This window comes from Pseudoalteromonas sp. NZS100_1 (genome assembly GCF_015864285.1).
GTDB lineage: Bacteria > Pseudomonadota > Gammaproteobacteria > Enterobacterales > Alteromonadaceae > Pseudoalteromonas > Pseudoalteromonas arctica.
This window is the reverse complement of record NZ_JADYXN010000003.1, coordinates 57,672-251,549: the sequence shown is the minus strand read 5'-3', so window position 1 is coordinate 251,549 and position 193,878 is coordinate 57,672. Positions and strand designations below refer to the sequence as shown.

The window sequence follows — 193,878 nt, the reverse complement described above, 5'->3', positions numbered from 1 at the left end:
AAAAAACCAAGAAGCGTTTAAGCTCCAAGAAAGTTAAATACGACCTTGAAGCTTAAAATGAGAGATGGTATCTACAAAAACACCGTGTTAAAGTTACGATTTATACTTATGCAGTAACTCAAGCGGTATATGACAGTAATCATCAGGGTGATTAGTTAAGCGGTCTTGATGCTCAGGATCGCTTGGCACGTAGTTAGTTAGCAGCTCTACCCCTACCACAATTTTATCGGCATCACTTCGCTGGCTTATATAATTGCTAGCGACCTTTAAATGATCTTGGCTTTTGCTATAAATGGCAGTGCGATATTTAGGGCCTACGTCATCCCCTTGTTTGTTAACGCTATACGGATCAATAATCTCAAAAAAGAAGCCAAACAGCTCGTTTAAGCTAACCTCTTTTGTACTAAATATTACTTTTACACACTCAGCATAACCGTCGTATTCGCCTTGTGTATTATCGTTTTTTCCATTAGCCCGCCCTGCTTCAGTACTTATTACACCAGGTAAGTGCTTTAAAAATTCTTGCACGCCCCACAGGCAGCCACCAGCAAAGTAAATAGTATCTTGTTGTTTTATATTCATAATAAATGTGACCAAGTTTGTTAGATGCATTAACTTTGCAAATGATTATCAAATGCAGTTTTTAATGAATTAATGTACAATCGCGCCAAAATCGCAGTTGTTTAATTGAATTATTTTATCACGCCTTAAAAGTGTGTTCTGAATTTAATTGTTACCGTAATTGCATATAAAAAAATGAGACACACAACATGAAATGGTCACCGCACTTTATACTCCCAGCACTGCTATGCAGCGCGAGCAGTTTTGCCTACGGCGAAGCTGTAACTGATAAAACTGAAACATTACCGGCAATCGAAAAAATAACGGTTGAGGCATCGCCCACTGCAAACACATTACCTGTAGGTACATTTGACTCTCCAGTATCTAATTTAGAGTATGACCCACGTGTTGATTTGCAATCACGTAATATGGCTGAAGCGCAAGCCGATGTAACTATACGTGGTGGTATTTTTGAAAATACCGGCTTTAGGGTTGGCAGTGCTACTTTACTTGACCCACAATCTGGCCATTACTTTGCTGAAATTCCTATTGCACCGCAAATGCTTACCGGCCCTTATATTTTAACAGGCGCAGACAATGCGCTTAATGGTGCTAATAGCTCTGTAGGCACTGTATCATTTGGCTGGAAACCAATTAGCACGGGCGGCAGTGTATCGGTAGGTACTGGCACAAACGATTTTAACTTACAAAGCTTACATGCAGGTGTAAGTATGCCCCTTGAAGGCGCAAAGGATTGGAAGCTTGGTTTTGAAGGCGAGATTTCTCACTCACAAAGCGATGGCACAATTGATAACGGCGATCACGACTTTACGCGTGCATCGGGTCGCGTTCAATTAGCTGGCGCTGATTCTCAAACAGATTTGTTTTTTGGCTCACAAGATAAGTTTTTTGGTTGGCCAAATTTGTACACTCCATTTGGCGTTAACGAAACAGAAGAGCTAGAAACCCGCTTATTAATGCTAAACCATAAGCAAAATTATGCGCAGGATAGTAACTTTGAAGTGTCGGCTTATTACCGCACACACAACGATCACTATATTTACTCTCGCGAAAACCCCAGTGCATTTGAAGCATTTCATAAAAGTGAAGTTAAGTCGTTAGGGCTATCAGGTCGCCATGCTCAAAGTGATGTATTTGCTGTAAATTACTCAGCGCAGTTTATTGACGATTCAATTGAATCGACCACGCTTGAAAACAATTTTACCTCGCGTAACTATTATAAAGTGAGTGTATTGCCAGAGTATAAAATGGCACTTGAGGGCAATAAACAACTTACATTTCGCTTAGGTGCTGCGTTTGACGATACAAATAGAGACGACTCTGAACTGTCACTTATTGGTGATATAACGCTTAATACACAAAACAGCAAAGGTTTTGAGCGCACGTTTTATTTATCGTACGCAGAGGCAAGCCAAGTAGCAGGCTATACCGCCATTGGCGGAAGTGATTCAGGCGGGTTATTTAGAAGTAATTACACCCTTGAGCGCGAAACGACTAAAAGCCTAGAGCTAGGTTTATTAGTTGATGAGCAAACTTGGCAACTTAATTCGGCTATTTTTTATCGTAAAGATGACAACTTAACCGATTGGACGTTTAATTTTGACTCAAGCTCTGCGCGATTTGCAAACCCTGTAGATATAAATACAACGGGCATTGAGTTCTTAGCAACTAAACACTTTGAAACAACCGAAATTGTAGCGAGTTACACCTACCTTCATAAATCAGAAAATTACGGTGCGGCAGATATTGATGCTAGTTTTTACGCATTAAACTTTCCTGATCACCGCCTAACACTCGGCGCAGTTTGGAATCCTACTGATATATTGCAGTTTAGAATAGATAACGAGTGGCGCAAACAGCACGAAAATGCGCTGCGCGGTAGTGACGACGATGCTTTATTTACCCATTTAACGTTAAAAATTACGCCGCCAATGCTAAAAAACTTATTTATTACTTTAGCAGCAGATAACTTATTGGGTGAATCGTTTGAAGAGATACCTGGTACACCAGGGCGAGGTGAGCAATATACGTTAAGCGCAACGTATCGTTGGTAGAATTGAGCTATCACATTCAAAGACCTGTTTATTTAAAACAGGTCTTTGAATAAATATTTAGCAAAGAATAAACGACATACTAAATGTTAAGAGCTTTGATTACTCAGCTTATATTGAACCAGAACGACATTGTCTTTTTCTTAGCTCATTATCAATTTGTAAAGGGCGACTAAGCTCATCTGTAAGAACCTGCGAAACAACCGTACCGGTTTCAACTTCTTGTATCCAGATTGATATTTTATCCCCTTCCCTTTTTCTATTTAGCATGTAGCTTTTATCAGAATCTAAATTAACGTTAAAATTAACAAAAGCTTCTTTTTGACTATTTAAAACATCAGGGTTTGAAACACTCGCCTTTACCCATAAATCATGCTCACCACTGATATACTGCTTTGGTTCAGCCCATTGTGTAGGTTTTTTGTTAAAGCACATCAAGTGGACATATTCTAGATCTACTCCCTGCTCTCTTTTAAAGTTTTCGAGTCTAAAGTGGCCTTCTTTAATATCGGTTTTAATGGGTAAGTTTGAACAACCTAATAAAGTCACACCTAATGTAAATGCTGTAAATAAATTTTTCATTTTTCTTTCCTTTTAAAAATTAAGATTGAACGAAATCACCTATAAATGAGATTTATAAAAAGTATCTTACAATTTCCTATATTAGCAACAAAATTAAATATGTCTAATATTTCGCCATTAAATAAATTAACGACTGCTTTTAATAACCTTATGAAGATTTTTATTAATAATATATTGTAAATAGATGTGTATTAAAAACGAGGATTAAGTTAGCTCTTCAAGCTCTGTAATAAGCGCTAGAGCTTGTGCATTTGTTGACCCGCACACATCAAGCGTGGCGCTAAAATCACTACATACTTTAGGTCGGCTTGAATCACCAAATAACTTACATAAATTACGTTCATCTAGCTGAATACAGCGCTCTCCGGCCTTTTTACCGTTTGGCATTCCTGGTATTGGGGAGCTAATACTTGGCGCAATACAGCATGCACCGCAGCCTAATCTGCAAGTCATTGATTCTGTTTTCATAATATCCTCTGTATAAAAAACACTTACTTTTATTCCTTTTTAAGAACGTAATTAGCCACACGCTAAGTTGCAATACACATATGTAATGCTTTGTTACATCTTAAAACGCCTTGTAAACACTTTATTGCGTATTATTGCTCTGTCACCACCAATTATGAAGGAATGCCTTGTGGCTACTACAAAACAAATAATACTCCCAATTGCAGTTTTAGCAGGCGGTATTGCTTTAGCTTTCGCCTTTATGGCCATGAAAAAGCCACCAGAAGAAAAGCCTGAGCAAGACATTCGACCTTTAGTTGCGACCCAAAGCATACTCTTAGATTCTATAACGCTCGATGTTAAATCGTACGGCATAGTAAAACCAAAAGATCGTACCGAATTAATAGCACAAGTAAGTGGGCAAGTTATTTTGGTGTCAGATCAATTTGTTGAAGGCGCGTTTGTAAAGCAAGGCGATATTTTAGCACGAATTGATGCAAATGATTACGAGGCTGACTTTATCGAAGCGCAAGCAGGTTTAGCTCAAGCAAGCTCAGCACTTGAAATAGAACGCGCACAAGCGCATGTAGCGAAAGCAGAATGGGAACGTATTAAATCCGACTCTAGCGATGCTATTGCATCAGAGCTTTATTTACGTAAACCACAACTGGCCGAAAAGCTCGCGCGTTACCGCTCTGCTCAAGCAAGTGTTAAACGTGCAAGCCGCAACCTTGAACGTACTTATATTAAAGCCCCGTACGATGCCATTATTAACGAGCGCACAATTAGCTTAGGTTCAGTAGTAAACCCAGGTAATAGTTTTGGTGCATTGAGTGCAACCTCAGTTGCAGAGGTACGTTTACCCGTTGCCGACCAAGAACTGCAATATTTAAAAAATGGCGGCGTAGGCTCAAATGTTACATTTAACGCAGAATACGCGGGTAAGCAAACAATGTGGCAAGCCAAAGTAATTCGCACCGAAGGTGTGGTTGATCAAACAAGCCGCATGAGCTATTTGGTAGCACAACTGGCAACACCTTACGGCGATAAAACGCGCCCTCTTCGTTTTGGTTCGTACATTAATGCTACCATTGAAGGTCGCCCGCTTGATAACGCAATTATTGTTGCGCACCACTTAGTTAAAGATAATAAAATTGTAATTTTAAATGACGATTTAACATTATCGTTTAAAACTCTCAATATTATACGCGAACAAAACGGCATGATTATAGCCAGCCAAGGGCTAAAAAATGGCGAGCAAATTGTTACCTCAGCGCTTGAGTATCCAACTGAAGGTATGGCAGTAAAAGTTGAAGATATTGCGCCTGATAAAACTGATGTAACTCAACTTGCGCTGAAAGAGGAATAATCATGAACACTCGTGAAACAGGGTTAATAGCATGGTTTGCCCGAAATCCCGTTGCTGCCAACCTACTAATGATATTTATATTAGTGGGCGGTCTTTTAATGGCGATGACCATTCGCAAACAAATGTTCCCACAATTTGAAAGCAACTGGATAAGCGTACAAGCAGTTTATCCTGGGGCTGCCCCGCAAGAGGTTGAAGAAGGAATTACGATTAAAGTTGAAGAAAACCTTGAAGGTCTTGAAGGCATTAAACGCCTAATTACCTACTCTAATCGTGGTTTTTCTCAAGCGTGGATTGAAATAGAAGAGCAATACAATCCACAAGAAGTACTTGATGAAATTAAAGTACAAGTTGATTCAATAAATACCTTTCCTGCAGGAATGGAACGCCCTGTTGTTCGCCGTGATAAGTTTGAGCAAGAGGTAATGATACTCGCGCTTTATGGCGACATGAGTAACTACCAGTTAAAAGAGCTTGGCAACGATATAAAAGATGAGTTACAAGCGCTGCCTCACGTTAACCTGGTTAATTTTAACGGCGGTTTAGAGTACGAAATTGGTATAGAAGTCAGCCCAGATAAACTGCGCGAATATGGCTTAACATTTAGAGATATTGCAGGCGCTGTGCAAAGCTTTTCGGCAAATATGTCGGCGGGGCAAATACGCTCTGAAAACGGTTATATTTCGATGCGTGTAGAAAAACAAGCCTACCGTGGCTTTGAGTTTGAAAGGCTCCCACTTATTACCCTTGCTGATGGCGCACAAATTTACTTAGGCGATGTTGCAACTATTAATGATGGCTTTGAAGAAGGCTTACAGTATTCAAAATACAATGGTAAAAATTCACTCTCGTTTGAAGTTAACGCATCAAAAGATCAAGACATTACCGATGTAGCAAAAGTCCTTAAAAGCTACATGGCCACTAAAGAGCCACTTTTACCTGCAGGCGTTAAGCTCTCCCCTATTGTTGATTTAACCTACTACCTTGAAGGTCGACTCGATATGATGGTCGATAACATGATTTGGGGTGGCTTGTTAGTAATGATAGTGCTGGCACTATTTTTACCGCTACGCTTAGCATTTTGGGTAATGATGGGCTTACCGGTTTCGTTTTTAGGCGCCTTTTTGTTTATGCCTATTGGCTTTTTAGACGTAACTATTAACCTAGCCTCTCTTTTTGCCTTTATACTTGTACTCGGGATTGTTGTTGATGACGCCATAGTTGTGGGCGAGTCAGCCAGCGCCGAAATTGAAAAGTACGGCCACACTCTTGATAATGTTGTACGTGGTGTTAAACGTGTTGCGATGCCAGCAACCTTTGGTGTACTAACGACCATTGCGGCATTTTTACCACAAACAATGGCAACAGGCCCTGGCGCTGCTTTTTCTAAGGCAATTGGTGGCGTTATTATTTTATGTTTGATTTTTTCACTCATAGAATCAAAGCTTATTTTACCTGCGCACATTGCAGCAATGAACCCACGTAAACCAAATCCTAAAAATCTATTACACCGCTTACGTATGGTGATTGATAGTGGCTTAAAAGGCTTTGTGAACAACTACTACCTTCCTTTTGTTGGCCGCTGTATTCACTATCGCTATACCGTAATTGTTGGCTTTATGTGTTTGCTTATTGTAAGCGCAGGTATGTTTGCAGGTGGTTTAGTTAAATTTGTACCAAACCCTAAAATACCGCACGACTTTCCGCGTATTGATATAGAAATGAACCTTGCTTCGTCTGAGCAAGCAACGCTTGAAACCGCACGTAAAATAGAAGGCGTTTTGTTAAAGGTCGATCAACAATTACAAGAGCAATACGGTAAACCGATGATCCGCGATTTATCGGTAAGTCTGCGCGGCAGAACGCAAGCAAACATTATGGCCATTTTAGTAGAGCCTGATTTGCGTCCTATCGACACCTTTGCCCTAAGTGCATTATGGCGCGAACAAATGCCCGCTTTACCTGGCGTTAAGACCATGACCATTCAAGACAGTATAATGAATGGCGGTCGAGATGATGGCGACGTTAGCTTTAAACTTGAAGGCAAAAATGCTGACGAACTAAAAGAAGTGGCAGGTAAATTAAAAGCCAAATTACAAACAATCGAAGGTGTTGGCGACGTAAACGACTCAATGCAAAGCGCCACTGACGAAGTACAACTTGATTTAAAACCACTCGCTTACAGCATGGGTTTAACGCTTGCTGATGTCGCATCGCAAGTAAGCTTTAGTTACTACGGCTTAGAAGCGCAGCGAATATTGCGTGAAGGCGAAGAAATTAAAGTCATGATCCGCTACCCAGAAGACGAACGTAACTCAATAAGTGACATTGCAAGTGTGCGTATTATTACACCTACTGGCGCTGAAGTTCCGCTAAGTGAAGTAGCCGAAGTTAAACTAGTTGACGGTGTAAACCGTATTCGCCGCGAAAACTCTAAACGTACTGTAAACGTATGGGCTGCGGTAAATACCGACCAAGCCGAACCCTTTGCTATTGCAGAAGAAATTCGTGATGAATACTTACCTACACTACTTAAAAGCTACCCTGGGGTTACGAGTGATGTAGCTGGGCGCATTCAAGAAGAGATGGACAGCGCCTCAGAGCAGCTTCGTGATTTTGGTATATCAATGATGATTATATTTGCGTTATTAGCGATTCCACTTCGTTCTTACTCGCAGCCACTTATTATTATGTCGGTTATTCCGTTTGGTGTAGTTGGCGCTATGTTTGGGCATATGATTTTAGGTATGACCATGAGTAGCTTATCGATGTTTGGGATTATTGCTGTAGCGGGTGTGGTTGTAAATGACTCCCTCGTTATGGTTGATTTTGTAAACAAAGCACGCGCCGAAGGTGTCGCAACTAAAGACGCTGTAATGCAAGCCGGTGCACGTCGCTTTAGAGCGATACTACTGACTTCAATCACAACCTTTATTGGGGTAATGCCAATTATTTTTGAAACGAGTTTACAAGCTAAAATAGTTATCCCAATGGCCGTATCACTTGCCTTTGGTGTGTTATTTGCCACAGTAATTACACTGATACTTATACCGTGCCAGTATGTTGCACTAGAAGATGCTAAACGATTAGTACGTAAAATGCGTGGCAAGCCACCACTAGTAGATGCCCAACCAGCGCCTACTAATAGCTAAATTAAGTAACATCCCAACCAAAAAAGCTCGGCATACTATATGCCGAGCTTTTTATTTTAAGCTTAAAAATGATATTCACCTATTTGCCAAGTCTTTATCTTACTGATAGTTTGACTCTATAAATATAACCCTCAAAAGGAATAATGATGGGCACACTTCAACTTATTTTATTTATCGTATTTGCTGTACTAACCACAATTGGCTACAAAAAGAATAACCGCAACTTAATGCTATTAGGCGCCGTTGCAATATCGTTTGCGTTTGTAGGGCTCGACTTTTTAATCGGCGTAGATGAAGGGATATCAGGCATTAATTAATCAATAAAAATTTTAGCTGAAAATTAAAGGGACTTTAATGCGCTTATACATACTGATTATTTCTTTAGTTATTTTTTTAAGTGGTTGCCAGAGCTATATTGCTTATCAAATAACTAAGCCTCCGGGGAAAGTTCTCCCTAAAGAATTTGAGAGCTCTATCGCTTTATCTGGAGCACAAACCCATTACTGTAGCAGCGAAATAGATTGTCTTGATTTTAGGGTTATTTCACCTAAGGATATTGATAATTATCTACTAAGTGGCAATACGTTAACATTAACTTTAATTAGTAGAGGAAGCACTGAAGACGATACTTTTGAATATCAACTCAATGCTGATAACTTACCGAGTAAGTCAAACGATGGGCTTTTAATTATTTTTCCGGGATATGGCGTAAATAGTTTGGTTTATACCATGCAAGCCCGATGGCTTAGCCATATCACTGGAAAGAATGTAATAGTGATGCCTGCAAGTAATCAATACGATGAATTTAAGTATGGCTTAAACTCCCTTGATTTATTAGTAAAATATATAAATGAACACCAATACACCGACATTTCATTGCTTAGTTACTCAATGGGTGCAGTTGCAAGCATCGACCTCACAACCAAACTCAATATTAATAAGCATATACTTTTTGCTCCAATGATTAATTTTGAAGCCGCACTAAGAACAATTGCTAAGTTATCATACCCTGTTTATAGCAAACTGTTAGGTGATGATTATATAAACGAAGTCGCGGCTAAGGTAATTGAAAAAAGTAAAGTACCTCTTAATAAACTCGACATATTAAGTAATCTAAATAAGACCCCTCATGCAAGGCAAACTTACATCTTTTCAAGTAATGCAGACAAAGTGAGTCCATATAATGGGTTGCTTACTCTTAGTAACCCAAAAGTGAGCATTTATGAGGTAAAAGATTTAAATCACCTTGAAATGGTTTCTTTAATATCCGCACAACAAAGGAATGTGCTCCTTGCCTTGCTTGATGGGTAACTTTGGCAACAGTCCTAATAATTGAGAGAAATATTGCTCGTTTTTTATCCCTAATACGTTATGGTATTTAAATAATAAATAGACATAATAAAGTTAAGAAACAGCCATGAATACATCTCCTTCTGATCACATTCCTCAAGAAGCCTTTGATTGGTATGACGAATACGCCCACGGTTTAATGGACCGACGTACTTTTATGAAAAAACTCGGTGGCCTTGCTGCTCTTGGCTTTTCGATGGCTGTACTTACATCAGCATTATTACCTAACTATGCACTTGCTGAACAAGTATCGTTTAATGACGATGATATTAAAGCAACATACGAAGAATTCGATTCGCCAGACGGGCACGGTAAAGGCAAAGGTTACTTAGCAACCCCTAAAAACATAGAAGGTAAGCTCCCTGTTGTACTTGTGGTACACGAAAACCGTGGTTTAAATCCTTACGTAAAAGACGTAGCAAGGCGCTTAGCTAAGGTCGGTTTTATTGCGTTTGCACCCGACGCGCTCTTTCCACTGGGTGGCTACCCTGGTAATGATGATGATGGACGCGCTATGCAAAAAACCATGGATCGCGCTAAAATTCAAAACGATTTTGTTGCCGCAGCGCACTTTTTAAAATCGCATGCTAACAGTAACGGTAAGTTAGGCGCTGTCGGTTTTTGTTTTGGTGGCTACATTGTTAATTACTTAGCGGCAGTAGATAGCAACTTACTCAGTGCCGGCGTACCTTTTTACGGCACTCCTGCCAGCGAAAGTTTACGTAAAAATATTAAAGCACCATTAATGATTCAATTAGGCGAGCTAGATAAACGTGTAAACGCGTCGTGGCCACAGTACGAACAAGACTTAAAAGCTAATAATGTTGAATACACTATGCATATGTACAAAGGGGCAAATCATGGATTTCATAACGACTCTACAGGTCGTTATGATAAAGACAATGCCGAGCTTGCATGGCAACGTACCGTTGAGTTTTTTGATAAAAAGTTAAGCTAAGTTAGCGAATAAAAAATAATGCCACCAGCTCTAAGCCGGTGGCATTATTAAAAATACTTAGTTTTTTATCAACTTTAAATTTTTTTGCTACGCATAACTAATAACGACAACAAAACGAGTAAATAAATACTCAAAGAGCCACCGCTACTAGAGCCATCTTTATTTTCGACTTTTGCAATTTTTTCTTCTTTAACACGTGTTTTAAACCTTGCTAGTTCTGCATCTAAATTAGTACTCATATCACTAACCGCTAGATTAAAACCTTCAGCCGACTTTTCAGATAACGTTTCATCAATACCTATTGCTGTTGTTCTTTTTTCAAGTTTACTTATACCTGGTGCTCTAAATAGCATTTTTCTACTTTTAATATCAAAAACAGCTGTATCCACAAAGGTTTGAATTGTATTTTCATTACCTGGAATAACGTACATACCCACTATTGTCCAATAAAGTAAGGCTGCATTATTTTCATAAGATTGCGTAACTTGATCATATGAAACCAGTGCCATTACATCTACATCGTAAAGCCTCCCGACTTGCTCGAGTGTTGCAAAGCCTTCACCTCCTTTTAAATAGGTACTTGGTATAACTTCAATGCGGTCAATGTAATCATATTGTAGAAATGACTTTTTTACTTTTTCGAGTAACTCAACTTGGTTTTGGGTCTCTAACCCGTCTGGCTGCCAGTTTTTAGACGGTACAAATGCAATTCCAACAGTAACAGGGAGTTTTAAAACAGGTATTTCAGGTTTATAGGTAGAGCGACTTTGTTGATCAGGATATAAGAAATCCATTAAGCTACTAGATTGCGTATTTTTACCTGTATTGTTGCTCACAAACGAACTACAAGAAGCCAGTAAGGTCGCCATAAAAATGATTATATATTTATTAAATCTCACATTTATTCCTTTTTATTTTTAATTTAATTCAGTTACGTGCCAAAGCTCACCCGATGGTCCCCATAAGTAAATAACGCTACCCCAAGGTTCTTTTTTTATACCCTCAAAGCGGATATCAAAACCGTTTAGGTTACTAATGAGTTCGTATGCTTCATCTATATTTAACACACAAAGTTGCAGCATTAAGTTTTCAGCAAACGTTTTATTATAATAACGCTGTAAAAAGAACGTACATTCGCCAAAGGCACACACACATAAATCATTTGAGGCATCTTCAATCTTAAATCCAAGCGCTTTATAAAAGCGCTGAGATTGTCCATAATTTTTACAGGGAATAAAAATTCTAATATCATCAACTTGCATAACTCTTCCTTAATTAGCTCAGTACGCTTTTATTAATAATTCCTTTATTTACCAACTGTTGCAAAATAGCTTGGGATTTTGCTCTGCATGCATCACGTAGTAAACGCACCGCTGGGGTTATTGACTGCCTACTTGGGCAAATAAGCCAAAGTTCACCATTAACATGTTGATAATTTGGCATAACAGTAACTACCCTGTCATTAAGTAAATCGTCAGCTATATCAAGTGCCGACTTTACAGCTAAGCCCTTACCCGCAACGCACCAGCGCCTGACTAAATCGCCATCGTTTGAGGCGCGCCTGCCATCCATTTTAACTTTATATTTTGACTCACCATCACTGAATTCCCACGTATTATTTATAATATCCTGCAACTGATAAAACAAACCTTGATGCGACGCTAAATCATCGGGATGCACAGGGCTTCCATTTTGTAGCAGGTATTCTTCGCTAGCACACAACAAGCGCGGTACGTTACAAATTTTAAAACCATAAACGCTTGCATCATTAGGCGAGCCATAACGAAGCGCTATATCAACTGAGTCACGGTAAAAGTCGATATTGCTATCACTTATATGGGTTCTTAAACTTAGCTTTGGATAAGTGTCCATGAGTTCATCAATCCATGGGATCACCAAGTTACGCCCTAAGTCAGATGAAAGTGCAACACGCAATTCGCCTTCTATTTCGTCGTGTTCACCTTTAAGGTTTTGCTTTGCGAGCTCAAGCACTGCCAAAGCCTGTTCACATTGTGGTATGTAGCGCTCCCCAGCAGCCGACAACCTTAAATGACGTGTGGTACGAACAAACAGCTCGCTACCAAGCGCTGACTCCACGCGTTTAATAGCGGCGCTTGCTGTGGCTGTACGCATATCTAACTTAGCCGCTGCGAGCGTAATACTTCTAAACTCAGCGACTTTTAAAATAAGTTTTAAATCTTCTATGTTCATATTATCTATTTATATTTGATAATGATTCAACGATTATGCGGTTTATCTACATTAAAGCAAGGTCTACTATATATCCATCAGCTAGCCAAAGCATGGCTTGCACCTTATACGTAAACAAATTAGGACATTTATTATGAAAGCCATTGGTTATAAAAAATCTCTTCCTGTTTCTAATCCTGAATCGTTAATTGATGTTGAATTACCACAGCCAGTTGCAACAGGTCGCGACTTATTAATTAAAGTTAAAGCAATTGCAGTTAACCCAGCAGATTACAAAGTGCGTGCATCTATGCCCCCTGCTGATGGTGAAGTAAAAGTTATTGGTTGGGATGCAGTTGGTGAAGTTGTTGCAATCGGCGATGCTGTAACGGCATTTAAACTCGGTGATGCGGTTTATTACGCAGGTGACATTACTCGCCCAGGTAGTAATGCAGAATTTCAATTAGTGGATGAGCGCATTGTAGGATTTAAACCGCAGAGCTTAAACGATGCTGAAGCGGCTGCATTACCCCTTACTGCAATAACAGCGTACGAATTATTATTTGAGCATTTAAACATTGTAAAACAAGCTGCTGATGCAACAACAAAATCAGAAGAGGTTATTTTAGTAACAGGTGCCGCAGGCGGCGTTGGCTCTATTTTTATTCAACTTGCTAAAGCGATTACTGGCGCAACGGTGATTGCCACTGCATCGCGCGAAAGCTCTCAAGCATGGGTTAAAAAACTAGGCGCAGATTATGTCGTTGACCATACAAAACCATTACCTGCTCAAATTGACGCATTAAACATTGGCTCGGTAACACATGTAGCAAGCCTGCACAGTACTGATACTTACTTTGAAGCGTATACAGAGGTACTTGCACCATTTGGTAAAATTGCAATGATTGACGATCCTGAGTCATTAGATGTTAGCAAATTAAAAATGAAGAGTTTATCTCTACATTGGGAATTTATGTTTGCCCGCTCAATGTTTAATGCCAAAGATTTAATTGAGCAAAGTAAGTTATTAAATCATGTTGCCGATTTGATTGACCAAGGCTACATTCAAACCACGATTGGTAAAAACTTAGGCACTATAAATGCGGCTAACCTGCGTATTGCACACACAGAACTTGAAGAAGGTCGCTCTATTGGCAAAATAGTGTTGGAAGGTTTTTAATTCTATAAATATTACACGCCTTATTTATACCTGAATTGATTAAAGGCGCCAATGCAATTGGCGTCTCCAGCCAATATTTCGGGGTGGCTTTTGCTGTATTTATATTTATTAAAGAAACTATTACCTAATAATATTTGATAATGATTCAACCATATACCTGTTTATCATATTGTAATAATCCTCTACTATCCGCACATAGCTATATTGATAAGCCTTACGTTACGTAGATATATCGATTGTATTAAGTAAGTAGAGTGATTTAAAAGCACGATATTATTTTTGTAATAAATTTTTAAAAGGGTTTGTTTTTACTAAAACTGACTCAACATAGTAAATACTGGTAAAACACCTACTCAATGGAAAAACTAATGACTCACCCTATTATTAATGACTTAGAAAAGCGCTACACAGCAAAACGTTATGATGCAACGAAACGTGTATCTCAAGACGATTTAGCCGTTATTTACGAAGCTATGCGCCTGTCTCCTTCATCTATTAACTCGCAGCCTTGGAAATTCATCGTAATTGAATCAGATGAGGCTAAAGAGCGTATGCATAGTACATTTGCTAATAAATTTGCGTTTAACCAGCCACACATTAAAACAGCTTCGCATATAATATTATTTGCTCACAACCCTAAATATACCCGCGATGATTACGCACAAGTAATTGATGCAGATATTAAAAATGGTCGTACTAAAGCAGAAAATCGCGAACAAGCTTTTGGTGCTTACGCGTTTGTTGATATGAATACTGATGAGCAAGGCGGTAATGAAGAGTGGACTAAAGCACAAACTTACATTGCACTGGGTAACACTATGCATGCAGCTGCACGCTTAGGTGTTGACTCTACTCCAATGGAAGGCGTAGATGCCGAGCTGATTGGCGAAGTTTTTGAAAAAGAACTTGATGGTTACGTATGCGACGTGGCATTAGTACTTGGCTATCACGATAGCGCTGAGGATTATAATGCTAAATTACCTAAATCTCGCTTAGCAAAAGAGCAAGTTATTCAGGTTTTATAAGTAATACGTTATAAACTTAAATGATAACAATATTAAAAAACCACTTATTTAAATAAGTGGTTTTTTGCTTTAAAGCAGTTTAACTTACTTGAAGCTGCGCAGCCTGAATGTATTGCACTAAATCCTCAATAGAAACCACACTCATATTATGTTTATTAGCATAATCACTCACCTCAGGTAAGCGCGCCATTGAACCATCTGGATTTGTTAGTTCGCATATTACGCCAAATGGTTTTAAGCCGGCAAGTTGCATTAAATCAACGGATGCTTCGGTATGACCACGACGAACTAATACTCCACCCGTTTGTGCTTTTAAACCAAATACATGCCCTGGGCGCGATAAATCACTTGGTTTGGCGTTATCGTCTGTCGCTGCTTTTATAGTAGTTACTCTATCAGCAGCAGACACGCCTGTTGTAACGCCATGCTTAGCTTCAATAGTGACTGTATAAGCGGTGTTATTTTGACTTGTGTTGTGGGTTACCATTTGCGGTAAGTCGAGCTGTTTAATGCGCTCCTCCCCCATACACAAGCAAACAATACCGCTGCCTTCGCGGATCATTTCGGCCATTTGAGAAGTCGTTAAATGCTCAGCTGAAAATACAAAGTCGCCTTCATTTTCACGGTTTTCATCATCAACAACAAGTACGCCTTGCCCTTGCTGTAGTGCAGCAATTGCGCTTTGTACGCGGATATGGCTTTCGCCGAATTGAGTAAGTAGAGACTGAATCATCATTATATTCCAAATAAAAAAATAATAGATTCAGGACTGTGAAAGGATCAGTAATATATCGCTTTAAATTTAAAACGATCACTACCAAAATAGCTTAAATAAAATAACAAAAAGCACGCAGCAAAAAGCAGCGCACACTGTTATACCAACGGCATTAAATTAGTAACCTATTATAGCGCTAAAAAATAGCTCACTTAACGCGATACAATGATCGTGTCTTTAATAAAATTGGTATTAGTATAATAAGCCATATTCTCTTTCATCCGGACTGTAACCGTCGGCTCTGGCATCTCACCAGATCTGCTTGACCTTTACTTAACCTAGGTTAAATAAAGCGCTCGCGGGCTCGTCTAAGTTATAAATAACATTAGACATACCGCCGGTGGGGAATTTCGCCCCGCCCTGAGAATGTACTTTTATAACTAAAGCGCTATAAAAGCGGGCTTATTATACCCTTTAACTTAATTACTTATCAAAGGTAAGTGAATAAACTTCTAACAAAGCTCGGTATTTAATGAGGCTTTGACTACTTTACCTTCATTTATGTCAGCGGTGATTGTACAAGTAGCGCCGTTTACTAAATTTAAGTTAGGTGGAGCATGACCAATATCGGCATCAATAATCACAGGAAATAAACACCCACCTAGTGCAACATCAAGCGCGTGACGGTAATCAAAAGAAGCATCTTGACCTTGAGTGATCACGCTGCGACCAATAATAATACCGTTTATATCGTCAAATATACCTGCTAATTTTAATGAAAGTAAAAACCGTGCAACGGTTGTTGGCGTCAGCTCTGAGTTTTCTAGGTATAAAATAAGCCCTTCGGGTGCACTGTGTTTTTTAAATTCATGTAGTGCCAAAAATGGAGAGTCGAGTAATAAGCCGACTGTATCTAAACAGCCACCAAATAAGCGACCCGACATTTCAATAGTGCGTGCATCAAAGTAATTTAAACACTGCCACTGAGTAACTTCTGTGTGTTCAAACAATGCATTTGGGTTTTGTACGTAATCAGGTCTATTTTTTTGATAATGCGATGACGGGGCTTGCTCAAATTTGCTACCTGCTTCATAACTTAGTGTTTCAAATATTTGCAGGCAATAAGGACTTTTTTCGTCAGGATGTAACTGCATAAGGTTAGCGCTGTGAAGTGTTGCCCATTGGCACTTAGCGGTGAGTGCACATGCAATCGTGCTCACATCAGAAAACCCAACTAGCCATTTAGGTTTGGCTTGTTTAATCGCGTTAAAATCAAGTAGTGGCAATACCTCCATTGCCAGCTCACCACCCATTGGCGGCATAATGGCATCTATTTCATCATCTAGTAATAAACCCATTAGTTGCTCGGCATGGGCTTTAGCATTAAGCTCATTACGTGGTCTGTTTTGGCGTAAAAACTCCCCCTCTACAACCTCATAGCCACGGTGCTTTAATCCCTCTATCACAATATCTAATCGCCCGTGGTATTTTTCTTTTAGGCCTGATGACAGCGAGCAAATTGCAATTTTAGAGCCTACTTTTAAAGGCGCTGGGTAAAGAATATTAGCCATGGGTGTTCCTTTTTAATAAAGTGATTATGTACCTATATCAACACGTACACTCTTTATACAATATGAATGTATAAATGAGCTAATGCTTTGAGGTCAGCAAAATAATAATACCAATTCCATTAAGTATGTGATCTGAATTTTACGCCGAAAAAACAATTCAGTTCTAGGCGTAAATTGATGTAAATGGTTGTTCCCTTTACGAAATTAACAACAAATAAATGGGTTATTTTAGCAAGTAAAATAGATCAGCTATTTATTGGAATTGGTATAAGTTTTAATATTAAATTTCAGGCATAAAAAAACCGATGTAATTACATCGGTTTTTATTTAAAACGTTAAAGTGAGTTATACGTTAAAGATACTCAACTTCAATGATTTCGAACTCAACAATACCTTTTGGTGTTTGAATAGACACTGAGTCGTCCATTTGTTTACCAATTAAGCCACGCGCTATAGGTGAGTTAACAGATATTAAGTTATTTTTAATATTTGCTTCATCATCGCCTACAATACGGTATTTTACTTCAGCATCGGTTTCTACATTTACAATAGTCACCGTTGTACCAAAAATAACTCTACCGGTATTTGGCATTTTAGTTACGTCGATAATTTGAACATTTGAAAGCTTAGCTTCAATTTCTTGAATACGACCTTCGCAAAAACCCTGTTGCTCACGTGCAGCATGATACTCAGCGTTTTCTTTTAAGTCACCATGTTCACGTGCAACCGCAATATCACTTACGATTTTAGGACGGGTAACTGTTTTTAATTCGTTAAGCTCTTTACGCAGTAAATCTGCGCCACGAACTGTCATCGGAATTGATTGCATACTTTTCTCACTTAACACCAAGGCCCTAGTTGGCCTTGGCACATTTCCTTAGTTCAATCGCAGGTGTAGCTCTTGAACTGACGTCACTTTACTGCGGTCATCTGCTTTGTTAGCAGTACAGTTAGCGAATGCCGCGTTCAAGGTTGTCGTATAGTTGGTTTTATTTTGCAATGCACCACGACGTAACACCTTCGAATCTTCGATCGCTTGGCGACCTTCGGTGGTATTAACAATATAGCTGTACTCTTTATTCTTAATATAATCAAGAATATGCGGGCGGCCTTCATATACTTTGTTTACACGTCGTACTTCAATGCCAGCTTCTTCAAGAGCTTCTGCCGTGCCACCAGTTGCGTCAAGTTCAAAACCTAAGTCGGTCATGATTTTGGCTAATTCAACAATACGTGGCTTATCGCTATTACGAACAGATAATAACGCGCGACCACCGCGTGGTAAAGTATTGCTTGCACCTAATTGTGCTTTTGCGAATGCTTCGGCGAAAGTATCGCCAACACCCATCACTTCACCTGTTGAACGCATCTCAGGACCACGGATTGGATCCACACCTTGAAACTTAGCAAACGGCAGTACAACTTCTTTAACGCTGTAGTAAGGAGGAATCACTTCTTTAGTAATACCTTGGCTTGCTAAAGACTGACCAGCCATACAACGTGCAGCTACTTTTGCAAGCGCTACACCCGTAGCTTTTGATACAAACGGTACAGTACGTGCAGCACGAGGGTTGACTTCGATTAAGTACACTTTGTCTTCTTTTACTGCAAACTGTGTATTCATCAAGCCAACAACACCAAGTTCAAGCGCCATGTCGGTTACTTGCTTGCGCATTACGTCTTGCACTTCTTGTGATAAAGAATGTGCTGGTAATGAACAGGCTGAGTCACCCGAGTGAACACCCGCTTGCTCAATGTGCTCCATGATACCGCCGATGATTACTTGCTCGCCGTCACAAATTGCGTCAACGTCAACTTCAATCGCGTTATCTAAGAAACGGTCCAGTAATACAGGTGCTTCGTTTGATGCTTGTACAGCTTCGGTCATGTAGCGACGTAAATCATCTTCGTCGTATACAATTTCCATTGCACGACCACCTAGTACGTACGACGGGCGAACAACGAGTGGGAAGCCAATTTCAACTGACTTAAGTAAGGCTTCTTCAGTTGAAGTTACTGTTGCGTTTTCTGGCTGAAGTAAGTTTAAACGCTCAACAAGTTGTTGGAAACGTTCGCGGTCTTCTGCACGGTCAATCGCATCTGGTGAAGTACCAATGACTGGCACACCATTAGCTTCAAGCTCACGCGCTAGCTTAAGTGGTGTTTGACCACCGTATTGTACGATAACGCCTTTTGGCTTTTCAACACGTACGATTTCGAGTACGTCTTCAAGCGTAATTGGTTCAAAGTATAAACGATCCGAAGTATCATAATCGGTAGATACCGTTTCAGGGTTACAGTTAACCATGATGGTTTCATAGCCGTCTTCACGAAGCGCAAGCGAGGCATGTACACAACAGTAATCAAACTCAATACCTTGACCGATACGGTTTGGACCACCACCAATAACCATGATTTTATCACGATCAGTTGGGTTAGCTTCACACTCTTCATCGTAAGTTGAGTACATGTAAGCTGTGTCTGAGCTAAATTCTGCAGCACACGTATCAACACGTTTGTATACTGGCACTATGTTTAATAAATGACGCTTTTTACGAATTTCAGCTTCAGATACACCTGCAATTTCTGCTATACGCGGATCTGCAAAGCCTTTGCGTTTAAGTTTACGTAGGAAGTCAGCATTTAAACCCGCCATGCCTACTTTCGCTATTTTTGCTTCGTCTTTTAAAATGTCTTCTATTTGAACTAAGAACCAACGGTTTACTTTAGTCAGCTCGTAAACATCATCAACGCTCATGCCATGGCGCATTGCATCGGCAATGTACCAAATACGCTCAGCGCCTGGCTCGCGTAGTTCGCGGATGATTTTTTCTTTTGCTTTAGGGTCATCAAGTGCCACTATTGGGTTAAAACCTGTAGCGCCTACTTCAAGACCCCGTAATGCTTTGTGTAGTGACTCTTGTTGATTACGACCAATTGCCATTACTTCGCCAACTGATTTCATTTGCGTAGTTAAACGGTCGTTTGCACCGGCAAATTTTTCAAAGTTAAAGCGAGGAATTTTTGTAACAACGTAATCGATTGAAGGCTCAAAAGACGCAGGTGTTTTGCCACCAGTAATGTCGTTTTGAAGTTCATCAAGCGTGTAACCTACAGCTAATTTTGCAGCAATTTTAGCAATTGGGAAACCCGTTGCTTTTGATGCTAGTGCAGATGAACGTGATACACGTGGGTTCATCTCAATGATAACCATACGGCCATCTTCAGGATTAATACCAAACTGTACGTTCGAGCCGCCAGTTTCTACACCAATTTCACGTAATACTGCCATAGAGGCGTTACGCATAATTTGGTATTCTTTGTCGGTTAGCGTTTGCGCTGGTGCAACGGTGATTGAATCGCCAGTGTGAACACCCATAGGGTCAAAGTTTTCAATGGTACAAACAATAATACAGTTGTCGTTTTTATCACGTACAACTTCTGTTTCGTACTCTTTCCAACCAATTAGTGATTCATCAATCAATAATTCGCTAGTAGGCGATAAATCTAAGCCGCGTTCACAAATTTCTTCAAACTCTTCTAAGTTATACGCCACACCGCCGCCGGTGCCGCCCATAGTAAAAGAAGGCCTGATAATACATGGCAAACCAATGCGCGTTATGATGTCTTTGGCTTCATCCATAGAATGAGCAATCTCAGCACGTGGACATTCAAGACCAATATTTTTCATTGCTACGTCAAAGCGTTCGCGGTTTTCTGCTTTGTCGATTGCATCAGCCGTTGCACCAATAAGTTCAACGCCGTGCTTAGCCAATACACCGTGCTTGTCTAGTTCAAGTGCACAGTTTAATGCTGTTTGACCACCCATTGTAGGCAGTATTGCATCAGGCTTTTCTTTTTCAATGATTTTTTCTACCACTTCCCAATGAATGGGTTCGATGTATGTTGCATCGGCCATATCAGGGTCTGTCATGATAGTTGCAGGGTTTGAGTTAACTAATATAACTCTGTAGCCTTCTTCTCTAAGTGCTTTACACGCTTGAGCACCAGAGTAGTCAAATTCACACGCTTGACCAATTACAATTGGGCCTGCGCCTAAGATAAGAATGCTTTTTATGTCGGTACGTTTTGGCATTATTACTCCAGTTAAATTAGTGTTTACGCGCTTGCATCAAATCGATGAAGTGGTCAAATAATGGTGCTGCATCGTGTGGACCAGGGCTTGCTTCAGGGTGACCCTGGAAGCTAAACGCAGGTTTATCTGTACGATGAATACCTTGAAGCGTTCCGTCAAATAACGATTTGTGCGTGGCACGAAGCGTACTTGGCAGGCTTGACTCTTGCGCTGCAAAACCATGGTTTTGAGCTGTGATCATAACTACATCGCGGTCTAGGTCTTTAACTGGGTGGTTAGCGCCGTGGTGGCCAAATTTCATTTTTTCTGTTTTAGCACCTGAGGCAAGGGCTAATAACTGATGACCTAAACAGATACCAAAAATTGGTGTGTCGGTTTCTAAAAAGGTTTTAATTGCATCAATAGCGTAAGTACATGGCTCAGGATCGCCAGGGCCATTAGATAGGAAGATACCATCAGGGTTTAAAGCCAGTACGTCAGCGGCAGAGGTTTGCGCTGGTACTACTGTAAGTTTACAACCACGGTCTACAAGCATACGTAAAATATTACGCTTTACACCGAAGTCGTAGGTAACAACATGAAACTTTTCATCAGCAGCATCAAGAGTTTTAAATCCTTCGCCTAATGTCCAGCTTGATTCGCGCCACTCAAAATTTTCCTTGGTTGAGACAACTTTTGCTAAATCCATACCTTTTAAGCCTGGGAAGGCTTGCGCGGCTTGTAGCGCTTTACTTTCGTCTAGCTCGTCGCCAGCAATAATACACCCGTTTTGTGCGCCTTTATCACGCAAAATTCGAGTTAACTTTCTGGTGTCGATGTCCGCAATACCTAAAATATTACGTTCTTTTAAGTAATCATCTAACGATTGCTCGTTACGAAAATTACTTGCTAGCAGTGGCAAATCACGGATCACTAGGCCTTTAGCCCAAATTTGATTCGCTTCTTCGTCTTCGCTGTTGGTACCCGTATTACCGATATGTGGGTACGTCAAAGTTACGATTTGTTCCGCGTATGATGGATCAGTCAAAATTTCTTGATAACCAGTCATAGACGTATTGAATACTACTTCACCGACTGACATGCCGTCAGCGCCGATTGCAGTACCGCGAAACACTGTGCCGTCTTCTAGGACTAACAGAGCGGATTTAGTCAAGTTAAACCTCCTAACAGTAAAAAACGGGAGTAAGCAATTGCTTAACACCCCGCCAATACCCAGAGGGATCGTCAAAACTAGATTTTTGTGAGCTTAAATAGTTTTACGCAGTCTTAAATGATGCCGATATAAAACGCTAAACCTTCAATCATTTTTTCTTGCCTAAAACTATTTTTATTCCCACTGAAACCCAGGATTTACTAGCCATTTGGGTATAATTGGAAACACGCATTTAGTAATTTTTGGCAAATTGGCTGCATATTACATGAAGTTGCTATTTAGGTCTAACACTTTTTAGTAAATTGTTACAAACAAGTCACTGTAGGTGAAATTAGACCCAAACAGTTAAAAAAGTAACTAAACTACTTAAGATCTAGCACATCTTGCATATCATAAAGTCCTGCAGGTTTGTTTTTCAACCAGCTTGCAGCCCTTACAGCACCTAGAGCGAACGTCATTCTTGAACTTGCTTTATGGGTTAATTCAAGCCTTTCGCCCATTGTAGCGAAGTATGCGGTGTGTTCACCTACTATATCGCCCCCTCTTAGTACCGAATAACCAATTTCATTTTGCGATTTAGCTGTCTCCACTTGGCTGCGGTCATATACAGCAACCTCGTCGTGGTCCCAGCCTTTAGCCTGTGCAATTGATTCGCCAATGGCTAATGCTGTGCCCGATGGCGCATCGATTTTATGACGATGATGCGCTTCAAATATTTCAATATCTAAATCGTCACCAAACTTAGTTGCCGCTGTTTGTACTAGGTTTAATAGTACATTTACGCCAACACTGTAGTTTCGGGCAAATACAATTGGAATATGTTTGGCTGCATCGTGTAGTAGCGCCATATCCTCGGTTGTTAAACCCGTTGTACCAATAACCATAGGAATTTTTTGTGCTACAGCGGTTTTTAAATGATTTTTCATACCTGCAGGAAGCGTAAAGTCGATTAAAATATCTACATTATCTATTGTGGTTTCTTCGCTAAAGCTAACACTGTTGTCGGCTGCGCTATTTACTTGGTTTACATTAATACCTAATAACGATGAACTACTACGAACGTATGCACCTGTAAGTTGTGTTTGCTCTTTAATTGTCGCTGCTTCTAATAGAGCTAAGCCCATTCTGCCATTAGCACCAAAAACGCCTATTCGATTTGTAGTCATTGTTTTTACCTAATTTAAATTTGAATCCGTTTTTTACTAATCTGAGTATATATCCGGAGGATTGCAAATACGCACTTGGGCATTTTTATGCAACTGGACAAATATTAATCGCTGAAAATAGCGTTACTTTGTAGATATTATCTAAAAGTCATGCAATAGTCAGGTGACCTTTTAATTTAATAATAATAACAATACCAGTTTACTTTAGCCATCTATACATTTAAACTTCTCTTTCGCGTCGATTTGGTCTTTGGCTTGCGGGCGCTGCGGTCTTCTTAATTAATAAAATAAGAGTGACTCGCTAAATTCAGCTAAAAGAGGAGTTTTTGGCTGTTGTATTACTAAACTGTTTACGAGGAATATGATGCAGCCATCATTTAATAAAAACAAAGCTATACTTTCTTTACTTCCCCTACTGACCTTTGTAGCACTATTTTTAGGCTCTGGTTTGTACTTGCAATCGCAAGGGGTTGATTACGCTTTTTATCAACTTCCTGCTCCAGTGGCTATATTACCCGCTATTATGCTTGCGTTTATTTTAAATAAAGGCACAGTAAACGAATGTGTAGAGACCTTTATTAAAGGTGCCGGACACAACAATATTATTACCATGTGTTTAATTTACTTACTTGCAGGTGCTTTTTCTGCCGTTGCCAGTGCAACTGGTGGTGTAGATGCGGTAGTAAATGCTGGCTTATCACTTATTCCACCTTCGTTATTGCTCCCTGGCTTATTTTTAATTGCAGCGGTTGTATCAACAGCTATGGGGACGTCAATGGGAACAATCGGTGCTATTGGGCCTATTGCTTATGCGGTATCAATTAAAACCGGTATAGATCCAGCATTAATGGCAGGTACGATTGTATCTGGCGCTATGTTTGGCGATAACCTATCAATTATTTCCGACACCACTATTGCAGCCACACGAACGCAGGGCTGTGAAATGAAAGACAAGTTTAAAGAGAATCTTAAAATTGCAGTCCCTGCTGCAATACTAACTATTGGCTTGTTGTTTTACTTAACACCTGCAGCACAAGTAGTTGAGACCAAAGATTACGATATTTGGTTAGTACTTCCTTATGCTTTTATTTTAGTGTTAGCCGTTGCTGGCTTGAACGTATTTGTAGTGTTGTTTAGCGGTATTATTTTTGCTGCATTAATGGGCTTTACAGGAAGTTATGAAGGCGCAAGCTTTGTAAAAGATATTTACAAAGGCTTTACCGATATGCAGGAAATATTTTTACTATCAATGTTTATTGGTGGCTTATCTGAATTTATTCGTATTAACGGTGGCCTTGATTTCATTGCCCAAAAAATTCAAGCCATAACTAAAATCATCGCAAAATGGCACCGTAAAGTGGCCGATCAATTAGGTATTGCAGCATTGGTTATGACAAGTAATATGTGTATTGCTAATAATACCGTATCTATTATTGTTGCTGGCCCTATTGCTAAAAAGCTGGCAGATGATGGTGAAATAAGCGGTAAACGCTCTGCAAGTTTGCTTGATATATTTGCTTGTGTAACGCAAGGCTCACTTCCTTATGGCGCACAAGCGCTACTGTTAGGCGCTACGTTTAAAATTAGCCCGTGGGAAGTATCAACGTCTTCTTATTACTGCTTTATTTTAGCCTTTACTGCAATTACTATTATTTGTTTACGCCGTAATAAAGCGTAATAAATTGAGTCATTACATGTTGCAGCTTATTAAGTAGGCTGCAACATGTGTTAAATTAGCGATCAAAAAATCAATCTCTTCTGCTATAATTGCCGCTTCCGCGTGTCACTAAAATTATAGTTATAAACAGTTATGAAATTTAAAAAATTACTCCCTTTTATTACCCTTACTTCTCTCGCTTTATCATCGTCGGCTTTCGCTGCCAATTGGAGCCGTACAGCAGTACATATAAATAATGGCAGCCAAAAAAATCCATTCACTGAGCAAGAGTCAGACACCACTGTTTACTCGCTTCAACATGCATCGGGCTATGACTACGGCGATAATTTCTTTTTTATTGATTACAGTAAAGACGATATAGATGACGGTTACCAAGATGCTGATTTTTATGGTGAGTGGTACTCAACGGTTAGCTTATCTGCCATCACTGGTAAGCAAATTGGCTCTGGCGCATTATTAGATGTTGGCCTAACGGGCGGTATTAACGTTGCTGGTGATGCAAAAGTAATGAAGTATCTACCAGGTGTTAAATTAAGCTGGGATGTACCTGGGTTTAACTTTTTTCAAACGCTGTTCACAGCCTACATTGACGATAGTGAAGGTGTAGCAAAAGGCGGCGCACCTATTGAAACTAATAGTTGGATGCTTGATGTAGCTTTTGAATATCCTTTCACTATTGGCTCACAAAAGTTTAGCTTTAAAGGCCACGCTGAATACATCGCAGAGCGTGAAGATGAATTTGGTAACGATGTAGAAGCTTGGATACTAGCACAGCCTATTTTAGTGTGGGATATGGGTCACGCCCTTCAAATGAAAGAAAACACACTACTGCTGGGAATGGAATTACAATACTGGCACAACAAATTAGGTACTGAAGTCACTGAATCGGTACCACAAATCCATATTGAGTGGACATTTTAAGCTTCAACAATCAGCTCTTTACTCAGTAATAATAAGCGAAGCACTATTTTAGCTTCGCTTTTTTTCGTCCACGTAAAACATTTAATTGAACAGGTTTAAATACTTAGTTATTGTTGTACTTCTTTTTAAGCCAAGCGCTCGCCTTTACTAGGAGTAACTGAATGTCGTCGATTAAAGTGATTTGTTTCTCTACTTTATTAGTACTAACAAACAATGCCTTAGCTGGCACTTCTCAAGATACATCCGCCCTTTCTTATGATGCACTATTAAGCAATTACGAATACGATTTTAAGGTAAATTACTTTGCACTTGAGTCGCAAAAACAATCATTAAAAATGGCTTATATTTACTTAAAGCCAACTAAAGCCGATATGCCTACAGTTACACTTATGCATGGCAAAAATTTTAATGCTGACTACTGGACTACCACTGCGCAATACCTGCAATCTTTAGGTTATGGGGTATTAATCCCTGATCAAATTGGTTTTGGCAAGTCGTCTAAGCCAACTAATTACCAGTATTCGTTTGCGACGCTTGCTCATCATACTCACGCGTTAATAGATTCTCTTAATATTAAAGAGTCGATTGTACTTGGGCACTCTATGGGTGGGATGCTAGCGAGTCGTTTTGCATTAATGTACCCAAACGCCACTAAAAAGCTAATTTTATTAAACCCTATTGGGCTTGAAAACTACTTGCAGTATGTTGATTACAAAGATACTAATTTTTTCTATAAAAACGAGCTTTCAAAAACACCGGAAGGCGTTAAACGTTATCAGCAAAAAAATTACTACGATGGTAAGTGGAATACAACATATTCAGCCTTAACTGACTTTATAACAGGGCAAATACAAGGCCCAGATAAAGAACAAATGGCATGGGTGAATGCAAAAACATACGATATGATTTTCACTCAACCTGTAATAACCGAATTTAAAGATTTAACTGTGCCAGTTAAATTAATTATTGGTACACGCGATAGAACCGGTCCAGGCCGTAACTGGAAAAAAGAGGATGTTGATTACGAGCTTGGTCGATACGATAAATTAGGCAAACACGCTGCAACACTTATTCCTGACGCACAATTATTCGAACTAGATAACTTAGGGCACCTGCCGCACATTGAAGATTTTGAACCCTTTAAAAATGTATTACAAAAGGCGCTTACAACTAAATAGAAGTGAGTGCTGAATATAAAAACCCTGTAAGTAAACTACTTACAGGGTTTTTATTATAGAAGCTAAATTACAACTTACATTGTGGGTTTTTACCCTGTGCTTTAGCTGTACTTTGCTCACTAAGTGCTTTACTCATTTGTGCTTGTAAGTCTTTAATACGACTGCTTGGCGCTGGGTGAGTTGATAAAAACTCAGGTGTTGTACCACTACCTGCTGCACTCATATTTTGCCAAAGGGTTACTGATTCTTGTGGATTAAAGCCTGCTTCAGCCATTAAATCTAAGCCAATTTCATCAGCTTCTGACTCGTGCGAACGGCTAAATGGCAAAACAACACCATACTGTGCGCCTAAGCCTAGACCCTGCATAATTTCATTACGGTATTGAATGTTACCCATTTCAAGTGCTGCACTACCAAGTTGCATACCGGTATCTAAAATAGAGCTTTGTGAAACACGTTCATTAGAATGCTCAGCAATTACGTGCCCTACTTCGTGCCCTAGCACTGTTGCTAGTTGGTCTTGATTGGTGGCTATTTTTAATAAGCCCGTATGCACCCCAATGTAACCACCAGGTAGTGCAAATGCATTAGCAGATTCATCTTCAAATACAACTACTTCCCAATTTTGCGACGCGTATTCTTTTGGTAATACAGCCACTACTTTTTCAGCAATGCAATTTACATATGCATTTGTTTTTGCATCTTTATTAATTGGTTGGCTTTTTTTCATATCTGCAAAACTAGCAGTGCCCATTTCACTCATTTGTTGATCTGAGTAAAGCGCTATTTGAGTGCGTCCTGTTGGTGACGTTTTGCAACCGACTAAAACGGCTGTCGCTAATACTGCAAGTACTAGTTTTTTCATGATAATTCTCTTAAGTAATGAATTTTTTATTGCTTGTAGAATAGCAAACACAGTACCAATTTAAAATATTTGCTTTATATACCTTTATATTAAAAAGATACGATGAGACGATAAACTTAGCAGGCAAACTAAGTTTATCCAAATACAATGCCCTGTTACACTATAGCCCTTGTTTTTAGTGATTGTTGAGTTTACACATGGACGCCTCAGCCTCGTCTTTTAATACCCGTATTTTATTGCCTTTATTAGCCAGTATCGTGGCGATTACTCCTTTGGCTATTGATATGTATTTGCCCGCCATGCTGGTAATTGCAAGCGATTTACAAACTAATATGCCAAATGTACAAATATCGTTGAGTATTTACTTAGCGGGTTATTCATTGGGGATGTTATTTTTTGGCCCTATTGCCGATCAAATTGGCCGCCGTAAGCTCGCACGTATTGGCTTAACCCTATTTGGCGCAAGCTCACTTGCACTCGCATTTACAACCGAAATCCATGCGTTTTGGACTCTTAGAGCAGTGCAAGCATTTACCGGAGCGGCAGCAACCGTAGTCGTACCGGGTATTATTCGCCATATTTATCAGCAAAATACAGCTAAGGGAATGTCGTATGTGTCGATGATCATGATGGTAGCACCGTTAGTAGCCCCCTCTGTTGGTTCGTTTATTTTAGGATTTTCTGTTTGGTCAACCATATTTTTGGTTCTTGCTGGATATAGCTTTTTAATATTAGCGTTTGTACAAGTGTATTTAATAGATATACCTATTCATAAAAATGAGAAAAAAGGCCTCGCTCTATTTTTTGACAGCTATAAAACAGTACTGAGTAATAAAGACGCACGTGCGGATATACTCAGTTCTATGTTTGTATCCTTTGGATTTTTTTGCTTTTTGACCTCAGTACCATTTATTTATTTAGATTTATATGAAGTGTCAGAACAGTTATTTGGTGTGTTATTTGCGTTTAATGTAATGGCGCTTATGTTTGGTAACTTTTTAAATACGCGAATTGTACCAAGGCTGGGCTCTCGAAAAATGCTCTATATTGGGCTTGTATGTGGGTTTGTATCGGGGCTTGCGCTGTTAACATTTAGCTTATTGCACTTATCACTTTATTATATTGTGGCTGCTATTGCGCCATTAATGATGAGTTTAGGTGTCACTGCAAGTAATGCTGATTCGCTAATATTAATGAAGTTTGAAAGAAACACAGGTACAGCAACGGCCGTAATTGGCACACTTCGTTTTGGTAGTGGTGCATTAGTTGGCCCGTTACTCGCCATTATGCATGCAAAAAGCGCAGTACCATTTTCAAGTTTAATGTTTAGTGCTGTGTTACTCACTATGCTCGTACAGCTAATTCACTATAAAAAAGACAAAAAAAATGCCTCAATATGAGGCATTTTTATCAAAGCTAATAACCTTAAATTAATTAAGCGTCTGCAGCTTTAGAAACCATAACCATTGCAGGGCGTAATAAACGACCATTCAATGTGTAACCTTTTTGCATAACAGCAAGTACTGTATTAGGTGTTACATCGTTACTTGGTTGAATTGACATTGCTTGATGAAAATCTGGATTAAACTGCTCACCTTGTGGGTTTACAATTTCAACACCAAATTTAGAAACAGCGTCATTAAAGCTCTTAACCGTCATATCGATACCTTCAAGCAACGGCTTTAGTGTCTCATTTTCTTTATCAGAAAATTCAATAGCACGTTCAAGGTTATCAATTACAGGTAGTAATTCGTTAGCAAATTTTTCTAGTGCAAATTTATGCGCTTTTTCTACATCTTGTGCTGCACGACGACGAATATTATCTACATCTGCTGCGGCACGAACAACACCGTCTTTTTGATCAGCAATTGTTTGCTTTGCAGCTTCAAGCTCTGCATATAACATCGCAATTTCTGCTTCAGGGCTTTGTTCTTGTTCTGCATGCTGATCAGCGGCTTCTACTGCTGCTTCTACATCAGCCTGCATTTTAGAAATTTCTTCGTTTAATTCTACTTCTTGCTCAGGGTTTTGTGTCTGCTCAGACATAAAATACGTGCTCCAATTCTTTACAACTGCGGTAATTATGGGGATTGAATAAAAAGATTCAAGAGTTAGATACCTCAATTAATTTAAATTCTTGAATTATTTCTTCAATCTGCGCTGATTTAGGACAAATTATACAAAAACGGCTTTGATATTCTTGATTTTTAAAGTACGGCACGCTTATTACAATTAATTCATCGCACTCAGTAAAAGGTAATTTTTCGCTATTAAGTACCGATACACCATTTTTAAAAGCAAGCTTATCTTCTACATAATTTAAAAATGAAACACCAATATTTAAACTTTGTTCGCAGTCTATTTGTTTGTAGAGGTAATTTTCACCAACAACAATACTATTATCTGAGCCTAATTTTTGGCTTAGTTGTCGCGTCCATTGATTAAGCGAATCATGACAATTTCGAGGCGCTGTATTTGCCATAGCTTGCATACGGTACAAACCTTCCATTAAGGTTTGTTGGCTAAATACAGTGTTCAACCAAGTGGCAAATTGATAACGAACAGAGTCTGACGAATCATGAGGTTTATCAATACAAATATTGTGACTCTGCCCTGCCCTATCTATTAATAAAATAAGCCAGTCGGTAGAATCAAAATCAAGCACTTCTACTCTAAACACTTGCTGTGAACTGGCTTGAGGTAAACCAACACAACAACATACTTGGTATTTTTGGCTCAAACCATGCGCTAGCTCAACGAGTTGTGACTGCTGTGGTTGCCAATAATTAGCAATATCAGCAAGCACAAAAAATTCGTCAAACCAATAATCAAACCCTTCATTTGTCGGCACTCGCCCTGCGGATGTATGAGGTGAATACAATAAGCCCACTTTTTCTAAGCGAGCCATAGCATTACGAACCGTAGCCGAACACACAGCCATGCCTTTGAGCTTGGCAATTTTTGTTGATGGAACAGGCAAGCCTTCACCATTACAGTACATGTTCATAACAGCTGAAAAAATTTGCTGATCTCGTGGGTTTAGTTTCATGGTATCTACATCTTGTTGCATGAAAGAGATATCGGGGCGTTTAGTTCTTTTTCAAGTCGTGCGGCTAACTCACAGTGAATAAAACTGATGGTTTATAATATTGCTATAATCTGTATTTTCAAACACTTCTGTTTTGAGTTACTCTACAATTATTAAATCTCTTTGTGCGTACATTATGGACTCTCCTTTTAACACCATAGGCCTAATTGGCAAACCTAATCATCCGGGAGCAGCGGCTACTCTGCAGCGTTTACATACCTTTTTACTTGCGCTTGGCTTTGAGGTAATAGTAGAAAAACGCACAGGGAGTCAGTTAGACGATATTCCGCATGACAAACTTGTTAAGTTAGTCGACTTAGGTGAACAAGCCGATTTAGCCATTGTTGTAGGCGGTGACGGTAACATGCTTGGCGCAGCTCGCGTACTTGCGCGCTTTAACATTGCTGTAATTGGTGTAAATAGAGGCAACCTTGGCTTTTTAACTGATTTAAACCCCGAAGGGTTTGAAGCGAGCTTAGAGCAAGTACTCAGTGGTGAGTATCTTGAAGAAAAACGTTTTTTATTAGAAGTAGAAGTATATCGCCACAACGAATTAAAAAGTGCAAACTCAGCCGTTAACGAAGCGGTACTTCATGCCGATAAAGTAGCGCACATGATTGAATTTGAAGCTTTTATAAATAATGACTTTGTGTTTTCTCAGCGCTCCGATGGTTTAATAGTATCAACCCCGACAGGCTCTACGGCGTATTCACTTTCAGGTGGCGGTCCAATATTAACGCCAGAACTAAATGCTATATCGTTAGTACCTATGTTTCCTCATACCTTATCTAGCAGACCTTTAGTGGTAGATGCCGATAATGAAGTTCGTTTAAAGCTAAGCCTAGAAAATACAGATAGCCTACAGGTAAGCTGCGACAGCCACGTAGTGCTAGCCGTATTACCCGGCGATGAGGTAGTAATTAAAAAAGCCGATAAACAATTGCGCTTAATTCATCCAAAAAATTACTCTTACTACAACGTTTTACGTACAAAACTGAATTGGGGTAGTCGTTTGTACTAGGGCGTGCTTATCTTTCGAGGTTAAATTTGCAGCTGTATATTTGGTATTTAGGCAAGGCAGAGCCTATGTAGTGTGGTTATTCCCCATAAATAGGCGATAACACAGCATAAAGGCCAAACATGCGCTGCTCTAAGGGTTCTTTCTAGGGGCAATTGACTCTTTGTTGCTCGGTTTTTACTTAGCCCACTAGGTTTCAAACCTCTCGCCGCGATTAAATCGCCCCTAGATTGAACAAATCTTAATCCTGAAAGGTCAACACGCCCTATTCTTATTGCCAAATTTAGTACTATAAAGCAAAATGGCGACTTAAAATAATAATCAACTAATTTAGGAACGAGTAGCAATGACTTATGTAGTATTCTTTGCTTTACTGCTATTAATTACACTTTTATACAGTTACCTCAAAATTGAGAGTAACCGTAAAAAAGCGATAGAAGCTAGAAAAAAGCTATTTAATGAACGTGTTTCGCATGTAAATACGCGCCTTAAAGCAAAGCTTAATGATCTACTTGATGCTAAAATAATTCGCCCAAAATACGTTCCTCGCATTCAAGCTATTGTAAATAATTTTTTTGTTGTTCAATCACATACAGACGAGAACTTGCAACAGCTTGAAGATACCGCCGACCTACTAATTAATACGTTGTCCAACGAGTTAATTAAAATCAATCAAACAAATATAATTCAACCATTGATTGATAATATACAGTACTTTGTATCTGAGTTGCCCCAGCAAGGCATTTTATACAATAAGAGTTTTTATATTAATACATTACCTCCCCTCATTGCTCTGCTTAAAACCGAAGAGAGTATACAACCTACTGATATTGTTGATGATCAAATTGATGCATCTTCCCAAACTTCCGATACACAGTTTACTCAAGATGTAAGTGTTGCTTAAATAATAAAAAATTAATTTGCAAAAAACCAAAACACTGTATAAATTAACAGTTAATTGACTGGATGGATAAACAGTATGTTAATTGGTTTAGAAGTTAAAAATTTTGCAATCGTAAGTAATTTAAGCACAGAATGGCGCAGCGGTATGACTGCGATCACAGGTGAGACAGGTGCTGGTAAATCTATTGCTATTGATGCCTTATCGCTATGCTTAGGTGAGCGCGCTGAAGCATCAGCAGTTCGCCCAAGCTCTGATAAAGCAGAAGTATGTGCACAATTTGACTTAACAGATCTACCGCTTGCTCAAGCATTTTTAGAGCAACATATGCTAAGCACTTCTGACAACGAGTGCTTATTACGTCGTGTTGTTTGTAAAAATGGCCGTAGTAAAAGCTATATTAATGGTAGTGCAGTTACCGCATCACAATTAAAAGAACTTGGTCAATATTTAATATCTATTCATGGACAACATGCCCACCAATATTTATTAAAAGCTGAGCATCAGTTACAGCTTTTAGATGCCTATGCAGGGCATCACCACTTAGTAAACTCAGTAAATAAAAACTATAAACAGTTTGCTAACTTACAAAAAGAATTTAAACACTTAGAACAACAACAGCAGCAACAAGCAGCGCAAAAACAATTGTTAGAGTATCAAGTTGCTGAGCTTGATGAATTTGCATTACAAGAAAATGAGTTTGATTTAATTGAGGCTGAGCATTACAAACTAAGCAATAGCCAAACAATATTAGAATCGTGCCAACGTGAGTTACAACACTTATATGAAAGTGATGAGCAAAACGCTTGCTCATTACTACAGCACAGCGCTCAACAATTTACCGAACTGGCTCAATATGACGAAAGTTTAGCAAGCGTAGCTGCTATGCTTAGCGAAGCCGCTGTACAAGTTGAAGAAGCAAGCCGCGAAGTGCGCAATTACACTGAGCAAGCAGATTTAGACCCGGCACGCTTAGTTGAAGTAGAAAATAGGCTAAGTGGAGCGATGGATTTAGCGCGTAAGCATCATATAAAACCACAGCAGTTAGTTGAGTTTCATCAATCGATTGCTCAAGAACTTGAGTCAATAAGTAATAATAGTAATCGTCTGGAGCAGCTTGAGTCAGAAATAGAAAGCGCGTTACTTAGTTACAAGCAAACTGCTGATGAATTAAGTAAAAGCCGCTGCGAGTATGCTAATACACTTAACACACTAATAAGTGAAAGCATGGCTAACTTATCAATGGAAAACGGTGTTTTTGAAATAGCCTTAACTCAAGAGAGTAATCGTACACCAAACAGCCTAGGCTTTGATAATGTCTCGTTTTTAGTATCAACTAATCCGGGGCAACCACTTCAACCATTAGCTAAAGTAGCATCAGGTGGTGAGCTTTCTCGTATAAGTCTTGCTATACAGGTAATTATTGCCCAAAAAGTAACAACCCCAACGCTTATTTTTGATGAAGTTGATGTAGGTATTTCTGGCCCAACGGCATCTGCTGTAGGTAAGTTATTACGCCAATTAGGTAAATCAACTCAAGTAATTTGTGTTACTCATTTACCGCAAGTTGCCAGTAGTGCACATCAGCAATTTTTTGTAGCTAAAGAAATAGCACAAGGCGAAACGTTTACTCATATGCTGCCTTTAAATAAAGATGGCCGTATTAATGAAATAGCCCGTTTACTTGGCGGCGACAACATAAGCAAAACAGCTAAAGCAAATGCTAAAGAACTAATAATGGCTCACGCCTAATGTGTTAGTAAATAACGTCTTCAAGGATTAAATAATGCACAGTACTTTAGTTGATTTTTGTATAATTTTAAGTTGGTTGTTATTAGTACTAAGCACCTGTTTAATTATATTTAGTAAATATAAACATACTTGTTTTAAACAACGTTTATTTAAGTTTTTAAATAGCTTTTTAGTTTTTCAACTAATCGTTGTGGCCTATTACTTTACTAGCGAAAAAATAAATGGACTAAGTGATTTAGGTGTTAGTTATTGGGTTTTAATTACAATGCAGATTGCGTGTATTGTAATATGCTACATGAGCTTAAAACGTAGAAAGGCTAAAATAAGGCCATCCCTTGATTCGTTTTCAATGGATTAAAGTAAATAAACATTTAAAAAGAGCACGTTCTGTTTTTACCTTGCTCTTTTGCTTTATAAAGTAGTTCATCAGCATGCTTAATATCTAGGTCAATTGAGCGTTCAGCGTTTGCAGCTGTGATGCCAATGCTTAGCGTTATATTTACACTATCTGAAAATAAGCTTACAGCTGAAGCTTTAAGGGCATTATGGATTTTTTCTGCAACGAGCTCGCCATCATCAACGGTTACATTTGGAATCACAATTAAAAACTCCTCACCGCCCCAACGTGAAGCAATCGCATTTTGCGGAATATTATTTTCAAATGTTTTGGCTAAATGGATAAGAGCTTCATCGCCAAAATCATGGCCGAATTGATCATTAATTTTTTTAAAATTATCTACATCAGCTAATAATATTACAAACGGAATATTATTATTTTTAAGCTCATTTTTAAAAGCTATAAGCTTATTCATAGTGAAACGACGGTTTGGCAGATTAGTGAGTGGATCTATAGTTGCTAAAAATTCATTTTTTTGGCTTAAAGCAATTAATTTACTGCTGTATTTTTCTCTTGAAAATTCGTAATAACCACTCAGCGATGCAACAATTATAAAAGCGAGTATGATTCTGACTGGAAACTGCTCAGGATTGTAGTCATATATATTAAATGTATCAGCGCAATAGAAACCGAGAACAATTGCCGATAAAAATAAAACAATATCAAACGTCCCTCGTTTAAGCCCTCGAATTGAATAAGTAACAGGAGACACTATAAATATCCATATAGGCCCTGTACCTTGTGCTCCTCCTGTAAGTACAAGATAAAACATCAGTGCATACAGGTTATATAAAATTACAGTTGCAGACTTCTCTACACCTCTACCTATATTAAACGCCGATAAGTAAACAAACGAAGAAACAACCAAAGTAAATGCTAATAAATAGCTACTGTTAATAAATGCTAAGCTAGCCATCGAAAACGTTGCTATAAAGCCTATTGAGGAAAAGAACCGAACAATGAGCTTCCTTTCTAAATTGTTTGAATATTCGTACATAATTTCTATTTATTTATTAATGTATAAAAGCAAACTTATAGATATAAAGTAAGCAAACCGTAAACAGCGTGCAATAATGAACCTACTTTATATTTAAATCAACTATTAAGGTTAGTAATTAGCACTGACAATTGTGCACTTATTTTTAGCCTCTTGCATTTATCTCAGGTAAGTACATTTTTACGATATTAAATTGCTTGGCACTAATACCATTTGCTAAATTATATAAGTACGCCCTTTTATTCCTGCAATAATCGAACTGACTGGTAGTCAAAAAATAATTTAAACCTGCATAGTTAAAGATGGTAGTAACTATTCTATGAATTGTGCCTGGACCGAGTAAACAACACATTAATCAATAAAAGTGCCGTTACAAAAAAATACACGCATTATACCAATCCGCGATAATACTCAATCAATTTCAAGGATTGAACTTGGCGCTAACTGCGTTAAAACTTTCGAGATACGACTGCATGAATACAAAGCAATGTAGAGGTAATTGCCGAAAACACCTAAGTAGCGAAACTTTAGCCTCATTATCGACATAATTTTGTTATCTCAAAATAGATTACTTAATTAAGCGAATTGGTATTAGAGTATATAAACGACATAGAAGAAAGAAGTGTCGATAACGTTTATATATATGAAACGAGCCCTGAAAGCCGATTAGTAGATACCCAAAGAAATCGCATTTGGCTTAGAAAGAACAACCCATAATAACAAAGCAGTTTCTCTGAAAGTTACTAACAAAAGGTGTTGTTCAAGAAAGCCATACAAAAGGTGGTATAAATATAGCCACATTTGTCACTAATTACGTTGACATTACATTTGGATAAAACAAATAAAAAAGCAAGCCACTTGGCTTGCTTTAAATATCGTTATTTTACACGAAAAATTAAACTTTTAAGTAATCCATAATACCTTCTGCAGCGTTACGTCCTTCAAAAATAGCAGTTACCACTAAATCTGAACCACGTACAATGTCGCCACCAGCAAATATCTTAGGGTTAGTAGTTTGATGTGTAAACTCACCTTGTTCTGGTGCGTTAATACCGCCCCAGTTGTTTATTTCTACATCGTATTTTTCTAACCAATCCATTTTGTGAGGCTGGAAACCAAACGCCATAATAACTTGATCAGCTTCAATAACATGTTCTGAACCAGGTACTTCTTCAGCACGGCTTCTGCCTTTTGCGTCAGGTTCACCTAATTTAGTTTTAACCATTTTAACGCCGGTCACTTTACCTTTATCGTTCAGTACAATGCCTTTAGGCTGAACGTTATACGTAAATATAACGCCTTCTTCTTTCGCGTTTTTAACTTCACGTTTAGAGCCTGGCATATTTTCTTTATCACGACGATAAGCACACGTTACTTTTGCAGCATTTTGTCGAATAGACGTACGCACACAGTCCATCGCTGTATCACCACCGCCAAGTACAACTACTTTTTGATTAGCCATATCAATACACGGTTGTTTTGTCTCATCGTAGCCCATTACACGGTTCGTGTTACCAATCAAAAACGGCAATGCATCGTGAACACCCGCTGCATCTTCATTTTCAAGACCTGCACGCATACTCTGATACGTACCAACCCCTAAAAACACAGCGTCGTAATCAGCTAAAATTTGGTCAAGTGTAATATCAACACCTACTTCAACATTTAACTTAAATTCTACGCCCATTTCAGTGAAAATTTCACGGCGCTTTTGCATTACTGATTTTTCAAGTTTAAAAGAAGGAATACCAAATGTGAGTAGTCCACCTATTTCTGGGTGACGATCAAACACCACTGGTTTAACACCGTTACGCACTAAAATATCAGCACACCCTAAACCTGCAGGGCCCGCACCAATAATGGCTACTTTTTTGTCAGTCCATGTTACATAAGACATATCAGGCTTCCAGCCCATTTTAAATGCCTCATCAGTAATGTATTTTTCAATATTACCAATTGTAACCGCACCAAACTCTTCATCGAGCGTACACGAGCCTTCACACAAGCGGTCTTGTGGGCAAACACGCCCACAAACCTCTGGTAAGCTATTTGTACGATGAGAAAGCTCTGCCGCCTCTATAATACGGCCTGTGCGTATTAACTTTAGCCATTGTGGAATGTAGTTATGTACTGGACATTTCCACTCACAGTATGGGTTACCACAATCTAAACAACGGTCAGCTTGTGAGTTAACCTGATTCTCTGAAAAGGGTTCGTAAATTTCTACGAAAGATTTTTTACGTGACGAGATTGGTTTTTTGCGTGGGTCTACACGCTGCACGTCTATAAATTGATATACATTTTCGCTCATACTGCCCCCTTATTGCGCCTGAACACGTAGTTCGGCACTACTGCGAGCGCGATGCCCGAGTAAACTTTTTACGTCACTTGATATTGGTTTTACTAATTTGAACATAGGTAAGTACAATTCAAAGTTAGCCAAAATACTTTCTGCTCTGCACGAACCCGTAAGCTCTAAATGCTCAGCAATTAAGCCGCGTAAATGTTCTTGATGCGACGTTAATTCGTCTAGTGTTACTATTTCGACAAGCTCTGGATTAATGCGTTTTTCAAAATCATTTCGCTCATCTAAAATATAAGCAAAACCACCTGTCATACCCGCACCAAAGTTAACGCCTACATTGCCCAGTACACATACAACGCCGCCCGTCATGTATTCACAACAGTTGTCACCTACACCTTCAACAACCGCTTGCACACCTGAGTTACGAACTGCAAAGCGCTCGCCTGCACAACCTGCAGCAAACAGTTTGCCGCCTGTTGCACCGTATAAACATGTGTTGCCTGCAATTGTGGCTTTGTGACTTTCGAACGACGAGCCAAGTGGTGGACGAATAACTAACTTGCCACCCGCCATGCCTTTACCTACGTAATCGTTTGCATCGCCAACCAGTGTCATTTCAAGGCCACCGGCATTCCAAACACCAAATGATTGACCCGCAGTACCATGTAGCTCAATTGCTACAGGATCTGCCGCCATACCTTGGTTGCCATATTTATCAGCAATATAGCCAGAAAGCATTGCACCTACCGATCTGTCCGTATTACAAATACGACTTACTAGTGAAATACCGCTTGAAGCATCAATTGCGTCTTGCGCCTTAGCAAGTAGGCTCTCATTAAGTTTTCCTAAATAATGTGAGCTATTAGGCGCACTACAATAAAGCGTTTCGCCAGTTGGGTTATTAGGCTGAGCAATTACTGAAGATAAATCAATTTTCTTCTGTTTTGCTGTTTTGCCTTCAATTGCTTCAAGCAAATCTAAACGACCGATTAAATCAGTTAAGTTTACAACACCCAAGCTTGCCATGATTTCACGTGCTTCTTGCGCTATAAACTTAAAGTAGTTCATCGCCATTTCTGGTAAGCCGTGGTAATGCTTTTGACGAAGTGTTTCGTCTTGTGTTGCAACACCGGTCGCACAGTTGTTTAAATGGCAAATTCGTAAGTATTTACAACCAAGCGCAACCATTGGGCCGGTACCAAAGCCAAAACTTTCTGCACCTAAAATTGCCGCTTTAATTATATCTAAACCCGTTTTTAAGCCACCATCTGTTTGCAAGCGAATACGATGACGCAGTCCATTTTCAACAAGAGCTTGCTGCGTTTCTGCAAGTCCTAGCTCCCATGGGCTACCTGCATATTTAACTGAAGTAAGTGGGCTTGCGCCTGTACCACCATCATAGCCAGAAATAGTAATTAAATCGGCATACGCTTTAGCAACACCCGTTGCAATGGTTCCTACGCCTGGTTCTGAAACCAGTTTTACAGAAATTAGCGCTTTAGGGTTTACTTGTTTCAAATCGAAAATTAGCTGCGCTAAATCTTCAATTGAATAAATATCGTGATGTGGTGGTGGCGAAATTAACGTAACACCGGGAACCGAATAACGAAGTTTAGCAATGTATGGAGTTACTTTTTCACCCGGTAATTGACCGCCTTCGCCTGGTTTTGCACCTTGCGCTACTTTAATTTGAATAACGTCAGCACTGCGTAAATAATGCGGCGTTACGCCAAATCGACCTGAAGCAACTTGTTTAATACGCGAGTTTTTCTCGGTACCATAACGCAGCTTATCTTCGCCGCCTTCACCAGAGTTTGAACAACCGCCTAAGCGGTTCATTGCAATTGCTAGAGCCTCATGCGCTTCTGGCGATAATGCACCAATACTCATTGCTGCTGAATCGAAACGCTTGTATAGGTTTTCTGCAGGCTCTACATCATCGATGCTAATGCCTTGCTCTGGAATTTTAAGCGCAAGCATGTCACGTAAAGTGGCAATAGGACGCGTATTAACAAGTTTTGCATATTCACTGTAATCACTATATTCACCAGAACGAACTGCTTTTTGCAGGGTTTGGATTACATCAGGGTTATAAGCATGATACTCGCCGCCATGTACGTACTTAAACAAGCCGCCGTGGCTTAATAATTTACGCTTACTTAGAGCGAGTTTGTGTAAGCTTTGCTGATCGTCATCAAAGTCGGTAAAGCATGCGCCCTGTATGCGACTTGCCACACCTTTAAAGCACATTTGTACAATAGCGTCAGATAAACCAACCGCTTCAAACAACATTGAGCAGCGATATGACGCAACCGTACTTATGCCCATTTTAGACATGATTTTGTATAAGCCCTTGTTAATGGCTTTACGGTAAGCAAGAGTTACTTCGCAATACGACTTATTAATAATTTTGCTGTCGCTCATCGCAACTAACGATTCATACGCAAGGTATGGATAAATTGCCGTAGCACCAAAGCCTAATAACACAGCAAACTGATGCGCATCACGCACGCTACCGGTTTCAATGATAATGTTTGATTCACAGCGAAGATTGTTATCAACTAAACGTTTTTGTACCGCACCTACAGCCATAGCTGCTGGAATCGGCAAATTTGCTTCATTAAAGTTACGGTCAGTTAAAATAAGCATGATACAACCAGCGGCTGCTTTTTCTTGTGCTTGGTCACAAATACGCGTTACCGCATTTTCTAAACCTTCTTCAACTGTGTAGGTAATATCAATTTTACAGTAGCTGTAATGCGCTTCATCAGCATTTAATAGCTGCTGCATGTCTGCGTACATTAAAATTGGCGTATCAAACTGTAGCCGCTTAGCGTGGCCTGTAGTTTCGTTAAATACGTTTTGCTCGCTACCAATACATGTCGCAAGCGACATTACATGGTTTTCACGCAGTGGATCGATAGGTGGATTTGTTACTTGCGCAAATTTTTGGCGGAAATAATCATACAGCGAGCGATGCCCTTCACTAAGCACAGCAAATGGCGTGTCATCACCCATTGAGCCGGTTGCTTCTTGGCCGTTTTCACCCATTACACGAATAACGCTATCAAGCTCTTCGTTGGTATAACCAAACATTTTTTGATATTTAACTAACGTTTCGTCATCAAATGAGCGATTACCGGCGTCTTGCTCAGTAAGCTCTTCAAATGGAACTAAACGCTTAACGTTCTCCTCAAGCCATGACTTGTAAGGATGGCGAGACTTTAAATCTTGATCGATTTCATCTGAGTGCCAAATTTTGCCAAGCTTAGTATCAATAACTAATAATTCACCTGGACCAACACGGCCTTTTTCAACTACTTCATCGGCAGTGTAATCCCAAATACCCACTTCTGATGCAAGCGTAATAAAGCCATCTTGTGTAATTACATAACGCGCTGGGCGAAGTCCATTACGGTCAAGGTTACAAGCCGCAAAACGACCATCCGACATAACAATACCTGCCGGGCCATCCCATGGTTCCATATGCATAGAGTTAAAGTCGTAAAATGCACGTAAATCGTCGTCCATTGCACGGTTTTTCTGCCATGCAGGTGGTACGAGCATACGCATAGCGCGGAATAAATCCATGCCACCAGCTAAAAATAGCTCAAGCATATTATCTAGGCTTGATGAATCAGAACCGGTTTCGTTTACAAACGGCGCTGCGCTTTGTAAATCAGGAATAAGCGGTGACGCAAACTTGTATGAACGTGCGCGTGCCCACTGGCGGTTACCTTCAATAGTATTAATTTCACCATTGTGTGCTAAATAGCGGAAAGGTTGAGCTAAAGGCCAACGCGGCTGAGTATTAGTAGAAAAGCGCTGATGGAAAACACAAATCGCACTCGTCATACGAATATCAGCTAAATCTAGGTAAAAATTTGGTAAATCTGCAGGCATCATTAAGCCTTTATAGATAGTTACCAAACCAGATAGACTTGCGATATAGAAAGCTTCGTCATCAACAATGCGCTTTTCAGCGCGGCGGCGTGCTACATATAAGCGACGCTCTAAGTCTTTAGAACGCCAACCTTCTGGCGCGCTAACAAAAATTTGTTCAAAACCTGGTAATTGCTGTACAGCAATAGGACCGAGCATTGATGGGTCGGTTGGCACAACGCGCCAACCTAAAATATTTAACGTTTCTTTTTCTAATTCTTCGCTAAGTATTTGTTTTGCAGCTTGCGCTAAAACAGGGTCTGAATTTAAAAATATCATACCCACTGCGTAGTTTTTGCCTAAGTGCCAGTTATGTTCACTAGCAATAGCACGGAAAAAGCTATCTGGTTTTTGTAATAATAAACCACAGCCATCACCTGTTTTACCATCGGCAGATATACCACCACGGTGCTGCATGCGATCAAGCCCCGTAATAGCAGTACGAATAAGCCTATGACTAGCTTGACCATTAACTTGAGCTATTAAGCCAAAGCCACAATTTTCTTTTTCTAACTTTGAGTCGTATAACATAGACCCCTCCCCTTGCTGCACTGTTAGCGTGGATGAACTGCTCGACGATTTGCTAACAGACGGACAAAACTAGCCTCTATCTTAAATAGAGTCAATAGCACTTTGAATACATATTCACATTCTTGAATATTTCTCACTTCATAGCAAGATTTCTTTTTATCATTATTTTTAACATTTAGCGTTATTTTAACCACTATTTTTTCATGACACTGGTGTCAAGTTTAACATATTGTAAAAAACACAAGCATTCAGCGTGCCAGCTTACGTAAACGTAAAGGCAACCGAAAGTGAATAAGTATTCAGCACTAGAGGGGCTATTCAGTTAACATTTAGATAGTTTTATGCTATTTCATTACTTTAATGGCTTAACATCCCCGATTATTGCTGCTCATTAGTATAGTTATGAAAGTTCATGTCATTTTTTGTACGTTAATAGTGAATTTTTATTTAAAACTATGTCCGATGCGGACACATAAACTGTCCGCGGACATGAATTTCAATAACAAAAAAAATAAAATCACTTAAATATCAATAAGATAATAGTTGGCATATTAATCGTATAGCTTTATATATAATCGCTAATTGGAATTACTATGTTTACTCTAAGCTTATTTTTACTCTCTCCTATTGCCGCTATTTGCACAGCAGCTTTATTACTGCTGTGCGAAAAATACATAAAAGCAATTTAGGGGAAATTAAATGATTAAAGATACCAGCGCACAAGACATACAAGTAAAGGCACCTATAAGCTATAAAAAATACGCGATAATCACTGCGATTGTTTTCATTGTGGTCTCTGCAATTGCTTATATTTTTTTAACGAGCCATAGCGCTAAAAGCTCTATTAGCCGCTCAAAAGTACAGATTGCAAAAGTACATGTTAAAGCGCTCATTCGAGACATTGCCGCCAGTGGTAAAATTGTTGCTGCTAATGCTCCTAAAATCTACAGTCCAGAACGGGGATTTATAGATTTAAAAGTAAAGGCCGGCGATACAGTAAAGCAAGGCAACACACTTGCCCTGCTGCAAAGCCCTGAGTTAACTAATGAATTAAAGCAACAGGAGTCTGTACTTAAAAGACTTGAAGGCGAGCAGCAAAGGCAGCATTTGCAAGCAAGACGCCAAACACTCACTTTAAATAAAACACTCGATATGGCGCAAGTTGAGCTTAACGCCGCTGAGCGCGAAAATCGTCGCGCACAGTTATCAATACAAAAGCACTTAATTAGCCAAATTGATCTAGAAAAAGCAGTTGATGATTTATCCCGAGCTAAGCTCTCCTATAAGCATGCGCAGCAAGAGGTATTGCTTGCCAAAGACACGCTCGCTTTTGAACTACAAGCTGCTAAAAGTGATGTGACCCGCCAACAACTTATTGTTGATGACTTAATCCGAAAAGTAAGCAACCTATCTATTAAGGCTACCGTTACAGGGATCGTGGGTAACCTATTAGTGCAACAAAAAGCCGCAGTGACGCAAAGCCAACCTCTTATGACTCTCGTCGACTTAAGTAATTTTGAAGCCGAACTCCAAGTTCCTGAAAGTTACGCAAACGAATTAGGGCTCGGTATGGAAGTAGAGCTTAAGTTAGGCAATGAAACAGTGATGGGGAATTTATCCGCCATATCACCAGAAGTTAATAATCGTGAAGTAACAGCACGCGTCCGGTTTAAAGGTGTTACTAACAACATTCGTCAGAACCAACGCTTAACTGCACGTATTTTACTCGACAACCGAGAAGGTGTAATGCAAGTAAAGCGTGGTGCATTTATGCAGCAAGGCGGAATTATAGCTTATAAAGTCGATGGCAATATCGCAAAGCGTATACCTATTACAATAGGCGCCACCAGCATTAATGCGGTTGAGCTTTTAAGTGGACTAAAAGAAAACGATGAAATTATTATTTCAAGCTACAGCGACTTTAAGCAAGCCAACACGATTTTATTAAATTAAACAGACGTTCTCAACCAACGCTAAAAATAATTAGGAACAACGATGTTACAAATGAACAATGTAAGTAAAGTATACCAAACAGAAATGGTACAAACCCATGCGCTTCGAGATTTTAATCTGCAAGTAAACGAAGGCGAATTTATTGCTGTTACTGGTCCTAGCGGCTCAGGAAAAACAACCTTTTTAAATATTGCAGGTATGCTCGAGCCTTTTAACGAAGGTGAATACCTGCTGGATGGCGTTAATGTTGGCAGCCTAAACGATAACCAACGTGCTGATTTACGTAATCAAAAAATTGGCTTTATATTCCAAGGCTTTAATTTGATCCCCGATTTAAATTTATATGAAAACATAGAAGTTCCTCTTCGCTACAGAGGGATTAAAGCAAATGAGCGAAAACGTCGAATTGAGCAATGCCTTGAACAAGTTGGTTTAGCATCTCGCGCTAAACACTTACCTCAACAACTCTCTGGTGGCCAGCAACAACGTGTGGCAATAGCCCGTGCGCTTGCTGGTGAACCTCGTTTTTTACTTGCCGATGAGCCAACAGGTAACCTTGACAGCTTAATGGCTCGCCAAGTTATGGAGTTACTTGAACAAATCAATCGCGACGGTGCCACTATTGTAATGGTAACTCATGATAGCGAATTAGCCCGCCGTGCTCCGCGTAATATTCAAGTAGTTGATGGACAACTTGCCGACTTTACGCTTTATCAGGGCGCGCAAACTATAAAAACAGCATCGGGGGTTTAACTAATGTTTATTCATTATTTAGATTTAAGTTGGCGCAGCTTCAAGCGCACCCCATTGGTTAGCTTTTTAATGGTACTTGCCATTGCGATAGGTATAGGCATAACAATGACCAGCCTTAGTGTTTATCACATGATGTCGGCCGATCCTATTCCAGAAAAAAGCAGCCAACTTTACAGTGTGCAATTACAAACAATGGACGATGGTAGTACGTGGTGGACAGAAGATAACATGCCACTGCAATTGACCTATCAAGATGCAGAGAACTTATTAAACGCACCCACGTCAGAGAAAAAAGTGGCTATGATGCGTACCGGCTTTTCAGTTTATTTAGACTCCGACAAAATAAAACCTTTTATAGGTAATGCTCGCATGACAACGCCTGACTTTTTTAGCATGTTTAATTTGTCATTTCTATACGGAGGGGCTTGGAGCAAAGAGCAAGAAAACTCAGCCGCACCTGTGGTTGTTATTACCCAAGAGATAAACGATAAACTATTTGCAGGACAAAACTCCGTCGGAGAACTGATTTACTTAGATGATGCAAGCTATCAAGTAGTTGGTGTTATTAACCATTGGCCTCTCAATATTAAATATTATGATTTAAATAACGGTGCATTTAATCAAGTAGAAGAATTATTTATGCCCTTTAGCTTAATAAAGGCAAAAGAGCTCGTAAGTTGGGGCAATAGCAATGGATGGAAACACGAAAACACACCAACCTTTGCAGATAAACTGCAATCTGAGCAAGTATGGATCCAGTTTTGGGCAGAGCTAAATACGCTTGAACAAAAACAAGCCTATCAAAATTACTTATTAGCCTATATGCAAGAACAACAAAAACGTGGTCGATTTAATCGTAAAGAACTTGAGTATAAACTTCGCGATGTAAACCAATGGATGCAATACAACAACGTCGTCACCGAAGACAATAAAATTTTAGTGGGCCTGAGCTTTATGTTCTTAGGTGTCTGCTTAGCCAATATTTTAGGTTTACTTTTAGCCAAGTTTTTACGCAGAGCGCCAGAAGTAGGTGTAAGACGCGCATTAGGCGCTAGTAAAAGGCAAATATTTTTACAGCACTTAGTTGAGGTCGCCATGCTTGGCTTTATAGGTGGCATGCTAGGAATTGTACTAGCACAACTTGGCTTAATGGGCGTAGTGCAAAGCTACGACTACTATGAAAACTTAGCAACAATGGATTTGACCATGCTATTGAGCGCCCCATTGATTGCAATTACAACCTGCATTTTGGCTGGTTTGTACCCAGCTTGGTTAGTGTGTAAAACCAATCCTGCTATTTATCTTAAGAGCCAATAAGGAATTTAACAATGTTAGAAATAAAACCTATATTTAACGCCTTATGCCGCTCAAAGGTGGGCGCTGTATTACTGCTAATTCAAATTGCAATTACCACAGCTATAGTCAGTAATGCTGCATTTATCATTCAAGACAGAATTAGCTATTTAAATCAAGAAACGGGCTACCCTGAGCAAGATATATTTAAGTTTAATGTAATGACCTTTGGTACTGATATTAACTTAAGCCAGCAGTTTGAGCTTGATGAAAGCATGCTTAGAAAAATGCCAGGCGTAGTTGATGCCGCATTAAGCAGTAGTATCCCGCTATCAGGCAGTGGCAGCGCTTCGAGCTTTAATTTACAACCCGCTCCACAAGAAGGCCTAAGTGTAAGAACTGCTTATTTTTTTATAGATGACCACGCAATTAATACCTACGGCGTTAACTTAATCGCAGGGCGAAACTTTACCGAAGATGAAGTGCTAGTTACAAACGAAATTACACAAAAGCGCACCAACGTCACTATAGTCACTAAAGCCTTACTTGATGAGCTCTACCCTGATGGAGATGGTTTAGGAAAAATAGTTTATTTTGGTGACCTACCACTTAAAGTTATTGGCGTGATCGGAAACATGAAAGGCCCGTGGCTCAAAGACAGTAAACCCGATAATCTTGCGTTTATTCCTTATATTAAAGCAGCAAGTTATGCACAAGTTGCCGTTCGTACAGAGCCTGGTCAGCGAGCAGCTGTAATGAAAGAAATAGAAAATGCCATGCTCGAAAATTACAGCAAACGCGTTATTAATAACATTAAAGGACTTGATGAATTAAAAAATGAGTATACCGCTAAAGACCGCCTCATGATGCGCATGCTCATAGTATTAATCACTATTTTAGTGCTTATAACCGCTCTCGGTATTTTTGGCTTAACCTTATTTAATATTAGCAAACGTACTAAGCAAATTGGCACACGCAGAGCACTTGGTGCAAGAAAGTCAGCTATTGTTAGCTACTTTTTAGTAGAAAATGCATTAATTTGTAGCCTAGGTTTAGCCTTAGGTGTGGTAACAGCAATACTACTTGGGAAAATGTTAATGCAGTATTTTTCTGTAGCCGCACTACCGCCAAGCTATATAGCCGTTACCGCCATTGTCGTATTATTAATGAGCTTACTTGCGGTATTAGGGCCGGCTAAACGCGCTGCTAATATTTCGCCCAGTATCGCAACTCGCACAATTTAACCTAGAATCCGCTTGAGGTAGATTTATTATCCAGAGTTTAGGTTACTAAATCATGTAAAAATCACTATGCTACACTGATTAGTAAGGCAGTGTAGCCATTAAAAAATTATAAAAATAACCTATGACTCATAAAATACTCATTGTTGATGATAACCAAGCAGTACTCGATGCACTTTCATTGTTGCTCGAGATCCACGACTTTTCGGTAGTGACTGCAACAAACCCGTTTGATGCTCTGCAAATAGTTCGCTATCAGCGAATTGAGCTTGTAATTCAAGACATGAACTTTACCAGCGACACAACCTCTGGCGAAGAAGGTAAAACGTTGTTTTATGAACTACGAGAAATAAACCCACACCTCCCTATTATACTTATTACAGCCTGGACCGAACTTGCTACCGCTATTGAGCTTGTAAAAGCCGGTGCTGCCGATTACTTACCAAAACCCTGGGATGATGCAAAACTACTAGTTTGTATCAGTAACTTAATAGAGCTAGGCAGTGCTAAAAAAATAGTGGCGACACATAATCGCCATCAACAAGAGCGTGAAGGTACATTTAAAAGCGCAGACCTTGCCGGGCTAATATTTAAAAGCACGGCTATGGAACGACTGGTCACTATGGCGCTACAAGTAGCTAAATCTGATATATCTGCATTAATTACAGGCCCTAATGGAAGTGGTAAAGAGTGCATTGCGCATATCATTCAAAAAAACTCCCCACTTGTATCGCAACCTTTTATTAAGGTAAACGCAGGCGCACTACCACAAGAACTTATAGAAGCCGAACTTTTTGGCGCTGAAGCTGGCGCATACACGGGGATAACTAAACAACGTATTGGTCGATTTGAAGCAGCTGATGGCGGTACGTTATTTTTAGATGAAATTGGTAATTTACCACTCTCAGGACAAATAAAATTACTACGCGTAGTACAAACCGGCGAGTTTGAACGTTTAGGCTCAACACAAACACAAAAAGTAAATGTGCGAGTAATATCGGCTACTAACGAAAACTTACTACAAGCAATTGAACAAGGTCGATTTAGGGAAGACTTATATTATCGCCTTAATGTAATTGAACTCAATGTGCCTGCCCTTAGCGAAAGGCAAGATGATGTTTTAGCACTTATTAGCCATTTTTTACCTCACCGAGAGCTGACTATAAACACAGAGCAAGCACTTCAACATTATAAATGGCCAGGTAACGTTCGAGAGCTAGAAAATGCTTGTAAACGTGTAGCGGTGCTAAAACCAACAGGTGCGCTTACAGTCGATGACTTTGCACTTTCGTCATCGGTTACTGCTCAACAAGAAGCAAAAGCAGAACCGACCAAACAGGAAATAGAACACGCAATGCGCGCTCATCAAGGTGTTATAGCCAAAGTGGCCCGTGAATTTGGTTTAAGCCGACAAGCTCTTTATCGTCGATTACAAAAAATGGGTATTGATTATTAATGCCAAACATTATTAGCCACTTTACCCTAAGCCAAAAGGTTGTGTTAATTTGCGCACTTTGTAGCGCGCTGCCTGTTTTTATTATTGCCGCACTTAGTGGTTTTGATATGTACTACACTCTGTTTTTAATATTACTAACGCTTGCATTTAGCACCTTGCTTTCAAGAGCTCTCACCAAACCAATAAAGCTTGGCATGCAATCGCTCGAAACCGGGTTGCTTAATTTTAAAGATGGTGAGCTCTCCAGCTTACTAGCGTATAAAAGTAATGATGAACTTGGAAAACTATGCCGACTTTATAATCAAACCGCTAAACAGCTTCGCCAAGAAAAACAATGGATTTACCAGCGCGAGTTAATGCTTGATAAAGTATTGCAAAGCTCGCCGCAAGCGTTATTACTGGTCAATGATAATAATACGGTGGTATTTAGTAATTTAATTAGCCGTAGTTTATTTAATAGCGCAACCCGCCTTGAAGGTATGCAGCTAAGTAAATTACTCGAAAATTCGCCCCTGCAATTAATAGCAGCTATAGAGCACGGTGTTGATGGCCTCTTTAATATAGAAATAGAGAATCAAGACTCGCAAACTTGGCATTTAGCCACCGGGGAGTTTTTACTCAATAACCAAAAGCATCATTTATATATATTTAAACAATTAACCCGTGAGCTTAGTCGCCAAGAAGTTGCCGTGTGGAAAAAGGTAATACGCATTATCAGCCACGAATTGAATAATTCACTCGGCCCTATGTCGTCCATGTTACACAGCGCACAATTGCTCGCAAATAAAGTTGATGAGCCCCGCCTTGCCCGTGTATTTGCAACTATTGATGAGCGAATTAGTCATTTAACTGAATTTGTACAAGGCTATGGCAAGTTTGCTAAATTACCTCAGCCACAAAAAACACGGATTAACTGGCAAAACACACTCAATAATTTAAAAAATCACTGGCAATTTAGCTACGAAATAAAAAATTCACACAATGAATTACAAGCTGATCAAGCCCAACTCGAGCAGCTGCTCATAAACCTATTAAAAAATTCACACGAGTCAGGCTCCAACTCCAATGAAATACATATTCAGGTCGAATTTGTACCCCAAGCTTGTGTTATAAATGTGAGCGACTCCGGCAAAGGAATGAGCGAGCAAGTAATGGCAAATGCTTTAGTGCCCTTTTATTCTACAAAAAGTACGGGGAGTGGTTTAGGGCTAGCCTTATGCAGAGAAATAGCAGAAGCGCACCAGGGGCATATAAGTTTACATAACAAAATAGAGGGCGGCTTAAACGTACAAGTGAGCCTTCCTTATTCGTAAATTCACAAAAATTAAAAACAATAAAGCCACTTAAAAAGTGGCTTTGTGTTTAAAGAGCTTAATAACCTGATAGCAGGTTGAGTAATAAATTACTCTGCGTCAGCTTCTTTATATTTAGCAGCAGTTTCTGTAATTAACGGCTGTAATTCACCGCGTTGAAACATTTCGATAATAATGTCACAACCACCAACTAATTCGCCATCTACCCATAATTGCGGGAATGTTGGCCAATTTGCGTATGCTGGAAGCTCAGCACGAATGTCTGGATTAAGTAAAATATCAACGTATGCAAATGGTTCACCACATGACATTAACGCTTGCGATGCTTGTGAAGAAAAACCACAATTTGGTAATTTTGGTGACCCTTTCATGAAAAGGATTATTGGGTTTTCTGAAATTTGCTGTTTAATTTTATCAATGGTTTCCATCTACAACCTCAAAGTAACGATAGCTAAATATATTTAGGTCTTGAAAATAACTCATCGTGACCACAAATATATAACTTAAAATGGGCAAATAAAGCCGCAATTGAAATAGTCTTTCGCAATAGCATTGCTGTTTGCTTAAACTTGAGTAAAATACTCAACAATTATAGTAACACTATATTACCGCTTGGTATAGGTAACTGCTCTGTTTCAACAGGCATTACGTATTACCAAATGGACTATCAACCAAAGAAGATGGAGATAAAAAAATGGCATTTGAACTACCGTCACTACCATATGCAATCGACGCACTTGAGCCACATATTTCAAAAGAAACACTAGAGTTTCACCATGGCAAACACCACAACACTTACGTGGTTAAGCTTAATGGTTTAATCCCTGGTACTGAGTTTGAAAACAAATCTCTAGAAGAGATCGTATGTTCATCAGAAGGCGGCGTATTTAACAACGCAGCACAAATCTGGAACCATACTTTTTACTGGAACAGCTTATCTCCAAACGGCGGCGGCGAGCCTACTGGCGCAGTTGCTGATGCAATCAACGCTAAATGGGGTTCTTTTGATGCGTTTAAAGATGCATTAAATGACAAAGCAGTAAATAACTTTGGTTCAAGCTGGACGTGGTTAGTTAAGCTTGCTGATGGTTCACTAGACATCGTTAATACATCTAACGCTGCTACACCATTAACTGATGATGGCGTTACTCCAATCCTTACAGTGGATTTATGGGAACACGCTTACTACATTGATTACCGTAACGTTCGTCCAGATTACCTTAAAGGTTTTTGGTCGCTTGTTAACTGGGAATTCGCGAACGCTAACTTCGCTTAATTAGCCTTTAAACGCTAATGTAAAAAAGACGCTTAGGCGTCTTTTTTTGTTTCTTATTTATCACACCCAAGCGCCTCATCATTTAATAAAACACTTTTAGTAACATGATCTTTTTTCACTTAAATTTTTAATTTTATTGCACAAAAATACAGATTCGTGACTAGACTTTAAAAGGTAAGCACCTTTTTACAGCGGGTTTCGGAGGTTATTATGACGATTTTTGAGCATTACCAAGCACGATACGAAGCGGCACAGGAAGAAGAATACAGTATCGCTGAATTTCTTGAGATTTGTAAAACCGATAAGTCTGCCTACGCCAGCGCACCAGAACGCCTACTCATGGCAATTGGCGAACCAAACATGGTAGATACCGCAACGGATGCACGACTAAGTCGATTATTTTCAAATAGAGTAGTTGCGCGCTACCCTGCCTTTGCAGATTTTTATGGTATGGAAGACGCCATTGAGCAAATAGTCTCTTATTTAAAACACGCCGCCCAAGGGCTTGAAGAATGCAAACAAGTGCTTTATTTACTTGGACCTGTTGGTGGGGGTAAATCATCCATTGCTGAAAAACTAAAATATTTAATGCAACAAGTACCTATTTATTCAATTAAAGGCTCTCCGGTAAACGACCATCCTCTTGCATTATTTGACCCAATAGAGGACGCCGAGGTACTTAAGCAAGAATACGGTATTAAACCGCGCTACTTAAAAACCATTATGTCCCCTTGGGCTGGCAAACGCTTAAAAGAATTCAATGGTGATATTAGCCAGTTTAGAGTGGTTAAGCGCTACCCCTCAATTTTAAACCAAATAGGCATTGCCAAAACCGAACCAGGAGATGAAAACAACCAAGATATTTCGGCGCTAGTGGGTAAAGTAGATATTCGCCAACTTGAGCACTTTGCTCAAAACGATCCTGATGCATACGCCTACTCGGGCTCTTTATGTTTAGCTAACCAAGGGCTGATGGAATTTGTAGAAATGTTTAAAGCACCTATTAAAGTGCTGCATCCTTTACTTACTGCAACCCAAGAGGGTAATTACAACGGCACAGAAGGCATTAGTGCTCTGCCCTTTAATGGCATGATCCTCGCTCACTCTAATGAATCTGAGTGGCAAACTTTTAAAAACAATAAAAACAACGAAGCATTTTTAGACCGTGTTTATATTGTAAAAGTACCTTACTGCTTACGTGTGACTGAAGAAATTAAAATTTACGACAAATTACTTGAGCACAGCGAGCTATACAACGCGCCATGCGCACCAGGTACACTTAAAACATTGGCGCAATTTACGACGCTATCACGTTTAAAAGAGCCAGAAAATTCAAGTATCTATTCAAAAATGCGGGTATACGATGGCGAAACTCTAAAAGACACCGACCCTAAAGCAAAATCGTATCAAGAGTACCGTGATTACGCAGGTGTTGATGAAGGCATGACGGGGCTCTCTACTCGCTTTGCGTTTAAAATTTTATCCCGCGTGTTTAACTTTGATACCACTGAGGTTGCCGCAAACCCAGTGCATTTGTTCTATGTGCTTGAACAACAGATAGAGCGCGAACAATTTTCAAGCGAAATAGAAGAGCGTTATTTAAGCTTTTTAAAAGGCTATTTAATTCCGCAATATGTTGAGTTTATAGGTAAAGAGTTACAAACCGCCTATTTAGAATCGTATTCAGAATACGGACAAAACATTTTTGACCGTTATGTTATTTATGCAGACTTTTGGATACAAGACCAAGAATATCGCGACCCTGATACGGGACAACTATTTGACCGTGAGGCACTTAATGCCGAACTTGAAAAAATAGAAAAGCCGGCGGGTATTTCTAACCCTAAAGATTTCCGAAATGAAATAGTAAACTTTGTATTGCGTGCCCGTGCGCACAACAACGGTAAAAACCCACTATGGACAAGCTACGAAAAACTACGCACGGTAATTGAGAAAAAAATGTTCTCTAATACCGAAGATTTACTCCCTGTTATTTCGTTTAATACTAAAACGTCTGCAGAGGATCAGCAAAAGCACGAAGACTTTGTGAACCGTATGGTCGAAAAAGGCTATACACAAAAACAAGTTCGCTTGCTTTCTGAGTGGTATTTACGGGTTAGAAAATCGCAATAACCTTCATAGTCGTAGTATATAGGAGGTCAATATGGCGCATTTTATAGATAGGCGTTTAAACGGAAAAAATAAAAGTACGCTTAATCGCCAGCGCTTTATTAGGCGCTATAAAAAACAAATTAAAGAAGCGGTTTCAGATGCGATTAACAAACGCAGCGTTACCGATTCAAGCTCTGGTGAGAGTATTTCTATTCCACAGCGCGATATCAGCGAACCTACATTTCATCAAGGGCAAGGTGGGGATAGAGAACAAATTCACCCAGGCAACGATCAGTTTTCTACAGGTGATAAAATTGAGCGCCCTAAAGGTGGACAAAGCGGCGGTGCCGGTGAAGGTGACGCCAGCGATTCGGGCGAAGGACAAGATGAGTTTGTATTTTCAATATCAAAAGATGAATACCTTGATTTACTGTTTGAAGATTTAGAGCTCCCTAACTTACAAGAAAACCAGCTTGATAAGCTAGTGCAAATGAAAACCCATCGCGCAGGATTTTGTAGCGATGGTATACCTAGCAATATTGACATTGTCCGCTCTCTTCAAGGCTCCCTTGCACGGCGTGTTGCCATGAGTGCAGGTAAAAAACGCCGTTTAAAAGAGCTCGAAGAACAACTTGCTCTGCTGCTTGCTGGTCCACATAACGATAAAGCAGCAATTGCTTTATTACAAAAAGAAATTGCAGCATTAAAAGTGCAAATTAAGTCGGTTCCATTTATTGATAACTACGATTTACGTTTTCGTAATTACGAAAAACGCCCTCACCCCACCAGCAAAGCCGTGATGTTTTGTATTATGGATGTGTCAGGCTCAATGGATCAGCCAACAAAAGACATGGCAAAACGGTTTTATATTTTGCTCTATCAATTTTTAACACGCAGCTATAAAGACATTGAAGTTGTTTATATTCGCCACCACACACAAGCAAAAGAAGTAGACGAGCAAGAGTTTTTTTATTCCCAAGAAACTGGCGGCACTATTGTTTCAAGCGCTCTTAAATTAATGAACGAAATAATAAAAGAGCGTTACCACGCAAACGAGTGGAATGTATACGCCGCACAAGCCTCTGATGGCGATAACTGGGCGGACGACACCCCGCAGTGTGGTGAAATTTTGCGTAATAAGCTCTTAAGCGCAGTACGCTATTTTGCTTATATTGAAATAACCACTCGTGCTCATCAAAGCCTATGGCGCGAATATGAATCTATAACACACAGCCATAATAATTTCGCCATACAGCATATTCAAAGCGTTGAAGATATTTACCCAATTTTTAGGGAGCTATTTAAAAAAGGTCGTCAACAGCAAAACTCTGCATAGCCTAAAGCGAGGTAGCATTATGAATGATAAACGAATGAGTGATGGCCCAGATTGGACCTTTGATTTATTAGATGAGTACCAAAGTGAAATTGCCCGTGTTGCAGCTCACTACAGGTTAGACACCTACCCTAATCAAATTGAAGTGATAACCGCAGAGCAAATGATGGATGCTTACTCAAGCGTTGGCATGCCTATTGGTTACAGCCATTGGTCTTACGGTAAAAAGTTCATTCAAACAGAGCAAAATTATAAGCGCGGACAAATGGGTCTTGCTTACGAAATAGTGATAAATTCAGACCCTTGTATTGCGTACTTAATGGAAGAAAATACCTTACCTATGCAAGCGCTTGTAATGGCGCACGCATGTTACGGACATAACTCATTTTTTAAAGGTAATTACTTATTTAAAACCTGGACCGATGCTGGCTCAATTATTGATTACTTGGTATTTGCTAAAAACTACATAAGCCGCTGTGAAGAAAAGCACGGTATTACACAAGTAGAAGCCCTGCTCGACTCATGTCATGCATTAATGAATTACGGAGTGGATCGCTACAAACGTCCACAACAAATATCGTTATTTGAAGAACAAAAACGCCAACAAGAGCGTGAAGACTACCTTCAATCGCAAGTAAATGAATTATGGCGGACTATTCCTGAGCAACAGCAAGAAACCAAAAAGAAAGTACGCCATTTTCCTTCTGAACCCCAAGAAAATATTTTGTATTTTATTGAAAAAAATGCCCCATTACTCGATTCTTGGCAACGTGAAGTTATACGTATTGTTCGTAAAATTTCGCAATACTTTTACCCACAAAAACAAACTCAAGTAATGAACGAAGGCTGGGCAACATTTTGGCATTACACCATCCTTAATCACTTATATGATGAGGGAAAGCTCACCGACTCTTTCATGTTAGAGTTTTTACAAAGCCATACCAACGTAGTTTATCAGCCACCTTATAACAGTAAATATTATTCAGGCATTAACCCATATGCTTTAGGCTTTAATATGATGGTGGATATTCGCAGAATATGTGAACACCCAACTGAAGAAGATAAACGCTGGTTTCCTGAATATGCAGGCAGTAATTGGCTAGATACACTGCATTTTGCAATGGAAAACTTTAAAGATGAGAGTTTTATTAGCCAGTTTTTATCGCCTAAGTTAATTCGTGATTTTAAATTATTTACTATTATTGATCATACTAATAATCCCCATTTAGAAATTGGCGCAATACATAACGACAACGGCTATAAAGCTGTAAGAGAAGCGCTCTCAGCGCAGTACAACTTGAGTAATCATGAGCCTAACATTCAAGTATATGACGTTGATATTAGAGGTGACCGTTCACTAACCCTACGCTACGTACCTCATAACAACATTCCTTTAGCAAACTCGCACGAGGAAGTACTTAAGCATCTTTACAGGTTATGGGGCTTTAAAGTAAAACTAGAGAAAGAGTCAAATTCTGGTGAGGTTTCAATGATTGGTCAATGCCCAATAGATGACTCTCGACACACAACACAATAATGAAGAGCAATAAAATTTTCATACTGATTGGGTTTGCTCAGCAGGTTATAAAAACACGGTATTATTTAACCCTAAATTCTGGATATAAAAAATGACGCTTAAGCGTCATTTTTTATATCTTCGTAGGCTATTACTTTATTTCGCCCTGTATTTTTAGACTGGTACAGTGCTTTATCTGCAGCCTCTATCCAGCGCTCATGATTTTTAAAATCATTACTGCTACCAGCCAGCCCTATACTTACCGTCATTGTTATTTCAAAGTGTTTATACTTAACAGGGTTAGTTTCAATCAATACCCTTAAACGCTCAGCAAATACAAAAGCGCCTTCTTTATCTGTATCAAGTAATGTTACTGCAAACTCTTCACCGCCATAGCGCCCTGCAACATCAGTTTCGCGCAGCGTCGTACGTAGTAAGTTAGATAAATGACGAAGCGATTCATCACCACAGCTATGGCCATATTCATCATTTATTTTTTTAAAGTGGTCAATATCAAACATTAATAATGTACTACAGCCACCACTTCGCTTAACTCTCAAAAACTCTTGGCGTAGCGTACCTTCCCAGTGTCCACGGTTTGCAAGCTGCGTTAAGCTATCTGTTTGACTTACTTGTTCTAATTTTTTGTTTAACTCTTCAAGCTCTTTTTTATTTACCGCGACATCTGTTACATCATACAAAATAATACAAATATGGCTAACTTCGCCCATCGTATTTGTAAGAGGGATAAATGTCGCATTTTGATACATGTAATCAGCTTTACCAGTAATAGGTCTATAATTTTTAAACCTAAAAATGTATGGCTGCTGCTCCCAAATCGTAAAAGAGCGGTTTTTTAAAACAAAAACCGATTCTGATTTACTTCTAAACCATTTTTCGTCTATTGCTGGAAATAAATCAAATAGGTCTTTATCTTTTACTGCGCTTGGTAGAAGCCCTGAATGGTTTTCCATAAAACCATTCCATACACACACCTTATAATCTCTATCAAGTACTACAAGGCCTACATCAACGGTATTAAACATATCCATAAGCCAATGGATCTCATTCATTTCTAAATCTGCAGCCATAACTTAATCTTCTAATAGGTAAGCAACTTTATACTTCAAAGTTTTAAGTGAATCTTCAGTAAATAACAGCATGAGGTCGCAATTTATATCATGGTTTTCAATACCGTAACTAATCTCTATAGCAAGGGTGCGTTGCCAACGTGACTTGTTTGATTTAACCAGCTCAGACACATCTCTGTGTTGGCCAAGTACTATGGGGTGCCCTTGGCTAAATGACATATCGAGCTGTTTTGAAAGACCCGTTAAAATAGCGCCTATCAAAATATTACTAATATCCATAAGCAGCTCAAGTTCAATTTTATCGTTTAACTCGCCGTCATAATTCATCAAAGAAGCTATTTCTTTAAAGCTTGAATCATTTAAAAGTAATAGCGCCTCGCCCGAAATGCCACCGCCAATAAAGCCCTGGCACACACCCGATGTAGCTGCATTATTATCTATAGACTGCAGCGCCATATCGAGTTCATTAACTTCCAAAATATTCACATTAGGAATTGGTAGCTCTACAAACACATTAAGAAGACGTGCAAGTAAATCCCCAGCCTGTCCCATAGCAACGTTAGTGAGTTCTTGGTATATATCCCGAACATCAGGGTCGACTTGCTCTCCAAGCGAATGAGAGAGACGCTCACGCATGGCTTTATCTTTAATCCCATGGTGTTCAATTATGCTGGCTAGTTTTTCGGGGGAACATGGTTTTTGAATAAAATCGATAGCACCCAGTTCAAGCACTCTTTGATGTGCACTTGGCTGTATATCACCAGAGACAACAACAGTGAGTATGTTTAGCCCCTGTTCTTTCATAGCGATTAATACTTCATACCCATCCATTTCAGGCATGTTTAAATCGAGAAAAAGTATTTCTGGTTCAATTAACTTTATTTGCTTTATGCAATCAACGCCGTCGAGTGCAAATTCAACTTTAATGTCCCAATCTTCAGGTAATGAACGAGCTAGCTGACGCCTAGCTAATTTTGAGTCATCACATATTAGTACCGATGTTGACATATTATCTCTCTGTTTCTAAACCAGTAATGAGCATTAAAATCATTTTATGATGGTTTTTATTTTTATTATTGAAGATATATTTTGTAACTTCATGTTAATCAAAGTTTAGCACAGTTACAATTTTTATATTGCAGAACTAATCCCAACTTCATTAGGGCGGTATAATCTCTTGGTTACTATAGCGCAGTATAATACACTGACGCCCATTGCGTTAATTTAAAAGGAAATACCTTATGTTACGTTCACTTACCTTTGCTTTGAGCGCATTTTGCTCTGTGGCTATTGCAGCCGATTACCCAGAAAACACGCTAGACATAGGAAAAGTATCTGCACAAGGCAAACCAGTCACTTTATTAGGCAAAGGGATCTCTGTTGGAGATAGCGCGCCAAATTTCAAAGTAGTTGATGACAACTTCATCCCTGTGACACTTGAGGATTACAAAGGCCAAGCTGTATTGATAAGTGTAGTGCCAAGTCTTGATACAGGTATTTGTAGCCTGCAAACTAAGCATTTTAATGAAAAAGTAGCCTCGCAATTTCCAAGTGTTGTAATGCTAACAATTAGTGCTGATTTACCATTTGCTCAAAAGCGTTTTTGCAAAGCTGAAAATATTGATAAAATCACTACGTTATCAGATTCTGTTTGGCGCGATTTTGGCCAAAAATACGGATTGATTATTAAAGATATGGGCTTATTAACGCGAACGGTATTTATTTTAGATGAAAGCCATAACGTCATTTATAAACAATTAGTTAGTAGCCTTTCAACTGAACCAGAATACAACAGCGTAATTGAGAAACTTAAAACGCTTTAAAGCCGATTAAATAGCACTGATTAAGCAATGCTAAACAACCTTAAAACAAAAAACCGCCAATTGGCGGTTTTTTAATGTGCTTTTATAATTAACCTAAAAGCTCACCAAGTTGTGAACTTACAGCTTCAACAGCTTGTGTACCATCTAGTTTGTGGTATTGAGTATTACCAGCAGCAGCTTCTGCTTGGTAGTAATCAACTAATGGCATAGTTTGCTCGTGATAAATACCTAAACGTTTACGTACTGTTTCTTCAGTATCATCAGCGCGAACAATTAAGTCTTCCCCAGTTTCGTTGTCTTTACCTTCCACTTTTGGTGGATTATATACAATATGGTAAACACGACCAGAACCAGGATGAACGCGACGTCCGCCCATACGTTCAACAATCACTTCGTCAGCCACGTCAAATTCAATAACGTGATCAACCACTACGCCATTTTCTTTCATCGCATCAGCTTGAGGAATTGTGCGTGGGAAGCCATCAAGTAAAAAACCTTTCTCACAATCAGCTTTAGTAATACGCTCTTTTACTAAACCAATAATAATATCGTCAGAAATTAGTTGACCAGCATCCATTACTTTTTTTGCTTCTAAGCCTAATGGCGTGCCCTCTTTAATTGCTGCACGTAACATGTCGCCAGTAGAAATTTGTGGAATACCGTATTTGTCCATTAAAAACTGAGCTTGAGTACCTTTACCTGCACCCGGCGCGCCCAAAAGAATAATGCGCATATTATTGTCCCCTAGTATGGATATTTATTTTAAAGCCTGAATTCTTCCACAAGCGCCGCCGATACTCAAGCAACTTATACTAATTGATGAGTTGTTGATGTATTTACAGCGCATTAAAAAAGGGAACATACGTTCCCTTTTATTTAAAGTATATAATTTATACTTTTATTAACTAAATAGTTAACTGACTACTTGCTTAGTTCAAGCATTAGTTTGTTTAGGCGAGTAACAAACCCAGTTGGATCTTTAAGTGTACCGCGCTCTGCAAGTAATGCTTGGTCTAATAAAACATGTGACCACTGTGAAAATTTATCTTCATCTTGTTCGTCATTCAAATGCTTAACAAGTTGGTGTTCTGGGTTTAGCTCAAACACAGGTTTTGCTTCTGGTGCTGCTTGACCAACAGATTCCATTAGCTTTTGCATTTGTGAGCTCATGTCGTTGTCGTCGCTTACAACACATGCTGGAGAATCTGTTAGGCGGTGCGTAAAGCGCACTTCTTTAACGTCATCACCTAGTGCTGTTTTAATACGCTCAACAAGGCCTGCCATTTCTTTTTCAGACTCTTCTTGCGCTTTTTTAGTCTCTTCGTCGTCCAGCTTACCTAAATCTAAATCACCACGTGTGATTGACTGTAGTTGCTTATCAGCAAATTCAGTTAAGTGGCTCATCATCCACTCGTCAACACGGTCACTTAATAACAATACTTCAATACCTTTTTTGCGGAAAATCTCTAAATGAGGAGAATTTTTCGCAGAAGTAAATGTATCAGCTACTACATAGTAAATTTTGTCTTGGTCTTCGTTCATGCGCTCAACATATTGCTCAAGCGACACATCTTGCGTTTCTGAATCAGTATGAGTAGACGAAAAACGTAGTAGCTTACATACGGCTTCTTTATTTGCCGCATCTTCAGCTGGGCCTTCTTTCATTACTTGGCCAAACTCATTCCAAAATACTTGGTAATCGTCAGCTTTGTTTTTAGCCATACGCTCAAGCATTTTAATAATGCGCGATGTACACCCTTTACGAATAGCTTGCGTTACTTTGTTGTCTTGTAGAATTTCACGAGATACGTTTAGAGGTAAATCGTTTGAATCTAGTAAACCTTTCACAAAACGAAGGTAGCTTGGCATGAACTGCTCAGCATCATCCATTACAAATACACGTTGTACGTAAAGTTTTAAGCCACTTTGACGTTCACGGTTCCATAAATCAAAAGGTGCTTTTTTAGGGATGTATAAAAGGCTCGTGTATTCAGTTTTACCTTCAACCTTATTATGTGCCCAGCTAAGTGGATCTTCCCAGTCGTGGCTTACGTGCTTGTAAAACTCTTTGTATTCTTCATCAGAAAGCTCTGACTTATCACGCGTCCACAATGCAGTTGCGCGGTTAATACTTTCCCACTCACCTGGTACTGCTGGAATTTTTTCGCCGTCTTCGCCTTCAGACTCAGGTACTTCTGCTTTAAACATTTGTACCGGTGTTGAAATATGGTCTGAGTATTTAGTAACAATGCCACGTAAGCGGTAATCGTCAGCAAATTCTTTTTCTTCATCACGAAGATGTAAAATAATGTCGGTACCACGGCCTTCTTTTTCAATTTCTTGAAGCGTGTATTCGCCTTCACCTTGAGATTCCCACTCGTAAGCAGTTGTTTCACCCGCTTTACGTGTACGAACAGTTACTAAATCGGCAACAATAAATGCTGAGTAAAAACCAACACCAAATTGACCAATTAACTGTGAATCTTTACTTTGATCACCCGTTAAGTTTTTGAAAAACTCAGCAGTACCCGACTTTGCAATAGTACCCAATGAGCTAATTACTTCATCACGTGTCATACCAATACCATTATCAGAAATGGTAATTGTATTTGCTTCTTTATCTGCGCTAATACGAACACGTAAATCGGCATCACCTTGGTAAAGGTCGCCTTGAGATAGCGCTAAAAAGCGTAACTTGTCTGCTGCATCTGATGCGTTTGACACAAGTTCGCGTAAAAATATTTCTTTATTAGAATAAAGAGAATGAATCATTAAGTTTAATAATTGTTTTACTTCTGTTTGAAAGCCTAATGTTTCTTTTTGTGCTGCAGTCATTTATATATCTCCAATTTGCAAAGTGTCTGCGTTATGCACTTAATATGGGGTGAGGTGTTAGAACTTCAAGGGAAAAATCAAAAAAAGGTGAAACGAAAAAATAGAATATCTCGTTTATCTAAAATGGGTGCGGACAATTAATATGAATCTTTTCACCTGTTATTGGATGTTCAAAATATAAATCGCTGGCATGTAATTGTAAGCGTCCTGCCATGTACTCACTTTGCGCACTTTTATATAAATCACAGCCTAAAATTGGGTGCCCTATAAACTGGCTGTGTATTCGTAATTGATGGGTACGTCCGGTAACGGGCGTAAATTGCACTAAGGTTCTGCACGGTTGTTTAAGCCGCTCAAGCACACTGTATTCACTCACCGCTACTTTGCCCGTCGTTTGGCAAATTTTAACTCGCGGAAAAAGCAGTTTATCTTTTGCTATTAGTGCAGTAATTTTCCCCTCATCAACAGCTAAGCTACCCTCTAACATGGCTACATAACGCTTTTGAATAGTACGCGCCTGAAACTGTTTATTAAGATGCTTTGATGCTTTGGCGTTTAATCCAACAATCATAATGCCCGATGTACCCAAATCTAACCGATGCGGTAACTTAGCCTCAGCAAATGCGGCTGTTAACCCTTTTTGACCATGTACTAAACGGTAATGTACTGAGTCCCAGTTAAGCGGATTCTTACCAGACAAACTTAATAACCCACTGGGTTTATTGATCAGTAAAATATCATCATCTTGATATAATATTTCAATAAACCCGTCGCACTTAGGCGCTACAAAGTCATCAACAATCATTTGTGACTCTACTGGTGTATCCAATATTGAGTTAGCCATTAAATTAGTCAATATCTTTTGAATGAAGCGCTTTTAAAGCCAATACTTGCTCACGTAAATCGTCTGCTACTACTTTGTCAGCGGCAATCGGGGTACCTACTGCAACCGACACCAAAGACCATTTTAATCGTGGTAGTTGCCACTTAGCTTTTCGGCTAAACATACTTCCCCACAAGCCCCCTAAATGCACAGGAATAACGGGCACAGGTGAGCGCTCAATAATGCGCTCGATTCCACGGCGAAAAATATCGATAGAGCCGTCACTGGTTAGTTTTCCTTCAGGGAAAATACCAACAAGTTCACCTTTATTAAGCGCAGCAGCCACTTCGTCAAACGCTTTTTTAAACGCTTCCGGATTGGTTTTTTCACTGTTAATGGGAATAGCTTTGGCCATTTTAAATAACCAATGTAGGGCTGGCGAATAATAAATAGGGGCAAATACCATAAATCGGATAGGCCTTGGTGATGCTGCTAAAATAAACATCCAATCGACAAAGCTCACGTGATTACACACTATAACGGCAGCGCCTTCATCTGGAATATTACTTTCACCTTTTGTACGCACTCTGTACATACAAATAGCTAAAATATATATAATAAATCGTAAAAAGAACTCTGGTACTTTGGTATAAATATAAACAGATATAAGCAGGTTTAGCCCAGCAAGTAACAGTAGCAACTCTGAAATACTCCACTGAAAAACAGACAGCGTTACAATACTTAAAACAGCACTGCCCACCATAAACAGTGCATTTAATACATTGTTAGCCGCTATAACTCGTGAGCGACTCGACTCTTCAGTACGCTGTTGAATAAGCGCATACAGAGGTACAGTATAAAAACCAGAGCCAATACCAATGCCTGCCATCCATACAAAATGCCACAACATGTCGCCTGTTTTTAATAACTGATCAAGCGTCAATAATTCAAGGTTTTGAGGTAAATAAGAGCTAATAGCGCTCTCTTGGCTTAGTAAGTATAAAAACAAGGTAATTAAAATAGCGCCAAAAGGCACAATTCCTAATTCTATTCGAGAGCGAGAAAGCTTTTCACACAATAACGAACCAATAGCAATACTTAGTGAAAACACAACAAGCGCGCTAGTTACAACCAGTTCATCGCCGCCCATTGTGTGTTTTACATAATTTGGTAGGGACGTTAAAATAATTGCGCCAATTAACCAAAACCAACTGATCCCGAGGACTGATTTACCAACCGATTCTGTTTGCGAATTAAGTGCTGAAAATACGTTTTTCGTGGATGAAAATATATTATAGGTAAATTTTAAGTTAGGCTCGTTTGCCTCACTAATGGGTATAAAGCGACTGCTCACATAACCCATAACAGCCAGTACTAATACGGCAATACTTATAAGCGTAGGCCCTACTGATTGAGTAATATAATAGGTGCCAAAAATTGTACCAATTAATATTGCTACAAACGTGCCTGATTCAACCAAGCCATTCGCTTTTGTTAATTCGTTAGGGGCTACGTGCTGCGGTAAAATAGAGTACTTTAATGGACCAAAAAACGTACTTTGTACGCCCATTAAAAATACGGTGGCTAACATCAGCCAAAGATACTGCGTTAAAATAGAGACAGCCCCTACAACCATAATAGGGATTTCACATAGCTTTACGATTCTGATTAGTTTGGATTTTTCTGTTTTTTCAGCTAGCTGCCCCGCCATCCCTGAAAATAAAAAGAAAGGTAGGATAAATAACCCAGCAGCAATATTTGAATAAAGTGCGCCATCAGCAAGCGTTGCAGCCTGGAATATCAATAAAATAAGCACTGATTGCTTATACACGTTATCGTTAATCGCTGAGAAAAACTGCGTAATAAAAAGCGGTAAAAAACGCTTACTACCCAGTAATGTACCTTGGTAGGGTTGATTATCTTTCATTGTATTCCTTACTAATTAGAGACATAGCCCAAAAATATATTATACCAATTTGTTTAATTAAATGATCTATTTTGAGGGCGGAAAAACGTGTTGATAGCTAGGCAAAAAATTCGCTATTTAGTTGTTCTAAATGAGAATTTTTTAACGCAGGTAGCGACACGTTTAGCCCCGCAAAATGATTAAGTATTATTGCGGATTGGTATTAGATTGCTTCTAAGCTTACCTTAAAAACAAAAAAGCCTACATAATTTAATCATGTAGGCTTTTATAATATCTTTTCAAATAGTGGCTTAGAGCTAGGGCCTGCTGACCTTCCGTGGTTGAATTTACAGCAGTATGTTTGGTTTTTAGGCAAGGCAGAGCTTGTGTAGTGTGGTTATTCCCCATAAATAGGCGATAACGCAGCATAAATACCAAACATGCGCTGCCCTTTGGGTTCTTTCTAGGGACGATTAACTCTTTGTTGCTCGATTTTTACTTAGCCCACTAGGTTACAAACCTCGCGCCGCGATTAAACCGCCCCTAGATTGAACAAATTTCAACCCGCAAAGTTCAACACGCCCTAGTCTTGTGTAACTAAACGCCTGCCGCTAAAAGCATGCATAAGCGTTCTACCATCTACTAAATCAAGCTCGCCCCCCACAGGAATACCGTGAGCAATACGCGAAGCACCTACTTTATATTTATGACAAAGCTGAGCAATATAATGAGCAGTAGTGTCGCCTTCAACGGTAGGGTTAGTCGCTAAAATAACCTCATTAATACCGCCTTGAGCAAGTTTTTGCTCTAAAACATCTAAGCCAATTTCTTTAGGGCCGATACCGTCAATTGGCGATAAATGACCCATTAAAACAAAGTATAGCCCTAAGTACTGACCCGTTTGCTCAATTGCAAGCACGTCAGTAGGCGATTCAACAACACATAATATGCCGCTGTCTTGGCGTTTTGTACTTAAACAAATATCGCACTGAGCTTGTTCGCAAAAAGTACGACAAGACCGACAATGCCCTATGGCTGTCATTGCTTTAGTCAATGCATTACCAAGCTGAGTGCCTCCCTTTCGGTCGCGCTCAAGCAAGTGAAAAGCAATACGTTGCGCTGACTTTGGACCAATGCCCGGTTGACAGCGCAGTGCTTCTATAAGCTGATTTAAACTATCTGAAAGTTGCATTATTTACTTAAAACGGCATTTTCATACCTGGTGGTAATTGCATACCGCCAGTTACTTTACCCATGCGCTCTTGTGTTTCTTCTGCAACACGGCGTACAGCATCGTTACATGCTGCTGCAAGTAAGTCTTCAATCATGTCTTTGTCGTCTTCCATAAGGCTTTCATCAAGCTGAACACGACGTACATTGTGGTTACCAAGCATGGTTACTTTAACTAAACCGGCACCGGCTTCGCCAACAACTTCTAATGTTGCGATTTCGTCTTGGGCTTTTTGCATGCGATCTTGCATTTGCTGCGCTTGCTTCATCATGTTGCCCATTCCACCTTTAAACATAACTTTCTCTCTTTCTTTTAATACATTAATTAACATGAACATAAGGGCGATTGTAAGTAATTACAATGCCTGAATACTGTTTTCGTCAATTTCGGCGCTAAATACTTGCTGAAATTGTACTATGTTTTCATCAGATGTGATCACATCGATTGCTTGTTGATGACGACCTGCATCAATTTTTTGCTGAATAAGATAAGGAGAGTCAATAACTCCCTTAGCAAAATTAATACTTAACGACACCTTATGCTCATAAATACTCGACAATGCGGCATCTAATCTTTGGCGAAGCATCGGTGTATCTAAATGCTTTTGTGATTCATCAACGTCTATATGTAAACTGTTGCCTTGCTTGGTAAATATTGAATGCAATGCAAATTGGCGCATACGACCACCCAGTCCCATACGTTTAATTAAATAAGCCCATTCATCTTGTTGATGTGCAAATCTAATTTCACTAATTGGGCTTTGAAAATCATCAGGGGCAGGAATACTTACTTCCTCTGGCACTATTTCAGGCGCTTTTTGAGGGTTTATTTGCTCAAGTAATTCTGGCGCAAGATTTTCAGTAATTTTTTGGTGCTTTGCTTTAAAATCAATCTTACTAGTTGGCTTTATGTTGGAGTGATTATGTGCCTGAGTTTGGCCCCCTGTTACTGGGAACTCATGCTTTTTTTCACTCTCACCTTCGCTATCAGTTGCCCAAGGAGGGATATCGCCAGACGCATTACCTGAAGGGCTATTAAGCTCACTTGCACTTGTATCTGCACTACCTTGATGAACACTTTGGGCTTTAGGCATTCTTGGATGCTGTTCTGGCTTTTTAGCAGGCGCTTGGCTTGGCTGCACTGCTACATTATTTGCAGATGTACTTGTACTCTTGCCTGATAACCTACCCGCACCCGATATGTTTCTGTCGCGTAAAATACGAGCAATGGCAGATTGCGCCTGCGCTTCTTGTTCAGCTATTGGCGTACTTGCATTGTGATTTGTTAAGGGCTCTGGTGAAGACTCTGAGTTTGCAGTAGGTGCAGGTTTAAAACCCTGATCTACAGCGCTACTCATTATATCATCAAACTGCGAAGCTAACGTTTGCTCAGCATCACTATGTTGCATGTAAGCTTCATCTTCACTTTGGCGCTGGGCTTGAGCATCCGAAACAACATTGGTTTGTGATTGCTCATTAGCTGAAGCCTGTTGCTCAATAGCGTTTTCACTTTGTTGAACCGGTTGCTCTACTGCAACTTGGGTTGGCTCATTATTACTTTGTACGACATCATTATTCAATGTCTGAGCGGCAACATTTGGTAAAGGCTCTATCTCAAGGGATTTAGGCTGCTCTGTATTGCTAACTGGCTTAGTATTATTTACAGGGACACTACTTTGGCTAGCTACAGTGTTTTGCGATGTTTTATTTTTATTTAATATATCTCGCAGTGCATTTGCGCGGCCTTGTTTATTTGGGGCCGGCTCTTCGTTTACTGTGTGTACAGTTTGTTGAGCGTCTGTAGGCTTAAATGCTAATAATCTTAGCATTATCATTTCAAAACCTAAACGAGGCTCTGGTGCCCATTGTAAATCTTTTTTACCATTTAACAGTAACTGATAATAAATTTGAATTTGTTGTGGGCTCGTATGTTGTGCAACATGAGCAATATAATCTACATTTTTTTCATCTAGCCCTGCCGCTTCTGGCACTAACTGGGTTAGTTGGGTCAAATGCGTAAGTGCAATTAAATCATCAAGCAATGCAACATAATTAGGATTACGACTTGCCACCTGTGCAATCTCATCCATTAGCGCAGCGCCATCTTGTGCAAGTAATGCTGCAAGCAAGCTTTGGCTATAATGAGTATCCATTAAACCAAGCATTGTTTGTACTGCTTGATTATTAATATCACCATTTGTTTGTGCAATAGCTTGGTCAGTTAAGCTAAGCGCATCACGCATACTGCCATCAGCGGCTTTTGAAATAATGCTAAGTGCATCAGTGTCAAAGCTAAGCTGCTCTTGAGTAAGTACGTGTTCAAGCTGTGTTTTAATTTCACTTTGCGACAAGGCATTTAGGTTGAATTGTAAACAGCGAGATAAAATAGTAACTGGTAGTTTTTGAGGATCGGTCGTCGCCAATAAAAATTTCACATGCTCTGGTGGCTCTTCAAGCGTTTTCAAAAGCGCATTAAAGCTGTGCTTAGAAAGCATGTGAACTTCATCGATTAGGTATACTTTATAACGTCCACGTGTTGGTGCATATTGAACGTTATCGAGTATTTCGCGGGTGTCTTCTACTTTTGTACGAGAAGCCGCATCTATTTCGAGTAAGTCAATGTAGCGCCCTGCTTCTATATCTAAACAGCTGCTACATTGGCCACACGGATTTGCAGATATACCTTCGTCGCAATTTAAGCTTTTAGCAAAAATACGCGCAATAGTGGTTTTACCTACACCGCGGGTTCCAGTGAATAAATAAGCGTGATGCAGTCTATTTTGTGTAAGCGCATTTACAAGCGCTTGCTTAACATGAGACTGCCCAACCAATTCATGAAAGGTTTGAGGACGCCATTTTCTCGCTAGAACCTGATAACTCATCGATTACTCGCCTTCGAATTCAACCAATTTTAGAATTTTAATACCCATTTTTTTGATGCGCTGCTCGCCACCAAGTTCTGGTAGTGATACAACAAATGCAGCATCTGTGGCTTCGCCACCTAGTTTATGAACTAATTTAGCTGTGGCTTCAATTGTGCCGCCAGTTGCTAATAAGTCATCAACTAATAATACTTTATCGCCAGGTACAATTGCATCAACATGCAGCTCTAGCGTGTCTTCACCGTACTCAAGTAAGTAATCTTGACGAATAACTTCGCGTGGTAACTTACCTGGTTTACGAACTGGAATAAACGGAATGCCTAATGCGTAAGACAGCGGCGCACCAAAAATAAAGCCACGTGATTCTGTGCCAATTATTTTAGTAAAACCCTGATCTTTATATTCTGCGATAAACGCGTCAATAGTTGCTTTAAAGGCTTCTGGATTTGCCATTAAAGTGGTTACATCGCGAAACATGATGCCCGGCTTTGGATAATCAGCAATTGTAGTTATGCTGTTTTTGATAATTGCTGGTGTTACTTGAGTCATAATTTTAACTGCTCAATTGTTTATATTACAAAGCAGGTGATTATAACCTTAACTAACCTTTAATTGCGAGTTTGGCGTTACTATAAAAGAAGTATTAACTATGGGGGGTAATTAAAATAAAGTGGTTCAAGGCTGAAGTAAGCAACAGCCTTAATAAACGCTATGCATTTTAAGTTAAGCTAGTGATCCAGCCTAATATTGCATTTAAACAACCAATCCCTGCAAATACAGCTAAGAAAGCAAGAAAATAAGTAGCGTTGAACGGATCTTTAAAGTCTTTATCATCTGACATTGGTACAACCTTTTATTAAGCACGACAAATAAGGCTGCCATAATAGACGATGTAAAATCATCAATAAAGACCTTAATCTTGATTTTTTGTCACAATTACACCGCGTTCAACCATTGCATTGAGGGTAACCAATGCGCCTTGAGCAATTTGATCTGCATTAAACTGTGGTGCATGAGCGAATACCTGTTGGCAAACGTCGTCAAATGTCGCTCCATCACTTGCCTCAATAATTGATAGTAACAAAGCAGTCATCGCATTCGTAGCCAGAAATTGAACGTCATCATCTTCATCTCTATATACAACAAAATAATTAGGCTGAGGTGATGGCTCTTTTGGTTTAAAGTGATTGCTAATATTTTGAACCGGAAATTGATAACTTAAATTTCTTGCCGTTTTCGATAAATACAAAGCAGAACTAGTAAGCGCTGTTGTTTGTAATTTTTGCTCTTGCTCATCTTCGTGTGCAATCGATACATCTAGCTCTACCCATTCATAATGTGCAAGTTCTAGCATAAACACGGGATCGTATCTTTTCATTTTATAATCACTTGATAAGTAATTAATAAACTCCCCTGCTATATCTAAAAAGTACGGCGAATGACAATCATATTCGCTAAAAAATTGGCGTACAAGGACCAGCCATTGCTTGTCTGTATATAAGGTTTTTAATACCGGAAAACCTGATGATATAAAACCTTCAATGTTATTAAAAAATAGGTCGCGATAAATGGCCATACGTCGGTCTTCGATACCGCTGGGCTTTTTATTTTTTTTAGGCTCGCGAATATGCGCCATAAATTCGTTTTGTATTTCAATAAAGCTCATAACCAGGCACTCTTTTAATATTTATAAAGGCTTATATTAAGCTCGTTGTTTTGAAACCATTGAAGTAATGTGTTTAGCTTGTAGCTCATGAATTATATCTAACTCTTTGGTTAAAATATTCATTGTAGGGATATTAAAATCGCGCTCAAGCAAGGTTGGAAATACGCCATGCACTTTATATGCTTTATCCAGTAGCTCCCACACAGGATCAATGACATCAGCACCATGTGTGTCCACTATTAAGTCATCAGCCTCATTATAATGGCCTGCAACGTGCCCATAGGCAATACGATTAGAGGGTAACCCAGTTAAAAACGCTTGTGCGTTATAGCCATGATTAATCGAATTCACATAAATGTTATTCACATCCAGTAAAAGCTTGCAGTCTGCTTGCTCTAAAATGGTATTTGTAAATTCCAGCTCTGATAATTGCTGTCCAGGAGCGCCATAATAGGAAACATTTTCTATCGCAATTTGCTGCTCAAGTATGTCTTGTACTTGTTTAATGCGAGGGACAACATGTGCTATAGCATCTTGTGTAAACGGAATAGGCATTAAGTCATACATATGGCCTGTACCAGAGCAGTAACTTAAGTGCTCACTAAAGATTTTTATATTGTGCTCTTCAAAAAAAACTTTTAAAGACTTAACAAATTCAACATCCAGTGGTTCGGGTGAACCGATAGACAGTGATAATCCATGACACACAAAATTGTTTGCATCTGTTAATGTTCTAAATTGCTTTTTAAAGCGCCCACCTAGTTTTAACCAGTTCTCTGGTGCAACTTCCAAAAAATCTACTTGATTAGGTACGTGTTCAAGCAGTTCATCAAGCATTTCTCGTCGTAGGCCAAGGCCCACCATCCCGAAATCTGTACTCTGGATTTGTGTCATAACTACCTCTAACTTATCAAAAAAGGGCCTTAAGGCCCTTTTAGCATAACTTATTTAGAATAAGATATTAACGACCGCCACATTTACCTTCGCCGCACTTACCTTCTTTTTTAGTTTTTTTAGAATCGCCGCCGCATTTACCTTCACCACATTTGCCTTCTGTTTTAGCTTTTGCATCTTTTGCATCGCCGCCACATTTACCTTCACCACACTTGCCTTCTGTTTTAGCTTTTGCATCTTTTGCGTCGCCGCCACATTTACCTTCGCCACACTTGCCTTCTGTTTTAGCTTTTGCATCTTTTGCATCGCCGCCACATTTACCTTCGCCGCACTTACCTTCTGTTTTAGCTTTTGCATCTTTTGCATCGCCGCCACATTTACCTTCGCCGCACTTACCTTCTGTTTTAGCTTTTGCATCTTTTGCATCGCCGCCACATTTACCTTCGCCGCACTTACCTTCTGTTTTAGCTTTTGCATCTTTTGCATCGCCGCCACATTTACCTTCGCCGCACTTACCTTCTGTTTTAGCTTTTGCATCTTTAGCATCGCCGCCACATTTACCTTCACCACACTTACCTTCTTTAGCGTCTAGTTGGTAACCTGTCACTAATTGTTGAAACTCAAATGGGTTGGCTTGTACATCTGCAGATACAAAGCTTGCAGAGCCAACAACTACTGCACCTAAAGTTAACGCGATTGTATTTTTTTTAACTGTATTCATTTTGTGACTCTCTTTAATCAAGTATTGTAAATCTCAGCAATAAAAATGTATTTTAAATTGCTTGTATGCTTAAGTAGACCTGTACAAGAATAAAAACTTTCATTTATTTTCATAATATTTACTTTTGCGGTTTCTACATTAAATATGGTTGGTAATTACAGATTTATCAATGTGTGATTTACAGGTAAACTATGCGTCCAGTTTTTTATCAAAATTAATCACTTTATGAAACTTGTTTTAGCACCTATGGAAGGTGTCGTTGATTTTAAAATGCGCCAATTACTCACAGACATTGGTGGGTTCGATTTGTGCGTTACCGAGTTTGTAAGAGTGGTTGAAACATGCTTACCTGATAAAGTTTTTCATCGATTTTGCCCTGAACTACATAATAATGGATTTACGCGAGCAGGTACTCCTGTGCGTGTTCAATTACTCGGCCAAGAAGCAAATCCGTTAGCCGAAAATGCAGTAAGAGCAATTGCTTTAGGATCTCATGGGGTCGACCTTAACTTTGGTTGCCCAGCAAAAACCGTTAATCGTAGTCGAGGGGGTGCTGTACTGCTTAAAGATCCTGACCACATGTATACGATTATTAAAGCAGTCCGAGATGCTGTAGATGATAAACATGAAGTAAGTGCAAAAATTCGCTTAGGCTTTGATGATGACAGTAACAGCCAAGAAATTGTTGATGCTGTGGTAAGTGCAGGCGCAAATAGTGTAGCTATACACGCCAGAACCAAACGTGATGGTTATAACCCGCCAGCTTATTGGGAAAAAATTCCACCAATAATAAAAGATAAAAATATTGCCGTTGTTGCCAATGGTGAAATTTGGCAAGTTGAGGACGCAATGCTTTGCCAAAAACGAAGTGGATGTACTGATTTGATGCTTGGTCGTGGCGCCCTTTCGCACCCTGATTTAGCAAAAAAAATTAAAGCTCATGTAAATAATGAACAATATGATGGCCTTCAATGGGAGCATATTATTTATCACTTAATCCACTCTGCTATTCATCAAGACCCTGCAAAAGATGAAAAGTATTTTGCTTCTCGTACAAAGCAATGGCTAGGTTACCTTAAACGCCAATACCCGCAAGCGATCGATTTATTTGATGAAATCAGGCGTTTAAAAAGTAAAGAAGATGTGGCAAGCGTATTAAATAAATACGCCAAAGCACCGCAACTTGATTCAAATCATAACGGCTAACCTAAAGCCTCTAGATAATATCAGTATAACGTGAAGCCAATTTAATAAGGTTGTACTGATAATGCATCATCAAAAAAGACTAAACGATGAAATAGCACAAATTAAATTAAATATATTAACTATGCTTTCTAAATCAGCCTACCCTACACATCAGCATTTAATACAAATTTTAGATAATACAGCAAACAATGAATGGTTAGACTGTGCAGCAGAGAAGCTAGGTCCTGAGTATGCGTTTTTGATCAGTCGCATGACTAAATTAGAAGCGGCGGTCAGCCAAATAGAAATTGGGCAATATGGCTACTGCTGCGACTGTGAAGAAAAAATACCAGCCAAATCACTTGAACTAGACCCCGCAACTCAACGGTGTACAAAGTGCGCACAATAAGCGCACTTTCAAATCATTATATAATTTGTTGTATAAAGCTAAATGATTGCCCTGGGTAGAGTATTATATCTTCAACTAAATATTGAGCCTCTTCTTGGGTGATTTCTAAGCGTTTCATAAGATTTACCTTTGCCTGTGGCAAAGTCCACGCATGGTAATGAATGCCAATATCTGATTCCATCATTGCAAGCATCAATGTTTTATCTTTATCAGACATGTTCATATTACTCGCCATTGCAGGTAAGTCGTGATAATCAGCCTGCCAATCAAGCCCTTCAATTAATTTTTCATTCGATAGATACTGCACTAAAAACGATTTTTTATGAGAAATAGACAATTTACTATCGATTGCAACACGATCTAATACTTTTATATTTTCATTTAAAAGAGTAACCCACTCTAGCGGTGAATGTACTTCGCCACTAAAGTAATTGAGTTTGCTCTGATACCACTGTGACCCATTTGGCAGGCCTCTCAGACCAACACTACCTCTAGGCTTGTAACTAGCTAAATAATCGCTAAAAGCTCTTATATGACTCTTAAGCGCTGGTTGAACGTCATTACTACCTATCGCACTCAATACATAGCTTTGTAGTAGTGTGAGCTCAATTTTATTCAGCTTTAAATTGCTTTGTTTAGCACTGTCTAGCGTATCTTGGGTTAACTTAAGCCAAGTAATAATATTATCCGGCGTACTTTTTGACCCCTCAAAAGCAAGCATGTTTTTTAATACGTTTACTTGAGCCGGCCAATTAAAATAGCGCTCAGGAAAGCGCTCTGCAATAACCAAGTAGTTTACTTGTGCAATTTGATTGAGATTAAGCTCCATACCCATTAGGTTCTGATAAATAGAATGACGTTTAACTAAATACGCATCAGAAAAGACCAATTGCTCTTTAGTAATCCTATCGATTTTTTTAGCGTCTGGTTGTACAAGTGCCATGTTTAAAGTTTTTAAAGCAACTTGTGCGTCTTCAAATGACTCATAAGGTTGAGGCTGCTTTGAACATGCAGCTAAAAATAAGCACAGTAGTAATGAAAAAGAGAGCTTTTTATACATAGTAGTTCCAATAAAAAAAGCCCCAGAGGGGCTTTTTATAAGTTGCTTTAGCTAATTAAAATTAAATTTTAACACCGTTGCGAGCGGCTTTATCTTTAATATATGTAGACCAACCCTTTGCAAACTTACGTGTGCGAGGGTCATCCATAGCTTTAGTAATTGCAGCATATGCTTGCTTATACTTACCTTGATAGTAATACGCTTCAGCTAAATCTGAATAAATAGTACCTTTTTTGTCAGAGCCAAGCTCTAATGCTTTGTTCAAACGAACAACAGCAGCACTGAATTTTTCAGATTGTAAAAGTAATGAACCAGCTTTACGGTAAAGTTCAGCGTCGTCATCAAATTTAGCAGCTTCTTCGTAGTACTTAGCAGCTTTTTCTAGATCTTTAGAGCGATGATAGTTACTAGCAATCGCGCTAACATTCTGCTTTGTACGTTTTACTTTTTCACTCTTAACGGCCTTTTCTAGCGTTACAGCTGCTCTAAAAGGGATCTCGTTTAGAGAGTAAAAGTTAGATAAGACTTTATACTCAACTTCATTTTCAAAGTAACCGTTCTTGTAAGCAACTTCCATCGTTGCTAAACCTTTTTGATAGTCTTCGGTTTGTAGGTAATATTTACCTAAGCTAACCCAAGCTTTTTTATCATCAGGCCATACACGAACAATCTCTTCGCCAATCTTAACCATGTTTGCATAGTCTTTAAGTTCAAAGTATGCACCCAGTTTTAATTGGTAAGGACCTTTATTAGGTTCTTTTTGAAGTTTAATTGCCTTATCTGCTGGTTCAAAAACATCACGAAATTGCTCTAACTGATAGTTAGCTTGAGCGATACGTGTATAAACCGTAGGATCTTCTTGGCCAGTGAAGTCCATCCAAGCTACATAAGCTTTTTTGGCTTCTTGATACTTTTCAGTACCGGCGTATAAATCGCCTAACAGTTTTAGAGTCTGTTCTTGATCAGCAAAGTTTAAAACATCAGGGGCAACTGCTTGCTTAGAGTACTTAATCGCTTCGTCATACTTTTCTTTTTGAGCGTACATGCTACCTAAGTAACGATTTACGGTCGCTTTATCAAAGTCATTCGAAGGTTCAATCTCTCTAAGCAAAACAATTGCTTCATCAACTTTTTCTTCGTTGTACAAGTCAAATGCTTTAATTACCTTTTTACCAGTACGCTCGCCCATGATTTTAGTTTTTGCTTTTTTACGCTCTTCAATCTTTGCGTAATCTGGCGCTGCTAAAACAGATGCACTTAAAGTAGCACCCGACACAGACATAAGAATCGCAAGAGCAGTTACTTTAGAAAAATTTCTCATTACTCGCCTCCTTAGTTGCCTTGGTTAAGTTTAAAGTCTAATTGAACTTGTAAACCTGGTTGTTTCTGTGGTTTTCCGTCAATGATCTTAGGACGGTACTTCCACTTACGCAGTGCGCGTTTAGCTTCACGGTCAAAGATACGTTTTGGATCTGCGTCAATTACTTCAACGTCAATCACTCCACCTAACTCATCAATTGTGAATGAAAGTTGTACCCAACCTTCTTTGCCATCACGTGCTGCTTGCGTTGGATATTTTGGTTCTATACGAACGATAGGTGTCGCATCACCATCTCGTCCAAATGCACCAGGACCACTTAGTCCACCAGCTGAACTACCAACATCAATGCTACCCATGTTAAATGACATAGCACCAGGGTTTGGATTATTATTTTCCGGCTGTGGCGGCTGCGGTTTAGGCGGCTGCTTTGGCGGTGGTGGAGGAGGAGGCGGTACACGCTTCCTCTCCTGCACCTTAGATTCAGGCGGATTCGTCATTATTTCGACTATGATCTGCTCTTTTTGTTCCGTATTACGGTCAGCCCCACCAGAGATGAGGAAGGCCATGAAGTAGAACAAGCCGAAAGTAACTGCCCCACCTGCAATCAGTGAAAACAGAAAACGAATCATTACTGATCTCCAGCTATTGAAATTCTAAGGTTGTCACCCGTCGCTTTAATCTGGTCCATAACTTTAACCACTGTGCCGTGTTTAGCTTCTTTATCAGCTTGTATAATCACAACTTCAGTAGGTTGTTCTGCTAATAAACTTTCAATTTTTGCTGAAATACGTTCAACATCAATTTGTTGTTTATCAACCCAGATTTCGCCGTTACTACGAATAGCAATAAAAATGTTAGCATTTTTTTGCTTAGTAGCTTGGGCAGCTTTTGGTTTATTGACCTCGATACCAGCCTCTTTAACGAACGATGTAGTTACGATAAAGAAAATAAGCATGATAAATACGATGTCAAGCATTGGCGTCATATCAACCGCTGCTTCTTCTTCTTCACGAAAACGTTGTTTACGTGCCATATTTAATTCTCTCTCTAGTGATGAGGCATACTATCAATAAGTTTGGCTTTCACCATTTTAGCTTTTGTCTCAAGACGTGAGCTAAAAAATACTCCAGATAGTGCCGCAACCATTCCAGCCATTGTTGGGATTGTTGCCATTGAAATACCTGATGCCATTAAGCGTGCATTACCCGTACCCTGGTTGGCCATGGTTTCAAAAACCGAGATCATACCAGTAACAGTACCAAGTAAGCCTATTAAAGGACAAACAGCTACTAATGTCTTAATCAACAACATACGCTGATCTAATTTTTCAGACGCTTCAGAAATCCATGCTTCACGGATTCTGTGTGCGTACCAAGACGTAGTGTCTTGGCGGGCATCCCACTTTGCTACAATTTCTTTCGCTGTGCGAGGAAACTCTGCAAGTAGAAACCAATAGCGCTCAATCATTAAAACCCACATCAGAAAGAGTGCTATCGCGACCACGTATAAAACCTGGCCGCCTGTGCCAACAAAATCCCTGATAGATTCCCATATCTCCATCAGGACTAGCATTAGGCTTTCTCCTTCTCCGCGTGAGTAGCAACGATACCCGCGCTTTGCTCATCAAGGATGTGTAATACCGACTTACTACGACCAGCTACAAGAGCATGAAGTAGAATTAGTGGTAATGCAGCAATTAGACCTAGCGCTGTAGTTACAAGTGCTAGAGAGATGTTACCTGCCATGATCTTCGGATCACCCGTACCGAACAATGTGATTGTTTGGAACGTTAAGATCATACCGATTACTGTACCTAGTAGACCTAGTAACGGTGCGATTGCAGCAAGAATCTTAATTATGTTGATACCAGCTTCGATGCGTGGCGTTTCACGTAGAATCGCTTCATCAAGTTTAAGCTCAAGGTTTTCAACATCTTGGTTCTTGTTGTCATGGTACACTTTAAGAATACGACCCAGTGGGTTATTTGTATTCGGTGTAGCAACATTTTTAAGCTGGCTCTTAATCTTACTAGTAGTAAGTGTAAGGTCAACAAAGCGAATTAGAGTAATTAGCATACCTAAAGCTAGTAAAGCTGTAATGATATAACCAACTACGCCACCTTGATGGAAGTATTCCATAAGTGTCGCTTTTTGAGTGTTGATACGTAAGATAGCACCACGAGTCGGATCGATATAAACACCAGCGTAGTTATCTGGTGATGTATTTTCAAGATCAGTGATACCGTCTAAAATATAGCTATCAGGCTGTTTACCTAGAGGCTGAATAGACTTAGTTTCTGGTGAATAAATTAAGTAACCATCGTCTGTAACTAAGTTAAAGTTACCGATACGCGTTACTTTCTTCATTGACGGGTTACCGTCAAGACCAGCAACTTCAGTTTCAAAAGTTGAAACTTTAGCTGATTCAGTCATTTCTGTTTGAAGTGAAATCCAAAGTTCTTCAAGTTCGCGAACTGTAGGAAGTTCTTTAGCAGCAGCTAATGAACGTAAGATTTCAGCACGGCCAGGTTTCTCAGCACTAACTAGTGATGCTTCGATAGAACCGATAGCGTCTTGAGCTGCACGACGTACAACACCAAACATCTCACCCAAAGTACCTTGAGCACTTTGAAGAGCGGCTTCTTTTTCAGCTAACGTGTTTTCATTTTGTGCATATTGCTTAGTTAAGCTTTCACCACGAGACTTCTCAGAAGCAAGTTGGCTTTTAGCTTTATTAAGTAAAGATTGCTTGTCAGCACGATCTGATAAGAACTCTTGTTCACGTTTCTTATCGATTTTACCTTCAGAGATACGCTCTTGCTTTACTTGCTCAAGTATTTTATCTAGAGCTCCAGTATTTGCATGTGCATTTAACGCGGTACCTGCAGAAACAGTTAGTACTGCGGCAACAGCAAAACCTTTAAATAGTTTCTTCATTATTGATTACTCCGCGCCAAAGATAGGTAGTTTAACAAGTTCTAATGTCGCTTGCTTACGCGCCATACGAATAACTTCTTTAACAGGTTTTAGGTATTCTTCACCTAATTCTTTCCACTGTTTAGTGTTGTTATCCCACACCCAAGCATGTTTCAAGTCAAAAGACTGAGCAACGTAAGTAATACGACCTAACTGACCGATATCAACGTTAATACTTTTGCCATCAACTTCTAGTGTACCTTGTGAAGCAGATACAAGTGAGCTGTATGCTGTTTCAATAGTGTAAGCTTCAAGTACTTGACGGAATTTTTCAGACGTCGTTACAGACGCAGAAACCATGATTTCACGTAGTCTTTCAACACGTCCTAAACGCGTCTCTAGATTAAATGGAACGTCCGCTTTGATGAATTGCTCAAGCGTATCGATCATGCGATACATCAAAGGCACAACGTTTTGTTTCGTGTTATCAATCGTAGCGATTTGACGATCAAACGATTCAATAGACGCGTTTTGGCTATCAACCAAGCGCGACACGTGATCGTTATACACTTTCATAAGTTCAGTCTCATCAACAACGCTACGGTACTCAGCGATTAGCTCCTGAGTTTGACCATATACATTGTCAATTTTAGTTTGAGACTTAACCGCAGCCTTTTGAATTTGTTGACCTGCTTTTTGCACGTCATTCAAAGGATCTGCAATCACATTGCTGCTTGCAAATGCAAATGCGCCAACCAACGCAGTTGCTACAAGACTCTTTCTGATTTTAACAGACATAGTTCCCAACCAATTAAGTAATGTTACTTTTATAATTTAATTATCCTCCGAAGAGAACAACCCTGATATCTTTTAATAGATATCAACCTTCCAATAATGCTAAATGCAATTAGCGCTGTCAACTTGATGTTTACTAATCTCTGCAAATAAATAGCTAAGTTAATGCTTAAACAAAAGTACTAGCACACAACTGTTAACATTATTGCAACTAAGCTTTTGCTTAATATTTCGATTAAAGCCTTTTGAGGGGTGTATTTATTCGCATTGTACTGACATAAAACAACATTATTGCAACATTTAGCCAAAGCTGAATTCGCACTGAAAAAAAACAAAAAAAAATATAGATAGATATAACAAAAGTTATTTTTTAAACGATTTCAGCACATTTTATCTCCCCAATAACACTTCATCTGAAAAAACAAACCATTTGTCGCACAAAAAAACAACACTGGATAATCTCTAATACCGCCCACCTTGCTTTATGCACGCAATACCTAAAGCCATTTATAAAACGTGTTTCCCATAAATAGTAATAATAAGTTTCTTTTAGCAAGGCCTGAAATAGCCAAATAGCTTTCGATAATTAGACGAGTTACATTTACCGCTTTAGAGTGCTCATTAATACTATTTAACAGTTAAATTTATTTAGTAACAAAGTTAATCACAAAAAGTTGCTCAACTTTAATAATAATGGACTATAAATGATGCCTAACGCTTCCATAATAAGCTATCAGAGGCCTATAGAGGTTCCCTTGCCCATTTATAGTTAAAGTACAAAACTTCAACCTGATTGCACTAGCAAGACTTACACTAAAATTTACACAGATTGTTATTTGGCATCATTTTTATGTATATAAGTATCGGATCAGTTGGATAAATTGTAAGGGATGTTTTAAATGCGATAGAAAGTGGTTCGATTGTATAAGTTATTCAGATAATTGAATTTTGGGTTTGTATTAAAATAGAAGATTTAAGAATATATGAAATTTGTGTTCAAGGATTTAAAAAGAAGGATTTTATTAATTATGTACATAGAGAGGAATTATGGTGAAACAGAGACCTGCTTCACCAAGATGAACTAGAGTTCACATAATAAATTATGCTGCTTCTACGTTCTCAGCTTCAGGGCCTTTTTGACCTTGTTTGATGCTGAATGTCACTGCTTGACCTTCGCTAAGAGTGCGAAAACCAGAACCAGTGATTGCGCTGAAATGTACAAACACGTCAGGACCATTTTCTTGTTCAATGAAACCAAAGCCTTTAGCTTCGTTGAAAAACTTTACTTTACCAGTAACCGACATACTAAATTTTCCTGTAAGTCAATAATTAAAATTCAGCCATATTATTATGGCAATATCCTCCCTGAGTCAATGCTCAAAAATATGGAGGTACAGTACAGGAACAAGTAATAACCTAACCGGTAACCTTAAACGCAGCACAATATCCGTAAATTCAATACATAAAAACTCAAAGCAAGGTAAGATTAACACATTATATTTTTTTTCGCTCTATTAATTGGGAATTATTTATTAAAAATATAAATTTGTTTTAAATCGCCTTTAACTGACTAATTTCCAAGCAAAAACTATAAAGTATTATTGTAATATATATTGCTATAAACGCGTATAAAAGCCCTCTACAACAGCAATACTGTCAAACAACGCTTCAATAACATCAAAAATACAAACAAAAAAGCCGCTTTAAAAATTAAGCGGCTTTTGGTTTAAATATAAAATATTAACTATTTAACAGACCAATCAATAGTATCTTCTGCTTTTATAGGCACAACTTCAGAGTCGCCTAGGGTATAACTTGCAGGTACGTCCCATGGTTTTCTTTGTAATGTTATTGTATCGGCATTACGCGGCAACTCATAAAAGTCAGGACCAAAGTGGCTTGCAAATCCTTCAAGCATGTCCAAAGCTCCTGCGTCTTCGAATGCTTCAGCGTATAACTCAATAGCGGCATGAGCCGTATATGCACCAGCACAACCACAAGCAGCTTCTTTTTTATCTTTATAATGTGGTGCAGAATCAGTTCCTAAGAAAAACTTTTTATTTCCACTTATAGCTGCGGCCATTAATGCTTGCTGGTGAATGTTACGTTTGAGGATTGGCAAACAGTAATAATGTGGGCGAATTCCACCCGCTAACATATGATTACGATTATAAAGTAAATGATGAGCTGTAATTGTTGCTGCTACATTGCTAGGTGCATTAACTACAAACTCTACTGCATCTTTAGTTGTAATATGCTCTAGTACAATTTTAAGTTCAGGAAAGTCACTTACCACATCCCCTAAAATCGTCTCTAAAAATACTTTTTCACGGTCAAAAATATCGATTGATGAATCAGTAACTTCTCCGTGTACTAACAGCAACATACCTACTTCTTGCATTGCTTTTAAAACCGGGTAAATATTTTTGACTGATGTAACACCCGAATCAGAATTGGTTGTAGCGCCAGCAGGATACAATTTTGCAGCTACTATTTTACCCGTTGCTTTTGCTTTCTTTATTTCATCTGGTGTCGTTTTATCAGTAAGGTAAAGTACCATTAAAGGCTCAAAGGCACCTTGTGGGCCTGCTGCCATAATACGTTCTCGATAAGAAAGAGCGGTATCAGTACATGTTGCCGGCGGAACAAGGTTTGGCATAATAATAGCGCGACCCATGTATCTGCTAATGTCTCGTACAGTATCCTTTAGCTGGTCGCCATCACGTAAATGTACATGCCAGTCATCTGGGCGAGTGATAGTAAGGGTTGTTACAGAGTTTGTATTATTGCTTGTCATTACTTTGTTCCAAGGCTGAATTTATCCGATCATAGGCATATGATGTTTTCGAGTAAAGATTTTATTAAAAATAATGCATATGTTGATGACATTACCGAGTTGTGTAATTAAAGCTTAATACTCCAATTCAATTGGGATTAGCCATTGTTATTACTTACAATTAATTAAAGTCATTCGTCATAATAATTTACAGCCAATTAAAACCACTCATCGCTTTATTTTGTACAAAATCTAAGATTAGGTTAACTTAGCTACGTATTTAAAAATAAAAAGAATAATATAAATTGCCTATGTCTTACAAAAATAATGCCTCAAGAGCACTTGAGATAAAAACTGATCAACTGAGTATTATTAATCAATTTTCATCAAGCTTATTGCAACTAGACACACTAGACGAGCTATTTGAGTATGTTACAACGCACGTTGTTAACCGTTTAGGATTTGTTGATTGCGTTATTTACCTTGCCGATAACAATGCTTATACATTAAATCAAGTTGCATCGATGGGTATTGCTCACGCCCGAGACAAATATCAAGCCGAACGTAAAGTAATACGTTTTAGTGAAGGAATTACTGGAGCTGTTGCAACTACTGGTAAAGCCGTAGTTATCGATGATGTAACAAAAGATAGCCGTTATATCGCAGATGAGCGCCCTGCCCAATCAGAACTATGCGTCCCTCTTATATATAAAGAACAAGTTTTAGGTGTTATTGATTGTGAGCACCCTATTAAAGGCTACTTTACAAACGCACACCTTGAAATTCTTACAACAGTTGCCCACTTACTCAGTGCTAAAATTAACCAGGTAAATACGGTAAATAACTTACAAAAAACAGTTGAGCAACTTAACAACGCACAAAAATTAGAAAATAGCTTATTACAAATAGCTAACCTAACCTACAAAGCTAACGACTTAGATACCTTCTTTGAAGCCTTGCATTCAATTATCAATAACTTACTTCGTGCTGATAACTTTTTTATCGCTTTATATGACAAAAAAGTAGATATACTTGACCTTGTTTATATAGTCGAAGAAGGCATAAACACTAAAACACATCAAAAAATATCTAAAGAACAGCTAAAAGACACTGCTTCATATTACCTACTGCAAACAGAGCAAACCTTATTACTCAATAAAGATGCCTTTCAAAGTCATATTGATAACGGTGATTTTAAAATGATAGGTCGACAATCAGAGTCTTGGTTGGGTGTTCCATTTAAAACAAGTGATCGTATAAGCGGTGTTATTGTTGTACAAAGCTACGATAAAACACTGCAATACAACGAACACGACAGCGCTCTTCTAACTTACGTAAGTCGTCAAATAAGTATGGCAATTGATAGACAACTAGCCCGACAAGAGCTCGAGCATAAAGCATTGCATGACGAGCTTACCGGCCTTGCTAACCGCTCATTACTCATTGAGAGAATAAAGCATGCTATTTTACGTTTAACGCGCGCTAAAAAAAGTACTAGCCATGCCCTGCTGTATCTAGATTTTGACCGTTTTAAAAGTATTAATGATTCGCTGGGGCATGAGGTCGGAGACCATTTTCTTATAAAAATATGCGACTTAATTAAAAGTACAGTACGAAGCACCGATACATTTGCTCGTTTAGGCGGTGATGAATTTGCTATTTTCATGGAAAATATCACACATAAAAACCAAGTTAATGAAGCTTTAAACAGAATTAAAAGCGCATTAGCAAAACCTCTAAATGTAGATAGCCACTTACTTCAAGCCTCTACTAGTATTGGTATTGCCTATACCGACAACATAAACGATCAAGCTTATATATTACTGCAACAAGCTGATGCTGCTATGTATGAAGCAAAATCCACCGGGCGTGGACAAGTTAAGTTTTTTAATAACACGATGCGTAAAAAACTTAAAACCCATGCCGATATCGAAAACGACTTGCAACACGGTATAGAACACAACGAATTTGAACTCTATTTTCAGCCAATTTTTACAATTACCACAAGTGAAGTTGTCGGATTTGAAGCACTTGTGCGCTGGCATCATCCTAAAAAAGGATTTGTACCACCTAATGACTTTATACCGATAGCTGAAACTACAGGGCAAATTATAAATCTTGATTTACATTTACTTGATTTAGCCGCTCAGCAGATTTCTAATTGGCACCAGCAAGGTCATCGCTTTTTGAAAGTAACGGTTAATGTATCGTCACGACATTTTGCAAGCCTCGATTTTGTAGCGCAAATACATTCTATTTATAATAAATACCAATTACCTCTGGGTTCTTTATGTTTAGAAATTACCGAATCAGGCTTAATAGAAAATCTAGAACTCGCCACTCAAATAATAGAAGGTCTTTCACCTTTAAAAGTAAAATTGTGCCTTGACGATTTTGGAACGGGTTATTCAGCACTGGGCTACTTGCACCAACTGCCTATTCATATTTTAAAAATAGATAAAAGCTTTATTGACCACCTACAAGATTCCACCAACCCACTTGTTGAAGCCATTTTATCACTTGCGCAATCATTAAAACTTGAGGTTGTTGCTGAAGGGATAGAAACACTTGAACAATTAGCCATTTTACAATCCACCGCGTGCGACTATGGCCAAGGTTTTTTAAAGTCAAAACCGGTCACAGCCAAAGAAGCCATATTACTTATTAATAAGCCCTTATAAAAGAGCCAGCGAGTTGGTCGCTGGCTTAGGTATTACGTATATACTCATCCATTGACCTAAACTAAAGCTAAAAAGCAAAATGACTTTAGTTTTTAAACCACAACCTAAAGTAACCATTCCCCACCCCACACAGTTATTTATATAGTCAAAATTCACACTGAGGTGAAGCACACCGCAATCGATATACTTAAAATACAACATGAAGCAAACTCATCTAAAACTCATCAAACCAGTTTTTGAATGACTTTTATCGTTACTAATTCTAATATTTTCGCGATTCATAGCAACAAACTGCAATAAACCACAATAAATCGCAAACTTTTAGCCATCTAGACGTTGAAACGTTTTTTGTATAGGCGTAGTATGTGGTTAATCTGAGCTGAACTCACTTTTCCCATGAGAATTTTTAAAGATGATTGGTATTAAACATTTAAAAACCATAGCAACCCTAAAAGAAACAGGATCTTTGGTTAATACGGCACGAGAGTTATTTTTGACACAGTCTGCTTTATCTCATCAAATCAAAGATTTAGAGAATAAATTAGATTGCCAATTATTTGAGCGTAAAACTCAACCAGTCCGCTTTACCCCTCAGGGAATGCTATTACTTGAATTAGCTCACGAAATATTACCAAAAATGGAAGCGACTAAATGCCGTTTGAAAGAAAGCTTAAATCAGCCTATTTCTCAACTGCGTTTAAGTGTGGAATGCCATGCATGTTTTCATTGGTTATTGCCTACTATTAAAGAATTTAATAACTTTTGGCCTGATATAAAAATTGATTACGAGCGCGGCTTTAGTTACGACGCTATTCCTGACTTACTAAGCGATGAGCTCGATTTAGTTTTAACATCTGACATACGTGAACCCGACACATTAGAATACGCGCACTTATTTGATTTTAAATTGAAGCTTATTGTGGCACCGGATCATGAACTTGCTAAAAAAGCGTATGTAACAGCGCTTGATTTAAAAAACGAAACTATTATTTCATACCCTATCCCGCGTGAACGCCAAGATATATTTAAGCATTTCATTCAAAATGCACGTTTTGACGGTACGTTAAAAACGGTTGATCAAGGATTACTTATTTTTCAACTAGTAAGTGCCGGCATGGGCGTTGCCGCTTTACCTGATTGGCTAGTTACACCTTATGAAAGCCAAGGCTTAATTAAATCAATTCCTTTGGGCGCTCTTGGCCTTACTCGTCCTATGTATTTAGCGATGAAAAAAGACATGAAAGATAACCCTGTTTATCGTCACTTTTTAAATACGTGTAAGCTAAATAACGGTCGATAATCATCAATATAATGAGTAATATCGCTGTAATTAACTCTACAGCGTTTAACTCTTATGTTTGTTATTAAAAAAATGATTGGTGGCTTACTTATGCCACTGCCTCTATTTGGTTTATTTGCGTGCCTGATGCTCCTACTCGCATTTAAAGGCCGCAAATCAGCTCTCTTCTTATCTACTTTAAGCTTAATTGTATTACTTGCATTGAGCACACCCTTTATCGCCAATTTAATTATCCAAAATAATGAACCTGCGTCGCTTGCATTTAATACCCTAAAGCATCCAAAAATAGACAAAATAGTTGTACTAGGTTGCGATATAAACCCAAATCCTGCACTCAGTGCTAATAATCAATTAGGCAATTGTGCGCTAACGCGCTTAGTAGAAGGTGTAAAGCTAGCAAAGCACTACCCTAATGCAGAGCTTATAGTGTCAGGCGGGGGTTATCAAAATACCACTAATAGCGGGCTTATGTATCAAACGGCAATTAGTTTAGGTGTTAATAAGAGTCGTATATTCCAAAACCCAAAAGCGATGGATACCGCAGCAGAAGCTAAATTATTAGCACCTAAATTAGTTGATTTTAAAGTCGCGCTAGTAACATCTGTGCTGCACATGCCTCGCGCCAAAGACTTATTTAATGCTCAAGGTATTGAAGTAATAACCGCAGCCACTGATTACCATAACTTTGCTGTATTACCGTGGCATAAACAATTTATACCTAATGCTCAGGCTTTAATGGTAGTAACGCAGTATGCTCATGAAGTAATTGGAAATGCATGGATCACAGTGCGCCGCTGGGCAAACCCAGAAGCGCTTTAGTTTTTCACTAAGAAACAGATACTACTAAACAGGGTTATCTATATCTATAAACGTGACGTCAAAGCCATGTTCTTGAGCAAGCAACTCACCCAAAGCTTTTACGCCATAGCGCTCTGTTGCATGGTGCCCAGCTGCAAAAAAATCAATATTTTGCTCACGAGAGCTATGAATAGTTTGCTCCGATGCCTCACCTGTTAGGTAGGCATCAATGCCTTGCTCTGCAGCTAAATCAATATACCCTTGCCCACCACCGGTGCACAGTGCAATGGTTTCAATTTTTGTTGAACGTACTAAACTTGTGAGTGGGGTTCGATTTAGCACTTTTGCAATTTTATCTGCAAAATCTTCACCACTTAATGGTGTTTTTAAACGCCCTTTCATTGCTACGCTATTTGAAGTTGGCTCTAGCCCTGTTTCAATTTCAATATCCAATAACTTTGCTAGTTGCGCGTTATTGCCAACTGCTGGATGAATATCGAGTGGTAAGTGATAGCCAAATAAATTAATATCGTGTGCTAATAACGCACCTATACGACGCTTTTTCATTCCCGTTATTGGTTGGGATTCCCCTTTCCAAAAAAATCCATGGTGAACTAAAATAGCATCTGCTTGTTGCTCAATGGCAGCATCTATTAATGCTTGACTTGCGGTTACACCCGTCACAATTTTTTTAATTTCGTTTTTACCTTCAACTTGTAAGCCATTTGGGCAAAAATCTTTAATTAATTGAGGTTTTAAAATGTCATTTAGGAGTTGGTTAAATTCTCTACGTTGCATATAACTTACCTTACTTAGCACTGAATTTTGTGCAAATTTTGGCGTTTATAGCTCTAAAATGGAAGGAAAATCGCAAAAAATTGAAAAACTGTTTTAAAATAGGTATAAATACCTCTTCTTTATCTGTGTTCACAACGTATAGGGTCTCTGATGAGCAAACTAGACAAAACAGAAGTGTTATCTGCCTTTGAAGCAGCGTACGAAACTGCCAATGGTAAAAAACCTGAAATCACAACTAAACCTGGTTGGTACAGCATTGATGGCGGTAAAAATTTACGCCTAGCTGACGTAGCAGAGCTTACTAAAAAGTTAAACTCTGGTAAAACAACTAAAACGAAAAAACCAAAAGCAGCTGCGCCTGTTAAAGCACAGAAAAAAGCGCCATTCACTGTTGTTACCGAAAACGAAGAAGGTTACACAGCGGAAGAACTTTGGATTGTAATTTTAGCTCGTAAAGATCATGACTGTCGCTTACCGCGCGGTGTTGTTTAATCAACATTTATGATTTTTAAAAGAAACCGCGTTAAGCGGTTTTTTTATGTGCGTTATTTACCGAAGAAGACAGTAACCACTTTGCAGCAAAGCCACAAATAACAATGAACATCGTCCCGACTAATACTGGCATAATTAAAAAGTCCCAACTTTGTCCAGATACAATAATCAGAATAGGGTTAGCACCCGCCGCAGGATGCACTGTTTTAGTGAGCATCATGAGTGTAATTGCAACACCAACGGCTAATGCAATAGATACACTACCGTCACCAACATAAGTTACAAAAACGATCCCCACAAATGCTGTTAAAAGATGACCAAAAATCACATTTTTTGGTTGTGCTAATGGGCTATTTGGTATACCAAATACAAGTACTGCCGTTGCGCCAAAAGGTGCCATTAACCACAGTCCATAGCCTCCTATATTATTCAGCCAAGATAAAAAACCCAATACTAGCGCTGAAAAAAAGCCAGCAACACAGGCTAATTTAATATCTTCAATATTCATGCTAAATCCTTAAATAAAAGTAGACAGACCTGTCTACTTTTCGATAATAGACAAGTCTGTCTACTTGTGTCAAGATATCTTTCAGCTAATATTTAAGGGGTTTTATGAATAAACGAGAGCAAATTATTACAACAGCACTTAATCTCTTTTATAGCAAAGGCTTACATGCTGTGGGTATTAATGAAATTCTAGCCGTTTCAGGTATCGCTAAGAAAACGCTTTATAATCACTTCGCCAGCAAAGATGATCTAATACTTGCTTGCTTAGCCACGCGTGATAAAAATTTTAATAATTGGCTAGAACAAATCTGTGAAAAACAAAATGCCCTTGACGTTGCTAATGGATTATTTAAAGGGTTAACGAACTGGTTTAATAATGCAGTGCCGGAATTGGGCGATTTTAATGGGTGCTTCTTTATAAACGCAGCAGCAGAATATCCACTCGCAGCGCATACTATTGCAATACAGTGTAAAGCACACAAACAAGCTGTACTTAAAATTATATTAAATGCTTTACTTGCCACTCCTCAGCTAAAAAATAATAAAGCTAAAGCCGAAAATATCGCACAAACATTATTTATCCTAAAAGAAGGGCTTATATGCCAAGCACGTGTTATGCATACTCAAACACTTGTTATGCCAAGCACTGCGTTGCTAAAACACATAATACAAAGCTAAAAAAGCGGCTATGTAGCCGCTTTCAAAAGATCAAAATAAATTATAACTTTTCGAAGTAAAGTGGTTCGCGCTCTTTTTTACCTACTTCATTCATTGTTTCGGCATTGAATAAGCGACCATTGATCATGGTGTAATCTACTTTATCCGAATCTCGAATGTTTTTAAGCGGATCGCCATCTATAACCATTAAATCAGCAAGCTTGCCAACTTCAAGTGAGCCTACGTTTTTATCAAGACCTAGATACTTAGCCGGATCGAGTGTTGAAGCACGTATAGCCTCAAGCGGTGTCATTCCGCCTTGTGCAAACATCCACATCTCCCAGTGTGCACCTAAGCCTTCACGCTGACCGTGAGCACCTAAGTTAACCAAAACACCTAAGTCTTGCAGTTCAGCAGCAACGCGTGCGTTATTAAAGTGATTATAGTGATGATCGGGCGCTTTAATGCGGCGCATAGAGCGTGGTAATAATTGATTTTTTGGCACAAATTTACTTAAACGCGGGTGATTCCACACATCAGTTTTATCGTACCAGTAATTTTCACCCCAAATGCCACCATAAGCCACTACAAGCGTAGGTGTGTAACCTACATCACTTTGCGACCATAACTGCTTTATATCGTCGTATATGTGCTCTACAGGGATTGAATGCTCAATACCTGTGTGTCCATCTACAATCATACTTAAGTTATGTTGTAATAATGAGCCGCCTTCTGGTACTACCATCATTTCAAGCATCCGGCCTGCTTCAATAACTTGTTGGCGCTGCTCTCGGCGTGGCTGGTTATACGACTTAACACTAAATGCACCTACTTTTTTAAGGCGCTCTAAATGAAATTTAGCATCGTCTAACGAGTCAATATGCGACGTATAACCTGGCATATTTGCGCCATATAAAATAGTACCCGTTGAGAAAATACGCGGGCCAACAATCATGCCTGCCTTTTGCATTTCGCTTGCGGTAAATATTTCGGAGGTATCGTTTGATGGATCGTGAATTGTAGTTACACCCAGCGCTAAACCTGCAAAGTTTTTCCAGTTTTGCTCAGGTATAATTTCATCACTTGCTTGCGAGCCATGTGCATGAGCATCAACAATACCAGGCATAATAGTTTTGCCTGTTACATCAATAACCTCAGCACCTTTAGGAATGCTTATATCGCTGGCTGTACCAATTGCTTTGATATGCTTGCCATCAGTGATAATTACACCATTTTCAATAACCTTTTCGCCATCCATAGTTATAATTTTTGCACCAGTGAGCGCAATCATACCTTTAGGCTCTGCCATTTTTTTACTGAAACCGATATTATCGCCACTTTTCACTTTAAAGTCGGTATCTTCGGCTTTGTTAATAGCAAACATCCCCTCAAGGCTTGCATGATAAAGCTCAGGCCCTAATGTCCAATAAAGTTTGTTGCTCTTTGCACTCCAACTAATGTTTTCACCAGCACGAACCGATAACTGCTCTATTGGAAATTGACTGTCTTTAGGCCCAATATTAATTGTTTTACCACTTTGAACAAACGGCGTTATAAATACTTTAAATCGCTCAGCAAAAGCGAGGTATTGCCCATCTGGTGATACTCTAAATTCTGTCGCATGCTCTGACTCGTATAGTTTGCGAACTTTTTTACTTTCAAGCTCTACTACGCTAAGCGTTGGTTTTGGCCAAGGACTCATAATGAAAACACGATCGTTTGCATCTCCAAATTGTGGTTGATAACCACTTTTTGAAATAAGCTCACTTTTACCACCTTTAGCGCTTACGCTATAAACCCCCGGATTAAGTGACCACTTAGGGTTTAAAATACTGCCGCCAGTGGCTTTACGATAAACAACCGTTTTACCATCTGGACTAAACGTTGGCTCTACATACTTGCCTGGCTGCGTAGTAATGGTATCGCCACGGCCACTGCGTGCAGACACAACCTTTACGGACCCTTGCTTGTTATCATCCCATGTGGTGTACACAATTTTTTTACCATCGCGAGAATACTGTGGAAATAATTCGTAATGATCTGTTTGCTTTGTTAAACGCTTAATTTTACCCGACTCTAAATCACGTTTATAAATATGCCCAAGCGCTTCAAAAATTGCCGCTTCGCCATCTGGGCTTACTTGCACATTACGCAGCATTTTTACATCAAACTCATCAGTATCTAAGTTTTGTGTAAAGCGCACCGCTTTTTGAATTTTTTTAGTGGTTTGCACTTTAAAAGGAATGGTTTTTACAGATTTGTCTGCAACATCTAGCTTGTGAATTGTACCACCAGCCCAAAATACCAGTTCTTCATTATCGGGTGTCCATGCAATAGTTGGGTATACACCATGAATAGCCCATGTTTCTTGCATATCTCGCTCAAGCTTATCGTAAAGCTTAGTGTGCTCACCGCTGGTTAAGTCATATAAATACAAGCTAGTTTGAAAGTCATCACGCTTTATATACGCCAGTTTTTTACCATCTGGTGATGGTGTAGGCCTAATAGCACCGCCCATCGTATCGATTACAGTTTCAATTTCACCCGTTTCGCGGTCGTAACGTTTAATTTTATAAATGCCCGCTACAGAATCCTTTGAGTAATGAAAGGTTTTACCGGGTGTTGCATCATGCGAAAAGTATACATAACGACCATCAGGTGAAAACATTGGCTCACCTAAATCTTTTTGATCATTTTCACGTTTTGTAAGCTGAACACCCTTGCCACCGGCTTTGTGGTACAACCACACTTCACCGGCACCTAGTGAACGGCTAGCCGTAAAGTGTTTACGCGCAACTAAGTAGTCGCCATTAGGGCTCCATGCAGGGCTATTTAGTAATCTAAAAGTTTCGTCGGTAACTGCGTGTTGGTTTTCGCCATTTAAGTCCATTATCCAAATGTTATCGCCACCACCTTGATCGGAGGTAAACGCAATACTTTTGCCATTAGGACTAAAGCGTGGTTGCATTTGCCATGCAATATCAGAGGTGAGCTTGGTGGCTGTACCACCACTCATTGGCATAGTGTAAATATCACCAAGTAAGTCAAACACCACGGTTTTACCATCAGGGCTTACATCAATATTCATCCATGTGCCCTGCTCAACGCTAATTGCAGCGTCAACAAATTGCCCCTTAGGTGAATCTACTTGCCATTTTTTTTCGTCTTTTTCAGCGGCATTTACCTGCCCTATCGCTAATGACACCGACAGCGCCAATACTGTATGAAGCATTTTTTTCATGCGTTTCTCTCTTGTTATTGTTGCAGTAAAAACTATTTCACATGATTGCAACAAAAACAAACGCAACTTGCCAGCGTTATATGATAAAGCGCGGTTTATGTAGGTTTAATGCCAAACAATAGGGTCAAATTGATAGTAATTAACTAGCATACTGTAAATTTCAGGATCGTATCGGCGAAGCTCTGCGGGTTTTTCGAGGAAGGTTTCGGTGAGTACAGCAAAAAACTCAGCTTCGTTAGTCGCACCATAGCTGTGAATAACATGCGGCATGCTATAGGCAACATGGCTTTTTAACTGGGTGAAGGCGCGGCTAAATACCCTGCCCCACTCTTTGTAATCTGCTGAGCTTTTTAAAATGGGCGTACCCGTTGTTTTACCTGTTTCTTGATCGAGTTGATGCGCAAACTCATGAAATACCAAGTTATGTCCATCGCTTGGTAAACGATTACCCTCAAGTACATCATGCCAGCTTAAAACGAGTGTGCCGCCAGGCCATGACTCGCCTAGTCTTACCGTATTATGGTAACTCACAAGTCCTGCACTATCGCGAGTTGATTGCGGAGCATAATAAGCACTTGGATATAATAAAATTTCTTTTACATTTCTATATAACGGCCACGGTTTATTAAGTACTAATACACACGCATCGGCGGCAACAATTAACTTCATTGCAGACGTTAGCCTTAAGCCATCACAACCGACAAAGCGTTTTTCGTTTAAAAACCACGTAATATGTCGCTCTAATTTTTCTCTGTCGGCGTCGGTCATTTTTTTATAGATGGGCATGCAACGCAGTAAAATATCTTTTTGCTGCGAATTTAAAGCAAAGTCTTTATATTTACTGCGCCATAATCGGTTTTGAATTGATGGCCAACGCCAGAAAATCACCACAAAAAGAATTAAAACAACAATTAACAGTCCATTTATCATGGGGATTTCCTGAGCTAAGGTATGGTATATAAATATGTCCAGCACACGTGTTTTTCAAGCATACAAGGTTATGTATTTGAATATAAAGTAATTCACATCGCATTGCTTATAGATTACTTATAGATTACTTATAGATTACTTATAAATTGTTTACTGCTTTGCACTGCCGTTACTGATGTGTTTAAAGTTAACCTTTGCAAAAGGTATCAAATGTACCCTGCAATGTGCTTATAAATTTCGCTACGTGCAAACCATCCATTAATGAATGGTGTACATCGATAGCTAAAGGCATTGTGCCTGTGTGTTTATCAAACTGACCAAATACAAATTTAGGAATGCCTAAACTCTGCCCTTCACTAAATGCATGCGAAAACGCACTAAAATTCAGCCACGGCAAAACAGATATATGAATTAAATCAGCCTGCCCTTCTGTTTGAGCAAATGCATCAGAAAATAACGGCTGTAATTTCGCTTTTTTGCTTACGCCACTTGCATGATTTGCAAACTCTTTAAACTCGCCTGTGCTGTTAAAATAACTAAAAACAAACGTATCGTTTTCAGACAACTCAACCACACTTGCGCGAACACTATTAAGTAACCATGGTTGATTATCTATTATACGTAGCATTATTGAATCGTACTCATGGCACGCTTTTAAGGTGCAATATACATACGCTTGAAAAAAAGAAAATTGATTGGTTTTGCAATAGTCGTAAAGTGCTTGAGCATCTAAACGCACACACACATTAAAGTAAGGCTGAGAAAAGTGTTTAAATAATTCAAAGTGTTGCTTTCTAGGCCAATTATCTAAATCGATAGGCTGCATGAGAGAAGTTGAGGGAGTCATAATTTGCCGCACAAAATTAAAAATAAAGTGTACCGCTGTTCAGTAATAATTGCATTAACTTACAGATAAACAAAAGGTGTGCAATTGCACACCTTTATATAAATTCAAACTTAGATTACAGACCGTTTTTAATGATCTCTTGCGCTAATTCGTCGGCAATTAAATGCGTTGATTTTTGCTCTTTTTCGCTACGGGCAAAAATTTCAGTTAACGTATTAAAAATACCTTCAACATGTTTATTAGACGCTGCTGCACTGTAACCTTCTGGCGCTGTTTCGTAATAAACATTAATAATACCACCGGCGTTAATTACGTAATCTGGTGCATATAAAATACCTTTTTCACGAATAACTTCACCGTGACGAGACTCTGCCAGCTGATTATTAGCACAGCCTGCAATAATAGTCGCCTTTAAACGCGGTATCGTTAAGTCGTTAACCGTTGCACCTAATGCACATGGTGCATAAACATCAACGCTTAAGTCGTAAATTTCATCAATACCAACTGCAGTGGCGCCAAAATCATTAACTACACGGTCAATTGCTGCTTGGTTAATATCAGTTACAAACAGTTCAGCACCCGCATCATGTAAATGTTTACATAAACCATAAGCAACAGCACCTAAACCTTGAACGGCCACTTTCACACCTGCAAAATCTTGATGACCACGTTGATGCTGTAGCGCTGCTTTAATTCCTAAAAACGTACCGTATGCTGTAAATGGCGATGGGTTACCACTTTTACCTTCAAGGCCCAGTACGTAATTAGTTTCTTTATTCATAATAGCGACATCAGCACATGTGATATTTACATCTTCTGCTGAGTAATAGCTGCCATTTAATCGCTCTAATTGACGACCAAATGCACGGAATAATTGCTCAGATTTAATTTCTTTTGCATTACCAATAATAACAGATTTACCGCCACCAAATGGTAGGCGCGCTACTGCATTTTTATACGTCATGCCTTTTGATAAACGTAGCACGTCGTAAACGGCATCTTCGTCGTTCGCATAATCCCACATTCTACATCCGCCAACAGCAGGACCTAGATTGGTATTATGTACAGCAATAATTGCTTTTAAACCCGACTCTTCATCAGAACAAAAAACTACTTGTTCATGGTTATCAAATTCAACTCGATTAAACACAGCCACTTAAAATACTCCGAAATAGTTAACCCGTGAGAGGGTATGCGCGCTGGAAATTGACGAGACTTTATCACTTCATATTAGAGTTCGCTACACTCACAGATGATAAAACCGATGAAAACATGACTCTTAGATTAAATAATCAAATTAAAACCTTTATACAGATAAAAAACCCATAAAATCATCATTAGGCAGTTTTAAAAACTGCAAATATAAAAACCACACTAACTTACGTTTACGTGAACGTAATGTCATTGCTATATGTAAAGTTTAATATACAAGTACTAACTGCCCGCTAAGCGCTATATTCTATAGGTTTACAGTAAAAAATGATGATTTAGAACAACTGGTCAGATGTGCAAACCTGATCATAGCTATATCTAAAAAACAAAAAAGCGAGCACCAGGCTCGCTTTTAACAACACAACTTAGGTTATTTTAGCTTGCTATCAAGCTCTTCTATTTTAGCTTTCCAGATTGCAGGGCCTTGTGTATGCGCATTGGCGCCCTCACTGTCTACTGCAACGGTCACTGGCATATCTTCTACTTCAAATTCATAAATAGCTTCCATACCTAAATCTTCAAAAGCAACTACGCGTGCTTTTTTAATCGCTTTAGATACTAAGTAAGCTGCGCCGCCTACAGCCATCAAATAAACAGATTTATGCTCTTTAATAGACTCAACAGTCGCAGGTCCACGTTCAGCTTTACCAATCATGCCTACAATGCCTGTTTTTTCTAGCATCATATCGGTAAATTTATCCATGCGAGTAGCTGTTGTAGGGCCTGCAGGACCAACTGCTTCATCGCGTACCGCGTCTACTGGTCCAACGTAATAAATAAATTTATTATCAAAGTCTACGCCTTTTGGTAAACCTTCACCTGAATTGATCATATCTTGCAGACGTTTATGCGCTGCATCACGACCTGTTAAAATAGTGCCTGAAAGTAAAACGGTTTCGCCCATTTTCCATTCTTGAACATCTTTTTTAGTCAGTGTATTTAAGTCAACACGGCGAGTGCCTTCGCCCACTTCAAATGTTACTTGTGGCCAATCTTCTAGTTTAGGCGCTTTTAAATTCGCAGGGCCAGAACCGTCAAGCGTAAAATGTACATGGCGAGTTGCCGCGCAATTTGGGATCATTACTACAGGTTTTGAAGCAGCATGCGTTGGAGCCGTTTTAATTTTAACATCAACAACCGTTGTTAAACCGCCTAAGCCTTGTGCGCCAATGCCTAACTTATTAGCACGGTCAAAAATTTCTAAACGTAGTTTTTCTTCAGTCGTTTCTGCGCCGCGCTCCATTAGTTCATGGATATCAACCGGGTCCATTAACGACTCTTTAGCCATCACTGCCGCTTTTTCAGCCGTACCACCAATACCTATACCTAGCATGCCTGGCGGACACCAACCAGCACCCATTGTTGGTAATGTTTTTTCTACCCATTCAGCAACGTCATCAGACGGGTTTAGCATAACCATTTTACTTTTGTTTTCAGAGCCGCCGCCTTTAGCTGCAACCATTACTTCTACTTTTCCACCCGCTACTAAATCAATATGCACAACCGAAGGCGTGTTATCTTTAGTATTTTTACGCGTGCCAGCAGGGTCTGCAACAATAGATGCACGTAAAGGGTTATCTGGATTCAAATATGCACGACGAGTACCTTCATCAACCATTTGTTGAACGGTTAAATCTGTTTTATCCCACTTAACATCCATACCTACTTTAACAAAACAGGTAATAATACCGGTATCTTGGCAAAGTGGACGCTTGCCTTCAGCCGACATGCGTGAGTTAATTAAAATTTGTGCAATGGCGTCTTTAGCCGCTTTACTTTGTTCTTTGTTGTAAGCTTTTTCGAGAGCTTGAACAAAATCAAGTGGGTGATAGAACGAAATATATTGCAATGCATCTTCAATGCTATCAATAAAGTCTTGCTGACAAATTGTACTCATAGTGGTTCCTTAAGTTACCGTTACGCGTTGTCGCGTAATCTAAATCAAACCGGTGACGGTGGTTTGCACTGTTTTTTACAGCTTAGTGCTGCCAAAAAATTTGACTTATGATACCCTCCCAGCCCGTTTCGAGCCAGTTCTTAAAGGGGCAGTAAATGCTAAACAATAAAAAAAATTGTATTAAATTAGGCATAACACAAAACTGCATTGACGTTTTTGCGCATTTTTCACATTTGCCTTATGCAATTCTATTAGATTCTGCAAATAGTAATCATATAAACAGCCGTTTTGATATTATTGCCATTGAGCCGCAAAGTACCCTTGAAGTAAAAAATAATAAAAGCTTTTTAAATAATATAGAAAGTAGTGATAACTGCTTTGAAATTATGAATAATGAGCTTTCGCATCTTGATAAAACAAAAGCCGATTACGATTTACCCTTTAACGGCGGCTGGCTTGGCTACTTTGGCTACGACCTAGGCCGTACAATTGAAAACATCCCCACTCGTGCTATTGAAGACATTAATCTTCCCCAAATGGCTATTGGCCTTTACTTAGATGCCCTTATTTACGACAAGCAGCAACAAAGCTGGTTTTATGTATCGCAGCCAAACACCGATCGATTAGCGCTTTATGAGCAATACTTAAATACACACCCTAACTCCCAAGTTAATACGCAGTCCTTTGCCCTAAACAGCGACTGGCAATCAAATATGAGCGAAACGGAATACGCTGCAAAGTTTGCCCAAATTGAGGAGTATTTAAAAAGTGGCGATTGTTACCAAATTAATTTAGCGCAGCGCTTTAACGCTCAGTTTGAAGGCTCCCCTTGGGCAGCTTATATTAAACTGCGTGAGGCAAATAAAGCGCCGTTTTCAAGCTTTATAAATCACCCTCAAGGGGCTATTTTATCAATTTCTCCTGAGCGCTTTATATCTGTAAACAATAACGTTGTAGAAACCAAGCCAATTAAAGGCACACTGCCGCGAAAAGCAGATGCACTAGAGGATCAACGCCAAGCGAAAATACTCGCAGCATCAGCTAAAGATCGCGCTGAAAATGTAATGATTGTTGATTTACTACGTAACGACTTAGGCAAAGTAGCAAAACCAGGCAGCGTTCACGTCCCTTCCCTTTTTGCTATTGAAAGCTTTCCGGCAGTGCATCATTTAGTAAGCACGGTAACCTCAGAACTTGATGAAGGTAAAACAGCGGTCGATCAGCTAAAAGCGGCTTTTCCGGGTGGCTCAATCACCGGTGCGCCCAAAATTAGAGCGATGGAAATAATTGAAGAACTAGAACCACATCGCCGCAGCATTTATTGTGGTTCGATTGGTTATTTAAGTGCATGTGGAAATATGGATACGAGTATTACTATTCGCACCTTGGTGTGCCACAAAGCGCAAATTTACTGCTGGGCAGGTGGCGGAATAGTCGCTGATTCTAAAGTCGAATTGGAATATCAAGAAACTTACGATAAAGTAAATAAAATCCTCCCTTTATTAAAACAGTAGGTCGTTTTGAATAGTGAACACATTATGGCGCGGTTTCTGTTAAGCCCTACAGCTGCGCCAAATCAGTTAAAAGACACACGTAAAAAACGCGCTAGCGCGGTTATGCTGCCAATTATTGATATAGATAACCATGCACATATTTTACTGTGTAAACGCCCTACTTATTTACACCATCACCCTGGGGAGATTTGTTTGCCCGGAGGCAAGTTTGAAGTAAGCGACATTACCCTTCGCACCACAGCACTTCGCGAACTAAAAGAAGAGCTAAATATTGCCCAAAGCAACGTTAATGTATTAGGTCACTTACCTGAGTATTCAACCTTAACGGGTTTTAATATTAGCCCCTATGTGGGTTTACTCAAAAAAAACACCACCTGGGAAAATGACTATAATGAAGTACAAGCGAGCTTTTTGCTCTCTGTTACTGAATTAAATAACGAAGCTAACTGGCAACCCTTACCTTTTCAACGATTTGGGAAAACGGTTATTTTGCAAGGTTTTAAAACGCCGCATGGTTTACTTTGGGGTGCGACGGCAAGCATTATAAAAAACTTTACAAAACAACTCGCCTTACCAGTTTAAATCTTCGTTATTAGTAGTTACACAATCACAATTCCACGTTATCATGCTCGACCGTTCAAAGAGCAGCTTCGTGCTGATAAAACAAAGTAGAGACACACACATTATGATCAGTGCATTTGATATGTTTAGCATTGGTATTGGCCCTTCGTCATCACACACCGTTGGCCCAATGCGCGCATCACGCTTATTTGTTAATGACCTACAAGAACAACAATTATTAGCAAATGTGACCGATATTAAAGTAGAGCTTTATGGCTCTCTTGGTCAAACAGGTGTTGGCCATGGCTCGGGTAAAGCCGTAATTCTTGGTTTAGCCGGTTACGATCCTGAAACAATTGATGCCGATTTAGTCGACGACATTTTAGCAACCATTGAAAAAGATCAGGTTATTTATCTAAACAAAACACACAAAGCCAAATTCCCAAAACAAGGTGCTATTGTTTTCCATCGTCGTAAAACACTGCCTAAGCATTCTAATGCAATGGAAATTATCGCCTCAAACAACGGCGAAAAAGTTTACAGCAAAGTATATTACTCTATTGGCGGTGGCTTCATTGTTACCGACGAAGAGTTTGAAAACGAAAAACAGGCTGCCCTCGATATTAGAGAAGAAAATCCAGCCCCTTTCCCATTTGGTAGCGCAAAAGAACTACTAGAGATGTGTAAAGAGTCTGGGTTTAGTGTTTCTACCTTGATGATGAAAAACGAAAAAACACTGCGCACTGAAGACGAAGTAAAAGACACATTGTTCCATATTTGGAAAGTAATGATGGCTTGTATTGACCGTGGTATGCGCACCGAAGGTATTTTACCTGGCGGCTTAAAAGTAAAGCGCCGTGCGCCCAGCTTATACTTAAAACTAAATATAGAGGTCAGTAACGACCCGCTTCGTGCAATGGACTGGGTTGATTTATTTGCCCTTGCCGTAAACGAAGAAAATGCGGCAGGTGGCCGTGTAGTTACTGCACCAACTAATGGTGCTGCGGGTATTTTACCGGCTGTGCTTATGTACTATCACACATTTGTGAAAGAAGTAGACCGCGATATAGCCACGCGTTATTTATTAACCGCTGCTGCTATTGGTATTTTATATAAAAAGAATGCCTCTATATCGGGTGCCGAAGTAGGTTGCCAAGGTGAAGTCGGCGTTGCGTGCTCTATGGCTGCAGGCGCATTAACAGAAATTGTTGGTGGCAATGTTGTGCAAGTAGAAAACGCAGCAGAAATTGGTATGGAACATAATTTAGGCCTAACGTGCGACCCCGTTGGTGGCTTAGTACAAGTGCCGTGTATTGAACGTAATGCAATGGGCGCTATTAAAGCAATTAACGCTTCACGTTTAGCTATACGTGGCAGTGGCGAGCAAAAGGTATCGCTTGATAAAGTGATTAAAACCATGCTTGAAACTGGTAACGATATGAAAACTAAATATAAAGAAACCGCTCGCGGTGGATTGGCTGTTAATATTATCGAATGTTAATCAGCTCGCTATAAAAAGAAAAAGCCGCCTATTTTTAAAATAGGCGGCTTTTTTATTATTCGTTTAATGTAGTGACATTATTTAACGGGTAACTCTATATCTGCAAATAACTTATCTACGTCATCTTGGTTACGTAATAAGCTTGCTCGCTCCACGCGCTCTTTAGTTAAATGCGGTGCAAAACGTTCGATAAAATCATACATATAAGTACGTAAAAAACTGCCCTTTCTAAAACCAATTTTGGTCGTGCTAGCTTCAAATAAGTGGCTTGCATCAATACACACTAAATCGGTATCGCTTACTTGATCTATCGCCATTGAAGCAACAACACCAACTCCTAAACCCAGTCGTACGTATGTTTTTATAACATCAGCATCGGTTGCGGTAAATACAATGTGTGGTTCAAGCCCGTGTGCGCTAAACGCTTTATCCAACTCTGAGCGGCCCGTAAAACCAAATACATATGTAATGAGTGGATATTGAGCAATATCAGCAACGGTTAAACTATTTGCCTTTTTAGCCAACGGATGGTCTTTAGCGACAACAATACTGCGATTCCAATGGTAGCAAGGCAGCATAACTAAATCTGAATACAAATGCAGTGCTTCTGTTGCAATAGCAAAATCGGCATCACCGCGTGCTGCAGCATCCGATATTTGCTGTGGAGTACCTTGGTGCATATGAAGCGATACCGCAGGGTATTTTTTCATAAACCCTTGAATTACGTTAGGCAAAGCATAACGCGCTTGGGTATGTGTTGTAGCAATATTTAACTTACCTTGATCAGGTAGCGTATGCTCATTAGCAACGGCTTTAATACCTTCTACTTTAGAGAGTATTTCACGAGAAATATTAATAATATCTTCGCCGGCACCGGTTACATGCGTTAAATGCTTACCACTGCGACCAAAAATTTGCACACCCAACTCATCTTCTAACATGCGTACTTGTTTAGAAATTCCTGGCTGCGAGGTAAATAAACTCTCAGCAGTCGCTGAAACATTTAATTTATGATTTTGTACTTCTACGATGTATCTGAGTTGTTGTAATTTCATGGCTGCAAATTTTAACGTTATTATTCATATTATTTATAAAGGCAATACCGCTTAAAACCAAGTGTTATTTACGTAAAATAGCACTTTAGGTCTTTAGGTGTGCAATTATCTGATTAGAGCTCAAGGCTAGCATAATAAATATGCTTCAGGTAGCGATGATTATTCAGCTTTAGTTTATAAGCCCTTAGGCTTACTGCAGTTTATAAAGAGCTCAACCTATCAATTTTTTGGTATATTTTTTAAGTTAATCGGCGCAAAGCTACCCTGTTAACGTATATTTAATGTAAGATTAAATAATTAGGTTATATATCCGAGAATTACACCATGATCGTTTCTATTATAATAGTGCTTATAGTTGCATTGATTGTGATTGCACTTTGGGTAAGTGCTGTACAACAACACAAAGAAAAACAAGAGGCAGAACGCCGTAAAGAGCTTACAAAACAGAAAGCTATAATAGAAGAAACGGAAGAGGCACTAATGAATAGTGCTAACATCCCCCTTTCTGAAAATCTAATTCGTACATTACAGCGCCGTATTTACGAAGCCTTAAATACAATGGTTACTAACTCGCAAACATCTAAAGCACTTAAAAGCCGCTTAAGTGAAGCAAAAACGCACTTATCTAATCCAGTTCAAGATAATAGCAGTGAAGCTTTAACGCTACCGAGTAATGACAAACAACTTGTAGGCCTAATTCAAGGCATTAAAAAATTACGCTCAATTTTACGCTCTGAACACAGCAAAGGTCGTATTGATAGCCAAGTTTTTGTTTTAGAAGATAAACGTCTCGAAAAACTACAACTGCGTATTAATATTGAAAGCCAAATAAAACGGGGCCTATCTGCCCGTTCAGCAAGTATGGTTGGCTCTGCAAGACAGTACTTTGAAAAAGCGCAGGCAACACTCAGTGCAGTCACCTACTCTGATGAATACGTAACAACAAAACGGCTAGAAGTTGAGGGTTACTTAGAGGCAATTAGTGTTGAACTGAGAGCTTCTAATGCAAGCGCACTTAAAAAGAAAACAGAAGAAGAGCAAGACGACTTAGATATACTGTTTGCTCCTAAAAAGAAATGGTAGTGCTTTTATAAAAGCATTAAAAAAGCCTGCACAAATTAAAATTTGTGCAGGCTTTTTTGTATTTTTGTTAGCTATTAAGACAAAAATGCAAACTTGAAAACAAACAAGGCTGTTAATATCCAAACACTAATACTGACTTGATCTTGCTTACCGCACAAGACTTTAACCGCCGTATAAGATATAAAACCAAGTGCAATACCGTGCGCAATCGAAAACGTTAATGGTGTCATTAGTAATACCACAGTAACAGGAATTGCATCGGTCATATCATCCCAGTTTACAAACTTTAAATTTTGCAGCATCAGAACAGCGACATATAAAATAGCGCCTGCCGTAGCATAAGCCGGTACCATTTGTGCAAGCGGTGCAAAAAACATCATTAGTAAAAAGCAAATGCCTACAACTACAGCTGTTAAGCCAGTACGTCCGCCAACAGATACACCAGCAACCGATTCTATATACGATGTAGTCGTAGACGTACCTAGCATCGCACCTGCAATTGTTGCTGAGCTGTCAGCACTTAATGCGCGCCCTAAACGAGGCATGTTACCTTTTTCATCAGCTAAACCTGCTTTTTGAGTTACCGCAACTAATGTACCCGAAGTATCAAAAAGATCGACAAACAAGAAAGCAAAAATAACACTCATCATTGATATATCAAAAGCGGCTGCAAAATCTAGCTGCATAAAAGTAGGCATTATTGATGGTGGCATAGCCATAACACCGTGATATTCAACAAGCCCCAAACTTAAAGCAATGCCAGTCACTAATAAAATACTAATAAGCACGCCACTTTTAAAATCGCGGTATAAAAGCGCTGCAATTACAAAAAAGCTTAATATAGCCAATAACGGTCCTGGAGAAGTAATGTCGCCCAACTGCACTAATGTTGCCGGGCTTGAGACAATAATGCCTGCATTTTTAAGGGCAATTAATGCTAAAAAAGCACCTATACCCGTTGCGATTGCTCGCTTGAGCACCAGAGGTATGGCATTAATAATCCACTCTCTGACTTTAAATAAGCTTAAAAACAAAAATATACAACCCGACATAAATACAGCCCCTAACGCGGCTTGCCAGGTATAACCCATTCCTAATACGACACCATACGTAAAAAAGGCATTTAGTCCCATACCAGGCGCTAATGCTAATGGATAATTAGCCCATAAACCCATTATAAAACAGCCTATCGCAGCTGCTATACATGTCGCTACAAATGCAGCCCCTTGATCCATCCCAGCCTCTGCGAGCATAGCCGGGTTTACAAATACAATGTATACCATAGTTATAAAGGTAGTTAGGCCAGCAACGCATTCGCGTTTAACTGTTGAATTATTTTCGCTCAGTTTAAATAAGGCTTCGAACATAATAAACTTGTGATAGTAAAAAGTGGCGAGATTTTAACATAAAAATTATCTTTTACAGGACATTTTACCTTGCTATATACTAAACTGTTAGAGTAGTTAAAATAATAAATGAACCAATATGCTTAAAACAACACCTTGTGAGCAAGACTTAGAGCAACAGCTAGATAATATTTTAGGTTTTGTTACTCAACCCGAAAATACCTCTGTGCCCGTTGATAATAAAAAAGATGAGCAAAGTACGTTAAATAAAGCCCTATATTATTTAAAAAATAATCAAGCTCCATTGGCTGCAAAATGGATGCGACTTGCTGCAATGGCGGGAAACCATAGAGCACAGTTTTATTTAGGTTTATTTTTTGTGAAAGGTGAAGGCGTGCCACAAAGTGTATTTCATGCTGTAGCTTGGTTAAGCTTAGCAAGTAGCCAAGGGTACGCCCCTGCCACTGCAGCGGTTACAGATATACGCAAACATATCGAAACTAAGCGATTTAAAGATGCTCAGTGTTATGCGGCAAGTTTGTACGAACAAATCCACCAACTCCAGTTTTCTCATATGATCCCTCGCACGAGTGAAAACACATAAGCTAGCTATGGCAGAAGTACTGTATGCAGTGTAAAAAAATACTGTATATGGTTACAAAGATAATCCTATACAGTATAAAACCCCAAAATGAAGACACTACGAAAAAAATTATTTTTAGAATACCTTCTCAAAAACAACCCTATAACAACCTGATTAATAAAGAATTATAAATTAAAAAAATAAAAACAATGATCAAAAGCTGAATAACTGTACAAATAAATAGCATAAAAGGCTTGCACGAAAGCACTGTATAAACTACTGTATATGAATACTGTATAAAAACCCAGTGAGTGAAATTATGTTACAGCCTATTACCGTAAGAACAGTTAAAAGTTACCAACAAGATGAGCAAAGCGATTGCGTGAATTTGATTCAAATTGAAGATGAAATTTCAGCGACCTTTGAGCTTTTAAAAGTATTACACCAATACAATAGCTCTAATGCATGGACGTTACTAATTGCTCCAGATCACGTACCTAGCAAAGCTTTACTTGACTCATGCTCTATTGATACAAGTAAATTACTTGTTATTAGACAGAAGCACCTAGTAAATTTAGAGTATGTATTAAATTCTGCATTACATAACGGAAACTTTGCAGCGGTAATTACCTGGACCGATATAGTTAATAACCAACTACTTACGAATTTATCGTTCGATTTAAGTAAAACGAATACAAAACTATACTGTTTTACTAAAAAGTCTCAAACAACAGAGATATCACTCGCCCAATAAGCTTGTTAAACTAATGTTTTAGACTTTGTATTATTATTATGACTTCACTCAATACCACATTATGTTTTTGCAGCAGTGGGCACAATTATGCTGATTGCTGCGAGCCGCTTCACTTATCTGTTAAGCAAGCTGATTCTCCTGAACAACTTATGCGCTCACGATTCAGTGCTTATGTTATTAAAAATGCAGAATATGTTTATCAAACCTACGCAAAAGAAAAACAAGCTGAAAATCCGGTTAAAGAAATCAATGATTTTGCTAACAGCTGTCGATTTATAAATCTTGATGTAATTGGGTCAAGCCATGATGGAGATACCGGCACTGTAGAATTTAAAGCCCAATATTTTTATCAAAACTTATTTTGTGAGCTCCACGAAAAATCGCAGTTTATTAAAGAAAACACTCAATGGCGTTATTTAGATGGCACTATATATCCTGTTGAAGATATTAAAGTGGGCAGAAATGATGACTGCCCATGTGGTAGCAATAAAAAGTACAAAAAATGTCATAGCGTGTAATAAATAATCTTATTTAATATTTATCACCTACAAGGTGTTTTTAAGTGGCAAAGTGATTTATTAGCTAGCTAAACTTAAAAACACACTTGGTTACGACCTTGCATTTTGGACTCATACATTTTTTCATCTGCGATCTGCAAGGTGTTTTTGTTATTTACGTACGGTTGTAGGGTTGCACCGCCAATACTAATAGTCACAAAGTCATATTCTGAATATCTGTGTAATATTCCTAAATCGACCACATTTTGTTTAATTTTATCAGCAACACAAATCGCACCTTCAGTGCTTGTATGCGGTAAAACAACTACAAACTCTTCGCCGCCGTAACGCGCAACAAAATCGGTTGGCCTTTGCAAACTATTAGTAATAGTTTGTGCAACAAGGTTTAAAACCGTATCGCCTTGCACATGACCATAAAGATCGTTGTATTGCTTAAAGTAGTCTATATCGATGAGTAATAGTGCATAGTCGACTTTTTCTCGTAAGGCGCTTCGTTCCATTTTAGAAAAATGCGCATCAAAATAACGACGATTGAATACCTTTGTTAAATCATCTAGAAATACTTTTTGATTGAGTAAGTCATGTTGAAGTTTCATCGTAATATGGGCGCGCACTCTTCTATATAAAGTTTCCGAGTTAGTTGGTTTCTTTATAAAATCTACAGCTCCGGCTTCCCAGCACTCTTCTTCTTGATTTTCAGATGAGGTTACAAAAATAACGGGGATATCTTGTGTTTCAGATATATTTTTTAATTTTAGACATGTTTCAATACCACTCATTCCTTCCATATTAATATCGAGTAGTATTATATCTGGCGGATTATGTTTACAAATTTCAATCGCATCCTCACCACAGCTCGTTGTTGTTACACTAAAATGCTCTGATAATATTTTTTTTAATACAATTAAGCTTAATAGCTGATCGTCAACGACAAGTACCTTAGAGCTCTTTAAGCTTAATTTCAATTGGTGGTCAGAGTAATTTATCGGCATGGTACAACTGTTTTGTTTTTTTTATTAAACACACCCTATATCACTACATTTTGTTATGCAAATGTTAATAAAGTAAAATTCTACTTATTGGTTACTAATAAAAATGATTTATGGTGAATCTTTAATGCATAAAAACAAAAAATGAGCCACTTGGGCTCATTTTAAAACTTCGAACACTTAATTAAATTAAGTGTTATTCGTCATCATCTAAATCTAACTGTTGACGTTGAGCAGGTCGAGCTAAAATCTCTACATAGAAAGAGGTCAAACCTTGCTTTTCAATTTCGCCAATTTGGTTACTTAATTCAGCAACGTGCACAACTTGCGCATCTTCAGCTGTGTTACCAAACTTACAGTCAAATGCCCAATAGTCAGCATCTTCAGGTAGCGTTTTATTACGCTCTCTTTTCAAATATTTTTTCACTTCGTGCTTTGCAGCATCAACCATACGAGGGTATTTGATTTTCTCGTGATTTAGCGTGAATGTTTTCTTCATTACGTTCCTAATTACCTTGGTTTAATGATAATGGCATTTCATGTCATACCATTTGACGCCATTATAGCAATTGCATTTAATTTTTGGATGCTTTTTTTTCATTAAATCAATTATTAGCAAATATATAAAGCAGACCCGTTATAAAGCATATATTAACTGGTGATTATTACAATCATATATCACACCGCAATGAGCTGAAGTGGTTGATGTAATGCATCATTATTAAGGCTGTCGTAAAAAGCAGCTGCATCTATAGGGGGATTAGCTAGTTGGGTTTGTTCGCTTTTAATTCTTCTTCTGACGGCAAGCTCACAGTTATCTATTATATTAAGTGGAATATGCTTATCATCATTTCTAATCGCAAGTGGTTCAGGGCTTAAGCATTGTCTTAACTTAATACTTGTCATACCACAGTGCTCTCCTTCTTGAGATATTAATGATGCATTAAATTGTCCAACCAACATATTATATTCATCAGGGGCTAAAAGTTGCTTTGGACCTGCGCCAAATTGCTTTCTTAACGCCTCTTCTTCTATAACTAAATTATCTATTTCAGTTTTTGGTAAATGAAATTGACTAAAGTCGAGTGCGTCATGTGACAGCATCGCTAATAATAGTGCAAATTCGCCACGGCGATTTTCATGCACACTATTATTGAGTCTACTGTTTAACTGACTCTCTGTGATTAACAAATCATCTATTTGCATAGTCTTTAGCCGATTGTGGTAACTGATAGATATTTATCGGCTTTATTTCAATTTTCTTTAGCTTTTTTCTTTACTTAAATACGCAATTTGCTATTATCAGCGCCGTTGCATTGGAGGGGTTCCCGAGCGGCCAAAGGGATCAGACTGTAAATCTGACGGCTCAGCCTTCGCTGGTTCGAATCCAGCTCCCTCCACCACTTCTCTACTATTCCTATATTCCTATATTCCTATATTCCTATATTCCTATATTCCTATATTCCTATATTCCTATATTCAGTAACATCAAAACACCCACTGTAAACTCATACCATTTTGTTTTAACCAATTAGATGATGTTTTGTAATCGGGGAAAAACGCCTCTACTCGCTGCCAAAAAGCTTTGCTATGATTTAAATACTTTAAATGGGCAAGCTCATGAACAATCACATAATCTATAGCGTGGTAAGGAGCACCTATAAGATGTAAATTAAAAGTGAGTTCTCGCTTGCTATTACAACTCCCCCACTTTCGTTTATAAACACCTATTTTTAAATCATTTGGCAACTCTTCACCCATTTGAGTACAGAAATACGCTAAACGCATTTCTATGTAAGCAATAAGCTGCTCTTTTAAATAAGTCTCTAATAGCTGTCGATACTTTTGATTAGTGTTTTTAACTCGAGGAGATATTGTAATAAGTAAGTGGTCATCATACGGGGTTACTTTGGAATCTTGGCCTGAGTCCAATTTCAAATAAATAGTTTCTGAAAAAACACTTATTTTTTTAGATTCAAAAGGGTACTGCTTAGTGTCATCAATTGACAATTGTTTTTTTAATTGTTCTGCAACCCACTCTTGTTTGTCAAATAACCAAGTATCAATGTGTTTTTTTGCGACAAAATGTGGCGCATACACAGTTACCTTTTGACTATGCACTTTTATTGCGACTGTTTTGCGTCTAGTACTCTTTTTTAGTTGATATTCAAACACGACCTAAACTCTAAATATTGCATCCGTTTATATAATCCATATTACCATCAATTTTAAACTCTTAGGCATACAGTCGCACCTAACTCCTAATCCACTTTATTATAATAAGCTATAGATTGAGCCGTCTGTTTTATTTGAATTGAAAGTTAAAATATTTTATTTACTTCAATAACAAAAAATAAATAAACTTGGTTAGAATTCGTCACTTTATAGCGCGATTAGAAATAACGGTTCATTTATTAGTAAATTAGATTAAACTTGTAAAATAAAGATTATATTTCGAGCCGTTATGCTATCAGCTTTCTTCATTACAGACCAAGATCCAAGCCTAATACTCAATGGGGTTTACGACCCTCTTCTAGTCTCAATGTCTGTATTAATAGCCATTTTTGCTGCTTTTTTTACTACAAAGCTCATTGATTTAGCAAAAGAGACTAAATTCCCTCGTTATCAACGTTTAGCAAATATAACCGCAGCAACTGTATTTTCTTCTGGTATTTGGAGTATGCACTTTATAGGTATGTTAGCTTTTTCGCTATGTACTAATATAAGCTACGATCCAACAATCACACTACTCTCTTTTCTTCCTGCTTTATTAGCATGTCAGTATGCAGTATCAATACTTGTAAATAGTGATGGAAACTTTAGAGTGCTCAGCATTTGCTCCATCTTACTAGGGGCTGGTATTGGTACAATGCATTACAGCGGTATGGCTGCAATGGAGCTTTCCCCAATGTTGCGCTATGACCCACTGACCTTTGGCCTTTCAATTTTAGTTGCCGTCGCTCTTTCGTTTATAGCGTTATATAGCCGCTTTAATCTTGAAAAATTTTTTCCAAAACTATCATACCTACAAAATAGAGCCATCAGCGCTACAATATTAGGCTTTGCTGTTGCTGCTATGCATTATATGGGCATGGCATCTACACGCTTTGTTGCAACATCTCCTCTTTTATATGACGACGCAAATGCTTCTGCTGGGCTCACTTTTGTAGCCATCGCGGTTGCAACTGCAACGATTGCCATTACAAGCGTAGTAGCGGTACTTAATGGCATGGTCAGATATAAAATGTTACTTGAAGAAAAGTCAGCCGACGAGTCTCGCTTAAACGCAATTTTAGGCACAGCCATTGATGGAATCGTAACGATTGATCACACCGGCATTATTTTGAGCTTTAACGAATCAGCCAGTAAAATTTTTGGCTGGCACGAAAATGAAGTACAAAATCATAATATTAAAATGCTAATGGATGATGCTATCGCGATGCATCACGATAGCTACCTTTCTAAAGCTAAAAATATTGATTTAGGTAAAGTAATCGGTGTTAACCGTGAAATTTTTGCAAAGCATAAAAATGGCCACTTATTCCCGATTCGTTTGGGGATTGGAGAAGTTAATCAGCCAGGGCAAAATCCTCTATACGTAGGCTTCATAACAGACTTATCAGAGCAACGAGCTTTACAAAAAAGCCTAGAGGAAAAAGAACAAAAGTATCGCTCTTTAATGGATAACATGCCAGGTGTGGCTTTTAGGTGTAAATTTGATGATAACTGGACCATGCTTTTTATCAGCCCGAGCATCAACGAGTTAACGGGTTATAACCCTAATGAATTTACTGAACATTGCATTGAATTTAACGATCTAGTTTTAAAATCAGACCAGCAACCTATTGTAGATGCCGTCACAAAAGCCGTAGAAGAGAAACGTCAGTATTCAATCGAATACAGAATTCGCCACAGAAGCGGTAAAATCTTATGGCTTTTAGATAAAGGCAGCATCGACTTTGACCCCCAAGGCCAAGCAAAGTGGATTGATGGTGTTTTAGTCGATATTACAGAACGCAAAGAATATGAAGAAAAACTAGAGCAAGCTAAATTTAAAGCTGAAGAAGCTGCTTATGCAAAGCAATCTTTTATGGCTAATATGAGCCATGAAATACGCACCCCTATGAATTCTATAATAGGTTTTAGTGACTTGTTAATGGATACCCCACTTGATCAAGAACAACAAAAACATTTAGTGACCGTAAATAATGCAGCGCGTTCATTACTTAGATTATTAAATGAAATTCTCGATTCCGCAAAACTAGAGCGCGGTAAGCTCACTATTGAGCCAATACACTTTAGTTTAAAGCCAGTAATAGACAGTATTATTTCTACTTTTTGGTTAGAAGCTAAAAAGAAAGATTTAGAACTTAAACTTCATATTAAAGAATCAGTAAGTGCTACTTATTACGGTGACCCAGATCGACTCAGGCAAGTACTTACTAATTTAATTGGTAATGCTATTAAGTTTACCGAAAAAGGCTCTGTTACCGTAACTGTTGCTATAACACAAAATCAGCATCTGTTTTTTGAAGTGCAAGATACCGGTATTGGTATTGCAAAAGATCGTATTCAAGCAGTGTTTCAACCTTTCGAACAAGCCGATGGTACTACTACTCGCCGTTTTGGTGGTACAGGTCTTGGTACTACCATAAGCAAACAACTTGTAGAGCTTATGGGCGGAACAATAAACTTAGTAAGTGAGCTAGGTAAAGGCACCTGCTTTTACTTTTCATTGCCGCTTACTTTAGGTGACGAAACTAAAATAGATCATTTTGATGGTCTACACACACAACTGCCTGCACTTAGGGTGTTAGTAGTTGACGATATAGAGCAAAATACAGAACTACTTTCTTTACTCCTGTCACGCGATCAACATGCAGTTACCAAGGCATCTAACGGACTTGAAGCGATTAAAGTATTTGAAGAACAAGACTTTGATGTCATTTTAATGGATATACATATGCCATTGTGTGATGGCATAGAGGCAACACAAAAAATAAGAGCAATAGAAAATCAAAGACAAATTAAATACACGCCAATTATCGCGCTCACAGCCAGTGTATTACAACAAGATAAGCTTACGGCTAAAAAAGCAGGCATGAATGGCTTTGCAAATAAACCCGTCGATATAAATCAGCTAAACCAAGAAATAGCACAAGTGCTTGGTCTTGGTATTGCAAAAGAAATGGTTATATCGCAAAGCGATCCTAAAGCGCAGCATATAGATTTTGAAAAAGGGTTAGCCCTTTGGGGTTCTAAGTGTAAACAACTTACAGAGATTACTAAATTTATTAGTGACAGTAATAAACGGTTCGAAACATTATTCAGTGATAAATTATCAAACATAAAAGATGTCGATAGCACCATTCACACACTTAAAGGTGTTGCTGGTAACTTAGGTCTAATAACATTAATGAAGTTATTAACCGATTTAGAGCAAAAACAAAGTGACGCTAAAGTTATTAGTACTTTAGAGGATATAAAAAACGAGCTACTTGTCATCTCACAATTGCTATCATCTAATACTTGCGATAAGCCAAGTAGTAAGCCTGAAGATAATAGTTCTGACACGCTATCAATTGATGAAATTAAGTCACTGTGTAAGACGCTTTATCAAGATGCACAAAATGCAGAGCTAAATGATGAGCTATTAGCAAAGCTGCAACGCGGCGCACCTTCAATCTATAAAAATGAAGTTGATGCTATAGCCGAGGCCTTTGATGAATTTGATTTTGATAAAGCACACGTAATACTAGAAACCTTACTTGAAAAACTAACAAACAATGAGTATTAATTAATGGATTTTACAACAGATAGGCCACGAGTATTAATTGTTGACGATGAGCCTGCAAATCTAAAAGTAATGCGCGAAGTGTTAGGTAATCAATATCGTATGTCGTTTGCTAAATCGGGTGATGCCGCATTGGCACTACTTGAAAAAGAACTACCAAAGCTAATCTTGCTCGACATAATGATGCCAGATATGAATGGTTTTGAAGTATGTCAAATAGTTAAAGGTAACCCTAAAACATCACACATCCCAATTATTTTTGTAACTGCACTTGGTGATGAAAGCGATGAATATAAAGGTTTTGAGTTAGGCGCCGTAGATTATATTACTAAGCCAATAAGCCCTGCTATTGTAAGAGCTAGAGTTAAAACTCACTTGTCGCTAGTGCAAGCTGAGCAATTAAAACAAGCACATGTAGATTTAGTACAACGCCTAGGCCGTGCTGCTGAATATAAAGATACTGACACTGGCGAACATATAGTGCGTATGAGCCAATACAGCAAAGTATTAGCATTAGCGCTAGGTATGGATGAGCAAAGTGCAGAGCTTTTACGCCAAGCCGCCCCAATGCACGATGTTGGGAAAATAGGTATCCCTGATGCTATCTTACTCAAGCCAGGAAAGTTAACTTTTGAAGAGTTTGAACATATGAAGAAACACGCCATAATTGGTGCACAAATATTAGCAAATTCTTCATCGCCATTATTACAACTCGCTCATAAACTTGCTATTGAACACCACGAAAAATGGGATGGTTCAGGCTATCCTAACGGGATCAAAGGCGAAGAAATATCAATTGAAGGTAGAATTGTTGCCGTTGCTGACGTTTTTGATGCTCTGACTTCAAAACGCCCTTATAAAGAGGCATGGAGTGTAGAGAAAACAGTTTTGCATATGCAAGAGCAAGCAGGAGCTCATTTTGATCCCGCTCTAATCGAACTATTTGTGAAAAACTTAGACGATATTCTTGCTATAAAAAATTCAAATCAAGAAAGCTAATTCTTTTTAGCGCTGTGAGAGCCAAGCTCAACATTTGGATAGTAAGACTTTATATAACGATAGTCATGTGAGGTAATTTCATGGCTATTACCGCTTTCATCTTTAAAGTACATAGAAAACGTTACACCATGATCCGCTAGCACTGCTTTTATGTTTAAACCCTCAAGATGATTACGCCATTGAATAAATTGATCCCCTGAGGCCAAAAATGCAATCCCTTTACTACGCCCCTCACCTTCAAAAAGTGCTAAACGAGTTGTTGAACTAGTATCTTCAAGTGTTAAAGGGCCGCGTCCGTCCTCATCCCAAAAGGCAAGCTCGGGTACTACACTAAAACCTAAAACACGCTCATACCACTTAACGGCATCAACCAAGTTATCAACATTTAAATGGCAATGATCAATCCCAGATAATTTAGGTATGCTTGTATTATTCACGTTACTCACCTATTTCTGACTTTAATTGCTCTAAAAAGTCATGCATATACCTTGTACGCCTGTTCGCTTCTGCTTTAGCAGATGGCGTATTCATACTATCGGCAATATGTAATAACTTTATAAAAAAGTGATCAAGCGTGTATGTTTTATCATCAGCCTCGCGTTCAACACAAAAAGGGTCTTCTGGATTGTACAATAGCCGAGAAATTGATCCGCCTACTTTCATGCATCGACTCACCCCAATAGCGCCCAATGCATCCATTCTGTCAGCATCTTGTACTATTTGCGCTTCAACTGTTTTAATTTTTATATTTGCGCTGAAACTATGAGCGGCAATGGCATGATGAATCTCATCAAAAAGTGACTCGTCATAATTAATAGATTTTAAAAATTCCAATGCCTTATCGGCTGCCATAGTAGAGGCTTTTGCACGATCAGGGTGGTTTTTAGCCACCGCCACACAGTCGTGCATCCACGCTGCAGGTAATACAACTGACATGTTTGCCTGCTCCGCATTACATAACTGTATTGCAACGCGCACCACGCGTTCTATATGGGTAATATCGTGAGCAACATCGGCATGCACTAAAGAGGTTATAAATTCTCTACATTGTGAATTAAGTATTTTTAAATCGGGGCTTAAAACGGCGTCAGGCACTATTAGGTTCCAAAAGCTAATGAATCGATAAATTATCCGTACTTTACCGTGCTTTATGCCCACCTTGCAAAACATTCATTGTATGTTGCTCCTTGCTTGACTAAAATACAGCGCTTATTTATTACTACTGAGAAGCCTTATGTCATCTGCCGTTTACCTACAAGCTGGTCGCGATAAATCATTAAAAAGAAAACACCCTTGGTTATTTTCAAAAGCCATCAAAAAAATTAAAGGTAAACCTGGATTAGGCGACACAGTAACGATTCACGATAGCGAAGGTAAGTTTTTAGCAACTGCTGCTTACAGCCCTCACTCACAAATTCGTGCACGTGTTTGGAGCTTTGACGAAAAAGAAGTAATTGATCAAAACTTTTTTGAACGCCGTTTACGTCGCTCATTAGAAGCACGTAGCCAAGTAATAGAAGAAGGCGGATTAACAGGGTTTCGATTATGTGCTGCTGAATCTGATTACTTACCAGGCGTTACAATCGATAAGTTTGATAATGTATTAGTGTGTCAGCTACTAAGTGCGGGTGCCGAGCGTCATAAAGGCGAGATTGTTGGCGCGTTGATGTCTATTTTCCCAGGTTCTAGCATTTACGAGCGCTCAGACGTAGAAGTACGCACTAAAGAAGGCTTAGAGCCAATAAAAGGCGCTCTTTGGGGTAACGAACCAACACAGCCGGTACTTATTGAGGAAAACGGTTTTAAAATTGAAGTCGATATAATTGATGGACATAAAACAGGCTTTTATTTAGACCAGCGCGATAGCCGCGCCGCACTTGAGCGCTTCTCAAAGGGTAAAACGGTACTTAACTGTTTTAGTTATACAGGTACATTTTCGTTGTACGCCCTGCGTGGTGGATGTGAGCATGTAACTAACGTAGACGTATCTCAACCCGCTTTAGATACAGCAAAACGTAATGTTGAGCATAATAACTTAGATTTAAATAAAGTAAGTTTTGTTAAGCAGGATGTATTTAAGTTACTACGCCAATACCGCGACGAAGGTAGACAGTTTGATACCATCGTAATGGACCCACCAAAGTTTGCTGATAATAAAGCGCAGCTAACCGGTGCGTGTCGTGGTTACAAAGATATCAACATGATTGCCATGCAAATACTAAAACCAGGTGGAACATTACTAACGTTCTCATGCTCTGGTTTAATGGAACAAAACTTATTTCAAAAAGTAGTAGCCGATGCAGCACTTGATGCAGGTAAAGACCTACTTATAATGGAGCGATTAAACCAGGCAGCTGATCACCCAATTGCTGGCAGCTACCCTGAAGGCTTTTACTTAAAAGGCTTAATCTGTAAGGTTTTTTAATATCTACTATTGAGTTTAACTGGATTCAAGTTAGTTAAACTGAATGATTTCAAGACCTGCTGTTACCGTGCCATCATCTTCTTTGCTGGCACGTATTACTTTTGCTGTTGCATTTAAAGGCGCAATACTTGGGTGAGTTGAATCAATGTTCACCGTCAGTAATGTATTAGGTTCAAGTAATTCATCTAAATGAATTGATAAACCTGTTGCACTTAAATCCACGCACTCTGCGGCAAAACTTAAACCCGCTATTGGTTCTATCGTTGTTAAATTTGCAGGTGTATTGATCTGCATGCGTCTAAAATTTCGCTTATCATCAGTAAACATACGTTACCTCTAAAAAACCGTGTTAATTTCTTCCAACAAAGCACCCACTGAAAATGGCTTTACAACATATGCGTTACAACCAGCGTCAAACCCTGCTTGTTTTTCAGATGGAGACTCTAGGCCCGATACCATAACAACAGGAATATTTTTTGTTTCAGGTGTGTGTTTCAGCATTCGGCATGTATCATAACCATCAAGACCAGGCATACAAACATCAAGCAAAATTATATCTGGCGGACTCGCAATTGCCGATGCAAGACAGCTTTGCCCTGAATCTGCATAACTAACATCAAATTTCGACGCGAGTGCTGCTTTGAGCATTTCAAAATTAAAATACTCGTCGTCTACCACTAAAAGTCGCTTTGTTTTATGTTCAATCGATGAGGACATAACTATGTCACTTCCTTTTCAAAACAAAAATAAATCCTCCTATTAAGGTACTAAGCTTAATAGAAAATGCAAGTTTTATTCTATCTCTTTTATCGCATTGAGTACCCGTTTAGCAGATATTGGGTAAGGCGTGCCAAGTGTTTGAGCAAATAGCGACACTCTAAGCTCTTGTTGCATCCAAAAAATAGCGGTTACTTCTTGTGGAATAGGCAAGCCTTTAGGCGTTTTATTAACTACTTTTTTGTACTCTTGAGCAACTTTATCCAACTCTAGTACGCATAACCTATCACGATTTGGATCCACAGGCAGCTTCTCTAAACGTTTTTGAATCGCTTTTAAATAACGAATTAAATCCGTTATTTTATCTGCGCCATGCGCGCTCACAAAACCTTTAAATATAAGTGACTCAAGCTGTGATTTTATATCGCCATGCGCGGTTATCATGGTTAAATCAACGCGCCCTTTCATTTTTTTATGCAGTGCGTGCGCAATACTTAATACTTGCTCAACTTGCGTTGCAATCGATACAACGGCATCACCTAGCTCACCTCGTATTTGCTCTTTTACTGTTTCAAATGCTTTTTCGTCGCGTATATCGCCGTGTTTCACTAATAAGCTATCAACACCTGCGGCGATACAATCATCAATTAAATCAGCTATTTTACCAAATGGATTAAAGTACAAACCCAGCTTTGCCTTATTCGGTAAGTTTTGTTGTAAGTACTTAATTGGCGACGGCACATTTAACAATACTAAACGGCGCAAACCTTGTTGATGCGCTTGCTGCGCTTTTGCTTCACTATCAAAAAGCTCCACTGCAGCGGCTGATTTTTTATCCACCAGCGCAGGGTATGCTTTTATTTCGTATTGACCTTGTTTTTTAACATATGACGCTGGCAGCTCACCAAAGTCCCATTGTGTTAGGTCTGATTTTTCAATGCCTTTATCGGCTACTTTAGACAGTGTTTCGGTTACTTCACCTTGCAGCTCTGCTTTAAGTTTGGCTAAATCAAGTCCACGAGCAAGTAACTTATCGTGTTCATCACGTACTTCAAACTGCAATCGTAAATGCGGTGCAAGCGCGGTTAAATCCCACGCTTCTGCATCAACTCTCACACCTGTCATTCTTAATAAGCGCGTAGCTAAAGCATCAATTAAGCTACCTTGCATTGGCTCAATAGCTGCAAGTACTGCATCTGCATAATTTGGTGCTGGCACAAAATTACGGCGAAGCGATTTAGGCAATGACTTTATAAGCCCACTTATTAGCTCATGTCTAAATGCAGGTATATGCCAGTCAAAACCACTCTCTTGTACTTGATTCAACAGTGCTACCGGTATTTGCACCGCAACACCATCAACCGCTTGTCCTGGGTCAAAATGATAAGCAAGCGGTAATATAATATTGTCTTGCTGCCATGTGTCAGGGTAGTCAAACTCAGTGATATTACTTGCACCATGCTGCATTAGCTCTTCACGGGTCATGTGTAAGTAATGTTTATTTTGTTGTTTTTGTGTTTTATACCATTTTAAAAATGCAGCGCGGTTATTAATTTCTTTGGGTATTTTTTTATCGTAAAACTCAAATAACGTTTGCTCATCAACTAAAATATCACGACGACGAGACTTATTTTCCAGTACTTGAATATCTTCAATAAGCTCACTGTTAAACGCTAAAAAGCCCTCGTTTAAGCCCAGCTCTTGCTCAACTAATGCAGTGCGTACAAAAAGCTCTCGGCTCACTTTAGGGTCAATATTGCTATAAACACAGCGGCGTTTATTTACAACAAGTAAGCCGTACAAAGTTTGCTGCTCAAACGCGATTACCGCACCTGGCTTTTTCTCCCAGTGTGGCTCTGTGTAGCTACGTTTTACTAAATGCTGTGCTAATGGTTCTACCCAGTTAATGTCTATTTTTGCATTTGTGCGGGCATATAATTTACTGGTTTCTACCAGCTCCGCTGACATGATCCATTTAGGACTCTTTTTAAATAAACCTGAACCCGGAAAAATATGAAACTGACTATTACGTGCACCTTTGTATATTTGCTTCTCATCTTTAAAGCCAATATGGCTCAGCATTCCGCTTAATAACGCTTTATGAACAAGTTCGCCATCAGCCGCTTGGCTGGTTGCTTTCATGCCCATTTCGTTACACACAGTACTTATTTGATAAACAATATCTTGCCACTCACGCAAACGCATATAGGCTAGGAAATCTTTTTGACACAGCTTTCTAAACTGGCCGTTAGTCAGCTCGCTTTGCTGCTCTTCTAAGTAATTCCATAAGTTCAAAAAAGCGATAAAGTCTGAATCTGGGTCGTCAAAGCGACCGTGTTTTTCGTTAGCTGCAGCACGTTTTTCTTGCGGGCGTTCGCGTGGATCTTGAATCGACAGCGCCGCCACAATAACAATCACTTCACGCAATGCGCCAAGTTTGTGAGCTGTGAGCACCATTTTAGCTAAACGAGGGTCTACCGGTAATCGGCTGAGTTCTCTACCTGAAGCGGTTAAACTCGTTTTACTATCACGTTTGTCTGGTTTTACTGCTTGTAGTTCTTCTAATAACGATAAACCATCACTTATATTACGGCTATCTGGTGCTTGCACAAACGGAAATTGCGCCATATCACCAAGCCCGAGTGCCAACATTTGCAAAATAACTGAGGCAAGATTAGTACGCAGTATTTCAGGGTCGGTAAACTCTGGGCGCGATAAAAAATCATCCTCAGAGTACAAGCGAATACAAATACCCGCTTCAACACGTCCACAACGACCCATACGCTGATTAGCACTTGCTTGCGATATAGGTTCTATTGGCAGGCGCTGAACTTTTGTACGATAACTGTAGCGGCTTATACGCGCAGTACCTGGATCTATGACATAACGAATACCAGGCACGGTTAGTGACGTTTCGGCTACGTTGGTCGATAAAATAATATGACGACGAGAATGTGGCGCAAATATACGGTTTTGCTCTGCGTTAGATAAGCGCGAGTAAAGTGGTAATACATCAGTGTGTTTTAAATTACGCTTGCTAAGTGCATCAGCGGTATCGCGTATTTCACGCTCACCGTTTAAAAATATCAGTATGTCGCCAGGACCTTCCGCGCACAGCTCGTCAACAGCATCAAAAATACCTTGTAGCTGATCGCCCTCGGCTTCCATATCTTCTTTATTAATATCGGCCGTTGGGTTGTAACGCACATCAACAGGGAAAGTACGGCCCGATACTTCTATAATGGGCGCATCATTAAAATGCTTTGAAAAGCGCTCAGGATCGATGGTTGCAGACGTAATTATTATTTTTAAATCGGGACGTTTTGGAAGTAGGTTTTTTAAGTAACCTAAAATAAAGTCGATGTTTAAACTACGCTCATGCGCTTCATCTATAATTATGGTGTCGTATTGGTTTAAAAATCGATCTTGCTGAATTTCTGCCAGTAAAATACCGTCAGTCATGAGTTTAACGTACGTATTATTAGAAACCTGATCGCTAAAACGAATTTTAAAACCGACTTGCTGACCAAGTTCGCACTTCATTTCTTCAGCAATACGGTTAGCCACCGTTCGCGCAGCGAGTCGGCGTGGTTGAGTATGGCCTATTAAGCCATCAACACCACGACCAAGCTCTAAACACATTTTAGGTATTTGAGTTGTTTTACCTGAGCCCGTCTCACCGGCAATAATAACCACTTGGTTATTTGCAATGGCGTCTTTAATTGTTTCCTTTTTTTGACTTACTGGCAATTGCTCAGGGTAAGTCACTTTAGGAAGGCCCGCTAAGCGTTTATCGCGTAATTCTTGGCTACGGGTTATATCAGCCGCTATTTTTTCAAGCGCGTTGGCATGCTTGTTTTCATCCGTTATTTTTTTTACGCCATGTAAGCGTTTTTTGAAAATGAATTGATCTTTTTTCAAGCACGTTTTTAGCTCGCCAAACAACTGACCTAGGTTTACCACCCGCATACCTTACAAAATTAGTTAAAGAGCCATAATTGTATCAAATTAAACGGCCGGGGTTAATCCTACAAAATGCATAACACGGGGTTGTTTGTTATATAAACGCTGCGATTCACCTAAACTGCGAATAATAAATCTATCTCAAGCAGTTATTTTCAGCGCTAACTGCACTGAAAATAACTGGCTAGCAATAAATGAATTAAAATATCATTGTGGTTCAATATGTTAGTAAATCTCTTAACCAGAGTTGAGGTTAATTAAATTACTTTGGCTTATTCGTCGTTAAAAATGCCCACGTAGGTCGCTTGCGTATTCGATTTACTTGCCCGATACATGCCAGAGGTATTAAACGGCAAGCTAATATTCCCCTTAGTATCAATAATAATAACGCCACCAGTGCCACCAATTGGCTTAAGCACACCGTTTATAACTTCATCTCCAGCTTCAGCTATGGTTTTACCTTGATACTTAACACGCGCACATATATCGCTCGCTACGTTATAGCGAATAAAATATTCACCGTGCCCTGTTGCCGATACTGCGCACGATTCGTTTTCAGCAAATGTCCCAGCACCAATTACCGGCGCGTCACCTACACGGCCATAACGTTTTGCCGTCATACCACCTGTGGATGTACCTGCCGCTAAATTACCGTTTTTATCAAGCGCCACTGCGCCAACCGTGCCCATTTTGTAAGAGTTAGGCAATGCTTTGTGCGCGGCTTGGTACTCTTTACTGGTTGCTTTGGCTTTATCTAATTTTTGTTTTGCTTTTAAAAGCGCTTTGTAACGAGGCTCGGTATCAAATAAGTTATTTTCGACAAGTTCAACACCTTGCTCTTTAGCAAACTCCTCAGCGCCTTGCCCACTAAGCATTACGTGTACAGAGTTATCCATGACCAAACGCGCTAATTTAATCGGGCTCTCAATATGCTTTACACCCGCAACGGCGCCTGCTTCACGGTTTCGACCATCCATTATGGATGCATCAAGCTCATGCCCGCCATCGTAAGTGTATACCGCTCCACGCCCTGCATTAAAATAAGGCGATTGCTCTAATACTGTAATTGCCGCAGTTACCGCATCTAAACTTTCACCGCCTTGGTGCAATACTTTATAACCTGTCTCTACAGCCTCTGTTAATTTAGCGCGGTACTGCTTTTCTTGGGCGGGTGTAAATCGTGCTTTTTCTATTGTCCCTGCCCCACCATGAATCGCAATGGCAAAAGGAGTCTCTGCAGCGAATACGCTATTACTTAAAGCAAAAAGGCTGCTCGCAAAAATTGCTAATAAGGGTGTTTTCATAATGAGTTCTTTTATGGGAAAGTTATAAACTAATGTGAATGGTTGCGGGCTTAATTTCAACTAAAGTGAGTTTAATGGCATAAAAAAAGCGCCTTAAGGCGCTTTTTAAAATTTTACGTGTTTGTAATACCAATTTTATTAAAAACATGATCATTCTAGCGTATTAAATAGCTCACTAACTACGTTGAAAATTATTTATATAGAACAACTATGTATCATAATTTTAGCCTTGTTATTGAGCTATTTTCTTATCGCTATAATAGATCACTAATTTAATGCAATTGGTATAATTAAGCTTGTTTAGCTTTTAAACGCGCTAAACGTGCTACTTGATGAGTAGACGTTAAGAAAGAATAAATTGGTGCTAAGTAACCACGTTTACGAAGCTCTAAGAAATCAGCATCGCTTAACTCGTTTAGCTTTTTCTCATCGATAAGGTAAATACCGTTGATGTCTTTTTTCTCGCCTTTAATGTCTACTGTAAGCGTTTGCGCAATTAGTAGCTCTTTATCAGCAAGGAATTTAGTGAACGCTTCAGTTACTTGAGAAAACTCAATAAAAGATACAAGCGCTTCTTTACGACGTTTTAGGTAATCTGTTTCTTCGCCGTTTTCAAATAATGCATTACCTTCGTCTTCACCAACAAGCGCACTTGCTTCGTCAATTACGATACCGTATTGATCTTGATCTGGGTGTTTAACTAAGCCCAGTGGGTAACGAGTAGATGCCATAGGTGCAAATGCTGCAGTCCATTTACCATCTTCTACAAAAAGGTTTTCGCCTGGCTCTAAGCCAAACATAGCAACAGCTTGAAAAGTGCCGCTTTCGTTGTTTTTAACGAATGACATTGGAAACTCGTTTGCTACGCGTGCAAACTCATGTGCAACTACTGGCACTAAATGTTGAGTTTTCATGAATTCTACATTGATGCCGTTTTGAATTTTAGTGTTGGCATGCTTTTCGTTGTGTAAAGGCTGTACTTGTTGCTCCGCCATGTTACTGCTCCGTTTATTTTAATTTATATGTTTCATTGTTAATACCTTTAGGCTAATGCTTTTGAGCTAAAAAAGGAAGGGAAACTTTTATGACAGCGACCATGAAAAAATAAAATCTAACCAAATCTGAGCGTTGCTAAAAAACATACAGCTCAAACTCATAAATTCTGTTCAAAAACAACACACTTCATGGTTGATTTTAATACAAACCAAAGTTATTCATTAACATTGGTTAACAGTTCAGGACTGTTTTTTTGCAGTGTTTAGGCTTAAATTTGAGCAAATAAAAAAGGCCGCTTATATAAGCGGCCTTTAAAAGTTAAATTAGCACCTAAATTAAGGCGCCCAATATACTTCAATATTTATACTTGGGTGATTAAGCACAGCGCGAAGTGGCATGTCATGAACATCGCCGCCCGCTTTTGCTTGCTTATAAATAGCGAGTTTTTCTTCACCGCTAATTAAAAGCTTAACCACTTTAGATTGCGCAATGGCATTTAGCGTTAAGGTCATTCGCTCAGTAATACTACCCGTCACATCACTTTGTATCGCATTAATTGCACATACTGTTTGCTCAGTTGTTAAACCGTGCTCTAAACCGTCTGCATTTGGGAATAACGACGCTGTATGACCATCTGGGCCCATGCCTAGAATAGTTACATCGTATGGCGCTTTTAAAGCACTGTAAGCGGCTTCACACACTTCACTGCCTTGCTGCGCGGTTGCAGCATCGTTTTTCATGGTTATAAAGTTTGCAGCACTGCCAAAATTTTGTAATAACGTGCTTTTAATAAACGCTTCGTTACTTTTTTCATGGCTTGGGTCTACCCAGCGTTCATCAACCATAGCAACATCAACATGTTGCCAATCTAAATCAAGCGTTGATAGATGCTTATAAGCGGGCGCAGGAGACGAGCCACCCGACACCATTAATACAGCACGGCCATCATTTTTAATACCATCACGTAGTGATTGCTCAAGCGTTGCAGAAAGCTCAGCTGTTAACGCATCTTTATCGTCAAAAAATTTTTCAACTAGTGTTGCCATGCTTATACCTTATCGCCTGTGTTAAACCACACGTGGCTTTTTTCTGCCAATAGTTCATCAGCATCCTCAGGACCCCAGCTACCAGCACGGTAAAGCGCAGGCTTGCCTTTGTCTTGCCAACGGTCAATGATTGGATCAATCCATTTCCACGCTTGACGAACTTCATCACGGTGAATAAATAATGATGGGTTATTTGCAGCGGCATCAAGCATTAAACGCTTGTACGCATCTGAGTGAAAACCATTGCTGTAAGCTTGTGAAAGCTCAATATTCATTGTTACTGGTTCAAGTTGCATTTGAAGGTTATCAAGACGCTTAGACATAAGCGTTAGTTGAATTGTTTCCTCTGGCTGCAAACGAATAACAAGACGATTGGGCTCGATATTACCCACGTTATCTTCGTAGATATTGTGAGATACTTTTTTGTATTCAACCACAATTTCTGCACAGCGCTTAGCCATACGTTTACCCGTACGAAGGTAAAATGGAACACCCGCCCAGCGCCAGTTATCAATATGCGCACGAATAGCTACAAACGTTTCTGTTTTACTAGAACCTTCATTTAGCTCTTCTAAGTAACCCGGTACAATTTTACCGTTTAAGTCACCTGGTACGTATTGACCACGAACAATATTTTCATCAACGTCACCACCTACTAGTGGGCGAAGTGCTTCTAATACTTTTAATTTTTCGTTACGAATACTGTTAGCGTTAAGCTTATTAGGCGACTCCATAGCAACTAAACAAAGTAGTTGTAATAAATGGTTTTGAACCATGTCACGAAGTGCACCGGCTTTATCGTAAAAACCAGCACGGCTTTCAAGACCAACAGTTTCTGATAAGCTAATTTGGATGTTATCAATAGATTTAGCATCCCACATATTTTCAAACAATGAGTTTGAAAAACGTAGCGCCATCAAGTTTTGTACTGTTTCTTTACCTAAGTAATGGTCAATACGGAAAATTTGCTCTTCATTAAAAAATTCCGCAATTTTTCCATTAATTGCTTCAGCAGAATCACCGCAATAACCAATAGGCTTTTCAACAACAACGCGTGATGTAGGTGTAATTAAACCTTTAGTCGATAATATTTCACAACATGTGCCGTAAACAGCAGGTGGAAGCGATAAATAAAACACGCGAGACTTAGTGCTTTCGTGCTCATCTAAAATGCCTTTTAGCACATCCCAGTTGTCGTCTGCTTCTGTAACATTACTTACCACTGGCACTAAAAAAGTAGAAAACGCTTTCCAATCTTTAGCGTTAAACTCACCTTTGCTTAAAAATTCTTGTAATGCTTTATGCGCTGTTTCTATGTATTCAGCACGTTTCGATTCTTCGCGCACTGTTGGTAGGATACGTGAGCCTTCAGGTAAGTTACCTTCTTGATATGCTCTGTACATTGCAGGTAGCAATTTGCGTAACGCAAGATCACCACCGCCCCCAAAAATTATAATATCAAAAGGATTAAGCATAGTTACTCTCTACGTTGTGATACCCAGTACACTTTATAAATGCGCGGGTATGCCTATTTATTGCTAGATTAGATGGCTTTTATAGCTGTATTTAAATAAAAGCCTGCTGAATTGTTCTGTATCGATGATTTATTATTATTTTTATCATTGCGCTTATTAAATGAGCCTTAGGGGCCCTGTATCTCCTCTCACAAAAATACAGACCCTAAGCACTCCAGCGCTACCCGTTCAAAGGTACTCGGTTTACTTACTTGCGTAAGCGAATTTTTTACTGCGTACGGTTTTGTTTGTAGTACGCCATTAAGCCGTTTGTCGAACTATCATGAGCGTGTTTAACGCTTTCATCAGTAAGTTCACTCTCAATTTTAGATGCTAAACCTTTACCCAGTTCTACACCCCATTGGTCAAACGAACATATTTCTAAAATAATGCCTTGGCAAAATATCTTATGCTCATACAGTGCAATTAAACGGCCCACTGTTTTAGCATCTACTGTATCTAATAGCATAGACGTTGTAGGACGATTGCCTTGATGAATTTTATGATTTAATAACTCATCAATCTCTGCTTGCGATTTACCCTTAGCGGTTAAATCAGCAGTAACTTGCGCTGCATCTACACCACTCATCATCGCTTCTGTTTGTGCAAAGAAGTTTGATAATAAAATATCGTGATGCTTATCAACATTCACTTGTGGTTTAACTGATGCAATAAAATCTGCAGGTACAATTACATTACCTTGGTGTAAACACTGATAAAACGCGTGCTGACCATTAATACCCGTCATGCCCCAAATAATTGGAACTGTAGTATAAGGTACCGTTTCGCCTGCAAAGTTAACGTGTTTACCGTTACTTTCCATTTCGCCTTGCTGTAAATACGCAGGCAACATATGCAGTGCTTGGTCGTACGGTAATATAGCTTGCGCTGTGTAGCCCAAAAAGCTCGTATTCCATACACTAAGCAACGCCATAATTAATGGTATATTTTGCTCAAACGGCGCAGATTTAAAGTGCTCGTCTATTTCAAACGCGCCTTCTAAAATTGCTTCAAAGGCGTCGTAGCCTAAATATAAAGCAATTGGTAAGCCTATCGCACTCCAAAGTGAAAAGCGACCGCCAACCCAATCCCACATAGTGAATACGTTTTCGTCGCTGATACCAAAGGCTGCCGTTTTTTCTAAATTTGTACTTACTGCAACAAAGTGTTTTGCAATTGTACTTTCATCTTTTGTTGTTTGTAAAAACCAGTCAACCGCTGTTTTAGCGTTTGTCATAGTTTCTGACGTAGTAAATGTTTTTGACGAAATAACAAATAATGTTGTTTCAGGGTCAATGGCTTTTAATATAGACGAAATTTGTACACCGTCAGCATTAGATACGTAATGAACATTTAACGTATCATCAGCAAGTGCTTTTAATGCCTCGGTTGCCATTTGTGGGCCAAGGTTAGAACCACCTACGCCAATACTTACAACATCTTTTACCGCTTTACCGGTATAGCCTAACCATTTACCGCTACGAACTTTTTCTACAAACACTTTAATTTTAGCTAATTCGTTGTCTACGGCTTGTGTTACGTTTTCGCCATCCACTATTAATGGAGTGTGAGCACGATTACGAAGTGCCGTATGTAGTACTGAGCGATCCTCGGTGATATTGATTTTTTCACCGCTAAACATTTTATCGCGCCACGATGCAATATCGCATTCTTTAGCAAGCGACATTAAGTTATCAAAAACATCGTTATCAATAAGTTGCTTAGAATAGTCGAATAATACGCCTGATACTTGAGTCGAAAACTGAGAAAAGCGCGTGTCATCTTGTGCAAATAACGTTTTCAGATGTGTTTGTTTCATCTTAGCTGCACTTTGTTCTAGTGCTTGCCAACTTGTTAGTTGCGTTCGGTTAGACATGGAAATATCCTCTAGTTTTTCAATCAATTGATTTAAAAATGTTTTTTATAAAAGCAAAACTCTTAACACTGCTTATTTACACTAAAATTAAGCGCCGATAGTATAGCTAAAAATGCAAAAAAGTGTTGTTTTTATAATTTTAGATGCCGATGATAACGCAATTTTTAGCTTTTGACACCGGTATCATAAAAATTTTATAAATTAATTTACCCGCAATTTTAAAGGCAACGGGATAGCTTAATCAATCAAAATGAAATATTAATGAATTTTTATAAGCACAATAATTACTTTTTATAGTTATTCACTAATTATTAGGGCCTGTTTATCTTTCGAAGTTAAATTTGCAGCAGTGTGTTTGGCATTTAGGCAAGGCAGAGCCTATGTAGTGTGGTTATTCCCCATAAATAGGCGATAACGTGGAATAAATGCCAAACATGCGCTGCCCGAAGGGTTCTGCCTAGGGGCAATTTACTCTTTGTTACTCGGTTTTTACTTAGCCCACTAGGTTACAAACCTCACGCCGCGATTAAATAGCCCCTAGATTGAACAAATTTTAATCCTGAAAGGTCAACAGGCCCTAGGGCTTGTTTACCTTGCGAGCAAATAAACCTTAAAAACAAAAAAATCGGCCCTAAAGCCGATTTTGTATAAATTACAATCTTTGTTTAATTACTAAGCGCTAACCCGCCACTTAGGTTATAAACCGTTTTGTATCCTAGTTGCATTAAATTAGTTGCAGCAATTTTTGAGCGGTTACCACTACGGCATAATAAAATGTACTTGTTATTTTTGTTTAATTGCCCTTCAAATACCGCATTTGCCATTCTACTAAGTGGTATATTTAATGTTTTTTCATCTAGCGTATTAAATAACTGAGTAACATTATTTGCTCCATGCTCATACGGCTCCCGAGTATCTATTAAATATGTATCGCTGGTGTTTAACATTACTTTAGCGTCATCAAAATTTAATTGCTGTGTATCAACCTCAGGTAACGCATTTACATAACCACACAATTGCGTGTTATCTACTTGTTTTGAAGCGTCGTACTGCTGTTTTTGTATTGCAAATTCATCAACTGAAATACTGCCGCTCACTAACGCATCAAGTAATGGTGTTTGGTTTTGCTGTACAGCCCAGTTCATGGCAAAACATTGTTGGTAATCGTGCCCTGAGCAAATAATGCTGGTGCTATTAAGTTGCTCGCTCATTGCTAAAATAGAGCGTGCCATTGCTTTTGCATCCCCACCTATAAGCGATGTATTGCCAAGCCCTGCAGGCAGTATTAAATCACCACAAAAACAGTAACGCGTTTCGCCATTACTGTTTTTTAATAAATAACTTACACTGTCTTTGCTGTGCCCAGGTGTAACTACTTTTTCAAGTACGTCGTTTGCCAAGTTAATACTTGCTGTATTTAGCGGCCAACCTAGCGAATCAACCTCACCTTTTATAACTCTTGAGTCAAGAACGCTGGTTAGTAAATTAGTCGCTGACTCTCGCTCTTGATGCAGATGAGTATTAAGCACCGCCGATATAGTTAAGTTTTGTGTATTAGCTATTTTTTCAAAGCGCGGAATAAGCTCAATAATAGGATCGATAATTACAGCGTGTTTATCATCGCTCACATAAAGCCAACTACATGCACCTTGGTGCCTAAATTGAGTAAGGCCCAGTGCGCATACTTCTTGTTGTGGTGTGGTGCTGTCAGATACGATTAAACAGTTTGCCTGTAGTATTGCTTTAAGAGCGCGAATACGCACACAAGCATCATCAATATCGTGTTGTGTTGCAGCAGGTCCAAACGATAGCCTAATCGCGTTTTCGCTTTGCCACTTACTTGCACCCATTGCATCTAAAACAAAACTTGTTGATGCGCCTGTACTGCAAGCCGAGCCTCCACTTACACGAATGCCCGCAGCGTCAAATAAATCAATCACTTCTTTGCTCGTTAAATCGTTAACAGCAAAGTTAAGTGTGGTAGGCACGCTATAAGCAAAATCATGATTGAATGTAATATCGCCAAAGGTGTCTTTTATCGCGCTTTGTAACTGGCTTCGATAAGAGTTAAGTATGCTAATTGGTTTAAATGTATCGTCTGATTTATCAAGCAACATACTAAATAGCTTATTTAACCCTGCAATACCGGGTAGATTTTCGGTGCCTGAGCGCATTCCACTTTCTTGACCGCCACCCGCTATAAAAGGTGTGTACGCACTGCCACTACGAATATATAAAAAACCAATACCTTTAGGTGCATAAAGCTTATGCCCCGAAAAAGGTGCGTAGTCTATTGTTGTATCACTCAGCGCGAGCGCTTGTTTACCGAGCGCCTGCACGCAATCCACCATCCACGATACATTTTTATTACGGCTACGAATTACCTGCTCTATAGCGGGTAAATCTTGATACACACCGGTTTCGTTATTAACGGCCATGGTGCAAATCATCAATGCGTTATCTATATGCTGTGCTATAAAATCTAAATCTAAAATACCGTTGCTATCAACTGGAATAGCAAGTACCTCAGCATTAACGTTAAGTACGCTATTCCAGTGCTTAAGTGTGTTTGGCACCGCTTTGTGCTCAGTAGCGCCATATAATAATACGGGGTTTTTAATCGGGTGTTTTTTAGCCTCTATTAGCGTAGAAACCACCGCAGTTTGAATACCTTCTGTTGCGCCAGAGGTAAATAAAATATCGCCAGTAGTTGCGCCAATAACCGTGTGTGCTTTTTTGCGTGTTTGTTCTAATAAATGCTTGGCTTGAATGCCTGTGATGTGCGGGCTTGAAGGATTACCAAAACATATTTGCATGGTATGAGAAACAACATCAGCTATACAAGGCAACACAGGGGTCGTTGCGTTTGCATCAAGGTAAACTTGTTTTACTGGCTCATCGTGCAATAAAAACTCAGACATTAAAAAACGCACCTTATTACTAAAAAATATATCTTATTACCAATGGTACATAAATTTACAGGTAATGAGTAATAATCAATTAGCACTAGAGATGCGTTTACTATTCTTTTTTATACTAAAAATCTGTTTACGCTATTACTCAGTAGTTTCTTTACTCAACTCTTCATGCGTAGACGACCACGCTGTTATAAGCGCTTTTACTAATGAAGCCAACGGGATGGCAAAAAATACGCCCCAAAATCCCCATAAGCCACCAAAAAATAATACAGCGACAATTATAAACACCGGATTTAAATCAACCGCCTCAGAAAACAACAGTGGCACAAGTACGTTGCCATCAAGCGCCTGAATAATTCCGTAAATAATTAAAATGGTCCAAAACTGGGTTTCTAATCCAAATTGAAACAGCGCAACTGCCGCTACCGGAATAGTTACCAGTGCCGCACCAATAAATGGAATTAACACCGACAAGCCCACAAGCACGCCAAGTAACGCAGCGTAACGTAAATCTAAAACCGTAAAGGCTATAAACGACACACCACCAACAATCAAAATTTCAAACACTTTACCGCGAATGTAATTCATTATTTGCTGATTCATCTCGTGCCACACTTGCAAAATCAAGCGTCGTTGCTGTGGGATCAGTTTAGCGATACTGCCCGTTAACTCAAGCTTGTCTTTAAGCATAAAAAACACCAGCAACGGCACAAGCACTAAGTAAATAAGCCATGCAACAACATCTTTTAAAGAGGTTAGTGAAAACGACAGTACAGCCTGACCAAACTCGATTATTTTAGCCTCTACTGTTGCCACAATTGCCTGTACTTGCTCAATACTAATTAAACTTGGGTATTGCTCAGGTAAAGCGATTAAATAAGACTTCCCCTGCTCTAACATATGCGGGGTTTCTTGCACTAAGTTACTGGTTTGCTTCCAAAGTACGGGGCCAATAACCAAAATAAGGGTGAGCATAATGCTAATAAATATCAACATTACAATAATCGTTGCACTAAAACGTTTTAAACCAAAACGCTCTAAATGAACAACCGGCCAATCAAGTAAATAGGCAATAACTAATGCCACAAGCACAGGAACAATTAACGAGCCAAAAAAGTAAAGTAAGGCCACTGAGGCCAATAATAAAAATAATAAGGTAGACGAATGAGGATCCGAGAACTTCCTTTCGTACCATGTTTTTACGTATTCAAACATGTAATGGCTCCACTAATAACAACCCACGTTGTTTATCAAAATTGTAACTATAAGCATTTTTTTGCAAAAAACGTTCAATATCGTTCGCACTTTCACCTTTATTAAGACTAAAGGTGATGCGATGTTTTGATGACTGTGCACTTCGTAGCGCAAGTTTAAACTGCACAAATTGCTGAGGACACTCAAACTCTTTTAAATCGCGCTCCACCATAACTACTTTATCCGTATAGTAAATGAATAATAAGTCGCATATTGTCGGTCTACGTATTTATAAAACGTGAACCGTTGTAACTTTTTCTTAAAACAACACCTGCAATAGTTTATCCTTATAGCATAACTAGCAGTAAGGATAAGTTAATGCCTGGAACGCATAATAAAGCGCAACTACCCAGTAATCCAACACTCAAAGAGATTAATTGGTTTAAAAAGCAAATTAATTGGGGCGAACTTCCTCCTTTTTATCATCTTGTTGCCTCATCAATAAGCGAATCAGAAGGAATTTTAGATCATGGATTCGACAATGCAGTTAAACAACTTATAGATAAACGCAATTGGAACTTAGATTTATTAGAAGGCCATGAAGACAGCTTTGGTGTAATACATACTAAACATAAGCCACGTATAGCGCTGCACCAAGTATTTACCGACAGAGGCTTTGAGTTATGGGCACAGCCTTATGCTAAAGATGTTATTGTTGACCAATACGTAAAAGATAATCGCTTTATGGAATTTAGAGTGTGGGATCCGCATTCAATGAAAAATCTAATCAGAATAAATCAATTACATAAGTTTATTGGCTTTTATTTTGAACGAGGCGACAAAGCAGATAAAGCCATTATTTTACATGCACATAAAGTAGTACATAAAATTATTACTTTTTTGCAGCGAGAATTGAACGTTGTAAAGCTTGATGGAGTCACAATAAAAGAACTATACCAATTGTGCGAAAAAGACAGCCGTGCAAGCAGTGACGAAATAGACATAGCCAAAATTGCAATTGGCGAACCAATTAACAAGGAATAAAATGCAGCTAAAATCAGCATTTATCACTTTATGCAGTGCCGCGCTTACGTTCAGCTTATTAGTAAGCGAACCTTTAAAAGCGCAAACTAACTTTACTCTTCCTGATTTAGGAACATCTGCATTACAAGCGCTGCCACTTGAAAAAGAAAAAGCTATTGGCGAAGTAATGATGATGCAAATACGCGGTTCATCGCCCGTTATAAACGACCCTGTATTGGATGAATACCTGACCACTATTGGCCGTAAATTGGTGGCTAATGCTAACGATGTGCGCTTTCCGTTTTCGTTTTTTTGGATAAACAACTCAGAAATAAACGCCTTCGCCTTTTACGGCGGGCATGTAGGTGTGCACACAGGGTTAATAGCACAAGCCGATAACGAGAGCCAGTTTGCCTCTGTACTTGGCCACGAAATTGCTCACGTAACACAGCGCCACTTAGCACGTAGAATTCAACAACAACAGGATAACAGCGCGCTGACCATTGCCGGTATGATTGCCGGTATACTGGCAACAGTTGTTGCACCCGACGCCGGCATTGCCATTATATCAGCGAGCCAAACGCAGTCTGCTTTTAGTCAGTTAACGCATAGCCGCTCAGCCGAGCAAGAAGCCGACCGTATAGGTATGCAAACTCTTAATAATGCGGGTTTTGATGCACGTGCATCGAGCGAATTTTTAACTAAACTTGCAGCGCAAATTCGCTATAAATACAAGCCACCTGCGTTTTTGCTTACTCACCCATTACCAGAGAGCCGCGTATCAGACGTACGCTTGCGGGCAGAGCAGTATCCTCAACGCCATATAAACGCGAGCCTTGAGTTTAGTTTAGCAAAAAGTCGCGTACTGGCACGTTATTACAACAAACCAGAAAAAGCGGAAGACCTATTTAGAAAGCTCCTTCGCGAAAACACCTACAACAATACAGCATTAAAATACGGTTTAGCTATTAGTTTGCTTGATCAAAAAAAGCTTGATGAAGCAGCGCCAATGTTAGATGAGCTTTTAAAAAACGATCCTAAAAACCTATTCTATATAGACACTCATACCGATTTACTCATCGCACAAAAAAAGGCAGATGAAGCCGTTAAATTTTTAGCGGATTTAAATCAGTATCGTCCTAATAATCAGGTGATTACACTTAACTACGCCAACGCTGCACTTGAAGCTGAGCAGTACGAACTTGCCGAAAACATTTTAAAGAGTTTTTTGCTTGAAAAGCCAGATCACAACTTAGGTAAACAACTCCTTGCTGACGCGTATAAAAAACAAGATAAATTAGCCTCTTACCACGAAGCTAACGCTGATGTATTAGCGCAATATGGTGCTTACTTAAAAGCCGCTGATGAAATCCAAAAAGCGCTTAATTTCGTAGAATCAACAGAACTTGTAAAACAACAGCGTTTAAAAGCACTGCTTACTCAGTATCGACTTTTACAAAAAGAGCTAGCGAGGCTTTAAGTCTGCAAGCGCTTACCCTAAAATAGACGCAATTCACACTTTGGAATCATTTTATGTCTGTTACTATTTACCACAACCCTCGCTGCTCTAAATCGCGCGAAACGCTAGCGCTACTGCAAAGTAAAGCGGTAGAGCCAAATATTGTAGAGTATTTAAAAACGCCTCTTACTCACGAGCAAATTTCAATGCTTGTAAGTCAGCTTGGTTTTTCATCAGTACGCGAACTAATGCGCACTAAAGAAGATGCTTACAAAGAACTTAATTTGAAAGATGAAAGCAGTGAGTCAGCATTAATAGACGCCATGGTACAAAATCCAAAGCTAATTGAACGCCCTATTGTTGTTAATAACAATAAAGCAGCTATTGGTCGTCCGCCTGAAAACGTACTAAGCGTTTTATAATGAGCGAAACCATTGTGGTACTTTACCACTCAAGCCATGGCTCAGTTGAAGCAATGGCTCACGAAATAGCAGAATCAATTGAGCAACAAGGCGCAACTGCCCTGCTGCGTACTTTTGTAGCTAAAAATCCGCACGACATTGTAATAACCAAAGATGATTTAATAAATTGTGATGGTTTAGCATTTGGTACGCCAACGCGATTTGGCATGATGGCCTCTCAAGCTAAAAGCTTTTGGGAAACTACCAGCGACTTATGGTTAAAAGGTCAGCTAATAGATAAGCCAGCGTGTGTGTTTTCGTCATCAAGCAGTATGCATGGTGGTAATGAAGCAACCTTACTTAACTTATCTCTGCCACTATTACACCACGGTATGATGCTACTGGGCGTGCCGTACGATGTACCCGAACTACTTGCAACACAAACAGGTGGAACACCATACGGTGCAACACACGTTGCTGGCAGCGCTAATAGTGCACAGCTAAGCAAAGACGAAATTAAAATATGCCAAAGCGTTGGTAAACGCCTTACTCACATTGCGAGAAAACTTAAATGAATACCGCTGACAACCCAGCTAAAAAGCCGATTACAGTAAAGTTTCAGCGTGCCGCACTATTTGGCTATGTAGGTTTACTTGTTCTTATTCCACTGTGGATGTATTTTGTGCCACCTCTAAATGGTAATGCGAGTTTAGTGTCTTTATTTTTGCCTATTATTCCGTTACTACTGCCGTTAAGAGGCATAATTAAAGACAGTACATACACTTATGCGTGGGCTAACTTTGTTGTAATGCTGTATTTTATTCACGGGCTTACCATGCTGTGGGCAGCGCCAGATGAGTTAATTTGGGTATTGCTAGAGCTTGTATTTGCCTCTTCAATGTTTATTGGCTGTACGTATTATGCAAGGCATCGCGGACAAGAGCAGGGGTTAAAAATCCGTAAGCTTAAAGAAGAACTAGCTGAAGAAAAAGCAGCAAATGAGCACGGTAAATAAGGCTTAACCATAAACGGTTATAAATACAAAAAACGCGCTTAAATTGCTTTAAGCGCGTTTTTTATTAGCTGTTTAAAAGTGACTAAACTAAATCACTTAAGGCAGCTAGCACCACAATGCTCGCTAACCCTATTTGAGCCACTAAGCTAATAAACGAAAAGCCCCTAAGCACAAATAAACCCCAAGGGTGTTTAATATGCGGATATAACGCGCAACGTTTTAAAGTGGTTGCAAAGAAAAAACAAATCACCGCCGCCATAGTTAAACCCAGCGTCAGCTCACTTTTAATAGAGAGTGTTTCATCAAAAAAGAAGAACAACTGTAAAGGCAGCAGTATAGTGACGATAGCGTGCAGCACATGTACTTTTTTAATGCGATCAAACTGCCCTTCTGGCGAAAGCTCTTTAATACCAAAGTCACGTTCTAAGCATTTAACTAAGTTATTGGCTTTTATACTTACCGCTAAACGGTAACAGCTTAAACCTTCTTTATTGCGCGCTCTAAAGTCGTATCCGGCTTTAATTAGCAGTACCATAAGTGATTCATTTTTAGCAAATACAGCATAATGAAGTGCTGTATTACCTAAATTATCAACCGCTTTTTTGTCTTGCTTTGCAAGTAGCGTTTCAACCACATTTACAAAGCCTTTTTCGGCGGCCCACATAAAAGCTGTTTTATTGTTTTCATCAGCAAGAACACCTGTAGCGCCTTGCTCAATAAAGCGCATTGCCATTGTTTGCTTGGCTGTTTTTTTACGCAGGTGCGTTAATAATGCTTTTTCTAGCAGTACAACAGAGTCAACATCAGGAGAAACCTGTGTAAGCAACGTAAAATAATCTTTACCCGCTGCTACTTTTTCGCTGGCAAGTTCAGAAAGAGTATCTAAATCAGCAATAGACTCTGGAATAAACGCACTTAAACGCTCTCTAAAATCAACTTCTTTCCAAAGCGCTAATGTATCCTTTGCCGAAAGCTTACTGTTATTATTTAGCGCATGCTCAATTAACGTGAAATAGCGCTTACTAAAAAACAAATCAACTAAAGACAGTGGCGTATCTATGGTGTTTTGCGCAGCCACACTTGCGTATTTTTCAAGGCGTTGGCATAGCATAAGCACTAAGCTTTCAGGGGTGTATTCATTATCGTAGTAATGGCTTTTAACCGCACTAATATACGCTTGTGCGTCTTCGTCATATTCAGAGATATGTTGAAAGTAACATTCTTCAAATGGTTCTAGCGGGGTTAGCCATGCCAAATAATAAATAGGCGGTAACACGGTGGTGCATACACCATCGTCTTCATTTGTAGAACGACAAGCAGGCCAAGCTTCCAAAGCATCTAAAATAAAGGCACCGTTTTGTTCTACCAGTCCTTTAATAAGTAATGGGTATTCCTTTGGCCAAATCAGTACATTTTCCATTAAAACAACACAACTCCAGTGTGGCTTGGGGGTGGTAAGTTATATCAGTTTTTAGCTGACACCACGCTTAATCAAAGTGTCGATATTCTAGCACACCTTTGTTTTGCTGCTAGCGCAAAATTACGCAATAACAACAATCCTTTACTTACAAATATAAAAACGGCCAAGTACATAAGTAATTGGCCGTTTTTGAGGTTGGAGTTGGGCTTAATCAGAGCCAGACAAATAGTCTATTTACTTTTTAACTCGCTAATAACTTGATCTAAACCCACTTCAGAAATACGTTGAATAATCTCTTTTTGCTTAGCACTTAATAGTGAAATGCCTTCGGCAACAATATCGTATACTTTCCACTCATCATTTTTACCTAAACGAAGCTTAAAACTTAAGTCAATTGTAGGCGCATTTGGCTCAATAATTTGTGTATTAACTGTTGCGTACTCAGAGTCACTTTTTGCGTTATTACGCTCAAATACTACTTTTTGACCTGTGTACTTCATTAGTGCACCAGCGTATGTGCCTGTTAAGTAATGCTCTACTGCATCTATAAATTGAACAGCCTGTTCGCGCTCAATGCCTTTAATGTGCTTACCTAATAATTTAAACGACACAAACTTAACATCAATATGTGGCATTAAACGTTTTTCAACAATGGCAGCCATCGCTTCTTTGCTTGCTGTGCCTTTTGAATTTACTTGGCCAATGTCTGCAAATAGCTTATCGGCTACTGATTCAAGTAACTGATCTGGCGATTGCTGAGTTTGTGCAAATAACGAACTACTAAAAAAAGCAGTGGCTAAAACGAATAGTTTAAAGAGTTTCATAATTGTATATGTCTGTGTGATTAAGATGGCTGTAATTTACGCGAACTATACGCAATAAAAAAGGCACAAATAAGCAACTTATTAATGCCCAAATCGCACCAATAAAATAACTAAAATAAATTCAAGCAGTTAGAAAACTCCATTAACAGGCCATATACAACCGGCATTTTGTCCTCATTGTAATTGTTAATAGGTCGCCCTTATCATTTAGTTATCACTTGAATCAAACAGACATTTGGCACCTATGAAAACGTCACTTAAAACACTTATTATCTCTTTTGTATTAGTAGTTTCACTTTTTGGCAAATTTGCTTTTGCTCAATCGAACCACGGTTATGCCGTTGATTTTCTCAAAGGCGAAGGTAACGTAAACGGCGTTAAGCTTGCGTATCAGTATCATGCACCTAGCATGCAAAATATAATTGGTGATGCACGCTTTTACTTTGAAACCAGCGTAAATATGTGGGAATACCGCCACGGCGATGAAACACAATCAAACCTAGTACTTGCTATGTCACCTGTGCTGCAATTTCCTGCCTTTAGTTTTAACAACACCCCATTTTATGTAGAAGCAGGGATTGGTGTATCACTGATTGATGAAACGCAGTTTGCCGGTAAAAACATAAGTACTCACTACCAGTTTGAAGACCGCATAGGCCTTGTTGCCGACTTTGGTCATACTAACGTTGCCCTTAGAGTTATTCACTATTCAAACGCAGGCTTTAAAGAGCCAAACCCAGGGCTTAACTTTTTAACGCTTTCGGTAGCTAGACGTTTTTAAGGTTATTGATTGTGTTTAAGGTTATTGATTGTTTTTAAAGTTATTGATTATGTTTTGAGTAATTTAATTGCTGTTATAGCGTAAAACGGTCACACTTAAACGTACTAAATATTAAGTGATACTGCGATGCAAACTTGGCATATTGTAATTATTGTCGCCGTTGTTTTTACTATTGTCATTGGTAATATTGCGCTGATTAAACTCTCTGCAAAAACGGAGTTTAAAAAGCCCAACGCCAATATTAAAAATACAACAGACACAAAAAAGCCCTGATTAATCAGGGCTTTTTTAATAATACCAATTCGCTTAATTATATTTTCGTTAATTTAGCCTACTAACCAATGCGCCATTAGCGCAATAACAGGTAAAGTAATTAGCGTTCGCAAAATAAATATAATAAACAACTCTAAAATATTTACCGGTATTTTACTGCCAAGTAAAAGTGCGCCCACCTCAGACATATAAATAAGCTGAGTTACACTCATTGCGGCAATAATAAAGCGCGTTACATCACTTTCAATTGTTCCTGCTGCTAATATTGACGGAATAAACATATCAGCAAAACCAACCATAATAGTTTGCGACGCTGCTGCCGCTTCGGGTACTTGTAATAACTCTAAAAATGGCACAAACGGCATACCTAAATACTGAAATATAGGCGTATGCTCAGCAATGATCAGTGCAAATGTACCTACCGCCATAACTACAGGCAATACACCAAACACCATATCAAGCGCGTTATGTAAGCCCTCTTTTATAGTACCTTTAACACCCGTTGAGTTATCTGCTTTAGCTAATGCAACATCTAACGAATGACCAAATAAGGTTTTATGACCCGGAATTGTTTCAGCGTCTCTATCTGGCTCAGTGCCATCAATCAGTAAGTCTTTTTTAAAGCGCAGTGGAGGTAATCGCGGCACAATAATAGCGGCAACAATACCGGCTAAACATACCGTTGCGTAAAACGGTGCAAATAGGTATTCAAGTTTAACTTGCCCAAGCACCACTAAACTAAACGTAATTGAAACCGCTGAAAACGTAGTACCAATAATAGCCGCTTCGCGTTGTGTATAGTGCTTTTGATCGTACTGCCTTGCAGTCATCAAAATACCCACACTACCATCACCTAACCACGATGCAGTACAGTCAACCGCGCTTCTACCAGGTACACCAAATACAGGGCGCATTACTTTAGTCATTAACGTACCAGCAAGCTCTAGTAGACCAAAGTTAATTAATAGCGGCAGTAATAAGCCCGCTAAAATAAATACCGAAAACAACACCGGCAATAAGTCATTTAATACCAGCGCGCCAGTATTGGCCGAGGTAATCATCTCGCTGCCTAGGCTTAAGTACGTCATTAAACCAAACGCCATACCAAATAAGCGCACCACCAGCCATGTCCAGCTCACATCAAATAAATGCTTTAACAAAGATGAGTTACATATAGCGGCGGGTTTAAACACTTTAGTAATTACAGAAATAACCCCTGTAATACAAATAATGAGAGTAATAATTGCTTGAGCAGAGCCAAGCATCATTGCTTGAACCGCTTTTGCCATAACGGCAATAGGAATGGTCATCCCTTGCGAGGTACTAATGGGTGTCATAAATAAAAACACACCAATTAACGAAGGAACCAAAAAAGTAAACCAAGTGCGCCACGTGTAGTGTGAACGATGAGGTAGCTGAGACATATTTATTAACCTATAAAAACCACAAAAAGAGCATAGCGCTCTTTTTGTGGTAAAACTTATTATTATTTAAATTTTAATGCCGCGCTGAATGAGTGCTGCTTCTAATGCTTGTTGTAAACCATTCATAGTACCTGGCTCAAGCGTTTCGCCTTTGTCATCCATCCACGTTAAGCTAGTACCGCCTTCTTTAGTTTTACTTACTAAAATTTGGTATTGGCCTTCATCAATAGGTAGTTGAGCTACGTCATCACCCCAAATTGAATCCCAAACACTTGTTTCTGGTTTAGTGTAATCAGCAGTAATTAAGCCCGTATCTGGGTTAATTTCAACAATAGTGAACGACAAGCGCTCTAAAAATCCAGAGAAACGGTCAAAAACAGCTTCGTAAGATTGCTCAGTTACAAGTGCTGCATTACCTTTGTTATCAAAGCCCATTTCAAGAGAAATAATACCTTGGCGTTTACGCATATCAACTTCAAGTTGACGGTAACGGTAATCAAACTCGCTCACTACTTGGTTAAGCGCACGTACTTCTAACTGCTGTTTTAACAAATCAGTTAGCGTATGGTCGCCTTTAAAATCAATCAGCTCTACACGTAAAGACGCAGTACGCTGATGTGACTTTTCTTCAATAGTGAATCTAAATTTTTCTAAGTCATCGTTAACTTCATCGCCCCACCACCAAAAACTTTCTTCCGTTTTGATAATTGAGTACCAATCAGTTTCAATAGTACCTAGTAGCTTGTCTTCTTTAGTGGTTGCTGCATTGTTATCAGCGAGGACTGATTGAATCGTGTCCCAAAGAAATTCATCTAAATCAGCAATGCCATCGTTTTTATCAAAATAAATACGCGCTTGTTTATCTGTCTCTTCTACCCAACTGCCTTTAGCAATTGTTAATACTTGTGCCGGTGGGCGGTAATTTGTAGCTTCAGGATTGTTGTCGTATTGACCTACATCCATTTTATAAACTGGGTCTTGAGCTGGTTGAGATAACGACGTTGGTGCTTTTACAGGCTCATGCGTACGATAGTTACGCTCATTATGTGCTTGATTAGTAAATACACTACATCCTGATAAACTTACCAATACACTTACTGCAAGTGCTTTTGGGATCCAATACTGCACAGATATTTCTCCTTAGCATACCCTTTAATTGTTTTAACAAATATATGAGTGGGTAATGCCGATTTGGTTCAGTGTAAAATCAATATTAACTTTACATTTATTATTTGGCTGCCTAAATGCAATAAAGTTCAGCACTTCAACTTAGCAATAAAACTAAGCGCAAATAAGCAAATTTTAGCTATGGTACTTTCCCGTGCCAGTAAAAACAAGAAACACCGTACTTTAAAAGCGCTTAATTAGCGTGTGCTGTAGTTTAGAGCCCTTTTTGTGTTAAACTTCGCCGCCGTGCAACTTCTCGTGTGTATTTTTGGTGTTGCCAACTCGGTTGATATAATCCAAGTAACAAGGTATTTGAACTCATGACTGCATTTTCAAATCATCAAATTGTTTTAACAGCGATTGGCGAAGACAGACCCGGTATTGTAAGTGAACTAACCCAACTCGTTAGCGATTGCCACTGCAACATTATTGACAGCCGTATTGCTATTTTAGGCTGCGAATTTACCTTCATAATGCTACTAAGCGGCGACATGTCTGCAATAAGCCGCATTGAGCACGTACTGCCAACCAAAGCCATGGAACTTGGCCTACTTACCATGATGAAGCGCACAGCGAGTCATACTCCTAGCGAATTTTGTGCAGGTTACACACTAGAATACACTGGCATAGACACCCCAGGCACATTGAGCAAAGTAACGCGCTTTTTTGCCGACAATAATATTAGTATTTGCTCACTTAAGTCAGACACTTATTCTCAAGAAGACAACATTAAAATGCGTTGTGAACTTGAATTCAACATACCTGTTGATGTAGATATAGATCAATTTAAAATTAGTTTTGAGAGCCTTTCTCATACGCTAAACGTAGATTATATTTTTAAACGAATTCGTTAAGGATGCTAAACATGAACACAATTAGTCCATTACAAGCAGGCGATACTGCACCCGCTTTTAGCCTACAAAACCAAAACGACGAAACAGTAACATTAAGTGAGCTGTTAAAAGAGCAACAAGTGCTTGTGTACTTTTACCCTAAAGCGTCAACGCCGGGCTGTACTGTACAAGCCGAAAACCTACGCGATGAGCAAGCACAGCTTGCTAAATTTAACACCCGCGTTGTAGGTATTAGCCCAGATCCAATTAAGCGTCTTAAAAACTTTGAAACTAAAAAAGAGCTTAATTTTGACCTATTAGCCGATGAAGACCACGCCATTGCTGAAGCATTTGGTGTATGGGGCTACAAAAAATTTATGGGTAAAGAGTACGATGGTATTCACCGCTTGACGTTTTTAGTAGGCCAAGACGGTAAAATTAAACACCTATTTGATAAGTTTAAAACCAAAGATCACCATCAAGTGGTGTTGGACTATCTTGCAGCAGAATAAGTTTGCAGCAGAATAAGCTAGCGGCTGAGTAAGTTAGCTACCAGCTATTAGACAAATACAGAAAAGCGTTGCTCAAGGGCAACGCTTTTTTTATGCCTATACATTTTCGCTATGTAAAAATTATACCAATCTGCTTATATATAGGGTCTATTTAACGTTAAGAAAATTACGCTAGAACTAGGCAAAAATTTTTGTATCTAGTTGTTCTCGGCAATTGCTCCCTGCATTGCTCTACCTCCTGCATCCATGCAGTCGTAAATAAAAAATTTTTAACGACGTTATAGTGCAATTTAATTCGTTAAATTGCTCAAAGATTTATGCAGGTTGGTATTAATATAGTAATTGAGTAAATAATTTGTTAAAACTGCCAAAGCACTTATTATTAGCCCCTTACCAATTGGATATTTAAACCTTGAATAAAAGCCTAAAATTTAAACTTTATTTAACTGCCTTAATCATCTGTATTATCGGTTTTAATTTTTCAGAGCCAAGTATGCAATTTTACTCAAACCCGTTTTATATCGGTAGTTTCGTTTTTACTATTGCGCTTATAATCTCTGTAATTAATTACGCCTGCCCTGCCTGCAAGAAAAACCAAGTAATGCGCTCTATTTCTAGTTATAAGCTTCCCACTAACGATTGTTATAATTGCGGGAAAGAAATTGATGAGAAAAGTAATTAAGTAGACGGAGTTATTACTGGAGAGTCTAGTACGTGGGGTTATTCACAAAGTCACTTGGTATATATTAAGTTGTTGTAGTGTATTATCAACCGATACAAAGTTTGGAATTGTACTAACTAAACTCGCACCTAATTTTAAAGCAATTTTAATACTAGCTTCATTTTGTTCTAAGCATCTAAACTCAATGACTTTAGCGCCTGTGTTTTTAAGTATGCTTGGCAATCTTGCGATTACTTGACTGATAATACCGTTGCCTTGTGCATCACTACTTAACCAGTAACCAAGTTCCGCTATATTCAAATCAGGACAAATAGACTTAACTGCAAAAACACCACTCAGATTATCTTTATAATAAATTTTAAACCACCGCGAGCCATTTAGCCCGCTGTTTACTCTGTCGAGTATGTACTTTTTAGCTGATTCAATATTGTTTACCCCTTCTACCCAAGGCAAAAATGCACCTAAACTTGCCCGACTTAAATTAACAGTCTTCAAAATATCCGCAGCATCGCTTTCCACTAAAGGAGCTAATTTAATGTGTTCTGCAATTTGAATATGCAAGTGTTCTTCCTTGTGAGTATTGATTTTATAGTTGTAAGTTTAAAGCTAAAGATCACTATTAAGTAGCCCCAAACTTATTTAAGGACTGAATAGCCTTTGAGCTAGTAAAAAGATACAGAAAAGTACTACTCTAGGGCAACGTTTTTTTACGTTATTTACTCAAACTTTGATTAAGTAAGAGCATGAACGAGGGATAACTAGGCGATCCATAATTTTGATGTATGGAGTCAAGATTTGACCCTAGGGCAGTCTTGTTACAGCGCAGTGTGTAAACACAGCCAGAAACTGGACTGACATTGGTACTAAACGATGACTGAGGCGAAAGCCAAGGGCCTTAATTAAACTGCCTAAATTCATATGGCGTTCTTTATTCAAACCAAGGTGCATATTCACACCAATCGACGTCATTACTGGGGGCGTAGTCATATTTAAATTGAGTTTGAATAATAAGAACACTTGGTTTTTGAATAAAAAGTTCAAGAAAACACTGCTGCCTGCTTGACCTGAACTTTCTAATGGGTGAGCCCTTTTGCTTTTTAGTTACGAACTTTAAAACTCAAATAATATACCCAATTGAGTTGTTTCATTTCGGCCAAACTCAACTTCAGTACTCGCATACGAAAGTGAAAGTAAAACCAGATCACCCAACGGTACTTCAAATCTTACTTTATAAGTAAAGTCAGTTCCTGTGAATTCTTCCTTTGCCTCAGGGCCTGAGTTTAAAAAAAAGCCTTCTCTCGTGTCTAATTCCCAGCGCGATAACCCCACCATTGGCACAACCCTAAAGTGCGTTGCTAAATCAAATGAATATCCTATCATTGCCTTAAATTCATACGTTTCATAGCTATCTAGAGTACCAAATAATCCATCACTTGATGTATAGGCTAAGTTAGCTTCTGTGACTACATTATTTCCAAATTTATAACCGAGTACATAACCAAGTGAGAATCCGCCAGTATCAAAATCTTCGCTTAAAATTGCAAAATCTTTATCTACTTTTATTTTTCCCGTACCAAGCTCAACGCCCATTCTTATTTGAGCCTCATTGGCATGTGTAGTAAAACTACTCATTAACAATGTGAATGCACTAAGTGAGATTGTTTTTTTCATTTTATTATCCAATATTGAGTTGACCTTAAAAAGGCACTTTGTTGCTTCAAGGGTGTGTTCAATATATGATATTAAGTGTGCCTAAATTAATCCACGGACATAACCGGACATTTTAAGTATTACGTTAGGAAACCTTTCGTCAAAATTGAAATCCCTCCTAAGCCGTAAATATTTAATACCGAATTACAAGAGTGAAAATTGAACAACTCAAAAACTGCCCTTCTAAATCGAGGGCAATTACAGCAATATATAATAGAGCAATCGATAAAACATTTATGGCTTGCCAATCAAATAGGTGTAAGCGAAAAAACCCTTACTCGATGGCTTAATGGCTCAGTTACAAGAATACGTCTGAGTAATTTAAATAAGCTTGCGAGTGCTTTAAATTGTGAAAAAGGAAGCTTGATTGCCCGTTCAGAAGTGGATATTTACCCGAGTGAAGAGAACCGAGATATTTTAGTAAATGAATTGCATAACGATGGGCTTTTGTATGAACTAATGATGAGCAGTAAGATTAAGCTCGCTATTTCTTTAATTAAATCAACATTTCACTCCGCATTACCAAGCGCTATTGTGGCCAACTTCTATATTAAACTTGGTTATGCCGCGCTTATTCATCGTCAATATGAAAAAGCACTACAATATTTTGATAAAGGCCTTAATAAAGCAATTAAAGTGAATGATCTTCCGTTAGTGTTTTCTGCTAATTTAGGCACTGCAATTACTTTACTATTTTCTTGTGAGTTTAAAAGATCACACCATTACTTAGTAATATGTAATGCCACATTACAACACGCGAACCAAGAGAAGGCTCACTATTACAGCACAAATGCACTTTTCTATTTATATTCTGGTGATATAAACGCTGCAATCCAATCAGCTAATTTATGCTTAAACGAATGTGATATAACAACCGATTCAATAGAAAAGAATCTATTTAAGAGTACCGCTTTACAGCTGCTCGGCGCGTGTTATTTGTTACAAGGCGATATTGAATTAGCGTATATATTTTGCGCTGAATCACTAAACGTAGCCAATCTATCTGGGTATAATCGCTGTGTTGCGGTATCAAAAGGATACTTAGCCGCTATTCATTGCACAAATGCAAACTATGTACTTGCAGAGCAACTTATAGCGCAGAGCATTGCCTTAGTTAGTGACGAAGATATTGCACTACCGAGCTTGTTGTGTATCTCATTATTTATTTACCGAAAAACTGGGAACAGTTCAAAGTTCGCGGTTTCTTTAAACGCACTAAACAAAATTTGTAACACGGCTACAGTCCCTAACACCTTTGCTGTATATCAGCTTTATTTAATAAATATAGAGCAAAGTGAGATGCTCGAGGCATCTGAAAAATTAACACATATTGAAAACACACTAACCCAGCTCTCACTTCCGCTTTGGCAGCCATGGTTAACTAAGCTAAGCTAGTATTCCCTCTTTATCGAGAGTTAGTTAAAATTATTTTATCAAATCGTAAAAAATCCAAAGGGGTCACCCATTAGAAAGTTCCGGTCAAACAAAACCAAAGGGGGTCACCCATTAGAAAGTTCCGGTCAAACAAAACCAAAGGGGGTCAAGCCCTGACGAATCCCCACAATTTGATGATATAAATCAATAAGTTAGTTTAAAAAACGGTTGAAGTGCACAGCCGATTTTGATCTTATATGTTTTTTCCGACCAAAGAAATTACAAAGTAAATCGACTATGCACTTATAACCATAAGGGTCAAATCTTGACTTCATACATCATAATTAATTAGCTGTTTATATTCGCCGAAACTCAAATACGTTACTGTATCGGATGGCGCTTCGCTTATCCGACCTACGTTTTCAAATATATAATACGGGTTATTGGGGGCGTGGGTATTGCAGGTTTGTTGGGTTTCGCTACGCTCGACCCAACCTACGTTGTTTGTTTTAAAAACCAGAGGGGTCAAATTTTGACTTCATACTTTAACTGCCTAGAAAGAACTATAGCCGTTCCACCAGTCCCTAATAAGACTCACCTACTACGTATTGTTGACAGTTTTTTAAACCATTTCATACATTCGCGCTTGAAGTTTTATTAACTTCAAGCGCTTTAATTAATATGAACTCATAGGTTAGACATTAAGAGAGAATTGGATTCAGGCCGCATTTTAATCGTCCTTTTTCTTTATCTCTTTTTGGGTTCGCTCTTCGTGCATATTTTGACAAAAAACTGATAGTTTTTTGCCATGCTTTATTCAGTGTCGATATCACGCCTTGTGTTATCGACTCCATTAATTGATAAAACCAACCTTGGGTGTTTTTTGCTACCATAAATGTTGATAGCTCAATACCGGCAAGTTGTTGAACACTCATGCCTATTCGCCTCTTTACTAACAACGTCAATAAACTTGCCCACACCAAGCCTTCCATCATGCTCGCTTTTCTGGTGTTAAATTTCTGAAGGTTGCAATAAGACTTCCATTCTTTAAACAGTAACTCTATTTGCCATCTGAGACTGTAGAGCTTTATTACCGCTTCAGCGCTAAATTTTTCTCGATTTAAGTTCGTTGCCCAATAAGTAGGCTCACTTTTTCCTTTAGGCCAGCTCGCAATCAATCGATAATTCGTTTTACCTTCCACATCCATATCGACAATAACACTACGACGAATATGCTTTTTAACGTCCTTTTGCTTCTCTGTGAAAACCGTTTTAACGCGTTACCGTGACGATTAAAAGCAGCTACTACGGTTGGATTAACCGTGGTTTTAGCCCTGACAACATAAAAGCCTCCTGCTGTATCAATTGATTCAAGATACGATAACTTAAAATAACCTCTATCCGCTAAAAACAAGGTGTCGACTAACGATTTAGCATCAGGTAAAAAATCATATTCAGCTTGGCTATCAGGACTCACTGAGATTTCTTCGGGATAACCTTGAAGCACATCCCAACTCACATGAACCTCTATTGCCGCAGGACTTATTTTAGTAAAGCGACCTTTAAAGGTATCTTTTAAACTATCGTGCACTGCGAACGAACTTCCATCTTGCATTACTATGCGTTTAAAGTCAGAAAGAGTGGCGTCTGTACCGAGTATTTGTTGCTGCCATTCATTTAACGCCACATCGACCAGTGATTTCATCAATAGGCTGAATTCAGGCTTACTCAGTTGATTGTGAAACGGTTTATATTGAACATCAGTTTCCGTCAACTTCACAAAATAGCGATGTAAATCTGTCACGGTGTTTACCGATTTATCGCCTAGAGCCGTTATTAACGACATGACTAATTCGAAAGGTTTTATTATTCGTTTACGGCTACAAAAACGGCTTGTTTTACCTATTTCGTTAATATTAAAATCGTTAAGCACTTTCGTTATTTTGTTTAACTCAGTATTATGTTTATTCATGCTCTGCTTTTGGGATAGATAGTGGTTTGGCGATTACTATCAGATCAAATTCAGAGCATGTTTTCAAGTTTTATTCCTTAAGATCCAACCTATGAGTCGTTATTAACTAAAATTCTTAATCGAATATTTTTATATTTTGCTCGCACTTCTTTAATTTTATTATTTATCATCAAATTCCACGTTAAAACATTATGGCTATATAAACCCATAATGTTTTGCATTTATGGCCATTTTCTTCGTTGCTGCTTTCTTTATAATAAAATTATCAAAGTAAAACAAATCGAGAAATAATATGAAAGCTATTGGATATCAAAATAACTTACCCATTGAAAACGAACTATCGTTACAAGATATTGAACTTGAGCAACCTGTTGCACAGGGACACGATATTTTAGTAGAAGTAAAAGCGGTATCAGTTAATCCTGCTGATTATAAAGTACGCTCAAGTATGCCTGTACCAGATGGCGAATGGAAAGTTATTGGTTGGGATGCTGCAGGTGTAGTTAAATCTGTAGGTGATAATGTTACGTTGTTTCAGCCGGGTGATAAGGTTTTTTATGCTGGAGATATAACACGTTCAGGTAGTAATGCTGAAATGCAATTAGTTGATGAACGTATTGTAGGGAAAATGCCTGAGTCTCTGTCTTATGGTGAAGCCGCAGCGCTTCCGCTTACTTCATTAACTGCTTGGGAGATGCTTTTTGACCGATTAGAAGTGTCAAAACAAGATAAAGAAAAAAGCATATTGGTTATTGGTGCTGCCGGTGGTGTTGGATCTATTATGGTACAACTGCTTAAAAAGCTCACTAATTTAACCATTATCGCATCCGCTTCTCGACCAGAAACAACAGATTGGTTAAAAGAGCTTGGTGCTGATCATGTGGTGAATCACAGAAATAAGTTAAGTGAAGAATTTTCAGAGCAAGATCTAGGTAATGTTGATTATGTTGTAGGTTTAAACCATACCGGATCGCATTTGGTAGAAATTGAAAAAGTACTTAAACCTCAAAGTAAATTCGGTTTAATTGATGATACTAAAACACTTGATATTGCAGCGTTTCAAACAAAAGCTATTTCGGTTCATTGGGAGTTAATGTTTACTCGGTCACTTTTTAAAACACCTGATATGCAATCTCAACATGACATCCTTAATGAAATTGCAACTTTAATTGATAAAGGTTTACTTAGAACTACGGTCGGTGAGAACTTAGGTCAAATTAATGCGGAAAACTTACGTAAAGCACATCAATTTTTAGAAACTGGAAAAGCGAAAGGTAAAATTGTTTTAGAAGGCTTCTAAACAACACTTATTACTACCTATTATTTTAATAATAACGACAACTATAGAGATTTGAATATGAATAACGATATCACTTATTATGCTAAAAAAAGACAATCAGTTAAAGCTTACGATTCAAGTAAAAAAATATCAGCAGAAAATATTGAAAAGATTAAAGAGTTATTACGTTACAGCCCATCAAGTGTTAATGCACAACCTTGGCACTTTGTAATAGCTTCTACTGAAGAAGGTAAAAATAGAATCGCTAAAGCAACTGATGTGCTTTATCCATTCAATAGTAATTCTATTCGCGAGGCATCTCATGTTGTTGTATTTGCGAGCAGATTAGATACTCCAGAAGAATACTTACAAAGCCTTTTAGCTCAAGAAGAAAAAGACGGGCGTTTTGATGCTGACCCTGAAGTGTTTAAAGCAAAAATGGACGGTGGACGTAAAATGTTTATTAATGTTCATAAAGAAAAATTTAACGATGTTCCTCATTGGTTGGCCAAGCAGGTTTATTTGAACTTAGGACATTTCTTATTGGGTGTCTCAGCGTTAGGTATTGATTCTACGCCAATGGAAGGGGTCGACCTTGATATCTTAGATAAAGAATTTGGTCTACGTGAAAAAGGTTTTTCTAGCATATGTGTTGTACCACTGGGTTACAGTGATGCTGAAAACGACTTTAATGCATTACTACCAAAATCACGTTTACCTTACTCAGATATATTAACGGAAGTTTAGACTTAACATCGCTTTATCAGAAAGCTCATTAAGTATTACTACGACAAAAACTAATAGGATTTTTTAGATGATTACTCAAATAGTAAAGTTTGATATTAAGTTGGAAAAAATTGAAGAATTTAAAGAGGCACTTCTTAATGACCAACGTGGTTCAAAAAATGATGATGGATGCCTTGAGTTGCGTTTATTTCAAGATAAGAAACAGCCGAATATTATTTTTGCCTATGAACGGTTTAAAAATAACGACGCATTAACACACCATGCTTCTCAGCCTTATACGGCAGTTGTATTTGATTTACTTGAAACGTCTGCTCAATCTGAGCCGTTAGTCATGGAGTTAAACGATACTACGCCAAGTCCTCTACATGAAAACAACCCAAAGAGTGCTAATGAAGAAGATGATATTTTTATTATTTTCTTCATTTTTAAGATAAAGCCAGGTTACCGTGAAAAAATATTAAATCAATTTGAAATACATATACCCAGCACTAGAGCACAAGAAGCAGGTAATATTATTTTCGATTTGTATACCGTTGAAGGGCAAGATGATACGTTTGCTGTTTATGAACATTGGCGTAAAGAGTCAGATGTTTGGGATATTCACTTCAATCAACCTTATGCAGTAGAGACTGGAAAACTGATGAATGAAGCGGTTGTGGGTGAATTAGAGCAATACATGAATTTTGTAACTGAATTTTAATCATTGCTAACCGTTTGTTAAATAATTTTATTACTAGGCATAAATTTGTAAAGTTGATTCTATGAACATATATATTTTGACTGTTTTGTTATTAAGTTTATGTAAGGTTACTAGTGTATACGCCTATGCTGAATCGTTAGTTGAAACTCAACCTATCTCAGAACGATTTACAGAAGGTATTAAACGGTTAAATGAAATAAACAGTGAAGGCTCAGGTGAAAAAATAGTTAATGCACTGAAAGATGTTTCACCTGACCTTGCAAAATATGCAATAGAATATGGCTTTGGAGACTTACTTAGTCGTAAGATATTGGCAGTAAAAACCAAAGAAATGATCATAATTGCTAATTTAGCGGCTTTAGGAAATGCTCAACCTCAGCTTAAAGCACACATTAATGCAGCATTAAATGTAGGGGTTACTCAAGAAGAAATAGCCGAAATAATGATATTAACAAGTGCTTATGCAGGTTTTCCTGCGGCAATAAACGGCACTTTAGCATTGAAAGAAGTGCTAATTCAGCGTGTAAAATAACTCATTTCAATCAAGGAGATTTTATAATGAAAATGATACATAAATTAACTATTTTACTTTGTTTAGTCTTGATGTCTGTTTATACATTTGCTGATGAACTGAAATCGCCAACACGTACTCTTGATGGAACTTCTATTACATACAACTACACTAGCGGTTGATCATATAACGTAAAATTCGAAAAATCAGGTGTCAGTTATCGTTTTTTAACAGGATCAAAACCCAATACATGGTGGGGACCATTTCCTTACACTGCATTTGAAGTTGAAAAAAACACCTTCCTTGCTGCTTGGTTTGAAGAGGAATACGGTGATTATGTTACCTTACATGTAAATTTCAATACTAATTTATTGTATGGTAGTGCTATTTTACAAGGCGAAACAGTACATTTTCATGGTGCTACAATTGTAAAAGTCGCAAGATAACCTTCAGAGTATTGATATAACACTCGAGGAGGCTCATATTCAACTTAACGAACATGTTAATTTAAGTTTTGAAAAGAAAGACTTAAACGAACAAAAATATTTATTGTAATACTTTCCTATTTATTAAGATTATACAGCTTTTTATAATTTGGTACGTGACTCTCCCAAAATGGAGGCTCGCCAATATTGGTTTGTAATATGTCAATAAATTCAGTAATTAATGGTGTTTGGTTTCTATGTGGGTAAACAGCGTAAATGCCAGTATCCATCATAGATATTTTATGATCGGTTAATAAAGGTACTAATTTTGATACATTTATTGGTTGTTCCAAATTAAATAAATCAAGCATGGTATAGCCAATTCCGTCTTTAACAGCGCCCATCATCGATTTAACATCACTGACTTTATAATTTCCTTTCATTCTATAAATGTTAAATTTATCACTAGTAGGTGATTCACTTAGCTGCATTTGATCTAATGTTACATCACCATTACTGTATATAACTGCTGGTAATGCGATAAGTTCTTCTGGCGTTTTCGGCTGTCCATGTACCTTAACGAACTCTTCAGAAGCAAGAATGACGAAATTTGTTTTTGCTATTTTTTTTGCAATAAGGTTTGATTCGGCAAGCTTTCCAATTCGAAAAGCTAAATCAAAATGGTCGGCAATAATGTCACTTTTTTTATCGTCTAATGAAAGTGTTATTTTTATATCCGGAAATTTTTTTAGGTAACAGGAAATAGCAGGCTGTAAATACATTTGGCCGAAGTCGATAGAAGAAGTGATTCGAATATGACCTTTAGGTGTTTTATGATATGAATCAGCAATATTTTTAATTTGATCTAATGTTCCAATCAATAATTGTGCCTGTATAAGTATTTCCTCTCCTGCTGGTGTTAAAGAAAATGAACGAGTAGAACGATTTAATAATTGAATACCTAAACTGGTTTCAAGTTTTTTAATTTGTTTTGATAAAGATGAACTATCCATATCGTGAAGTGCAGCAGCTTTGGCAAAAGAACCCTGCTGAACAACATCAAGAAATAATGATAATTGATTTGTGATAGACATATAGCTCTTATTCTCCAGCCCAAATAGTAAATGATATAATAACTGAAGTAACTCTTTTTTAAAGATTTTAATGCCCGCTTGAGAGTAATTTATTATTAGGTTCACTTATTAATTGAATCTGAAGGGCTACAAAGCCTAAAAATAGATATTGATAGGCGCCATAAATAAGCGGTTCGACTAAATCAATATATTAATTAAGTTCGTTCAGCTACCTGTTGAACAACATTATGACAATGATTCATTTATGTACGAGCAACTTTGACATCCTCTTGCCATTGTTCAGCCAAAAAATCGATAAATGCTCTGACAACAGGTCGCTGGTAGCTTCTTGACAAATATACAGCCCAAAGTGCCATTGTAGGTAAAAATATGTCAGGTAATAAGTGTATTAACTCACCTTTTTCTAGCGAAGGATTTGCTAAGTCACAGGGAAGATAGGCAAGACCGACACCATTAATGGCTGCTTTTATCAAAACACCGAGGTCATTTGCTTGAATACTGCCAGTTACAGGGATTGAGTGATATTTTTTATCTTCAATAAATGTCCAACTATTTTGAGATAAATGTACCAAACAATTATGCTCAATTAACTGTTTTGGGTGGTTTATTTTATCATGATTTTTGAGGTACCTTGCTGAGCCACATAATACACTTTCAATACTCATTAACCGACGAGCAATGAGGTTTTCATCGGGTTGGTCGGTATACCGCAAAGCAACATCTATGTGTTCTTCAACTAACAATGCATTTTTGTCCGACATTACTAATTTAATACTAACTTTTGGGTGTAAAGCGGTAAACATGGCAACCACCTCGTAAAGCAGGTTTTGTCCGAGCCCTATGGGCGTAGCAATACGGATATCACCAATAAGCTCTTCATTATGGCTACGGGCTAAGCTTTCTAAACCAGATACCTCACTTAAAATGCGTTCACAATGTTGCATAATATCTCGACCTGGCGAGGTTAAACTAACACTACGCGTTGTACGATGTAGTAAACGAATATTGAGCCAGTCTTCTAGCTCCTTAACGTGCCGTGTTACTTTTACACGACTCAAGTCTAATTGCTCTGCTGCATCAGTAAAACTACCGGTACTTGCCACTTCAACAAAACTGCGTAGTGCTTCAAACTTATCCATAAAAAACCTTTATTTCAATATTTGTAACAATCATGTACTTAAATACGTATTTATTACAGTAATAGATTTATTCATAATAACGACATCTTAAATAAATGATACAAACTTTGGAGAATACAATGAAAATAGCAATTATTGGTGCAACAGGTTGGATTGGCTCTACATTAATGAATGAAGCCTTAAACAGAGATCATAAAGTTATAGCAATTAGTCGTGGCGCAAAGAATATCGAAAAACAAGGTGTTACCACACACCCTCTTGATTTACTTACTGATGGAAGTATTAAAGACGCTGTTGCCGATGCTGACATCGTTATTGCGGCTATTGGTGGTCGAGCAAAAAGTAATCATGAAATAGTTGCGAGTACGGCACAGCGTTTATTGAAAGAGCTACCAAAATCCGATGTTAAGCGTCTAATTTGGGTGGGTGGTGCCGGAAGTTTAGAGGTAGCTCCAGGTGTTAAACTCGTTAGCGTTCCAGACTTTCCTGCTGAATATAAAGACGAAGCGATTGCTCAGGGTCAGGCATTAGACGTTTTTCGCAATAGTGATAGTACACTAGATTGGTTATTTGTAAGTCCAGCGGCTGAAATTTTCCCCGGTGAACGTACAGGTATTTATCGTGTAGGTGGGGAGCAATTACTGAGTGATGACCAAGGTAATAGTAAAATTTCTGTTGAAGATTATGCTGTGGCATTGATCGATGAGGCTGAAAAGTCTCAGCATCATAATAAGCGCATTGGTGTCGCTTATTAATAGCTGAAAAAATAATCCTTGCAGTGACCTAATAAGAACAGATCACTGTAAGGATTAATACTATTTAGAACATACCATTTTCGTGAGCCATTTTAGATGGAATCGCCTGAATGCTGTCCCAGTGCTCAACTATCAGCCCATTATCAACACGGAAAAGATCGTAAAAGGCCGTTGGTTGGCCGCCAAAATCGCCTTCACTTTGAGTGAACACGAAGTTGCCTTCGGCAACCACGTTATGAATTTTTGTGTACCCAAAAGACGTTTTATTCTCAGCAAGACTCCCCATAAAATCAAGTAAACCTTTAGTGCCATCTGCAATCCCTGGATTATGCTGATGGTAAACCTCTCCTATATATTGACTAAGTTTATCACCTTTACCGTTCACCAATACATCGGTTACGAATTGTATGACTATTTTTTTGTTTTCTTTCGTTTTATCAATATCCTTAATCATTGTAGGGCCGTCTACCATACTGCGACCACTTACCGTTTTAACCGGCATTTCTTGAATCCCGTCCCAATGTTCCGCGATTAAGCCGTTTTCAATACGAAATAAATCAAATACAGCTAGTTTGCTGCCTAAAACAACCTCACTGTGAACCAATACGAGATTACCTTCTCGAAGTACACGTTTAGGGTGGTAACTGAGCGGCGTATCTAGTGTTTTTAGATAGCCAACAAAACCTAGTAGCCCTGTTAGCTTATCGTGTGCACCTGGATTATGTTGAATATAACCCTCGGCTACATTTTCTTTAATAAAAGAGATATCACCCTGTACTAAGCCTTTATTTAGTAACTCTAAAGACTGCTCTTTAACTGTATCTTGGGCAATGGCCAATGGTGAGCCAAGTGTAATAACAGCAGTCACTATTAGACTTAAGGTAAATTTAATTGATTTTTTCATGTGTTAATCCTGTAATAATTTTAATGTCTACTTTTAGCAAGTAGACTTGATTTATTGAACCTATTCTTACTGCATCATCTTGCATATTAATGCAGCTTATTTAGTTAATTACATTTGCGCTAAGCGATGAAATAAATGCGTATCGATAGCAATAGCTAACATTATTTACTGTCTTTTGTTCCTCCTGAACCTGATCCTGAAGGAGGTTTGATCATCTTCATTTTTTTCGTTCGGAATTCTTCAACATTAGGCAGAGCCAAATTGATTCGATCAAACTCCTGTACTTCAAATTCCATTTCATCAAAGCGAATATCTTCAAGATGACCGCCGACTGTGTTATCGCCATTTTGAAAATGAAAATGTAAACCAGGAATACTAATCGTGCCTAAGTAGTCAGGCGTGTAAATACCGACCAACGTCCCTTTGGTCTGCTCTAGGTTATACATTTGACGACTGCCTAAATATTTAAAAAAGTCGACATCTTCATCTTCAACGCCGTGAGCCGATGCTAAGCGAGCAAGCTCAAAAGTGCCCTTTGCCTTGAATACATAAAAACTATTAACCGACTCAATTTCAGCCGAAATAACATCAGACAGCGCTTTAAATGAGTTAATACCCTTAACCGTAATTGAATGTGTGGGTTCAAATTTTACCATCGACATATATGGCGCTTGTAAATTATCAGGTGCTACTGTTGATGTACCATCAGCGGCAATACTGTAAACCACACCATCAATAGCCGTTAACTCGCCATTGAGATGGTTACTCACACCCACGCCGATATCGCCTAAGGTTTTCATTTCTTTTGCTGTGATATTACCTTCGTAAATGGTATTCATTAACGTAATAGGTAAGCCGTATTGCTCGATTGCTTTGCCTTTATTGAGAGTGCTGTGAGTATGTGTATGTGAATCCGTTTTCGATTCCCCTGCGATTGTATTACTTGAAATACCTAAAATGGCAGTTACGCTTATTAGCGCTAGAATTTTTTTTTGTATGTTCATAGTGTTCCTATTTGTAGTTAATGCCAGAATATTGTGTTTATTAATCAATGATGTGCAGTTCTCAAACTACAGTCAGCCCATGACACCGGCATGCAGATGTCATGGCCAACTTACCAATTTAAGGGTTTACTTCTCTTAACTCATGTAGATATTCAGGAATAGGCCGTTCAAGAGATTCCGTCAGAACCTTCCCTGTTTCGATAGAAAGCGGATCTGTAGTGGAGAACGCACGTGCCACCTCAGCTGATTTCCACCATTCGATGACGACTAGCTGGTTTGGGGTATTGTAGTGGTCAATAAAATATGGCCACTGTTTTAAAACCAAAGATAAAGCCAAAAGGCTCAAATATTGACTTCATACATCATAATTAATTAGCTGTTTATATTCGCCGAAACTCAAATACGTTAGTGTGTCGGATGGCGCTGCGCTTATCCGACCTACGTTTTCAAATATATAATGCTGGTTTATTGGAGGCGTGGGGAGTGAGGGTTCATTTAAGATCGTTGGATGTCGTAGGGTTTCGCTGTGCTCTACCCAACATACGTGTTTGTCTTAAATTTTTACGCAGACAAAAATGGCGTTGCCTGAGCGCTGTGCCCATGGGGTTATTTTGTCGTAGTCATGTTCAAATATGTGAATTTCGAAGTACGGCTTTAGGGCTTCTTTAAGCTCGCTATAACTAAAGGCGACCATTGGGTGCTCGTCGTGCCATACGAGTATTTTGTCTGCAGTGGCTTTTTCGATGTTGAGTTTTAATAGCTGTTTATTGCCTGTACCACTGTAGTGCCAGCCAGAACGAAATGTGAATAAGCTATTTTCACTTGTTGCGGTATGCTCTACAAATGAATCGCTGTCGATTTTGTTTTTATCAACGGCGTTAAAGCAAAATATTCCACCTGTATTTAATGCACTGTGTACGCTAGCAAGGCATTCTTTTAGCTTATCAATTCCGTCGCAGTAATGCAGTGAATACAAAAAACAGGTAATTAAATCCAAGTGCTCGGTTACCTTAAACTCACTCATGTTTTGCAACGAAAATTGCGCTTCTGGGCAGCGAACTTTTGCTTTATCTAGCATTGGCTGGTTTAAATCAAGACCACTACTTTGGTAACCGTTATCTATAAAATGACGTACATGCGGGCCGGTGCCACACGCTAAATCGAGGTGGGTATTTCCGCCATTACCAAAAATTTGGTGCAGCCTGTGAATAGAATTACTTTGGGCTTGATAATCTATATCTGCGCACATTAAGTCGTAGTAATCAGAAAGGTCGGTGTAAAGCGCATTTGCGGACATATAAGCCTAGTGGTAAGTAGTAAAATATTTTTAAGTCGCGCATAGTAAACTAGTTATGGCTATTAGCGAAGAAGATATGAGCTTTAGGTTTGTCGGATGGCGCTTCACTTATCCGAGCTAAATAAACGACCTACGTATTTAAATATTATAGAACATTGTTATAAACGGTGTGGAAGTGGAGATTCGTTGGGTTTCGCTACGCTCTACCCAACATACGTACTATAACTTTAAGCTGCGCTTTAACTAATTCCTAAATACTTGTGTACTTGTATTGATAGGCGCCAGTTTTTGGCAATACAGGTGTCGATTGCTAATTTGGTTGCTGATACTTTTTGGCTTATTGGCTGTAAGTAAACAAGCTTTGGATTAACACCTGTTTTAGCAAATAATTCTTCTAGCTCTTCTACGTGCTTTTGCATAGCAACGGGGTGTTTAATTTCGTTTGCACGCTTCATGGTGCTGGTAAGTACTTCATAACCGCCGCGCATGTTGATTTTTGGCGATACCGTAACCCATGTTTGCTCTGGGGCAAGTATTTCAAACGTGCCGCTGGTTTCTATTTGTGTGCTAAAACCGTGTTCGTGTAATAAGTTACATACTGGGTTTAAATCGAACATGCATGGCTCGCCGCCGGTAATTACTACGTGCTTTGCAGTATAACCACGCGATTGGAACAACGCTAAAATTTGCTCTGCACTGGCGTTAGCCCAATGATCTGAGTCGGCTTTTTTTTCTACGGTTTCGTCCAGCGATACTTTATATACGTTATCAACATCCCACGTTTGCTTAGTGTCGCACCAAGAGCAGCCTACTGGGCAGCCTTGCAGGCGCAAAAATATTGAGGGTGTGCCAGTAAAACTTGCTTCACCTTGAATGGTTTCAAACACTTCATTAATTTTGTACAAAAGAGATCTCACTTACTACCTAGCAGCCAAATTGCTACTATTAAAGACGAAAAAGCGCTGTGCAAAAATTGTTATTTAAGCTGCGGCCGTGTAGTATATCGCGCCCTGATATAAACCTCTATTAAAACTAAGAGCAAAACAGATATGACGCAAAAAGTAGTTGTTATTTATTCCGGCGGTATGGACTCATTTACCGTATTAAATAAAGCCCTGCAACAAGGCCATGATGTATATGCCCTATCATTTGACTATGGTCAGCGTCATGTAAAAGAGCTTAAAGTGGCAGCAAGTGTGTGTGAAAAATTAAACGTTCCGCATAAAATTGTTGATATTTCGGCGATTAACCAACTTATTGGTGGCTCATCACTTACTGATGACATTGAAGTCCCTGAAGGCCATTACGAAGAAGAAAGCATGAAAAGTACGATTGTACCTAATCGTAATATGATTTTGCTCTCGCTTGCTGTTGGTTACGCGGTATCACTTAAAGCTGGCCAAGTTTATTACGGCGCTCACTCTGGGGATCATGCTATTTACCCTGACTGCCGTCCTGAATTTGTGCAAAAAATGGATGATGTGTGTCGTATTGCTAACTACGACGCTGTAGAAATTTTTAGCCCATACTTAAACAATACTAAAATTGGTATTTTAACCGACGGTATTGAAATGGGCTTAGATTACAGCCAAACGTGGACTTGTTATAACGGCCGTGAAAAGGCCTGTGGTAAATGTGGCGCGTGCCAAGAACGCCTTGAAGCATTTGCACTAAATAACATTACAGACCCGTTAGAATACGAATAAGCAGCAATTAATTAGTAATACAATTGCTGTAAACAAAAAAGGCTATCATCGATAGCCTTTTTTGTTTGCTTAATTTAACGTAGAGATTACAACCAGCGTTTTACGCGCGCTTTATAGGCGGTAAACTCTTCGCCAAATAATTTAGTGAGCGCACGCTCCTCGGGTATTATTTGAAAAAACGTTAAATACGCAATAAACCCTATAATACATAAAAGTGCCCACAAGGAACTTAACCAAATACCCCACCCAGCTAAAATAAATGCAAAACCTACGTACATTGGGTTACGCGAAATCCGATAAATACCGCTAGTAATAAGTTTTGACGCTTGCTCAGGTTTATTAGGGTTTACAGTGGTGTTTGCTAGTTTAAAGCTCGCCACACCTGCAATACAAAAAACACACCCTATAATGAGCAAACTTGCTGCTAAGTAGGTAATAAATGCGGTGAAATCAATAACACTGTAATGCGCAATAAGCGCCATTATGCCTGCAAAAAACAGCACAACAATAACCGGTGGGATTTTATTATTTAACATGGCAACTCACTGTATTGACTAAAGTATGTTTATTATATGGTGGCTATGCTGCCATTAAACAATATCTAAAGTGTATAAATGATGAACACACTCAAAGCTGAGCTTAAGTGAACTATACAAATTAAGTTACAATTGTCAGCTTTATCAAAAGCGCTTAAAGGTTATACTTTAACCATAAACGAATAATAAAATGATAAGGAATGAGATTATGTCTGGAACTACGATGATTGTACTTATTGTGCTAATTTCGGTTGGCTCAGGAGTGGTTTACGATATGTATAAAAAGCATCTTGAGTTTAAGCATAAAATGCAAAACAACAACAGCGATGCCCATAAACAACTAGCTGAAACAAACGCACAAGTGCTTGCACTAAAAGAGCGTGTACAAACACTTGAGGCTATTGTTACTGATTCAAGCTTTAGCGTTAAAGATGAAATTAATAAGCTTTAAATTGTTATAAATAATTTGGATATAAATGCGCGTTTTCTGGCTGCTCAATACCATGTGCAGCTAAAAAGCCACCAATAGCTTGCCCGCATCCCTGTGGTGCTCGCCCGCTGTCTATCTCAAAGTTTAACTGGTTAGCATGTTGCTTACCCATAGAGCACAGCCCTAAGGTACTTGGCGAGCGCATAGCGATACTTAAGTTACCTATTTGTTCAACCACAACGTGCTTACTAAAGCGTGCAAAACCTTTGTACTTAAATTGCTCGTTCACGTAGTCATTACTTGTAGCTACTAATGCCGTAATTAAGCCATGTAAAAAACTATTAGCAGATGAGTCTGCTGTTAAAAACGAAATAGTTTTGTTATTAAACTCGCTAAGTTGGCAACCCTCACATAAAAGCTCAACGGTATATAAATGTTGCTCAGCTACTTGCTGCTGGCTTTTAAGCTCAATACTTTTTCCTGCAAATACAATACGTTTAAGCACTTCATCAACACGACTTTTTGCACTTGCGCTTTTAACAAGCTCAGGGTTTTGCGCCATTACAGGTAAGTCGTGATGGTTATTAAATGGCGTGCTTGTTGCGCCGCTTTGCATTAACTGAAAAAGCTCTCTTACTTCATGTTCACGCGCTACTTTTAACGCTAAAAATGCAGTTTGAATAAGTTCTGAAGTAGGTAAGTTTTCCTCTACTATCCAGCGCCTGCCAAATAATAGCTTTTTGGCTTTACCTTCATTTGTAGATGCACTTTTTTGATAGTTATCTGGGCTCAGCACTGCTACTTGCAGGTAAATTTCTTCACCTTTTTGTGCAGCAAGCACTCTAAAGTGAGCCGAAAACTCAATACTCTCAAGCACTTCATTTACGCTTTGAAGCGTGTGCTTGTAACGTAAAAAATGTTGTGGCACTACCCAGCTACTATTAGCCAATTGCACGAGGGGTGCATAATAAATAGGTTGCTCGTAACTGTGTTGCCATTTTTGCTCATTGCTAAGCAAATGATTAATGTGACTCTTGTTATCTGACATAAATAAACCAAATAAACTCGCGTTGTGCGATATAAACTATGAACACATTACGTCGTCAATGTCGTAATTAGATCACATGTACGCCCTACTTTCGGGCTTTTTTAACTATCGGTGAGTTCTTGATAGTCTGTTATAACTTTTTGATAGTATGGCTTATCTTTATTAAGCATTTTATTATAATGATTTATGAGTTGCCGTTGGTACATAGCGTGTTCTGCACTACTAACATCCCACATATTATTGCCGGTATGACTAATCTCATTATTGCTACTAAAGCTCACTTCAATCACTTCATAAAAACGTTTGTTGTCGTAAACTATTTGCTCACTTACAAGCCCTAAACCTAATTGCTTTAAACCAGCTCGTAACTTATAAGTGTGGTGCACCGGGCATAAAATAAAACGAACACTCTGCAAATTATCAACGGTATTATTAGCAATAATTTGTTGTATTAAACTTAACAACAGCTCACCGCCAACACCTGCTATTACAACTACTTGGCTTTTACTTTGAGCAATTTCAATTTTGCCTACATCCTGACATAAGACCTGCCACTGCGGATTTTTATTACAGGTTTTTTGTAATTTATTTATAGATGATAATTGCGCTTCTAGGTCGTTCATTAAAGTGGCGACTATATCTACAAAAATAACCTGGTTTGCAGCTGCGCGTTTTAATAGCGCCATGCCTAAATAACCATGGTCGCAGCAGCAATCCCAAATAATATCGTGATGCTGCGAAATTAATGTATCAATGGCAGTTAGGCGTTTGCTGAGCTTCATTTAATCAGGTATTTGTGACGTTTTGTAGATAAGTGCTTTTAAGCTTCTGTCGCTGTCTACTTCAATAAAACGCTCGGTAGGGGCTAGGCGCTCAACAAATTCAATTGCGCCTTGGGTGTGCTCGTTTATTAACGCCTTAAACGCCTCTTCGCTAAGCTCTGGGCTATTAGCGCACAATAACAATTGTGTGGTATCGCAAAGTAGCTCTGGCAACCTGCGCAGCACTTTTTGATAGTCTTTAGTTAAAATAAAGCTGCCTTTTTGAAAGCTTGGCGGATCAACTATTATTAAGTCAAACGGGGCTGCTTTTTTTAGTTTTCCAAACGACTTTAAAATATCATGAGGTAAAAAACTCACGCCGCGCTCAAAACCATTTAATTGATGGTTTTGCTTACCGACTTTAAGTACGCCTTTGCTCATATCCATGTTCATTACATGATCCGCTCCGCCTTGCATGGCTGCAAGCGAAAACCCACACGTGTACGAAAATAAATTAAGCACTTTGCCATGCTTACTATTAGCCATTACAAACTCACGGCCGCTGCGCATATCGGGAAATATTCCGGTATTTTGGCGGCTCTGTAAATCAACCAAAAAACGAATGCCGTTTTCGGTTACAACATGCGGGTTAGGTAATTGCCCATAAACCACGGTGTTTTGGCTTTGTACGCCAGCGCGCTGCTGATAAACAAGTGACGTAATAAGTTCTGGCTGGTTTTTTTGTGCCCACTGCCACACAACATCGGTAAGCTCGCTTAGTGTTTGTTCGTCAATTTCGTCGTACGAAACCAAAAACAAACTTGGCGGATAAAAGTCTAAATTAATATGACTTAACGCCTCAACACTGTGGCCTCGACCATGAAAAACACGGCACAGTTCATTTTTTAAAATTGGCGCATCTTTAAGCGCAGTAATAAGAGGAGTAAAGTTTGCTGTCATTTTTAATTAATCAACTGTTGTTGTAGTTCATGTATTTCATCGCGAACAGAGCCCGCTTTTTCAAATTCTAAGTCGCTTGCGTATGCATGCATTTTGGTTTCAAGCTGCTTAATTTGTACGGTAATTTCTTTGGCGCTAAGTACCTTTTTAGAGTCTTTACGAACAAGTCTAAGGTTATCTTTAGGGCCGGCTTCTTCGCCTATATCCATCGCATCAAGAATCTTTTTGGCTAGTGAATGCGGTTCAATACCGTGTTCAATATTATAAGCATGCTGAATTTCGCGTCTGCGCGCTGTTTCGTCCATGGCCTTAGCCATCGATTTTGTGATTCTGTCGCCATATAAAATAGCGCGACCATCTAAGTGACGTGCAGCACGACCAATGGTTTGAATAATTGAACGCGCCGAGCGTAAAAAACCTTCTTTATCGGCATCAAGTATGGCTACTAGCGCCACTTCTGGCATATCCAGGCCCTCTCGAAGTAAGTTAATACCCACTAACACATCAAACACGCCAGCACGTAAATCACGAATAATTTCAACGCGTTCAACTGTGTCTATGTCTGAATGTAAGTAACGCACTTTTACGTCGTGCTCACTTAAGTAATCGGTTAAATCCTCCGACATACGTTTGGTCAAAGTGGTTACAAGTACACGCTCGCCCTTCTCTACACTTTTGTAAATTTCTGATAGGAGGTCGTCTACCTGATCGCCTACTGGGCGAACTTCAATAAGTGGGTCAAGCAGTCCTGTTGGGCGAATTACTTGCTCTGCAATTGCGCCCACACAACGCTCTAATTCAAAATCACCAGGTGTAGCCGATACATAAATTGTTTGTGGTGAAATAGCTTCAAATTCTTCAAAGCGCAGCGGCCTGTTATCCATTGCAGAGGGCATTCTGAAGCCATACTCAACTAAGTTTTCTTTACGGCTTCTGTCGCCTTTATACATCGCGCCAATTTGCGATACGGTTACGTGCGATTCATCAATAATCATCAATGCGTCGTCTGGGAGATAATCAAGTAACGTAGGCGGCGGATCGCCTGGCGTACGACCCGACAAATAGCGGCTGTAGTTTTCTATACCAGAGCAATAACCTAGCTCTCGCATCATTTCTATATCGTATTGCGTACGCTGTGTTACACGTTGTTCTTCTACTAATTTATTAGCACTGAGTAACTGGGCTCTTCGATCTTTTAGTTCTTCTTGTATTTTATCGATAGCACCGAGTATTTTTTCACGCGGGGTAACATAGTGTGTTTTTGGATAGATAGTGGTGCGTATTATATGCTTTTCGACGGCGCCAGTAAGCGGATCAAAAATACTCAAGCGCTCTATTTCGTCATCAAACATTTCTACGCGAATTGCGAAGGTGCTAGATTCTGCAGGAAATATATCAACCACTTCACCGCGTACACGATACGTACCACGGCTAAAATCTATGTCGTTACGCGTATATTGTATTTCGGCAAGGCGACGTAGCATGTCGCGTTGATCTACTTTTTCGCCCACTTTTAAAAGCAGCATCATTTTCATATATGACTTAGGGTCGCCCAAACCATAAATAGCCGATACCGACGCCACAATAATGGTGTCGCGGCGTTCAAGCAGTGCTTTGGTTGCACTTAAACGCATTTGCTCTATGTGCTCGTTTATCGAGGCATCTTTTTCAATAAAGGTGTCGCTTGATACAACATAGGCTTCTGGCTGGTAGTAATCGTAATACGATACGAAATACTCAACCGCATTTTTAGGGAAAAACTCTTTCATTTCTCCGTATAGCTGCGCGGCAAGTGTTTTATTGTGCGCCATTATTATTGTTGGACGGTTTAAATCGTTAATAATATTAGCCATGGTAAAGGTTTTACCTGTACCAGTGGCGCCTAATAATGTTTGATGTGCAAGCCCTGCTTCTAGGCCTTCGCACAGCTGTTTAATCGCTGTTGGCTGATCGCCTGCTGGTTTAAAATGTGATTTCAACTGAAAATGGTCGCTCAATTATTGCACTCCTGTAACGATTCGCCGCTCAGCGTTTCTAGTTTTTTCATAAACCATTTATACGCCACTATTGCTGTAAATAAGTTACCTAAAGCAGCGCCAATAAACAGCCCTAATAATCCGGCTATTTCGTTGCCTACATAAGCAAATGGTACATAAAATATGAATAACCGAATGACACTTAATACCAGTGCGTACATTGGTTTGTGTAAAGCATTAAACGATGAGTTTGATAATATGATCACCCCTTGTAAGCCATAGCTTAACGGGATGGTATAAATAAAGAGCTTAATTACATCTATTACGGCTTGTTCTTTACCAAACAATTGGCTTATAACACCTGAAAATGCAATGAGTAATACGTAAATAGCAAATTGCCATACCATCACAAATTTTAGTGTACCGGTATACGCTTCTTTAACGCGGCACAATTTGCCAGCCCCAAAATTTTGGCTAACAAACGGCGGCAAAGTCATAGATAGCGCAAGCACTAATATACTTGCAATAGATTCTATTCGGCTTCCCACTCCAAATGCGGCTACGGCTTCTGGCCCGTGGTGCGCAACCATAGCGGTCATTACGGCCATTGCAACCGGTGTAAGCATGTTTGCGCCGGCAGCAGGCAAACCAATTTTTAATATTTTACGAATAGCGCCAGTCACTGTTTGCTTGCCTGCTTTTAGGCTCAACAAGCGTTTTTTAACCGCTAATATATATAAAATAATAACCACAGCAACCGACCATGCAATAACACTTGCTATGGCAGCGCCTTGAATACCTAAGGCAGGTATTGGCCCAAAACCAAATATCAGTATAGGGTCGAGTACGGCGTTTATCAGCCCTGCTCCACCCATTACTATACTTGGCGTTTTTGTATCGCCACTGGCGCGCAGTACCGAGTTACCAATCATTGGGGTTATTAAAAATACACTACCGATAAACCATATATTCATGTATTCGTGTATTAACGGCAATACTTGTGCGCCCGCTCCTAGCAAAGTAAATATGGGGTCAATCAGTAAATACCCAACAGATGACAACACAATAACCAGAACCACACCAACCATTAAAGAAATACTGGCGTCAAAACGCGCTTCATCTATTTTATTACTACCGAGCGCTTTTGCTATTACCGCCGATGTACCGATCCCCAACCCTATTGCTAAGCTAATAACGGTAAAGGTAACCGGAAATGTAAAGCTCACCGCTGCAAGCGGCTCAGTGCCTAGTAAACTTATAAAGAATGTATCGACAATATTGAACATCATTAGCGTGATCATGCCGAATATCATCGGGATGGTCATCGTCTTTAATGTGGGCAAGATGGGATCGTTTAGTAAATCTGGGCGAGTCTGGGATTTTGAAATTGCGCGCATGAAATAAATAGGCCTCTTTTACTGAACGAATCATTTTAAAGCATCAAGGCAGTTCAAGCCACGGATTTATCACTACAATTGAAGTAATTAAAGAAGTAAAGATTCGAAAAAATAGTAAAACTTAGTTTTTGCATCTTTTTGTTAAAATAGAGCCTAAACACACCAAAAACCAATTAAAACACATTTTTATAACTTTTATTACAAACACCCAGTGATATATGATGCTTTTTCACACAAAGGTACTGCTTGGTTTATCGTTACGAAAAAATTCCCTCATCGAGTTGCATACATTCAGCATCAAATCATAACCCATTGTTTTATATTGAATTAAAAATAGTGATTTAAAAGCTTGAAATCGTTGTAGCACCCTAAACCATTGGTGCCGATGATGTTCTTAAAGTTTCATAAACAGAGTTATCCACAGAAACCGTGGATAACTCATTCAAACCCGCATTTATAAAGGCTTTGAGAGAGCCTCCATTTTCAGTGATATCCAACCAATTGACCATTTGTTAATTGTGGCATTTTTATAAACTCACGTGTAGCCGCCGACCAAAATTGGGTAATCGCACGGGTTACGTTGGGTAAATGTTAATTACCCAAGTAACTCGCGCGGGTTAGGATGGGTAAATACAAGAAATGCCCGAGCCTAAATAATTAAATATATCTGCTCAATTGCTACTTTTGGCCAATTTTAAAACAGCAGTTAAACACCTAACCTAACAAATTTTTAAATTAAACTTCTATTTCTGTATACGGCAACATTGGGGCTGCACCAACAATACGGCCATTTTCAACGTATGCCGCACCTGATTCAACGCTATCACCCAACACAACACTCTGGCTGCTATCACTATATTGAACGTGTGTGGTGCCGTTTGAGTTCACTGTAACCACTGTTACTATTGTTCGCTGCGTTCTATCAAGCACTGAGCCTAGCCGGTTGAGTGTGTTAGACATTGCTGATCACCTTTACCGTTTGGCTTACTGTGATAGCGCCTGAGTCGCTAATACTTGCGCTTATATCCATGTTATCGCACGTTGCTTTGTAGATGGAGTTGGCATATGTAACACCTACTAACATGCCTGGTCTAATTGGTGGTAAGTCGTTTAGTAGTTTTGTACGAATAGTGCTTTGCTGTTTGTTGCCACTATTTGCAAGCTCATATGAGCCGCGCTGCCTTGCTGCTTGGTTGTCTGTTACTAATGAGTCAACTACGTCACTTGCAAACTGATCGCCTTGCGTTCCCGCACGTTTAATTTTACACGCTACGCCTTGCTGTTCTCCGCGCACAAATACCGCGTTATTCGTTTGGTTAATTGTTTGACTTGTATTGTGCTCAAGTATTATTGAGTCGTTTAGTATTACATCACAAATAGCGTTTTCAGTATCCCAAGGCATAACAGGCCAAGCAGGTATAACTGAAACAGTTTTGTTAGCGCTGTCTATATCAAGCATTGCCCCTACCGACTTAGCAACACTTAAAAGCGCAGCTGCGGGGGTTAAATCAGTATAAGTAAATGCCCCAGTTGGTATTGGGTAATCTATCATTTTATTATCGAGTGACCAGCCTGTATTTACTAAAATATCAGACATGATCCCCGCTAACGTTTTAGCCGTTGGGTTGGCGTAGTTTGTTGCGCGAGCATATGGGGCTGATAAGAGCGCAAAGCGACCACGACAGCTTGCACTATAAATTGAATTTGCAAAGCGATTGGCAGTGCTAGGCTGCTCACAAATAACATAAAAATCGTAGCCGTTTATTGAGACTTTTAGCTCTTGGCCCAGGGCGCGTTCAAAGTCGATACGAGAACAGAACTTAAGACTACCCGTAGCACTAAACTGGCTGCGAGATACTGAGTAATTTACGCTACTAATTAGTATTTTTACGTCGTCTGAAACACGCACGCAATTAATGGTTGGCTGCATGATATATGTATTCCTAATTTGAGGCTCGATAGGTATTTTTCTGTCTATTGTTGGTATGTCATCATCACTGCGAACTAAACCACCGGGCAGGCCCCAATAACACACTTTATCAGGTGCATTGAAGCGCATTTTTATAGAGCCTGTTCGGGCTTGATATGGGGCGTTAAAGTCGAGTTTTGCATAGCCTTTAAATGGGTGGCTTCGCCAATAACAAATATATTCTTTATCTGTTTGTCCGTAGTAGATAACGAAAACTTTTTGATTTAAATCAGGGGTTACTCGCCAGTCGAACTGCCATGAACTTTCATTAATTAGGCCTGTTCTCCAAGGCATTAAAAGCGTGGTTGACTCAGTATCTAAGTTGTTTAACCACGAAATTGAATTTTGATTTTCTTCAATTGGTGTATTAGGTTTAAACGTTAATTCAAATATGTTTGAAACGTTAAGGCCTGTGCGCCAAATAGCATTTAGTTCTGTTTGTTCAGTGTCGTTTCCAGACCATTCGTTATTGAAGTTAACTTCATAACCTAAACCGCTGTTGTAATCAAAAATAATTGATGCACCAATGTTAACTGATGTCCATTCGATAGTTTGTTGCCGTTCTTTAATCGCGTGGCCATACCAATTTATTTGGTAATCAACAGCCACCTCTTTTGACTCAGGTTCAACATAATCAATGTTAAACCTGAGCTTTATTGGTGATGTAGATATTTCATTTGAGTAGCGCTGTTTAAACCTAATTTCAATCATTTAGATAAGTCTGTTATTTCTGCAATTACTCCATCTAAAATAGCGCCTGTATAAGCTAAGTCATCATCAAGAATTATGCATGTTAATAAGGGATCGACACTGTATTTTGCTGGTAGTGTTATTTTCACTGTAGGGCTATTTGCTTTGCCATAATATAAACGACTGCCATTACTTCTATCTAAGATTAACAATCGCTCTGCATTTGGATCTAAATCTATGTTTAAAGATGAAGCTGGTATATCAGTTAATCCTGTAAATACTTTTGACAAAGTAAAGCTTTTTTCAGCAATAAAATTATCAACGGTAATATCAATAAAGCTCAAGCCAGTTGTAGTATCACCGTTCGTTTTGTAATAAATTTGAACCGAATCTACATCTTGAGCTGGTAAATACTCAAACGGCCCCCAAGCGGCTCGCCTTGTATATTCAGAAACTAACCTACGTCCACCGGTTTTAAGTATTTCAACAAAGGTACACCTTGTTGAAGATCCACCGACTGCTATAAACTTGTATAAACGCTGAAATTCAACAGCAATAGGTAAAGCGGTCTTTGTTCCTGCGTAAGGAGTAAAAACAGTGCCATTTAAGTAACCATCTTGAGAAACATCACCAACATAAAGATTAGTCATCCCATACCTCAGTATTTATTAGCAGCCTATTCGATGCGCCATCTACAGATTTCAAAATTAAAAATTCATTTCCGTAATTTACGATAGCGGGCCAAATTAGCCGTAATGGATGACCAATTAAAGAAGTAAACAAGCCGGGTAACTGCCCTCTTAATGCTGGTCTCGTTTTGCTTTCAAACACTGGTTTAGAATCTCTATCTAAGCTACTTCCGTAATCTTGATGTATTAGTAAAATTGGCTCTAAATAATTAACCGGAATAGATTCAGTTTCAGGGGTTGGTTTCTTTACGGTATCTTTAATCAATGTTGGGATATACTTCCCAAAATGTTCAGCGCCGTCAGTGTCATATATATGTATAGGAGTATTATATCCATCATACTGCCTGTCATTTAAAAACATAATATTAGAGCCATAGTTAGTACCTGCGCTACCGCTTGAAAGGTCTAAATCTTCTGAAATAAATGAGCAAACAGCTATGAATTTAGACGAATCTCCTGTGATAGCATTAGACAGATCACCTACAAATAATCCTGCTTGATATAACGTTGATGGCATCTGATAACTACCTGCATAACAAAAAAAACAATAAAATGCTTTAGTTGTTCCTATAATTACCCAAGCTGTATTTTTATCCGGAAAAACCTTAAACGCTTGTTTGTATCCTGCGCGCTCTAGGTTATCAGCGTCAAATACATTTCTAGCAGACTGAACTCTAACTCCTTTATCATCATTAACACCAGATGCACTACTAAATACAACCGAGTGACCAGAACCTTTATTTTTATATGAACAAGCTAACGTTTCATCTAGCTCTTTAATCCAGCCAAGCGGTTGCTTTGAGCCATAACCTGTCACTAAGCACTTATCAATAATATTAATTAATTCACTATAATTACCGTTTACAACTTGCGGTGCGCCGGGGTCATCCCATCTATAAACTGTTGGTGTTTGAGCCATTATTTAATCCTTATTACCACGAAAACTTAGAGTTGAGTTGTCACGCGTTATTTCTGAATGTCCTGGTGAAACTGAGCGGGTTAGCATTGTTGACTTACTCGCTGCAAGCGTTTCAAATAAGAACGCTTCACCGGGGTTTAAGCCTGCGCCAAAGGACTCTTTACGTAATATGAAATACGGAGCGCCTGCAAAGCTGTTAATAGGCGTACAGTCGTTTAATGTGTCACCGCTGTATATGTTCCCCACTGATTCACCAATCACGTTGTAAGCGGTTGTTGATGTAAAAACAATGGCCCAACGCTGGGCTATTGCGCCTATATTTGTAAGCTCAATTGGGTATTGAACAGTATTAATAGCGCTTGAGGCAGCAGCACTAGAATCAGCAAAATTGTTTTGCCAAGCGGCCAGTGTGCGCTCATCTTTACTTTGCGCCTGAAAGTCACCTAGCACCTGTACGCTGCTTATTGTTGCACCTGCTGGGTATGCGCGTTTAAGCGGTGTTAATAGGCTTAATATACTACCGCTGATGCCACTAATAGTAACCAACTCAGATTGAATAGCCGTGATTATAAATGGCGGGCTAAACCCACTCACACCGGCATTTATTGTTATTTCACCTCTGCTTTTGTCATAGTTGTAATTTTCGTCTGTGGCAGACCACAAGCTTTCTCCTTGCGCATCGGCTATATCTACAAAATTAGCATCAGTTATTGCACTAATGACTTGGCCACTAGTTAATCCCTGCAGCTGAGTTCGCTCTCTATTTTGAACGCTGACTTGCCCAAATTGATGAAATATATTGACAATACCGCCTCCGGGTAATTTTGAAAGATCAAAACCGCCATCTGGCGAAGGAACCGTAACCTGAGAAACTTCGTTATAGTCGTAACGTATTGATTCGGGGTTTACATCAACTGTAAAGGTTATATCAACATAACCTGTGGCGCTCACTTCACCTGTAGCGCTAGTGCCAGTTATTGCACCGCTTAAATCGCTAGATGCGCTAAACTTAGTACCGTCTGTTGTTTGGTAGGTAATATAAAGCGAGTCTCGTGCAAAAGAGCTGTTAGGCAATTGCCATTGTTTGTGGCGCGTTTTCCTATCGCCTTTAATAATTGTAACCCCAAGGTTATCATCAACGGTGCCGCTGTAATCAACGCCGTCAATATCTGTAATAATCCCGGTTTCATAATCAATCGTTGCAAAAACATAGCCATTGGCAATAAAGCGGCCTTGTTTATCATCGGTAAAAACTTTTGTTTCATCTGTTTTTCTAAGTCGTGAATAACCGGGTAAAACAGTCTCACCTGCTGCAAGTGTTACGTTTTGGTTTGCTGCAAATGAATGGAATCTAAAGTCATCTTTACTAAAGTAATTGAGTGTAAAATATTGGTCTTTAGTTACAGCTGAATTTCTATCAAGTATTACGGATACCGTATTGCCATTGAGTGAAAGTTCAGATTGCTTTAAATCAAGAGTAACAACCTTATAAATAAAGCGCTCGTAAGGCTGACCAGAAGGAGGAAAGTAAAGCTCTTTTGTATATTTATAGCTTTGGTAACTGGCATTAAATACTGGTGAATCTATTAGTAAGTCGGGTACTTCAATGTATATTTCAGTTATATCACCGTAACTAAGTACACGGGCGGTTTTAAAACCCACTTCACTATCAGGACTTAAATTAAGCGCTTGTGTGACAGTTTTGACACTTGGCGTTAATGATCGACTTCTTTCTGCAACTCTTAGCGTTTGGCTATCTGCTTCAACACTTTCGGTTAATAAGCTTGTTCCATGATACTTAGTGCTGGCCAGTGATAAATAAGGCAGCATTTCTGCAACTGTGTCAGTGTCTTTTAAGTCAGCAGCTTCAACCAGCAATACATTTACAAGCGGATCATCTGGCTGGTCGCTTAGGAATATGTGCGCGTCCTGCAGGCGGCTTGAATCGTCAGTGCTTAGCGCTGGGTATAGCTTCACTAAATCAAATGATGAACGCGCATGGTCAATGTCACTGATTGAGCTAAATACATCGTTAAGCTTGCCACTTACAATAGCGTTGCTTGTCCGGTGTCCGCCTGCGTGTAGCTCGTTACCTATGCGCTGTGGCTTAAATATTTTTAAATCGGTTCTTTGCATTATCGGGCCTTTAAACAGTTTTTAAACGTAGGTTTACGTTTTGAAAATAGGTAGGTGCGGAGTCTGAAAAATGCGTATGTGGTTTACCCTCTACCGGCTTTTGGCTGTGGTCCCACACCACATTAAATACAGTGCCGCGTATTGTTATTTCAAACTGAGTTAGCGTTGTGTTGCCGTGTTCAAATAACGGGTTAAACACGCTGGCCGCCTCAAAGTCACTGTATAAATTGATTGAGCGCCCAGCGGGTATAATCGTTTTTTCTATATGCTGCGCACCATTTAGGGCACGTTCTGACTGCTCAGCAACGGCGCTGTAATCGAGTTCGTCTAACCAAACAAAGTTATCTAATTGCTGGGCGTTAATTACTATCATTGTGTATTACTCAGTTGCTCTAATGTTTGTAAAAAGCGTTCTTCAAATTCACCATAAATGAGCTGTTTATCAGGTAGCACAAGCTCTAAACGCACTGTTTTGACTGCGTTACTATTTCCAGCATTCGTAACTGGCTGGGCCTTTAAAGCGGCTGTTAGCTCCTTTACTACTGAGGCTAAGCTGTTTAAAGCGCTGTTAGATGCGACGTTAGAGCTTGTATTATTTTGCGAATACTTGGGTGCTTTTGGTGTATAAGTTTGTGTGGGTGCATAGCTAGGCGTGTAAGCCGGTGTTTGACTTACTTTATTGCTGGGCTTAAACGCTTCACGTCGTGCTTTAATCGCATCATTAATTATCTTTTTATTCTCAGTACCTAACTTGCTCAACTGCTGGTTAAGCTCTTTATAAATTTTATCTAAATCGGCATTCGTTTTGGCGGATGCAACACTTCTTTGGTACTTCTCCAAATGCCCAGTTTCATAACCTGCTCTTTGTCTTTTGTTACGTTCGGCTCTAATCTCGGGTGTATCTAAGTCATATGCATTTCGACCATTATTTTCTTGATAATCGACTACTTGGCTAACGCTTGCGCCAGACGTTTGGCTTCGTTGACTGTAGTAACTTTGAGCGCTTTGTGATGCATTTTGGTATGAGCGAGATACATTATCTAATTGTCCTATTTGCTCACGTAGGCTTTTAGTTGCAGAGTCACTTGCCCTGGCTTGTTCTTTAGTTGCTTGAGTGCCTGCTTTGGTTGATGTTGTTGCGGCATCTTGTGCGTTTTTAAAGTCACCTAATAAGTTATTTACAACGGCTAGTACATCGCTTAAACGCTCTTTTTGGTAATTGTATTCTTGAGCCGTTAACGCGCCCGATTGATAACGACTATTTAACCGTTCAAGCTCTGCGGTTACATTACTTTGTTGGCGCTGTAATTCGCCGAGGCTTGCAAGTTCTAACTGCTGCACTCGGGTTAAATCGTTTGTTTGATCAGCTAAGCGTTGTTGCTGAATAGTAAGTGCTGCTTGGGCTTGGGCTTTTTGCTCAGCGGTAGCAGTGCTGCTTGCCATTACTTGCTGATTAGTAATAATTGCGTCGCGGGTTTGCTCTAGTTCACGCGTAAAGCGGTTTACTGCATCGCTGTTAGTATCTGTTACCGGCTTAAGTGCGTTGGCCTTTTCTATCAGCTTGTCTAGCTCTTCGGTAAGCCCAAGCGCGGCAGCTGCGGCTTGAATACTTGAGGGTACAGTTTGGTCGGTAGCATCTGCGGCTTTTATTGCGGCTTCGGCCCACTTTAAATACGCTTGTTGCTGTATAGCTAAGGGCTGCTCAGACTCTTGCATTAACTCATAAGCTGCACGTAGCTTGTTTGCGGTATCGTCCAGCGCTTTAACTGAGGTTAAGCCCAGCGCCTCGTAGGCTTTACCCACATCACCTGCAAATATTTTTTGACGCTCTAATAATTCGCCATGCTCAGTAAACTTAACTTTTAGTGCATCTAATACAACTAATTGGCCCTGGTATTGTTCACCGGCGGCAATAATAGCAGTACGAGCCGACTCTATACTTTGTAAAAAGCCGTCTACGCCTACGGTTACACCATCAAGTGCAGTGGCTTGTTGCTGTAACGACTCTATGGTTTTTACAGCGTCGGGTAATGTTAGGTTTAAAAATGCCTGGCGTTCTTTTTCAGCTGCTAAGGTTTTAGCTGTGGACTCGGCTAATTTTTGCTGCTGGTATTCAATATTTACATAACGGTTGGTTACGTCATCCCATACTAGTGTGCCTGCTTCTATAAGCGCGTCTAACTCGGCCATGTTAGTAATAACTAAGCCAGTTGAGTCAGATAACGATTTTAATTCATCGGTGAGTAATTCCGCTTGCTGCGCTGATTGCTGCTGTGATTTACGTAGCGCTTCTTCGGCTACAAGTAAGTCTTTATATAAAAAGCCAACCTCAATTAGTTCGCTAATTAACCAAGTGTATAATCCCGCTTTAGCGACTGTTTTAAGTGCTGTACTCCACTTTGCAGCAGCTATACCTGCCGCATTGGTCGCTACGGTTGTAGAGCCAACTGCTGCGGTATAAGTTCTTAATGATGCAATGGCCGTTGCGGCACCGCTTATTACACTTGTAAAATAGTTACCTACTTTTAGCGCAAGCCACACTTTAGCTACGGTGGCTATTTCTTCGCGGTATTCGTAAAGTGTTGTTGCAACGCCTTTAATTGCTTCACCCGTACTTACAATAACATTACTAATTTTTTGCGCCCACTCTTGCAAGCGTCCATCTGCGGCCATAGCTGCAAACTCAGCATTGAGGGCTGTTATATTAGCTTTTAACCAATCCATGGCGCCACTTTGCGCTATTAGGTTATAAAACTGCTCCATATTGTCTTTAGCGTTTGATACTTGCCCGCTAAAAAGCGCCATTTGTGCAGCGGCTGAGCCAGCACTCGCGCGGCCCATTTCATCTATTAAGCCTTTTATTACATCACGCCCTAACTGGCCTGCACTTGATAGCTTTTGCAGCTCAACGGTGTTTTTACCGGTGCTCTTTTCTAATAGTTCCCATACTGGTATACCGCGCTCAATTAGCTGTAGTATTTCTTCGCCTTGTAACTTTTGTTTAGCCCAGGCTTGGCCTAATGCAAGGCTTACGCCCTCAACTTCTTGAAAACCACCGCCTAACTTTAGTGCTTGGTCGGTAATGGCTTGCATGGTGCCATCCATTGGATCAAGGCCAAAGGCTTTCAATTTTACAAACGCCTGGCTTACTTCACCCATTTGCAATGGGGTGTTTTTAGTAAAGTCTTTTACCCACTCTGTGGCTTTTTCACCACCAGCTATGCCGCCCATAAGCGCCTGCATTTGAACGCCTAGCTTTTCAAACTTATCGCCAGTGGTAAATACTTGGGTTACTGCTTGAGCCACACGGTCAAGGCCAACATAAGCGGCAGCCAATGCGGTTACTTTACCTATAACGCCGTCTAAGCTTTGCGCTTGGACACGTTGCGCTGTGGTTCCTGTGCGTAAGTTATTGCTAAATTTATCAACTGAGCGGCCAGTTTTATCAAACTGGGCAGCTAAATCGCGCTTGGCTGCGCGTAGATTATTGGTGTCTACGTCTGACTTTTTAAGGGCATTTTGTAGTACGGTGTGCTTACTTGCTTGCTGTGTAAGCTCGGTGCGCATTTGTGTTAGGTCTTTTTCTGCGGCATCGAGTGAGCGTGCAAGCTGCACAAAAGGCTTATCGGTGTTTTTAGCTTCGGTTTGAAGTTTATCAAGGGCGAGCGCCGCAGCGGTTGTAGCAATTTCTTGTTGTTCTAATTTTTGCTTTGACTGCTCAAACGCACGAATAAGATCAGCTTGATTAGCTAACCCGTCTAATTCTTTAGCAAGTTTGCCTGCTGTTTGACCTGTTTGTTTTGCACTGTTGTCGGTTTTGTCTAACGATTCACTGAGGCTTTTAGCTGCTGGATTAGCTGCATCTGCGCTTTGCTCAATATTTTCAAGCTCGGTTACTAGCTGCTCAATATTTTGCTTGCCTGTGGCTTCGGCAACAATGCGTAGGGCTAATTCTAGGGTTTTATTTGCCATGGTTTTAACTCAGTTTAAACAGTGCTTGAATGGGTAGATAAAGGGACGAACGCCCCTTTATAAATACGCTTTATGGGGTTTATTCAGCGTCTAGCTCGTCAATGTAGTACGGCTCTTTTTTGCCTGTTACCAGTTTGGCTGTTCCTTCAAGCGCAGCGGTTACAAACTCACTGCTTGCTAAATCAAGCTCAGAGGTTGGCATCATTGAAGTGTCGTAAATTTCAAAGTTAACTTGCTTACCATTGGCTAAATTTGTGCCTTCACCAAAAATACGTAAGCGCGTTTGCGATACTGTTGCACCATTAATGCGTTTACCGCTGCGGGCGTTGTAACTACCTGTTACGGTAATGCTGCCGCCAGCATCCAATGCACCGCCTTTAATAGCGCGTATCATGCCCAGCGCAAAGTTAAACTCGTAATCAACACCGACAGACAAGGTTACAGTGGCTTGTTTTACCACTACATCGTTTGTAAAGTTTTGCCCTGGTACTGCAACCCATGATTGATTTGCAGGCATTGTTATAGCTTCATCGGTTAATGTACCGGCTGCATCGTTGATGGCAGCTACATCGCCCATAAGCGCCAGCGCGATCATTTCGGCTGGCTGGTCGTCAAACTCCCACGTAACAACCGTTGGCTTACCTATTTTTACGTCATCAAGTGCTTGGCCTTTGCTGCCTTTTTTATTTGATGTACGTACAACCGAATCGGCTTCGGCTTTAATACCTAGCTTAGTGGTGTTAATTGGGCCAAAGATTTGGCCGGTGCTTACGCCTTGCTCGTTTAAGCGGTCTACAAAAATGTTGCCCGCTAGTAAAATACCGTCGCTCATATTAAAGCGCTCCTTTAAGTCTCATTTGACAAGTAAAAGCCAGCGGGTAATACGCATGGCCTTTGGTGAATTGGGGTTTAGCTGGGGTGTTTACTCTAAGCCATGGCCCCGTGCCATTAAGCACTTTGCCTGCCATAGCACGAATAATGTTTGTTAGGTGCTCACCTGCATTTGTGTCTTGCTTACGCACAACCAATACAACAATCCATGTTTGAGTTAACTGCATTAAATAACCTGCATTTTTACTCTCCGGTAAATTATCGCCGTAGTACATAAGGTGAATACTGGGGGTTGTTTGGCGGTCTTCTTTTACGTCGGCTAACTCGTCGCTTAAATAAACACGCTTAATATCTGGTACTTGTTCAAGTGCCTGTTTAAGTGGGGTTTGAGCGGCAAAATAGTCGGCTGTAATTTCAAACATTAAATAAACCCCTTTGACTTTTCACGTGAAAACACAGTACCTGCGCTTTGTATGGTGGCGGTGTCTTGCACTTTTGCGTCTTCGCCTAGTGCATTAACCCCTATGCTTAGTTCTCCTTTAGCCACTGAGGTTAAAAACTTTACTGCGTCCTTGTAGCGGGTTTCTATGTGCTCTGGGGTGTCGTTTGTGCCTAATTTATAACGGGCAATATCACAACAAAATTGCTCAAGTAGGTTAGGCACCGTTACAAGCGGCAATTCATAACGCCCAGCTAAATAGCCGTTAATCATGTCGCTTGCATCGGTAATGGCCTGCTCAATAACTGCAATATTAATTACATCGGCTGGGGCGTCATCGCGTTCACTTAAATAAATAAGTTCTTGCTCGCCAAAGCGCTTTTGCATTGCGGCTATTGTTGCGTAGGCCATTTACTCGCCCTCGTCTGCTTTGGCTGCTTCTTTCAGCCATTGCCAAGCCAAATCACGGGTAAGTGCAGGCACTTTAACTTTAATAACATCACCTTCGTTTTCGCCAGGCGCTTCATAAGCTACCTGCTCGACAACCGGCTTAATCTCCATTTGAGCATCAATCATTAATGCAATAACAGGTTGCAGCTCTATTGGTGCTTGGGTGTAATCAACTTGAGTGTAGAGTTTAGGGGCATCTAAATTTGCACCCATGTTATCTGCGTCCAGCTGTGGGTTCTGCGCAGTACTCGCATCGAGCGGTACAATTTGCACCGATAAGCGTGGATCATTTTCAATTGCTTCAAGCTGCTGTTGTGTAAGCTCGATAGCTGCAATAGTGTTTTTTCCGCTTGGGTGTGCAATGCCACCACGGCGGTAGCCCGTAGGCTGCGTGCAATGCACAATGATAGATGCAAGCGCAGTGAGCTTAAGGTTTTTAGCCATTTCATTATTACTCCTGGTTTAAAGTATGGGGCTAAGCAGCCCCGTACTTAATAGGGTTTTTTCATGGGGTTAGCTGTTAAAGGTAATCAGCTACTAGCAGCTCTACACGGCCTTTAAGTTCGTTTGAGCTGTTTGATTCCATTTCACGCTCTAACATGCGGGTTGCTAGCTTTTCCATGCTTGCTGGTACAACCAACATGGTTGGCTTAATACCTAACTTACGGCCACCGTCGGCGGTAAAACTGCGCATTGTTTCAATGCTGTCCCATAGGTTATCTGGTGTTAATGCACGTTTGTTAGCAAAAGCTAATTGCCAAAAACCAAAGCCTGCTGCATCACGGCAATCAACGCCATAACGGTATTCTTTGCGAGTGAATACGGCTTCATCGTCGGTTTTTGTCATCGCAAGTAAGTTAGGCTTTTTACGCTCTTGAAAAATAAGCGGCTTAAGTGCTTTTGAGGTATCGAGCACGTACCAGGCATCACCAGTGTAATCAACATCAATCGCCATATTGGCAGTAGACACCGCAGTACCTGTGCCGTCGGCTTTAGGATAAACGGGGTGTTCTTCGTCAAAATAGTTTTGCCCGTCGTAGCACAGCGTTGTAAAACCTGCCGCTAGTAATGGAAAAATCATTTCGTCTGGGTGAATGGCCGCCGCGTTACCCATTTCTTTAAAAATAGGTGAGTACACGCCTAGGTTGTCGTCTTCAATATCGTTGCGGTCTACGCCTACCGTTGACTCGTAATCGTCGTTGGTAATGGTGTACGCCTGCGATTTCATACTTTGAATATTTCGATCGCCAATCCATTTAGCCAGGCTTGGGAACTTACCCAACCAGCCGTAGGTATTACTGGCCGATGTAGATTTAATTACACTGGCAATTTTATTAAATTGCGGTGCTGCTTCTGATTTACCTTGTTCAAACTCGGTTTTAAAACCAGTAAATAATGCGGTTAAAAGTGCTGAGGTCACTAAAGCCATTAGTTTTGCTCCTGTTTAGCTTTGGCATAAGCCGTGTGCGATAGACCTAACTGATCTGCTGCATACTTTTCGTCTGCGGTGAGTGCTGCTAAGCCGTCTTGGTTTTGCGCGGGCTTAGGTGCATTAGTTGTTTGCTGAGCGGTTAAGCTCGCAATAGGTGAACGGGCATCTAACACCGCTTTTAACGCGGCAATCCCTTGCTGATTACCTAAGCTAGTTAGGTATTCTTCTTCGCTAGCAATCACACGGCCATCTTGTTTAGCCTTGTTAATTTCCTGCTCAACCGTTTGGGTATCACTGGTACTTTTAAGGGCAACCATTTCAGTGTGCAATGCGTTGTAGGTTTCAACCGGCACATACTTAGCTAAATTAACCTCTATAGGGCTATTTGCTTTAAGTGCGGCAACGGCATCGTTTGCGTTACTTAGTTGATTGGTAAGCGTATCGGCTTCATCGGCCTTAGCTTTTAAAGCAGTGAGTGCTGTTGTTGCTTGGGTGTAATCTGCATCGGTGACGTTATCACCATCCACAGCTATACCTAGCAAGCTCAGCAATTTTTGAGCTGCATTCATGGTATTTTCTCCATTGTTAACATGGGTTTTAGAACTGTTTAAAGCGCTTTTTAAAACGGCTACTTTGTCCATACCGTCTACCGCTGGGTCGTTAGTAAGGGCAAAATGGCGTAATTTGGTTGGACGGCCTGTTTGTTTGTCGTAATGAAAAACAGGGCTTATAAAGCGGTATTCGTCGTTTTTTAGGTGAGCGCGGGCGCTGGGTGTCCAGCGTACATTAAGGGCATACAGCCCCTCGCCTGGTACGTACTCTAAATCGCTTGGGTTAAACCAACCGCTAGCAGGGGCTGGTTTGCCGTTTTCTTCGGCGTGTAGGGTTTGGTGCTCGTAGTCAAAGTGGTAGTCGTTGGTGCGTGTGCTAGCTGTGCTTTTTAACAGCTCATATGCAGCTTGGTCTAGTAACCAGGCATTAGCAGGCACATCGAATGGGCGGCCATCGTGCGAGTTAAAATAGCCGTCGGGCATTACCATTACGCGCTCGCTTATACCTTGCTCGTTAATTTCGCTTGCAAAGCGGCACGCAGCAAAACCTAGGTCGGCAGGCTTGTTAGCAGATAAAACAGCCAGCCGCGATGTAAGTGAGGCAGTTCCAAGTAAGTATTTGGCAAATGTTTTTTTCATGGCTGAGCACAGTTTGAATAATCTGTGCTCAGTATGGGTTTAGAATTGTTTTGGTTGGCCGTGCGGTGTTTCGGGAATTTATAAGGGATATTTACAGGTTAAAAAGTGAATTTGGGTTTGTCACAATAAAACTGGAGTCAACATTAACAATGCAACCCTGTTTAAACTCTGTTTAAAAGCAGCTGTAAAGGCTTTTCATAAGTTTCGCAACCCAAAGGGTAACTAAAACTTAAGAGACTCTATGACTTCATTAACAATCACTCGGAGCCTTTTTTGTACATCATCATAATCTACTTTATCTAGACTATCCCAAGTATCGAACTTATCTTCAATAAATAACTTATAATATGCATTATCAGTTATGCGTTCAGCTAACAATTCAGATTGATTACTACGTAATTGAAATTTGTTAAGTTTGAAAGAAATTAGAAATAGAACGTCTTGGAGACTTAATATCAAATTTTCTAATTCTTCATTTTTACATGCAAAATTAGATTTGAATTTAGCTTCATAATAAAAGGCCTTTTCTTTTTGGGCCATAAACTCTTGCCAAATTTCATGTAATTCTTTTTCTAATCTATTATTTTCAAATCTTATATCATCTTTCTCGAGCTCTTCCAACTCATCAAAACCTCCAGACAGCTCGCCATCATTGCTCTTGAATCCTTTCGTAACTGAGTGGAAATTTGATGCAATCATAACAACGTTACTTGTCAAATAATTCCTTAGCTTTGGTAACGATCCTGTTTGCATTCCAACTCGCTCATTTAAGCCTCGTTGTCTTAAGTACTCCCTCCTTGCATATATGAAAGCAGCTATTGATACCAAAAAGCCTGCAAAACTTCCAAAACTAGAAAACTTGTCAGCTAATGATTTATCACAAAAGAAAATTACAATTAGCCCCGTCAACATGAAAAGTCCTAATAAAAAATAAAGAAGAATCTCCCAGTATGGGGAGACTACATCATCTAAATATTTATCTAATTTTCTTAGCATATTACTTTGTAACTCTAGGGGTGCTAGATGTTTCATTTGGAGCTTGTTTTCTGAAATCTAACTTTTTAAGAAATTCCATGAACAATTCACTACTATCGGTATGGTAAGTATCTTTTTCGATACTGTTTTGCTTTTTAGAACCAAACAGGCTTTCAACTAGGTTTACCCTTAATTTAATTTGTTCTGCCTCAGGTAAACTTCTTAAAAATGGATCTATGGTTTTCAAATCAAGTGCAGTTTGATGTAAGTTATATTCTTGTTTTCTGTGTTTAGATGACTCCCTTGATAAATAGGTTGCCGGAATAGATAGAATAAAAATTAGTACAGCTCTTAGAATTGTGTTTTCCCAATCAAAACCAAACTTTGTCGATTCTACAAAGGTAAAAATAGCTATAATAATAATTCCTAACATACAACCCAAAGAGCCGTACCTTAGATTGTCTGCGATTCTTTTCTCTGATATTGCACCTTCGTCAAAAGAACCAGCTATTACACCTTCACTTGCTATCTTTAATAGTTCATTTATTTCATTTTTTTTAGTTTCTATCTCTTGCTTGGCTTTTTCATATTCATCTTTAAACGCCTGAATTTGTTCTTTTTGAGTCGTTTCTATTTCTGTGATTTTATTACCTAGAGTACCAAGTTCATCCTTATATTCACTAACACTACTTTGAATTATCGATAAAGTATTGCTAACTTTTTGCTCTGACTCTTTAACACTACTTGATAAGAAAGTTAATAACTGTTCCGCTTTTTCTTGAGATACCCTTATAGTCTCACCATGTTGTTTTTTAAAGGAAGCAGCTAATTCATCGAAACGTTTTTCGTTTTTTAATAATTGATTATTTTTAAGTGATAGTTCTTGTTTGATTTCTTTTTCATCTTTTGTTGACTCATTACTAGAGATAGATTGAATTAATTCAAGTAAGCTAAAAGTATCTTTTTGTAGTCTATTGATATTATTTATACCGAAAACTTGTCTACCACTTGAGGACTTAAACCCGACTTTTTCGCTTGAAAAAAACTCTTTAATTTCATCAACAACCCTTATAAAATCAAAAATCGAGTCCATTTTTTTACTCAATAAAACAATATCTATTTCAGCAATTTTTTTTATTGAAGCAAAAATTTCTATCGCGATATCTATTAATTGGAGCGCGCTATCGTTTCCAACTACTGTTAACTTTAAGTCACTAAGACCTTTACTAATCGAGCTAATTTTATGCCGAATATTATTAGATATCATTTCGTTAATCCTTTAATTTTTTGTTAGCATACACAACCTTGAACTAACATAAAAAGAATAATTACAATATAAATTTACCTAAAATCATAATAACTTCTTTTTCGTCATCATCCGATAACCCTAAAAATGGCCTTGCTGGGATGGCAGCTAAATGAGGGATCATATCGCTGGTGCCGCCAAATTGATGAATAGCGGCGTATTCCATGTTTGTACCAAACTCTAATGATTCGTCCCCCACGTTATAAGCGAACGTGTCGCGCAGTATGTCGTTTAGTCTAAGTATTTTATCTTTGTTCTTTTTTTTATTCTTTGCGTAGTCGGGGCTAAGTGCTTGCCATGGTGTGCCGTCGGGACTGCGTTGCTCGTCAAAGTGATCGCGATGAGTAAGCATTAAATACTCCCCTACGTTACCCAATGCTGGCGCTAGATTGTTGGTTTTTTTAATAAGCTGGGTTAGCACGTCGCTTACTGCTTGTGCGCCTTGAGTGCTTATTTGTATTTTAGCGCCTGCCATTACACTAACCCTTCGTTAAATGCTTCTAGGTGTGTTTGCTGGTCTAGCCCTGCAATAAGTGCCGGTAATAGATCGGCTATTTGGTCGGCCTCTTGGCCTTTGGCGCGTTTTTCAAGCTGTGCAAAATCGCGGCACGTTTGTATGGTGTACGGGATTTTCTTTAGCAGCTGCTGCGTTTGCTCGATTAATGTCATCGTCTTTTTTCCTGTGATTTGGCGGCATCTTTTACTAGTTGGTCTATCCAGCTTACTAAGTCGGGTTGCCATTTTTTAAGTTCGTTACGAGCAAGCGCCCAGGCGGTAAATGCCTCGGCAAATTCTTCGTACTTGTTGGCGGCTCCGTAATAGGTTACGGGTAAGGCGTTTTTTAAAAAAGCCGGTGCGCCTGCATAGTAATGCACTTGGTGGCCTAGTTCGTGTAGCCATGTGGCTACCACTGCATGGGCTTCGTTTTTATCCAGTGCGTTAAGTGTATCTGATATTGTATGATCACGTTTTAAGGTTTGCCCGTTGTGCTTAAAGCTGTACTTACCTGCGTTGTTAGCCGCGAGCTTTACGGTAAGTGCGGCGGTGTCTTGCACAGCTTGCATGTCTACTTTTGCTAAATTTTGGCTGGCTTTTACTTTTACCACTACGTGCTCAAACCCCACAGAGGTAAACCCGCCTACCCGTTTAGGGTTACGGGTGGCATATTGCATGCGGGCGTAAAAGTCGTCTACGCCTAGGTATTGCCCAACGTCGCTGCGTATGGCGGCGTTTGCTTTAGAACCTGCGCTCATTTCGTTGCTTTTTACAAACAGGGTTTTAGTTTGCTTGGCGGTTAAAAAGCTGTTTAAGCCGCTAAGCACTACGCTATCGAGCATTGCTAATAATGGGTCGAGCTTTAGCGCGGTGACGTTTTTAGCGGTGCTGTAAGCCGATGGTACAATGCGGCTTGCTTGATAATCTGCTACGCGCTGTTTAAACGGTGGCTTGTCGACCACTTGCTTTTTAGCCAGGCTTGTTAGCTGGGCAGTATTTTTGGGGGTGTAGTCAAAGCCCGGATCAATCCCGCGTGGTAGTTCAAACTCTTCGCCTGTTTTTTTGCTTGTCCAGGTGTAGTTACCATTATCGGGTGCTGTGCCTACGGTTAGGCCACGGCGCTTAAGCTCGCGTTCGCTTAGGCTAAACTTTTTACATTTACAGCCCCAGCCATTTTGCGGGCTGTGGGTGTCCCACCATGGATCATCTACCGGTAATACTAGGTTATTCCATTTTAAATGCAGTACGCGCGGGCTTTCGCTATCGCCGTGTTTGTATAGCGCATAAGGGCGGCTTGCTTTAAGCGCTTGTATTTGCCCCTCACGCCCTGCGTTGTAGGCTTGGCGTATATTGGTTTCGTATATTAACTGGCTGCGCCATGCGCTCTGGCCGTTATGCTCCCAACCGTAACGCGCTTTGATATTATCAAACTCTTTTTGAAACCAGCCCAGGCTTTTACCTTCACTTATGGCTTTGTCTACTGAGGTGTAAAAGTCGTTAAGCATGTCAGCTTTGGTTACGCCTGCCACCATAAACGCGCGGTTGTGGGCGTTTTGCCATACATCATCCCAACTGGTGCTCGGTGTATTTAGCTTTTGCCTAAAAAACTTTATACCATCGTCAAACGGGAGTGAGCCGTATCTAACAGCCATTTAACGGCCCTCATCCACTTCTAGCGCGCCTAGTAACTCACTGGCTGCCATAGCCTTTGCCATTAGCTCGCTAAAGCCCTCAGTGCTTATGTGTGGCTCTAGGGCCAGTATGCCGTCGCGTATTTCTTCTAGGCTGCTGGCGTTTTTAACAAGCTCGGTTACGGCATCGCTCATACTGTTTAAGTGGGTTTGTGCTTGTGTAGCTAACTGCTCGGCCACTAAGTCGGCGTTGTCTTTTGGCGGTGCGTTTTTAAGTGCAGCAAAGCCTTTAAGTGCTGTTGGCTCAGTAGGAGTCAGGCTGAGTATCGCCTCGCCCTTTTCAGGTAATGGTATTTGGGTTTTTTCGCTTACCCATTTAGCCGGTATTGGGTAGTTAACTTCTGTAAGTATTTTAAGTGCTGGCGCTAATAATGCGATGTCGTCGGGTTCGCTGGTATCAAATTTAAAGCGTGGTATACGGCGCGTGCCTGAATAGCTTTTAGAATTGAGCGCGTGCATTGGGTAAATAATATCGCGCGTTATAGTGTTGGCTACTTGTTTTAAATCGCTTTCGGTTATGTCGTTTAGTACGTCCATGTGTACATTACCAAGGGCGTTTGTGCTGGTTTTACCGTCGGCTTGGCTTGTAAGCGTTGCGCCTAATACCGCTTTACTTTGAGTGGTTTCACACCACTTGATCATAGCTTCAAACGGGTCTGATTGACCATTGGCGGCATTTTGAAATTCAATCTCCATCCCCTTCGGGATAATGCCACCTGCGTTATGACCGATGCTAAGCACGGCACGTAACAAAGTGGCTTTTTCATCATCGCTGGCACCATTGGGGTATTTACCTAAGCGTAGCGGTAAGCCGTAAATCTCTAGGAACTCTGCAAGGTCACGTATTGAATAGTTTTTAAATAAGTAAGGCCATGCCACCGTTGAGGTTAACCCGGTGCGGTGAATATACCCCGATTTACTGCGGTGAATATGCGCGCACCAGCCAAACGGATTTAGTGTTTGCCCTGTGTAGCTGTTGTCGCGCAGCATTAACTGGTTGCGGTTATCTGGATGGGTTTTAAATAGGTTTTGGTCGCGAAACTCGTAGCCTGTAATAATGTGCTCGCCGCCATCAAACGCCCAACTTAGCTCGTTACACGAAAACGATTTTAGTATTGCGTCGCTGCAATCAAATAGTAGGTCGTCTAGCCATGTGGCATCTTCAAGTATTTCTTGGATTGCTGCGGCGTCTTTTTCTTCTTGCTCTGTGGCGTTGCGCGGCGGCTCTACTGACCAATCGTATTTAAGCCAACCTCTGCGGCGTTTGGTTAGTTCGCTAAATAAGTGGCCGTCTTTGTCTTCCATATCTTTGGCTAAGTCGGCTATGGCTGCTAAGTCTCCAGCTTCTGAGTCTTTTAATAGTTGCGATAACTTAGCAGGGGTAAGCGCTTCACTTGGGTGCTGTGCAAATTGACGCATTAGCATACCAACGCGGCTATCTTGCTCGGTTTGGGTTTGCTTAAAGTCGGTTGATTTAATTGGGTTGCCGTGAATATCTACTATTTTGTTCATGGGTTTACTCTAACTTTAATGATGGGCTTAATGCTTAGCACGTATATATCAAGCGTTAAGGTGTGTTGGTGGGCCTTGGCTAAACTGGCGGCGGTTATGTCTAATTGCTGTACTTGGGCGGTGAATATCTCTTGATAAAAAACCCTAAATCGCCGCGCTACCATGCTGCTTTACGATCACTTGCAATGTCGTCGCTGTGGTCGGGGCGTAAGCTATTAGCACTTTGCTGGGCTTTGCTTGGTAGTGGCGTAAACTCTATGGCGCTGCCGTCCATTTCGGCTGCACGTATTAACATGGCGATTGATACGGCGCTATCTCCGTGGCGCTTGTTGCCATCGGTGCCCGTATTTTTACCTTTATCTACCTGTGCAATACCGTTTTTAAGTTTGATTTGGCCTAGGTCGTCTAGTACGTCCTGATCTTTTGGTAGCGTTATATTATCGGTTTCAAAGTAGTCTTTTAGTTTTGGCATCCATTCGCGATACCAGGCTTGTGATAAATGCACGCTATCTACTAGCTCGGTGCCGTATTTAAGGCTTGCAGCTTCGGCTAAGTAACCACCGTTACCTGTGGCATCAAACGCAAGGCCGCGTAGTTTTGGTAAACGGTCACAAATATAAAGCATGATTTGCTTTTGCTGCTCGTAAGTAACGTTACGCAGCTCGACCATAAACGGCACGGTTAGGCTGGTGTCTTGGTTTATTTCACCAATACTGAATACGGTTAAATCGCCTTTACGCGCGAAATCCTCACCAAAGGCATGGGTTAGATCAGGATTTAACCTACTGATTAAATCATCAATATTTTGCTTACACCATGTGGCTACGTCTTTTACGCGCTGCTCTTCGGTCCAGCTTTCAAAGTCGGTGGGCGCTTCATAACGCAGTACTTTGCAGTCATCGCTTAGTGCACGTTCACGCAGGCGGCGGCTTAGGTATTGCCCTGCACCTTGGCTTGGTACGCAGTAAAGCTCCTCGTTGGCGGCATCTTGGGTTGGGTAAAAATCAACTTGATTGGCGAGCCATGCGTCTTCTTTTTCTTGCGTCCAAGTTTGCCCACTCACTAAACAAATGCGTTTATAAAGGCCATGCCTAAGCGCTTTATCAATAGGAATATGATGCACAGAATACTTTTTAAGACCGCGCCGAGCTTGGGTAATGAGTGTGTTAAATAAGTTATCTACGCCGTTATGGGTCGAGATAATACGTACTCGCCCGCCCCACATAGTAAGTGCCATGGCGGCTTTTAGTACTTCGTCTAGCTTGTCATGGAATGCGGCTTCGTCTACTACTACGTTACCTTGGCGGCCACGTAAGTTGCGCGGGTTTGAGCTTAGTGCGACTATTTTTTTACCGGTACTTGGGAATTTAATTTCAAAGGTATTTATTGATCGCTTTGAGCCGTCGGGGTCTTTTTCTTCAAATATGCCCTCTTCTACTTCGCCCATAACCATGTTGAGCTTTTGCGCCCAAAATGCACAGGCGTCTATAAACTCCTTAGCCATTTCTTTGTCTGAGCCAAGGTAATAGGTGTTTTGTGCGTTTGCGGGTGCAGCTGCGCTTAGTACGTCGTCTAGTGCTTCGGCAAAGGTTAACCCAGTACGGCGAGACTTTTCGGCAATTTTTACTATTGCATCGTCTTCCATCCATGCTTTTTGATAACCAAAAAGTATGTCGGTGCCCATGGCAACCACTAACGAACCTGCCACTTTACTAAGCGGTAGCTCGTTGGTTTGGGTAACGCTTTGCGCTGTGCTAGTCATGCTTAAGCCCTAATATGTCGCGTTTGAAAAATGCCAGCATGTCGTCTGCGGTTTGCGGTAAGTTTTCGTTTTTAACCTTTTGGTCTAGGTCTTTAGCGAGCTTTTCAGCATAGGCTTTTTCTATTTCTTGCTGGCGTTTGTGCGCGGCCATGGCTGTTTGCTCTAGGCGCTGAGCTGCAAGCATGGCGTCTTTGATGATTGCAATGTCTATCGGTTCGTCATCTGGATTAGTTACTTGCTGCTGTAATACACGGTACAACTGAGTACGAGCCATTTCTAAAATAAGCTTGGTGGTGTCGCCTGTGGGCTTATCGCCAAGTTCAGCAGTAAGCGCCTTAGTTGTCTCGCGTAATTCGCGCAGCTTTTGGCCTACAGCTTCGGTTTTTTGCGCATGGCGGCTTAAGCCACTGCGGCTAATGGTTGCGCCGTCATCTAAGCCAGACTCAATAATAAGGCTGTTTACTGCGTCGAGTATTTCGCCTTGGCTAAAACGTTTATCGCGTAGCATTGAGTCGAGTTGATTTTTAATGTCTTCGGGTAGCAGGTCTACTTTGCTGGGTTGGCCTCTGCGGATTGACTCGCTCATAGTTAACCTCGTGGCCCTGGACGTTTAATACCAGGCACGACACTTATGCCCTCAGCGACGTCTATGCCCGATCGCGTAATACGCGCAACCCATGTGTTTTCTGTAAGTTTATCAAGTGTTATATAGCCGTTTTGCTCTAACCAATTGAGTAAGGTTTTAAGCTGATCACGACTGCAACCCAGTGCATAGCGCTGTAGTACATCGGCTAGCATGCTGGTGTTAGCGCCAAAATCGGCGGATTCTTTTAGCGTTATTAATATGCTAATTCGTTGGTGTTCGGCTTGAACTTGTAACATTGCCATGGTGGTTTTTCCTATGGGTGGGGCTTAAGGGCTGGCACAGTTTCTTCTACTGGTTCGCCGCATTTCATGCAACGAAACAATGTGTAATCGGTTATGCCTTTATTAAAATCGTTGGTGGTAACAACCTGAGCGTGTATGTTTTTATAACAAGCCTCGGTTTTATCTACGCCTGTAAGTACGGTGATTTTTGCGCCGCATTGGCACTTGTCGTTAACTATCGCCACTGCGCGTGCCTCTTAGTTCGTTTTCCATTAATAAGTCGGTTAAGCGTTTTAGGTCGGTGAGCTGTGGGTTAAGGCCATCTATTTTGCCGCTAACTTCTATTAGCCGTTTATCAAGTTCGTGTAGGTCGTCCGCATTGGGCAGGTCCTCTACTGTTTTTTCTACGGCGCTTAAACGGCTTTCTAACACCTCATGCACCTTTTTAGTCACAAAGGTGCTGCGCAGCCATGCCAGTGCGCCAGCGCCAACTATGGCTACACAAACGGTTATAAATGCCTTTTGCCACTCCAAAATAAATTCCATACTAATGCCTGTAATGCTGTTGTTGTATTTCAATGAGTGATTGGCAATCAACACAGGTGCTACAGTTTTTAACTGCTTCACGGCGCTGCTTTGGTATATCTATGCCGCACTCTTGGCAGTGCATAAACTCTGCACCTGGTTTGTTTGATTTTTCGCGTTGAATGGATAGCGCAGCATCTAGTAGGTGTTGCTCTATTTTTTGTGCGTCGTCGAGTTTACTCAATTTGGCTTCCTTACTTTTTCAATTACGTTTTTAATACTTTGCTTAACGCTTGGCGCAGCCTTTTCAACTGTGCGACCAATAACGTAACCGCCTATGCCTAATTGCAGTAAATCCCATGCCTGCGCTGATAAGCGAAAAGCCAACCAACCAAATGAGTCAAAGCACACCAACACTAAAAACGTCAACATGGTAATGGGCCGCCAATTACGCTGTAACCAGCTTTCGCCTTTAGCCTCTGCGGTAATGATTTGTGATTGAGCAGCGAGCACTTTGCCTTGAAGCTCTACAATTTTGCCTTCAAGCTCTAATACTTGGCTTTGTGCTGCGTTTTCAATTCGCTTAAGTTCGTTGGTAACGGTTTGCCGCTCTTCGTCGCTGGTAAACAGATCATCAATTAAATTGGTGATTGGCTCGACCACGTTAAACCAGTTGCTAATTGCCATTGGACTCTCCAAAGCTTTGTTTAAGGGCTGTGCGGGCGAGTTTGTAGCTTTGTT

Annotated in this window: 173 protein-coding genes, 1 tRNA gene, 1 pseudogene and 1 riboswitch (1 of these 176 cut by a window edge); of the genes and pseudogenes, 61 read left to right on the top strand and 114 right to left on the bottom strand. The window is 39.4% G+C overall.

What is annotated here, in order from left to right; genetic code table 11:
• Positions 1 to 93: 93 nt before the first annotated feature.
• A complete protein-coding gene (locus I6F66_RS03645) occupies positions 94 to 582 on the bottom strand; it encodes a peptide-methionine (S)-S-oxide reductase (protein WP_024607556.1) in 489 nt (162 codons plus the stop codon).
• 188 nt (positions 583 to 770) lie between these two features.
• On the opposite strand from I6F66_RS03645, the gene I6F66_RS03640 reads away from it, so the two are divergent.
• The gene (locus tag I6F66_RS03640; RefSeq protein WP_197118856.1) at positions 771 to 2,636 is read left to right on the top strand and encodes a TonB-dependent siderophore receptor; all 1,866 of its coding nucleotides are present in this window, start codon (positions 771 to 773) and stop codon (positions 2,634 to 2,636) included.
• Positions 2,637 to 2,744: 108 nt separating this feature from the next.
• On the opposite strand, the gene I6F66_RS03635 is transcribed toward I6F66_RS03640, so the two are convergent.
• Positions 2,745 to 3,215: a hypothetical protein gene (locus I6F66_RS03635; RefSeq protein ID WP_197208784.1), complete on the bottom strand. Its 471-nt coding sequence runs from the start codon at positions 3,213 to 3,215 to the stop codon at positions 2,745 to 2,747.
• 204 nt (positions 3,216 to 3,419) lie between these two features.
• A complete protein-coding gene (locus tag I6F66_RS03630; RefSeq protein WP_165741452.1) occupies positions 3,420 to 3,683 on the bottom strand; it encodes a YkgJ family cysteine cluster protein in 264 nt (87 codons plus the stop codon).
• Positions 3,684 to 3,852: 169 nt separating this feature from the next.
• Here I6F66_RS03630 and I6F66_RS03625 point away from each other — a divergent pair, with 169 nt between their 5' ends.
• The 5 genes from I6F66_RS03625 to I6F66_RS03605 all read left to right on the top strand — a co-directional run bounded on the left by I6F66_RS03625 (position 3,853) and on the right by I6F66_RS03605 (position 10,491).
• Positions 3,853 to 5,031 (top strand): efflux RND transporter periplasmic adaptor subunit, encoded by a 1,179-nt coding sequence (locus I6F66_RS03625; RefSeq protein WP_197118857.1) that lies wholly within the window; start codon positions 3,853 to 3,855, stop codon positions 5,029 to 5,031.
• 2 nt (positions 5,032 to 5,033) lie between these two features.
• Positions 5,034 to 8,183: an efflux RND transporter permease subunit gene (locus I6F66_RS03620; RefSeq protein ID WP_197118858.1), complete on the top strand. Its 3,150-nt coding sequence runs from the start codon at positions 5,034 to 5,036 to the stop codon at positions 8,181 to 8,183.
• A gap of 146 nt (positions 8,184 to 8,329) precedes the next feature.
• On the top strand, positions 8,330 to 8,500 hold the full coding sequence (locus I6F66_RS03615; protein WP_165722537.1) for a hypothetical protein: 171 nt from the start codon (positions 8,330 to 8,332) through the stop codon (positions 8,498 to 8,500).
• Positions 8,501 to 8,537: 37 nt separating this feature from the next.
• Complete coding sequence (locus I6F66_RS03610) at positions 8,538 to 9,494, top strand: alpha/beta hydrolase (RefSeq protein ID WP_165742109.1); 957 nt, start codon at positions 8,538 to 8,540, stop codon at positions 9,492 to 9,494.
• Between the two features lie 106 nt (positions 9,495 to 9,600).
• On the top strand, positions 9,601 to 10,491 hold the full coding sequence (locus I6F66_RS03605; protein WP_165742107.1) for a dienelactone hydrolase family protein: 891 nt from the start codon (positions 9,601 to 9,603) through the stop codon (positions 10,489 to 10,491).
• Between the two features lie 74 nt (positions 10,492 to 10,565).
• Here I6F66_RS03605 and rhlP read toward each other — a convergent pair whose 3' ends face one another.
• Genes rhlP through I6F66_RS03590 form a run of 3 tightly spaced genes read right to left on the bottom strand, consistent with a single transcriptional unit; the run spans position 10,566 to position 12,702 of the window.
• Positions 10,566 to 11,360: a rhombotarget lipoprotein gene (rhlP, locus tag I6F66_RS03600; RefSeq protein WP_050582150.1), complete on the bottom strand. Its 795-nt coding sequence runs from the start codon at positions 11,358 to 11,360 to the stop codon at positions 10,566 to 10,568.
• A gap of 48 nt (positions 11,361 to 11,408) precedes the next feature.
• Positions 11,409 to 11,753 carry a lactoylglutathione lyase gene (locus I6F66_RS03595; RefSeq protein ID WP_165741012.1) on the bottom strand — a complete coding sequence of 115 codons (345 nt, stop codon included), beginning with the start codon at positions 11,751 to 11,753 and terminating at the stop codon, positions 11,409 to 11,411.
• Positions 11,754 to 11,766: 13 nt separating this feature from the next.
• Positions 11,767 to 12,702, bottom strand: coding sequence for a LysR family transcriptional regulator (locus I6F66_RS03590; protein WP_165741011.1), 936 nt, complete (start codon positions 12,700 to 12,702; stop codon positions 11,767 to 11,769).
• 133 nt (positions 12,703 to 12,835) lie between these two features.
• Between I6F66_RS03590 and I6F66_RS03585 the strand changes: the two genes are divergently transcribed.
• On the top strand, positions 12,836 to 13,861 hold the full coding sequence (locus I6F66_RS03585) for a zinc-binding alcohol dehydrogenase family protein (RefSeq protein WP_197208783.1): 1,026 nt from the start codon (positions 12,836 to 12,838) through the stop codon (positions 13,859 to 13,861).
• A 368-nt stretch (positions 13,862 to 14,229) separates the two neighbouring features.
• Positions 14,230 to 14,886, top strand: coding sequence for a nitroreductase family protein (locus tag I6F66_RS03580; RefSeq protein WP_165741009.1), 657 nt, complete (start codon positions 14,230 to 14,232; stop codon positions 14,884 to 14,886).
• A 79-nt stretch (positions 14,887 to 14,965) separates the two neighbouring features.
• On the opposite strand, the gene ribB is transcribed toward I6F66_RS03580, so the two are convergent.
• The 6 genes from ribB to dapB form a co-directional block, all read right to left on the bottom strand.
• Positions 14,966 to 15,619 carry a 3,4-dihydroxy-2-butanone-4-phosphate synthase gene (gene ribB / locus I6F66_RS03575; protein ID WP_165741013.1) on the bottom strand — a complete coding sequence of 218 codons (654 nt, stop codon included), beginning with the start codon at positions 15,617 to 15,619 and terminating at the stop codon, positions 14,966 to 14,968.
• 247 nt (positions 15,620 to 15,866) lie between these two features.
• A riboswitch (FMN riboswitch) is annotated at positions 15,867 to 16,033 on the bottom strand.
• Positions 16,034 to 16,113: 80 nt separating this feature from the next.
• The gene (locus tag I6F66_RS03570) at positions 16,114 to 17,172 is read right to left on the bottom strand and encodes a S66 peptidase family protein (protein WP_165741008.1); all 1,059 of its coding nucleotides are present in this window, start codon (positions 17,170 to 17,172) and stop codon (positions 16,114 to 16,116) included.
• Positions 17,173 to 17,524: 352 nt separating this feature from the next.
• The gene (gene greA / locus I6F66_RS03565) at positions 17,525 to 18,001 is read right to left on the bottom strand and encodes a transcription elongation factor GreA (RefSeq protein ID WP_165741007.1); all 477 of its coding nucleotides are present in this window, start codon (positions 17,999 to 18,001) and stop codon (positions 17,525 to 17,527) included.
• A gap of 48 nt (positions 18,002 to 18,049) precedes the next feature.
• Positions 18,050 to 21,268 carry a carbamoyl-phosphate synthase large subunit gene (gene carB / locus I6F66_RS03560; protein ID WP_197118863.1) on the bottom strand — a complete coding sequence of 1,073 codons (3,219 nt, stop codon included), beginning with the start codon at positions 21,266 to 21,268 and terminating at the stop codon, positions 18,050 to 18,052.
• A gap of 16 nt (positions 21,269 to 21,284) precedes the next feature.
• A complete protein-coding gene (carA, locus tag I6F66_RS03555) occupies positions 21,285 to 22,421 on the bottom strand; it encodes a glutamine-hydrolyzing carbamoyl-phosphate synthase small subunit (protein ID WP_165741051.1) in 1,137 nt (378 codons plus the stop codon).
• 362 nt (positions 22,422 to 22,783) lie between these two features.
• Entirely contained in the window at positions 22,784 to 23,587 is an 804-nt protein-coding gene (gene dapB, locus I6F66_RS03550) for a 4-hydroxy-tetrahydrodipicolinate reductase (RefSeq protein WP_197176506.1), read from the bottom strand.
• A gap of 364 nt (positions 23,588 to 23,951) precedes the next feature.
• Here dapB and I6F66_RS03545 point away from each other — a divergent pair, with 364 nt between their 5' ends.
• From I6F66_RS03545 to I6F66_RS03535, 3 genes are all read left to right on the top strand, one after another.
• Positions 23,952 to 25,265, top strand: a complete 1,314-nt coding sequence (locus I6F66_RS03545) for a Na+/H+ antiporter NhaC family protein (RefSeq protein ID WP_007584540.1) — start codon at positions 23,952 to 23,954, stop codon at positions 25,263 to 25,265.
• A 132-nt stretch (positions 25,266 to 25,397) separates the two neighbouring features.
• Positions 25,398 to 26,186, top strand: coding sequence for a nucleoside-binding protein (locus tag I6F66_RS03540; RefSeq protein WP_197208782.1), 789 nt, complete (start codon positions 25,398 to 25,400; stop codon positions 26,184 to 26,186).
• A 161-nt stretch (positions 26,187 to 26,347) separates the two neighbouring features.
• Positions 26,348 to 27,364 (top strand): alpha/beta fold hydrolase, encoded by a 1,017-nt coding sequence (locus tag I6F66_RS03535; RefSeq protein WP_197208781.1) that lies wholly within the window; start codon positions 26,348 to 26,350, stop codon positions 27,362 to 27,364.
• Between the two features lie 67 nt (positions 27,365 to 27,431).
• On the opposite strand, the gene I6F66_RS03530 is transcribed toward I6F66_RS03535, so the two are convergent.
• Positions 27,432 to 28,229 carry a M48 family metallopeptidase gene (locus tag I6F66_RS03530; protein WP_010553413.1) on the bottom strand — a complete coding sequence of 266 codons (798 nt, stop codon included), beginning with the start codon at positions 28,227 to 28,229 and terminating at the stop codon, positions 27,432 to 27,434.
• A gap of 197 nt (positions 28,230 to 28,426) precedes the next feature.
• Between I6F66_RS03530 and I6F66_RS03525 the strand changes: the two genes are divergently transcribed.
• Entirely contained in the window at positions 28,427 to 29,629 is a 1,203-nt protein-coding gene (locus tag I6F66_RS03525; RefSeq protein WP_010553412.1) for a Bcr/CflA family efflux MFS transporter, read from the top strand.
• Between the two features lie 34 nt (positions 29,630 to 29,663).
• Here the strand turns inward: I6F66_RS03525 and grpE are convergent, their stop codons facing one another.
• Both grpE and I6F66_RS03515 read right to left on the bottom strand, forming a co-directional pair.
• Positions 29,664 to 30,275 carry a nucleotide exchange factor GrpE gene (gene grpE / locus I6F66_RS03520; RefSeq protein ID WP_007375833.1) on the bottom strand — a complete coding sequence of 204 codons (612 nt, stop codon included), beginning with the start codon at positions 30,273 to 30,275 and terminating at the stop codon, positions 29,664 to 29,666.
• Positions 30,276 to 30,333: 58 nt separating this feature from the next.
• Positions 30,334 to 31,299 (bottom strand): HrcA family transcriptional regulator, encoded by a 966-nt coding sequence (locus I6F66_RS03515; RefSeq protein ID WP_165728238.1) that lies wholly within the window; start codon positions 31,297 to 31,299, stop codon positions 30,334 to 30,336.
• 154 nt (positions 31,300 to 31,453) lie between these two features.
• Between I6F66_RS03515 and nadK the strand changes: the two genes are divergently transcribed.
• From nadK to recN, 3 genes are all read left to right on the top strand, one after another.
• On the top strand, positions 31,454 to 32,338 hold the full coding sequence (nadK, locus tag I6F66_RS03510) for an NAD(+) kinase (RefSeq protein ID WP_004335384.1): 885 nt from the start codon (positions 31,454 to 31,456) through the stop codon (positions 32,336 to 32,338).
• Between the two features lie 343 nt (positions 32,339 to 32,681).
• The gene (locus tag I6F66_RS03505; protein WP_007584558.1) at positions 32,682 to 33,239 is read left to right on the top strand and encodes a hypothetical protein; all 558 of its coding nucleotides are present in this window, start codon (positions 32,682 to 32,684) and stop codon (positions 33,237 to 33,239) included.
• A gap of 75 nt (positions 33,240 to 33,314) precedes the next feature.
• On the top strand, positions 33,315 to 34,988 hold the full coding sequence (gene recN, locus I6F66_RS03500; RefSeq protein WP_007584560.1) for a DNA repair protein RecN: 1,674 nt from the start codon (positions 33,315 to 33,317) through the stop codon (positions 34,986 to 34,988).
• A gap of 371 nt (positions 34,989 to 35,359) precedes the next feature.
• Here the strand turns inward: recN and I6F66_RS03495 are convergent, their stop codons facing one another.
• The 3 genes from I6F66_RS03495 to gltB all read right to left on the bottom strand — a co-directional run bounded on the left by I6F66_RS03495 (position 35,360) and on the right by gltB (position 43,160).
• Positions 35,360 to 36,382, bottom strand: coding sequence for a GGDEF domain-containing protein (locus tag I6F66_RS03495; protein WP_231609677.1), 1,023 nt, complete (start codon positions 36,380 to 36,382; stop codon positions 35,360 to 35,362).
• A gap of 895 nt (positions 36,383 to 37,277) precedes the next feature.
• Complete coding sequence (locus I6F66_RS03490) at positions 37,278 to 38,693, bottom strand: FAD-dependent oxidoreductase (RefSeq protein WP_007584567.1); 1,416 nt, start codon at positions 38,691 to 38,693, stop codon at positions 37,278 to 37,280.
• Between the two features lie 9 nt (positions 38,694 to 38,702).
• Entirely contained in the window at positions 38,703 to 43,160 is a 4,458-nt protein-coding gene (gltB, locus tag I6F66_RS03485) for a glutamate synthase large subunit (RefSeq protein ID WP_197208780.1), read from the bottom strand.
• 699 nt (positions 43,161 to 43,859) lie between these two features.
• Between gltB and I6F66_RS03480 the strand changes: the two genes are divergently transcribed.
• From I6F66_RS03480 to I6F66_RS03455, 6 genes are all read left to right on the top strand, one after another.
• The gene (locus tag I6F66_RS03480) at positions 43,860 to 45,113 is read left to right on the top strand and encodes an efflux RND transporter periplasmic adaptor subunit (RefSeq protein WP_197208779.1); all 1,254 of its coding nucleotides are present in this window, start codon (positions 43,860 to 43,862) and stop codon (positions 45,111 to 45,113) included.
• Between the two features lie 42 nt (positions 45,114 to 45,155).
• Positions 45,156 to 45,866 carry an ABC transporter ATP-binding protein gene (locus I6F66_RS03475; protein ID WP_004335374.1) on the top strand — a complete coding sequence of 237 codons (711 nt, stop codon included), beginning with the start codon at positions 45,156 to 45,158 and terminating at the stop codon, positions 45,864 to 45,866.
• Positions 45,867 to 45,869: 3 nt separating this feature from the next.
• On the top strand, positions 45,870 to 47,183 hold the full coding sequence (locus I6F66_RS03470) for an ABC transporter permease (RefSeq protein ID WP_165740303.1): 1,314 nt from the start codon (positions 45,870 to 45,872) through the stop codon (positions 47,181 to 47,183).
• 11 nt (positions 47,184 to 47,194) lie between these two features.
• Positions 47,195 to 48,403: an ABC transporter permease gene (locus I6F66_RS03465; RefSeq protein WP_165740305.1), complete on the top strand. Its 1,209-nt coding sequence runs from the start codon at positions 47,195 to 47,197 to the stop codon at positions 48,401 to 48,403.
• Between the two features lie 121 nt (positions 48,404 to 48,524).
• Positions 48,525 to 49,856: a sigma-54 dependent transcriptional regulator gene (locus I6F66_RS03460; RefSeq protein WP_024590831.1), complete on the top strand. Its 1,332-nt coding sequence runs from the start codon at positions 48,525 to 48,527 to the stop codon at positions 49,854 to 49,856.
• The gene (locus I6F66_RS03455) at positions 49,856 to 51,169 is read left to right on the top strand and encodes a PAS domain-containing sensor histidine kinase (RefSeq protein ID WP_197208778.1); all 1,314 of its coding nucleotides are present in this window, start codon (positions 49,856 to 49,858) and stop codon (positions 51,167 to 51,169) included. The genes I6F66_RS03460 and I6F66_RS03455 overlap by 1 nt, the downstream gene beginning before the upstream one ends.
• Before the next feature lie 89 nt (positions 51,170 to 51,258).
• On the opposite strand, the gene I6F66_RS03450 is transcribed toward I6F66_RS03455, so the two are convergent.
• Positions 51,259 to 51,597 carry a Grx4 family monothiol glutaredoxin gene (locus tag I6F66_RS03450; RefSeq protein ID WP_004335359.1) on the bottom strand — a complete coding sequence of 113 codons (339 nt, stop codon included), beginning with the start codon at positions 51,595 to 51,597 and terminating at the stop codon, positions 51,259 to 51,261.
• 266 nt (positions 51,598 to 51,863) lie between these two features.
• On the opposite strand from I6F66_RS03450, the gene I6F66_RS03445 reads away from it, so the two are divergent.
• The 4 genes from I6F66_RS03445 to I6F66_RS03430 all read left to right on the top strand — a co-directional run bounded on the left by I6F66_RS03445 (position 51,864) and on the right by I6F66_RS03430 (position 57,427).
• Positions 51,864 to 52,445 carry a superoxide dismutase gene (locus tag I6F66_RS03445; protein WP_002960323.1) on the top strand — a complete coding sequence of 194 codons (582 nt, stop codon included), beginning with the start codon at positions 51,864 to 51,866 and terminating at the stop codon, positions 52,443 to 52,445.
• Positions 52,446 to 52,655: 210 nt separating this feature from the next.
• Positions 52,656 to 54,578, top strand: coding sequence for a PrkA family serine protein kinase (locus I6F66_RS03440; RefSeq protein ID WP_165722493.1), 1,923 nt, complete (start codon positions 52,656 to 52,658; stop codon positions 54,576 to 54,578).
• A 31-nt stretch (positions 54,579 to 54,609) separates the two neighbouring features.
• A complete protein-coding gene (locus tag I6F66_RS03435; protein WP_024605317.1) occupies positions 54,610 to 55,893 on the top strand; it encodes a YeaH/YhbH family protein in 1,284 nt (427 codons plus the stop codon).
• A 19-nt stretch (positions 55,894 to 55,912) separates the two neighbouring features.
• Entirely contained in the window at positions 55,913 to 57,427 is a 1,515-nt protein-coding gene (locus tag I6F66_RS03430; protein ID WP_165728231.1) for a SpoVR family protein, read from the top strand.
• Positions 57,428 to 57,525: 98 nt separating this feature from the next.
• On the opposite strand, the gene I6F66_RS03425 is transcribed toward I6F66_RS03430, so the two are convergent.
• Entirely contained in the window at positions 57,526 to 58,497 is a 972-nt protein-coding gene (locus I6F66_RS03425; protein WP_024592692.1) for a diguanylate cyclase, read from the bottom strand.
• A gap of 3 nt (positions 58,498 to 58,500) precedes the next feature.
• A complete protein-coding gene (locus I6F66_RS03420; RefSeq protein WP_007584074.1) occupies positions 58,501 to 59,505 on the bottom strand; it encodes a response regulator in 1,005 nt (334 codons plus the stop codon).
• Positions 59,506 to 59,738: 233 nt separating this feature from the next.
• On the opposite strand from I6F66_RS03420, the gene tpx reads away from it, so the two are divergent.
• Positions 59,739 to 60,320 (top strand): thiol peroxidase, encoded by a 582-nt coding sequence (gene tpx / locus I6F66_RS03415; protein WP_024598337.1) that lies wholly within the window; start codon positions 59,739 to 59,741, stop codon positions 60,318 to 60,320.
• 88 nt (positions 60,321 to 60,408) lie between these two features.
• Here tpx and adk read toward each other — a convergent pair whose 3' ends face one another.
• The 12 genes from adk to I6F66_RS03360 all read right to left on the bottom strand — a co-directional run bounded on the left by adk (position 60,409) and on the right by I6F66_RS03360 (position 73,277).
• A complete protein-coding gene (gene adk, locus I6F66_RS03410; RefSeq protein WP_010553395.1) occupies positions 60,409 to 61,053 on the bottom strand; it encodes an adenylate kinase in 645 nt (214 codons plus the stop codon).
• 188 nt (positions 61,054 to 61,241) lie between these two features.
• A complete protein-coding gene (gene htpG, locus I6F66_RS03405) occupies positions 61,242 to 63,155 on the bottom strand; it encodes a molecular chaperone HtpG (RefSeq protein WP_024592695.1) in 1,914 nt (637 codons plus the stop codon).
• Positions 63,156 to 63,273: 118 nt separating this feature from the next.
• Entirely contained in the window at positions 63,274 to 63,999 is a 726-nt protein-coding gene (locus I6F66_RS03400) for an RluA family pseudouridine synthase (protein ID WP_165741104.1), read from the bottom strand.
• 4 nt (positions 64,000 to 64,003) lie between these two features.
• Entirely contained in the window at positions 64,004 to 65,905 is a 1,902-nt protein-coding gene (locus I6F66_RS03395; protein ID WP_165741105.1) for an MFS transporter, read from the bottom strand.
• A 562-nt stretch (positions 65,906 to 66,467) separates the two neighbouring features.
• Positions 66,468 to 67,076 carry a recombination mediator RecR gene (recR, locus tag I6F66_RS03390; protein ID WP_165728228.1) on the bottom strand — a complete coding sequence of 203 codons (609 nt, stop codon included), beginning with the start codon at positions 67,074 to 67,076 and terminating at the stop codon, positions 66,468 to 66,470.
• Between the two features lie 7 nt (positions 67,077 to 67,083).
• A complete protein-coding gene (locus I6F66_RS03385) occupies positions 67,084 to 67,410 on the bottom strand; it encodes a YbaB/EbfC family nucleoid-associated protein (protein WP_002962306.1) in 327 nt (108 codons plus the stop codon).
• A 60-nt stretch (positions 67,411 to 67,470) separates the two neighbouring features.
• A complete protein-coding gene (gene dnaX / locus I6F66_RS03380) occupies positions 67,471 to 69,996 on the bottom strand; it encodes a DNA polymerase III subunit gamma/tau (protein ID WP_165741290.1) in 2,526 nt (841 codons plus the stop codon).
• 3 nt (positions 69,997 to 69,999) lie between these two features.
• Complete coding sequence (gene apt / locus I6F66_RS03375) at positions 70,000 to 70,545, bottom strand: adenine phosphoribosyltransferase (RefSeq protein WP_007584093.1); 546 nt, start codon at positions 70,543 to 70,545, stop codon at positions 70,000 to 70,002.
• A gap of 169 nt (positions 70,546 to 70,714) precedes the next feature.
• Positions 70,715 to 70,837, bottom strand: coding sequence for a hypothetical protein (locus I6F66_RS22760; RefSeq protein ID WP_002962301.1), 123 nt, complete (start codon positions 70,835 to 70,837; stop codon positions 70,715 to 70,717).
• Positions 70,838 to 70,909: 72 nt separating this feature from the next.
• Positions 70,910 to 71,662 carry a DUF2063 domain-containing protein gene (locus I6F66_RS03370; RefSeq protein ID WP_165728226.1) on the bottom strand — a complete coding sequence of 251 codons (753 nt, stop codon included), beginning with the start codon at positions 71,660 to 71,662 and terminating at the stop codon, positions 70,910 to 70,912.
• Between the two features lie 36 nt (positions 71,663 to 71,698).
• Positions 71,699 to 72,556 carry a DUF692 domain-containing protein gene (locus I6F66_RS03365; protein ID WP_165728225.1) on the bottom strand — a complete coding sequence of 286 codons (858 nt, stop codon included), beginning with the start codon at positions 72,554 to 72,556 and terminating at the stop codon, positions 71,699 to 71,701.
• Between the two features lie 67 nt (positions 72,557 to 72,623).
• Positions 72,624 to 73,277: a hypothetical protein gene (locus I6F66_RS03360; RefSeq protein ID WP_231611821.1), complete on the bottom strand. Its 654-nt coding sequence runs from the start codon at positions 73,275 to 73,277 to the stop codon at positions 72,624 to 72,626.
• A gap of 225 nt (positions 73,278 to 73,502) precedes the next feature.
• Between I6F66_RS03360 and I6F66_RS03355 the strand changes: the two genes are divergently transcribed.
• Both I6F66_RS03355 and I6F66_RS03350 read left to right on the top strand, forming a co-directional pair.
• Positions 73,503 to 74,483, top strand: coding sequence for a tRNA-dihydrouridine synthase (locus I6F66_RS03355; protein WP_007583877.1), 981 nt, complete (start codon positions 73,503 to 73,505; stop codon positions 74,481 to 74,483).
• 61 nt (positions 74,484 to 74,544) lie between these two features.
• Positions 74,545 to 74,871, top strand: coding sequence for a TraR/DksA C4-type zinc finger protein (locus I6F66_RS03350; protein ID WP_024590816.1), 327 nt, complete (start codon positions 74,545 to 74,547; stop codon positions 74,869 to 74,871).
• A 16-nt stretch (positions 74,872 to 74,887) separates the two neighbouring features.
• On the opposite strand, the gene I6F66_RS03345 is transcribed toward I6F66_RS03350, so the two are convergent.
• From I6F66_RS03345 to pyrC, 9 genes are all read right to left on the bottom strand, one after another.
• The gene (locus tag I6F66_RS03345) at positions 74,888 to 75,931 is read right to left on the bottom strand and encodes a hypothetical protein (RefSeq protein WP_165742005.1); all 1,044 of its coding nucleotides are present in this window, start codon (positions 75,929 to 75,931) and stop codon (positions 74,888 to 74,890) included.
• 61 nt (positions 75,932 to 75,992) lie between these two features.
• The gene (locus I6F66_RS03340) at positions 75,993 to 77,252 is read right to left on the bottom strand and encodes a tetratricopeptide repeat protein (protein WP_165728221.1); all 1,260 of its coding nucleotides are present in this window, start codon (positions 77,250 to 77,252) and stop codon (positions 75,993 to 75,995) included.
• An 11-nt stretch (positions 77,253 to 77,263) separates the two neighbouring features.
• Positions 77,264 to 77,881, bottom strand: coding sequence for an energy transducer TonB (locus tag I6F66_RS03335; protein WP_165728220.1), 618 nt, complete (start codon positions 77,879 to 77,881; stop codon positions 77,264 to 77,266).
• A complete protein-coding gene (locus tag I6F66_RS03330) occupies positions 77,881 to 78,285 on the bottom strand; it encodes a biopolymer transporter ExbD (RefSeq protein ID WP_007583867.1) in 405 nt (134 codons plus the stop codon). Before I6F66_RS03330 ends, I6F66_RS03335 begins: the two co-directional genes overlap by 1 nt.
• A 14-nt stretch (positions 78,286 to 78,299) precedes the next feature.
• Positions 78,300 to 78,824 (bottom strand): MotA/TolQ/ExbB proton channel family protein, encoded by a 525-nt coding sequence (locus I6F66_RS03325; RefSeq protein ID WP_002961709.1) that lies wholly within the window; start codon positions 78,822 to 78,824, stop codon positions 78,300 to 78,302.
• Positions 78,824 to 80,188, bottom strand: a complete 1,365-nt coding sequence (locus tag I6F66_RS03320) for a MotA/TolQ/ExbB proton channel family protein (RefSeq protein WP_007583865.1) — start codon at positions 80,186 to 80,188, stop codon at positions 78,824 to 78,826. Before I6F66_RS03320 ends, I6F66_RS03325 begins: the two co-directional genes overlap by 1 nt.
• A 6-nt stretch (positions 80,189 to 80,194) precedes the next feature.
• A complete protein-coding gene (locus I6F66_RS03315; protein WP_024590812.1) occupies positions 80,195 to 80,965 on the bottom strand; it encodes a DUF3450 domain-containing protein in 771 nt (256 codons plus the stop codon).
• A gap of 1,097 nt (positions 80,966 to 82,062) precedes the next feature.
• Entirely contained in the window at positions 82,063 to 82,266 is a 204-nt protein-coding gene (locus tag I6F66_RS03310) for a cold-shock protein (protein ID WP_002961702.1), read from the bottom strand.
• 440 nt (positions 82,267 to 82,706) lie between these two features.
• Complete coding sequence (gene pyrC, locus I6F66_RS03305; RefSeq protein WP_165740288.1) at positions 82,707 to 83,759, bottom strand: dihydroorotase; 1,053 nt, start codon at positions 83,757 to 83,759, stop codon at positions 82,707 to 82,709.
• A 290-nt stretch (positions 83,760 to 84,049) separates the two neighbouring features.
• Here pyrC and I6F66_RS03300 point away from each other — a divergent pair, with 290 nt between their 5' ends.
• The 3 genes from I6F66_RS03300 (at position 84,050) to I6F66_RS03290 (ending at position 88,538) form a co-directional block, all read left to right on the top strand.
• On the top strand, positions 84,050 to 86,419 hold the full coding sequence (locus I6F66_RS03300; RefSeq protein ID WP_197118876.1) for a GGDEF domain-containing protein: 2,370 nt from the start codon (positions 84,050 to 84,052) through the stop codon (positions 86,417 to 86,419).
• 412 nt (positions 86,420 to 86,831) lie between these two features.
• Positions 86,832 to 87,719 (top strand): LysR family transcriptional regulator, encoded by an 888-nt coding sequence (locus tag I6F66_RS03295; protein ID WP_002961689.1) that lies wholly within the window; start codon positions 86,832 to 86,834, stop codon positions 87,717 to 87,719.
• A 54-nt stretch (positions 87,720 to 87,773) separates the two neighbouring features.
• Positions 87,774 to 88,538 (top strand): YdcF family protein, encoded by a 765-nt coding sequence (locus I6F66_RS03290; RefSeq protein WP_165740294.1) that lies wholly within the window; start codon positions 87,774 to 87,776, stop codon positions 88,536 to 88,538.
• Positions 88,539 to 88,562: 24 nt separating this feature from the next.
• Here I6F66_RS03290 and I6F66_RS03285 read toward each other — a convergent pair whose 3' ends face one another.
• Positions 88,563 to 89,315, bottom strand: coding sequence for a Nif3-like dinuclear metal center hexameric protein (locus tag I6F66_RS03285; protein WP_010555099.1), 753 nt, complete (start codon positions 89,313 to 89,315; stop codon positions 88,563 to 88,565).
• A gap of 150 nt (positions 89,316 to 89,465) precedes the next feature.
• On the opposite strand from I6F66_RS03285, the gene I6F66_RS03280 reads away from it, so the two are divergent.
• Entirely contained in the window at positions 89,466 to 89,807 is a 342-nt protein-coding gene (locus tag I6F66_RS03280) for a hypothetical protein (RefSeq protein WP_002961684.1), read from the top strand.
• Between the two features lie 31 nt (positions 89,808 to 89,838).
• On the opposite strand, the gene I6F66_RS03275 is transcribed toward I6F66_RS03280, so the two are convergent.
• Positions 89,839 to 90,315, bottom strand: a complete 477-nt coding sequence (locus I6F66_RS03275) for an HPP family protein (protein WP_165728215.1) — start codon at positions 90,313 to 90,315, stop codon at positions 89,839 to 89,841.
• A gap of 104 nt (positions 90,316 to 90,419) precedes the next feature.
• Here I6F66_RS03275 and I6F66_RS03270 point away from each other — a divergent pair, with 104 nt between their 5' ends.
• Complete coding sequence (locus I6F66_RS03270) at positions 90,420 to 90,992, top strand: TetR/AcrR family transcriptional regulator (protein WP_165740295.1); 573 nt, start codon at positions 90,420 to 90,422, stop codon at positions 90,990 to 90,992.
• A 40-nt stretch (positions 90,993 to 91,032) separates the two neighbouring features.
• Here I6F66_RS03270 and I6F66_RS03265 read toward each other — a convergent pair whose 3' ends face one another.
• The 5 genes from I6F66_RS03265 to I6F66_RS03245 all read right to left on the bottom strand — a co-directional run bounded on the left by I6F66_RS03265 (position 91,033) and on the right by I6F66_RS03245 (position 99,098).
• Positions 91,033 to 94,212, bottom strand: coding sequence for an amidohydrolase family protein (locus tag I6F66_RS03265; RefSeq protein ID WP_165740297.1), 3,180 nt, complete (start codon positions 94,210 to 94,212; stop codon positions 91,033 to 91,035).
• A gap of 105 nt (positions 94,213 to 94,317) precedes the next feature.
• Entirely contained in the window at positions 94,318 to 95,142 is an 825-nt protein-coding gene (locus I6F66_RS03260; protein WP_002961680.1) for a M90 family metallopeptidase, read from the bottom strand.
• Positions 95,143 to 95,329: 187 nt separating this feature from the next.
• Positions 95,330 to 95,968 (bottom strand): CatA-like O-acetyltransferase, encoded by a 639-nt coding sequence (locus I6F66_RS03255; protein ID WP_165728271.1) that lies wholly within the window; start codon positions 95,966 to 95,968, stop codon positions 95,330 to 95,332.
• 136 nt (positions 95,969 to 96,104) lie between these two features.
• Positions 96,105 to 97,145: an amino acid dehydrogenase gene (locus tag I6F66_RS03250; RefSeq protein ID WP_165728212.1), complete on the bottom strand. Its 1,041-nt coding sequence runs from the start codon at positions 97,143 to 97,145 to the stop codon at positions 96,105 to 96,107.
• 426 nt (positions 97,146 to 97,571) lie between these two features.
• Complete coding sequence (locus tag I6F66_RS03245; protein ID WP_007583843.1) at positions 97,572 to 99,098, bottom strand: fumarate hydratase; 1,527 nt, start codon at positions 99,096 to 99,098, stop codon at positions 97,572 to 97,574.
• 155 nt (positions 99,099 to 99,253) lie between these two features.
• On the opposite strand from I6F66_RS03245, the gene pabB reads away from it, so the two are divergent.
• From pabB to I6F66_RS03230, 3 genes are all read left to right on the top strand, one after another.
• On the top strand, positions 99,254 to 100,612 hold the full coding sequence (gene pabB / locus I6F66_RS03240; protein ID WP_165728211.1) for an aminodeoxychorismate synthase component I: 1,359 nt from the start codon (positions 99,254 to 99,256) through the stop codon (positions 100,610 to 100,612).
• 6 nt (positions 100,613 to 100,618) lie between these two features.
• Positions 100,619 to 101,194, top strand: coding sequence for a CoA pyrophosphatase (locus tag I6F66_RS03235; RefSeq protein WP_165741846.1), 576 nt, complete (start codon positions 100,619 to 100,621; stop codon positions 101,192 to 101,194).
• 103 nt (positions 101,195 to 101,297) lie between these two features.
• Complete coding sequence (locus I6F66_RS03230) at positions 101,298 to 102,674, top strand: L-serine ammonia-lyase (protein WP_010555091.1); 1,377 nt, start codon at positions 101,298 to 101,300, stop codon at positions 102,672 to 102,674.
• A 77-nt stretch (positions 102,675 to 102,751) separates the two neighbouring features.
• Here I6F66_RS03230 and cysB read toward each other — a convergent pair whose 3' ends face one another.
• On the bottom strand, positions 102,752 to 103,729 hold the full coding sequence (cysB, locus tag I6F66_RS03225; protein WP_002961670.1) for an HTH-type transcriptional regulator CysB: 978 nt from the start codon (positions 103,727 to 103,729) through the stop codon (positions 102,752 to 102,754).
• A gap of 324 nt (positions 103,730 to 104,053) precedes the next feature.
• Here cysB and I6F66_RS03220 point away from each other — a divergent pair, with 324 nt between their 5' ends.
• A complete protein-coding gene (locus I6F66_RS03220; RefSeq protein ID WP_007583833.1) occupies positions 104,054 to 104,812 on the top strand; it encodes a hypothetical protein in 759 nt (252 codons plus the stop codon).
• A 74-nt stretch (positions 104,813 to 104,886) separates the two neighbouring features.
• Here I6F66_RS03220 and I6F66_RS03215 read toward each other — a convergent pair whose 3' ends face one another.
• Complete coding sequence (locus I6F66_RS03215) at positions 104,887 to 106,179, bottom strand: NCS2 family permease (protein ID WP_010555089.1); 1,293 nt, start codon at positions 106,177 to 106,179, stop codon at positions 104,887 to 104,889.
• Between the two features lie 118 nt (positions 106,180 to 106,297).
• Here I6F66_RS03215 and I6F66_RS03210 point away from each other — a divergent pair, with 118 nt between their 5' ends.
• The 3 genes from I6F66_RS03210 (at position 106,298) to I6F66_RS03200 (ending at position 108,013) form a co-directional block, all read left to right on the top strand.
• A complete protein-coding gene (locus I6F66_RS03210) occupies positions 106,298 to 106,762 on the top strand; it encodes a tetratricopeptide repeat protein (RefSeq protein ID WP_007583707.1) in 465 nt (154 codons plus the stop codon).
• Between the two features lie 298 nt (positions 106,763 to 107,060).
• The gene (locus tag I6F66_RS03205) at positions 107,061 to 107,495 is read left to right on the top strand and encodes a SulA-like leucine-rich domain-containing protein (RefSeq protein ID WP_007583705.1); all 435 of its coding nucleotides are present in this window, start codon (positions 107,061 to 107,063) and stop codon (positions 107,493 to 107,495) included.
• Between the two features lie 38 nt (positions 107,496 to 107,533).
• Positions 107,534 to 108,013 carry a YchJ family protein gene (locus I6F66_RS03200; RefSeq protein WP_010555087.1) on the top strand — a complete coding sequence of 160 codons (480 nt, stop codon included), beginning with the start codon at positions 107,534 to 107,536 and terminating at the stop codon, positions 108,011 to 108,013.
• A gap of 74 nt (positions 108,014 to 108,087) precedes the next feature.
• On the opposite strand, the gene I6F66_RS03195 is transcribed toward I6F66_RS03200, so the two are convergent.
• The 3 genes from I6F66_RS03195 to I6F66_RS03185 all read right to left on the bottom strand — a co-directional run bounded on the left by I6F66_RS03195 (position 108,088) and on the right by I6F66_RS03185 (position 110,208).
• On the bottom strand, positions 108,088 to 109,005 hold the full coding sequence (locus tag I6F66_RS03195) for a diguanylate cyclase (RefSeq protein ID WP_024598317.1): 918 nt from the start codon (positions 109,003 to 109,005) through the stop codon (positions 108,088 to 108,090).
• A 193-nt stretch (positions 109,006 to 109,198) separates the two neighbouring features.
• Complete coding sequence (locus I6F66_RS03190; protein WP_002961433.1) at positions 109,199 to 109,501, bottom strand: DUF6172 family protein; 303 nt, start codon at positions 109,499 to 109,501, stop codon at positions 109,199 to 109,201.
• 179 nt (positions 109,502 to 109,680) lie between these two features.
• Positions 109,681 to 110,208, bottom strand: a complete 528-nt coding sequence (locus I6F66_RS03185) for a VC2046/SO_2500 family protein (protein ID WP_165728208.1) — start codon at positions 110,206 to 110,208, stop codon at positions 109,681 to 109,683.
• Positions 110,209 to 110,320: 112 nt separating this feature from the next.
• Between I6F66_RS03185 and I6F66_RS03180 the strand changes: the two genes are divergently transcribed.
• A tRNA-Tyr gene (locus I6F66_RS03180) sits at positions 110,321 to 110,405 on the top strand.
• A gap of 85 nt (positions 110,406 to 110,490) precedes the next feature.
• Here I6F66_RS03180 and I6F66_RS03175 read toward each other — a convergent pair.
• Positions 110,491 to 111,177, bottom strand: coding sequence for a SprT family zinc-dependent metalloprotease (locus tag I6F66_RS03175; RefSeq protein ID WP_331458734.1), 687 nt, complete (start codon positions 111,175 to 111,177; stop codon positions 110,491 to 110,493).
• Between the two features lie 289 nt (positions 111,178 to 111,466).
• Between I6F66_RS03175 and I6F66_RS03170 the strand changes: the two genes are divergently transcribed.
• Both I6F66_RS03170 and I6F66_RS03165 read left to right on the top strand, forming a co-directional pair.
• On the top strand, positions 111,467 to 114,799 hold the full coding sequence (locus I6F66_RS03170; RefSeq protein WP_165740682.1) for an MHYT domain-containing protein: 3,333 nt from the start codon (positions 111,467 to 111,469) through the stop codon (positions 114,797 to 114,799).
• A 3-nt stretch (positions 114,800 to 114,802) separates the two neighbouring features.
• The gene (locus I6F66_RS03165; RefSeq protein WP_165728206.1) at positions 114,803 to 115,795 is read left to right on the top strand and encodes a two-component system response regulator; all 993 of its coding nucleotides are present in this window, start codon (positions 114,803 to 114,805) and stop codon (positions 115,793 to 115,795) included.
• Here the strand turns inward: I6F66_RS03165 and I6F66_RS03160 are convergent.
• Both I6F66_RS03160 and I6F66_RS03155 read right to left on the bottom strand, forming a co-directional pair.
• The gene (locus I6F66_RS03160; protein WP_024590998.1) at positions 115,792 to 116,232 is read right to left on the bottom strand and encodes a VOC family protein; all 441 of its coding nucleotides are present in this window, start codon (positions 116,230 to 116,232) and stop codon (positions 115,792 to 115,794) included. The genes I6F66_RS03165 and I6F66_RS03160 overlap by 4 nt on opposite strands.
• A gap of 1 nt (position 116,233) precedes the next feature.
• The gene (locus I6F66_RS03155) at positions 116,234 to 116,890 is read right to left on the bottom strand and encodes an HD domain-containing protein (RefSeq protein WP_165726322.1); all 657 of its coding nucleotides are present in this window, start codon (positions 116,888 to 116,890) and stop codon (positions 116,234 to 116,236) included.
• A gap of 139 nt (positions 116,891 to 117,029) precedes the next feature.
• Here I6F66_RS03155 and I6F66_RS03150 point away from each other — a divergent pair, with 139 nt between their 5' ends.
• Positions 117,030 to 118,220, top strand: a complete 1,191-nt coding sequence (locus I6F66_RS03150) for a class I SAM-dependent methyltransferase (RefSeq protein ID WP_007581068.1) — start codon at positions 117,030 to 117,032, stop codon at positions 118,218 to 118,220.
• A 30-nt stretch (positions 118,221 to 118,250) separates the two neighbouring features.
• On the opposite strand, the gene I6F66_RS03145 is transcribed toward I6F66_RS03150, so the two are convergent.
• The 11 genes from I6F66_RS03145 to I6F66_RS03095 all read right to left on the bottom strand — a co-directional run bounded on the left by I6F66_RS03145 (position 118,251) and on the right by I6F66_RS03095 (position 133,980).
• Complete coding sequence (locus I6F66_RS03145) at positions 118,251 to 118,547, bottom strand: PilZ domain-containing protein (protein ID WP_007581065.1); 297 nt, start codon at positions 118,545 to 118,547, stop codon at positions 118,251 to 118,253.
• A 9-nt stretch (positions 118,548 to 118,556) separates the two neighbouring features.
• On the bottom strand, positions 118,557 to 118,937 hold the full coding sequence (locus I6F66_RS03140) for a PleD family two-component system response regulator (RefSeq protein ID WP_007581064.1): 381 nt from the start codon (positions 118,935 to 118,937) through the stop codon (positions 118,557 to 118,559).
• Between the two features lie 75 nt (positions 118,938 to 119,012).
• Entirely contained in the window at positions 119,013 to 122,900 is a 3,888-nt protein-coding gene (gene hrpA / locus I6F66_RS03135; RefSeq protein WP_197118893.1) for an ATP-dependent RNA helicase HrpA, read from the bottom strand.
• A gap of 272 nt (positions 122,901 to 123,172) precedes the next feature.
• On the bottom strand, positions 123,173 to 124,204 hold the full coding sequence (locus I6F66_RS03130) for an isoaspartyl peptidase/L-asparaginase family protein (RefSeq protein WP_010555079.1): 1,032 nt from the start codon (positions 124,202 to 124,204) through the stop codon (positions 123,173 to 123,175).
• A gap of 290 nt (positions 124,205 to 124,494) precedes the next feature.
• The gene (locus I6F66_RS03125; protein ID WP_002961447.1) at positions 124,495 to 125,199 is read right to left on the bottom strand and encodes a SapC family protein; all 705 of its coding nucleotides are present in this window, start codon (positions 125,197 to 125,199) and stop codon (positions 124,495 to 124,497) included.
• A gap of 336 nt (positions 125,200 to 125,535) precedes the next feature.
• Complete coding sequence (gene pgl, locus I6F66_RS03120; protein ID WP_197208776.1) at positions 125,536 to 126,246, bottom strand: 6-phosphogluconolactonase; 711 nt, start codon at positions 126,244 to 126,246, stop codon at positions 125,536 to 125,538.
• A 2-nt stretch (positions 126,247 to 126,248) separates the two neighbouring features.
• Positions 126,249 to 127,721 carry a glucose-6-phosphate dehydrogenase gene (gene zwf / locus I6F66_RS03115; RefSeq protein ID WP_101163306.1) on the bottom strand — a complete coding sequence of 491 codons (1,473 nt, stop codon included), beginning with the start codon at positions 127,719 to 127,721 and terminating at the stop codon, positions 126,249 to 126,251.
• A 268-nt stretch (positions 127,722 to 127,989) separates the two neighbouring features.
• Positions 127,990 to 129,636, bottom strand: coding sequence for a glucose-6-phosphate isomerase (pgi, locus tag I6F66_RS03110; protein WP_197208775.1), 1,647 nt, complete (start codon positions 129,634 to 129,636; stop codon positions 127,990 to 127,992).
• Between the two features lie 665 nt (positions 129,637 to 130,301).
• The gene (locus tag I6F66_RS03105) at positions 130,302 to 132,557 is read right to left on the bottom strand and encodes an aminotransferase class V-fold PLP-dependent enzyme (RefSeq protein WP_197208774.1); all 2,256 of its coding nucleotides are present in this window, start codon (positions 132,555 to 132,557) and stop codon (positions 130,302 to 130,304) included.
• A 135-nt stretch (positions 132,558 to 132,692) separates the two neighbouring features.
• Positions 132,693 to 133,769 (bottom strand): AI-2E family transporter, encoded by a 1,077-nt coding sequence (locus I6F66_RS03100; protein ID WP_197208773.1) that lies wholly within the window; start codon positions 133,767 to 133,769, stop codon positions 132,693 to 132,695.
• Positions 133,762 to 133,980 carry a hypothetical protein gene (locus I6F66_RS03095; RefSeq protein ID WP_165741202.1) on the bottom strand — a complete coding sequence of 73 codons (219 nt, stop codon included), beginning with the start codon at positions 133,978 to 133,980 and terminating at the stop codon, positions 133,762 to 133,764. Before I6F66_RS03095 ends, I6F66_RS03100 begins: the two co-directional genes overlap by 8 nt.
• Before the next feature lie 146 nt (positions 133,981 to 134,126).
• Between I6F66_RS03095 and I6F66_RS03090 the strand changes: the two genes are divergently transcribed.
• The 5 genes from I6F66_RS03090 to I6F66_RS03070 are packed head-to-tail and all read left to right on the top strand — an operon-like array spanning position 134,127 to position 137,646.
• The gene (locus I6F66_RS03090) at positions 134,127 to 134,792 is read left to right on the top strand and encodes a hypothetical protein (RefSeq protein ID WP_165728201.1); all 666 of its coding nucleotides are present in this window, start codon (positions 134,127 to 134,129) and stop codon (positions 134,790 to 134,792) included.
• A 1-nt stretch (position 134,793) separates the two neighbouring features.
• Entirely contained in the window at positions 134,794 to 136,251 is a 1,458-nt protein-coding gene (locus I6F66_RS03085; RefSeq protein WP_197118895.1) for a M48 family metalloprotease, read from the top strand.
• 53 nt (positions 136,252 to 136,304) lie between these two features.
• Positions 136,305 to 136,652, top strand: coding sequence for an arsenate reductase (glutaredoxin) (gene arsC, locus I6F66_RS03080; RefSeq protein ID WP_165728199.1), 348 nt, complete (start codon positions 136,305 to 136,307; stop codon positions 136,650 to 136,652).
• Positions 136,652 to 137,206, top strand: a complete 555-nt coding sequence (gene wrbA, locus I6F66_RS03075; RefSeq protein WP_165728198.1) for an NAD(P)H:quinone oxidoreductase — start codon at positions 136,652 to 136,654, stop codon at positions 137,204 to 137,206. The genes arsC and wrbA overlap by 1 nt, the downstream gene beginning before the upstream one ends.
• Positions 137,203 to 137,646, top strand: a complete 444-nt coding sequence (locus tag I6F66_RS03070) for a DUF2069 domain-containing protein (RefSeq protein ID WP_024608624.1) — start codon at positions 137,203 to 137,205, stop codon at positions 137,644 to 137,646. The genes wrbA and I6F66_RS03070 overlap by 4 nt, the downstream gene beginning before the upstream one ends.
• 82 nt (positions 137,647 to 137,728) lie before the next feature.
• Here I6F66_RS03070 and I6F66_RS03065 read toward each other — a convergent pair whose 3' ends face one another.
• Both I6F66_RS03065 and I6F66_RS03060 read right to left on the bottom strand, forming a co-directional pair.
• Positions 137,729 to 139,066 (bottom strand): ankyrin repeat domain-containing protein, encoded by a 1,338-nt coding sequence (locus I6F66_RS03065; RefSeq protein WP_165728196.1) that lies wholly within the window; start codon positions 139,064 to 139,066, stop codon positions 137,729 to 137,731.
• Positions 139,067 to 139,296: 230 nt separating this feature from the next.
• Positions 139,297 to 139,890, bottom strand: a complete 594-nt coding sequence (locus I6F66_RS03060) for a phospholipid-binding protein MlaC (protein ID WP_007583914.1) — start codon at positions 139,888 to 139,890, stop codon at positions 139,297 to 139,299.
• A gap of 244 nt (positions 139,891 to 140,134) precedes the next feature.
• Here I6F66_RS03060 and I6F66_RS03055 point away from each other — a divergent pair, with 244 nt between their 5' ends.
• The gene (locus I6F66_RS03055; protein WP_165728195.1) at positions 140,135 to 140,671 is read left to right on the top strand and encodes an acyloxyacyl hydrolase; all 537 of its coding nucleotides are present in this window, start codon (positions 140,135 to 140,137) and stop codon (positions 140,669 to 140,671) included.
• Positions 140,672 to 140,797: 126 nt separating this feature from the next.
• Complete coding sequence (locus I6F66_RS03050) at positions 140,798 to 140,944, top strand: DUF2897 family protein (protein WP_165728194.1); 147 nt, start codon at positions 140,798 to 140,800, stop codon at positions 140,942 to 140,944.
• Between the two features lie 53 nt (positions 140,945 to 140,997).
• Here the strand turns inward: I6F66_RS03050 and I6F66_RS03045 are convergent, their stop codons facing one another.
• Together I6F66_RS03045 and bamC are read right to left on the bottom strand one after the other, a co-directional pair.
• Positions 140,998 to 142,368 carry a YjiH family protein gene (locus tag I6F66_RS03045; RefSeq protein WP_165728193.1) on the bottom strand — a complete coding sequence of 457 codons (1,371 nt, stop codon included), beginning with the start codon at positions 142,366 to 142,368 and terminating at the stop codon, positions 140,998 to 141,000.
• A gap of 66 nt (positions 142,369 to 142,434) precedes the next feature.
• Positions 142,435 to 143,496 carry an outer membrane protein assembly factor BamC gene (bamC, locus tag I6F66_RS03040; RefSeq protein ID WP_165728192.1) on the bottom strand — a complete coding sequence of 354 codons (1,062 nt, stop codon included), beginning with the start codon at positions 143,494 to 143,496 and terminating at the stop codon, positions 142,435 to 142,437.
• A 359-nt stretch (positions 143,497 to 143,855) separates the two neighbouring features.
• Between bamC and I6F66_RS03035 the strand changes: the two genes are divergently transcribed.
• Together I6F66_RS03035 and bcp are read left to right on the top strand one after the other, a co-directional pair.
• Positions 143,856 to 144,389 carry a glycine cleavage system protein R gene (locus I6F66_RS03035; protein ID WP_007583906.1) on the top strand — a complete coding sequence of 178 codons (534 nt, stop codon included), beginning with the start codon at positions 143,856 to 143,858 and terminating at the stop codon, positions 144,387 to 144,389.
• A gap of 11 nt (positions 144,390 to 144,400) precedes the next feature.
• Entirely contained in the window at positions 144,401 to 144,880 is a 480-nt protein-coding gene (gene bcp, locus I6F66_RS03030) for a thioredoxin-dependent thiol peroxidase (protein WP_002963124.1), read from the top strand.
• 724 nt (positions 144,881 to 145,604) lie between these two features.
• Here bcp and I6F66_RS03025 read toward each other — a convergent pair.
• Positions 145,605 to 146,123 (bottom strand): GNAT family N-acetyltransferase, encoded by a 519-nt coding sequence (locus I6F66_RS03025; RefSeq protein WP_165741693.1) that lies wholly within the window; start codon positions 146,121 to 146,123, stop codon positions 145,605 to 145,607.
• A 549-nt stretch (positions 146,124 to 146,672) separates the two neighbouring features.
• On the bottom strand, positions 146,673 to 147,233 hold the full coding sequence (locus tag I6F66_RS03020) for an outer membrane beta-barrel protein (RefSeq protein WP_231611820.1): 561 nt from the start codon (positions 147,231 to 147,233) through the stop codon (positions 146,673 to 146,675).
• A 198-nt stretch (positions 147,234 to 147,431) separates the two neighbouring features.
• Here I6F66_RS03020 and I6F66_RS03015 point away from each other — a divergent pair, with 198 nt between their 5' ends.
• Complete coding sequence (locus I6F66_RS03015; protein WP_197142191.1) at positions 147,432 to 148,667, top strand: helix-turn-helix transcriptional regulator; 1,236 nt, start codon at positions 147,432 to 147,434, stop codon at positions 148,665 to 148,667.
• 680 nt (positions 148,668 to 149,347) lie between these two features.
• On the opposite strand, the pseudogene I6F66_RS03010 reads toward I6F66_RS03015, so the two are convergent.
• Positions 149,348 to 150,618, bottom strand: a pseudogene (locus I6F66_RS03010) (IS4 family transposase).
• Between the two features lie 292 nt (positions 150,619 to 150,910).
• Between I6F66_RS03010 and I6F66_RS03005 the strand changes: the two are divergent.
• From I6F66_RS03005 to I6F66_RS02990, 4 genes are all read left to right on the top strand, one after another.
• Entirely contained in the window at positions 150,911 to 151,918 is a 1,008-nt protein-coding gene (locus tag I6F66_RS03005; protein WP_165740084.1) for a zinc-binding alcohol dehydrogenase family protein, read from the top strand.
• 57 nt (positions 151,919 to 151,975) lie between these two features.
• Entirely contained in the window at positions 151,976 to 152,644 is a 669-nt protein-coding gene (gene nfsB / locus I6F66_RS03000; protein ID WP_165740082.1) for an oxygen-insensitive NAD(P)H nitroreductase, read from the top strand.
• A 67-nt stretch (positions 152,645 to 152,711) separates the two neighbouring features.
• On the top strand, positions 152,712 to 153,344 hold the full coding sequence (locus I6F66_RS02995; protein WP_165740080.1) for a putative quinol monooxygenase: 633 nt from the start codon (positions 152,712 to 152,714) through the stop codon (positions 153,342 to 153,344).
• Positions 153,345 to 153,405: 61 nt separating this feature from the next.
• Positions 153,406 to 153,876: a carboxymuconolactone decarboxylase family protein gene (locus tag I6F66_RS02990; RefSeq protein WP_165740078.1), complete on the top strand. Its 471-nt coding sequence runs from the start codon at positions 153,406 to 153,408 to the stop codon at positions 153,874 to 153,876.
• A 541-nt stretch (positions 153,877 to 154,417) separates the two neighbouring features.
• On the opposite strand, the gene I6F66_RS02985 is transcribed toward I6F66_RS02990, so the two are convergent.
• Positions 154,418 to 155,374 carry a LysR family transcriptional regulator gene (locus I6F66_RS02985; RefSeq protein WP_165740076.1) on the bottom strand — a complete coding sequence of 319 codons (957 nt, stop codon included), beginning with the start codon at positions 155,372 to 155,374 and terminating at the stop codon, positions 154,418 to 154,420.
• A 242-nt stretch (positions 155,375 to 155,616) separates the two neighbouring features.
• On the bottom strand, positions 155,617 to 156,513 hold the full coding sequence (locus tag I6F66_RS02980) for a LysR family transcriptional regulator (RefSeq protein ID WP_197208771.1): 897 nt from the start codon (positions 156,511 to 156,513) through the stop codon (positions 155,617 to 155,619).
• Between the two features lie 119 nt (positions 156,514 to 156,632).
• On the opposite strand from I6F66_RS02980, the gene I6F66_RS02975 reads away from it, so the two are divergent.
• Positions 156,633 to 157,268, top strand: a complete 636-nt coding sequence (locus tag I6F66_RS02975) for an NAD(P)-dependent oxidoreductase (RefSeq protein ID WP_165740072.1) — start codon at positions 156,633 to 156,635, stop codon at positions 157,266 to 157,268.
• A 64-nt stretch (positions 157,269 to 157,332) separates the two neighbouring features.
• Here the strand turns inward: I6F66_RS02975 and I6F66_RS02970 are convergent, their stop codons facing one another.
• The 4 genes from I6F66_RS02970 to queE form a co-directional block, all read right to left on the bottom strand.
• A complete protein-coding gene (locus I6F66_RS02970) occupies positions 157,333 to 158,172 on the bottom strand; it encodes a nuclear transport factor 2 family protein (protein ID WP_165740070.1) in 840 nt (279 codons plus the stop codon).
• Positions 158,173 to 158,333: 161 nt separating this feature from the next.
• The gene (locus tag I6F66_RS02965) at positions 158,334 to 159,176 is read right to left on the bottom strand and encodes an acetolactate decarboxylase (protein WP_165740068.1); all 843 of its coding nucleotides are present in this window, start codon (positions 159,174 to 159,176) and stop codon (positions 158,334 to 158,336) included.
• A gap of 553 nt (positions 159,177 to 159,729) precedes the next feature.
• Positions 159,730 to 160,473 (bottom strand): class I SAM-dependent methyltransferase, encoded by a 744-nt coding sequence (locus I6F66_RS02960; protein WP_165740067.1) that lies wholly within the window; start codon positions 160,471 to 160,473, stop codon positions 159,730 to 159,732.
• Between the two features lie 239 nt (positions 160,474 to 160,712).
• A complete protein-coding gene (gene queE, locus I6F66_RS02955; RefSeq protein WP_002960417.1) occupies positions 160,713 to 161,378 on the bottom strand; it encodes a 7-carboxy-7-deazaguanine synthase QueE in 666 nt (221 codons plus the stop codon).
• Positions 161,379 to 161,522: 144 nt separating this feature from the next.
• On the opposite strand from queE, the gene queC reads away from it, so the two are divergent.
• Entirely contained in the window at positions 161,523 to 162,179 is a 657-nt protein-coding gene (queC, locus tag I6F66_RS02950; RefSeq protein ID WP_165740065.1) for a 7-cyano-7-deazaguanine synthase QueC, read from the top strand.
• Between the two features lie 86 nt (positions 162,180 to 162,265).
• On the opposite strand, the gene I6F66_RS02945 is transcribed toward queC, so the two are convergent.
• Positions 162,266 to 162,715, bottom strand: a complete 450-nt coding sequence (locus I6F66_RS02945; protein ID WP_165740063.1) for an isoprenylcysteine carboxylmethyltransferase family protein — start codon at positions 162,713 to 162,715, stop codon at positions 162,266 to 162,268.
• A gap of 208 nt (positions 162,716 to 162,923) precedes the next feature.
• On the opposite strand from I6F66_RS02945, the gene I6F66_RS02940 reads away from it, so the two are divergent.
• The gene (locus I6F66_RS02940; RefSeq protein ID WP_007583900.1) at positions 162,924 to 163,166 is read left to right on the top strand and encodes a hypothetical protein; all 243 of its coding nucleotides are present in this window, start codon (positions 162,924 to 162,926) and stop codon (positions 163,164 to 163,166) included.
• Between the two features lie 4 nt (positions 163,167 to 163,170).
• Here the strand turns inward: I6F66_RS02940 and I6F66_RS02935 are convergent, their stop codons facing one another.
• The 32 genes from I6F66_RS02935 to I6F66_RS02780 form a co-directional block, all read right to left on the bottom strand.
• On the bottom strand, positions 163,171 to 164,193 hold the full coding sequence (locus I6F66_RS02935; RefSeq protein WP_165740061.1) for a hypothetical protein: 1,023 nt from the start codon (positions 164,191 to 164,193) through the stop codon (positions 163,171 to 163,173).
• Between the two features lie 101 nt (positions 164,194 to 164,294).
• Positions 164,295 to 164,975, bottom strand: a complete 681-nt coding sequence (locus I6F66_RS02930; RefSeq protein ID WP_197208769.1) for a tRNA (adenine(22)-N(1))-methyltransferase TrmK — start codon at positions 164,973 to 164,975, stop codon at positions 164,295 to 164,297.
• Complete coding sequence (locus I6F66_RS02925; RefSeq protein ID WP_197160677.1) at positions 164,976 to 165,914, bottom strand: class I SAM-dependent methyltransferase; 939 nt, start codon at positions 165,912 to 165,914, stop codon at positions 164,976 to 164,978.
• A 2-nt stretch (positions 165,915 to 165,916) separates the two neighbouring features.
• Positions 165,917 to 167,911 carry an excinuclease ABC subunit UvrB gene (uvrB, locus tag I6F66_RS02920; protein ID WP_197160679.1) on the bottom strand — a complete coding sequence of 665 codons (1,995 nt, stop codon included), beginning with the start codon at positions 167,909 to 167,911 and terminating at the stop codon, positions 165,917 to 165,919.
• Positions 167,908 to 169,287: an MATE family efflux transporter gene (locus I6F66_RS02915; RefSeq protein ID WP_197176900.1), complete on the bottom strand. Its 1,380-nt coding sequence runs from the start codon at positions 169,285 to 169,287 to the stop codon at positions 167,908 to 167,910. The genes uvrB and I6F66_RS02915 overlap by 4 nt, the downstream gene beginning before the upstream one ends.
• Positions 169,288 to 170,022: 735 nt before the next feature.
• A complete protein-coding gene (locus I6F66_RS02910; RefSeq protein WP_197208767.1) occupies positions 170,023 to 170,247 on the bottom strand; it encodes a hypothetical protein in 225 nt (74 codons plus the stop codon).
• Positions 170,240 to 171,967: a hypothetical protein gene (locus tag I6F66_RS02905; protein WP_197208766.1), complete on the bottom strand. Its 1,728-nt coding sequence runs from the start codon at positions 171,965 to 171,967 to the stop codon at positions 170,240 to 170,242. The genes I6F66_RS02910 and I6F66_RS02905 overlap by 8 nt, the downstream gene beginning before the upstream one ends.
• Positions 171,964 to 172,596 (bottom strand): hypothetical protein, encoded by a 633-nt coding sequence (locus I6F66_RS02900; RefSeq protein WP_197208764.1) that lies wholly within the window; start codon positions 172,594 to 172,596, stop codon positions 171,964 to 171,966. The genes I6F66_RS02905 and I6F66_RS02900 overlap by 4 nt, the downstream gene beginning before the upstream one ends.
• A complete protein-coding gene (locus tag I6F66_RS02895) occupies positions 172,589 to 173,554 on the bottom strand; it encodes a hypothetical protein (protein WP_197208762.1) in 966 nt (321 codons plus the stop codon). Before I6F66_RS02895 ends, I6F66_RS02900 begins: the two co-directional genes overlap by 8 nt.
• A gap of 3 nt (positions 173,555 to 173,557) precedes the next feature.
• Positions 173,558 to 175,690 (bottom strand): hypothetical protein, encoded by a 2,133-nt coding sequence (locus I6F66_RS02890; RefSeq protein ID WP_197208760.1) that lies wholly within the window; start codon positions 175,688 to 175,690, stop codon positions 173,558 to 173,560.
• 10 nt (positions 175,691 to 175,700) lie between these two features.
• Positions 175,701 to 176,063: a hypothetical protein gene (locus tag I6F66_RS02885; protein ID WP_197208758.1), complete on the bottom strand. Its 363-nt coding sequence runs from the start codon at positions 176,061 to 176,063 to the stop codon at positions 175,701 to 175,703.
• Positions 176,060 to 179,662, bottom strand: a complete 3,603-nt coding sequence (locus I6F66_RS02880; protein ID WP_197208756.1) for a tape measure protein — start codon at positions 179,660 to 179,662, stop codon at positions 176,060 to 176,062. The genes I6F66_RS02885 and I6F66_RS02880 overlap by 4 nt, the downstream gene beginning before the upstream one ends.
• Before the next feature lie 79 nt (positions 179,663 to 179,741).
• Positions 179,742 to 180,494 (bottom strand): hypothetical protein, encoded by a 753-nt coding sequence (locus I6F66_RS02875; protein WP_197208754.1) that lies wholly within the window; start codon positions 180,492 to 180,494, stop codon positions 179,742 to 179,744.
• A gap of 1 nt (position 180,495) precedes the next feature.
• On the bottom strand, positions 180,496 to 180,915 hold the full coding sequence (locus I6F66_RS02870) for a hypothetical protein (protein ID WP_197208752.1): 420 nt from the start codon (positions 180,913 to 180,915) through the stop codon (positions 180,496 to 180,498).
• Entirely contained in the window at positions 180,915 to 181,343 is a 429-nt protein-coding gene (locus tag I6F66_RS02865; protein WP_197208750.1) for a gp436 family protein, read from the bottom strand. Before I6F66_RS02865 ends, I6F66_RS02870 begins: the two co-directional genes overlap by 1 nt.
• A complete protein-coding gene (locus I6F66_RS02860) occupies positions 181,344 to 181,826 on the bottom strand; it encodes an HI1506-related protein (RefSeq protein WP_197208748.1) in 483 nt (160 codons plus the stop codon).
• Between the two features lie 76 nt (positions 181,827 to 181,902).
• Entirely contained in the window at positions 181,903 to 182,811 is a 909-nt protein-coding gene (locus I6F66_RS02855) for a Mu-like prophage major head subunit gpT family protein (RefSeq protein ID WP_197208746.1), read from the bottom strand.
• Positions 182,811 to 184,004 (bottom strand): phage protease, encoded by a 1,194-nt coding sequence (locus I6F66_RS02850; protein ID WP_197208744.1) that lies wholly within the window; start codon positions 184,002 to 184,004, stop codon positions 182,811 to 182,813. The genes I6F66_RS02855 and I6F66_RS02850 overlap by 1 nt, the downstream gene beginning before the upstream one ends.
• 222 nt (positions 184,005 to 184,226) lie before the next feature.
• Complete coding sequence (locus tag I6F66_RS02845) at positions 184,227 to 185,036, bottom strand: hypothetical protein (RefSeq protein WP_197208742.1); 810 nt, start codon at positions 185,034 to 185,036, stop codon at positions 184,227 to 184,229.
• A complete protein-coding gene (locus I6F66_RS02840; protein WP_197208740.1) occupies positions 185,002 to 186,246 on the bottom strand; it encodes a hypothetical protein in 1,245 nt (414 codons plus the stop codon). Before I6F66_RS02840 ends, I6F66_RS02845 begins: the two co-directional genes overlap by 35 nt.
• Before the next feature lie 61 nt (positions 186,247 to 186,307).
• Positions 186,308 to 186,760 (bottom strand): phage virion morphogenesis protein, encoded by a 453-nt coding sequence (locus I6F66_RS02835; RefSeq protein ID WP_197208738.1) that lies wholly within the window; start codon positions 186,758 to 186,760, stop codon positions 186,308 to 186,310.
• Positions 186,760 to 186,954 (bottom strand): hypothetical protein, encoded by a 195-nt coding sequence (locus tag I6F66_RS02830; RefSeq protein ID WP_197208736.1) that lies wholly within the window; start codon positions 186,952 to 186,954, stop codon positions 186,760 to 186,762. The genes I6F66_RS02835 and I6F66_RS02830 overlap by 1 nt, the downstream gene beginning before the upstream one ends.
• On the bottom strand, positions 186,951 to 188,432 hold the full coding sequence (locus I6F66_RS02825; protein WP_197208734.1) for a phage minor head protein: 1,482 nt from the start codon (positions 188,430 to 188,432) through the stop codon (positions 186,951 to 186,953). The genes I6F66_RS02830 and I6F66_RS02825 overlap by 4 nt, the downstream gene beginning before the upstream one ends.
• Positions 188,433 to 189,983 (bottom strand): DUF935 domain-containing protein, encoded by a 1,551-nt coding sequence (locus tag I6F66_RS02820; RefSeq protein WP_197208732.1) that lies wholly within the window; start codon positions 189,981 to 189,983, stop codon positions 188,433 to 188,435.
• Positions 189,984 to 190,140: 157 nt separating this feature from the next.
• A complete protein-coding gene (locus I6F66_RS02815) occupies positions 190,141 to 191,745 on the bottom strand; it encodes a terminase family protein (RefSeq protein WP_197208731.1) in 1,605 nt (534 codons plus the stop codon).
• The gene (locus I6F66_RS02810; protein ID WP_197208729.1) at positions 191,738 to 192,331 is read right to left on the bottom strand and encodes a DUF3486 family protein; all 594 of its coding nucleotides are present in this window, start codon (positions 192,329 to 192,331) and stop codon (positions 191,738 to 191,740) included. The genes I6F66_RS02815 and I6F66_RS02810 overlap by 8 nt, the downstream gene beginning before the upstream one ends.
• Before the next feature lie 2 nt (positions 192,332 to 192,333).
• Positions 192,334 to 192,633 (bottom strand): hypothetical protein, encoded by a 300-nt coding sequence (locus I6F66_RS02805; RefSeq protein ID WP_197208727.1) that lies wholly within the window; start codon positions 192,631 to 192,633, stop codon positions 192,334 to 192,336.
• 11 nt (positions 192,634 to 192,644) lie between these two features.
• Positions 192,645 to 192,857 carry a hypothetical protein gene (locus I6F66_RS02800; protein WP_197208725.1) on the bottom strand — a complete coding sequence of 71 codons (213 nt, stop codon included), beginning with the start codon at positions 192,855 to 192,857 and terminating at the stop codon, positions 192,645 to 192,647.
• Positions 192,844 to 193,158, bottom strand: coding sequence for a DUF2730 family protein (locus I6F66_RS02795; protein WP_197208723.1), 315 nt, complete (start codon positions 193,156 to 193,158; stop codon positions 192,844 to 192,846). The genes I6F66_RS02800 and I6F66_RS02795 overlap by 14 nt, the downstream gene beginning before the upstream one ends.
• Position 193,159: 1 nt before the next feature.
• A complete protein-coding gene (locus I6F66_RS02790) occupies positions 193,160 to 193,381 on the bottom strand; it encodes a TraR/DksA C4-type zinc finger protein (RefSeq protein ID WP_182692949.1) in 222 nt (73 codons plus the stop codon).
• On the bottom strand, positions 193,378 to 193,824 hold the full coding sequence (locus tag I6F66_RS02785; protein ID WP_197208722.1) for a 3TM-type holin: 447 nt from the start codon (positions 193,822 to 193,824) through the stop codon (positions 193,378 to 193,380). Before I6F66_RS02785 ends, I6F66_RS02790 begins: the two co-directional genes overlap by 4 nt.
• Positions 193,814 to 193,878 carry the end of a hypothetical protein gene (locus I6F66_RS02780; protein ID WP_197208720.1) on the bottom strand. It continues 199 nt past the right edge of the window, so 65 of the gene's 264 nt are visible here — the last part of the coding sequence; the start codon falls outside the window, past its right edge — the gene reads right to left on this strand; its stop codon occupies positions 193,814 to 193,816. Before I6F66_RS02780 ends, I6F66_RS02785 begins: the two co-directional genes overlap by 11 nt.

What these genes read in the sequence shown, in the direction of transcription:
- I6F66_RS03140 (WP_007581064.1), bottom strand. Translation starts at nt 118,937, where the DNA reads ATGTCCTCATCGATTGAACATAAAACAAAGCGACTTTTAGTGGTAGAC.
- I6F66_RS03300 (WP_197118876.1), top strand. Translation starts at nt 84,050, where the DNA reads ATGTCTTACAAAAATAATGCCTCAAGAGCACTTGAGATAAAAACTGAT.
- I6F66_RS03400 (WP_165741104.1), bottom strand. Translation starts at nt 63,999, where the DNA reads ATGGCTAACTCAATATTGGATACACCAGTAGAGTCACAAATGATTGTT.
- I6F66_RS03045 (WP_165728193.1), bottom strand. Translation starts at nt 142,368, where the DNA reads ATGTCTCAGCTACCTCATCGTTCACACTACACGTGGCGCACTTGGTTT.
- I6F66_RS03435 (WP_024605317.1), top strand. Translation starts at nt 54,610, where the DNA reads ATGGCGCATTTTATAGATAGGCGTTTAAACGGAAAAAATAAAAGTACG.
- carB (WP_197118863.1), bottom strand. Translation starts at nt 21,268, where the DNA reads ATGCCAAAACGTACCGACATAAAAAGCATTCTTATCTTAGGCGCAGGC.
- I6F66_RS03275 (WP_165728215.1), bottom strand. Translation starts at nt 90,315, where the DNA reads ATGAATATTGAAGATATTAAATTAGCCTGTGTTGCTGGCTTTTTTTCA.
- I6F66_RS02940 (WP_007583900.1), top strand. Translation starts at nt 162,924, where the DNA reads ATGTCTGGAACTACGATGATTGTACTTATTGTGCTAATTTCGGTTGGC.
- nadK (WP_004335384.1), top strand. Translation starts at nt 31,454, where the DNA reads ATGGACTCTCCTTTTAACACCATAGGCCTAATTGGCAAACCTAATCAT.
- I6F66_RS03310 (WP_002961702.1), bottom strand. Translation starts at nt 82,266, where the DNA reads ATGTCGGTTACTGGTAAAGTAAAGTTTTTCAACGAAGCTAAAGGCTTT.
- I6F66_RS03530 (WP_010553413.1), bottom strand. Translation starts at nt 28,229, where the DNA reads ATGAAAAAACTAGTACTTGCAGTATTAGCGACAGCCGTTTTAGTCGGT.
- I6F66_RS03145 (WP_007581065.1), bottom strand. Translation starts at nt 118,547, where the DNA reads ATGTTTACTGATGATAAGCGAAATTTTAGACGCATGCAGATCAATACA.
- I6F66_RS03645 (WP_024607556.1), bottom strand. Translation starts at nt 582, where the DNA reads ATGAATATAAAACAACAAGATACTATTTACTTTGCTGGTGGCTGCCTG.
- I6F66_RS02910 (WP_197208767.1), bottom strand. Translation starts at nt 170,247, where the DNA reads ATGTCTAACACACTCAACCGGCTAGGCTCAGTGCTTGATAGAACGCAG.
- I6F66_RS03430 (WP_165728231.1), top strand. Translation starts at nt 55,913, where the DNA reads ATGAATGATAAACGAATGAGTGATGGCCCAGATTGGACCTTTGATTTA.
- I6F66_RS02825 (WP_197208734.1), bottom strand. Translation starts at nt 188,432, where the DNA reads ATGGCTGTTAGATACGGCTCACTCCCGTTTGACGATGGTATAAAGTTT.
- I6F66_RS03055 (WP_165728195.1), top strand. Translation starts at nt 140,135, where the DNA reads ATGAAAACGTCACTTAAAACACTTATTATCTCTTTTGTATTAGTAGTT.
- I6F66_RS02805 (WP_197208727.1), bottom strand. Translation starts at nt 192,633, where the DNA reads ATGGCAATGTTACAAGTTCAAGCCGAACACCAACGAATTAGCATATTA.
- I6F66_RS03330 (WP_007583867.1), bottom strand. Translation starts at nt 78,285, where the DNA reads ATGGCACGTAAACAACGTTTTCGTGAAGAAGAAGAAGCAGCGGTTGAT.
- I6F66_RS03215 (WP_010555089.1), bottom strand. Translation starts at nt 106,179, where the DNA reads ATGTTCGAAGCCTTATTTAAACTGAGCGAAAATAATTCAACAGTTAAA.
- I6F66_RS02970 (WP_165740070.1), bottom strand. Translation starts at nt 158,172, where the DNA reads ATGAAAAAATCAATTAAATTTACCTTAAGTCTAATAGTGACTGCTGTT.
- I6F66_RS02855 (WP_197208746.1), bottom strand. Translation starts at nt 182,811, where the DNA reads ATGGCTTTAGTGACCTCAGCACTTTTAACCGCATTATTTACTGGTTTT.
- pgl (WP_197208776.1), bottom strand. Translation starts at nt 126,246, where the DNA reads ATGGCAACACTAGTTGAAAAATTTTTTGACGATAAAGATGCGTTAACA.
- I6F66_RS03320 (WP_007583865.1), bottom strand. Translation starts at nt 80,188, where the DNA reads ATGAAGAAACTATTTAAAGGTTTTGCTGTTGCCGCAGTACTAACTGTT.
- I6F66_RS03590 (WP_165741011.1), bottom strand. Translation starts at nt 12,702, where the DNA reads ATGAACATAGAAGATTTAAAACTTATTTTAAAAGTCGCTGAGTTTAGA.
- I6F66_RS03130 (WP_010555079.1), bottom strand. Translation starts at nt 124,204, where the DNA reads ATGAAAACACCCTTATTAGCAATTTTTGCGAGCAGCCTTTTTGCTTTA.
- I6F66_RS02965 (WP_165740068.1), bottom strand. Translation starts at nt 159,176, where the DNA reads ATGAACATACAAAAAAAAATTCTAGCGCTAATAAGCGTAACTGCCATT.
- I6F66_RS03355 (WP_007583877.1), top strand. Translation starts at nt 73,503, where the DNA reads ATGAAACTTGTTTTAGCACCTATGGAAGGTGTCGTTGATTTTAAAATG.
- I6F66_RS03340 (WP_165728221.1), bottom strand. Translation starts at nt 77,252, where the DNA reads ATGAGAAATTTTTCTAAAGTAACTGCTCTTGCGATTCTTATGTCTGTG.
- I6F66_RS02975 (WP_165740072.1), top strand. Translation starts at nt 156,633, where the DNA reads ATGAAAATAGCAATTATTGGTGCAACAGGTTGGATTGGCTCTACATTA.
- I6F66_RS03345 (WP_165742005.1), bottom strand. Translation starts at nt 75,931, where the DNA reads ATGTATAAAAAGCTCTCTTTTTCATTACTACTGTGCTTATTTTTAGCT.
- I6F66_RS02785 (WP_197208722.1), bottom strand. Translation starts at nt 193,824, where the DNA reads ATGGCAATTAGCAACTGGTTTAACGTGGTCGAGCCAATCACCAATTTA.
- I6F66_RS03185 (WP_165728208.1), bottom strand. Translation starts at nt 110,208, where the DNA reads ATGCAAATAGATGATTTGTTAATCACAGAGAGTCAGTTAAACAGTAGA.
- gltB (WP_197208780.1), bottom strand. Translation starts at nt 43,160, where the DNA reads ATGTTATACGACTCAAAGTTAGAAAAAGAAAATTGTGGCTTTGGCTTA.
- I6F66_RS02840 (WP_197208740.1), bottom strand. Translation starts at nt 186,246, where the DNA reads ATGATATCTAATAATATTCGGCATAAAATTAGCTCGATTAGTAAAGGT.
- I6F66_RS03105 (WP_197208774.1), bottom strand. Translation starts at nt 132,557, where the DNA reads ATGTCTGAGTTTTTATTGCACGATGAGCCAGTAAAACAAGTTTACCTT.
- I6F66_RS03365 (WP_165728225.1), bottom strand. Translation starts at nt 72,556, where the DNA reads ATGACACAAATCCAGAGTACAGATTTCGGGATGGTGGGCCTTGGCCTA.
- wrbA (WP_165728198.1), top strand. Translation starts at nt 136,652, where the DNA reads ATGAGCGAAACCATTGTGGTACTTTACCACTCAAGCCATGGCTCAGTT.
- I6F66_RS02995 (WP_165740080.1), top strand. Translation starts at nt 152,712, where the DNA reads ATGATTACTCAAATAGTAAAGTTTGATATTAAGTTGGAAAAAATTGAA.
- I6F66_RS03495 (WP_231609677.1), bottom strand. Translation starts at nt 36,382, where the DNA reads ATGTACGAATATTCAAACAATTTAGAAAGGAAGCTCATTGTTCGGTTC.
- arsC (WP_165728199.1), top strand. Translation starts at nt 136,305, where the DNA reads ATGTCTGTTACTATTTACCACAACCCTCGCTGCTCTAAATCGCGCGAA.
- I6F66_RS02810 (WP_197208729.1), bottom strand. Translation starts at nt 192,331, where the DNA reads ATGAGCGAGTCAATCCGCAGAGGCCAACCCAGCAAAGTAGACCTGCTA.
- I6F66_RS02935 (WP_165740061.1), bottom strand. Translation starts at nt 164,193, where the DNA reads ATGTCAGATAACAAGAGTCACATTAATCATTTGCTTAGCAATGAGCAA.
- cysB (WP_002961670.1), bottom strand. Translation starts at nt 103,729, where the DNA reads ATGAAATTACAACAACTCAGATACATCGTAGAAGTACAAAATCATAAA.
- I6F66_RS02815 (WP_197208731.1), bottom strand. Translation starts at nt 191,745, where the DNA reads ATGACTAGCACAGCGCAAAGCGTTACCCAAACCAACGAGCTACCGCTT.
- I6F66_RS02890 (WP_197208760.1), bottom strand. Translation starts at nt 175,690, where the DNA reads ATGCAAAGAACCGATTTAAAAATATTTAAGCCACAGCGCATAGGTAAC.
- I6F66_RS02820 (WP_197208732.1), bottom strand. Translation starts at nt 189,983, where the DNA reads ATGAACAAAATAGTAGATATTCACGGCAACCCAATTAAATCAACCGAC.
- I6F66_RS02960 (WP_165740067.1), bottom strand. Translation starts at nt 160,473, where the DNA reads ATGTCCGCAAATGCGCTTTACACCGACCTTTCTGATTACTACGACTTA.
- nfsB (WP_165740082.1), top strand. Translation starts at nt 151,976, where the DNA reads ATGAATAACGATATCACTTATTATGCTAAAAAAAGACAATCAGTTAAA.
- I6F66_RS03190 (WP_002961433.1), bottom strand. Translation starts at nt 109,501, where the DNA reads ATGAAGAAAACATTCACGCTAAATCACGAGAAAATCAAATACCCTCGT.
- I6F66_RS03490 (WP_007584567.1), bottom strand. Translation starts at nt 38,693, where the DNA reads ATGAGCGAAAATGTATATCAATTTATAGACGTGCAGCGTGTAGACCCA.
- I6F66_RS03585 (WP_197208783.1), top strand. Translation starts at nt 12,836, where the DNA reads ATGAAAGCCATTGGTTATAAAAAATCTCTTCCTGTTTCTAATCCTGAA.
- I6F66_RS03270 (WP_165740295.1), top strand. Translation starts at nt 90,420, where the DNA reads ATGAATAAACGAGAGCAAATTATTACAACAGCACTTAATCTCTTTTAT.
- I6F66_RS22760 (WP_002962301.1), bottom strand. Translation starts at nt 70,837, where the DNA reads ATGTCAGATGATAAAGACTTTAAAGATCCGTTCAACGCTACTTATTTT.
- I6F66_RS02870 (WP_197208752.1), bottom strand. Translation starts at nt 180,915, where the DNA reads ATGTTTGAAATTACAGCCGACTATTTTGCCGCTCAAACCCCACTTAAA.
- I6F66_RS03525 (WP_010553412.1), top strand. Translation starts at nt 28,427, where the DNA reads ATGGACGCCTCAGCCTCGTCTTTTAATACCCGTATTTTATTGCCTTTA.
- I6F66_RS03200 (WP_010555087.1), top strand. Translation starts at nt 107,534, where the DNA reads ATGACTTCACTCAATACCACATTATGTTTTTGCAGCAGTGGGCACAAT.
- recN (WP_007584560.1), top strand. Translation starts at nt 33,315, where the DNA reads ATGTTAATTGGTTTAGAAGTTAAAAATTTTGCAATCGTAAGTAATTTA.
- I6F66_RS03445 (WP_002960323.1), top strand. Translation starts at nt 51,864, where the DNA reads ATGGCATTTGAACTACCGTCACTACCATATGCAATCGACGCACTTGAG.
- bcp (WP_002963124.1), top strand. Translation starts at nt 144,401, where the DNA reads ATGAACACAATTAGTCCATTACAAGCAGGCGATACTGCACCCGCTTTT.
- pabB (WP_165728211.1), top strand. Translation starts at nt 99,254, where the DNA reads ATGCTAAACAATAAAAAAAATTGTATTAAATTAGGCATAACACAAAAC.
- I6F66_RS02985 (WP_165740076.1), bottom strand. Translation starts at nt 155,374, where the DNA reads ATGTCTATCACAAATCAATTATCATTATTTCTTGATGTTGTTCAGCAG.
- I6F66_RS03255 (WP_165728271.1), bottom strand. Translation starts at nt 95,968, where the DNA reads ATGCAGCCTATCGATTTAGATAATTGGCCTAGAAAGCAACACTTTGAA.
- I6F66_RS03615 (WP_165722537.1), top strand. Translation starts at nt 8,330, where the DNA reads ATGGGCACACTTCAACTTATTTTATTTATCGTATTTGCTGTACTAACC.
- dnaX (WP_165741290.1), bottom strand. Translation starts at nt 69,996, where the DNA reads ATGAGTTATCAGGTTCTAGCGAGAAAATGGCGTCCTCAAACCTTTCAT.
- I6F66_RS03090 (WP_165728201.1), top strand. Translation starts at nt 134,127, where the DNA reads ATGCCTGGAACGCATAATAAAGCGCAACTACCCAGTAATCCAACACTC.
- recR (WP_165728228.1), bottom strand. Translation starts at nt 67,076, where the DNA reads ATGCAACTTTCAGATAGTTTAAATCAGCTTATAGAAGCACTGCGCTGT.
- I6F66_RS03360 (WP_231611821.1), bottom strand. Translation starts at nt 73,277, where the DNA reads ATGAATACAGTTAAAAAAAATACAATCGCGTTAACTTTAGGTGCAGTA.
- I6F66_RS03265 (WP_165740297.1), bottom strand. Translation starts at nt 94,212, where the DNA reads ATGAAAAAAATGCTTCATACAGTATTGGCGCTGTCGGTGTCATTAGCG.
- I6F66_RS03170 (WP_165740682.1), top strand. Translation starts at nt 111,467, where the DNA reads ATGCTATCAGCTTTCTTCATTACAGACCAAGATCCAAGCCTAATACTC.
- I6F66_RS03150 (WP_007581068.1), top strand. Translation starts at nt 117,030, where the DNA reads ATGTCATCTGCCGTTTACCTACAAGCTGGTCGCGATAAATCATTAAAA.
- I6F66_RS03480 (WP_197208779.1), top strand. Translation starts at nt 43,860, where the DNA reads ATGATTAAAGATACCAGCGCACAAGACATACAAGTAAAGGCACCTATA.
- I6F66_RS03440 (WP_165722493.1), top strand. Translation starts at nt 52,656, where the DNA reads ATGACGATTTTTGAGCATTACCAAGCACGATACGAAGCGGCACAGGAA.
- I6F66_RS03455 (WP_197208778.1), top strand. Translation starts at nt 49,856, where the DNA reads ATGCCAAACATTATTAGCCACTTTACCCTAAGCCAAAAGGTTGTGTTA.
- I6F66_RS02915 (WP_197176900.1), bottom strand. Translation starts at nt 169,287, where the DNA reads ATGCGCGCAATTTCAAAATCCCAGACTCGCCCAGATTTACTAAACGAT.
- I6F66_RS03205 (WP_007583705.1), top strand. Translation starts at nt 107,061, where the DNA reads ATGTTACAGCCTATTACCGTAAGAACAGTTAAAAGTTACCAACAAGAT.
- greA (WP_165741007.1), bottom strand. Translation starts at nt 18,001, where the DNA reads ATGCAATCAATTCCGATGACAGTTCGTGGCGCAGATTTACTGCGTAAA.
- I6F66_RS03005 (WP_165740084.1), top strand. Translation starts at nt 150,911, where the DNA reads ATGAAAGCTATTGGATATCAAAATAACTTACCCATTGAAAACGAACTA.
- I6F66_RS02895 (WP_197208762.1), bottom strand. Translation starts at nt 173,554, where the DNA reads ATGGCTCAAACACCAACAGTTTATAGATGGGATGACCCCGGCGCACCG.
- I6F66_RS03515 (WP_165728238.1), bottom strand. Translation starts at nt 31,299, where the DNA reads ATGCAACAAGATGTAGATACCATGAAACTAAACCCACGAGATCAGCAA.
- I6F66_RS03610 (WP_165742109.1), top strand. Translation starts at nt 8,538, where the DNA reads ATGCGCTTATACATACTGATTATTTCTTTAGTTATTTTTTTAAGTGGT.
- I6F66_RS02850 (WP_197208744.1), bottom strand. Translation starts at nt 184,004, where the DNA reads ATGAAAAAAACATTTGCCAAATACTTACTTGGAACTGCCTCACTTACA.
- I6F66_RS03315 (WP_024590812.1), bottom strand. Translation starts at nt 80,965, where the DNA reads ATGTCTGTTAAAATCAGAAAGAGTCTTGTAGCAACTGCGTTGGTTGGC.
- I6F66_RS02885 (WP_197208758.1), bottom strand. Translation starts at nt 176,063, where the DNA reads ATGATAGTAATTAACGCCCAGCAATTAGATAACTTTGTTTGGTTAGAC.
- I6F66_RS02925 (WP_197160677.1), bottom strand. Translation starts at nt 165,914, where the DNA reads ATGACAGCAAACTTTACTCCTCTTATTACTGCGCTTAAAGATGCGCCA.
- I6F66_RS02990 (WP_165740078.1), top strand. Translation starts at nt 153,406, where the DNA reads ATGAACATATATATTTTGACTGTTTTGTTATTAAGTTTATGTAAGGTT.
- I6F66_RS03220 (WP_007583833.1), top strand. Translation starts at nt 104,054, where the DNA reads ATGATCGTTTCTATTATAATAGTGCTTATAGTTGCATTGATTGTGATT.
- I6F66_RS03460 (WP_024590831.1), top strand. Translation starts at nt 48,525, where the DNA reads ATGACTCATAAAATACTCATTGTTGATGATAACCAAGCAGTACTCGAT.
- I6F66_RS03230 (WP_010555091.1), top strand. Translation starts at nt 101,298, where the DNA reads ATGATCAGTGCATTTGATATGTTTAGCATTGGTATTGGCCCTTCGTCA.
- I6F66_RS02930 (WP_197208769.1), bottom strand. Translation starts at nt 164,975, where the DNA reads ATGAAGCTCAGCAAACGCCTAACTGCCATTGATACATTAATTTCGCAG.
- I6F66_RS03260 (WP_002961680.1), bottom strand. Translation starts at nt 95,142, where the DNA reads ATGATAAATGGACTGTTAATTGTTGTTTTAATTCTTTTTGTGGTGATT.
- I6F66_RS03050 (WP_165728194.1), top strand. Translation starts at nt 140,798, where the DNA reads ATGCAAACTTGGCATATTGTAATTATTGTCGCCGTTGTTTTTACTATT.
- I6F66_RS03420 (WP_007584074.1), bottom strand. Translation starts at nt 59,505, where the DNA reads ATGTCAACATCGGTACTAATATGTGATGACTCAAAATTAGCTAGGCGT.
- queC (WP_165740065.1), top strand. Translation starts at nt 161,523, where the DNA reads ATGACGCAAAAAGTAGTTGTTATTTATTCCGGCGGTATGGACTCATTT.
- I6F66_RS03095 (WP_165741202.1), bottom strand. Translation starts at nt 133,980, where the DNA reads ATGGTGGAGCGCGATTTAAAAGAGTTTGAGTGTCCTCAGCAATTTGTG.
- I6F66_RS03350 (WP_024590816.1), top strand. Translation starts at nt 74,545, where the DNA reads ATGCATCATCAAAAAAGACTAAACGATGAAATAGCACAAATTAAATTA.
- I6F66_RS03245 (WP_007583843.1), bottom strand. Translation starts at nt 99,098, where the DNA reads ATGAGTACAATTTGTCAGCAAGACTTTATTGATAGCATTGAAGATGCA.
- rhlP (WP_050582150.1), bottom strand. Translation starts at nt 11,360, where the DNA reads ATGGCGACCTTACTGGCTTCTTGTAGTTCGTTTGTGAGCAACAATACA.
- I6F66_RS02795 (WP_197208723.1), bottom strand. Translation starts at nt 193,158, where the DNA reads ATGGAATTTATTTTGGAGTGGCAAAAGGCATTTATAACCGTTTGTGTA.
- grpE (WP_007375833.1), bottom strand. Translation starts at nt 30,275, where the DNA reads ATGTCTGAGCAGACACAAAACCCTGAGCAAGAAGTAGAATTAAACGAA.
- I6F66_RS03605 (WP_165742107.1), top strand. Translation starts at nt 9,601, where the DNA reads ATGAATACATCTCCTTCTGATCACATTCCTCAAGAAGCCTTTGATTGG.
- I6F66_RS03210 (WP_007583707.1), top strand. Translation starts at nt 106,298, where the DNA reads ATGCTTAAAACAACACCTTGTGAGCAAGACTTAGAGCAACAGCTAGAT.
- I6F66_RS02980 (WP_197208771.1), bottom strand. Translation starts at nt 156,513, where the DNA reads ATGGATAAGTTTGAAGCACTACGCAGTTTTGTTGAAGTGGCAAGTACC.
- I6F66_RS03470 (WP_165740303.1), top strand. Translation starts at nt 45,870, where the DNA reads ATGTTTATTCATTATTTAGATTTAAGTTGGCGCAGCTTCAAGCGCACC.
- I6F66_RS03100 (WP_197208773.1), bottom strand. Translation starts at nt 133,769, where the DNA reads ATGTTTGAATACGTAAAAACATGGTACGAAAGGAAGTTCTCGGATCCT.
- I6F66_RS03465 (WP_165740305.1), top strand. Translation starts at nt 47,195, where the DNA reads ATGTTAGAAATAAAACCTATATTTAACGCCTTATGCCGCTCAAAGGTG.
- I6F66_RS03535 (WP_197208781.1), top strand. Translation starts at nt 26,348, where the DNA reads ATGTCGTCGATTAAAGTGATTTGTTTCTCTACTTTATTAGTACTAACA.
- adk (WP_010553395.1), bottom strand. Translation starts at nt 61,053, where the DNA reads ATGCGCATTATTCTTTTGGGCGCGCCGGGTGCAGGTAAAGGTACTCAA.
- I6F66_RS03285 (WP_010555099.1), bottom strand. Translation starts at nt 89,315, where the DNA reads ATGCAACGTAGAGAATTTAACCAACTCCTAAATGACATTTTAAAACCT.
- I6F66_RS03035 (WP_007583906.1), top strand. Translation starts at nt 143,856, where the DNA reads ATGACTGCATTTTCAAATCATCAAATTGTTTTAACAGCGATTGGCGAA.
- I6F66_RS03635 (WP_197208784.1), bottom strand. Translation starts at nt 3,215, where the DNA reads ATGAAAAATTTATTTACAGCATTTACATTAGGTGTGACTTTATTAGGT.
- I6F66_RS02945 (WP_165740063.1), bottom strand. Translation starts at nt 162,715, where the DNA reads ATGTTAAATAATAAAATCCCACCGGTTATTGTTGTGCTGTTTTTTGCA.
- I6F66_RS03450 (WP_004335359.1), bottom strand. Translation starts at nt 51,597, where the DNA reads ATGGAAACCATTGATAAAATTAAACAGCAAATTTCAGAAAACCCAATA.
- I6F66_RS03065 (WP_165728196.1), bottom strand. Translation starts at nt 139,066, where the DNA reads ATGGAAAATGTACTGATTTGGCCAAAGGAATACCCATTACTTATTAAA.
- dapB (WP_197176506.1), bottom strand. Translation starts at nt 23,587, where the DNA reads ATGACTACAAATCGAATAGGCGTTTTTGGTGCTAATGGCAGAATGGGC.
- I6F66_RS03595 (WP_165741012.1), bottom strand. Translation starts at nt 11,753, where the DNA reads ATGCAAGTTGATGATATTAGAATTTTTATTCCCTGTAAAAATTATGGA.
- pyrC (WP_165740288.1), bottom strand. Translation starts at nt 83,759, where the DNA reads ATGACAAGCAATAATACAAACTCTGTAACAACCCTTACTATCACTCGC.
- zwf (WP_101163306.1), bottom strand. Translation starts at nt 127,721, where the DNA reads ATGCTTAATCCTTTTGATATTATAATTTTTGGGGGCGGTGGTGATCTT.
- I6F66_RS03125 (WP_002961447.1), bottom strand. Translation starts at nt 125,199, where the DNA reads ATGGCGGAGCAACAAGTACAGCCTTTACACAACGAAAAGCATGCCAAC.
- I6F66_RS03195 (WP_024598317.1), bottom strand. Translation starts at nt 109,005, where the DNA reads ATGCCGATAAATTACTCTGACCACCAATTGAAATTAAGCTTAAAGAGC.
- I6F66_RS03060 (WP_007583914.1), bottom strand. Translation starts at nt 139,890, where the DNA reads ATGAAACTCTTTAAACTATTCGTTTTAGCCACTGCTTTTTTTAGTAGT.
- I6F66_RS02880 (WP_197208756.1), bottom strand. Translation starts at nt 179,662, where the DNA reads ATGGCAAATAAAACCCTAGAATTAGCCCTACGCATTGTTGCCGAAGCC.
- I6F66_RS02875 (WP_197208754.1), bottom strand. Translation starts at nt 180,494, where the DNA reads ATGAGCGACGGTATTTTACTAGCGGGCAACATTTTTGTAGACCGCTTA.
- apt (WP_007584093.1), bottom strand. Translation starts at nt 70,545, where the DNA reads ATGACTCAAGTAACACCAGCAATTATCAAAAACAGCATAACTACAATT.
- I6F66_RS03475 (WP_004335374.1), top strand. Translation starts at nt 45,156, where the DNA reads ATGTTACAAATGAACAATGTAAGTAAAGTATACCAAACAGAAATGGTA.
- I6F66_RS03335 (WP_165728220.1), bottom strand. Translation starts at nt 77,881, where the DNA reads ATGATTCGTTTTCTGTTTTCACTGATTGCAGGTGGGGCAGTTACTTTC.
- htpG (WP_024592695.1), bottom strand. Translation starts at nt 63,155, where the DNA reads ATGACTGCAGCACAAAAAGAAACATTAGGCTTTCAAACAGAAGTAAAA.
- I6F66_RS03395 (WP_165741105.1), bottom strand. Translation starts at nt 65,905, where the DNA reads ATGAAAGATAATCAACCCTACCAAGGTACATTACTGGGTAGTAAGCGT.
- I6F66_RS03280 (WP_002961684.1), top strand. Translation starts at nt 89,466, where the DNA reads ATGAGCAAACTAGACAAAACAGAAGTGTTATCTGCCTTTGAAGCAGCG.
- I6F66_RS03290 (WP_165740294.1), top strand. Translation starts at nt 87,774, where the DNA reads ATGTTTGTTATTAAAAAAATGATTGGTGGCTTACTTATGCCACTGCCT.
- I6F66_RS03165 (WP_165728206.1), top strand. Translation starts at nt 114,803, where the DNA reads ATGGATTTTACAACAGATAGGCCACGAGTATTAATTGTTGACGATGAG.
- I6F66_RS02835 (WP_197208738.1), bottom strand. Translation starts at nt 186,760, where the DNA reads ATGGCAGGCGCTAAAATACAAATAAGCACTCAAGGCGCACAAGCAGTA.
- I6F66_RS03425 (WP_024592692.1), bottom strand. Translation starts at nt 58,497, where the DNA reads ATGGCTGCAGATTTAGAAATGAATGAGATCCATTGGCTTATGGATATG.
- I6F66_RS03630 (WP_165741452.1), bottom strand. Translation starts at nt 3,683, where the DNA reads ATGAAAACAGAATCAATGACTTGCAGATTAGGCTGCGGTGCATGCTGT.
- I6F66_RS03085 (WP_197118895.1), top strand. Translation starts at nt 134,794, where the DNA reads ATGCAGCTAAAATCAGCATTTATCACTTTATGCAGTGCCGCGCTTACG.
- I6F66_RS02830 (WP_197208736.1), bottom strand. Translation starts at nt 186,954, where the DNA reads ATGACATTAATCGAGCAAACGCAGCAGCTGCTAAAGAAAATCCCGTAC.
- I6F66_RS02900 (WP_197208764.1), bottom strand. Translation starts at nt 172,596, where the DNA reads ATGACTAATCTTTATGTTGGTGATGTTTCTCAAGATGGTTACTTAAAT.
- I6F66_RS03385 (WP_002962306.1), bottom strand. Translation starts at nt 67,410, where the DNA reads ATGTTTAAAGGTGGAATGGGCAACATGATGAAGCAAGCGCAGCAAATG.
- I6F66_RS03325 (WP_002961709.1), bottom strand. Translation starts at nt 78,824, where the DNA reads ATGCTAGTCCTGATGGAGATATGGGAATCTATCAGGGATTTTGTTGGC.
- I6F66_RS03620 (WP_197118858.1), top strand. Translation starts at nt 5,034, where the DNA reads ATGAACACTCGTGAAACAGGGTTAATAGCATGGTTTGCCCGAAATCCC.
- I6F66_RS03295 (WP_002961689.1), top strand. Translation starts at nt 86,832, where the DNA reads ATGATTGGTATTAAACATTTAAAAACCATAGCAACCCTAAAAGAAACA.
- tpx (WP_024598337.1), top strand. Translation starts at nt 59,739, where the DNA reads ATGTTACGTTCACTTACCTTTGCTTTGAGCGCATTTTGCTCTGTGGCT.
- ribB (WP_165741013.1), bottom strand. Translation starts at nt 15,619, where the DNA reads ATGATTCAGTCTCTACTTACTCAATTCGGCGAAAGCCATATCCGCGTA.
- I6F66_RS02905 (WP_197208766.1), bottom strand. Translation starts at nt 171,967, where the DNA reads ATGATTGAAATTAGGTTTAAACAGCGCTACTCAAATGAAATATCTACA.
- I6F66_RS03070 (WP_024608624.1), top strand. Translation starts at nt 137,203, where the DNA reads ATGAATACCGCTGACAACCCAGCTAAAAAGCCGATTACAGTAAAGTTT.
- I6F66_RS03580 (WP_165741009.1), top strand. Translation starts at nt 14,230, where the DNA reads ATGACTCACCCTATTATTAATGACTTAGAAAAGCGCTACACAGCAAAA.
- I6F66_RS03570 (WP_165741008.1), bottom strand. Translation starts at nt 17,172, where the DNA reads ATGGCTAATATTCTTTACCCAGCGCCTTTAAAAGTAGGCTCTAAAATT.
- I6F66_RS02845 (WP_197208742.1), bottom strand. Translation starts at nt 185,036, where the DNA reads ATGAAACATCTAGCACCCCTAGAGTTACAAAGTAATATGCTAAGAAAA.
- pgi (WP_197208775.1), bottom strand. Translation starts at nt 129,636, where the DNA reads ATGTCTAACCGAACGCAACTAACAAGTTGGCAAGCACTAGAACAAAGT.
- I6F66_RS03540 (WP_197208782.1), top strand. Translation starts at nt 25,398, where the DNA reads ATGAAATTTAAAAAATTACTCCCTTTTATTACCCTTACTTCTCTCGCT.
- I6F66_RS02860 (WP_197208748.1), bottom strand. Translation starts at nt 181,826, where the DNA reads ATGGCTAAAAACCTTAAGCTCACTGCGCTTGCATCTATCATTGTGCAT.
- I6F66_RS03545 (WP_007584540.1), top strand. Translation starts at nt 23,952, where the DNA reads ATGCAGCCATCATTTAATAAAAACAAAGCTATACTTTCTTTACTTCCC.
- I6F66_RS03370 (WP_165728226.1), bottom strand. Translation starts at nt 71,662, where the DNA reads ATGAGCTTTATTGAAATACAAAACGAATTTATGGCGCATATTCGCGAG.
- I6F66_RS03020 (WP_231611820.1), bottom strand. Translation starts at nt 147,233, where the DNA reads ATGAAAAAAACAATCTCACTTAGTGCATTCACATTGTTAATGAGTAGT.
- I6F66_RS02865 (WP_197208750.1), bottom strand. Translation starts at nt 181,343, where the DNA reads ATGGCCTACGCAACAATAGCCGCAATGCAAAAGCGCTTTGGCGAGCAA.
- I6F66_RS03640 (WP_197118856.1), top strand. Translation starts at nt 771, where the DNA reads ATGAAATGGTCACCGCACTTTATACTCCCAGCACTGCTATGCAGCGCG.
- I6F66_RS03505 (WP_007584558.1), top strand. Translation starts at nt 32,682, where the DNA reads ATGACTTATGTAGTATTCTTTGCTTTACTGCTATTAATTACACTTTTA.